We start from the raw sequence: 229,135 nt of genomic DNA, 5'->3' as shown, positions 1-229,135 counted from the left end.
CGCCCGGCTGACGAACCGGAGTACCGACCTGCTGGCGGGCCTGGTCCTGCTCAATCCCATCGCGCTGCGCGGCGAGCCGACCATGATGCCGACGTCCGAATTGATGGAGCTGCTCGGCATCGAACACGCCTCGACCGGCCGCAACGCGCCCGGCCCCGACGCGATGGCGGACGCACTCGACGACATGGTGCAGGCAAGCTGGCGCATGCCCTCGTGGCGCGGCTTCACGACCGGAACGTTCCTGGAGAACTACCAGGTATCGAACGAATCCGGCCTGCTGCATTTCCAGATCGACGACGGCTTCATCCATGCGCTCGCCAGGATAAGCCGCCACCTGGCGCGCAGCGCCGGTGCGGCCGGGGCGGAATGAGGGCGGCCATGTGCGAGGGCGATCGCGGGCAACCGCACCCGCGCTGGCGCCGGACGTGATATGTTACCGAGACTTCTACCAACTTTACAAATCACGTGCACATTCCGATCCAATCCAGACGAGTGTCGCGACCATGATCCGGATCCTCATCGCCGATAGCCATGCGCTGCTGCGAGAAGGGCTGCAACATATCCTGGGCGCGGTCCCGACCATCGCGGTGGCGGCAGAGGCGACCGACGGCTTCGAGGCGATCGCGCTGGCGCGTAACGGCGGTGTCGACGTGCTGGTGGTCGAGCTGTCACTACCTGGCCGCGGCGGTATCGAATTGATCCGCCATCTGAAGCACGAGGCACCCTCGATCCCGATCCTGGTGTTGACGCTATACGATGTCGGAACCCATGCCGCCGCGGCCTTCCGTGCGGGCGCCCGTGGTTTCCTCAACAAGTCGGCATCATCCGAGCAGTTGATCACAGCCATTCACTGCGTGGCCCTGGGCCGGCCATTCGTCGATCCGGCGGTGGCGGACGAATTGGTCATCGAATCGCAGTTCAGCGACGCGCCGCTGCCGTATGCCGCCCTGTCCGATCGTGAACGCGAGGTATTCGCTTGCTTGCTGGCCGGGAACAGCATCAAACAGATGGCGGCCAGGATGGATATTTCGGTCAAGACAGTAAGCACGTACAAGGCGAGACTGCTGGAGAAAATGGGCATGAGCACGGTATCCCAGCTGGTGCAGTATGGGATCGAGCATCACCTGCTGGACGCCTGACCGGGATACCCTGCCCGACAGCGCCGCTCAGCGGCCATGCGGCGCGAGCTGCGCAATGGCGTCGTTCAGGCATGCCAGCGAAAACGGTGTACCGAGGTGCCGCGCGAAACCGGCCGAACGCAAGGCCGCGAGCTCGCCGTCGCGCAACTGCCCTCCCATTGCGATGGCCGGCACCTGAGCATAACCCGGCTGCTGGCGCAACAGGCTCAATAATTCCAGGCCGCTCATGTCCGGCAAGATCACATCCGTCAACACCAGGTCGAACGGCGTCGCGGCTTCGCTGGCGACCTGCAGGGCCTCACTCGCGGTGCCCGCTCCGCTGACGACAGCCTGTTCGTGTGCCAGCAGATTCGACATGGATGTCAATGTGCGGCCGTCGCCCTGGATCAACAAGATACGCCTGCCCTGCAGCACGGAAGGCCGGTCCTGGCCGGCCGCGGGCGCCGGCGTGCCCGCCACCACGCGCGGCAGATAGACCCGAAAACGCGCCCCCGGCACGCCGTCGGCCGACTCGACCTCGAGCCAGCCGCCATGACCGGTCGCCAGCTCCTTCACCAGCGTCAGGCCGAGCACGGCGATGTCCGCGGCAGCGGTGTGCCGCAGCGCACCGCTCCTGGACGATTCGAACACGTCACGCAGACGGGCGGGCGCAAAGCCGATGCCCGAGTCCTGCACTTCCACGCAGACCAGCATGCCTTCGGTCGACAAGCGCAGCGCCACCGTGCTGCCAGGCACGGAGCGCGTGATCGCATTGCGCAACAGGTTCCAGGCCAGTTGCCGGATGCGAATGGCGTCGCCATGGATCAGGGCGTTGGCGGATAGCTCGGTTGTGATCGTGACCTCGTGCTGCGCCGCGCTCGGCCGCATGATGTCCACCGCTTGCTGCAGCGCATCGCGCATGTCGACGCTGCCGCGCTCGATGCTCAGCCTGCCCGTGCGCAGGCGTGTGAGGTCGGTCGCGTCATCGATCATGCGGACCTGGGTCTGGATCGCGTCCTTGATGGTCGCGGCTGCGCGCGCGAGGGTATCGGCGTCGCCCGTTCCGGACAGCTGTTGCAGGGTTTCGCTGGCCAGCTGGATCTGGTTCAGCGGCCCTTTCACCTCGTGGGACAGCACGAGCAGGAAATGATCGCGCGCACGCGCAGCATGTTCCGCGCGCGAGCGTTCGTGCTTTTCCCATTCCAGCTGGGCGGTCTGCTGCTCGAGCATGCGCTTGGAGCCGGTCAGGTCGCGCGCGATCTTGACGAAGCCGCGCACCCGGTCATCCTGCAAGAGCGTGGTGATGTCGCTGCAAAATACTTCGGCCCCGTCCTTGCGCAACAGCCAGCGCTCGCGCTCCACCCGTCCGTCGTCGAGCGCGCGCTGCAGCTCGGCCTCGGCCAGGCCTTGGCTGCGTTCCTCGGGCGGCAGCAGCGTATCAATGGACCGGCCCAGCATCTCGGACTCGGGGTAACCAAAGACGCGCTCGGCGCCGAAGTTCCAGCTGGTGACGATCCCCTGCTGGTCGAGAGTGGCGATCGCATAGTCCTGCGTGCTGGCGGCGATGAGGCGCATGCGCTGTTCGCTGGCCAGCAGTTGCTGCTCGGCCGCCTTGCGCTGGCTGATGTTCACGAAAGTCACGACCACGCCGTCGATCTTGTCCGCCGAAGTACGATACGGCAGCAAGCGCGCAAGATACCAGCCACCGTCGATGCTGCGCACTTCGCGTTCCGTCGACCGCAGGTGCTCGACCGCATCCTCGATATCGGCCAACAGGTCCGGATACGCCAGGCGGTGCGTGATGTCGGCCAGCGGGCGCCCGATATCGCTGCTGATCAGGTTGAACAGCTTGTCGGTCGGCTTGCTGTAGCGCTTGATGCGGAACTGGCGGTCGACGAAGATCGTCGAAATCTCGGTCGCAGCCAGGAAGTTCTGCAGGTCGTCGTTCGACTTCGTCGTCTCGTCGATCTTGCTCTTCAATTCGAGGTTCACTGTCAACAGCTCTTCGTTGACCGACTGCAGTTCTTCCTTGCTGGTCTCGAGTTCTTCCATTGCCGAACGCAATTCCTCGTTGACCGCCTGGAGTTCCTCGTTCGACGCCTTGAGGTCGCCCATGGTCGCCTCGTACTGGTCGATCAGGCCGCGCAGCTGCTCCTTCGTATTGCGTAACTCATCTTCCAGGTGGCGCGCGATCGAGAGTTCGGCGACATTCGCACGCGCCGTGAGCGCGTCGTCCTGGATTTCCCTTGCCTCGAACAGGAGCATGCTCATGCCGCTGCCGCCGTCCTGCCGCCGGTCCGGTCGCACCTTCAGATGCAGGCCGACCGTCTCGGTGTCGAGTCTCACGGGAATTTCACCGGCCTCGACGACCTGTCCGGTCTTGTTGGCCTGGAACAGCGCTGCACGCAGTTCGAGCTGCAGGTCGGGATGCACGAGATCCAGCACCTGCTGCGTCGGCTCGCCGGCCAGAGGCCGCATGAAACGGACGGCGGACCGGCTCGCGTACACGACGTCGTTGTGCTCGTCGACCATGATGCTGGGCGGCGCGATATCCTGGATGAGCTCCAGGTAGATCCGCTGGACGGGGCGCTCCTTGCGTTCGGCGACGGGCGCCGCCGCCGGCGCGGCCGCGACCGGAAAAATGGTGCCAGGTGTCGTCATTGGCGTGATGTACTTGTTGACGCGGCTCTTGACCGGCTGGTAGATGCGATTGCGCTTGTCGACCGCGGTGAACAGATGCGGGACCGAGTCGGCCGACTCGGCATTCCCGAGGAACAGGAAGCCATCCGGCTGCAGCGCATAATGCATCATCTCGAACACCTTGCGCTGGACATCGCGGTCAAGGTAGATCAGCAGGTTACGGCAGGTCAACAGGTGCACCCGCGAAAAGGGTGGGTCGCGCAGCACGTTGTGGATCGCGAACAGCACGGTATCCCGCAGTTCGCGTTTAATGCAGTAGTGCTCGCCACGCATTTCGAAATAGCGGCGCAGGCGGGCGGGCGGCAGGTCGGTGACAATCGACTTGGAATACATGCCTGCGCGCGCAACCGCGAGCGCGCGCGCATCGATGTCCGAAGCGAACACCTGCAGCGAACGCGCACCGCCGGCAGGCTGCAGCGCATTCTGGTCGGCCAGCAGCATCGCCACCGAATACGCCTCCTCGCCGGTCGCGCAACCGAGCGTCCAGCTGCGGATCTGCTCGTCGGCCGGCGTGGCCTGGAAAATCCGGGGAATGACATCGCGCTCGAGGGCCTCGAATGCCTCGCGGTCGCGGAAGAAATTCGTGACGCTGATGAGCAGGTCCTGCAGCAGCGCAAACACCTCGTTGGGATCGGTCTCGACCAGGTTACGGTAATGCCGTACGTCGGGCAGCATCGCGACCTGCAGGCGGCGCTCGATGCGGCGCAGGATCGTGGCGCGCTTGTACTGCCGGAAATCGTGCCCGGTACGCTGGAGAATGATGGTCAGGATATCGCGCAGTGCCTGCTCGTGCTCGTCGTCATCCACGCTCCTACCATGGCCGATGGCCAGGCTGAGTTCGCCCGCCTTGGGCAGCACGATCATGCGCGTGTTACGTGCGAGTTCGATGAGCTTCTGCGGCATCTCGACCACCGGCAGCACGAAGTCGACCGTTCCGGTCGCGATCGCGCTCTGCGGCATGCCCGCGTGTTCGGCGTCGTCCGGCGCCTGAGCCATGGTCACGCCACCCATCTCCTTGATGCGGGCGATGCCGACCGCGCCATCGGAACCAGCGCCCGACAGGATGACGCCGACAGCGCGCTCCCGGTGCACTTCTGCCAGGGCGCGGAAGAACTTGTCGATGGCGGTACGGACGCCCCTGGTGCGCGCCGCCGGGACGATATGCAGGGCGCTGTCGTTCATGACGAGGTCCTGCTTGGGCGGAATGACGTACACATGGTCGCGCTCGATGCCAACGGTGCCGGTCACCTGCATCACTGGCATCCTGGTGCGCAGTTGCAGGATCGCCGCCATGGCACTGTCCTGGTCCGGTGCCAGGTGCAGCACGATGACGAAGGCCATGCCCGTGCTGCTGGGCAGCTCCGTCAGGAAACGCTGCAACGCAACGATGCCGCCCGCTGAGGCGCCGATACCCACCACGGGAAAGTCAAGCGTGCTGGGCACAACCCCGGGATCGGATGGAAAATGGTCCAGCACATGCTGTTCGTTGTCGCTCATGAGTGTCAGGTCGTCTGTCTTGTGGCAGCCTGTTGCGCGGATTGCGCTTTCGAGGCAATTCGTTGACAGGATATATCGTTTTGCCGCTATCGAACAGGAAGGCCATGACGGTACCGGGGCTGGCCGCCTACGGTGGGCAGCCGTGACGCATCCAGATCGGCGGCATCCACCGGCCAGGCGCGCCACATGGCGTAAGAAAGCGGCGGCAAGACCGCGTGGCCTTGCCGCCGCACATGGCCTCGAGGGCCATGATAGGAAGGAAGATCAGCGTTGCTGGCCTGGGTTCCTGTCGGTGGGCTGCTGGGCTTGCGCGCCCTGCATGCTGCCCTTGCTAGCCCCGTCCCCCGCGCTTTGCAGGTTGCCGCGGGGCTGGCTGCCGGCCTTGGCGGCGCGCGCAGCGTCCTGCTGGAACGGATCGCGGAAATTCTTGATGGCGTCTTCTTGCTGGCGCATGCCCTTGTCGGTTTCTTCGGCAGCAACGCGTGTCACTTCGTCCGCCAGCGTGCGCGCAGTGCGGGACGTATCCTGCACATGTTGTTCGGTCACCCGGGTCAGGTCGACCTGGGTATCGGCGGCAAGCTGCGTCAGTTGCTGCTGGTAGGCGCGCAGTTTTGCGGTGGCCGGCTGCGCGCTCGATGCGGCCGCCGACATGGCCTCCGCCGGACGTTCCATGGTCAGCATGCGCTGGCCGACATGAGTGGCTTCCTCGAGCAGCGTCTGGCCCAGTTGCAGGTTGAGTTGGAAGACCTGCTGGACGGAACGCGCCATCGTCTGGGACAACTCGTTGAAGAACGCGGCTTGCGCATCGAGATGCGAGCGCACGGCCGGATTGACGGATTGCGGGTATGGATACATGAGGTACCTTTAAAAGGTGACAAGACTTTGAGCTGCGGACACGCCAGGCAAGTGCTACGTTGATATATGCCTGACGGTAATGGCAGAGCAGCAATTGCTGACTCTGAGCGGGACGATCACCGAAGATCGCTTATGACCGTCACACTATGCGCTCTTTTCCGAGTGTATGCGGCCGATTCGAAAAAGTATTTTCGTGGATTGGAAGCCAGCAATAATTTCAAAGGAAATTTATTTGAATGGCTGCGAGGTCTATCGGTAATCGAACACCTCAAGCACTTGCGGCAGGCCAGCGTCTAGAACGGTCAGAATGAAATAAGAACGCTCGAGGCAGGTACAAAAAGCTGACGCGCATCCGAACCAGAAAGGAATACCGTACTTGAACTCAAAAGCGAGTGCTGGAATGAAGATGGGATGGAGGCGAGGACGGGAGTCGAACCCGTCTAGACGGCTTTGCAGGCCGCTGCATAACCGCTTTGCTACCTCGCCCGAGGTGAACTGCCGACGATGCTGACATGGCGGGTTATCGAACCACATCAACACGAGAAGGGAAGCCTTCTCTGAAATCTGGAGCGGGAGAAGAGTCTCGAACTCTCGACCTCAACCTTGGCAAGGTTGCGCTCTACCAACTGAGCTACTCCCGCGTGGAGTTACTACCGATACGACCAGCTGCGAAGAACCATTTGGAGCGGGAGAAGAGTCTCGAACTCTCGACCTCAACCTTGGCAAGGTTGCGCTCTACCAACTGAGCTACTCCCGCTTAGGAGTCCAACACATTCGCTGCAAAACTTTGGAGCGGGAGAAGAGTCTCGAACTCTCGACCTCAACCTTGGCAAGGTTGCGCTCTACCAACTGAGCTACTCCCGCATGGAGTTTTACTGCCTTACTGCCACTACCGCTACGACGTGCTCCAGCTTGAACTGGAGCGGGAGAAGAGTCTCGAACTCTCGACCTCAACCTTGGCAAGGTTGCGCTCTACCAACTGAGCTACTCCCGCATCGTCTCGTTTACAACCGAGTTTGCAATTATCTCAGATATTTGACTAACTTCCAAGACAACGCGCTTCATACTGCTGTTACATCCGACCGGCAAACTCTGGAGCGGGAGAAGAGTCTCGAACTCTCGACCTCAACCTTGGCAAGGTTGCGCTCTACCAACTGAGCTACTCCCGCTTCGTTTCGTTTGCTGCGTCGATGTCGTCGCAACAGGCAGGCATTATAGAGATGCTGAGCTATGTGTCAAGGATGACTTGGTAGAAAGCTCATTTCACTTTCCTAGACGCCTGACTTTTCGCGGATCAGCGGCCAGGCACGGCGCAGGTAGTAGAACATCGACCACACCGTCAGCACGCCGGCAACCCACAGCAGGATCAGGCCCGCGATGTGCATGTCGATGCCGACCAGCTCGTCATGGAAGAGCAGCATCGGGATCGCGACCATCTGCGCCGCGGTCTTGATCTTGCCCAGCGAGCTGACCGCCACCGACTTGCGCGCACCGATCTCGGCCATCCACTCGCGCAGCGCCGAGATGGTGATCTCGCGGCCGATGATGACGAAGGCGATGATGGCGTCGACGCGGGCCAGCTGTACCAGCACCAGCAGCGCGCCGGTCACCATCAATTTATCCGCGACCGGATCCAGGAAGGCGCCGAAGGCCGAGGTCTGGTTCCAGCGCCGCGCCAGGTAGCCGTCGAACCAGTCGGTGATGGCGGCCACGATGAACACCAGGGTGGCGGCCAGGTTGCGGTCGGCGAGCGGCAGCCAGTGCTCGGGCAGGAAATAGACGCCGACGACCAGGGGAATGAGTGCAACGCGTAACCAGGTCAGGAGAATCGGGATGTTAAAAGGCATGTGAGAGTCGGGTCGTGTGCTGGAGCTGGTTGCGTCAATACGCGGGTGCTTTCCAATCTGCATTGGAAGGCGCCCGCTAGTCTACATGGCTCTTGCCTTTTAAACCAGTTGAGCTCAGTGCAGCTGGCGGTAGATCTCTTCCGCCAGCGTGCTCGAGATCCCTTCCACCGACATCAGGTCTTCGATACTGGCGTCGATCACGCCGCGCAGGCCGCCGAAGCGCGCCAGCAGCTTCTGGCGGCGCTTGGCGCCGATGCCCTCGATCTCTTCCAGGCGCGAGGCCTGGCGCGCCTTGGCGCGCTTGGCGCGCATGCCGGTGATGGCGAAGCGGTGCGCTTCGTCGCGGATCATCGCGACCAGCATCAGGGCGGCCGATTCCTTGCCCAGCTCCTGCGGGTCGCGGCCATCGGCGAAGATCAGGGTTTCCAGGCCGACGCGGCGGCCCTCGCCTTTGGCCACGCCGACGATGTTGCTGACGTCCAGCCCCAGTTCGGTGAAGACCTGGCGCGCCATCTCGACCTGGCCCTTGCCGCCGTCGATCAGCGCGATGTCCGGCATCACGCCCTCGCCGCCGGCCACCTTCTCGTAGCGCCGCATCAGCACCTGGCGCATCGCCGCGTAGTCGTCGCCCGGGGTGATGTCGTTGATGTTGTAGCGGCGGTATTCGCCGTTCTGCATCTGGTGGTGGTGGAACACCACGCACGAGGCCTGGGTCGCTTCGCCGGCGGTGTGGCTGATGTCGAAGCATTCGATGCGCAGGCTGTCCAGGTCCTCGCTGTCGAGGCCCAGCGCGTCGGCCAGCGCGCGCGTGCGCGCCTGCTGCGAGCCTTGCTCCGACAGCAGGCGCGCCAGCGAGATCTCGGCACCCTTGCAGGCCATCTCGAGCCACTGGCGGCGCTGGCCCTGCGGCTGGAACACCAGGCTGATGCGGTGGCCGCACTGCTCGGTCAGCGCGACGATCAGCTCCGGCATCTCGAAGTCGATATTCAGGATCAGGATGCCGGGAATGAACTTGTCGGCGTAGTGCTGGGCCAGGAAGGCGGCCAGCACCTCGACTTCGATCGAGGTGTCGCCGATGGCGTCGTCGACCTCGATCGAATCGCCGACGTGGGTCGGGAAGTAGGCGCGGTCGCCCAGGTGGCGGCCGCCGCGCACCATGGCCAGGTTGACGCAGGCGCGGCCGCCCTGCACCACCACGGCGATGATGTCGACGTCGGCGTCGCCCACCGTTTCCATGCTTTGCGCGTGCAGCACGCGCGACAGCGCCTGGATCTGGTTGCGCACGCTGGCGGCCTGCTCGAACTTCAGGTTCTCGGCATAGCCGATCATCTTGGCCTGCAGTTCGTCCAGCACCTCGGTCTGGCGTCCGCGCAGGAATTTCGCGGCGTTGTCGACGTCGCGCTTGTAGTCTTCCTGCGAGACCAGGTCGACGCACGGTCCGCTGCAGCGGCCGATCTGGTGCAGCAGGCAGGGACGCGTGCGGTTGCTGAAGACGCTGTCCTCGCAGGTGCGCAGCATGAACACCTTCTGCAGCAGCTGCATCGATTCCTTGACCGCCCAGGCGCTCGGGAAAGGCCCGAAGTACTGGTTCTTCTTGTCCAGCGCGCCGCGGTAATACGCCATGCGCGGATAGTCGCCGCCGGTCAGCTTCAGGTAGGGATAGCTCTTGTCGTCGCGGAACAGGATGTTGTAGCGCGGCTTGAGCGTCTTGATCAGGTTGTTTTCCAGGATCAGCGCTTCGGCTTCGCTGCTGGTGACCGTGGTCTCCAGGCGCGCGATCTGCGACACCATCATCGCGATGCGCGGGCTCGACAGGTTCTTCTGGAAATAGCTCGACACGCGGTTTTTCAGGTTGCGCGCCTTGCCGACGTACAGGACCTTGTCTTCGGCGTCGAAATAGCGGTACACGCCCGGCAGGCCGGGCAGCTTGGCGACGGTGGCCAGCACAAGGTCGCGTGCCTCCTCACTAGGTTTCACTAGTGAGGAGGCATCGCGGGTGATGGTCGCGTTCAGCTCTTCCTTCATCGCCTGCCAGGTGTCGGGGCGGGTGCGGCCGGGATTCGGCGCCGGCAATTCGCCCGGTTCCGGCTGGGCGGTTTTCGGCTGGCGTTTGGTGTGCTTGCGCTTGGAAGCCGCGGCCAGGGTCGCGACCTTGTCCTGCACGGCTTGCGCGTAGGCGTCGGCGGCGGATTGGGCAGCCGCAGCGCTGTCGCGCACCTCGGTCGTGGGCGCAGCCTCGGGCGGGGCGGCCGGCGTGGCCGCCGCTGGCATGTCGGGTTGCTGCGGGTCGGGCTGAACGGGAACTTGGTCGTCCTGGATCACTTGTGTTTCACTTGATAGGTTCGGGCGGCGCCTGCGTCACGATGACGAAGGCGACGCCGTAATCGGCTTCGTCGCTGATCGTCACCTGGGCCGTGAGCCGGTGGGTGCGCATGAATTCCTCGAGCGCGCCGCTGCAGACGATGACCGGCTTGCCGCTCGGGGCGTTGAGCATCTGGGCCGAGCGCCAGGTCATGGGCATGCGCATGCCCAGCCCGATCGCTTTCGAGAACGCTTCCTTGGCCGAAAAGCGGGTGGCCAGGAAGCGCAGCCCGCGTACCTCGTTCTTGGCGCGGCGGGCATGGTATTTGTCGAGTTCCTGGAGTCCGAGGATCTTTTCGGCGAAGCGCTGGCCGCTGCGCGCGAGTGCCGCCTCGACGCGCGAGATCTGGACGATGTCGGTACCGATGCCGTAGATCATCGCATCGTCCCCGCTCAGTTCTCTGGCTGGCGCTTGCCGATCGCCAGCCCCAGGCGCGCATCGACCATGATCGCCTTCATCTCGCGCACCGCATGCTCCCAGCCGGCGAACAGCGCATGGGCGACGATCGCGTGGCCGATGTTGAGCTCGTGGATTTCCGAAATCGCGGCGATCGGCTGCACGTTGGTGTAGTGCAGGCCGTGGCCGGCGTTCACGCGCAGGCCGTGCTTGACGCCGGCGCGCACGCCGCCCTTGATGCGCTCGAGTTCGAGCGCCAGCTCGTCCTGGTCCTCGGCTTCGGCATAGCGGCCGGTGTGCAGCTCGATCACCGGGGCCCCTACTGCAGCTGCAGCGGCGATCTGCTCGGCGTCGGCGTCGATGAACAGCGACACGCGGATGCCCTCGCCTTTCAGCTGGGCGATCGCGGATTCGATCTCCTTGTAGAAGCGGATCACGTCGAGGCCGCCTTCGGTGGTGACTTCCTCGCGCCGTTCCGGCACCAGGCACACATCCTGCGGACGCACGCGGCAGGCGAAGTCGATCATTTCCGGCGTCACCGCGGCTTCCAGGTTCATGCGCGTGGTCAGCTCGGGGCGGATCGCGATCACGTCGGCATCCTTGATGTGGCGGCGGTCTTCGCGCAGGTGCAGCGTGATCAGGTCGGCGCCGGCCTGCTCGGCCAGCAGCGCGGCGCGCAGCGGGTCCGGATACGGCGTGCCGCGCGCATTGCGCACGGTGGCGATGTGGTCGATGTTGACGCCCAGGTCGATGACCGAGCCGGTTGGGTGCAGGAAGCTCATGGTTGGTTTTCTTGTTTAAAGCTGCATTAGATCGATCAATATCTGGCGCGTATTCAGCGGCGCGCCCCCCAGGTGGTAGGCCAGCAGGAAGCGCATCAGCTGCTTGCTCTGCGCCTGCGTCTGCGGGTCCCCGTAATCTTCGCGCTCCATGTCGATCAGGGTCTTGCCGGACACCGCCGGCCAGGTGTCCGAGGCCAGCGCCGTGCGCGCGCCGCGCTCCGGATCGACCACATACTGGCCGTCCGCCTCCACCCGCGTGCGCGTGCTGGAGCAGCGCGTGAGGTCGGCAGCGACGCCAGTCTCCTTAAGTAAGGCCCGTTCGAATTTTCGCAAGGCGATTTGTGCCGGTTCGCCGTGCGCCAGCTCGTTGAGCGTGGCCACGTAATGGTCGAACAGCTTCGGATGCGGGTCGTCGCGCGCCAGCAATTTCACCAGCAATTCGTTCAGATAGAAGCCGCACAGCAGAGCGGTCTTTTCCAGCGGCAGCATGCCGCCGACCCATTCGGCGTCGATCAGCGTGCGCAGCTCGGACTTGCCGGAAAACGAAATGGAAAGCGGCTGGAAGGTCTGCAGCACCCCGCGCAGCTTGGACAGCGGCCGCTTGGCGCCCTTCGCCACCACGCCGATGCGCCCGAAGTCGCGCGTGAACATGTCGACGATCAGGCTGGTTTCTTTATAGGGATAGCTGTGCAGCACGAAACCGGGCTGGCCGAGCACCTTGCCGTCGCGGCCGGCCACGCGGCGCGCCGGCTTGGGGGCCGGAACCGGTTTCGGCATCGTTGGAGAGGCAGGCGCGAGCGCATCCGCCGGCAGGGGCGTCACCTCGTACGGGGTGCGCGTTTCCTGTACGCTGAGTGCGCTGCTGGGGAGATCATCGTCCTGGGCGGGCATGCGCGACAGGATACCCTTTATTCGTAGCCGTAGGCGCGCAGGCCGGCTTCGTTATCGGCCCAGCCGGATTTGACCTTGACCCAGATCTCGAGGTAGACCGGTCCGCCGAACAGCTTTTCCATGTCCAGGCGCGATTGCGTCGAAATCTCTTTCAGGCGCGCTCCCTTGTTACCGATGAGCATCGCCTTGTGGGTATCGCGCTCGACCAGGATGGCGGCGAACACGCGGCGCAGGTTGCCTTCCTGGATGAATTGCTCGATCAGCACGGTGCTGGTGTAAGGCAGCTCGTCGCCCACCAGGCGGAACACTTTTTCGCGCACGATCTCGGCCGCCAAAAATTTCTCGCTGCGGTCGGTGATGTCGTCCGGCCCGAAGATCGGCGGGTTTTCCGGCAGGTGGCGCTTGATCTCGCCTTCCAGCGCATCGACCTGGAAGCGCAGCTTGGCCGACACCGGCACGATGGCCGTGAAATCGCGCAGCGCCGCGACCTTTTGGGCGAATGGCATCAGCGCGGCCTTGTCCTTCATGCGGTCGGATTTGTTGATGACCAGGATCACCGGCACGTTCTTCGGCAGCAGGTCCAGCACCTGCTGGTCGGCCGGGCCGAAGGTGCCGGCTTCGACCAGGAACAGGATCGCGTCGCTGGCGGTCAGCGTGTTCGAGACGGTCTTGTTCAGCGTCTTGTTCAGCGCGTTGGCGTGGCGGGTCTGGAAGCCCGGGGTATCGACGTAGATGAACTGGGCGTCGTCCTTGGTCTGGATGCCGGTGATGCGGTGGCGCGTGGTTTGCGCCTTGCGCGAGGTGATCGATACCTTGGCACCGATCAGCACGTTCATCAGCGTCGACTTGCCGACGTTGGGGCGGCCGACGATGGCGATGTAGCCGCACTTGAAATGCTCGGGCACGGCTTGATCCGGGGCGTTGGTATCGACGGGGGTGGTATCCATATATAGTAGGCTTGCGTCCTGTTGCTGCGTTGTTCTTGCGATGCGCCCGGGTTCGGGCGGCCCGGTGCGCTTATTGGCGCGACTGGCTGTCGTCTGACTGCATCGACATCTCGGTCTGGTCGGCGCTTTGTTCGGTGCCGATCCCGGCCAGCTTCAGCTGCGCCGAGCGCTGGCGGGCCTTGCGCATGCCGCCTGGCCCTTTCTGCACGGCCTGCTCGGCCACTTCCAGCGCCAGCCGCGCCGCGGCCTGCTCGCCGGCGCGGCGGCTGCCGCCACGGCCGAACACCTGGATGCCGAGCTTGGGCACCAGGCACTCGATCTCGAATTCCTGGCTGTGGGCGGCGCCGTGGGTGGCCACCACGTTATACGTCGGCAGCGAAATCTTCTTGCTCTGCAAAAACTCCTGCAGCAGGGTCTTGGCATCCTTGCCCAGGGTGCGCGGGTCGACCGAGTCCAGCAGCGGAATATAAAAGGCGCGGATCACGTCGCGCGCGGCGTCGAAGCCGCTGTCGAGGAAGATCGCGCCCAGCAGCGCTTCCAGCGTATCGGCCAGGATCGAGGGGCGGCGGAACCCGCCGGACTTGAGTTCGCCCTCGCCGAGGCGCAGGAAATTCGAGAGTTCCAGCTTCTGGGCGATCTCGAACAGCGACTGCTGCTTGACCAGGTTGGCGCGCAGGCGCGACAGGTCGCCCTCGGGCAAGCCGTTGAAGCGCTCGTACAGGATCGAGGCGACCACGCAGTTGAGGACGGAGTCGCCGAGGAATTCGAGACGCTCGTTATGCAGAATGCTGTGGCTACGGTGGGTCAGCGCCTGCTGTAGCAGGCCCGGATCCCGGAACGTGTAGGCCAGGCGCGTTTGCAATAACTGAAGATTCATTGTCATATCGTTTTGGTTGGGCCGTACGGCGCCCATCCACCGCACCTGCCTGTGCCTATATTACTTGGCAGCCGTTGCCGTCTCGGCGACCACGCCGCTCGGGTCGGTCGTGCCGGAAAAATCGAACAGCAGGCTGACGTTGCCCGCCAGCGGTACCCGCTTTTCGTAGCGGAAGCTGACTTCCGGCGTCCCGCCCTCGCGGCTGATCACCAGGTCGCGGCCCTGGATGGCGTCGATGCTGTTGACGTCCGCATTCTTGTCGAACGCTTGCTGGATCTCGCGGTTGCTGCCGCCGCTGGCCTTGGCCCTGGCGACCGACTGCTTCACGGCGCGGTACTCGATCACGGCCGGCGCCGTCTTGATCGCCACCAGCGCCACGGCGCCGAGCACGACCAGGACGACGATCAGGCCGGACAGCGACACGCCGCGCTCGGCGTTGATCCGGTAATGTTTAGCTTGCCCACGCATCCGCGTTCCCCGAGGTTAGTGGATACCGCCGATGCGCTTCAGGTTACCGAAGTTCATCCAGATAAACACAGCCTTGCCGACGATATTCTTGTCGGGGACGAAGCCCCAGTAGCGGCTGTCCGAGCTGTTGTCGCGGTTATCGCCCATCATGAAATAATTGCCCTCAGGTACGATACAGGTAAATTTATCGTAGGTATAGGTGCAATTCTCGCGATGGGGGAACTCCTCCACGGCGCCGGCGTTGAACGTGCGCGCCGCTTCCGTGTTCAGGATGCGGTGCGTCGTGTTCGGCAGCTTTTCCCGGAACTGCTTCTGGTAGACCACGGTCTCGTCTTCGAGGTAGTCGTCCATCGGCTCGTACTGGACCGGCACGCCGTTGACGGTCAGGCGCTTGTTCTCGTAAGTGATTTTATCACCGGGCACGCCGATGACGCGCTTGATGTAATCCTGGCTCATGTCCTTCGGATACTTGAAGACCATGACGTCGCCGCGCTGCGGGTTGCCGACGTCGACGACCTTCTTGTTCAGCACCGGCAGCCGGATGCCGTAGTCGAACTTGTTCACCAGGATTAGGTCGCCGACCAGCAGGGTCGGCACCATCGACGACGACGGGATCTTGAACGGCTCGAACAGGAAAGAGCGCAGAAAGAACACCAAGGCGATCACGGGGAAGAAGCTGCCCGAGTACTCGACCCAGGTCGGCTGGCGCAGGATCGTGGCTTCCAGCGCCGCGCGGTTGCCGTTGTCGACCTTGATGCCGTCCGCGGTCAGCTTGGCATTGCGCGCATCGTATTCGGCCAGCGCAGCGTCGGCACGGGCCCGGCGCTGCTTCGACAGCACGAAAACGTCGAGGCACCAGATGACGCCCGTGACGACCATCAGGACGAACAGGATCAGCGCAAAATTCCCGAGAATCAATTGCATGTTCATGTGTATTATTTTTCTTCCACTTGGAGGATGGCCAGGAAGGCTTCTTGCGGGATCTCCACCGAGCCCACCTGCTTCATGCGTTTCTTACCGGCCTTCTGCTTTTCCAGCAGTTTCTTCTTGCGCGAGACGTCGCCGCCGTAGCACTTGGCCAGCACGTTCTTGCGCAGCGCCTTGACGTTTTCGCGCGAGATGATGGTGGCGCCGATTGCCGCCTGGATCGCCACGTCGAACATCTGGCGCGGGATCAGTTCGCGCATCTTGGCCGCCACCTGGCGTCCGCGGTAAGGCGCGTTGGCACGGTGCACGATGATCGCCAGCGCATCGACCTTCTCGCTGTTGATCAGCATGTCGACCTTCACCACGTCGGCGGCACGGTTTTCCTTGAACTCGTAGTCCATCGAGGCATAGCCGCGCGAGGTCGACTTCAGGCGGTCGAAGAAGTCGAGCACGATTTCCGCCATCGGGATCTCGTAGTGCAGCTTGACCTGGCGCCCGTGGTAGGCCATGTCCATCTGCACGCCGCGCTTGCCGTTACACAGCGTCATCACCGCGCCCACATATTCCTGCGGCATGTACAAATTGACGTCGACGATCGGCTCGCGCACTTCGTTGATCTTCGAGGGTTCCGGCATCTTCGACGGGTTGTCGACGCGCACGATGGAGCCGTCGCGCATCTCGACTTCGTAGACCACGGTCGGTGCCGTGGTGATCAGGTCCATGTCGAATTCGCGCTCGAGGCGTTCCTGCACGATTTCCATGTGCAGCAGGCCGAGGAAGCCGCAGCGGAAGCCGAAGCCCAGCGCCTGCGACACTTCCGGTTCGTACATCAGGGCAGCGTCGTTCAGCTTCAGCTTTTCGAGCGAGTCGCGCAGCGCGTCGTACTGGTTGGCTTCCACCGGGAACAGGCCGGCGAACACCTGCGGCTGGACTTCCTTGAAGCCCGGCAGCGGCGCCGGGGCCGGCTTGTTGGCCAGGGTGACGGTGTCGCCTACCTTGGCGGCCGTCAGTTCCTTGATGCCGGCAATGATGAACCCCACCTGCCCGGCCTTCAATTCCGGCAGCGAGACCGAACGCGGCGTGAAGACACCGATGTTTTCCACCAGGTTCACCGACTCGGTCGCCATCAGCAGGATCTTGTCCTTCGGACGCAGGGTGCCGTTGACCACGCGCACCAGCATCACGACGCCCACGTAGGGGTCGTACCAGGAGTCGACGATCAGCGCCTGCAGCGGCGCGTCCGGATCGCCTTCCGGCGGCGGCACTTTCGCGATCAGGGTTTCCAGCACGTCTTCGACGCCCAGGCCGGTCTTGGCCGAGCACACGGTGGCGTCGCTGGCGTCGATGCCGATGACGTCCTCGATTTCCTTCTTGGCATTGTCCGGGTCGGCGTGCGGCAGGTCGATCTTGTTCAGGATCGGCACCACTTCCACGCCCAGGTCGAGCGCGGTATAGCAATTGGCGACCGTCTGCGCCTCCACGCCCTGCGACGCGTCGACCACCAGCAGCGCGCCTTCGCAGGCGGACAGCGAGCGCGACACTTCATACGAGAAGTCGACGTGGCCCGGGGTGTCGATCAGGTTCAGGTTGTAGACCTGGCCGTCGCGCGCCTTGTATTGCAGCGCCGCGGTCTGGGCCTTGATGGTGATGCCGCGCTCGCGCTCCAGGTCCATCGAGTCGAGCACCTGCGCGTCCATCTCACGTTCCGACAGGCCGCCGCAGAGCTGGATGATGCGGTCCGCCAGGGTCGATTTACCGTGGTCGATGTGGGCGATGATGGAAAAATTACGTATGTTTTTCATTAACAGAACTCAAAACCAATAAGAGCGGCAAACTGCCGGCGTCCCCGGCGCGCGTGCGGAAAAAGCGAAAAAAGCGCCGCACCGGAGGCCTTGCGGCCATCCCGGACGAGCGCTTTAGCGTGGCGCTTGATCCCGAATATCTGCGAACGGCACTGCAGATACCACACTGACATCACGGGGACATATTACGAAGCTGCCCATTTTACCGGATTTCGGGTCAGAAAGCCCGGTTTCCCGGCGGATGATCTTTGGCGGCATGCGTGCGTGCGCCGTCGACGTTCATGAAATTACTTGCCAGCCGTCAAGTATTTATCGGTCGCGTCGTTAAAGGAGCATCGCCACCCCTCCCGTACGCACCATGATCTTCACCGCCCAACCGCAGCAATGGACCGCTCGCCAGGCCCAGCCCTTCCACGAGCGCATCCTGCCGTTGCCGGCCGAGGTGCGCGACTTCGTGCACCAGGTGAACCTTGCCACCGGCGTGGCAGCCGTGCCGGCGGCGGTGCTGCCTGACGAGCGCATGCGCGCCGACCTGCGCGAGGCGCTGCTGGGCATGCCCGACGCGGTGCGCGCGCTGGTCGACCCGCTGCTTCTCGGCGTCTGCCTGGGCCGTGGGCTGGGCTCGTCCGGCATCACCGACGTCGTCGCCGATGCCAAGGGCCGCCCCCTCGGCTGCGTGGTGCTGCTCGACCTCGACCTGCTGGAAGCGCACAGCGCCAATAGCTGGGCGACGTGGAAGGAAAACCTGCCCTTCGCGACCGGCGCCGGCTATTCGCTGGCCGCGACCATTGCCGCGCCCGGCCAGGATACGCGCGCGAACGCGCTGCAGTTCCTGCTGCTGCACGAATTCGGCCACGTCTTGAGCGCAGAAGGCGATTTCCTGCCGCGCTGGTGGGAGCCGGTGCCTGCAGACAGGCGCTATGCTTACCTGGACCTGAGCTGGGTCATCTCGCCGTCCGGCCGCTTCGTGCCGCGCGCCGACTTCGAATTGCGTGGCGTGGTCGATTTTTATGGCAACAATCAATTGTTTGCCGACGCCATCGTCACCGCCTACAGCGGCCTGGAGTGCAGCGATTTCCCCAGCCTGTACGGCGCGACCAATCCCTACGATGATTTTGCGGAATGTTTCGCCAGCTATGTGCACAGCGAGATGCTGGGGCGGCCCTACGTGCTGCGGGTGGATCTGGATGGCACGCCGCAGGCCTGGCTGGACAGTTTCTGGGCAAGCGGACGCAGTGCCGGGAAGCGGGCATTCATGGAAGCCATGCTGCGTGACGCCGGCAGCGGGTACAGGCTGGCGGCGTAAGCCGGTCGTGGCTCGGCGTCAGCCGTGATGCTGCGCCAGGTAGCGCTGCAGCGCGGCTTCATCGAGGAAGTAATGGCAGATTTCCTGCCCGGCTGGTCCTACCTCCGCCGCCTCCCCTGCCGCACCCGCCGACTGTTCTGCGCCGTCGAGCCTGGCAACGCCCGCATACAGCACCGGCACGAGTTCGTCGAATATGTCGGTTAGTTGCGGATCAGTGTCAACATCGACCACGTCGACGTGCAACGGCAGGCCGCTGCGCGCCATGAAGGCGCGCAGGGCCGCAAGCATGTCCTCGCACAGGTGGCAATAACTGCGCGAGTACAAGGTGAAATGCGAGCTGGGATGCGGCCCCTGTTGCGTCACCGTGGATCGATCCTCTGTTACTGCGCGCGCGGCTTGATCACCAGGTACTGCGAGGCATTGTCGCGCCGCACCAGGATCGCCACCGGCTTCTTCGGATCGAGCTTGCCGACCAGGCCGTTGAACTGGGCGGCGCTGGTGACTTCGGCGTTATTGATCTGCAGGATCAGGTCGCCCTGCTGGATCCCGGCCGAGGCCGCGCGTCCTTCGGCAGACTCGACCAGCACGCCGGCGTCGATCTTGAGCTCGCGCTTTTGCGCAGCCGACAGGTCGGACACGTGCAGGCCGAGCGCGTTCGGTGCTTGCTCCGGCGTCGGCTTCTTCGGCGTCGAGCGTGCACCTGGGGCCTTTTCTTCCTGCAGTTCGACGATGCTCACCGGCAGCTCGAGCTGGCTGCCGCGGCGCCACACGGTGACGGTGGCACGGCTGCCGACGGCGGTGCCGCCGACCTGGCGCGGCAGATCGGAACTCTTCTCGATATCCTTGCCATTGAATTTCAGGATGATGTCGCCGACCTTCACGCCGGCCTTTTCTGCCGGGCCGCCCGGCTCGACCATCGCCACCTCGGCGCCGCGCGCGCGGCCCAGGCCCAGCGATTCGGCGACGTCGCGCGTGACTTCGCTGATCTGCACGCCCAGGCGCCCGCGCGTGACCTTGCCGCTCTTCTTGATCTGGTCGGTGACACGCAGCACTTCGTCGATCGGCACCGCGAACGAGATGCCGTTGTAGGCGCCGGACAGGGTCGCGATCTGCGAATTGATGCCGATCACTTCGCCACGCATGTTGATCAGCGGGCCGCCCGAGTTGCCCGGATTGACTGCCACGTCGCTCTGGATCAACGGCAGGTACTCGCCGGTATCGCGCTGCTTGGCCGAGATGATGCCGGCCGTGACCGTGTTTTCCAGGTTGAACGGCGAGCCGATGGCGATCACCCATTCGCCGACGCGGATCTTGTTGGAATCGCCCATGCGCAGGCTCGGCAGGTTGCGCGCGTCGACCTTCAGCACGGCGACGTCGCTGCGGCGGTCGGCGCCCAGCACCTTGGCCTTGAATTCGCGGCGGTCGGTCAGCGTGACCGTGACTTCGTCGGCGCCTTCGACCACGTGGGCATTGGTCAGCACATAGCCGTCGTCGGAGATGATGAAGCCTGAGCCGACGCCACGCTGCACCTGCTCTTCTTCCTGCTGCGGCATGCCGCGCCGGTTATTGCCACCGCCACGCGGCACCATCTGGCCGCCGAAGAAGCGGCGCAGGAATTCCTGCATTTCCTCGTCGCCGCCGGCGCCCTGGCCCTGGCGCACGCGTTCGGTGGTGCGGATGTTGACCACGGCCGGACCGACCTTGTCGACCAGGTCGGCGAAATCGGGCAGGCCGGTGACGGCGGCAGTGACGGGCGCGGCGGCCAGGGCCGGGTGCGACGTGAATCCCGCGCCCGCGATCAGGAGGGCCGACAGGAGCGTGCTGGCAGTTTTGCTTGTCATATTGTCATTCGACGTGGGTAGATGGGAATGATCGTAATGGTATGACAAAAAGGCACAGTTGTCGCGCAGGCACGAACCGGGGCGGCCCGGGCCTTGTGGGCACGCCGCCCCCTGCTTGCGTGTGCGTCAGCCGCGCCGCCGCGTATCGCCGCGTGGGCAGCGCAAGCCCGGGAGGTGATTCAGATGCTGGCGGTCGAGCCGTCCACCCTGCCGGTCATGGCATCGGCCGGCTCGGGAGGGGTGGCTGGGCGCTTGCCCGGTGCGGGCTCGGCGGCCAGGCGTGCCGCCAGGCGCTCGCTGAAGCCGGGCGACAGGTCGGCGGTGGCCTCGGCGCGCAGGATGTCGCCGATGCGGTGGTAGAGGTCCCAGGCCTGGCGACCGTCGGGCGTGTCCAGGGCGACCAGCGCCAGTTCCTGGTCGGCATCGCGGATCTCGCCGTCGCTCAGGGCTGAGATATGCTCGCGGTTTTTTTTGTTGGTGTCCATCGTGGTTCCATCAGGTCCGGGTCATCACTGTCGATCATCGCTACCGGGAACTTCCAAAAACCTGTTGCCTTCGCTGCCTGCCGTACCCCTCGAAGCCAGTGTACAGCTGCGCTCGCTAAATGTGTGATTTAACGGCGCTTGTCGGCGGGCATGTCGAGCAGAGGCCTCAACTTCTCGGCGATGACTTCGCGCGCACGGAAAATCCGGCTGCGCACCGTACCGATTGGACACGCCATCACTTCGGAGATTTCTTCGTAGCTCAAACCTTCGATTTCGCGAAGGACGATCGCAGTCCTCAATTCGAGCGGCAGCGCTTCCATCGCGGAGTTCACCGTGTACGCGATCTGCTTGCTTGCCAACACCGACTCCGGAGTGTTGATATCGCGCAAGCTGTCCGCGTCGTCAAATCCTTCGGCACGCTCGGCATCGGTCTCGGTCGAGGTCGGTGCCCGCCTGCCTTGCGTAACCAGAAAATTCTTTGCCGTATTGATGCCGATCCGGTACAACCATGTGTAAAAAGCGGAGTCGCCGCGGAAATGGCGCAGCGCGCGAAACGCCTTGATGAAGGTTTCCTGCACCACGTCTTCCGCCTCGGCCGGGTCGTGCACGAGGCGCGACACCAGCCGCATCAGGCGGCGCTGGTATTTCGACACGAGCAGGTCGAACGCACGGCGATCGCCAGCCTGGACGCGCTCAACCAGCAGTTGATCACACTCGCGTTCGGTCGTCACTGAGCAGGCCTCGTTTTGCATGCTTGGTTTGCCGCAGCGCCGCCCTCACCTCTTCTGAGTTGGCCCGCTGCAATAAGTTCATCGAATTTTGTCGAATCCTTCGCCACCGCAACGCCGCCCGATCACGGCGAGCGCCACTGCCAGGGTGCGCCATGCCGCCGGGTCGACGCTGTCGCGCCAGACCGGCAGCACGCCGGTCGCCGCGCCGGGCACGTCCGCAGCCCGGTAACGCAACAGCGCCAGCATCGGCCAGCGCACGGAGCCCGCTAGCAAAACCATCGGCACACTGGTCACAGGCCCGGTGACACCCACATCCTGTTGTACCGTCACGCGTAGTTCGCCGGTTCCAGAAATATCAATCCGGTGCGTCTTTGGACGGCGCGCCGCACCCAGCATCAGCGTGAGCGCGCTGCCTGCCAGCACGGCTGCCAGCCAGTACGCGCCGGGGAAACGTGCGGGCGTACCGATGCCGACGGCAAGCGCCGCCGCACACTGCGCCAGGCCGCACCCCAACGGCAACAGCCTGTGTACGCGCGACGGCCTGACGATGACGGAAAGCGCGATCGACATGGGTAGATGGAAAGGGTGGCCAAAAAAGACAAACGCCCGCTCCTTTGACAGGAACGGGCGTTCATAGTTCGGACTTTCAGTCTTTACTTAGATCTTGGCAAAGACCAGGGTACCGTTGGTACCACCAAAGCCGAACGAATTTTTCACGGCATAATCGATCTTCAGGTCCCGCGCCGTGTTGGCGCAGAAGTCCAGGTCGCATTCCGGATCCTGGTTGAAGATATTGATCGTCGGCGGCGACACCTGGTTGTGGATCGCGAGCACCGTGAACACCGACTCCAGACCGCCGGCGCCGCCCAGCAGGTGGCCGGTCATCGACTTGGTGGAGTTGACGATCAGCTTGTTCGCATAATCGCCGAAGGTGCGCTTGATGCCCTTGACTTCCGCGACGTCGCCGACCGGGGTCGAGGTGCCGTGCGCATTCACGTACTGCACCTGGTCCGGGTTGATGCCGGCATACTGCATTGCCGACACCATGCAGCGCGACGCGCCACTGCCGTCTTCGAGCGGCGCGGTGATGTGATTCGCATCCGCGCTCATGCCGAAGCCGACGACTTCCGCATAGATCTTGGCGCCGCGCGCCTTGGCATGTTCGTACTCTTCGAGCACCATTACACCGGCGCCCTCGCCCAGCACGAAGCCGTCGCGGTCGCGGTCCCACGGACGAGACGCGGTGGACGGATCGTCGTTGCGCGACGACAGCGCACGTGCCGAGGCGAAGCCGCCCAGGCCCAGCGGCGACACGGTCGATTCCGCACCGCCGGCGATCATCACGTCGGCATCGCCATACTCGATCAGGCGCGCGGCCTGGCCGATGCAGTGCAGGCCGGTGGTGCAGGCGGTCACGATCGCCAGGTTCGGGCCACGCAGGCCGAACTTGATCGACAGGTCGCCCGAGATCATGTTGATGATCGAGGCCGGCACGAAGAACGGCGAAATGCGGCGCGGGCCGCGGCTGTCGTATTCCGCCTTGGTCTCTTCGATCATCGGCAAGCCGCCGATGCCCGAGCCCACGACCACGCCGATACGGTCAGCATTTTCCTCGGTGACCTCGATCCCCGAATCCTGCAGCGCCTGGATGCCTGCGGCCATGCCGAAATGGATGAAGGTATCCATGTGGCGGCCTTCCTTGCCCGGCAGGTAATCCTCGACGTTGAAGTTCTTCACTTCGCCCGCGAAACGGGTCGAAAAGGGCGTAGCGTCGAACCTGGTGATATTGGCAATGCCCGACTTGCCCGCCAGTGCTGCCTCCCACGCCTCGGCAATGGTATTGCCGATCGGGGAGATGCAACCCAGGCCGGTAACAACGACACGACGGTTGCGTGAACTCAAGCGTTTCTCCTGAAATCCTTAATACTCAGGCCAATCAGGCCTTGACGTGCGCCTGGGCGTATTCGATAGCCTGGCGAACGGTGGTGATCTTTTCAGCCTGTTCGTCCGGGATTTCCATTTCGAATTCGTCTTCCAGTGCCATCACCAGTTCAACGGTATCCAGGGAATCTGCGCCCAGGTCGTCAACGAACGAGGAATCGATTTTGATGTCGGCTTCTGCAACACCCAGTTGCTCAGCGACGATTTTTTTAACGCGTTGTTCGATATCCGACATGTTATGGCTCCATTAGGTATGTGTTGCGGAAAGTGCGCGCATTTTATCAGGGTTTGCGCGTTGAAAAACTATTTTCAGCGTCTGACGCTAATTCGGCTGAAACTACTGCTAACTGCTGAGATTTTCAATTCATGTACATGCCGCCGTTGACGTGCAGCGTGGTACCCGTAATGTAAGCGGCCTGCGGGCCGGCCAGGAAGGCCACCGCGTGGGCGATGTCTTCCGGCTGGCCGAGGCGGCCCAGCGGGATCTGGGTCAGCAGCGCTTCGTGCTGGCCTTCGCCCAGGTTCTTGGTCATGTCGGTGTCGATGAAGCCCGGCGCCACGCAGTTGACGGTGATGTTGCGGCTGCCGATCTCGCGCGCCAGCGCGCGGCTCATGCCGGCCACGCCGGCCTTGGCGGCGGCGTAGTTCATCTGGCCCGGGTTGCCGGACGAGCCGACCACCGAGGTGATGTTGATGATGCGGCCCTGCTTGGCCTTCATCATGCCGCGCAACACGGCGCGCGACAGGCGGCCGACGGCGGTCAGGTTGGTGGCGATCACGCTGTCCCACTCTTCGTCTTTCATGCGCATCGCCAGTTGATCCTGGGTGATGCCGGCATTGTTGACCAGGATGCCGATGCTGCCGACGCTCTTGGTGACGTCGTCGATGACGGCGCTGCACTGGGCGGCGTCGGTGACGTTCAGCATCACGCCCTTGCCGCCGAACTCGGCCAGGTAGGCAGTGATGGCTTCGGCGCCGGATTCGGTGGTGGCGGTGCCGACCACTTTCGCGCCCTGGCGTGCCAGCTCGAGGGCGATGGCCTTGCCGATGCCGCGCGAGGCGCCGGTGACGAGGGCGACTTGGTTTTGCAGGTTCATTCCGTTCCTTTTTTTATTTGTCTTTATATTAGCGCTTGACCGCGGCGAAGGTCGTTTCCAATAAGCGTTCGAGCGAGGCCTGGTCGACCAGCGCCTCGCCGGCCAGCACCGGATCGATGCGCTTGGCCATGCCGATCAGCGTCTTGCTCGGTGCGCATTCGATGACCTGGGTCACACCCTCGGCAGCCATCTTCTGCATGGTCTCGACCCAGCGCACCGGACCGGCGGCCTGGCGCACCAGCGCATCCTTGATCGCGGCCGGATCGCTCAGGATAGCCACGTCGACGTTGTTGATCAAGTCGATCTGTGGCGCAGCGAAATCCAGCTTGTCCATGTACTCGCGCAAACGGTCCGACGCCGGCTTCAAGAGCGACGAGTGGAACGGCGCCGACACCGACAGTTTCATGGCGCGCTTGGCGCCCTTGGCCTTGGCGATCTCGCAGGCGCGGTCGATCGCGGCGCTGTGTCCGGCGATCACGGTCTGGGTCGGTTCGTTGAAGTTGACGGCTTCGACCACTTCGCCCTGGGCCGCTTCGGCACAGACGGCTTTCACGTCATCGGCCTGCAGGCCGAGGATGACGGCCATGCCGCCCTGCCCCACAGGCACCGCATCCTGCATCGACTGGGCGCGGAAGCGCACCAGCGGCACGGCATCCTTGAACTGGATCACGCCGGCGGCGACCAGTGCCGAGTATTCGCCCAGGCTGTGGCCGGCGACCAGGTTCGGCACCGGACCGCCGGCGGCGATCCAGGCGCGATACACGGCCACGGCCGCGGTCAGCATCACCGGCTGGGTGTTGGTGGTCAGGTCCAGTTCTTCTTTCGGGCCTTCGGCGATCAGTTTGCCGAGGTCCAGGCCCAGCGCGTCGGACGCTTCGGCGACGGTCTGCTCGACGGCCGGGTTGCCGGCGAAGCCGTTCAGCATGCCGACGGCCTGGGCACCCTGGCCCGTGAACAGGAATGCGAATTTGCTCATTCTAGAATCCTTCCTTTTTATTATTGTGGCTTACATGCGCGCCAGCACGGCGCCCCAGGTAAAGCCGCCGCCCACGCCTTCCATCATGATGGTGTGGCCCGGCTGGATGCGGCCGTCGCGCACCGCCTGGTCGAGTGCCAGCGGGATCGAGGCGGCCGAGGTATTGCCGTGTTCGTTGACGGTGACGACCATCTTCTCGAGCGGCAGGCCCAGCTTCTTGGCGGTGCCGCTCATGATGCGCAGGTTGGCCTGGTGCGGGATCAGCCAGTCGATCGCGCTCGACGGCAGCTGGGCCTGGTCGAGCGCCTCGTTGGCGACCTTTTCCAGCACCGTCACGGCCAGCTTGAACACCGCCGGGCCGTCCATGTACAGGAATTTCTCGCCTTCGATGGCGGCATTGCTCGGGTTGGTCGGGCCGCACAGGATATGGCCGTGGCTGCCGTCGGCGTGCAGCTTGACCGCCAGCACGCCCGGCTCTTCGGATGCCGCCATCACCACCGCGCCGGCGCCGTCGCCGAACAGCACGCAGGTGGTGCGGTCGTTGAAATCGAGGATGCGCGAAAACACTTCGGTGCCGATCACCAGCACTTTTTTCGCGTTGCCGGCCTTGATGAAGGCGTCGGCGGTCGACATCGCGTAGACAAAGCCGCTGCAGACGGCGGCGACGTCGAAGGCAGCGCCGTTGTTGCGAATGCCGAGCTTGTTCTGCACGATGCAGGCGGTGCTCGGGAAATTGCCGTAGAAGTCAGGCGTCGAGGTCGCGACGATGATCAGGTCGATGTCGTCGGGTACCAGGCCGGCCGCGTCGAGCGCTTGCCGGCCGGCCTTCACCGCCAGGTCGGAGGCGTTCTCGTCGGCCGCGGCGAAGTGGCGCGCCGAGATGCCGCTGCGGCTGAGGATCCACTCGTCCGAGGTCTCCACGCCCTTGGCGGCGAGCCGGGCCGCCAGTTCGTCGTTGGTCACACGCTGGGCAGGCAGATAGCTGCCGGTGCCGATGATTTTGCTGTACACAGTCATTGCTTGGCCTGCTGAAGGGTTGAGCCTGGCGCTTCCGGGTCAGGGCTTTGCGGCATCAACTCGTGGATCATGGTCGAGAGTTGATCTTGCACATTATATTTTGCCGCGTCAAAAGCGCGGCGGATAGCCCATTCGTAGGCGTAAGCATTGGCACCGCCATGGCTCTTGAAGACCAGGCCTTTCAGGCCCAGCAGGCCGGCGCCGTTGTAGCTTTCGGGATTCAGCTTCTTCAGCGATTTACGGGCGATCAGTGCGCCCAGCTTGGAGAGCGTGGTTTCCATCAGGGTCGCCTTGACGAAGCGCGACAGGCCCTCGATGGCTTTCAGGGTCACGTTGCCGACGAAACCGTCGCAGACGACGACGTCGACCGTGCCCTTGAAGATGTCGTTGCCTTCGACGTTACCGTGGAAATTCAGCTTGCCGCGCTCGTGGTCGGCGCGCAGCAGGGTCGCGGTGGCCTTGACCACTTCATTACCCTTGATTTCCTCGGTGCCGACGTTGAGCAGGCCGATGCTGGGGCGGCGGTGTTCCATCGCCTCGAACAGCACTGCGCCCATGATGGCGAACTGGTGCAGGTGATGCGGTTCGCAGTCGACGTTGGCGCCCAGGTCGAGCATGTAGGTCGGGCGGCCCTTGACGTTCGGCAGGATCGAGCAGATGGCGGGACGGTCGACGTCGGCCATGGTCTTGAGCACGTAGCGCGAGATCGCCATCAGGGCGCCGGTATTGCCGGCGGACACGCAGACGGCGGCATTGCCGGCCTTGACCTGCTCGATGGCGACCCGCATCGACGAGTCTTTCTTGCGGCGCAGCGCAACTTCGACCGGATCGTCCATCGCCACGACTTCGGAGGCGTGCTGGATCGACAGGCGCGGATTCTCGGCCGCGTGGTGTTTCTTGAGTTCGGCGCGCACCTGGTCTTCGAGACCGACGAGGATCAGTTCGGCTTCGGGTTCTTGCTTGAGGAATGCGAGCGCTGCCGGAATGGTAACCGAGGGGCCGTGGTCGCCGCCCATGCAGTCAATGGAGATTTTAATTGTCATTTGTCGGGATGAACCGCGGCGTCAGGGCTTGCCGGCGGCGGCCTGGCCTCGGCACGCTGCAGCTTGCACATCCGGGTCAGCGAGATTGAAAATGACGGTGTGCAAGAGTGTTTTGCAGCCGGTGTCACATGGAATACGAAAGAAAAAGCGGTGCCACGCACTTAACATACGTAACACCGCTTTCTCGAACAAAACAGCAAGACGTCGATTACTCGTCGTTCTTGGTCTTGAGCACTTTACGGCCACGGTAGAAACCGTTCGGGCTGATGTGGTGGCGCAGGTGGGTCTCGCCGGTGGTCGGCTCGACGGCCAGGTTCGGTGCAACCAGGAAATCGTGCGAACGGTGCATGCCGCGCTTGGACGGGGACTTCTTATTCTGCTGAACTGCCATGATGACTCCTAAACATAAGTTCTAAAATTCTAACACATTCGACTCGCAAAACGATGCGTATCGAGTATCCCAGCGGCAATCATTCAGGATGAACGACGGCCGACATGTTTAACGCTGCTGTACAACTCACTACACTGCCATACTCGATTGCTGCACGCGTTTGACACGTTCTTGCAGCATCCACGGAACCCGCTTGCGGTGTCCGTGGATGCGTAATCTTTATATTTTGTAATACTATTTATTCTGGCTTGAGGCTCTTCAGTGCCGCGAACGGCGATACCTTATCCGACTTCAGCGAGTCGATCAACTTGGTATCGGGGCACACCTCGTGTTTCGGTGCCTGCGGCAGGGCCAGCAGGGCTTCATCTTCCAGCAACTGACGGATATCGGCTTCGTGGCTGCCGACGATCACGTCGATGCTCTCGTCGTCGAGGATTTCCTCGATCTCGTCCGCATCGGCGTCGTCCTTGCCGAGCACCAGCATGGTCGACGAATCGATGTGGTATGCAAACGGCCCGAGGCAACGCTGGCACACCAGATTGACCGTGCCCTCTACCGACAGGGTCATCGACGGGTAACCCTGCTTGGTCTGTCCACCCTGGATCGACCAGGTAATCTCGCCGGACGGGTCGGCGCAATCGGCCGCCAGCCGGGTCATTTCCGCCACCGGCGTGACGCCTTCACGATAGCCGTTGTTCCGGCAAAATTCGAAGGCGTCGATGACAAAAGCGCTCATTTGGAAAAACTTCCCCGGAAAACCTGCGATAATAGCAGGCTTATCCCCGCGTAGTCAAAGACTTGCTGCATTTTTCAGGGCATTGCGCTGCGAACGTCGCGAGGACGCATCCCTTTGTTTTGCTTACGAATATTGGACAGGACGACATGATACCAAGTTCCGCCCTTCCAGGCATCATCCTGGCGTCGAGTTCCGCCTACCGCCGCGAATTATTGTCGCGCCTGCAGCTCCCCTTCGAGGCGATCGCGCCCGACATCGACGAAACGCCGCTCCCCGGCGAAGCCCCTGAACAGACCGCCCTGCGCCTGGCGCGCGAGAAAGCCGCCGCGGTGGCGCGCCTGCGTCCGGGAGCGCTGGTGATCGGCTCGGACCAGGTCGCCACGCTGGACGGCCTCCAGATCGGCAAGCCGGGCGACCATGCGCGCGCCCTGGCGCAGCTGCAACTGATGCGCGGCCGGCGCGTGACCTTCCACACCGCCCTGTGCCTGTGGGACAGCCGCCTGGACCCGGCGGCGCCGGATGCGGTCCAGCTCGACAACGTGCAGACTTTCGTCACATTCCGCGACCTGCCCGACCCTGAACTCGACGCCTACCTGCGCATCGAGCAGCCCTACGATTGCGCCGGCAGCGCCAAGAACGAAGGCCTCGGCATCGCCCTGCTCGAACGCATCGACAGCAGCGACCCGACCGCCCTCACCGGCCTGCCCCTGATCGCCCTCACCGGCATGCTGCGCCGTGCCGGTGTGCCCTTCTTCGGCGCTTGACCCCGCTTTTATCTGATTATGCCCGGCACTCTCTACCTGATCCCGAACACCCTCGGCGCCACCGAAGCCACGGCGCACGCCCTGTCCCACGTCCTGCCCGAGCAAGTACAGGACGTCACCTCGAAACTCGATTACTTCGTGGCCGAGAACGCCAAGACGGCGCGCGCCTTCCTGAAACTGGTCGCGATCGACCACCCGCTGGCCAAGCCGCTGCAGGAAATCCAGATCGCCGAACTCAACGTCAACACCCCGGCCGAGGCGCTCAGCGCCCTGCTGGCGCCGCTGCTGGCGGGCCGCGACGCCGGCTTGGTGTCGGAAGCCGGCGTACCGGCCGTGGCCGACCCGGGCGCCGACCTGGTCCGGCTGGCGCACCAGCACGGCATCACGGTGCGGCCGCTGGTCGGGCCGTCCTCGCTGCTGCTGGCTGTCATGGCAAGCGGCCTGAACGGTCAGAGCTTCGCCTTCAACGGCTACCTGCCGACCGATGCCGGCCAGCGCGCCAAGCGCATCCAGCAACTGGAACAGCGCTCGCGCAGCGAGAAGCAGACGCAATTGCTGATCGAAACGCCGTACCGCAACGGCGCGATGCTGGAAGCACTGGTGGCGAACTGCCAGCCGGGCACCCTGATCTGCGTGGCGACGGATTTGTCGCTGCCGAGCGAGTCGGTCCGGACGATGACGGCGGCGAAGTGGAAGGGTTTATTGGCGGCGAATAAAGCGCCGGATTTTCACAAGAAGCCGACGGTGTTTCTGTTTTTGGGGCAGTAAGAAGATCGAAAGCCGATGCTGGCGCGGGAGGATTGCGTTAGCCTGAAAACGTCGCCCCTGCAGCGGATTATCTGTTGCGCATCTCGGCACGCCTCAGCGCACCTCGGCCTCACTCAACTCCCGCACCCAATCGAAAGCCGCCAGCTCGATCTCCCGCAACTGCTTGGTCGACAACCCCAGCCGTCCCAGCGCCTGCGCCAGCGCCCGCGTGCATTCGGTCTTCTCGAGTTCCTCGGCCACCACCAGCATCGCCCCGTAATCGCCGGCACGCTCCAGCAGCGCCGCACGCACTTCCTGCGACACCTCGACCCGCTCCAGGATCTCGTGCATCGGCACCGCGAACAGCGCATCCATCAGCGACATGATGCCGATGGTGAAGGCGTTGTTGGCGCCTTCGATGTCACCCGGGTGCAGCGTCAGCGTCATCAGTTCGAGCAGGCGGCCGCGCGTGGTGGCCATCTGCAGCAGCGGCGAATCCAGTTCGACGTGGCCGTCCGGTCCGCTGTACAGCAGTATCTGCAGCCAGCGCTGCAGCTGGCTGCGCCCCAGGCGCGCCAGCGCTTCCGACACCGATTCGATATGGCCGCCGCCATGGGTGCCGGTCAGGTGGCTGTTCACCAGGCGCAGCAGGTTCAGGCTGAGCAGGGTGTCGCGCTTGACCGCTTCCTCGATTGCCTCGTTGCCGGCATTCGAGGCGATCAGGTCGAGCAGGCGCAGCACCACCATTTCGGACGGCGAGATGCGCTTGCCCGACAGGATCGCCGGCCGCGCAAAGTAATAGCCCTGGAAATATTCGAAGCCGAGCTCCAGGCACAGCTGGAACTCCTCGACCGTCTCGACCTTTTCCGCCAACAATTTTTGATGCGGGCCGCGCAGCGACCGCGACAACTCGACCAGCTCCTCGCGGCTGACGCCCTGCAGGTCGACCTTGATCACATCGACCAATGGCATGAGCTTGCTTACCTGCTCCGAATGGTCTATAACATCGTCGAGGGCGAACTTGAAGCCGAGTTCCTTCAACTCGCGCACGCGCGCCAGCACTTGCGGCGTTGCCTGCACGGTTTCCAGGATTTCAAGGATGACCTTGTCCGGTGGCAGGAAGCGGACGAAGTCGCTCAGCAACACGACTTCGTCGACGTTGACAAAGGCCACTTGCTCGCCAACCACCTGATGCATCCCGAGCTGCGAAGCGTGGGAAATCACGGCAGCGGTGGCTGCGGCATAATCGGTCAGCTGCGCGTCCTCGTGCTCCGGGGCGGCGCGAAACAGCAGCTCGAACGCCACCAGCTTCTGGTCGCGTCCGAGTATGGGCTGGCGCGCCAGAAAGAATTCATCGGACGGCGCGGACGTCGCTGCCGTTGCAACCGCATGCATGTAAAACTCCTGTGACTCAATTTACAGCACGCAAAATGCGTGCCGGTTCCGGGCTAGCCGGAACTCGGGACCGACTATACTACAGACTGATAGTCTTTACATTTCGACATCGTATCAAATCGTTACGAAGACGCGAGCGCGCTGACGCGCCCTCGCCGCCTCCTTACGCAAACGATTGACCGAGGCTTGCCGATGACCGGCGGATGCCGCTCAGGGGCGGCCGCGCTTGGGGCCGCGCGGCCCCGTCGGGCGCGCCGCGTCGGAGCGGACGCCACCCTTGTCGGCGCCGCCGGCACGCTTGGCCGGCGCACCGGCACGCTCGGCCGGACGCCCTTCCGGCGTCTTGGCGGCGCTGCGGCTGCCCGGCTGGCCCTGCGGCGGACGGTATTCGCCGGCGCGCGGGCGGGCCGGACGGCTGCCTTCCTTGTTTTCCCCCTTGGCCTCGCCTTTGTCGCCCTTGCTCAGGCGGGCGCCCGACGCGTCGACGAAAGGCTGGCCCGGCAAGCGCAGGCTGCCGCCGCCGGACAGCGGGCTGGCACGGCGCGCATTGCCGACCGGCACGCGCGGACCGTTGCCCGCGGCGCGCCCGGCCCCGGCACTGCCGACCGCACCGGCGCCGGCGCCGGTCACCTGGGTGCCGCGCTCGATGCGGAAGGTGGCGCCGCTGTCCTTGCCCAGCACCTGCACCAGGTAAGGCATGGTGTCGCGCAGCATCGGCTCCAGCGTGTACGGCGGATTCAGGATGAACATGCCGCTGCTGTGCATGCCGGTACCGTCGGGGCCCGGGGTGGCCACGGTCAGCGTGACGTGCAGCCACTCCTTGGCCGGCAGGCGCTTCAGGCGGTCGGCGAACTGGCGCGACTCCATGCGCTGCAGCACCGGATACCAGATCGCGTAGACGCCGGTCGGGAAACGCTCCAGCGCATCTTCGAGCGCATCGCGCACGTGCTTGTAGTCCAGCTTGACTTCGTAGGGCGGGTCGATCAGCACCAGCGCGCGGCGCGACGGCGGCGGCAACAGCGACTTCATGGCTTGGAAGCCGTCGGCGTATTCGATCAGCACGCGCCGGCCGCGGGCACGTTCGCCCTGCTCGGCCTTGTGCGCGTCGAGCTTGCGGAAATTATCGACCAGCAGCTTGGTATCGGCCGGGTGCAGCTCGAACAGGCGCAGCCGGTCTTCCGGACGTGCCACCTGTTCCGCCACGTAGGGCGAACCCGGGTAGTAGCGCAGGCGGCCGCTCGGATTCATCGCCTTGACCAGGTTCACGTAATCGGCCAGCGCGGCCGGCAAGTCGTCGCGCTCCCACAGGCGCGCGATGCCGTCCACGTATTCGCCGCTCTTGAGCGCCTGCGCGCTGTCGAGCGCGTACACGCCGGCACCGGAATGGGTGTCGATATAGGTATACGCGACGTCCTTCTGGTTCATATATTGGTGCAACTGAACCTGGATAAAGTGCTTCAGGACATCAGCATGGTTCCCCGCGTGGTAGGCGTGGCGGTAGCTAAACATAGTGGAATTCCAAAAAAAGGGTGCGGCGGCGGCGCGCTGTTGCGTCCGATCGTGCCTGATTGCGCGCATTATCCACTAGTTGGGCGGCCTGCCTCAACTTTGGGCAAGAAAAAGCCGCAGCGGCCTGGGGCGCGCTGCGGCTTCGGATGCACCTTGCAATTACTTAGGCAACCTTTTTCTCGTCGAAGAACTGTTCGTCTTCGGTGGAGCCGTGCAGCGCCGTGGTCGAGCTCTGGCCCTGCTGGATCGCCTGCGTCACCGCATCGAAATAACCGGTACCGACTTCGCGCTGGTGCTTGACCGCGGTGAAGCCCTTGTCGGCGGCAGCGAACTCGGCTTCCTGCATCTCGACGAAAGCCGACATGCCGGTCCGCGCATAGCCGTGCGCCAGGTTGAACATGCTGTAGTTCAGCGCATGGAAGCCGGCCAGCGTGATGAACTGGAACTTGTAGCCCATGGCGCCCAGTTCTTTCTGGAACTTGGCGATGGTGGCATCGTCCAGGTTCTTCTTCCAGTTGAACGAGGGCGAGCAGTTATAGGCCAGCATCTTGCCCGGGAACTTGGCGTGGACGGCTTCGGCGAAGCGCCTGGCGAAGGCCAGGTCCGGCTTGCCGGTCTCGCACCACACCAGGTCGGCGACCGGGGCGTAGGCCAATGCGCGCGAGATCGCCTGCTCGATGCCTGGGCGCACCCGGAAGAAACCCTCGACGGTGCGCTCGCCGGTGCAGAATTCCTTGTCGTTGGCGTCGACATCCGAGGTCAGCAGGTCGGCCGCTTCGGCATCGGTGCGCGCGATCACCAGGGTCGGCGTGCCCATCACGTCGGCCGCCAGGCGCGCCGCCGTCAGTTTCTCGACCGCCTCGCGGGTCGGCACCAGCACCTTGCCGCCCATGTGGCCGCATTTCTTGACCGAGGCCAGCTGGTCTTCGAAGTGCACGCCGGCAGCGCCCGCTTCGATCATCGACTTCATCAGTTCGTAGGCATTCAGCACGCCGCCGAAACCGGCTTCGGCATCGGCCACGATGGGCGCGAAGTAATCGATGTCGCCCTTGCCTTCCGACCACTGGATCTGGTCGGCGCGCTGGAAGGTGTTGTTGATGCGGCGCACCACGAGTGGCACCGAGTTGGCCGGGTACAGCGACTGGTCCGGATACATCTCGCCGGCGACGTTGGCATCGCCCGCCACCTGCCAGCCGGACAGGTAGATCGCCTTCAGCCCGGCCTTGACCTGCTGCATGGCCTGGTTGCCGGTCAGTGCGCCCAGGGCGTTGACGTAGTCTTCGGTATTGATCAGGTTCCACAACTTCTCGGCACCGCGGCGCGCCAGCGTGTGCTCGATCTGCAGCGAGCCGCGCAGGCGCACCACGTCGTCTGCCGTGTAATTGCGGACCACGCCTTGCCAGCGCGGGTTGCTGTCCCATTCCTGCTGCAGGGCGGCGATTTGCTGTTCACGAGTTGCCATGGTGTTCTCCTGATGAAGATGAATAAAAAGCTGGGTTGGAAGGAAGCGCTGTTGGATCAATGATAGGCCGGTTCGTGCAGTGCACCACAGTCTTATATAAGACACAGGAGCATTTTTAATCCATTAAAATTCAATGACTTAAGCTAAGCATTCCATGATACGAAAACCTGTTTCTTAAAATGGGAATGGCAGGGCTGGCGTTGGCGCACGCCGTTTCATGTTGGCGAACCGATTTTCATAATGCGGGAACCGGGGTGCGCCATGCCCGGCGTCGGGTCGATGATGGCGTCTTTCCCGCGCGCGGCGCTTGATTCATCCGCTTTTTAGTTCCACAAGGAAATCAAGTGGACGAAAAAAAACCCTGCCGGCCATGCCGACAGGGTTTCTTGTGCAGAAAAGGGGGACTTACTTGGCCAACTCGACCGCCGGCTCCTCGCCGAAAGTCAATTGCCCATTGCGAGCATCGACGCGGATCGTGTCCTTCGGCCCGAAGCGGCCCGACAGGATCGCCTTCGACAGCGGATTCTCGATCTGCTGCTGGATCGCGCGCTTGAGCGGACGCGCGCCATACACCGGATCGAAACCGGCCTCGGCAATAAGCTGCAGGGCCGCCTCGCTGAGGTCGAGCGCCATCTCCATCTTGGCCAGGCGCTGCTCCAGTCCATGCAACTGGATACGGGCGATGGCACCGATGTTCTTCTCGTCGAGTGCGTGGAACACCACGATCTCGTCGATACGGTTGATGAACTCGGGACGGAAGTGCCCGCGCACCTCGGCCATCACCGCCATCTTCACCACCGCCGGGTCGGTGTTGTCCATCGACTGGATCTTGTGCGAACCCAGGTTCGAGGTCATCACGATCACCGTGTTCTTGAAGTCCACCGTGCGGCCCTGGCCATCGGTCATGCGGCCGTCGTCGAGCGCCTGCAGCAGGACGTTGAATACGTCCGGGTGCGCCTTCTCGATCTCGTCCAGCAGGATCACGCTGTAGGGCTTGCGCCGCACCGCCTCGGTCAGGTAGCCGCCCTCTTCATAGCCGACGTAACCCGGCGGCGCGCCGATCAGGCGGGCCACCGAATGCTTCTCCATGAATTCGCTCATGTCGATGCGGATCAGGGCTTCCTCGGTATCGAACAGGAAGCCGGCCAGCGCCTTGCACAGCTCGGTCTTGCCGACGCCGGTCGGCCCCAGGAACATGAAGGAACCGTAGGGACGGTTCGGGTCGGCCAGGCCGGCACGCGAGCGGCGGATCGCATCCGACACCGCCTCGATCGCCTCGTCCTGCCCCACCACGCGTTCGTGCAGCTTCTCTTCGATGTGCAGCAGCTTGTCGCGCTCGCCCTGCATCATGCGCGCCACCGGAATGCCGGTTGCGCGCGACACCACTTCGGCGATCTCTTCGGCGCCGACCTGGGTGCGCAGCAGACGTGGCTTGCCGCTGTCGCCCTCGCCCTCGGCCTGCTCGCCGGCGGCTTCCGCATCCTTGAGCTGCTTTTCGAGTTCCGGCAGGCGGCCATACTGCAGCTCGGACACCTTCTGCCAGTTGCTCTGGCGCTTGGCTTCATCCATCTGCAGGCGGATGCGCTCGATCTCTTCCTTGATGTGGGTAGTGCCCTGCACCGCCGCCTTTTCGGCCTTCAGGATCTCTTCGAAGTCGTTGTATTCGCGCTCCAGGCGGGCGATCTCGTCATTGATCAGCTCGAGCCGGCGCTGCGACGCTTCGTCGGTTTCCTTCTTGACCGCCTCGCGCTCGATCTTCAGCTGGATGATGCGGCGGTCCAGCTTGTCCATCACTTCCGGCTTGGAGTCGATCTCGATCTTGATCTTCGAGGCAGCCTCGTCGATCAGGTCGATCGCCTTGTCCGGCAGGAAGCGGTCGGTGATGTAGCGATGCGACAGCTCGGCCGCGGCAATGATCGCCGGATCGGTGATTTCGACCTTGTGGTGCAGCTCGTACTTTTCCTGCAAGCCACGCAGGATGGCGATGGTCGCCTCCACGCTCGGCTCGTCGACCAGGATCTTCTGGAAGCGGCGCTCGAGCGCGGCATCCTTCTCGACGTACTTGCGGTACTCATCGAGCGTGGTCGCGCCGACGCAATGCAGCTCGCCGCGCGCCAGCGCCGGCTTCAGCATGTTGCCGGCGTCCATCGCGCCTTCGGCCTTGCCGGCGCCGACCATGGTATGGATCTCGTCGATGAAGACGATGGTCTGGCCTTCATCCTGCGCCAGTTCCTTCAGCACCGTCTTCAGGCGCTCTTCGAATTCGCCGCGGAACTTGGCGCCCGCCAGCAGCGCCGCCATGTCGAGCGACAGCACGCGCTTGCCCTTGAGCGAATCCGGCACTTCGCCGTTGACGATGCGCTGGGCCAGTCCTTCCACGATCGCGGTCTTGCCCACGCCCGGTTCGCCGATCAGCACCGGATTGTTCTTGGAACGGCGCTGCAAGACCTGGATCGCGCGGCGGATTTCGTCGTCGCGGCCGATCACCGGGTCCAGCTTGCCCATGCGGGCGCGCTCGGTCAGGTCGAGGGTGTATTTCTTCAGTGCTTCGCGGTTGCCTTCGGCATCCTGCGAATTCACGGATTCGCCGCCGCGCACGGCCTGGATCGCCGATTCCAGCGACTTCTTGGTCAGGCCGTGTTCGCGCGCCAGGCGGCCGGCGTCGGACTTGTCGTCCGTCAGCGCCAGCAGCACCATTTCGCTGGACAGGAACTGGTCGCCGCGGCGCTGCGATTCGCGGTCCGCCAGGTTCAGCAGGCCGACCAGGTCGCGCCCGACCTGCACGTCGCCGCCGGTGCCCGAGACTTTCGGCAGGCGCTCCATCGCATTGCGCAGCGCGTTGGCGAGACCGCCCACGTTGACGCCGGCGCGTTGCAGCAGCGAGCGCGCGCCGCCATCGTCCTGGTTCAGCAGCGCACTCAGCAGGTGCACCGGTTCTATATATTGGTTATCGTTGCCGACCGCCAGGCTCTGGGCGTCCGCCAGTGCTTCCTGGAGCTTGGTCGTCAATTTATCTTGCCGCATATTATGTGCCCCTAGTGAATAAGGTTAGTTTTCAGGATGGAACTAAATTAGGGGCAGGCGACGCGTTTTCAAGATGTGAAACATGGGCTTTGCTTAACCCTGGCTTAGAACAGGTGTTACCCGATCGCCTTGCACATCAGCGTCAGCGGCACTGCTACCTGGCCTCCCCCGAGCGACAGGCTCAGGTCGCGCACGGGCACGAAGCCGTGGGCGAGGTACAGCGGTACGCCGGGCATGGTCGCGGTCAGCTCGAGCGCAGTGAAACCTGCCGCCGATGCCTGCGCGCTGCAGTGCTGCATGAGCATCGAGCCGAGACCCTGGCGTTCCATGCCCGGATCGACAAAGAAGGCGCGGATCTTCGCCGCCTCGCCGGCCGGATCGAGAAGACGGTCCGGGGCGGACTTGTGCTGGTCGCCGCCATAGGGCGTGGAGCGCTTGCTCCAGCCGCCGCAGGCGACGATGCGTGCGCCGTCTTCGATGGCGAAGTAGGTGCCGTCCTGGATCAGCTGGGTGTCGACGCCGAACACCTCGCGCGTGACCGCGTGCGCCTGTTCAGGGGTGTAAAAGCCGGCCGACAAGCCGATACCGGAACGTGCGATCAGTTTTTGCAGCACGGGAATGTCGGCCACCGTGGCGGCGCGTAGTGTGAAATGGGGTCGCATCGGATCATTCTACTGTCGGCCGCTGCGGGGCTGCGCTAGAATAATGCTGTGGAAATGGCATTCTTCCACCGACAAACCGCCCTCGGGGCCGACGATGCCTGCACTGCTCCTGGCCATGGGGCGTGCAGGCCTTCGCCCGTCCAGCCTGCTGCATGTCCGGGATGCCCGACCGAGGACATGCATGAGCTTATCAAAACCATCTTTGAAACCGCGCTTCTCGTCCAGCCTGCTGCTGCGCTACCTCGCCAAATGGCTGCCGCTGGCACTGCTGGTGGGGCTGCTGGCCGGTTCCGCCTCCGCCTTTTTCCTGGTCGCGCTCGACTGGGCGACCAGCACCCGCCTCGCCCACCGCTGGCTGCTCTGGCTGCTGCCGCTGGCCGGGTTCGCGGTCGGCTGGCTCTACCTCCGATTCGGCCGCGCCGTCGAGGCCGGCAACAACCTGTTGATCGACCAGATCCACGATCCGGATAAAGTCATCCCGCTGCGCATGGCGCCGCTGGTGCTGGGCGGGACCGTGCTGTCGCACCTGTGCGGCGCCTCGGTCGGGCGCGAAGGCACCGCGGTGCAGATGGGCGGCACGCTGGCCGACCAGCTGACCCATGTGTTCAGGCTGCGGCACGAGGACCGGCGCACCCTGCTGATGGCCGGCATCAGCGCCGGCTTTGCCTCGGTGTTCGGCACGCCGCTCGCGGGCGCCGTGTTCGCCCTGGAAGTGCTGGCGATCGGACGCCTGCGTTCGAACGCCCTGTTCGCCTGCCTGGTGGCCGCCATCGCCGGCGACCGCACCTGCCTGCTGTGGGGCGTGCATCACACGCATTATGCGATCGGAGCGATCCCGCCGCCGGCGCCGTGGCCGCTGCTGGCGGCCGGCCTGGCCGGCATCGCCTTCGGCCTGGCGGGACGGCTGTTCGCCGACTGCACCCACGCGCTGGGCGGCTGGATCAAGCGCAAGGTGGCTTACGCGCCGCTGCGGCCGCTGCTGGGAGGCATCGTGATCGCGCTCGCCGCCGCCGCACTGCCGATCGACCCTTACCTGGGCCTGGGCATCCCGACCATCCAGGCCGCCTTCCTGCAGCCGCTGGCGCCGTGGGACTTCGCCGGCAAGCTGGTGCTTACCGTGGCCTCGCTCGGCAACGGCTTCAAGGGCGGCGAAGTGACGCCGCTGTTCTACATCGGCGCCACGCTCGGCAATGCGCTGGCGCCGCTGCTGCACCTGCCGCTCGGCCTGCTGGCCGGACTCGGCTTCGTCGCCGTGTTCGCCGGCGCCGCCAACACGCCGCTGGCCTCGACCCTGATGGCGATCGAACTGTTCGGCGGCGAGATCGGCGTGTATGCGGCCATCGCCTGTGTGCTCAGCTATCTGTTTTCCGGGCACACCGGCATCTATCGCGCACAGCGCCTCGGGCGCGGCAAATTCGGCCGCGGCAAGCGGGCGCCGGAACACCTGCGCCTCGGGGAACTCGACGCCTGGCGGCGCCAGGCCCGCAGCCAGGACGCGGATCGCGGCTGAGTCCGCAACACTGTCCTGCCGCGCTACCCCAGCTGTTCATAAACTGAACACTACCCGCGGCGCATGGTGTTCAGTTTCCGTACCTTTCATGGGGCATCGCCCTGTCTTACCCGTTCTGCATGCCCCGGCACGCTTATTGCGCTCGTTGGATGCATCGGCCCGCTGTGCCGATGCCAAGCCACCATAACGAGGAGATAGCGATGAAGAAAGTGCTTGCGATGAGCTTGCTTGCCGCTGCCGCCGCCCAGCCTGCATGGGCGGTCGACATCAAGGCCGGCGACTGGACCGTCAACGTCGGCGGCAACGTCAACGCCTACTACACGCTGGTGCGCTGCAAGGGCAGCTTCGACGGCGGCCTGGCGCTGGCCGGCCCCACCATCGGCTGCGGCGGCGAAGACCGCCGCACCACGGTCGGCAACGGCCTGCTGCCGAGCGGCCTGGTCACCACCGCCACCACCAGCCAGGGCGGCTACGACGTCAAGGCGCAGATCGGCATCATGGTGGCCGCCGCCACCGACAGCGCCATCACCCAGAACAGCACGGTCGACGTGCGCCAGGCCTTCTTCAGCTTCGGCAATGCCCAGATCGGCACGGTCAAGCTCGGCCGCGACTACGGCATCTTCGGCGACAACATCATCCTCGCCGACATGACCCTGCTCGGCACCGGCGCGCCGTCCCAGGCAACCCAGCGCGGCCGCGTCGCCCTCGGCCACATCGGCGCCGGCTACGCCTATGCCGGCCAGTACGGCCAGGTCGTGTACACCACGCCCAAGGTGCTGCCCTACGGCCTGGTGCTCGACTTCGGCCTGATGAGCCCTGTGGACGACACGCCGATCGTCGCGCCGGCGCGCTACACGTCGCGGTCGACGCCGCAGGTGCAGGCCCAGCTCAGCGGCACCTATGGCCCGCTGAAGGGCTGGCTGGGCGCCAAGACCCAGCATTTCGAAGCGGTCGGCAACACCGCCGGCAACCTGCGCATGAATGCCTTCGAACTGGGCGCGCAGCTCGACTACGGTCCCGCCAACTTCCTCGCCAACGTCCAGCGCGGCAGAGGGCTGGGCATCCTGTCGGACGCCGACCAGGGCAACGTCCGCACCACCCATTACCTGCTGCAGGCCACCTATAAAACCGACGACAAGCTGAAGCTCGGCATCAACTACGGCCAGAGCCGCAACAACGACGACGCCGTCACCACCGGCGGCCTGAAATCGAATTCGAACGTGACCCTCGGCGCCTATTATTCGCTGAACACCGCGATCACGCTGGTGGGTGAACTGGGGCGCACGCGCTCGAAGGGATTTTCCGGGGCGTCGAGCCACATGAACGGGATTTCGCTGGGGGGCATCATCCTGTTCTGAGCTACACTCGCGGGTTTCACGATGCATTCGAGCACACCATGACGAGTCGATCCACCGGCGGCCTTGTATATTCCACTGAAAGCGGACGCATGTGTCCCGATTGCCGCCAGCCGGTCGCGGCATGCGGGTGCAAGGCCCAGGCCAGGGCAGCGCCGCCGGGCGACGGCATCGTGCGCGTGTCGCGCCAGACGAAGGGACGCGGCGGCAAGGCAGTCACGCTGGTCAAGGGCCTGGCGCTGGATGCCGCCGCGCTGGCGGCGCTGGGCAAGCAGCTGCGCACGGCCTGCGGCGCCGGCGGCACCGTGAAGGATGGCGTGATCGAAATCCAGGGCGATCACTGTGACGTGGTGCTGGCCGCGCTCAAGAAGCATGGGCATGACGCGAAGCGGGCCGGCGGTTAATCAGCCCGCTGCCCACTTGGCCTTGGCCGTGTCGTCGCTGCTGCGCGCATCGACCCAGCGCGCCCCGCTCGGCGTCTGTTCCTTCTTCCAGAACGGCGCGTCGGTCTTCAGGTAATCCATGATGAACTCGCAGGCGGCGAAAGCCTCGCCGCGGTGCGCCGCGCTTGCCGCCACCAGCACGATCTGCTCCTGCGGCTTCATCGGACCGATGCGGTGCACCACCAGGGCGCCGTACAGCGGCCAGCGCGCGCGCGCCTGCTCGACGATGTCTTCGAGCGAGCGTTCGGTCATGCCGGGGTAGTGTTCGAGCTCGAGCTCGGCGACCTGGTCGCCGTCGTTCATGTCGCGCACCGTACCGACGAAGCTGACCACCGCGCCGATGCGCGGGTCGCCCGCGCGCAGGCGCGCGACTTCAGCCCCGAGGTCGAAATCTCCGGCCTGTACGCGTACCTCGGTGAACACCCCCTTCATTTGCCCTCCTTCGCCAGGCGCATCGACAACTGCTCGATACGGGTAGCGGTGCGGGCATCGGCCAGCGCCGGCAGCGCCAGCAGTGCGCGCAGCTGGGCTGCGGGCGTGGCACTGGTGCCGTTCTTCTGTCCCGACTTGAGCGAGGATTGCAGCACCTCGACCTGCAGTTTGAGGCGCTCGCGCGCGAATTCCGGGCCGCTGTCGATGCCGGCGCCGATTTCCATGCGCAGCAGGTCGTGCAGCAGGATGTCGCGGTTGCGTTCCAGCAGCCGGGCGTAGGCGGCGCGGTCGCCGCCGAAGGCCTGCACGGCGGCGTCGAAGCGGGCGCGCAGCGTGCGCTCGAGTTCAGCATCGAGGACCGGCAAGGCGCTCCAGCGCGCTTCCCAGTCGGCGCCGTCGCCCTTGCCCGCGCCGGCAACTGCCTGCTCGAGTTCCTGCACCAGGCGCAGCTTGTCGCGCAGCTGGTTGGCCTGGGCCACGCCGGCGGCGCGGCGCACCTGGTCGGCGTGCTGCTGCACCAGCGCCACGGCGGCGTGGTAGCGCTTTTCGACCCGGGCTTCGTGGGCGCGCGGTACCGGGCCGATGGCCTGCCATTCGGCTTGCGCCTCGCGCAGCAGCTTGCCCATCGTGGCCGGCGTCGCATCCGGCGCGGCCGCTTCCAGGCGCGCGCTGATGGCTTCCTTGGCGGCTTCGTGGGCACGGCGCTCGATGTCGGCCTCGTGCATGCTTTCCTTGCGGCGCTGGAACACTTCGTCGCAGACGGCACGGAAGCGCTGCCACAGTGCCTGCTCGCTCTTGCGTTCGAGCGGCAGTGCGCGCGCGTGTTCCTGCCAGCGCTGCTGCAGCGCGCGCATGGTGTCGATCGCGTGGCGGTCGTGCGGGTCGATGGCGGCGGCTTCCTCGATGATCGCTTCGCGCTCGGCCATCTCGCCCTTGCGCTGCTCTTCGAGCGGCGCCTGCATCACGTTCAGGGCGTCGGTGAACAAACCGTCGAGGCGCTTCTTTTCCTTGCGGTCGATCGCGCCCAGGTGACTCCAGCCGAGACGCAGGCGCTGCACCGTGCCGGCCACATGTTTCCAGTCGGCTTCGCCGGACTGCAGGCGCGCGATCTCGGCGCGTGCTTCCTCGACCAGCTTTTCGGCGCGCGCCGCGTTGGCGTGGCGCTCGTCGGCCAGCTGGCGGAAGTGGGCCGCGGCCGGCGCGTAGGCGGCGCTGCAGGCGGCGTCGAAACGCTCCCACAGGCTTTTCGGGGCGGCGCCGGACAGGCTGTCGAGGGCTTTCCAGCGCTCGCGCATGCTGCCGACCTTCTTGGCCAGCTCGCTCATCGCCAGGTTCTGGGTGGCCAGCGTTTCCACGTTCTTGATGAGTTCTTCGCGCGAGACGTTGCCGCCCCAGCGCGCCCAGTCGGACAGGCGCTTGAGTTCGGCGCGCACGTGGGCCAGGCGGTCGGACTGGGCCGGCGTCAGGCGCATGCCTTTTTCGCGCGCGTCCTTCAGCGTCTTGTCGAGTTCGGCCGCGGTGCCGAGCGAACCCTGCTGCAGTGCGGCTTCCATCGCATCCATGGTGTCGAGGAAATGCTGGTCCGCGCCTTTCGGCTTGCGCGGCTCGCTGCGGGCTTCGCCTCGCGCTTCGGCGGGTGCGCTGGCCTCGGGCGCCGGCCTGGTTTCCTTCGGCTTGCGCGGCTCGGGCTGCGGCAGGCTGGCCAGCACGGCCTCGAAACGGCGCTGCAGCTCGGCCGCCTGCGCGCGGGTGTCCTCGCGCTCCTGCGGCAGGGCTGGCAAGGCTTTCCACTCCTTGCGCAGGGTGTCGGCGTCCAGTTCGGCCACCGGTTTGCCTCCCTGCAGTTCGAGGAAGGCGCTGCGCGCCGCCAGCGCGCTCTGCCCGGCTTCGATCGCGTGCAGGCTGGCCAGCAGTTTCTGGTGCTCGACGCCGAATTCGGCGCCCAGCCCGCGCGGCAGCGAGGCGTGTTCCGGCGCCTGCAGGGCTGCCGCCTGTTCCTGGGCCAGCACCTCGAGGCGGGCGGCCAGTTCGGCCGCCGGCAAGCTGCCCGCGGCGACACCGGCCGACAGCTGGCGCAGCGCCGCCAGGCGGTCGATCATGGCGCGCTGCAGCTGCACCTGGGCTTCGAGACGCTGGCCGAGGGCGGCGCGCACGTTCTGGAACTCTTCCTGCAGCTCGGGGGCAGCGATGACTGCCCACTTGCGGTCGAGATCGGCAACGTGGTTAGGCGTCAGCAACGCATCCTTCAGCAGCGAACGGGCGCTCTCGAGGGCGGCCTCGGCGCGCCGGTGCTCGGCTTCGTGGTGACGGTGGGCATCGAGGCGCGATTGCATCAGCTTGGCGACGCGGCGGTCGGTATTGCGCATCGCCGTGTGCACGCGCTCGAGGGCTGCCGGGCTGTGGACGAACTCGGCGGCGGTGAGCCGCAGCTCGGAGAATTCGCATTGCAGTATGAATTCCACCGCGGCAGCCTCGTCGCCCTGGACCTGGCTCAGTTTCTCGGCCTGCTGCGCGCGCGCGGCGGTGGCGGAAGACGAAGCGCCGGCACCCGACTGGGCGGCAGCGCCCGGCGCAGCGGCGCCCGAAGCGGACGGCTGCGGCCCCTGTCCGGCCGGCTTGTCGCCGGACTTGTTATCGCCCGGCCGCTTGAATAGGAACTCGAACATGATGAAATCGCACTTCCAAAATCGCCATCATAGCAAGAAACCTGATGGCTTCGCGCCACTCGGCTGGCGTGTGCGAACAACACGTCGGCGACTTACGTACGGATTAGTGGACAACCGACAAGGGCGTGACGTGGCGCGCCTGACCATGGCTGTCGTGGCCGAGCAGCCCCGGCGTGGCGTATTGCCGCTCCGGCACATTGCGCCGCTCGCGCGCGTAGGCGTCGTGGGCCAGCATCTGGTTGGCGATCGCGAACCATGCGGTGTCGCCGACCACGCTGCGCGCCAGCGGAAACAGTTCGTGCTCTTCGCGCTCGAGGCGGTGGCGCAGCGCGGCCACGCAGCGCTCGACGGCATCGCAGAAGCGTTCGCGCAGGACCGGGCGGTCGGGCTGGGCGACGCAGGCCTCGGCCACATAGATCGCTTCCGCGGCGTTGCGGCTGAGCTGGTCGAGCTCGTGCAGCAGGCCGTCGGCGGCACCGGTATGGCGGCGCAGCGCCGGCACCAGGAATTTGTCCAGCTTGCGCCAGTGGCAGCTGTCGTAGATCTGGCGCAGGCTCGCGCACAGCTGTGCAGCCCGGCCCAGGGCCAGGGTGTTGGTATCGCCCGGCAGCGCATGCAAGTCCTCGACCAGCGATTGCAAGGCAGCGCGCACTTTGGTCTGTTCGACCGACAAGGCAACGAGGGTATAAGTCGACGTCAGCATTCTGTCTCCGCTCAGTCGTCTCTCCAAACGCAGCGCCGCCGCACGGTGGGCCGGCACGGGGAACTGAATGGGAAGCGTTGATTTTGGCCAGGCCGGACTTTGTCGTTGATTTCTTGTCATCGGCCTGAAGAAGTACCAAGTTTAAGGAGGGGGGCCGGGGCGGCGTTTGATCTGTATCAAACCTATGCCCCTGCCCGGCCGCACGTCAGCGTCGCGTCAGGCTGCTGCCGACGTCGCCTGCACACTCGTCCGTACAGGCTGTTGCCCAGCCGGCGCGGCCCGGTCTAGCGCGGCCCGTAACAACGGCGCAAAAGCGACAGGTTCGGCGTGTACGAGCGTCACTTGCGCACAAGCATGCCAGCGGGCGCAGCGGGCGACTGCCGCCGCGATATCGTCGGCCAGGCGGGCGCTGATGCGTATGCCCGGCTCCAGCGCCAGCGCCTTCAGTTCGAACACGCCGGCCTTGCGGTGCGCCTTGGCATCGACGCGGCCGACCAGCGCGCCGCGGCGCAGGATCGGCAGCGTGAAATAGCCGTAGCGGCGCTTGTCCGCCGGCGTGTAGCATTCCAGGCGGTAATCGAAATCGAACAGTTCGAGAGCGCGCCTGCGGTCCCAGACGATCGGATCGAATGGCGACAGCAAACTGGTCGCGCTCGCCGCCAGCGTGCCGGCCGCGGCCTGCTCCAGCAGCGGCGCATGGTCCGGGTGCACATATACCGGTTCGCGCCAACCATCCACCCTTGCGCGCAGCAGTTCGCCGCCCGCATGCAGTGCCGCCAGGTCGACGTGCGGCGGCCTGGTGCGGTGATAGTCGGCGATCCAGCCGGCCTTGGCCAGCCCGAGCGCCTTGACCGTGCGCAGGGCGAACTCGCGGCGCACGGTCTCCATCGGCGGCATGCGGCTGTCATCCCAGCCCGGCAGCACGCGCTCGGCCAGGTCGTAGATGCGATGGAAGTTCTGGCGCCGCGCGATCATCAGCACGCCGGCCGTGAACAGGACTTCGAGCGAGCGCTTTTCCGGCTTCCAGGCCCACCAGCCGCCGGCCTGGCCGTCGCTTTTGCCAACATCAGGTTCGAAATCGGCCGAGCGCATAGGACCGTGCGCACGGATGTGCGCCAGCACCCGCTCGACCACGTCCGGATGATCGCGCAGGAACCCCGCCGCATACTTCCAGCCGAGCGAGCCGGGATCGATCATGCGGTGCCGGTACAGGCCGTAATCCTCGATCGGAATGAAGCAGGCTTCGTGCGCCCAGTACTCGAACAGTTTCCCTTCTTCAAGCAGGGCGTCGAGCCAGCACGGATCGTAGTCGCCCAGGCGGCTCCACAGCACCAGGTAGGGGCTGCGCGCGACCACGCTGATGGTGTCGATCTGCAGCACCCCCATGCGCCGGATCGCGGCCAGCACGTCGTCCTTGTTGGCGCGGGCGCGGCGGGTCTGCGACATCCCCTGGGCGGCCAGGTGCAGGGCGCGCGCGGCGCCGATCGTCAGGACGGTTTCAGTCATTGATAAATATCCAATGCACGATTGTAATGAGCATTTTGACACTGTCGCGCATTCGCCGGACAACTTTTTACAGCCGCTTCCGGTCTGCGCTATAGTAAGCGGCTCATCCACGCTCCAGACTCGTTCCTTCCACCCCATGCGGCTGCTGCACACCTCCGACTGGCACCTCGGCCAGACCCTGCACAATTTCGACCGGACCTGGGAACACCAGCGCTTCCTCGACTGGCTGCTCGACACCCTCGTGGCCGAGGACATCGATGCGCTGCTGATCGCGGGCGACATCTTCGACAACGCGAATCCGTCGGCGGCCTCGCAGCGCCAGCTGTACCATTTCCTGCAGCAGGCGCGCGCCCGCCTGCCGCAACTCGACATCGTCGTGATCGCCGGCAACCACGATTCGCCGGGCCGCCTTGAAGCGCCGGGACCGCTGCTGAGCGCCCACGGCACGCGCGTGGTCGGCCACATGGCGAAGAACGCCGACGGCGAGCTCGACCTGGAGCGCCTGCTGGTGCCGCTGACCGGGCGCGACGGAGAAATTCAAGCCTGGTGCGTGGCGATTCCCTTCCTGCGGCCCGGCGACGTGCCGCGCGTCGCCGCGCCGGAGGGCGAAGCGGCCGACCCCTACGCCGCCTACATGCAGGGCATCGCCCTGCTCTACAGGCAAGCCTATGCGCTGGCCGCGTCGCGCCGCACGCCCGGCCAGGCGATCCTGGCGATGGGCCACTGCCACATGGTCGGCGGCGATGCCTCGCCGGATTCCGAGCGCCGCATCGTCATCGGCGGCACCGAGGCGCTGCCGGCCTCGATGTTCGATCCCGGCCTGGCCTATGCCGCGCTGGGCCACCTGCACCTGGCCCAGCGCGTCGGCAAGCAGGAACACCTGCGCTACAGCGGCAGTCCGCTGCCGCTGTCGTTCTCGGAAGTGAATTACCAGCACCAGGTGCTGCGCATCGATCTCGACGGCGCGGCGGCGCGCGCCATCACGCCCTTGCCCGTGCCGCGCGCGGTCGAGCTGCTGCGGATCCCGGCCGCGCCGGCGCCGCTGAAGGAAGCGATCGCCGCGCTGGTCGAACTCGACCTGCCCGAGCGTCCCGCGCACGAGCAGCCCTACCTGGAAGTGCGGGTGCTGCTGGACGGCCCGGAACCGGGCCTGCGCGCCCAGGTCGAAGCCGCCCTGCAGGGCAAGCCGGTGCGCCTGGCCAAGATCGAGCCGACCCGGCGCGTGGTAACCGCGCCCGGCATCGAAGCGGCCCTGACCCTGGACCAGCTGGCGGCGCTGCAGCCGGACGAGATCTTCCGCCGCCTGTGGCAGCAGCGCTTCGGCGACAATGCGCCGGATGACCAGCTGGCCGCGTTCGCCGAGCTGATGATGCCGGAAGAAGCGGGCGAGGTGCGGAAATGAAGATCCTGCGCATCGGCGGCAAGAACCTGGCCTCGCTGGCCGGCGAATTCGCGGTCGACTTCGAGAGCGAACCGCTGGCCTCGAGCGGCCTGTTCGCGATCAGCGGCCCCACCGGCGCGGGCAAGAGCACCCTGCTCGACGCGCTGTGCCTGGCCCTGTACGACGCCACCCCGCGCCTGTTGAAGGCGCGTGCCGGCAACCAGGTGCCCGACGTCGGCGCCGACACCGTGCAGGCGCACGACCGCCGCACCCTGCTGCGGCGCGGCGCGGCCGAGGGCTATGCCGAAGTCGACTTCATCGGCAACGACGGCATCGCCTACCGCGCGCGCTGGAGCGTGCGCCGCTCCTACAACAAGGCGACCGGCGCGCTGCAGGGCGTGAACATGAGCCTGCACAAGCTGCCGGAACTGGCCCCGCTCGGCAATACCAAGACCGAGACCCTGGCCGAGATCGAAAAGCGCATCGGCCTGTCGTTCGAACAATTTACGCGCTCGGTCCTGCTGGCCCAGAACGAGTTCTCGGCGTTTCTCCGCACCGACGACAACGAGCGCGGCGAACTGCTCGAAACCCTGACCGGCAGCGCGGTCTACAGCGAGATCTCGCGCCGCGCCTTCGAGCGCTGGAGAACCGAGCAGGAAGCGATGCGGCGCCTGGCCGGGCGCCTGCAGGACCAGGCGCCGCTGGCACCGGAGCAACGCAGCACGCTCGACGAAGAACACACGGTGGCGCAAGCCGCGCTGACTGCCGTCGACGCCCGCCGCAGCGCGCTCGAACAGCAGCTGCGCTGGTACCAGGCGCTGGACAAGCTGGCCCAGGGCGAAGCCCAGGCGGACACTGCGCTGGCCGCGGCCACCACGGCGCTCGACGCCGCCGCCCAGCGCCGCCGCCATCTGGCGACGCTGGATGCGGTGCAGCCGGCGCGCGCACTGGTGGCCGAGCTGCAGCGCCTGGCCGGCGAACAGCGCCAGGCCCAGCTCGCGCTCGAGAATGGCGAGAAGGACCTGGCACGCGCGCTCGATGCGCAAAAGGCCGCGGCGCAGGCCCAGATCGACGCCGAGCGCAAGCTGGAAGCGGCCGAACAGGTCCAGCGCCAACAGGCGCCCCTGCTCGACCGCGCCAAGGCGCTCGACGCCACGCTCGCCACGCTGGCCCCGGCTCATGCCAAGGCGCGCAGCACGCTCGACGCGGCTGCCGCCGAAGCCCGGCAGGCCGGCCAGGTGCTGGCGGCCAAGACGGCCGAGCTGGACGAGGCCCGGCGCACGCTGGCCGACACCCGCACCTGGCTCGAGGTGCGGCGCGACCTCGACGGCCTGGCGGCCCAGTGGGAACGCTGGGAACAGCGCCTGCTGCAGGCCGAGCAGGCTGCCGCCCAGGACACCGCCAGCGCCGCCGCGCTGGCGCGTGCCCGCACCGGCCTCGATCAGGCCGAAGCCGCGGCCCAGCGCACGGCCGCGGCCCTCGGCGCGGCGACCACGCTGCTGCAGGAACGCGAAGCCACGCGCGCACAGGCAATCGAAGCGCTGGACGGCATCGACGCCGACGCCCTGCGCGGCGAACGGCGCGCGCTGGAAACGCGGCGCGAGCGCCTGGCCGCCTTCGGCGCCATCCATAATGCCCTGGACACGGCGCACAAGCAGTCTGCCAAGCTCGAAGTCCAGGCCGAACGCCAGCAGGCCGCGCAAACGGCCGCCGCCGCTGCGCTGGAAGCGGCACGCACCGCGGGCGGCGCCATCGACGCCGCCCTGGCCCAGGCCGAGCGCATGTTCGAAGCCGCCCAGCTGGCCTGCGCCGACGGCGTCGAAAGCTTGCGCGACCGCCTCGGCCACGGCACGCCGTGCCCCGTGTGCGGCAGTGAAGAGCACCCCTACCGCCACCAGGATGTGCGCCTGCACACCCTGCTCGACAAGATGGCGGAGGAAGTGGCGGCACGCCGCCGCGAACAGCGCGACAACCTGAACGAACAGGCGCAGCAGCAGGCGGCGCTGGACACGGCCGCCGAGCGCCTGCGCGCATTGCTTGATGAACGGACCGGCATGCTGGATGCCATCGCCCAGCTCGAGGAAGAGCTGGCGGCCAGCCCGCTGGCCGGCGAAGCCCCGGAGGCCGAGGACCGCGGCGCCTGGCTCACGACCCAGCAAGGCCTGCTGCGCGACGGCGCCGCCGGCATCGACGCCCGCGAGCAGGCCTTGCGCCGCGCCGAGCTGGCGCGCGACGCTGCCCAGCAGGCCTGGGACAGCACCCACCGCGAACAGGCACGCCTGCTCGACGCGGCCCAGGCGGCGCAAGCCCAGTTGAACAGCCTCGAAACCGACATCGCCACGCTGGCGGCCAAGCGCGACGCCGCGGCGGAAACCCTGGCCGGCCTGCTGGCCGAACTCGATCCGGTGCTGGTGGAAGCCTGCGGCGCCGGCTGGCAGACGGACTGGCGGCAAGACCCGGCCGGCTGGCGCCAGCAGCGCGCCGGCGCCGCCCGCGAATGGGCCGAGCGCGCCGCCCGCGTGACGCGCCTGGAATCCGCCATCAGTACCTTCGAGGCCGAACATGCGGCCATGCGCGCGCGCGTCCAGCAGGATCAGGGGCGGCTGGCCGAGGCGCAGGCGGAATTCGAGCGCATCGAACTGGAATCGTCGACGCTGCGCCGCGAGCGCGCGCAACTGTTCGACGGCCGTGCCGCGCGCGAGGTCGAACAGGCGCTGGCCGCCGGTGTGGCGGCGGCGCGGGAAGGCGTCAACGCCGGTCAGGCCGCGAGCCTGCAGGCGGCGCAATCCGAAGCCCGGGTGCGCGAAGCTCAGGCCAAGACACAGGAACGCATTGCCGTACTGCAGGATGCCTCGGGCGACACCAATGCCCGCCTGAACGCCTGGTTCGAAGACTTCGACGGCAACGATCCGGACCTGGAGCCGGTCGACAGCGAACAGGCGCTGGCGGCGCTGCTGGCGGTCGGTAATGCCTGGATCGCGCAGGAGCGCACCGCCTTGGGCGAACTGGATTCCCAGGCACGCCAGGCGGCGGCCGTGCTGGCCGAAAGGCGCATGCAGCGCCAGCAGCACCAGGAATTGGCGCCGCCCGACGCGGCCAGCCGCGATGCCGCCGGCGTGGCCCAGGACCTGGCCGCGGCCGAGCAGGAAAGGCGCACGGTCCACGAGACCGCCGCGGCGCTGGCGCTGCGCATCCGCGAAGACGACGCCCGCCGCGAGCGCGCCCGTTCGATGATGGCCGAGATCGAGCGCCAGCGCGCCATCGAGGAACGCTGGGCCAGGCTGGCCGACCTGATCGGGTCCGCCGACGGCAAGAAATTCCGCAACTACGCCCAGCAATTCACGCTCGACGTGCTGCTCGGCTACGCCAACCAGCACCTGGCCCAGCTGGCGCGGCGCTACCGCCTGGAACGCGTCGCCAACGGCAGCGGCCCTTCGCTGGCGCTGATGGTGCGCGACCAGGACATGGGCGGCGAGGTGCGCTCGGTCAACTCGCTGTCCGGCGGCGAATCCTTCCTGGTGTCGCTGGCGCTGGCGCTGGGCCTGGCCTCGCTGTCCTCGAACCGGGTCAAGGTCGAATCGCTGTTCATCGACGAAGGTTTCGGCAGCCTGGACAGCGACACGCTGGGCGTGGCCATGGATGCGCTGGACGCGCTGCAATCGATGGGCCGCAAGGTGGGCGTGATTTCGCACGTGCAGGAAATGACGGAGCGGATCGCGACCAAGGTCATGGTGCGGCCCGGTGGTGGCGGCAGCAGCTCGATTACAGTTCAATGAGTTACAGTACAGCAAATATGAAACACACCCTCTTCCTGTTCGACCTCGACGACACCCTGCTCGACTTCAAGGCGTCCGAGCAGCGCTCGTTCGCCCTCACGCTGGGGGAACTCGGCATGCGCGGCGACATCGACGCCCTGTTCGCCGACTACCAGGCGATCAACCTGGCCCTCTGGAAAAGCTTCGAGAGCGGCGCGGTGTCGAAGGATTTCCTGAAAGTGGAGCGCTTCCGCAAGGCCTTTGCCCAGCACGGCCTCGACCTCGATCCGGAAGCGGCCAGCCGGCTGTACCTGGAATCGCTGTCGAATACCGTGGTGCTGATCGACGGCGCCGTGCGCCTGTGCGCGACGCTGGCCGCCATCGGCGAGGTCGGCATCATCACCAACGGGGTCGAGCATATCCAGAAGCGGCGCATCGCCAGTTCCGGCCTGGGCGAGCACATCTCCTTTGTCGCGACCTCGGAAGCCTGCGGCCATGCCAAGCCGGACAGCCGCTTCTTCGCGTACACGACGGCGATGGCGCGCGCCTTTGCGTCGCACGAAACCATCATCGTCGGCGACCGCCTGGATGCCGACATCCTCGGCGCCAACCGCTTCGGCATCGAGAGCTGCTGGTTCAATCCGGACCGGCTGGCCAACGCGTCGGCAGCGGTGCCGACCTGCGAAGTGCATACGCTGCACGACGTGGTCCCGGCGCTGCGCAGCCTGGCGGCAGCCTGACGGAAGTCCGACTGCGGCTGCGCCGGCACCCCGCGTGCCGGTGCTAAAATGCGCGCCTTTCCAGCATCTTCTTTTTTCGGATCCATCATGTCCAAACCCGCCCGCTTCCTGACCTTCAAGTGCGCCAAGTGCGCCAAGCCGGTCAAGGTCCAGCTGCAGAAAGTCTCGGCCTGCTCGCACATCCAGCCCTACCAGGGCATCTGCGATTGCGGCGAAATCAAGCGCCACGCCACCGGCAATCCGGAGGCGGTCAAATCCTTCATCGAGTCGAACGACCTGCACTGGCACCATCACCATTGAGCGCCGAATTGAGTGCGCAGATGATCCAGTGGATTGAAAACGGCGAAGAGTGCGCGGCAGTCTGGCGCTCGGAAAGCGGCTGGCCGGCGCCGAAGAAAATCGTGCTGGCCGACGACACCATGAACGCCGATACCGCCTACCGGCTGGCGCTGGACGGCACCGGCCTGCTGTGGCGCGGCGACTTCCAGAATGCGCGCCAGCTGCTGCAGGCGCTGGTGCGCCGGCTCGACCAGAAGAGCGACCGCAACAAGCGCAAAGCGCCGAAACCGGCCGCCACACTGACCGAACAGTTCCACCGCCATCGCCTGGCCCAGCTGCAGCGCGCGCGCCTGCTGGCCATGCTGCTGATCCCGTTCGACGCCGATTACACGATCCCGCTGCGGCGCGCGCCCGACGTCAAGCAGGCCTGCAACGAAGCCTATGGCGCAGGCAGCGAACCCTTCGTGGCGTCGCTGCGCGAGCTGCTGGGCCTGATCGGCGCCCACGAGTGGCGGCGCAAGGGCGTGTTCATCCCGGCGCTGGACGAGCGCATCCACCCCTGGTACGGCGTGTTCTCGCCGGTACGCGGCGAATACGTGGAGCTGGTCGCGCAGGCGCCCCTGCCCGCGCAGGCGACGCTCGCCTTCGACATCGGCGCCGGCACCGGCGTACTGTCGGCGGTGCTGGCCCACCGCGGCCTGCAGGGCGTGATCGCCACCGACATGGACGAGCGCGCGCTCGGCTGCGCCCGCGCCAACATCGAACGCCTTAGCCTGAGCGACCAGGTCGAGGTGGTACAGGCCGATCTGTATCCGGAAGGCCGCGCCGGCCTGGTGGTCTGCAACCCGCCCTGGCTGCCCGGCAAGCCGAGTTCGGCGATCGAATATGCGATCTACGATCCGGACAGCAGCATGCTGAAGGGTTTCCTGGCCGGCTTGAAAGACCATCTGCTAGCGCACGGCGAAGGCTGGCTGATCCTGTCCGACCTGGCCGAGCACCTGGGTCTGCGTTCGCGCGAGCAGTTGCTGGCGTGGATCACCGACGCGGGCCTGGAAGTGGCGGGCCGCCACGACGTGCGCCCGACCCATCCGAAGGCCAGCGATGCCGACGACCCGCTGGCGGCGGCGCGCATGCGTGAGGTGACGTCCTTGTGGCGCCTGCGTGTGGCGTGACGATGATCAGTGCGGAAACTCGATTTGCACCGTCAGGTCGATTGTTATACAATAGCGTTCTCAGACGCGGGGTGGAGCAGTCTGGCAGCTCGTCGGGCTCATAACCCGAAGGTCACAGGTTCAAATCCTGTCCCCGCAACCAGAATTCTTTAAAACGAGCCCGACTCTTGTAGTTGGGCTTTGTTTTTTGAGCGAGCCGTTAGCAGTACAGAGCGCATGAGAGACAAGAAAGACAACGCGACCTTCGATTTGCCGGGTTTCGAACCGGCGGGCCAGGACGATGCCGTTGTCCTTCCTCCCGAGCCGAAGCGCGGTGGTCCGCGCCCGCGCCGGATCGCGCTCAAGCAGGAGCAGATTTCGCTGCTCGAAGAAACCGACGCCAGCGGCCTGCCCGTGTGGCAGCGCGACCCGAATCTTGACCTCACCGGCCTGCCGATCTGGCAACCGGATACCTAATCCAGCCGCACCCGCGGTTCATGCCATGACCGATACCGCATTCTCCTCCCTCCAGCTCGATCCGCGCTTCCTGGCCAACCTGACCCAGCTCGGCTATACCCAGATGACGCCGGTGCAGGCATCCACCCTGCCCCTGGCGCTGGCCGGACGCGACCTGATCGCCCAGGCCAAGACCGGCAGCGGCAAGACCGCCGCCTTCGGCATCGGCATGCTGCTGGGCCTGAACCCGACGCTGTTCGCGGTGCAGGGCATGGTGATGTGCCCGACGCGCGAGCTGGCCGACCAGGTCGCGAACGAACTGCGCCGGCTGGCGCGCGGCATCGGTAACGTCAAGATCGTGACGCTCACCGGCGGCATCCCGATGCGCCCGCAGATCGCCACGCTCGAATTCGGCGCCCACATCGTGGTCGGCACGCCGGGCCGCATCCGCGACCACCTGCAGCGCAAGACCCTCGACCTGGCGCGCCTGCGCACACTGGTGCTGGACGAGGCCGACCGCATGACCGACATGGGCTTCTACGACGAGATCGCGGCCATCGTGCGCGAATGCCCGGCGCGCCGCCAGACCCTGCTGTTCTCGGCCACCTACCCCGACGACATCCGCGAAGCCACCGCGCTGTTCCTGAACAATCCGGAAGAAGTCGCGGTCGAAACGCGCCACGTACCGGCCCAGATCGAGCAGCGCTTCTACGAAATCGGCTTCGAGGGCCGCGAAGAAGCGGCGGCGCGCGTGCTGCGCCATATCCGCCCGGGCTCGGCGATCGCCTTCTGCAACACCAAGGCGCGCTGCCGCGAAGTGGTCGACTACCTGCGCGGCAAAGGCTTTGCGGCGCTGGCGCTGTACGGCGAACTGGAACAGCGCGAGCGCGACGAGACCCTGGTGCTGTTCGCCAACCGCAGCTGCTCGGTCCTGGTGGCCACCGACGTCGCCGCGCGCGGCATCGACGTCGCCGGGCTGGAACTGGTGCTGAACGTCGACGTCTCCAAGGACCCGGAAGTGCACGTGCACCGCGTCGGCCGCACCGGCCGTGCCGGCGAGACCGGCCTGGCGGTGACCCTGTCCGCGCCCAACGAAAAACGCTTCGTGCGCCTGATCGAAGACCTGCAGGGCCAGTCCGCCGAGTGGCATCCGCTGGCCGAACTCGACGACGTCGACGTCCCCGCCGACGAACTGGCCGCGCTGGCGCCGATGGTCACGCTGTGCTTCGCCGGCGGCAAGAAGGACAAGCTGCGTCCGGGCGACCTGATGGGCGCGCTGGCCAAGGATGCCGGCCTGACCAAGGAACAGGTCGGCAAGATCAACATCCTCGAATTCATGAGCTACGTTGCCATCGAACGCAGTGTGGCGCACCAGGCCTACCAGCGCCTGAACGCCAACAACCCGCTCGGCCCCGACTACGGCAGCGTCAAAGGCCGCAATTTCAAGATGCGTTTCATCGAGGTCTGAGCAGGATCATGACCCGGAATTTGTAACAACTGTAAAAGCCGCGCACGGTTGAAATGATTTCCGGGCGGCAGCTCAGCAGTTCTGGCATCATTTTGCTAAAGGAGCATTAGTAAAATGATCAGCTCAACAACAACCGGGCAAGAGAGGACGGAAGGCCGCAGCGTCAGGGACATCGTCGAGCATGCGCACGGCGAAGTGACCGAAGCCTGGTGCCGCAAACTCTTCCGCCAGCTGCTGCAGGCCCTCGAACGCCAGTACGCGATGGAGATGCCGCATCGCGTCATCACTGCCGACACCGTCGTGTTCCACCAGAATGGCCAGCCGCTGCTGCTGCCGTCGATCGCCAGCGATCCCGCGCCCAGCGAAGCCGACGACCTCGCTGCACTCGCCAGGCTGATCCATTACGCGATCACGCAGGAACTGCTGCCGAGCGGCCCGCTGCGCGGCCGCGGCCTCGACGGCTACAGCGAGACCCTGCTCGCGGCAGTCGACCGCTGCATGGATCCCGATCCGGCGCAGCGCCCGCAAACCGTCGCGGAACTGCGCGACATCCTCGGCATCGTGCCGCCGGGGTCGGCGCCGCTGCCGCCGCCGCCGCCCTTGTCGGAGCTGGCGGACCCGCCGGCTGAGCCGGCCGCGGTTGCTGAGCCAGCCGCGGTTGCTGAACCGGTCCCGGTGATAGAACCGGCGCCCGTGGTGGAACCATCCCCGCCGGCAGCTGAGCCGGCCGCGGTGACTGAGCCGCCCCCGTTGCCTGAACCGCTCCCGGTGGCCGAACCAGTCCCGATGGCTGAACCGGCCCCGGTGGCTGAGCCTGTTCCGGTGACCGAACCCGCGCCGGTGACGAAGCCGGCCCCGATGCCGCAGCCGCATATCCAGCCGAAACCAACGGAAGCCGCCATCCCCGCCCACGCGCTGCGCGCCAGCGCGGACGGCAAAGGCAGCGAAAGGCCTGCAACGAACACCAGCAGCACGGCTGCGGCGACTGCAGCGACTGCGGCAGCACCTGCGGCAGCGGCGCCCGCCGCGCCGCCCGCCCAGCCCCACCCCGGCACCCAGGCCGCGGCTCCGGTCCGCCGGCCGCGCTGGCCCATCGTCGCGCTCCTGGCGGCCATGGTCCTCGCCGGCTATGCTCTGCTGCCCAACAAGGCCCCACATGAGCAGCCTGCGCCGGCTGCACCGCAGGACCAGGCCGTCCCCCAGGCCCCTGCAGAGGCCAACGTTCCCGCCGCCGCGGCGGACGCCACGACTGCGCCTGCGCCACCGGCAACCAACCCGGCCGTCCAGCCCGCCCCATCCACTTCAGCGCAGGACCCGAACGCCCTGCCTGCACAGCCGCCGGCAGCTGCAGGTGTCGCACCGGCCGCAACGCCGGGCATCCTCCCTGCGCGGCCGCTACCGGCAATGCCGGCCGGCACCGGCGCCACGGCCCCGGCCGCGGCCGGCACAGCCAACCCCAACCCCAACGCCAGCGCCACCTACCAGCTGCAAATCCAGCCCTGGGGCACCGTCTACGTGGACGGCGTCGACCGCGGCGTCAGCCCGCCGATCAAGCGCCTGCAGTTGCCGCCGGGACGCCACACGGTCCGCGTGACCAATCCGAATTTCCAGGAACGCGTGCTCGAGGTCGACACGTCCGCCGGCGACGGCCGCATCGTCGTCGACTTCAGCGCCGCAGAATGAAAGCGCGCATGATGCCCATGACTACACTCACACGCACACTGCCGGCCGCCGCCCTGCTCGCCGTTTTGGCGAGCGGCTGCGCCGAGTACCCGATCTTCGACAGCAAGCCGGCCCGCAATGGCAGCCACCCGAAAGCCGTCACCGTGATCGACCGCTCGCCCAACCAGCCGGCACGTCCCAAGGAACGCAGCCGCGAGCGCGAGCGCGACGACGGGCCGAAGGAAAGCGACGGCCTGCGCGAAGGCATCCGCATGTACGACGAAGGCGATTACAACGGCGCCATCAGGCGCCTGGGCGCGCGCGACCTGAACAACGGTCCGCTGGCGACGCGCCTGAGCGCGCTCAAGTACACCGCCTTCAGCTATTGCGTGACGGCGCGCCCGGCCCAGTGCCGCCAGGCCTTCGACAAGGCCTTGCGCCTCGATCCCTCGTTCGACCTGGCACCCGGCGAACACGGCCACCCGCTGTGGGGCCCGGTGTTCACCAAGGCCAAGCAGGCTGCCGATTAAGCCTTGACGTTGACGGACGCCGGGAAAGCCGGCGCCCGGCGGTGCAGCGTCGCCTGCTCGTAGGCATACGCCATCCCGATCAGCGTCGCCTCGCTCCAGGCGCCGCCGACGAAGGACAGGCCGACCGGCAAGCCGTGCACGTAGCCGGCCGGCACCGTCACGTGCGGATAGCCCGCCACCGCCGCCGGCGACGAGAAGCTGCCGCCGTAGTGGTCGCCGTTGATGTAGTCGGTCAGCCAGGCCACGCCGCCGGTGGGCGCCACCAATGCATCCAGCTTTTCCTCGCGCATGATCTTGTCGATCCCCTCTTCACGCGCATAGCGGCGGTTGTTGGCCAGCGCTTCGCGGTAAGCCTTGTCCTGCAGGCCCGGCTTGGCCTGGGCCGCGACCAGGTGTTCCTGGCCGAAGTGCTGCAGCTCGCGCGCCGCGTTCTTTTCATTGAAGGCAATGACGTCGGCCATGGTCTTGACCGGCGCATGGGCGGCATAAGCTGCCAAGTAGGCTTCGAGGTCGGGGCGGAATTCGCCCAGCAGCACCTCGAGTTCGCTGTCGTTGTACTTGTCGGTGTTCGGCACCTGCACGTCGACCAGGATCGCGCCCTGCGCCTTCAGCACCGCCAGCTCCTTCTCGATCAGGGCGTCGATCGCCGTGGCGCTGCCGAAGAAATTGCGCGCCACGCCGATGCGCTTGCCCTGCAGGCCATCCTTGCGCAGGGCCCGGGCATAGTCGGCGGACTTGCCGCGGCTGGCGCCGGTGGCCTCGTCGGCCGTGTCGACGCCGCACAGGGCGCTCAAGAGCAGCGCGGCGTCTGCCACGCTGCGCGTCATCGGGCCGGCCGTGTCCTGCGAATGCGCGATCGGGATGATGCCGCTGCGGCTGACCAGGCCCAGGGTCGGCTTGATGCCGACGATGCCGCAGGTCGAAGCCGGCGACACGATCGAGCCGTCGGTTTCGGTGCCGATCGCCAGCGTCGCCAGGCTGGCCGCCATCGCCGCGCCCGAGCCGGAGCTGGAACCGCTGGTGTTGCGGTCGAGCGCATACGGATTGCGGGTCTGGCCGCCGCGTCCGCTCCAGCCGCTGACCGAATGGGTCGAGCGCATGTTGGCCCATTCGGACAGGTTGGTCTTGCCGAGGATGACAGCGCCGGCCTCGCGCAGCTTTTGCGCGACGTAGGCATCCTTGCTGGCGCGTACGCCGTCCAGCGCCAGCGACCCGGCGCTAGTGCTCATCTTGTCCGCGGTCGCGATATTGTCCTTGATCAGCACCGGGATGCCGTGCAGCGGTCCGCGCACTTTGCCGGCCTTGCGCTCGCGGTCCAGCGATTCGGCAATCGCCAGCGCATCAGGATTCAGCTCGATCACGGCGCGGAGCGTCGGACCAGCCTTGTCGATGGCCGCGATGCGGGCCAGATATTGCTGCACCAGGGCTTTCGAGCTCAGCTTGCCGGCCGCCATCTGCGCCTGTTGTTCCTGCACGCCCGCCTCGAGGATGGCACTGCCGGCCGTACTGCCGTTGGCAGCAGCCGAAGCCAGTTGGGCCACACCGGCAGCTGCACCGGCAGCCACACCGAGTCGAACGAAATCCCTGCGATCCATGCCATTCTCCGCGTCAAATAAAATCAAGAATAGCAGTAAAGTTGCCTATGCAACACGAATTAATGCGTGTCCGTTTTGTTGCGAATGAATATTTTGTCATGCAGAATGTGGAAACGTTCCCACACTTCCCTGCCCATGACCACCCAGACTGCGTCCACCAGTTTTGCAGACAGCAAACGCCACTATCCGATCCTCGACGGCCTGCGCGGCGTCGCCGCCCTGATGGTAGTGGCCTTCCACTTGTTCGAAGCGCATGCCGCCAGCCGCTTCGTCCAGATCATCAACCACGGCTACTTGGCGGTCGATTTCTTTTTCCTGCTGTCCGGTTTCGTCATCGGCTACGCCTACGACGACCGCTGGCGCAGCATGACGGTCGGCGAATTCTGCAAGCGGCGCCTGATCCGCCTGCACCCGATGATCGTGGTCGCGATGCTGGTCGGCGCCGCGCTGTTCTACTTCCAGCAGGGTGTGCCGTTTCCGAAAATCCAGGACACGCCGCTATGGCTGATGCTGGCGCTGATGTTCATCGGCATGACGCTACTGCCGGTCGGCGCGGCACTGGACGTGCGCGGCTGGGGCGAAATGCATCCGCTGAACGGCCCGGCGTGGTCGCTGTTCTATGAATATGTGGGCAACCTGCTGTACGCCCTGTTGGTGCGCAGGTTTTCCAGGGTGGCGCTGGGCCTGTGCGTGTTCCTGGCCGGCTGTGCGCTGGTGCATCACTGCGTGGCCGGCCCGCAGGGCGACGTGATCGGCGGCTGGTCGCTCGATCCGGCCCAGGTCCGGCTCGGCCTGACCCGCCTGCTGTATCCGTTCTTTGCCGGCCTGCTGCTGTCGCGCATCGTCAGGGTCGGCCGGGTCCGTCACGCTTTCCTGCTGAGCAGCGCGATCGTCGTGGCGGCGCTGGCCATGCCGCGCTTCGGCGGCGAACAGGCGGTATGGATGAATGGCCTGTACGAATCGGTCTGCATCATCGCCGTGTTCCCCCTGGTCGTGTACCTGGGCGCGAGCGGCAGCGTGCACGCGGGTCCGGTCGCCCGCATGTGCAACTTCCTGGGCGGGATTTCCTACCCGCTATATATAACCCATTACCCTTTCGTGTACGCCTACACGGCCTGGGTCGTCACCCATAAGGTGACGCTGCGCGACGGCGCCCCGGTCGCGCTGGCGACCCTGCTGCTGTGCGTGCTGCTGGCCCATGCCTGCCTGAAGTATTACGACATCCCGGTGCGCCAGTGGCTGACGCGGCGCTACATGGGCAAGGCGGCGGCGCCGGCCCTGCCGTCGAAGCCCCTGGCATGAGTGGCGTGCCCGGGCGGGCGCGAACGCAAAAAAAAACGCTGCCCCTGGGGCAGCGTTTTTTCGTAAGCAGCGATTCGACTCAGTTGCGAACCACGCGCTTGTACTCGGCGGTACGGGTGTCGATCTCGATGGTGTCGTCCTGGTTGACGAACAGCGGCACCGAAATGGTGAACTGCTTGCCTTCGATCGCGTTTTCGATCTTGGCTTCCTTCAGCACGTTGCCCGAAGTGTTGCCCTTGACGGCCGGCTCGGTGTAGACGATCTGGCGAGCGATGGTGATCGGCAGTTCGACCGAGATTGCCTTGCCGTCGTAGAACACGGCTTCGCATTCCATACCGTCTTTCAGGTAGTTGATGGCTTCGCCCATGTTTTCTTCTTCGATCTCGTACTGGTTGTACTCTTCATCCATGAAGACATACAGCGGATCGGCGAAGTACGAGTAGGTCACCGGCTTCTTGTCCAGCACGACGACGTCGAACTTGTCGTCGCCGCGGAACACGTTTTCCAGCGGGGCGTTGGTCAGAAGATTCTTCATCTTCCACTTGTAGGTGAAGCCCGTGCGGCTCGAGCCGTTGACGTCGGAGCGCAGCACGATAAACGGCTTTTCATCGACCATGATGATGTTGCCAACACGGATTTCTTTTGCGGGTTTCATAGAAATTTTTGGATAAAAAATGAGTTGCAGTAATCGAGCATCATACCATGATCCTTACCCGCCGCCTACCGGAGCGACCGGGTGAAATTCAGCAGATTGCTCACCAAGTCGCCGTTCGCCAACATCAGGCCCTGCCAGATGCTGGCGCGGGCCGACAGCGTCGGCAGTTCGGCTTGCAGGGACCTCCACAGCGCCGGCCAATCGGCCGCGCGCCCCTCCTGCCCGCCCTCGACGGCACCGTTCCAGTGCAGCGAAAAGTCGGTCAGGCTGTCGAGATGTCCAGCGTCTCCGGTGTATTTTTCCAGGAAAGCACGGAGTTTAACATGATGCAAGTTTTCATCTTGCGGATAAATGTGCCAAACGAAGGGTCTGCCGGCCCATTGCGCGCGCACCCAGGAGTCTTCGCCACGCACCAGATTCAGGTCGCATGCCCATAACAGGCGGTCGTAGTCGTGCTGCGGCATGAAGGGCACCACGCGCACCGTCAGCCGGCCGCGCGTGGCAACGCTGCCCGGATGCGGCTCGGTGCCCAGGAAGGCGCCGACCTGGTCGCGCGCAACGCCGTCCGGCACCAGGCACAGCACCTCGCGCTCGCCCTGGCGCCAGGCCTCGAACAACTGTGCCACCGGTGCGTGCGGATAGCAGAACAGGCTGGCCCTGAACGCAGCCATCTCGCCGTCGGTGACGCCCAGGCCGGCAAGGAAGGCCGCCTGCGCCGCCGGGTCGGCCTGGAAGCGGTCGCGCACGTCGAGCAGCCCCTCCTCGCGCAGCAGGCCGCCGGTGCTGGAGGTGAATCCCGGGAAAAAGAAATGCTTGGTCAGCTTCAGGCGCGGGTGCATCGAGGGCAGCCTGTGGCAACCCTCGACCCAGGCTTCCGCGCTCAGGCCTTCGTAGTTGATCCAGACCGGGCGCGGTTCGCGCCGCGCCATCGCAGCCACATAGCCGGGCGGAATCTCGACACCGAAGAATTCGATCACGATGTCGGGCACGTCGGCCGCCGTGAAGCTGCCTTCCTGGCCCTGCCAGTGGCGTACCTGCACGCCCTCGACCACCTGCTCGGCGGCTTCCGGGGCCACCGCCGGGCAGATGCGCCGGAAACTGCGCAGGTCGTCGACCCAGAGCGTCACCGCGATGCCATGTTCGGCCTGGAACTGGCGCGCCAGGCGCCAGCAGATGCCGATGTCGCCATAGTTGTCGACCACTTTGCAGAAAATGGCCAGCGAAATCGGTGGGTCGGGGTGTCGGGACATGCTCGGAACGGGGCAGCTAATATAGAGAGTGAGGGCGCCATTGTAGCGGCTTTCATGGGTTCAAAAGACTGCTCGCCATTCCCCGATCCTGGCAGGCGCACCAACCTGGTGAATCGACGCCAGCAAACGGTGCAATCCCGGCGCACTATGCGCCATCGCAAAGCACGAAATAACCGGGATGAATTGCGTACCCGGCCACAAACTTCATCGGGGTCACCCTATCCAACAGCCACCTGTAGAAAAGCGGACCGCTCAGGTGGTCTCCGCCGGTGTCGCCGCGTCGGGAACCCTCCACCGCGGCGGTCTTTTTCATCGTACGCGTCCGCCGGCATCGGAGCCGATGTGCGGCGGCCGCATCCAGACAAGGAGTTGGTCATGAATGAATTTCAGCAGCTCGGCGTTGGACAGCAGGCAGGACAACAATTTCAACCGGAACTCGCGCCGCAGGGGTTCTTCGGCAGCGTGCTGGGCGCGCCGCTCGGTGGACTGATCGGCCGTGGCATTGGCGGCCTGTTCGGCAATGCCCAGCTGGGCAGCCAGATCGGCCAGGCAGCCGGCGGCATCGGCGGCGGCTTCCTGCCGCTGTCGGCCGACCCCTACCAGCAACTGCAACAGCAGCAACAGCTGCAGCAACTGCAGCAACTGCAGCAGGGGCAAGGCCAGCTCAGCCCGCAAGGCTGGTTCGGCAATGCCATCAGCCAGTTCGGCCGGCCCTTGGGCGGCTTGATCGGCGGCATCGCCGGCAACCAGCAGCTGGGCAGCACCATCGGCGGCATCGCTTCGCAACTGGGCGGCATGCTGCCGTTCTCGGCCGGCCCGCAGCAACAGTTCCAGCAGCATCCGCAGGTGCAGGCGCTGGTCCAGCAACTGCAGCAGCTGCACCAGATCCAGCAGCAGATCCAGCAACAGCTGCAGCAGCTCGCCCAGCAACAGCAGCCGCAGCAGGCACAACAGCAGCCGCAAACCATGCAGCAGGCAGGCCAGGGCCAGATGGCGCCGCAGGGCTGGTTCGGCAATGCACTGTCGCAGTTCGGCCAGCCGGTGGGCAGCTTCATCGGCGGCCTGGCCGGCAACCAGCAACTGGGCAACACCATCGGCGGCATCGCTTCGCAACTGGGCGGCATGCTGCCGTTCTCGGTCGATCCCTACCAGATGCAGCAGCTGGCCCAACAGCAGGCCCAACAGCAGGCCCAGCAGCAGGCACTGCAGGGGCAGCAGGGCCAGCCGGGCCAGCTGGCACCGCAGGGCTGGTTCGGCAATGCCATCAGCCAGCTCGGCCGGCCCCTGGGCGGCTTGATCGGCGGCATCGCCGGCAACCAGCAACTGGGCAGCACCATCGGCGGCATCGCTTCGCAACTGGGCGGCATGCTGCCCTTCTCGGTCGACCCCTACCAGCTGCAGCGACTCGCCCAGCAGCAGGGCCAGCAGCTGCAGCCGGGGCAGTATCCGGTCTACACCACCCCGTCGGCACAGGGCAATACCGTGCATTGACGGCATCTCGACGCCGCCGCGTTGATTTTGCGGCATCGACGTCGCACTGAAGGCGCATCGGCAAACCCGATGCGCAACGACCCGATCGAGGAGGAGATCCGCATGCCAACCGCAGCTGAAACCAGCCGCTACATCATCCGCGCCGTCGACGATGGTCCGGCGCTCGCCGCCTTCATCGCCAGCCTGCGAGCCGACGCCGCCGTACGGCTGCTCGACACCATCGGGCCAAAGGCGCAACCGCACACCGCGGTGGTGGAAACCGATGCCGCGACGGCGGAGCGGCTCGAACAAGCGTTCCGCACTTCCAACCAATTGATGATCGAACCGGACCGTCCGCTGTCGCTGTTCGACTAGCGCGGCGCCGCATCGATCCGAAAGGAACAGACATGGCCAAAATACCAAACGGCGGGCAGCCGGACGGGCCCAATGGCACGGAAGGGGCGCCGATCCCGGTCGCCGGCGATCCGCCGGGACGGCGCGTGGGCGAGCGCAAGAAACGCTTCCTGGTCACGCCGCAGCCGGCGCCGGAAGGCCTGAGTCCGTTTGGCCTCAGCCCCTTCGCGCTGGGCTCGCCCGGCGTCCAGCCCCTCACGCTGCAGTCAGTCGAACAGGCCCTGCGCGCCGCGCCGGACATCGAGGTGGTGGGCACGGTGGGCACGGCCAGCACCCGCAGCATCGGCCTGATGGAATCCGGCATGAGCAACGGCAACCCGGGCGGAACCCTGGTCGCGCGCATGACCGACGACAAGGCGCGCGCCCTGCTGCAGCAAGCCCAGGGCCGGCTGGTGGTCGAACGCGACCAGCACCTGCACCTGCTCGACCCGGTGCCGCGCCACCCTACCCTGGTGAATTCCTTCGCCGCCTACGACGGCCCGCACTTCGACATCGACCTGGTGGTGCTGGGCAAGGACGGCGTGCCGCTGGGGGGCGCCGAAGTTTCGCTGTTCGGTGGCCTGCTGCCGGCCGCCGGCCTGACCGACGACCAGGGCCGGCTCACGCTCACGGTGCACGGCGACTCGCCGCACACGGTCACCGGCCTGTACGTGAAGCCGCGCGCCGACTACTGGAGCTTTTACCAGCGCGATCCCGACCTGGCACCCGGCGAGCCGAACGTGGTCGGGCTGCAGGCGCTCTCCGACTGGCCGCAGATGCCGGGCTTCCCGGGCCGCAGCACGGTCTGCTGGGGCGCGCGCGATGCGCCTGGACCAGGTGCCGCCCTCGTTCCGCGGCCAGGGGATCCGGGTCGCCATGATCGACTCCGGCGCCGCCACCACGCATGCCGACCTCAGCCGCATCCGCGCCGGCTTCGACGTCATCAAGGACAATTACGAGACCTGGAACCAGGACCAGCTCGGCCACGGTTCGCACTGCGCCGGCGTGATCGCCGGCTACGATCCGGCGTTCGGCATCCGCGGCTTCGTGCCCGACGCCGAGATCCACGTCTGCAAGCTGTTCCCCGGCGGCCAGATCAGCCAGCTGATCCAGGCGCTCGAATACTGCATCGAACACCAGATCGACGTGGTCAACCTCAGCCTCGGCGGCACCGGGCCCTCGCCCGCGCTGGAGCAGCAGATCCTGCGCGCGCGGCGGGCCGGCGTCGCCTGCATCGCCGCGGCCGGCAATTCCGGCGGGCCGGTGCAGTATCCGGCAGCCTCGCCCTACGTGCTGGCGGTGGCGGCCGTCGGCAAGATCGACGAGTTCCCGCGCGACAGCTACCACGTCGAGACCATCCACCCGGACGTCGACGCCCAGGGCTTTTTCACGGCCAGGTTCAGCTGCTTCGGCCCGGATGCGCTCGGCCGAGCGGGTGGAACAGCTGTTCCGCCTGATCCGCATGAGCGCGCGCCGTGTCAGCCAGGCGGCACCGGCGCGGATCGGCTACGGGATGCCGGATGCACTGGTCGCACTGGGCCTGGCGCCGGGCGTGAACCAGCAAGCCTTCCAGTCGATGCTGGGTTCGCTGATGGGAACGATGCCGATGGCGCCGGCCGCCATGCCGGAGATGGCGATGGGTGCGCAGCAGAGGACAGGGCCGGTCATGCCCTTCGGTTTTGGCTGGTAGAAAATGAAAAACCGGAGCACCTCGACGCGCATGCGCGTTGGTCTGCTCCGGTTTTGACTGGCGTCCCCACGGGGATTCGAACCCCGGTACTCACCGTGAAAGGGTGATGTCCTAGGCCTCTAGACGATGGGGACCTAAAACTGTATTACTGCAAATTCCTGGCGTCCCCACGGGGATTCGAACCCCGGTACTCACCGTGAAAGGGTGATGTCCTAGGCCTCTAGACGATGGGGACCCTGAACTACCGATTTACTGCCAACTTGGTGGAGGTAAGCGGGATCGAACCGCTGACCTCTTGCATGCCATGCAAGCGCTCTCCCAGCTGAGCTATACCCCCCAAAACTTCTCATGACCCGACAACTGCATCAATAAAAAAGCCGCTTCAAGGCGGCTCCTTGCGTTGCGTGTCTGGCGTCCCCACGGGGATTCGAACCCCGGTACTCACCGTGAAAGGGTGATGTCCTAGGCCTCTAGACGATGGGGACCTAAAACTGTGTACTGCATCGATACCGCTCGCTGGGTGGCGGCATCTGACTACTACCAAAATCTTGGCGTCCCCACGGGGATTCGAACCCCGGTACTCACCGTGAAAGGGTGATGTCCTAGGCCTCTAGACGATGGGGACCCTGGACTGCTACGACTACCTTCTGAAACTTGGTGGAGGTAAGCGGGATCGAACCGCTGACCTCTTGCATGCCATGCAAGCGCTCTCCCAGCTGAGCTATACCCCCGTTTCAGAGAGACAGTATCATAACATACTGTTTTTACTTCATGCAGCGCCGTTTTCACAACACTGGCGTCCCCACGGGGATTCGAACCCCGGTACTCACCGTGAAAGGGTGATGTCCTAGGCCTCTAGACGATGGGGACCCTGGACTACCGATACTACCTGTTACCTGCCATTTACTGCACACTTCAGAACGTGGTGGAGGTAAGCGGGATCGAACCGCTGACCTCTTGCATGCCATGCAAGCGCTCTCCCAGCTGAGCTATACCCCCGCAGCGCTGAAGTGCGAGCATTATAGGGGATAGACTTGCATTACGCAAATAGCTTGAAAAGAGTCACAGCCCTTTTTGTACGCGTGCCACTACGACCTCGCGGCCGAACAGCTCCAGCACGGCGTCGATTGCCGGCGTCTGCAACTGGCCGGTGACGAGCAGGCGCAGCGGCATGGCCAGCTGCGGCATCTTCAGGCCGTTCGCGGCCAGCACTTCCTTCATCATGGCCGACAGGGCCGGCTTGGTCCATTCCACGCTCGCGAGCTTTTCCGCGAACTGGGCCAGGGCCGGACGCACGGCATCGGTCAGGTGCTGCGCCAGCAGCGCCTGATATTCCGCGTTCGCGGGATCCGGCGTGCGGTAGAACAGCATCGCCGCATCGGCCAGTTCATTGATGGTGTTGGTGCGCTCCTTCATCAGCGCCAGCACGCTGGCCAGCGGCGGCGCGCCTTCGAAGACCGCGCCTGCCATCTTCGGACGCGCCAGTTCGGCCAGGCGTTCGTTGTCGGCCTGCTTGATATAGTGATTGTTCAGCCACGCCAGCTTTTCCGGGTTGAACTGGGCCGCCGACGCGGTCAGGTGCTCGAGGTTGAACCACTCGGTGAATTGCTCCATCGAGAAGATCTCGTCGTCGCCGTGGCTCCAGCCCAGGCGTGCGAGATAGTTGAGCATCGCTTCCGGCAGGAAGCCCTGCTCCGGATACTGCATCACGCTGACCGCGCCGTGGCGCTTGGACAGTTTCTGGCCATCCGGCCCCAGGATCATCGGCAGGTGGCCGTACTGCGGCAGTTCGGCGCCGAGCGCGCGCAGGATGTTGATCTGGCGCGGCGTATTGTTCACGTGGTCGTCGCCGCGCAGCACGTGGGTGATCTTCATGTCCCAGTCGTCGACCGACACGCAGAAGTTGTAGGTCGGGGTACCGTCCGGACGCGCGATGATCAGATCGTCGAGTTCCTTGTTGGCGATCGTGATCGGACCCTTGACCACGTCGTTCCAGGTGACTTCGCCATCGAGCGGGTTCTTGAAACGCACGACCGGCTTCACGCCCGCCGGGACTTCCGGGAGCACCTTGCCCGGTTCCGGACGCCAGGTGCCGTCATAGCGCGGCTTTTCGCCGGCAGCGCGCATGCGTTCGCGCATCGCCTCGACTTCTTCCGGCGAGCAGTAGCACAGATAGGCGGTGCCGGCTTCCAGCATGCCCTCCACCACCTCGCGGTAGCGGTCCATGCGCTGCATCTGGTAGAACGGACCTTCGTCGTGGCTCAGACCCAGCCACTGCATGCCGTCCAGGATGGCCTGCACCGCTTCCGGGGTCGAACGCTCCAGGTCGGTGTCTTCGATACGCAGGATGAAGGTGCCGCCGAAGTGGCGCGCATAGGCCCACGAATACAGCGCGGTGCGGGCGCCGCCGAGGTGGAGATAGCCGGTCGGGCTGGGAGCGAAACGGGTACGGACGGTCATGATAAAAGTAAAATGACGACGCCCTCGCGCGAAACACGGCGGAGCGACGTCGGATGAATGAGAAAGCAGCTATTTTACAGCCTTGCCATCTGGCTGGCGTAGCGCTGTCGGCATAGTTCGAATGGCAAATCGTTAATTTCAATAATTACTTTACAGAAACTTAAAGTTTAGATAAAGTTCTGCCTCTTTTTCCGCAATTCGCCCTCCTTTCACCATGCCGAACGATCCGAGCACCGCCTCCATCGCGCCCCTGCGTGGGGAATTCGTCAATGCGTCAGAAGAGGTCGGGTTTCTGCATCACCAGGCGCCCACGATCCTGCGCGACCTGCGCCGCGCGGTGCTGCTGTGCGCCCTGTGCTACTGGCTGTTCGGCGTCACCGACGTGATGGCGCTCGGCTTGCACGGCGCCATCGTGCCGCTGCTGGCGCGCTTGACGCCGCCCCTGATCGCCCTGGCCGGGATGGCCATGGTGCGGCATACCGCGGCACCGGTCAAAACCGCCTACCGGCTCTCCACACTCACCACCACGCTGGGGATGGCCAGCTACCTGGTCGTGGTCTGCTACCGCCCGTACGACACGCTGCTGCACGGGACGGCGATCGGCCTGATGGTCCTGGCTGTCCTGATCTTCATCCCGAACCGTCTGCCCACGGCCTTCCCGATCGCGCTCGGCGGCAGCATGGTCTTCGTGCTGCTGGCCTGGTACATGCACACCGAAGACACGCGCCACCTGATCTCGATGACGCTGATGATCCTGTTCGCCAACGTGTTCGGCGTGGTCGCGGCGAACCGCCACGCGCGCCTGTGGCGCGAGCAGTACTGGGCACAGCAGGTGCTGACCAACCTGTCGATCCGCGATCCGCTGACCGGCTGCTACAACCGGCGCTACCTGAACGCCGCCCTGCTCGACGGCGAGATCGCGCGCGCACGGCGCTACCGCCTGAACCTGTCGCTGATCATGTGCGACCTCGACGGCTTCAAGACCATCAACGACACCCACGGCCACCATGCCGGCGACGAATTGCTGCGCAGCTTCGCCACCCTGGTGCTGGCGATGACGCGCGACACCGTCGACACCGTGGTGCGCTACGGCGGCGAGGAATTCCTGATCATCCTGCCGGAGACGCCGCTGGACGGCGCGGTCGAACTGGCCGAGCGGATACGCGCCACCTTCGCCGGCCAGCAGCTGCAGCTCGGTGCGGCGACCCTGTCGACCACCGCCAGCTTCGGCGTGGTCAGTGCCGACTTCGCCGCCGCCAGGGCGGTCACGCCGCAAGCGCTGATCGCGGCCGCCGACGAACTGATGTACGACGCCAAGCGCGGTGGACGCAACCAGGTGCGCTCGCACCAGCTGACGCCGCACCTCGGTTTCGCCTGAGCCTCTGCTTATTTGCGCGGGGTTCCTGCCGGAGACGTTTCCGCCGGCATGGCCGCGGGCTGCTGCCGCCGGTGCAGGCGCACCGGCTGGTCCTGCGCCGCCCGCGCGCGCAGCTGGCCGCAGCCGCCATCGACATCCTGCCCGGCCGAATCGCGCAGCTTGGTCAGGATGCCGCGCTCGAACAGATGGGCCGCGATGGCCCGGGCCTTGTCCCAGCCCGGCCTTGCGTACGGCAGGCCGGGGTTGGTGTTGTACGGGATCATGTTCAGCACCGCGTACTTTCCGCGCAGCAGGCCGACGATCGCATCCAGCTCGTCCTGGCCGTCGTTGACGCCGTCCAGCAGCGTCCACTGGTACTGGATCGGATACCCGGTCAGGCGCGCATAGCGCTCGCCCTCGGCCACCAGCTCGGCCGGGTCGAAGCGCGGCGCGCGCGGCAGCAGGTGTTCGCGCAATGCCGGCTTGGTCGTGTGCAGGGACAGCGCCAGCGCCGGCTTCACCCGCCCGTGCGGCAGGCGCTCGAAAACGCGCGGGTCGCCGACGGTCGAGAACACCAGGTTCTTGTGCGCGATGTTGCCCTCGATGCCGAGCAGCGCGATCGCTTCCAGCACGTTGTCCAGGTTATGCGCCGGTTCGCCCATCCCCATGAACACGACCTTTTTCACGGGCCGCCGGCGCCGCGCCAGCACCACCTGGGCGACGATCTCGCCGCTGGTCACCTGGCGCACCAGGCCGCCCTGCCCGGTCATGCAGAAGCGGCAGCCGACCGCGCAGCCGACCTGGCTCGACACGCACACGCCGTCGCGCGGCAGCAGCACCGACTCCACCGTCTGCCCATCGTGCAGGCCGACCAGCAGGCGCGCCGAACCGTCTTCTGCGGGATGGGTGCTCAGGATGCGCGCCAGGCCGTCCAGTTCCGCGTCGATCTGCGGCAGCGCTTCGCGTACGGGCTTCGGAAGGAAATCGTCGGGGCGGCGGCGGCCGTGGTGGTGACCGCTGTCGCGGATCCAGTCGCGCAGGATGCGGTCTTCGTGCAGCGGGAGTGCGCCGAGGGCGCGCAGGCGGGTGCGGATGGATTCGATGCGCACGATGAGTAGGGCTAAGCGTGAGAACGGATAGGTACTTGTAAACGTCGTCCCCGCGGAGGCGGGGACCCAAGTTCTGCGAGCATCTCGACAACGCGTGCAACTTGGATCCCCGCCTGCGCGGGGACGACGTGCGGAAGCCAACTCACAAAACCGGGGTCGGAGCCCAAAGGAAAAACCGGGCTCTGACCCCTTCGATCAGTCGTTTTTCACGACGATCGTCGGGAACTTGGCGCTCATGTCCTTCGCCTGCTCCGCCACCTTGATCGCCACCTTGCGCGCGATTTCCTTGTAGATCCCGGCCACCGCGCCATCCGGCTCGGCCACCACGGTCGGCGCACCGGAATCGGTCTGCTCGCGGATCGACAGCTGCAGCGGCAGCTTGCCCAGGAACTCGATGTTGAAATCGGTGCTCATCTTCTCGCCGCCACCGCTGCCGAAGATCGCTTCGACGTGGCCGCAGTTCGAGCAGATGTGGGTGCTCATGTTTTCCACCACGCCCAGGATCGGGATACCGACCTTCTCGAACATCTTGACGCCCTTGCGCGCGTCGAGCAGCGCGATGTCCTGCGGGGTGGTGACGATCACGGCGCCGGTGACCGGCACTTTCTGGGCCAGGGTCAGCTGGATGTCGCCGGTGCCCGGGGGCATGTCGACGATCAGGTAATCCAGGTTGCGCCAGTTGGTCTGTTCCAGCAGCTGCTGCAGGGCCTGGGTAACCATCGGGCCGCGCCACACCATCGGCTCGTCCGGGTCGATCAGGAAACCAATGGAGGAAACCTGCACGCCGTGGTTTTCCAGCGGCTCCATGCTCTTGCCGTCCAGCGTTTGCGGACGGCCGCTCACGCCCAGCATCATCGGCTGCGACGGGCCATAGATGTCGGCGTCCAGCAGGCCGACGCTGGCGCCTTCGGCGGCCAGGGCCAGCGCCAGATTGACCGCGGTGGTCGACTTGCCGACACCGCCCTTGCCGGAGGCGACGGCAATGATGTTCTTCACGTTCGGCATCACTTTCAGGCCACGCTGCACGGTGTGCGAGATGATCTTCTGGGTGACGTTGACGCTGACGTTCTCGATGCCGGGCAGCTGGCGCAGCGCGGCGATGACGGCGCTGCGGATGCCGGCGATCTGGCTCTTGGCCGGGTAGCCGAGTTCGACGTCGAGGGCGACATTGCCGCCATCGACCTGGATGTTCTTGACCGACTTGGACGAAACGAAATCTTTATTGGTATTAGGATCGACGACGGCGGACAAGGCCGCTTTGACGCCTTCTGCAGTGATGCTCATGTAAATCTCCGGATGTGATACGCAAGTTTAGCGCAAAACCGTGTATTGACTGAGGTCAGGGGCAAGAATAGCGCCAATACCCCCTGCGCGTTCAGGGACATCCGCTGGTAAAATGCCTTTTTTCATATTTTCACCACCCCTTCCGACCATGACACGCAAGCTGTTCGTCACCACTGCCCTGCCCTATGCCAACGCCGCCTTCCACATCGGCCACATGATGGAGTACATCCAGGCCGACATCTGGGTCCGCTTCCAGCGCATGCAGCATGATATGGACGAGAACGGCAGTGGTCAGCCGCGCGTGGTGCACTTCGTCGGCGCCGACGACACCCATGGCACGCCGATCATGATCGCCGCCGAGAAAGAAGGCGTGACGCCGCAGGAATTCGTGGCCAAGATCGCCGCCGGCCGCGCCCAGTACCTGGACGGTTTCCACATCGCCTTCGACAACTGGTATTCGACCGACTCGCCGGAAAACGTCGACCTGTCGCAGGGCATCTACCGCCGTCTGCGCGATGCCGGCCTGATCTACACCAAGACTGTCGACCGTTTCTATGACACGGCGAAAGGCATGTTCCTGGCCGACCGTAACATCAAGGGCGAGTGCCCGGTGTGCCACGCCAAGGACCAGTACGGCGACAACTGCGAAGTCTGCGGCGCCGCCTACCAGCCGACCGAACTGATCAATCCGTACTCGGTCTTCACCGGCTCGACCCCGATCCTGAAACCGTCCGAACAGTATTTCTTCAAGCTGTCCGACCCGCGCTGCTTCCAGTTCCTGAAGGAATGGCTGAACACGCCGGGCCGCCTGCAGCCGGAAATGGTCAATAAAGTGTCCGAATGGCTGGGCGAGAACGGCGAAAAGCTGGCCGACTGGGATATTTCGCGCGACGCGCCTTACTTCGGCATCCCGATTCCGGATGCGCCGGGCAAGTTCTTCTACGTCTGGCTGGACGCGCCGGTCGGCTACCTGGCCTCGCTGAAGAATTACTTCGAAAAGAAGGGCCTCGACTACGATGCCTTCCTCAAAGACCCGGGCGCCGAGCAAGTGCACTTCATCGGCAAGGACATCGTTTCCTTCCACCTGCTGTTCTGGCCGGCGATGCTGAATTTCTCGGGCCACCCGATCATCGACAAGCTGAAGGTCAATGTCCACGGCCACCTGACCGTGAATAACGAAAAGATGTCGAAGTCGCGCGGCACCGGCATTTCGCCGCTGCGCTACCTGGACCTGAAAATGAATCCGGAGTGGCTGCGCTACTACCTGGCGTTCAAGCTGAACAGCAAGGTCGAAGACCTGGACTTCACCGGCGAGGACTTCGTCGCCCGCGTCAACAGCGACCTGATCGGCAAGTACGTCAACATCGCCTCGCGCTGCGCCGGCTTCATCGCCAAGAAGTTCGACGGCAAGCTGGCCTCGACCCTGTCCGACAATGCGAAGGAATGGATCGCACGTGCCCTGAACGGCGAAGTTAATGGTGCCCACGGCGAGCGCCAGGCATCGATCGCGGCCAACTTCGAGGCGCGCGAGTTCGGCAAGGCGCTGCGCGAGATCATGGAGATCGCCGATGTCGCCAACCGCTACGTCGACGAGAACAAGCCGTGGATCCTGGCCAAGGACGACACCAGGATCGCCGAGCTGCACGACGTCTGCACCGCCGCGCTGATCCTGTTCCGCCAGCTGACCATCCTGCTGTCGCCGGTGCTGCCGCACGTGGCGGCGCGCGTGCAGGAATTCCTGGGCGATGCCGGCTTCACCTGGGCCGACACGACCGGCGCCGCCGTGTACGAAACGATGCTGGGCCGCACCATCGGCGCCTACAGCCACCTGATGCAGCGCGTGGATGCCAAGATGGTCGAGGATCTGTTTGATAAGCCGGCGCCGGTTGCCGCACCTATCGTGGCCGCGCCCGCTGCCGCGACCGCAGCACCAGCCGAAGCCGGCGAAGCGCCGGAAGCTGGCGATATCGAGGAACTGGCCCCGGAAATCTCGATCGACGACTTCACCAAGATCGACCTGCGCGTGGCGAAAATCGTCAATTGTGAGCACGTCGAAGGTTCGAGCAAGCTGCTGCGCCTCACGCTGGACGTGGGCGAAGGCCGTTATCGTAATGTGTTCTCGGGGATCAAGTCGGCCTACCAGCCTGAACAATTGATCGGCAAGCTGACCGTGATGGTCGCCAACCTGGCGCCGCGCAAGATGAAGTTCGGCGTGTCGGAAGGCATGGTGCTGTGTGCATCGGCCAAGGATGAAAAGTCCAACCCGGGCCTGTATGTGCTGGAGCCGGTGTCGGGTGCGCAGCCGGGGATGCGGATTCGCTGAGCCGGGCCTCGTGACTTGAAACGTCGCCCCGCCTGCGCGGGGATGACGTTCATGGGCGAGTGACTCCGGCAAGCTATTTCTTGCCTCAGCAGCATCGTTTTTTTACGAAGCAGTGGCGTTATAATGCCCTGCTTTATCAGCAACACCAATAAACCAATAGGCGGCCGGCCCAGCCCGAGCCCCAGTCCTTCTTATATAGGTAGCGAACAATATGACCGAATACAAAGCCCTGAGACACATTCCGCACGCGAACCTGTTCCGCCAAGGTGACGTGTTCGTCCTGTTCGGCGAACTGTTCGGCCGTGGCTACGCAAACGGCCTGGTCGACGAGGCGCGCGCCGCCGGCATGACCATCCTCGGCATTACCGTCGGCCGCCGCAACGACGACGGCAGCCTGCGCGCCCTGACCGCCGAAGAACACGCCGAAGCCGAAGCCAAGCTCGGCGGCCGCATCGTCAATGTGCCGCTGATGGCAGGCTTCGACATGGATGCGCCGGCCGGCGAGCAGAACCCGACCGAGATGCTGTCCGGTATCACCCTGAAGGGCTGGCAGGAAGACAAGCTGGACTGGGACAAGATCGAAGCCTGCCGCCAGGCCGGCGTGCGCCGCTTCAGCGAGTCGGCCAGCCAGGCCATGGCCGAGATCGACAAGCTGATCCCGGACGGCGCCAACGTGTTCTTCGCCCACACCATGGCCGGCGGTATTCCCCGCATCAAGGCTTTCCTGGCCATCGCCAACCGTATCTACAAAGGCCGCGGCGACCGCTTCATGTCCTCGCGCGCCCTGTTGGACAGCGACCTGGGCAAGCTGATCCTGATGAACTTCGACGAAGTCTCGGCCAACACGCTGAAGTACCTGATCGACGCCTCGGGCGCGATCCGCGAGCGCATCACGGCCAAGGGCGGCCAGGTGCGCTACACCGCCTACGGCTACCACGGTACCGAAGTGCTGATCGGCGACGAGTACAAGTGGCAGACCTACACCAACTACACCCAGGGCTACGCCAAGATGCGCCTGGAGTCGATCGCCGAGGCGGCCTGGCAGCAAGGCATCTTCGCCACCGTGTTCAACTGCCCGGAAATCCGCACCAACTCGTCCGATATCTTCGTCGGCGTCGAGCTGTCGCTGTTCCCGCTGCTGACCGCCCTCAAAAAAGAGGGTGGCGGCGCCTGGGCACAGGCACAGTGGGACACCTGCCAGTCCCTGCTGGGCGAAGGCGTGTCGCTGCAGTCGATCCTGGACAAGCTGGAAAGCTACCTGCAGACCGAGACCAGCGCCGGCTTCCGCAACTACGAAGCCTGGCCGATGGACAACACGCCGGAACTGGCCGACCTGATGATCGGTACCTCGGACGAGATCACGTCGCTGCACACGGACAAGAAAGCGCTGATCACCGATCACCTGTCGGCGCTGGTGGTGGAAGCCACCGGTCCGCTGATGTTCCACGGCGCCGCCGAAAAGATCGCGCCGGTGCTGTGGCTCAACCACGACATCATCGCCCGCCAGCTCAACGAGCTGCACAAATAAGGCGGCGCAGCAGTATCATTGCATGTTCGCCCGGGCGGCCCAGTCGCCGCCCCGGTATTCCTTGTAAGTCAAGCCAAGAGAACCATGAGCCTGTTCAAGAAACACGTCAACTACGAATCCGATCACACCAAGTTCATCAAGGAACTGAAGGAAAAGACCCCGGGCATGGACGAGCGCCAGCTCGCCGGCCGCTCCCTGCTGTGGGACAAGACACCGCTGTCGCTGGACGAGCAGCGCCGCATCGCCGAATCGCGCCTGCGCCAGAACGCTTATCCGTACCAGACCAAGGTCTGAGGATCCGGGCCGAAGGCTGACGCCGATGATGCCGGAAGAAATAGCCGGCGACGGCACCTCCACTGACGGGGCCGCCGGGCCGCCGCAGCCGGACAAGGAACATGCGCTCAACGCCGCGGCCGATGCTGCCGAGGCGGCCATTGCACGCCTGTACGGCGAGCCGCTGCTGCGCCTGCCCACCGACCTGTACATCCCGCCCGACGCGCTCGAGGTGTTCCTGGACGCCTTCGAGGGTCCGCTCGACCTGCTGCTGTACCTGATCCGCAAGCAGAACTTCAACATCCTCGACATCCCGATGGCGCAGGTAACCCTGCAATACCTGGAATACGTCGAGCAGATCCGCAAGAGCAACCTGGAACTGGCCGCCGAATATCTGCTGATGGCGGCGATGCTGATCGAGATCAAGTCGCGCATGCTGCTGCCGAAGCGCCAGGACGACCTGATCGAGGAAGCCGGCGACCCGCGCGCGGAACTGGTGCGGCGCCTGCTGGACTACGAACAGATCAAGCTGGCGGCCCAGGCGCTGGGCGCCCTGCCCCAGGTCGACCGCGACTTCCTGCGGCCCGAGCTGACCATCGAACAGGGCCTGGCCCCGGTCTGGCCGCACGTCGACGCGCACGACCTGCAACGCGCCTGGATGGATGTGCTGCGCCGCGCCAAGCTGACCCAGCACCACCGGATCGGGCGCGAGGAGCTCTCCGTGCGCGAGCACATGTCCGCCATCCTGCGTACACTGCAATCGCGCCGCTTCATCGAGTTCGCGGAGTTGTTCGACAGCCATGCCGGCGTACCGGTCGTCGTCGTCCATTTCGTGGCCATGCTCGAGCTGGCCAAGGAAACCCTGATCGAAATTACCCAGGCCGAAGCGTTCGCGCCGATCTATGTGCGGCTGGCCTATTCGCCGGCCTGAACACGCTTCACGTACCACGCTTTACACACCGAGTCCCCCATGAAAATCATTTCCTCCATCGACGACTTGCGCGACCAGCTGAGTGGCCAACTGCGCACCGCCTTCGTGCCCACCATGGGCAACCTGCACGAGGGCCATCTGTCGCTGATGCGCCTGGCGCGCAAGCACGGCGACCCGGTGGTCGCATCGATCTTCGTCAACCGCCTGCAGTTCGGCCCGAACGAAGACTTCGACAAATACCCGCGCACCTTCCAGGCCGACGTCGAAAAGCTGGAAAAGGAAGGCGTGTACGTGCTGTTCGCGCCGACCGAGAAAGACTTGTATCCGGAACCGCAGGAATACCGCGTGCAGCCGCCGGACGGCCTGGGCAACATCCTGGAAGGCGAATTCCGCCCCGGCTTCTTCAACGGCGTGTGCACGGTCGTCACCAAGCTGTTTTCCTGCGTGCAGCCGCGCGTAGCCGTGTTCGGCAAGAAGGATTACCAGCAGCTGATGATCATCCGTAACATGGCGCGCCAGTTCGCCATGCCCACCGAGATCATCGGTGCCGAGACCTTCCGTGCCGACGACGGCCTGGCACTGTCCTCGCGCAACGGCTACCTGTCGACCGAAGAACGCCTCGAGGCGCCCTTCCTGTACCAGACCCTGAACTGGGTGGCCGAGCAGACCCGCGGCGGCCACCCCGACCTGCTGGCGCTGGAGCGTGCCGCCATGGCCCGGCTGGCCGAGCGTGGCTGGAAGCCCGACTATGTCTCGATCCGCAAGCGCATGAACCTGCAGGCACCGACGGCCGACGAACATGCGGCCGGCGCACCGCTCGTCGTCCTGGCCGCGGCCAAGCTGGGCAATACGCGCCTGATCGATAATCTCGAGATCTGAATAATTTCCAATAAGAAAATTACCTGTAGAAATTATTAACGGAACTTGGTAGACTCGGGGTTTGGCTTTTTACCCCATCCCCGTAAAAAGGAACCTTCGTGACTGATCTCAGCTTCATGCCCATGCGCAAAGGACCGCCCATGCTGTCGGACGCGGTCGACCGGATCACCCTGAACACCGTGGCGCACGAGATGCGCGATCCGTTCGACATCGGCGACACGCTGTCGATGCTGGCCCAGACCGGTGAAGCGGTCACGGTCTACCCGCCCGGGCGCGACCTGGTGATGGCACGCATCGCCTCGATCGACCCGGAGCGCCGCACCTTGATCCTCGACCTGGCCGAGGACAGCCTGCTCGACGAGGGCCGCACCTGCTTCGTGGCTTCGCTGGGCGGCAACGCCAAGATCCAGTTCGAACTCGATGCCAACTGGACCATCGTGCCCGGCGAGGGTAACCTGGTCGAGCTGCCGTTGCCGGTGGCCTGCCTGGTGCTGAACCGCCGCGCCGAACAGCGCCTGGACACCCCGATCGGCGTCAACTACAGCGCCAGCTTCACGCTGCTGGGCAAGGTCCTGGAAATGCCACTGTATGATTTCTCGCGCGGCGGCGTCGGCCTGCGTGCGACGCCGGACCAGGCATACGAGCTGTACGTGGGCAAGAAACTGGAAGGCGTCGACCTCGAGCTCGGCAATTCGCTGGCGATCAAGGCCGACCTCGAAGTGCGGCTGCTGCGGCCGTTCCGGACCTTCCTGCTGGGGCAGCAGGTGCAGGTGGGGTGCCGGATCTCGAATATCACCATGCAGATGCGGCAGGGGCTGGACCGGGCGGTGAATACCGCGCAAAAGCGCAAATAATGACGCGAATGCGTTCGCTCAAATGACAAACGGCCCAGATGGGCCGTTTTGTTCTTAGTACCACTACCTCGTCGTTCCCGCCTGCGCGGTAACGACGGTTTGAGGGCGCCGGCCTCAATTTTTCTGATGCCCCTCAAGCCGCCACATTCTGCGCCCAGGCCAGCGCCGACAAATGCGCCTTGTTGACCTCGGCCGGCGAGATCTCCAGCGACCCCGCCAGCGACGCCACCAGGTTCGAATTCAGCTCGCACGCCTCCGCCAGCGCCAGGTAGGGCCCGTAGGCGCCGTCGCGCGTCACCAGCGCCCGCACCACCGCGTCCGGCAGCTGGATCGTGTCCAGCACTTCCTGCATCGTCAGCCCCAGCAGGCGGTCCAGCAGCGAGAACATGCCGGCCACGAACAGGTGCTCGGCGTCGGCCTTGCCCAGGTGCTTCTGGCCCAGCAGCTCGCACAGGCGCGCGCGCACCACCGCGGTTTCCATCAGCACCGGCGAATAGCCGCTGCTGCTCGCCGTCGCCAGCAGCAGCACCAGCCAGCGGTACAGCGGCGCGTAGCCGAGCATGGCGATAGCCTGGCGCAGCGACTGGATGTCGCGGCCGGCGCCGAAGCCTGCGGAATTGATGAAGCGCAGCAGCTTGTAGGTCAGCGCCGGGTCGCGCTTGAGCACGGCTTCGATCCTGGGCACGTCATCGTTGTTCTGCACCATCTGCATCAGCTGCAGGATGATGGTCTGGGCCGGGTTCATGCCCTTCACCGGATTGCCCGGACGCGGGGTCAGGTGCAGCTTGCCGACGATGGAATCGATGCCGAGCGCGGCGCAGGCGTCGAAATCCTGCCAGGTCGAGACCGGACGTCCGACCAGGCGCAGCGTAGACTGCTTGGCGGCGGCGTAGGTGCGGGCCTGGGTGGCGACGTCGGTGCCGGCGAACTTTACTTCGGCATACGATGCCAGCGGCGCCAGGTTGCGCCCCAGCAGGTCGAGGTTGGCGCCGCGGATCGAGATGCCGACCCCGCCGGCACGCAAGCCCTGCACGGCGGCGCGGGTGTCGGCATTCGCCAGGTCGCGTGCACGCACCGACAGTACGGTGCGCTCGGGCGGCAGCGCATGCAGGGCATCGATCGACAGCATGGCGGGCACGGCGTCGAGGAACAGCACCTTGTCGCGCAGCAGCCAGCCCTGCTCGTCGTCGACGAGGTGGGCGGCGACGAAGCCGACCAGATCTTCGAGGTCGGCGTCGGCGAACGCATGTCCGTTCTGCTGCCAGCAGAGTTCGTAGCCAATCACACGCTGTTTCGGGTCGAGCAAGGGCTCCCGGACGATGTAGTTGGTCTGGTGCATTTTCTAGGCGACGCTATCGTTGGAAACTGTAAAACTTGCGTGCCGCCAGGGCGGCGGCACGGCCAAGGCTGGGGCGCGGCTCAGAAACCGAGGCTGTCCAGCAGATCGTCGACCTGCCCCTGGTCGGCCACGACTTCGCTGTTGCCTTCCGGGTTGATCTGGGGACCGTTCATCAGGCCGTTGTCGAGCTCGCGGCGTACTTCGGCCGGCGCGAAATCGACCAGCACCTGCACCAGCTGCTGCTCCAGGTTCTGGGCGATGCCGGTGATGCGCTTGATCACCTGCCCGGTCAGGTCCTGGAAGTCCTGGGCCATCATGATGTCCATCAGGTGGCCCTTGGTGGCGCCGGCAGCGGCACGCGAGGCGTCGAGGCCGGCGACGGTGCGTTCGGCCAGCGCGCGCAGCTCGGGCGTCATGTTGGCCGCCTCGCTTGAGGCCAGCAGCGCCTGCCAGGCGCCGGACAGGTCGTCGGCACTGCTGTCGATGCCGTCCTGCAGCGGATTGGCCGCATCGGTGGCATCCAGCACGCGCTTGGCGGCGTCTTCCGACAGGCGCGCCACGTAATCGAGGCGACCGCGCGCGTCGGGAATGTCGCTGGCGGCCTTTTCGATCAGCTTGTCCAGGCCCAGGCCGCGCAGGCTTTCGTGCAGCGCGCGCGTCATGTGTCCGATCCGGCTCAGCACCTCGTCATGCGAGGCCACATCCGCGGTGTATTCGGCCATTTAGGCTGCCTTTTCCATCTTTTCGAAAATCTTGTTCAGCTTTTCGTCCAGGGTGGCCGCGGTGAACGGCTTGACGACGTAGCCATTGGCGCCGGCCTGGGCCGCCGCGATGATGTTTTCCTTCTTGGCTTCGGCGGTCACCATCAGCACCGGCAGCTTGGCCAGCGCCGGGTCGGAACGGATGTTCTGCAGCATGGTCAGGCCGTCCATGTTCGGCATGTTCCAGTCCGAGACCACGAAGTCGAACTGCTCGCTGCGCAGCTTGGCCAGGGCCATCACGCCGTCTTCGGCTTCGTCGACATTGGAGTAACCCAGTTCCTTCAACAAGTTCCGGACGATGCGGCGCATCGTCGAGAAATCGTCAACCACTAAAAAACGCATCTTTGGATCAGCCATGAAATACTCCGTTGTCTTTCTGTATCTGTGTTGGTTGGATTCGGCACTGCAGGAACACACGTCCTAAACAGCGTCTAGCATAGCATTTTTGTTGCTCTACGGCGATAAAACGGGGGCCAAAGCAACGGGTTCGGATCAAACGCGCAACGCTCGGCCGCCATGTGTTGCCAAATGGCCAAGGACCAGGCCCGGCAAGGCGTTCAAGGCAGCCACTTCGTGCGTCGCGCCGACGGCGATCGCTTCGCGCGGCATGCCGAACACGACGCACGAGGCCTCGTCCTGGGCGAAGTTGTACGCTCCTGCGGCCTTCATGTCCAGCATGCCTTGTGCGCCGTCCTTGCCCATGCCGGTCAGGATCACGCCGACCGCATTCTTGCCGGCCGCCTGGGCCGCCGAGCGGAACAGCACGTCGACCGAGGGGCGGTGGCGGTTGACCGGATCGGTCTGTTCGATCCTGGTCATGTAGTTGGCGCCCGAACGCGCCAGCAGCAGGTGCGAATGGCCGGGCGCGATGTAGGCGTGGCCCGGCAGCACCCGCTCGTTGCCTTGCGACTCGACCACGCTGATCCGGCATAGCGAATCGAGGCGCCGGGCGAACGAGGTCGTGAAGCCTTCCGGCATGTGCTGGGCGATCAGGATGCCCGGGCAGTCGGACGGCATCTGCATCAGGAATTCGCGGATCGCCTCGGTGCCGCCGGTGGAGGCGCCGATGATGATCAGCTTTTCCGACGAAGTCAGCGGGCTGCGCAGCTGCGGCAGCGGTGCCGCGCCGGCGCTGGGTGCGTGCAGTGTGCGCGGCTTGATGCGGGCACGCGCGGCGGCGCGGATCTTGTCGGTGATCAGTTCGGTGTACTCGCGCATGCCGGCCTGGATCGAGATCTTCGGCTTCGTCACGAAGTCGACCGCGCCGAGTTCCAGCGCGCGCATCGTGATCTCGGAGCCGCGCTCGGTCAGCGAGGACACCATCACCACCGGCATTGGCCGCAGGCGCATCAGCTTTTCCAGGAAATCGAGGCCGTCCATCTTCGGCATCTCGACGTCCAGCGTCAGCACGTCCGGATTGACGCGCTTGATCAGGTCGCGCGCGACCAGCGGATCGGGCGCGGTGCCGGCGACTTCCATGTCGGGCTGCGAGTTGACGATCTCGCTCATCACGCTGCGGATCAGGGCCGAGTCGTCGACGATGACGACTTTGATCTTCTTTTCGCTCATCTTCGGAGCTCTCCTCTCAGAACAGGTCGATGGGACCACCGACCGGCGCCTTTTTCAGGCGGCTGGCGTAGTCGAGTTCACGCTTGGCCAGCGTCTCGTTTTGGGTCTGCATCAGCTTCTTCACCAGCACCTTGCCGGTGCGCGGGAAGAAGTACACCTTGCGCGGGTAAATGTCGTTCAGGTCTTCCGCCAGCACCGGGATGCGCTCGGTCTTCAGGAAACGCGTGACGAAGGCGGCGTTGCGCTCGCCCACGTTCATCGACGAGAAGCCGCGCAGGACCGCGCCGCCGCCGAACACCTTGGCTTCCAGGTTTTCGCGCCTGGCGCCGGCTTTCAGCAGGTCGTTGATCAGCACTTCCATCGCATAGGTCCCGTAGCGCATCGACGCCGACACCGGGCTGGCGCCATCGCCGCCGCCGTCAGGCAGCATGAAATGGTTCATGCCGCCCAGTCCTTTCACGCGGTCGCGGATGCAGGCCGAGACGCAGGAACCGAGCACGGTCACGATCAGCATGTCCTTGCCGGTGTAGTAGTACTCGCCGGGCAGGATCTTGGCTGCATCGCAGTCGAAGGTCCGGTCGTAATAGACGTTGGTGGCGAAATGGCTGTTGGACTCCATGATATATATGCTCAGCCCTGGCTCAGTTCATAGACCGTCTTGCCGCGCAGGCGCAGCGCGTCGGACACGTACAGGAAGTTCTCGGAGTGGCCGGCGAACAGCAGCGCGTCCGGCTTCATCAGCGGGACGAAGCGCGACAGGATGCGGCGCTGGGTCGCCTTGTCGAAATAGATCATCACGTTGCGGCAGAAGATCGCGTCGAACTGGCCCTGCACCGGCCAGCCGTCGGCCAGCAGGTTCAGCTGCTTGAAGGTGACCAGGTTGCGCAATTCCTGGCGCACCCGCACCAGGCCTTCCTGGCTGCCCTTCCCTTTCATGAAGAAGCGGCGCAGGCGCTCGCTCTCCAGCTTGTCGACGCGCTCCATCGGGTACACGCCGGCGCTGGCGGTGGCCAGCACGTTGGTGTCGATGTCGGTGGCGACGATCGAGACCGGCGGCGTCAGCGTGTTGAAGGCTTCGCACAGCGTCATCGCGATCGAGTACGGTTCCTCGCCGGTGGAACTGGCCGAGCACCAGATCGTCAGGTTGCCGCCGTGCTGGCGGCGCGCCTTGAGCGCGTGTTCCGCCAGCAGCGGGAAGTGGTGCGCTTCGCGGAAGAACGAGGTCAGGTTGGTCGTCAGCGCATTGGTGAAGGATTCCCACTCACCGTCCATGCGCCCCGCTTCGAGGGCATCGAGGTAGGTGACGAAGGAGGCGATCCCGGTCGCGCGCAGGCGCCGCGCCAGGCGGCTGTACACCATTTCCTGCTTGCTGTCGGCCAGCGAAATGCCGGCCTGCTTGTAGATCAGGCCGCGCACACGCTCGAAATCGTGGCGCGTGAATTCGAATTCCTTGCCGGTTTCCTGCTTGGTCGTGAGCGGCACTTTATATAACCTTTGATTGGTGTTTCTGCGAGGCCGGAGACACGGCCCCCGTGCATCCTTGCGCCGCTGCGGTTGATCAGGCAGCCATCCGGTCGACCAGGCCCATCTCGCTGGACGACATCAGGCGGTCGATGTCGATCAGGATCAGCATGCGTTCGTCGACGGTGCCCAGGCCCATCAGGTATTCGCCGTTGAAGGCGCTGCCCATTTCCGGGGCCGGCTTGATCTGCTCGGGGGTGAGCGTGGTGACGTCCGACACGCTGTCCACCACCATGCCCATGATGCGGCCGCCGATGTTCAGGATGATGACGACGGTGAACTGGTCGTAGGTCGGGGTGCCCAGGTTGAACTTGATGCGCATGTCGACCACCGGGATGATGATGCCGCGAAGGTTGATTACGCCCTTGATGAATTCCGGGGCGTTGGCGATGCGGGTGACGGCTTCGTAGCCGCGGATTTCCTGCACCTTCAGGATGTCGATGCCGTATTCCTCGGAACCGAGGGTGAAGGCCAGGTATTCGCTGCCACCGTCGCCGGTGTCGTGGGTCTTGTTGGTCGCTTGAGTGGACATGGGGTTCCTAGTCGGATGGGTTCTATCGTTGGTGTTATTGGACGACCGGATCGTCGGTCAGTTGACGCGACGAGCGCAGCAGCGCAGCCACGTCGAGGATCAGCGCCACGCCGCCATCGCCGAGAATGGTGGCGCCGGAGATCCCGGCCACCTTGCGGTAGTTCGATTCGAGGTTCTTGACCACGACCTGCTGCTGGCCGACCAGTTCGTCGATGAACAGCGCCGCCTTGCGCCCTTCGGTCTCGAGGATCACCAGGATCCCTTCGGCCGGATCGGTAATGCGCGGTTCGATGTTGAACATCTGGTACAGCGGGATCAGCGGCAGGTATTCGCCGCGCACCTTGACCACGCGGCCGCGTCCGGCAATCTCCTTGATGTCCTCGCATGCGGGTTGCAGCGACTCGACCACGAAGCCGAGCGGCAGGATGTAGATTTCGTCGCCGCAGCGGATCGACATGCCGTCCAGGATCGCCAGCGTCAGCGGCAGCGAGATCAGGATCGTGGTGCCGAAGCCCTTGGCCGAGCGGATGTCGATGGTGCCGCCCATCGCCGTGATGTTGCGCTTGACGACATCCATGCCGACGCCGCGCCCGGAGACGTCGGTGACGATCTCGGCGGTCGAGAAGCCTGGCGCGAAGATCAGCTGCCAGACCTCGGCATCCGTCATGTTGCTTGACACCGGCAGGCCGTTCGAGGCTGCCTTGGCCAGGATCCTGTCGCGGTTCAGGCCGCCGCCGTCGTCGGCCACCTCGATCACGATGTTGCCGCCCTGGTGGGCCGCCGACAGGAACAGGCGTCCCGATTCCGACTTGCCCGCAGCCACGCGCGCAGCCGGCATCTCGATGCCGTGGTCGATCGAGTTGCGCACCAGGTGGGTCAGCGGATCGACGATGCGTTCGATCAGGCCCTTGTCCAGTTCGGTGGCGGCGCCGTTGGTGATGAAGTCGACCTTCTTGCCGAGCTTGCCGGCCAGGTCGCGCACCATGCGCGGGAAGCGCGAGAACACGAAGTCCATCGGCATCATGCGGATCGACATCACCGCTTCCTGCAGGTCGCGCGTGTTGCGGGTCAGCTGCGACACCGACTGCATCAGCTTCTGGTGCAGCATCGGATCCAGGCCCGAGCTGCGCTGCTCGATCATGGCCTGGGTGATCACCAGCTCGCCGACCAGGTTGATCAGCTGGTCGACCTTTTCGATCGAGACGCGGATCGAACCGGCTTCGGCATGGGCGTGGGCGGCGGCTTCGGCCTTTTTGGCGGCCTGCTTTTCGGCTTTCTTCTCGGCCTCGGCGTCCGGCGCCTGCACCGCTGCCGGCGCCGCCTCGGCCGCGATCTCGGCCGTGATACCCGCTTCGCGCCGGATCTCTTCGATCGGCTGGAAGAAGCCGTAGCCGAGGTCGTCCTCGGACGGCGCGGCCGCGGCGCCGGCGGCATCGGCCGGGTCGAAGAAGCCGTAGCCCTGCGCATCCTCGATGCGCGCGCGTTCGGCGGCTTCGATGGCGCGCTGCTCGGGCGTCAGCGGCGGCGCCTCGAAGATCTTCAGGTCGTCCGGTTCCAGCACGAACGAGCAGATGGCGACGATGTCGTCCAGGCTTTCGTGGGTGGTGATGATCAGGGCGGTGCGGCCGCCGTCCAGCGGCGTCACCGACACCCGGCCCAGCAGGCCGAGTTCGTCGACCAGTGCGTCGACGTCGCGCTTGCCGAGTTCCGGCAGCTCGATCTTGTAGCGGTGCGCGCCTTCGCGCACTTCCTGCTTCTGCTCGGCGTGCAGGAAGGAAGGCACGGTCGGCTGGTGCGTCGGCACGATCACGCCTTCGGACAACTCGTGCAGCATCATGCGCACGTTGGCGACTTCCTCCCCGTCGACGTCGGCGCCGTTGCGGTGGCCGTCGAGCTGCATCTTGAGGATGTCCTTGGCCGCCAGAAAGGCGTCCACGTGCTGCGCGGTGAGCGCCATCTCGCCCTTGCGGATGCGGTCCAGCAGCGACTCGAGCACGTGCGTCACTTCGCTCATGTCGTTCAGGCCGAAGGTGGAGGCGCCGCCCTTGATCGAGTGGGCGGTGCGGAAGATGGCGTTCAGGTCTTCCGGGTCCGGCGATGCGATATCGACGGCCAGCAGCAGACGCTCCTTCTCGGCGAGAAGCTCTTCGGCCTCGTCGAAAAAGACCTTGTAGAACTGGCTGATGTCGATGGTCATGGTGGTGTACTTGCTCGCTGCAGGATCAGCCGATCACCTTCTTGACCACCTCGATCAGGCGCTGCGGATCGAAGGGTTTCACCAGCCAGCCGTTGGCGCCGGCGGCGCGGCCCTTGGCCTTCATCTCGTCGGACGATTCGGTGGTCAGCATCAGGATCGGCACCTTGGCATAGGTCGGCAGGCCGCGCAGCGACTTGATCAGGGTGAGGCCGTCCATCTTCGGCATGTTCTGGTCGGTCAGGACCAGGTCGACGGTCTGCTGCCGCGCCTTGTCCAGGCCATCCTGGCCATCGACCGCCTCCACCACCTGGTAGCCGGCAGCCTTCAGGCTGAACGCCACCATCTGGCGCAGGGAACTCGAATCGTCGACTGCAAGAATTGTTTTAGCCATTTCGTACTCCTGATCTTTTTAAAATAACTCGACGTCGCCGCTCTCGAGGTGGCGCTGTTCCACCGACTTGCGCAGCATGCTGCGCAGCTCGAGCGACTGGATCGCCAGCGCCATGCTCACCTTGCCCAGCCCCTCGACGATTTCTTCGCCCCCGCTCTCGGGCACGATGTCGTCGCCGTGCGCGCTCAGCGTCGCCAGGAACTCGCGCAGGCCGTTCACGCGGCGCAGCGTGCGGTCGAGAAGCTGGCTGGTCATGTCCTGGAACTGCAGGCTGGTCACCGCCGCGTTGACGTGGCCGGCGATCTCGCCGGACATGGCGGCCAGGCGCGCGCTGTCTTCGGGCGACGGCGCTTCGCCGGCCAGCAGGCGGTCGATCGCCTCCTGGCGCGCGTCGACGGTGCGGTGGATCGCCATGAAACTGCCGGTCAGCTTGTCGATCGCTTCCTCGAGCAGCAGATTGGTCTGCACCAGGTCGGTCTCGACCTCGTTCAGGTGGCGCCGGCCGTGGTCCGACACGCCCGACAGCAGGCGCTTGACGTGTGAGCCGAGTATCTTTTTTCTTGTCATTCGATCCTCCGTTCCTGCTGCCTTACTTTTTCGCCGCGACGCCGTCCGCCGGCGCTGCAATACCGCCACCGGTCGCGCCCGCCACCGCCTTCACCGCGGCATCGGCATCGTCGCCCGGCAAGTCAAGTGCCGCGGCGCCGTCGCGCAGCAGGGCTTCCTCGGTGCGCTGGTTCATCACCAGGATGCTGATGCGGCGGTTGACCGGACTGAATGGATCCTTGCGGTCGAGGTGGTTGACGCCGGCCAGGCCCACCACGCGCAGCACCTTGTTCTCGGCCAGGCCGCCGCGCACCATTTCGCGGCGCGAGGCGTTGGCGCGGTCGGCCGAGAGTTCCCAGTTGCTGTAGCCGGTTTCCGTCATGTAGGGCGTCGAATCGGTGTGGCCGGACAGGCTCAGTTTGTTCGGCACGTCGTTCAGCACCAGCGCCAGCACGTCCAGAATGTCGCGCGTGTACGGCTGCAGCTCGGCCTTCGCCGATTCGAACATCGGCCGGTTCTTCTCGTCGACGATCTGGATGCGCAAGCCTTCCTGGGTGATGTCCAGCAGCAGCTGGTTCTTGTATTTCCTGAGCTGCGGATTGGCGTCGATGGTCGACTCGATCTTCTGCTTGAGCTTGTTCAGGCGCTCGGCTTCCGCCGCTTCCACCGCGGCCTTGGCCGCCTTCAGGTCGTAGGTCTTCTTGTCGGCCGGGGTGTCGCCCTTCTTGACCTGGCCGTTACGGCGCGTCAGGTCCTGGCCGCCGCCCTGCAGGATCGACGAACTGTCGCCGCTGCCGGAGCCGCCCGCCATGGCGACCTTCAGCGGCGTCTTGAAGAATTCGGCGATGCCTTCCATGTCGCCCTTGGCGGTCGAGCCGAGCAGCCACATGAGCAGGAAGAACGCCATCATCGCCGTCACGAAGTCGGCATACGCGATCTTCCAGGCGCCGCCATGGTGACCATGGCCGCCCTTCTTGATACGCTTGACGATGATGGGCTTCTGGCCTTCGTCAGCCATGCGAGCCTCCGGCGTAGCGCAGCGTTATCACTTGCTCTTCGCTTTCTTGATGTGGTCTTCGAGTTCGGAGAAGGTCGGGCGCTCGGTCGAGTACAGCACCTTGCGGCCGAATTCGACGGCCAGCGCCGGGGCGTAGCCGTTCAGGCTGGCCAGCAGCGTGACTTTCACGGTCTGGAACATCTTGCTCGATTCCTCCAGTTTCTGTTCCAGCAGGCTGCCCAGCGGCGCCACGAAGCCGTAGGCCAGCAGGATGCCGAGGAAGGTGCCGACCAGCGCGTGGGCAATCAGCATGCCCAGTTCGGCCGGCGGCGCACCCACCGATTCCATCGTGTGCACCACGCCCATCACCGCCGCCACGATACCGAAGGCCGGCAGGCCGTCGGCCAGCTTGTTGATGCACGCGGCCGGGACATGGCCTTCATGATGGTGGGTCTCGATCTCGTTGTCCATGAGGTTTTCGATCTGGAAGGCGTCCATGTTGCCGGAAACCATCAGGCGCAGGTAGTCGGTGATGAATTCGACGATGTGATGGTCCTTCAGCACCGCCGGGTATTTCGAGAACACCGGGCTCTGCTCCGGGCTTTCGATGTCGCCTTCGATCGACATCAGGCCTTCCTTGCGTACCTTGGACAACACGTCGAACATCAGCGACATCAGTTCCATGTACATGTCGCGCGTGTACGCCGAACCCTTGAGCACGCTCGGCAGCGCTTTCACGGTGGCCTTCACGGCCTTGGGGGTGTTACCGACAAAGAAGGCGCCGATCGCGGCGCCGCCGATCATCAGGACTTCGAGCGGCTGCATGAGCGCCGCAAGGTGGCCACCGGCCAGGGCGAAGCCGCCGAGTACGGACGCGACGATGACGATGTAACCAATAATGACAAACACGGGACTCCCGATTGCGTGAATCCGGACAGCAGCGCGCCCGGCCCCTGGATCGGTCGAATAAATCCAGAGAGAAATATTTACGTAGGGGAATAGATTAGCCGTAGAATGGCCTACGGGCAAGTAAATCTGGCCGAATGTGGTTCAAAAGTGCCAGACATAAAGCATTTTTGTGCTATCAGTAGTCACAAAACCAAGATTCGGTTCTCGATCGACAATACCGAATTCGTAACTGACAAGTACACTGCCCGGCCGCATTTCGGCCTCGGCCTTGCGCCACAGGGCGCTCATCGCGGCCGGCGACAGGTAGGCGAACACCAGGTCGTACTGGCCGAAGTCGAGGCGGTTGTAGTCGCCGCGCAAGAAGCGGGCACGGCTGCCCGCCAGGCGCGCGCGCAGGCGGCTGGCCAGCCACGGCAGCGGCGCCAGTTCGATGCCGTCGATCTCGCAGTCGGGGCGGCGCCGCGCCAGTTCCAGCACCAGGCCGCCGAGGCCGCTGCCGATGTCGATCGCCCGCGCCGGGCGGCCGGGCGGCAGCAGGCCGGCGACGGTGTCCCACACCGCGCGCCCGGACGGGTAGTAAGGCACCTGGGTGCGGAAGGTCGACCAGTACACCAGCAGGAAGACCAGGAAGGCGGCCAGGAACAGGCCCGGCGGCAGTTGCAGCGATTGCGCCAGCAGCAGCGCCGGCGCAAAACCGAAGCCGATCAGGCGCCACCAGCTGGCCAGGCCGGCACGCCACGACAGCAGTGCCGCCCAGGCGCCCTGCAGCAGCGCCACTGTCCAATACGACATCGGCATGCCGGCGCGCGCCAGCAGCCAGACGGTGCCCAGGGTCAGCGGAAAGCCCAGTAACTGGATCAGCAGCGCCCGGACCGCGGGCAGCTGCAGCAAACGCCGAGGGGCAGGCGTGTTCATGGCCTGCCCCTCGGCGGGAGAGATGGGAGTCGGGTGCGGCTCAAGATGCGGAGGCGGCGGCATCCTTGGCCTTGCGCGTCTTGCCGGCGCGCGAAGGCATGTTGCACAGGCCGCAGTGGTAGCTGTCGTTCAGGTCGAGCGGATTGACGACGAACTTGCCCTGGCACTTGGCGCAGGGTGCCAGCACCAGCATGTTGCCCTGGAAGAAACGCACCAGGGTCCAGGCCCGGGTCAGCGACAGCAGCGGCTCTTCGCCCGGCTCCGGCGGCATCTGTTCCAGGTAGAGCTGGTAAGCCTTCATCACGGCCTGCACGCCGCTGGCGCCGGCATTGTCGACCAGGAACTTGTAGATATTAATATAGAGGGAGGAATGGATGTTCGGCTGCCAGGTCAGGAACCAGTCGGTCGAGAACGGCAACATGCCCTTCGGCGGCGACACGCCCTTGAGTTCCTTGTACAGCTTGATCAGGCGCTCGCGCGACAGCGAGACTTCGCTCTCCAGCAGCTGGAGACGGGCACCGAGCTGGATCAGTTCGATGGCCAGCTGGATTTCCTGGGCTTCCGAGACGACGCTTTTCTTACTCATGATGCACTCCAACCAATCACACGACAGCCAAACCGGGGTCAGCGCCCGATTTTTGGCAAAAGCCTCAGGGCTATGTCTCTAGCATACACTGGTTGGGCGAGAATCGGTAAAACCAGTAACAGCGTCGGTTTTCAGGCGATTTCTTCGGCAGGCTGGCCGGCCATCAGGATGGCGGCGTGCGACTGGGCCAGGGCGCGGTCCTTGCTGTGGCTGGTGAGCATGCCGAGGATGGCGGCGTCGTCGAAGCGGAAGCGGGCCAGCATCATGTTGCCGCCGGCAAGCTTCAGGATCTGGGCATTGCTCATGCCTTCGATCAGGTCGGCGATGTCGGCCGAGATACCGAGTCGGAAAATCGCGGTGACCTTGTCGGCGCGGATCATCTGCTGAGCCAGCATCAGGTAGCTCAGGTTGGCATCACGAATTTCAGCCATCATGTCGTTCGCAGTCATTTTCTCTCTCCGGTTATCTGTTTCGGCGCCGTTGTGTGTTGCCGATGAGATAGATTCTGACCGTGAGGAAACTTTTTGAGTATCAGAGGGAGTCTGTATTTTTCGTCCGCCAACGGCGAAGACATCCGTAGGAGTTTGTCTGACAAACGCCTTCAGATGGTGGTCGCGCCCCTATGAAAAGGGGCGGATGATGAAGTTTGAAACCGCGTGGTTTTCACACCCCAAGACGCCGTAGAGAAATGCATCTTATGTTGGTTATCGTCAACCTTTTGGGGAACTTTAGGGCTGTTTGAAAATATTTTTTTGTATCCGCCGCTTCCCGGATGCCCGTCCGGCACGCATTCCCGGGCATCTGGGTTGGTTATCGGATCGGTTTTGGCGAACTTTAGGGTTCTTTCAAAATATTTTTAAAAATTTTTTCGATGCCAAAAAAGCAGCACCCGGCATTGCTTGCTACACTGCGCCCCATGCATACTCCTCAACTCTGGGACATCAGCCCGACGATCTCGGCTGCCATCCCGGTCTGGCCCGGCGATACGCCGTTCGCGGCCGGCCCCACCTGGGAAATCAAGGATGGCTGCCCGGTCCACGTCAGCCGCATGACCATGACCACCCATCTCGGCGCCCACACCGATGCGCCTTCCCACTTCGACCCGGGCGGTCCGGCCATCGACGCCGTCGCCCTCGCCCCCTATCTCGGCCCCTGCCGCGTGATCCACTGCATCGGCGCCAACCCGGTACTACCGGAGCATGTGGCGCCCTGGCTGCACGGCACGCCGCCGCGCGTGCTGCTGCGGACCTACGCCAGCGCCCCGCAGCAGGCCTGGGACCCGGCCTTCCCCGCCATCGCGCCCGCCACCATCGCCCTGCTGGCGGCCCATGGCGTGATCCTGGTCGGCACCGACGCCGCTTCGCTCGACCCGCAGGATTCCAGGACGCTGGACGCCCACCATGCCGTGCACCGCCACCGCATGGCGATCCTCGAAGGCGTGGTGCTCGATGCGGTCGAACCCGGCGACTACGAACTGATCGCCCTGCCCCTGAAACTCGCCGGCATGGATGCCAGTCCAGTACGTGCCATCCTACGCTCGCTCACGTCCGCTCAAAACCCGAAGGAAAGCGCATGACCCACCTCAATTCCCGCGATGACTGCCTGGCAATGGATGCGCGCGACCCGCTGGCGCCGCTGCGCGCCCAGTTCGACCTACCCGACGGCGTGATCTACCTCGACGGCAATTCGCTCGGCGCCCGCCCGCGCGCCGCGCTGGCCCGCAGCCAGCAGGTGGTGGCGCAGGAATGGGGCCAGGACCTGATCCGCAGCTGGAACAGCGCCGGCTGGTTCGACATGCCGAAGCGCCTGGGCGACCGCCTGGCCCCGCTCATCGGCGCCCGTGCCGGCGAAGTCGTGGTCACCGACACCACCTCGCTCAACCTGTTCAAGGCGCTGGCGGCGGCGCTGGCGATCCAGGAAGGGAAAGACCCGGCGCGCAGGACGATCGTCACCGAGCGCGCCAACTTCCCGACCGATATCTATATGGCGGACGGCCTGACACGCTGGCTGGACCGGGGCTACCGCATCCGGCTGGTCGATGCGCATGACGAACTGGCGGCCGCGGTCGACGAGGACTGCGCCGTGCTGATGCTGACCCACGTCAACTACCGCAGCGGGCGCCAGCACGACATGGCGGCCCTGTCCGCCCTCGCCCACGCACGCGGCGCGCTGGTGGTCTGGGACCTGGCCCACTCGGCCGGCGCGGTGCCGCTCGACCTGCACGGCGATGGCGTCACCACCAGTGCCGACTTTGCCGTGGGCTGCACCTATAAATACCTGAACGGCGGCCCAGGCGCCCCGGCCTTCATCTGGGTACCGCAGCGGCACCAGGCCGCGTTCAGCCATCCGCTCACCGGCTGGTGGAGCCACGCCAAACCGTTCGCGATGGACCATGGGTTCGCCGCCGCCGACGGCATCGGGCGCGCCCTGTGCGGCACCCAGCCGGTGCTGTCGCTGGCGCTGGTGGAATGCGGGCTGGAAGTCTTCGAGCAGACCGACATGGCCGCGATCCGCGCCAAATCGCTGGCGCTGACCGATCTCTTCATCGCGCTGGTGGAAACGCGCTGCGCCCGCCATCCGCTCGGCCTGGTGACGCCGCGCGCCCACGCCGAACGCGGCAGCCACGTCAGCTTCACCCATCCGCACGGCTACGCGGTGATGGCGGCGCTGATCGAGCGCGGCGTGATCGGCGACTACCGCGAGCCGGAAATCATGCGCTTCGGCTTCACGCCGCTGTACACGCGCTTCAGCGACGTCTGGGATGCGGTCGAAGTGCTGCGCGACATCCTCGACAACGAACATTATGATATCCACGCGACCCGTGGCGCAGTGACCTGAGAGGCATGCATGAGCGACGACGTCGGACAGGGTGCCGAGTGGCACGGCGCCCAGATGGATTTCAGCCGCAGCATGAGCTACGGCGACTACCTCGGCCTGGACCGCATCCTGTCGGCCCAGCATCCGCTCTCGCCCGACCACAACGAGATGCTGTTCATCGTCCAGCACCAGACCAGCGAGCTGTGGATCAAGCTGATGCTGCACGAGCTGCAGGCGGTGCGGCGCCAGATCCGGGCGGGCGAGCTGGCGCCGGCCTTCAAGATGCTGGCGCGGGTGGCGCGCATCATGGACCAGCTGGTGCACGCCTGGGACGTGCTGGCCACCATGACGCCGCCCGAATACAGCGCGATCCGCCCCTATCTCGGCGCCTCGTCCGGCTTCCAGTCCTACCAGTACCGCGAGCTGGAGTTCATCCTCGGGAACAAGAACGCCAGCCTGCTGGCCGTGCACCAGCCGCATCCCGAACACCATGCGGCGCTCGAACGGGAACTGCACGCGCCGTCGATCTACGACGAGGCGGTGATGCTGCTGGCGCGGTCCGGCCTGGCGGTTGCGCCCGAGCGCCTGGCCGCCGATCCCACCCAGCCCACGGCGCACGACGACTCGGTGATGGCGGCCTGGCTCGCCGTCTACCGCGACCCGCAGCACCACTGGGCGCTGTACGAACTGGCCGAAAAGCTGGTCGACCTCGAGACCGCCTTCCGCTTCTGGCGCTTCCGCCACGTATCGACGGTGGAACGCATCATCGGCTTCAAGACCGGCACCGGCGGCACCGCGGGGGTCAGCTACCTGCGCAAGATGCTGGACGTGGTGCTGTTTCCCGAGCTGTTCGCGCTGCGGACGAAGCTGTAGCGCACGGCTGCCCGAAAAAGCGGCAGCCGTTCATATTGCATGTACAATCATGACTATCGATCAACGCGAGGACCTCCCATGAAGTGCGACATCCTGATCCTGTCCGGCCTGTGGAATTCTGGCCCGGACCACTGGCAAACGCACTGGGAAAGCAAGTACTCCAAATGGGAGCGGGTGGCGCACCGCGACTGGAACAATCCCGAGCGCGACGAGTGGGTGGCCGAACTGGATGCCGCCATTGCCGCCTGCCAGGGCATGCCGATCCTGGTGGCGCACAGTTTGGGCTGCATGCTGGTGGCGCAGTGGGCACAATCCGGCTCGGCGCTGAAGGTGGCCGGCGCCTTCCTGGTGGCGCCGAGCGACACCGAAGCGCCGTCCTACCCGATCGACGCCAACGGCTTCAAGCCGATCCCGATGGCGTCGCTGCCCTTCCCGTCGCTGGTCGTCGCCAGCAGCGACGATCCCTACGTCACCCTGGACCGCGCACACGCCTTTGCCGCGGCCTGGGGCAGCCGCGTGGTGGAAATCGGCGCGGCCGGCCACATCAACGCCGACACCGGCTACGGCGAATGGCCCCAGGGCGAAGCGCTGCTCGATGAATTCTGCCGCCACCTGACGCCCTGACCCGTCCCGGCCCGCCATGCGCCACGCGCCCGCCCTCGACCAGCGGTTCTCGCTGTACCTCGACCTGGTGCGCATCGCCGCGGCGCTGGCGGTGGTGGTCGCCCACTTCGGCTACTTCCACATCTTCGACGCGCGCCAGGTCGCGCTGCTGCCGGATTTCGGGCGCGAGGCGGTGATCGCGTTCTTCGTGCTGTCGGGTTTCGTGATCGCCTACAGCGCCGAGAGCAAGAACCCGACGCTGGCCAGCTACGCGGCGGCGCGCTGCGCCCGCCTGTACTCGGTGGTGCTGCCGGTGCTGCTGCTGGCCTTTTTGCTGGCGCCGCTCGCCGCGGGCATCACCCGCACGCCGCTTGAGGAGGCCTACCAGTTTCACAAGCCGTGGGCCTACCTGCCCTTCCACCTGCTGTTCCTGGGCGACGCCTGGAGTTTTACCGAGCGCCCGCCCTGGCTGCTGCCCTACTGGTCGCTCGATTACGAAGCCTGGTATTACGTGCTGTTCGGCGCCGCCTGCTACCTGCGCGGGCGCCGCCGCACCCTGGCGCTGGCCGCCGTGCTGGCGCTGGTCGGGCCGCGCCTGTGGCTGCTGTTGCCGATCTGGCTGAGTGGCGTCCTGCTGTACCGTTGGCAAAAGACCGCCACGCTGCCGGCCGGCCTGGCCCGCGCCGGCTGGCTGCTGTCGGTGCTGGCGGTTGCGCTGTGGGGCTGGTTCGATCCCGAGCCTTATCTGCGCACGCTGGCCAACGCCGCCTGGCCCTTCCCCGGCATCCACATGGGCAGCGCCGACCGCGTGCTGGCCGACTATGCGGTCTGCATCATGGTGCTGCTGAACTTCGCCTGCGCGCGCCATGCCGGCTTCGGCGCACTGCTGCACGCCGGACCCGTGATCCGGCGCCTGTCGGCCCACACCTTCACGCTGTACCTGTCGCATGCGCTGGTGATCGGCGTCTGGATGGCGGCGCTGCCGGTCGAACGCGGCCGCCCGCTGGATATCGCCGCCATCGGCGTCGCCATCGCCGTCACCACGCTATGCTTGCAGCCCCTCACCGAGGCGCTGCAGCGCGTGCTGCACGCGCGCCTGACCGCGCTGTTCGCCGCGCGGGCGCGCGCGCTGCATCCGATCCCCTGAGCCGGGACCGGCTGTCAGCAGCCCGGGGTGCGGCCTGATTCAGCTCCCATCACGCCGGCGATCAGCCGGTTGATCTCGTCCAGGCCGGCCGGCTTGGTGAGGTGGGCATCGAAGCCGGCTGTGCTCGAGCGCTCGCGGTCGAGTTCCCCACCCCAGCCGGTCAGCGCCACCAGCACCACATCCTGCAGCCCCGGCGTGCCGCGCACCGCGCCCGCCACTTCGTAGCCGTTCATGCCGGGCATGCCGATATCCAGGATCGCCATGTCGGGCCGGATGGCGCGGATGCGGTCGACGGCGCGCAGGCCGTCGTGCACGGTATCGATCTCGTGGCCGGAAGCCTGCAGCAGGCTGGCCAGCATCTCGGCGGCGTCGACGTTGTCGTCGGCGAGCAGGATGCGCAAACCTGCCGTGGCCGCCGCGCCGCCGGCGCCCGCGGCCGTCCAGCTTTCGGCATCGGCCTGGGCAGCCGCCGCGGGCAAGGTCACCGTGAAGGTGCTGCCCTGCCCGGCGCCCCTGCTGCTGACGGCGATCGTGCCTCCATGCATGTCGACCAGGCTGCGCACCAGCGACAGGCCGATGCCGAGTCCACCCTGTGCATGGCCCATGTTGCGCGATACCTGGCTGAACATGTCGAATACCCGTCCCTGTTCCTCGAGCGGAATCCCGATGCCGTTGTCCGACACCGCGACCACCACCGATCCCGCCTCGCGCCGCGCCGCCAGCACGATCTCGCCGCCCTTGGGCGTGTACTTCACGGCATTCGTCAGCAGGTTGCTCAGGATCTGCGCCAGCCGGGTCGCATCGGCGTCGACCGCCAGCGCCTCGGCACCGGCGTCCACCTGCAGCCGGTGCTGTGCCGCCTCCACCGCCGGCAAGGCCGTTTCGACCGCGTTGGCGATCGCCGCCCTCAGGTCGACGCGCGCCTTCTGCAGCACGATCTTGCCGCTGTTGATGCGCGAGACGTCCATCAGGTCGTCGATCAGGTGCACCATCTGCCTGAGCTGGCGGTCCATCATGTCCAGCACGCGGCCGCCGCCCGGCGCCGGAGTGGCGCCCATGCGCATCAGGTCCAGCCCGGTGCGCATCGGCGCCAGCGGATTGCGCAGCTCGTGCGCCAGCGTCGCCAGGAATTCGGTCTTGCGGCGGTTGCTCTCGGACAGGTCGGCCGCCAGCAGGCGCAGGTTTTCCTCGGCCTGCTTGCGCGCCGTGATGTCGGTGAACAGGATGCCGATGCGGCGTTCCTCCGGCGCCCCCATTGGCATCGCGTACACGTCCCACCAATAGCCCATCGCGCCCGAGTGCTCGATAAAGCGGGCCGGCTCGCGGGTCAGGGCGACGCGGCCATACAGCTCGATCCAGCGCGCTTCGATGTCGGGCACCATCTCGCGGATGGTCTTGCCGGCCGCCTCGGCCAGTCCCGACTGCTGCTCGAAGGCTCGGTTGACTTCCTCGAAACGGTAGTCGCGCGGCCGGCCCTCGTCGTCGAGCAGCACCTGCACGATGGCGAAGGCTTCGTCGATCGAGGTGATCAGGGTGCGGTAGCGTTCCTCGGCCACGCGCAGCGCATCCTGCGCTGCCTTCTGGCGGGTGATGTCGAGCATCACCCCGGCCAGGAATTCGGGCCGCCCCGCGCCATCGCGCTCGATCCGGCCACGCGCGCTGACCCAGCGCTCGCCGCCGTCCAGCAGGATGCGGTAGGTGGCGCGGTACGGTTCGTCGCCGTCGAGCGCCCGGGCAATCTGGCGCTCGACCTCCGGCCTGTCGTCGGGATGGATCGTCTCGGCATACGTGAGCCACGGCGCCCCGCTCACGGCCGCCGCGGGCAAGCCGAACAGCTGGGTCAGGTTGTGGTCGCCGATGATGCGGTCGTTGTGGAGATCCCAGATCCAGGTGGCGACCTCGCCCGCCGCCAGCGTCGCCGCCAGGCGCAGCCGCGCTTCCTCGAGGGATTCCTCGGTGCGCTTGCGCTGGGTGACGTCGGCGGCGGTGCCGATGATGACGGTGGACGCGCCGGTGGGCGTCTGCAGCATGCCGGTCAGTTCGATCCAGCGCAGTTCGCGTTTGGGCAGGCGGTAGAAACGGCCGATGAAATGAAAGCGCGCGCCGTTGGCGATCGTGCCGCGCACCGCGTCGCGGAACGCCTGCACGTCGTCCGGGTGCAGGTAGTCGGCCATCATCCTGGCGCCGTTGACGATCTCTGCGCCCGGCGCGAGGTTGAAGATGCGGTACATCTCCTCGTTTTCCCAGGTGCCCCGGTCGGCGTCAATGTCCCAGGTCCAGATGCCGAGGCGGGCGGCTTCGGTGGCCAGCCGCAGCTGGGCTTGCGCGCTGCGCAGGCGCTGCTGCGCGGCTTCGACCGCGACCCGCTTGCCCTGTTCGCGTGCGGTTTCGTCGCGCGCCGCCTGGACCTGGTACAGCGCGGTCACATCGTTCATCGAGATCACCGCACCCAGGATCTGGCCGGCGCCGTCGGTCAGCGGACGCCCCGACACCTCGACATGCCGGCGCCGTCCATCCACCGATTGCACCAGGACCTTGGCGTCCTGCACCAGCTCGCCCTGAAGCGCGCGGTACAGCGGCGTCTCGCCGGGCGCCAGCAGCGCACTGCCATCGGCGCGATACAGCCGGTAATGCTCGGCCCACTGGTCGAAGCGCAGCGGCCGCTCCTCGAGGCCGTGGATTTCCCGGGCCGCGTCGTTGAAGAAGGTCAGCTTGCCCTGGCGGTCGCAGGCGACGATGCCGTTGTCCACGCTTTCCAGCACAGCGGCCAGGAACGAGCGCTGTTCGGAGCGCGCACGTGCACGCTCGTCCGATGACGCCTTGCGCAAGGCATAGGCCTCGCGGACGACCTTGCCGAAGCCGAGCACGGTGCTGCCATCCTCGTCCATGATCCTGTTGACGACGCCGTCGCAAAACACCACGCTGCCATCGTTGCGCAGATGCCAGCGCGCATCCATCGAGCGGCCCATCGTCAGCGCGATATGCAATTCCTCGGCCGGGGCGTTGGCGCTGCGGTCTTCCTCGGTGAAGATCATGGCGGCCGGCTGGCCGATTGCTTCGGCGGCAGCCCACCCGAGCAGCCGTTCGGCGCCGGCGGACCATTCCAGGATCGTGCCGTGGCGATCCATCACGATCATGGCATGTTCGACGGCATGCCTGGCCAGCAGTTGATAACGTTGCTCAGATGTAAAACTGTGCATGAAAAATGGCGTTATTCGAAGGACGGACCGGGCGACCGGGTTAGTTGATGTCTAGAAGCATTATTATAACGATCCATTGACCCGCCGCATCGTCATCAGGTCGCGGATGCGCATTGCCAGCGTCTCCACCGCGAACGGCTTGGTGAGTATCTGCATGCCCGGCTGCAGGCGCCCATTGCCGATCAGGCTGTTCTCGGCGTAGCCGGTGATGAACAGCACCTGCAGCTCTGGGCGGCGCACCAGCGCGGCATCGGCCATCTGGCGTCCGTTCATCCCGCCGGGCAGGCCGACGTCGGTGATCAGGAGGTCGATGCGCGCCTCCGACTGCAGTATCTTGAGGCCGGCCGCGCTGTCGGTGGCCTCGATCGCGGCATAGCCGAGGTCCGCCAGCACCTCGGTCACCAGCATGCGCACCGAGGGTTCGTCGTCGACGATCAGCACGGTCTCGCCCTGTCCCGCGCGCGCCACCTCGGCCGCGCGCTGCGCCAGGTCCTCGCTTTCGACGTCGCCGTAGTAGCGCGGCAGGTACAGGCAGACCGTGGTGCCGTCGCCGACTTCCGAATAGATGCGCACGTGGCCGCCGGACTGGCGCGCGAAGCCGTGGATCATCGACAGCCCGAGCCCGGTGCCCTCGCCCAGCGGCTTGGTGGTGAAGAAGGGTTCGAAGGCGCGCGCCACCACCTCGGGCGTCATGCCGGTGCCGGTGTCGGTCACGCACACCGACAGGTACTGGCCTTCCGGGATGTCGTGGGTAGCCGACGCCGAGTAATCGAGCCATTTGTTGGCGGTCTCGATGGTGATGCGGCCGCCGTCCGGCATGGCGTCGCGCGCATTGATGCACAAATTCAGCAGCGCGTTCTCGAGCTGGCCGGGGTCGATCAGGGACGGCCACAGCCCGACCGCGCCCACCACTTCCAGCGCGATGTGCGGCCCGATGGTGCGCCGGATCAGCTCTTCCATCCCCGAGATGAGGGCGTTGACGTCGGTCGGCTTGGGGTCGAGCGTCTGGCGCCGCGAAAACGCCAGCAGGCGGTGCGTCAGCGCCGCCGCCCGTCGCGACGCGCCCTGGGCCACCGTCATGTAGCGTTCCAGGTCGTCGATGCGGCCCTGGCGCATGCGGATCTGCATCAGGCCGAGCGCGCCGGTGATCCCGGCCAGCAGGTTGTTGAAGTCGTGGGCCAGGCCGCCGGTGAGCTGGCCCACGGCTTCCATCTTCTGGGCCTGGCGCAGCTGTTCTTCCATGTTGCGCTGGCCGGTGGTCTCGACGCCGACGCCGGTGCGGCGCACGGGCTTGCCCTCGGCGTCGAGATGGGTGCGCCAGCGCGACAGCACCCAGCGCACCGTGCCGTCCGGATGGCGCAGGCGGTATTCCAGCGCCATGTCCCTGCCCGACACCAGGCTGCGCGCGATCTCGGCCTGCAGCGCCGGCCGGTCGTCCGGATGGACGTTGCCCAGGAACTCCGCGGTGGGCACGCCGGCGGCCGCGCGCACCGGGTCGATGCCGTACAGCCTGGCGATCGCGACGTCGGCCACGTAGCGGCCCTGGACCAGGTCGGCGGTCCAGGCGCCGATGCCGCCCACCGAATTCAGGGCCAGCCGCGAGAATTCCTCGGGATCGCTGACGACTTTTTCGCGCAGGCGCTCGGGCGACAGGTCGCGCCCGGCGGCATACACGCGGCCTTCGCTGCAGTTGCCGGTCCAGGCGATCCAGCGGTAGGACCCGTCCTTGTGGCGGAAGCGGTATTCGAAAGGCACATCCAGCGGCTGTTCGAAGATGCCGGCGAAGGCGTCGACGGTGGCATCCAGGTCGTCCGGATGGGTGTAGGCGAGGAAGGTGGTGCCGACGATCTCGTGCGCTTCATAGCCGAGCAGCTCGGTCCACATCGGGTTGACGGTCTCGATCGTCCCGTCCGGGAGCGCGACCACCAGCAGTTCGCGCGCCAGCAGCCAGAACCGGTCCTGGGCGCGGGTCCAGGCGGCCGTGGGCTGCGCGCTGCGTTTATCGTTGTCCATGTGAGTCTGAAGCAAGAATTTCGTCAATGCCTCATCTAAACGCAGCTGGACCGTGTGGTCTGTTCGCTAACACTCACCGGGGGCTGGACAGTCACCCGACATGCATGAAGTTTGATGCAGATAAAAAAAACGGCCGGGCATTGCTGCACCGGCCGTCGCATTTACCCATCGCTGAGAGTTACTTCGCCCCACCCAGCAGCATCTCGTTCAAACGCTTCACGAACGCTGCCGGGTCGGTCAGGCTGCCGCCCTCGGCCAGCATCGCCTGATCGAACAGGATGTGCGCCCAGTCGCCAAAGCGCGGGCTCGCCGCGTCTTCGTACTTCAGGCGCGTCACCAGCGGGTGGTTCGGGTTGATCTCGAGGATCGGCTTGCTGTCCGGCGCGTTCTGGCCGGCCGCCTTCAGCATGCGCACCAGGTTGGCCGACAGTTCGTGCTCGTCCGCCACCAGGCAGGCCGGCGAATCCGTCAAGCGGAACGTCACGCGCACGTCCTTGGCCTTGTCCGCCAGCGCGCCCTTCATCTTCTCGACCAGGTCCTTGTACTGGCCTTCGGTCTCTTCGTGCTCCTTCTTCTCGGCTTCGTCCTCCAGCTTGCCGAGATCGAGGCCGCCCTTGGCCACCGACACCAGTTCCTTGCCCTCGAATTCAGTCAGGAAGGACAGCATCCACTCGTCGACGCGGTCGGTCAGCAGCAGCACTTCGACGCCCTTCTTGCGGAAGATCTCGAGGTGCGGGCTGTTCTTGGCGGCGATGTAGCTGTCGGCGGTGACGTAATAGATCTTGTCCTGGCCTTCCTTCATGCGCGACACGTAATCGGCGAAGGAAACGGTCTGCTCATCCGAATCGACGTGGGTCGAGGCGAAGCGCAGCAGCTTGGCGATGCGGTCCTTGTTGGTCGCGTCCTCGCCGATGCCTTCCTTCAGCACCTGGCCGAATTCCTTCCAGAAGGTGACGTACTTGTCCTTGCCTTCCTGCTCGTCGCTGTTGGCCATCTCTTCCAGCATGCCCAGCACGCGCTTGGTCGAGCCTTCGCGGATCACGCGCACGTCGCGCGACTCCTGCAGGATCTCGCGCGAAACGTTCAGCGGCAGGTCGGCGGAGTCGATCACGCCCTTCACGAAGCGCAGGTAGATCGGCATCAGCTGCTCGGCGTCGTCCATGATGAACACGCGCTTGACGTACAGCTTGATGCCGCCGCGCTTGTTGCGGTCCCACAGGTCGAACGGCGCGGCGCTCGGTACGTACAGCAGCTGGGTGTACTCGCTGCGGCCTTCCACGCGGTTATGGGTGTAGGCCAGCGGCGGCTGGAAGTCGTGCGAGACGTGTTTATAGAACTCTTCGTACTGTTCCTTGGTGATGTCCGACTTCGAGCGCGCCCACAGCGCCGACGCCTGGTTGACGGTCTCGAATTCGTCCTTGACGACGGTTTCCTTCTTTTCCTCGTCCCACTCTTCCTTCTGCATCACGATCGGCAGCGAGATGTGGTCGGAGTACTTGCGGATGATCGACTTCAGCTTCCACGACGACAGCAGCTCGTCCTCGCCTTCGCGCAGGTGCAGGATGATGTCGGTGCCGCGGCTGGCCTTCTCGATCGGTTCGAGCGTGTAGTCGCCCTCGCCGGCCGATTCCCAGCGCACCGCTTCCGACGCCGGCGCGCCTGCGCGGCGGGTCTCGACGGTGACGCGGTCGGCCACGATGAAGGCCGAGTAGAAGCCGACGCCGAACTGGCCGATCAGGGCCGCGTCGGCCTGCTGGTCGCCCGACAGCTTGCTGAAGAATTCCTTGGTACCCGACTTGGCGATCGTACCCAGGTGCGAGATGACTTCGTCGCGGCTCATGCCGATGCCGTTGTCCGAGATGGTGACGGTCCTGGCAGCCTTGTCGAACGCCACCTTGATCTTCAGTTCGTGGTCGTTACCGTACAGCGCATCGTTGTTGATGGCCTCGAAGCGCATCTTGTCGGCCGCGTCGGACGCGTTCGAAATCAGTTCGCGCAGGAAGATTTCCTTGTTCGAGTACAGGGAATGGATCATCAACTGCAGCAGCTGCTTGACTTCTGCTTGGAATCCAAGGGTTTCTTTTTCGGCAACAGCCATCTTGTGTCCTCGTTTAGTGCGTTGGTTGAACAGACCGGGCCAATATTGGGATAACGAAAATTATTTCAAGGGTCTTTTTGATAAGCAATATTGTGCATGGGACGTATGCAACATACATAATCTTTTGATATTTTTCTCGACTTCATGATCTAGTCGACATACCGTATCGGCGCAGTGGAATTTTTTTCGTGCCCGGTGTCGAAACCTGCAAGCGCCATCCGTCGTAGTGATAGCAGCACCCACAACAAGCAAACCAGGGAGATCTATCATGAGTGAAGCAGTCCGCCCCATCCCCGAAGGCTTCCGCACCGTCACGCCCCACCTCGTGTGCGGCGACGCCGCGGCGGCCATCGCGTTCTACCAGCAGGCCTTCGGCGCCACCGAAGTCGGCCGCATGAATATGCCCAACGGCAAAATCGGGCATGCCGAAATCCGCATCGGCGATTCGCGCCTCATGCTGGCCGACGCCTTTCCCGAGTACGGCAGCAACGACCCGCTGGTACTGAAGGGGTCGCCGGTGGTGATCCACCTGTACGTCGACCATGCCGATGCCGTCTGGGACCAGGCGATCGCCGCCGGCGCCACGCCGGTCATGCCGCTGTCCGACGCCTTCTGGGGCGACCGCTACGGCCAGGTCCAGGACCCGTTCGGCCATCGCTGGTCGATCGCCACCCACCAGCGTGAGGTCTCCATGGAAGACATGCAGGCGGCCCTGAAAGAGATGGCGGCATCGGAATGCGGAGGGAATGCACAATGAAATTCATGGTCATCGTCAAGGCCAGTGCGGCCTCCGAAGCCGGCGTCATGCCGAGCACCCAGCTGCTCACCGACATGGGCAAGTTCAACGACGAGCTGGTCAAGGCCGGCGTGCTGCTGTCCGCCGAAGGCCTGCACCCCAGCAGCCGGGGGGCGCGCATCCGCTTCAAGGACCAGCAGCGCACCGTCATCGACGGCCCTTTCGCCGAGACCAAGGAACTGATCGCCGGCTACTGGCTGATCGAAGTCAGCTCGAAGGAAGAAGCGATCGAGTGGATGAAGCGCGCCCCCAACCCGCACGACGGCGTCGACAGCGAGATCGAGATCCGCCAGGTCTTCAGCGAAGCCGACTTCGGCGAGGCGTTCACGCCCGAGCTGCGCGCGCAGGAGCAAGAGCAAATGCGCGCCATGCGCGAACAACGCGCGCGCTAAGGAGGCCGGCCATGCAGTTCATGATCATCCGCAAGGCCGATGCCGCCACCGAAGCCCTTCTCCCGCCAGCGCCGGGGCTGATCGAGGACATGGCGCATTTCCACCAGCAGTTCGCCGACGAGGGCAAGCTCGGCCTGGCCCTGGGCCTGCGTCCGAGCGGACACGCCGTGCGCCTGAAAATGGGACCGGGCGGCGAGCGCATCACCGACGGCCCGTTTGCCGAAACCAAGGAACTGGTGGCCGGCTTCACCATCATCGAGGCGGATTCGAAGGAAGCTGCCATCGAGCGCCTGCGCCAGTGGCCGCCGGCCGACGCCGACGCCACCGGCCAGGTCACACTGGAACTGCGCGAGACCGGCTGCCCGGGCGGCTGCGCCGAAGTGGCATCCAGCCTGGCCGGCAACGACGACAGCGCCGGCCGTTACGTGATCCTGCTGCGCTCCAACGCCGACTCCGAACGCGACACCGTGCCAGAGCAGGAAAAGCTCGATGCGCTGGACGCCTTCAACATGGCCGAGGCGGCGGCCGGCGTGCTGCTGGCCGGCGACGGCCTGATGTCGAGCGCGCGCGGGGCGCGGGTCACGCTGTCCGGTAGCGGCGGCCGGGTCGACGTCAGCGTGATCGACGGCCCGTTTGCCGAAGCGAAAGAACTGATCGCCGGGTTCTGGATGATACGCGCCGGTTCCCTCGACGACGCGATCGCGTGGGCGCGCAAGCTGCCCTACCCGACCCGCCTCGATGCCGGGACGGAAGTCGAGGTCGAGATCCGCGAAGTGCTGACCATGGATGAACTGGTCGGGGCATGAGCGAAGCCGCTGCAGGCCATGGCGTCGGCCGCACTGTCGAAGCGGTCTGGCGCATGGAGTCGGCGCACATCGTCGGGGCGCTGACCCGCATGCTGCGCGACGTCGGCCTGGCCGAGGAACTGGCCCAGGACGCCATGCTGCAGGCGCTGGAATCCTGGCCAGCGGACGGCTTGCCGGACCGCCCCGGCGCCTGGCTGATGCAGGTGGCCAAGCACCGCGCACTCGATCATCTGCGCCACCAGTCCATGCGCGCCGGCAAGGAAGGCGAGCTATCCTGGGAATTCGACGAACAACTGCGCGCCGGCCAGCGCCAGCCCGACGAGCTGGCGGAACTGGCGCAGGAAGCGCGCGGCGGTATCGCCGACGACGTCCTGCGCCTGATCTTCGTCGCCTGCCACCCGGTGCTCTCCGCCGAGGCGCGCGCCGCGCTCACGCTGAAACTGGTCGGCGGGCTGTCCACGCTCGAGATCGGACGCGCCTTCCTGGTGCCCGAAGCCACGGTCGCCCAGCGCATCGTGCGTGCCAAGCGCACGCTGGGGGCGGCACAGGTGCCGTTCGAGGTGCCGTCCGGCCTTGAGCGCAAGCCGCGCCTGGCGTCGGTGCTGCAGGTGATCTATTTGATCTACAACGAAGGCTATGCCGCCAGCGCCGGCGCCGACTGGCTGCGCCCCGCCCTGTGCCGCGAGGCGCTGCGTCTGGGCCGGGTGCTGGCCGAACTGATGCCCGCGGAAGGCGAAGTCCACGGCCTGGTGGCGCTGATGGAAATCCAGTCCTCGCGCGAACGGGCGCGCACCGGGCCGGACGGCGCGCCGATCCTGCTGCTGGAACAGGACCGCACGCGCTGGGACCGCCTCCTGATCCGGCGCGGCCTCGACGCCCTCGAGCGCGCGGCCGGCTGCGGCAGCCTGGGGCCGTACGCGCTGCAAGCCGCCATCGCCGCCTGCCATGCGCGCGCCCTGAGTCCGGAAGCGACCGACTGGGTGCGCATCACGGCGCTGTACGATGCGCTGGCCCAGCTGCTGCCCTCGCCGGTGGTGGAACTCAACCGCGCGGTAGCGGTCGGGATGGCGTACGGGCCAGCCGAAGGGCTGGCGCTGGCGGATGCGCTGCTGGCCGAGCCGATGCTGCGCCACTATCACCTGCTGCCCAGCGTGCGCGGGGATTTGCTGGCCAAGCTGGGACGGCATGAGGAGGCGCGGGCCGAGTTCCGGCGCGCGGCGGGGATGACGCGTAACGAACGCGAACGGGCGCTATTGCTGGCAAGGGCCAGTTAATCCCGCGCCAGAGGCACCCTTGAACCCATACCAACATCCTCCCCAGACTTCGCTGTTTGTCGTGCGCCATGGACGCACCGCCCTGAATGTCGACGAGCGCTACCTTGGCGCACTCGATCCGCCGCTGGATGAACTCGGGTTGCAACAGGCGGCAGACCTGGCACGCCTGCTCCAGGGCCGTGCCGACACCATCATCTGCTCGCCCCGGCTACGCGCCGTGCAAACCGCCGAGGTGCTCGCCTCAACATGGCATGTGCCTTTCACGATCCTGGATGCATTCGCGTAACGCAATGTCGGCGTGTATGAAGGCTTGACCAGGGACGAGGCGCGCCTTGCTTATCCGGATCTGTGGCAACAGGATATTACTCGGCAGTGGGACATCGGACCTCCGGGTGGCGAAAGCATCCAGACCGTGTTCGAACGCGTCGCCGCAGGCTTGGCAACGCTGGAGAACGATTTTGCCGGCCGCAATGTCGTGCTGGTCGCGCATGGTTTCGTGGCCAAGGTGATCCGCGCCCTGCTCACCGGCCTGTCCTGGGATGCGTTCTTCCGGTATGCCTTGAAAAACGGGCAGGCGGAGCACTACACATTTATGCAAGGTCTCATGCGCGACTTCGGCCGGCCGTCCGCAAGCTGCGATAGAAGAGCATGCCGACCCCGATCATGATCGCCACGTCGGCAATATTGAAGATGCCCGTGCGCAGCCCGCCGATGCCCAGGTTCAGGAAATCCGTCACGCCGCCACGGAAAATAATCCGGTCGATCAGGTTGCCTGCCCCGCCGCCGACAACCAGTGAGACGGCGACGATGTCGAACGCGGTCACGCCGGGTTTGCGGACCAGATAAATCACCATGGCGGCCAGCGCGACCGCCGCTGCGACCACGAACATGGCGAAACGCGTGGATTCGGAGAACGTGGCGCCCAGGCTCAGGAAGGCACCGTGGTTTTGCGTATGCTGCAGCCGGATGATGTCGCCCCACAAGGAATAGCTGACCGATTCCGGTACATGGATGCGGACGAGCTGCTTCGTTGCCTGGTCACAGCCGACACAGGAAAGCAGCACCATCAGCATCAGGCACGTTCTCTTGAGCATGTTCACCGGGTGCTCCTGACAGGTCGCGGAACACCCAATGTAACACCGGACCGGTCACGAAAACACGCGCATTGTCACCCGGGTTGCACGAGCACGGCGCCGGCTAGTCCCGGCGCGCCTTTTCCAGGAAGGTCCACAGCGCGGCATCCTCCATCGACGCAATGTTCACCCGCATCATGGTGGTCGGCAGCTGGCGCGGCGAGAACAGGCTGCCCGGCGCCAGCAGCAGGCCCTGCTCCATCGCCTGGGCCGCCAGCACGTTGGTGTCGCGGCCGGCATCGAGCCAGGCGAACATGCCGGCCGCCGGCGCCGGCGCCATCCGCAGCCCCAGCCCTTCGAGGCGGCGCAGCACGCCGGGCCGCACCGCGTCCAGGCGCGCGCGGATGCGCTCCAGGTGCTTGCGGTACAAGCCCTCCGACAGGATCTTGTAGACCACGCGCTCGCCGATGTCGCTGGTGGTCAGCGTGGACAGCATCTTGCGGTCGGCCAGGCGCTCCGCATAGTCCGGCGAGGTGGCGATGAAGCCGACGCGCAGGTTGGGCGACAGCGATTTGGAAAAGCCGCCAATGTAGATCACGCGGCGCAGCTGGTCGAGCGCGGCCAGGCGCGTCACCGGCTGCACCGCGGGGCCGGGATGCAGGTCGCAGTAGATATCGTCCTCGACCACGATCATGTCGTGCTGCTCGGCGATGCGCAGCAGCTGGAAGGCCTTGGCCGCCGACAGCGTGGTCGAGGTCGGGTTGTGCAGCACCGAATTGATGACGTACAGGCGCGGCTTGTGCGCGGCTGCGAGCAGCGCCAGGCGTTCCAGGTCGGGACCGTCGGCCAGGCGCGGGATGCCCACCACCTGCAGGCCCATCGCCGCGAACGATCCGAACATCAGGAACCAGGCCGGGTCGTCGACGAACACGGTGTCGCCGGGGCGGCAGAATTCGCGCGCCACCAGGTCCAGCGCCTGGGTCGCGCCGAGCGTGGTGACGATTTGTTCCGGCGGCGCTTCGATGTCGAGCGCGGCCAGCTTGCGCTGCAGCTGCTGGCGCAGCGGCGCGTAGCCCTGCGGCGTGCCGTAGGTGAGCAGCAGGCTGCTGTGCTGGCGGCTGACCGCGCGCAGCGCGCCCGCGATGCCGGGACCGTCCAGCCAGTCGGCCGGCATGACGCCCGACCCGCTCGACGGCTGGCCGGGCGACTGGCGGAACATGTTACGGATCAGCCAGACCACGTCCAGCGTACGCGTCTCGGGCACCGCCGTGGCGTCCTGCGCTGCCTTCAGACCGATATGCAGGCTGGCATTCAGCACCGAACGCTCGCGCACGAAGAAGCCGGCGCCGCGGCGCGACTCCAGGTAGCCCTGGGCCACCAGCTTGTCGTAGCCGGCCACCACCGTGAACGGCGACACGCCATGGGTCTGGGCAAAGTTGCGGATCGAGGGCATGCGCGCGCCGGCGCGCAGCTGGCGCGCATCGATGCGGGCGGCGATCGAGCGCACGATCTGGTCGGGCAACGCTTCGCCAGATTCGCGCGACAACAAATGCAGGCCGGGTGTGTTGGTCATTTCGCCATTACAGTGCAATATTTATCAGGTGGAGTGTATCGGGACTGTATCGGCAGTCGGGTCTAGCATACCCCTGGTCACCTGTTGCTGCAATCACCCCATGATCCACCTCGGAGCCGCCATGCGCCACCCTGCCCCGTCCACCCTTGCGCCCGCCCTGCGGATGAGCGACGACAGCCGCGGCCTGCTGCTCGGGCTGGCCGGGGTCGCCATCTTCAGCCTGACCTTGCCGTTCACGCGGATGGCGGTGGCCGCCTTCGATCCGCTGCTGCTGACGCTCGGCCGCGCGCTCGGCGCGGCGCTGCTGGCCGCCTGCTGGCTGCGCCGGGCCCGGGCGCCGCTGCCTGCCCGTGCCGACCTGCGGGGCCTGGCCATCGTGGCGGGCGGCTGCGTGATCGGCTTTCCGCTGCTGACCTCGATCGCGCTGCGTTCGCTGCCGGCGTCGCACGGTGCGGTGCTGGTCGGCGTCCTGCCGCTGTGCACGGCGCTGTATGCGGCGCTGCGCGGGCACGAACGGCCGTCGCGCGGGTTCTGGCTGCTGGCCGCGCTGGGCGCCGCGCTGGTCGTCGGCTTCGCGCTGGCCCAGGGCGGCGGCAGCCTGCACCTGGCCGACCTGCTGATGTTCGGCGCCGTCGCGTCGGCGGCGGCCGGCTATGCCGAAGGCGGGCGCCTGGCGCGCCGCATCGGCGGTCCGGAAACCATCGGCTGGGCCCTGCTGCTGGCCGCGCCGCCGATCGCACTGGCTCTGGCGCTGACGCTCGATGCCGGCCAGGCGGCGCGCCTGGCGGCGGCCGGCCCGGGTGCCTGGCTTGCCTTCGGCTACGTCACGGTATTTTCGATGTTCGTCGGCTTCATCTTCTGGTACCGCGGCCTGGCGCTGGGCGGTGTCGCCCGTGTCGGCCAGGTGCAGCTGCTGCAGCCTTTCCTGTCGCTGGCCGGCGCCGCCCTCCTGCTGGGCGAGCCGCTCACCCTGGCCAACTGCGCGTTTGCGCTGGCCGTGATCGCCGTGGTGGCGCTGGGGCGCCGCATGCAGGTACGGCGCTGATTATTGATTCACCGGATTCGCCGGCTCACTGGAGACCCATCGCATGCAACTACCTACCCTCGCCGACATCGACGCCGCCGCCCGCCTGGTGTATGCGGCCATGCCGCCCACGCCCCAGTACAGCTGGCCGCTGCTGAACGAAGCACTCGGCATCGAAGCCTGGATCAAGCACGAGAACCATGCGCCCACCGGCGCCTTCAAGGTGCGCGGCGGCCTGGTCTACCTGGATGCCCTGCTGCTGCGCCAGCCGGATGTGAAGGGCGTGATTGCCGCCACCCGCGGCAACCACGGCCAATCGGTGGCGCTGGCCGCGCGCCGCCATGGCGTTGCGGCGACGATCGTGGTCCCGCACGGGAACAGCAGCGAAAAGAATGCGGCGATGCGCGCCTTCGGCGCCCGCCTGGTCGAACACGGCGCCGATTACCAGGCCAGCCGCGAATACGCCCATGCGCTGGCCAGGGAAGAAGGCTTGCACATGGTCCCCTCCTACCACCCCGACCTGGTGGCGGGCGTGGCCACCGGCTGGCTCGAGCTGCTGCGCGCCCGGCCCGAACTGGACACGCTGCTGGTGCCGATCGGCCAGGGTTCCGGTTTCTGCGCGGCGGTGGCGGCGCGCAATGCGCTCGGCCGCGACCTGCGCCTGATCGGGGTGGTGTCGGCGCATGCGCCGGGCTACCGGCTGTCGTTCCAGGCCGGGCAGGCGGTGGCGGCGCCCGCGTCCACCGTGCTGGCCGACGGCCTGGCGTGCAGCACGCCGGATCCGCTGTCGCTGCCGGTCGTGCTGGCCCATGCCGACGACGTGATCGCCGTCAGCGACGACGAGGTAGCGGCGGCGATGCGCCTGTATTACCGCTGCACGCACAACCTGGCCGAAGGCGCCGGGGCGGCGGCGCTGGCCGGGGCGCTGCAGCTGCGTGCGGCCGGCCGGCTGGACGGCGCCCGCCTCGGCCTGCCGCTCAGCGGCGGCAACATCGACGCCGCGCTGTTCGCGCCGGTGCTGGCGGCGGCGACGGATCGTTAAAAATCGCATGCCCGGGGGCGCCTTTCAAGTCGTACAATACCGGCTCTTTTTCAAGCAACACAACCAGGGGATTCCATGTCCGTCTACGACAAACTGAAAGAATTGAACATCACGCTGGCCGCGCCGGCCACCCCGGCTGCCGCCTATGTCATGTACGTGCAGACCGGCAACCTGGTCTTCATCTCCGGCCACATCGCCAAGAACGCCGACGGTTCGCCGAACACCGGCCTGCTGGGCAAGGACAAGACCACCGCCGAAGGCCAGGAAGCGGCACGCTCGGTCGCGATCGACCTGGTCGGCACGCTGCAGGAAGCCTGCGGCGGCGACCTGTCGCGCGTGAAGCGCATCGTCAAGGTGATGAGCCTGGTGGCATCGACCCCTGAATACAACGAACAGCACCTGGTCACCAACGGCGCCTCGGAACTGATCGGCGAGCTGTTCGGCGACGCCGGCAAGCATGCGCGCTCGGCCTTCGGCGTTGCCTCGCTGCCGCGCGGCACCTGCGTCGAGATCGAAATGATCGTCGAAGTCGCTTAAAAGATCAGGCAGCACCAGAACTGGGGCTGCCTACCAGGCGGCCTCATTAATCGAGCCGCTTATCCAGCGTGCTTTATAATGGCCGACGCACCCAATGCGGTCCTTCCTCTGTGAGATCAGTATGAAAATCGAAAATCCAAACCCCATCCAGTGGCAGTTTTCGGAACGCGCATCGCAGCTGCAAAGCTCGGCGATCCGCGAAATCCTGAAGATTACCCAGCGCCCGGAAATCATTTCCTTCGCCGGCGGCCTGCCGTCGCCCCTGACCTTCCCCGTCGAGCGCATGAAGGCAGCCTACGACAAGGTGCTGAGCGAAACCGGCAAGCAGGCGCTGCAATACGGCCCGACCGATGGCTACGCGCCGCTGCGTGAATGGATCGCCGGTTACCTGTCCACGCCGGACTGCAAGATCGTGCCCGAGCAGATCCTGATGGTGTCCGGTTCGCAGCAGGCGCTCGACCTGCTGGGCAAGGTGCTGATCGACGAAGGCAGCAAGGTGCTGGTCGAGACCCCGAGCTACCTGGGCGCGCTGCAGGCGTTCTCGGTGTACCGTCCCGAATTCCACTCGGTCGAGACCGACGACCACGGCCTGGTGCCGTCCTCGATCGAAGGCCTGGCCGAAGGCGCCCGCCTGCTGTACTCGCTGCCGAACTTCCAGAACCCGACCGGCCGTTCGCTGTCGATCGAGCGCCGCCGCGAGCTGGTGGAAACCTGCGCCCGCCTCGGCCTGCCGCTGATCGAAGACGATCCGTACGGCGCGCTGTCGTACAAGGGCGAGCCGATGCCGCGCATGCTGAACATGAACCCGGACGGCGTCATCTACATGGGTTCGTTCTCGAAAGTGCTGACCCCGGGCATCCGCCTCGGCTACGTGTGCGCCCCGCTGCCGCTGGTGCGCCGCCTCGAGCTGGCCAAGCAGGCCGCCGACCTGCACACCGCGACACTCACCCAGATGGTGGTGCACGAAGTCGTCAAGGACGGTTTCCTGAACGAGCACATCCCGACCATCCGCACCCTGTACGCCAACCAGTGCCAGGCAATGCTGGATGCAATGGAAGAGCAGTTCCCGGCCGGCGTGACCTGGACCCGTCCGGAAGGCGGCATGTTCATCTGGGTCGAGCTGCCGAAGCAGATCGACGCCACCAAGCTGCTCGACCAGGCAATCGCCGCGCGCGTCGCCTTCGTGCCGGGCGCGCCGTTCTACGCCAACGACCCGGACACCCACACCCTGCGCCTGTCCTTCGTGACCGTGCCGCCGGAACGCATCCGCGAAGGCATCGCCATCCTCGGCAAGCTGATCAAAGAGCAGATGTGATCGGTGCAGGCCACCCGGCCTGCATACGGACACTGCCGAAAAGGCCGCGCCTCCTGCGCGGCCTTTTTTTACGCCGCCATTTGCCGTCATCTCTCGGACAATTGTCCAAAAACGTAAACAAATGTCGGTTGCAACGAGGGCACAATTTTTTTCCTAATAATCAACAATTGTTACACAGCAAATCACAACAGGTGTATCATTTTGTTCGATTTCCCTCGTGCAGCTGCAGGCCTAGTATGACCAACACCGTCAGCGTGTCCTTGTCCGACACGCACAAGCCAGCCATCCTGATCGTCGACGACGCGCCCGACAGCCTCGGTGCGCTGCGCACGATCATGCTGCGCCAGGGCTATCAAACCTTCGTCGCCACTTCCGGCGAGCGCGCGCTCGACATCGCCCTGCGCGTGAAACCGGACCTGGTGCTGCTCGACATCGTCATGCCCGGCATGGATGGCCTGGAAGCCTGCCGCAGGCTGAAGGCGCATCCGGCCACCACGCGCATCCCGGTGATCTTCATCAGCGCGCGCGACGAGACCGCCGACATCGTCGCCGGCTTCGACATCGGCGCCGCCGACTACATCCCGAAGCCGCTGCGCATGGAAGAAGTCTGCGCGCGCGTACGCGCCCAGCTGCGCATGCGCACCACCAGCGAGACCCAGACAGCGCAGGCCGACCGCCTGCGCATGATCGTCAACAGCATGGACCAGGGCCTGCTGATCGTCGAGGCGTCCGGGCGCATCCAGTACGCCAACCCCGCCTGCGACCGCTACCTGGGCTGCAAGCCGGAAGAGCTGGTCGGCCGCCGCCTGGCCGACCTGCTGGAGCAGCCCGAGGCGCCCGCCGACCATGCCGTCGCCCAGGGCACGCGCGAAGTCAACATTCGCCACCACGACGGCAGCCTGCGCGCGATGGACCTGACCCTGACCCCGATGCACGCCGACGCCGGCCTGTTCGTCGCCCTGCTGCACGACATCAGCCACCACAAGCAGTCCGAGGATGCGCTGCAGCGCGCCGCCATGCTCGATCCGCTGACCAAGATCGCCAACCGCCGCCAGTTCGACGCTTTCCTGGAAAAGGAATGGCAGCGCGCGATCCGCAACGCCCAGCCGCTGTCGCTGGTGGTGCTCGACGTCGACCACTTCAAGCTGTACAACGACACCCTCGGCCACGCCGCCGGCGACACCTGCCTGCAACAGGTGGCGCAGGCGCTGCAGGGCCATGCGGCGCGTCCGACCGACCTGGCGGCGCGCTACGGCGGCGAGGAATTCGTGCTGCTGTTCGGCGAAACCCCGCTCGACGCCGCGACCCGCCTGGCCGAAATGATCCGCACCGCGGTGGAAGCCCTGCAGCTGGCACATCCGCGCTCGCCGAGTTCGCCGTGGCTGACCGTGTCGGTGGGCGTGGCGACCATCGTGCCGACGCAGCTGGACGAGATCGAGAACCTGTTCGTGTGCGCCGACCGGGCCATGTATGCGGCCAAGGCGGGTGGGCGCAACCGGGTGGAGGCGACGCTGGTGGGGGCGGCCTGGGACGTGGTCAAGGACGCGGCTGTCATTGATTTGAGCTGAGTATACGCACCAATTCGGCCCGCGCCGGATGAACGTCGCCCCTGCGAAGGCAGGGGCCTAATTTCCAAGAGCTGCCATTACGCGTGCAACTTGGGCCCCTGCCTTCGCAGGGGCGACGGGCGGAAGCTGACACACACAATTACCATAAGCGCCTGGTCAACCGTCCTAAATCCTCCAGCGCCGGCCCGATCGCCAGCACCATCAGCAAGACAGCCAGCGGCACCGTCGCCATCGACCCCACCTGCCTGAATCCCAGCGCCCCCACCACCCCGCCGGCAAAGAAACTGCCCAGCAGCCCGCACAGCAGCGCCAGCCGCGCATGGTTGGCGCCGACCCTGGGCAGGCGTTCGCCGTCCGCATTCCAGTACAGCAGCTTGCCCAGCTCGATGCCGATATCGGTGACGATCCCGGTCATGTGCGTGGTGCGGATCTCGGCATGCGAGAGCTTGGTCATCAGCGCATTCTGCAAGCCCATCATGAAGCACAGCAGCATCACCGTGGCCGGCACGAACAGCCCGCCGACGCCGGCCAGGCGCGCGCCCAGCAGGCCGAACACCAGCAGCAGCAGCGCCTCCAGCAGCAGCGGCAAGGCGTACAGGCTGGCCAGCGCGTGGCGGCGCGCATGGTTGACCATCAGCGCGGTACAGGCAGCTCCCATCAGAAAGGACAGCATGGCGCCGAGCGCGTCCAGCGCCAGCCCGGCTGCGCCCAGCGCCAGGTCGTCGGCCGCGCCGGAGACGATGCCGGTCATGTGCGAGGTGTAGCGGTGCACGGCCAGGAACCCGCCGGCATTGATGGCGCCGGCCACGAAGGCCAGGGCCAGGCCGAGGTGGCGGTCGGCGCGGCGGGTGCGCGCGTGGGCGGTCAGGGTATGGACGTAGTGCATGCCGTCAATACTAATCCAATCGGACCCGACATTGAACGGCAACAGCGGCTTCTCGTTCACGTGGCTATAATTGACAACCTTATTTGATCCTGCTCGCCCACATCGACCAGTCTGGACCACCGTGAATCCACATCTCGACCGCCTCCACCCCTACCCGTTCGAAAAACTGCGCCAACTGTTTGCCGGCGTCACGCCCAGCCCCGAGCATGCGCACATCAGCCTCGGCATCGGCGAGCCCAAGCACCCGACGCCGGCCTTCATCCAGAAAGCGCTGACGCACAGCCTGGCCGGGCTGGCCGTGTACCCGACCACGCACGGCGGCGAAGCGCTGCGCGGCGCGATCGCGGGCTGGCTGGAGCGCCGCTACGGCATTCCGCCGCTGGATCCGGCCACGATGGTGCTGCCGGTCAACGGCTCGCGCGAAGCGCTGTTCGCGATCGCCCACTGCACGATCGACGCCAGCAAGGCCGGCGCGCTGGTGGTCTGCCCGAACCCGTTCTATCAGATCTACGAAGGCGCGGCCTACCTGTCGGGTGCCGAGCCCTATTTCGTGAATTCCGAGCCGGCGCGCAACTTCGGCTGCGACTACGGCAGCGTGCCCGACGAGGTATGGCAGCGCGTGCAACTGCTCTTCGTCTGCTCGCCGGGCAACCCGACCGGCGCCGTGCTGACCCTGGACGACTGGCGCGAACTGTTCGCGCTGTCCGACCGCCACGGCTTCGTGATCGCCGCCGACGAGTGCTATTCCGAGATCTATTTCGGCGCCACGCCGCCGCTGGGCGCGCTCGAAGCCGCGCACCAGCTCGGCCGCAGCACGGGCGACCAGCCGTACAAGAACCTGATCGTGTTCTCGAGCCTGTCCAAGCGCTCCAACGTGCCGGGCATGCGCTCGGGCTTCGTGGCCGGCGACCCGGCCCTGCTGAAGACCTACCTGCTGTACCGCACCTACAGCGGCGGCGCGATGTCGCCGATCGTGCAGGCGGCCTCGATCGCGGCCTGGGGCGACGAAGCCCACGTGCAGGAGAACCGCAACCTGTACAAGGAAAAGTTCAGCCTGATCACGCCTCTCCTGAGGCAAGTGATGGACGTCGAACTGCCGGACGCCGGTTTCTACCTGTGGGCCGACGTGCGCCGCACCGGGTTGTCGGACACCGAGTTCGCCAAGGGCCTGTACGCCGCATATAATGTCACGGTCCTGCCGGGGAGCTACCTCGCGCGCGACGCGCACGGGACCAATCCGGGACGCAACCGCATCCGCATGGCGCTGGTCGCCGGCGTCGACGAGGGACTGGAAGCGGCCAACCGCATCGTCCAGTTCTGCAAGGACCTCAAGTCCGCCTGAATACCGTTTTATCCATCACTGAACCTGAAACCGACATCATGACTCAACAACTCCAGACCCTCATCGACAACGCGTGGGAACAGCGCGCCGAGATCAGCCCATCGAACGCACCGGCCGACGTGCGCGAAGCCGTCGCCACCGTCCTCGCCGGCCTTGACGACGGTTCGCTGCGCGTGGCGCAGAAGGACAGCGGCAGCTGGGTCGTGAACCAGTGGATCAAGAAGGCCGTGCTGCTGTCGTTCCGCCTGGAAAACAACGTGCCGGTCGAAGGCGGCGGCATGCAGTTCTACGACAAGGTCCCGACCAAGTTCGCGGATTACACCGCCGAAGACTTCGCCAAGGGCGGCTTCCGCGTGGTGCCGCCGGCCGTCGCCCGCCGCGGTTCATTCATCGGCAAGAACGTGGTCCTGATGCCGTCCTACGTCAACATCGGCGCCTACGTCGACGAAGGCACCATGGTCGACACCTGGGCCACCGTCGGCTCCTGCGCCCAGATCGGCAAGAACGTCCACCTGTCCGGCGGCGTCGGCATCGGCGGCGTGCTGGAACCGATGCAGGCCAACCCGACCATCATCGAAGACAACTGCTTCATCGGCGCCCGCTCGGAAATCGTCGAAGGCGTGATCGTCGAAGAGAACTCGGTGATCTCGATGGGCGTGTACATCGGCCAGTCGACCAAGATCTACAACCGCGAAACCGGCGAAGTCACCTACGGCCGCGTGCCGTCGGGTTCGGTCGTGGTCTCGGGTTCGCTGCCGTCCGCCGACGGCAAGTACAGCCTGTACTGCGCCGTGATCGTCAAGCGCGTGGATGCGCAGACGCGTTCGAAGACCGGTATCAACGAGCTGCTGCGCGGTATCTGATCTGTCGAGCCGTAATTAATTAGTCAGCTCCAAAACGTCGTTCCTGCCTTCGCAGGAACGACGTTGTTTTGGGAACGTCGTTTTCGCTAACAATAGCCATTCCTGCCACGCACTCCCCTTCACAGGTTAGAATCCTCCCAGCAGCAAAAAATTACCGCACAGCAAGGGAGCGACCACCATGGCCATGGAACGCCTGTTCCAATTGATGAAGGAAAAGAACGCGTCCGACATGTTCTTCGCGGTCAATTCCCCAGTTCACATCAAAATCAACGGCAACCTGATCCCGATCAACCAGCACAAGCTGGAGCCGGAAAACATCGATTCCCTGCTGTCCGAAATCGCCACGCCCGAGCAGATGGCCGACCTTGCGCGCGACAACGAACTCAACATGGGCATCTCGGTGCCCAACCTGGGCCGCTTCCGCTTGTCGGCCTTCCGCCAGCGCGGCACCGTCTCGGCCGTGTTCCGCTTCGTGCCGGCCAGCATCCCGCCCCTCGGCGAACTCGGCCTGCCGCCGGTGCTGTCCGAGCTGATCATGGAAAAGCGCGGCCTGCTGCTGATCGTAGGCGCCACCGGCTCCGGCAAGTCGACCACCATCGCCTCGATGCTCGACCACCGCAACGAACAGCGCTCCGGCCACATCCTGACGCTGGAAGACCCGATCGAATACCTGTTCAAGAACAAGAAATCGATCGTCAACCAGCGGGAAATCGGCAGCGACGCCGCCAGCTTCGACATCGCGCTGCGCAACTCGATGCGCCAGGCGCCGGACTGCATCCTGATCGGCGAGATCCGCGACAAGGACACCATGGCCGCCGCCCTCGCCTACGCCCAGTCCGGCCACCTGGTGCTGGCGACGCTGCACGCCAACAACAGCTACAACGCGCTGAACCGCATCATCAGCTTCTACCCGATCGAAAACCGCCCGGCCCTGCTGCAGGACCTGTCGTCCGCCGTGAAGGCGATCGTCTCGCAGCGCCTGGTGCGTGCCAAGGCTGGCGGGCGGCGCCAGGCCGCGGTCGAGATCATGGTCAACACGCGCTACGTTGCCGACCTGATCGAAAAGGGCGACATCGGCCAGATCAAGGAAGCGATGGACAAGAGCCTGTCGCCGGGTTCGCAGTCCTTCGAGAAGGCGCTGCTGGAGCTGGTGCAGGCCGACCTGATCACCCAGGACGAGGCGCTGGCGAATGCCGATTCGGCGACCAACCTGCTGTGGCTGATCAATAACGGGCCGGACAGCCAGACGGCCAAGGCCGAGGAACCCGCCAAACCGGCCGAGCCGCCGGCCGGGCCGTCATTCACCGAGTTCACGCTGGACAATTGAGGCAGGGGCCGTGCATCAAGCCTGAATCAGGTTCAGCTCGCATGTCCTGAGGCGGCGGCCGCCGACCGACAGGCTTCCCTTGCCCTGGTAGGACGTGGTTCCCAACGGGAAGTCGCCGCCGATTTCCAGCCGCCACGGCCGCGCCGGCGCACCGATACGGTGTCCCGTTCCCTGCAGTTCGAGGTGGCCATTCATGGCCAGGCCCGACAGGTTTTCCACCACTGCTGCCGTGCGGCGGTGCAGGCTGACCACGCTGTCCTTGATGTCCACTGCGAAGCGCGCTTCGTAGGCATCGGCGTGTGCGCTGCGGTCGGCACGTGCGCTGCAGGTCATGACGCCTTGCCATGCGCCTTCGCTGCCGGCCCGGGCCTGGGCCTGGACCTGGACGGGCATCGGCACCCGTACCGGCACTGGTGCCGGCGCCTGCACCGGTGCCGGTGCCGACACCGCCACGGGTGCCGCTAGCGGCGCCGGCCTCGCTGCAGCCGGCGCCGCTACCGGCATGCCGACCGGTCCCTGCAAGGCCAGCATGTCGCGTCCGAAGCTGTCGGCGCAGGTCCGGGCATATGTGGCATTGATCGATTTCAGGCGTGCGGCGTTCAGGGCCAGCATCTCGTCGAAGGTCGGGGCCTGGGCGTTCGATTCCGGAAGCTGCTTGCAGAATGCCTCCGCAACGACGGTCCCGGCAGCGACGTCGATCAGGCGGGCCTTCGCGGTGTACATGACCTGGTAATGGGTCCAGTCGGTCGGGAAATACATCATCTGCCACATCAGGGTGCGCACATCCAGCACATAGCGTGCCTTGCCCCTGGCGAGCCCGGCGATGCGCGCCGGATCTTCGCTATCGATGCGTACGGGCGACGCGACGGCCTGCATGCCGTGCGACGACTGCATGGCACCCAGCAGCGCGTCCGCGATCGCGACGGCAGGGTCGGCGATATGGTTGGTGGCCACCGTCTTGTTTCCTTCGGAGATCGTCGCCACTGCACCGAGCAGGCCAAACGGGGCTTTCGCCGGCGTCAACTCGCCGAAATCCGGCATGTCGCACGCGGTGCGCAGCACGCTCTGGTTGCGCACCGCACTCAGGGCTTGGGCATCGATCGTCTTCGTTGTCGTTGATACGCATCCCGACACCAGTGTGGCCGTTGCGATGAGTAGAATCCATGTCTTCATTACCGTCTCCAAGTGCGGCATGCGGATGCCTGGGATCAACGAATAGATTACGCAATACACAACATATTGTCCACGGGAAATCCATTTTTTGTCTTTTTCCAGGCGACCGCCCGGCCTCGGAAACCATTGCTAAACTATCCGCTGGAGATAGCGGCCTGTGCTATCCTTCGCGCCTTATTTATCAGCAACACCTGCGGTCACCGCGGCCGACACAGCGATTCAGTTCATGAAAACAACCCTCTACGGTATTCCCAACTGCGACACCGTCAAAAAAGCGCGCACCTGGCTGGCCGACAACGGCCACGCCTTCGACTTCCACGACTTCAAGAAGCAGGGCCTGGACCGCGCCACGGTCGCCGGCTGGCTCGAACAGCTCGACTGGGAAACCCTGGTCAACCGCAAGGGCACGACCTGGCGCAAGCTGTCCGACGAGCGCCGTGCAGCCATCGTCGATCAAGCCAGCGCGCTCGAGCTGATGCTGGAAAACCCGTCCGTGATCAAGCGCCCGGTGCTGGTTGGCAGCGGTCCGCTGTCGGTCGGGTTCTCGGCCGACCAGTACGCAGCCAAGTTCGGAGGCCAGTCATGAAAGCATCGCGCACCCAGGAACTGACCGAAGAGCTGATCGCGCTCGATTCCGTCACCCCGCAGGACAAGGGCTGCCAGCAGCGCCTGATCGAACTGCTCGAACCGCTCGGCTTCCAATGCGAGACCATCGCCTCGAACGGCGTGACCAACCTGTGGGCACGGCGCGGCACCGAGGCGCCGCTGTTCGTGTTCGCCGGCCACACCGACGTGGTGCCGTCCGGCCCGGTCGAGCAGTGGCACTCCGCCCCGTTCACCCCGACCCGGCGCGACGGCAAGCTGTATGGCCGCGGCGCCTCCGACATGAAGACCTCGATCGCCGCCTTCGTGGTCGCGGTCGAGGAATTCGTGGCCGAGCATGCCGGCCATGCCGGCTCGATCGCCCTGCTCATCACCAGCGACGAGGAAGGCCCGGCCGTGGACGGTACCGTGGTCGTGTGCGAGATGCTGGAAGAGCGCGGCGAAAAGCTCGACTATTGCCTGGTCGGCGAGCCGACCTCCAGCCACGTGCTGGGCGACATGATCAAGAACGGCCGCCGCGGCTCGCTGTCGGGCTGCCTGGTCGTCAAAGGCGTGCAGGGCCACATCGCCTACCCGCACCTGGCGCGCAATCCGATCCACCAGGCGGCGCCGGCGCTGGCCGAGCTGGCTGCCGAAAAATGGGACGACGGTAACGAGTACTTCCCGCCGACCAGCTGGCAGGTATCGAACATCGCGGCCGGCACCGGCGCCACCAACGTCATCCCGGGCCAGCTGAAGATCGACTTCAACTTCCGCTTCTCGACCGCCAGCACCGCCGACGGGCTGGAAGCGCGCGTCCATGCGATCCTCGACAAGCACGGCCTCGACTACGACCTCAAATGGACGCTGTCGGGACAGCCCTTCCTGACCCCGAAGGGCACGCTGTCGGATGCGATCTGCGGCAGCATCCGCGACGAACTGGGCGTGGTGACCGAGCTGTCGACCACCGGCGGGACCTCGGACGGGCGCTTCATCGCCCGCATCTGCCCCCAGGTGATAGAATTCGGGCCACCCAACGCCAGCATCCACAAGATCGACGAGCACATCGAACTGCGCTACATCGACCCGCTCAAGAACATCTACCGCCGCACGCTGGAACGCCTGCTGGCGGCCACGCCGGCAGCCAGTGCAGCCGCAGTCAGCGCTTAATTAGGGATACGACATGACCACGACGAATTTTTCCACGCCGCGCGACCTGCTGCGCTACGCCGTCACCCGCTTCAACGCCGCCAAGCTGTTCTTCGGCCACGGCAGTGCCGAAGCCTTCGACGAAGCCGCCTACCTGATCCTGCATACGCTGAAGCTGCCGCTCGACAAGCTGGACCCTTTCCTGGATGCGCGCCTGCTGCAGGACGAGGTGCTGCAGGTGCTGGCCGTGATCGAACGCCGCGTCAACGAGCGCGTGCCGGCCGCCTACATCACCAATGAAGCCTGGCTGGGCAGCTACAACTTCTACGTCGACGAGCGCGTGCTGGTGCCGCGTTCCTTCATCGCCGAGCTGATCCCGAACCAGTTCAGCCCGTGGATCGCCGATCCGGACGGCGTCGAGAACGTGCTCGAGCTGTGCACCGGCTCCGGCTGCCTGGCGATCATGCTGGCCGACGCCTTCCCGAACGCGGTGGTCGACGCCATCGACATTTCGAAGGATGCCCTGGCCGTGGCCGAGCGCAACATCCGCGACTACAAGCTGGAAGGCCGCGTGAACCCGGTCGAGTCCGACCTGTACGAAAACGTGCCGTTCAAGAAGTACGACCTGATCGTCACCAACCCGCCGTACGTGAACTCGGATTCGATGGGCAAGCTGCCGCCGGAATACCTGCGCGAGCCGCAGATCGCCCTGGCCGGCGGCACCGATGGCATGGACCTGGTGCGCAAGATCGTCGACGGCGCCGCCGAGCGCCTGACGCCGGAAGGCGTGCTCGTGGTCGAGATCGGCAACGAGCGCGAATTCGCGGAAGCGGCGTTCGGGGCGCTGGGGCTGACCTGGCTGACCACGAGTGCCGGGGACGATACGGTATTCCTGCTGACCGCCGACCAACTGGCAAAATAAGTTTGCTCAAAAACCGTCGCCCCTGCGGAGGCTGGGGCGACGGCTCATACGATAACCTGGTTTTCACATGATCCGATTCTCCAACGTCAGCCTCATGCGCGGCACCAAGCCGCTGCTCCAGGATGCCGACCTCACCCTCAACCCTGGCGACAAGATCGGCCTGATCGGTGCCAACGGCGCCGGCAAATCCAGCCTGTTTGGCATGTTGAGGGGCGAACTCCATCCGGACCAGGGGTCGATCGACTTCCCGCAGCGCTGGCGCATGGCTTACGTGGCCCAGGAAACGCCTGCACTGGATCGTCCGGCGCTCGAGTACGCGATCGACGGCGACGTCAACCTGCGCAAGCTGCAGGCCGAACTGGAACGGGTCGAAGCGCTGGAATACACGGAAGAAAACGGCATCGCACTCGGCGAGATCCACGGCCAGCTGGCCGACGCCGACGCCTACACCGTGCAGTCGCGCGGCGAGCAGCTGTTGCTGGGCCTGGGCTTCACGCTGGCCCAGATGCAGCAGCCGGTGGCCAGCTTCTCGGGCGGCTGGCGCATGCGCCTGAACCTGGCCCAGGCCCTGATGTGCCCTTCCGACCTGCTGCTGCTGGACGAGCCGACCAACCACCTGGACCTGGACGCGATCATCTGGCTGGAAGACTGGCTGAAGCGTTATCCAGGGACCCTGATCATCATCTCCCACGACCGCGACTTCCTCGATGAAGTCGTGAACGTGGTGGTGCACATCGAGGACCGCAAGCTGAAACGCTACTCGGGCAACTACAGCGGCTTCGAGCGCCAGCGCGCCGCCGCCCTGGTGCTGGCCGCCGCCGCCTTCGAGAAGCAGCAGCGCACCCGTGCCCACCTGCAGTCGTTCGTGGACCGCTTCAAGGCCCAGGCGACCAAGGCACGCCAGGCCCAGAGCCGGATGAAGGCACTGGCCCGGATGGAAGAGCTGGCACCGCTGCGCGCCGCCGCCGAGTTCTCGTTCGAGTTCCGCGACCCGGTGTCGGCACCGAATCCGCTGCTGGTACTGGACGGCGTCGATGCCGGCTACCCGATCGTGGACGAGCACGGCGACAAGGTCGATACCAAGACCATCGTCCACGGCATCAATTTTTCGCTGCAGATCGGCCAGCGCATCGGCCTGCTGGGCGTGAACGGCGCCGGCAAATCCACGCTGATCAAGACCGTGGCCGGCGAACTGGCGCCGCTCGCCGGCGAATCCACCCTCGGCAAGGGCCTGGTGGTCGGCTACTTCGCCCAGCACCAGGTCGAGATGCTGCGTCACGACGAATCGCCGCTGTGGCACATGCAGAAGATCGCGCCGACCGTGCGCGACCAGGAACTGCGCAACTTCCTGGGCGGCTTCAACTTCCCCGGCGACATGGTGACCAGCCCGATCCGGCCCTTCTCCGGCGGCGAAAAGGCGCGCCTGGCGCTGGCACTGATCGTGTGGCAGCGCCCCAACCTGCTGCTGCTGGATGAACCGACCAACCACCTGGATCTGGAAACGCGCGAAGCGCTGACGCTGGCCCTGGCCCAGTTCGAGGGCACGCTGGTGGTGGTGTCCCACGACCGCCACCTGCTGCGCGCCACCACCGACGAGTTCATCATCGTGGCCGATGGCCGCCTGCAACCCTTCGACGGCGACCTGGACGACTACAAGGACTGGCTGTTCAAGACCAAGCTGAAGACCGTCGAAGCCGGCAAGACCGCAGCCGCGCTGCCGGTCAAGGAACCCAAGGCAGCCGCCCCGGCGCCGGTGCCCTCGGCGCCGGTGCCCTCGGCGCCGGCCGCCCCATCGGCGCCGGTCGCGCCGGCCGACCGCAAGGAACAGAAGCGCCAGGATGCCGAGGAGCGCCAGCGCGTGGCGGGCTTGAAGAAACCGATCGAGAACCGCATCAAGCGCATCGAGGAGCAGATGGCCAAGCTGAACGCGAAAAAGGCGGATGTGGATGCACGGCTGCTGGAGCCGGGCATCTACGAGGCCGACAAGAAGGAGGCGCTGAAGAACCTGGTGGCGGACCAGGCCTTCCTGACGCGCGACCTGGGGAACCTGGAGAACGAGTGGCTGGAGTTGCAGGAGCAGCTCGAGGGCTTGATGGCTTAAACGCTGTATTCGCTACCGTTCAAACGTCGCCCCCGCGAAGGCGGAGGCGACGTGCTTGAGACGCGGGCCGCTTCACGCCACCTGCCGCGCCCCGTCCTTCCGCACCGACATCAAGCGATCGATATCGACCAGGATCAGGCGCCGTTCCCCCTTCTGTGCGATCCCGATCAGGTAATCGGCATCGATGCAGTCGGTGCCCGGCACCGGCGCGATCTGGTCCGGGTGCAGGGTCACGACGCCGGTCACGCCATCCACCACCATCCCCATCACGCAGCTGGTCAGGCGCAGGATGATCACGTCGGTCATCGGATCGGGCGCGTGCGGCGTGCTGCCGAAGGCGGCGCGCATGTCGACCAGGGGCATGATCACGCCGCGCGACACCGCCACGCCGCCAATGATCTCGCCGCTGGAAGCGAAGCGCTCGAGCGCCTTGAGCACACGCAGTTCCTGCACCTTGGCGAAGTCGAGTCCGTACTCCAGGCCGCCGAGCGTGAAGCTCAGGTACTGCGTCGCGCGCGTGCCGCCTTCGATTGCATTGCTGGTCATGTCGTGCATGGCGATTCTCTCCTAAGGGTCCCCCATGCTAAGATAAATGCCCTAAGGAAATCTTGAGTACAGTCAATTTTTCTAAATACATTCCTACCCGCGCGAATAGATTCCTACCCTTGCATTCAGGCGGCGTCGGCTTACAATAAAGACATCTAATAATTTCTAACATTAAAGGGACGCCGACAATGTTTCGGTGGCTGAAAAGGCTTTTTTCCCACTCTGCCGGACCACATGTGCCGCCGGCGCGCTCTCCCATTCCCACGCCTCCCGGTGTCCGCCGCAGCATTCCCGAAGACGACCCACCGGATGCCCCGCTGTCAGGCGCTGCCGCGCGCGAGGTCCAGCCGCCGGTCTCGTTCGAGCAGCTCGACCATATCAACGGGGCCTGGAACAGCTGGCTGTTCGACCGCCACGACCAGCGCGGCCTGGACATCAACGATACCGAGGCGCGCGTACTGGAATCGCTCGACACCATCCTGTCCTCGCAGCAGTCGGGGGCAGCACTGGTGCGGCGCATGCCCGGTCTGGTCCCGCAGCTTCTGCAAAGCCTGCGCAGCGACAGCTTCTCGGGCGCCGCGCTGTCGCGCACCATCTCGTCGGACGTGGTGCTGGTGGCGGCCGTGATCCGGCTCGCCAACAGCAGCCACCAGGGCGCCGCCAATGCGATCACGAGCGTCGAACACGCGGTGATCCTGATCGGCCAGGAGGGCCTGCGCCAGCTGATCACGACGGTGGCCTTCCGCCCCATCATCGACGTGAATTCCGGTTTCTATACGCGCCGGCTGGCGCCGCGCCTGTGGGAGCATGCGGAGCGCTGCGCGATCAGCGCGCGCCCGCTGGCGGCCGAGATGGGCATCGAACCCTTCGACGCCTTTTTGGCCGGGCTGCTGCACAACGTCGGCCTGATCGTCTCGCTGCGCCTGATGGACCAGATGGCGCGCGGCGAACGCCGGCTGGGCTCCGACATCTTCCTGGCCCAGCTGGGACGCGACACCCGCCGCCTGGCCTGCAGCATCGCGCGTGAATGGCATTTTCCCGAGACCGTGGTGCAGGCGCTGTCGGAACAGGGCGAGATGCGCAGAGGTGCCCGGATGTCGCCGCTCGGCCGCCTGCTCAAGCTCACCGACTACCTCGGCAAGGTGCGGCTGCTGGTGGAAAACGAGTTGCTGGACGAATCGAATCCGGAACTGTTCGCCGGATTGCCGCCGAATGCGGCGCAGTGCTATTCGGCACTGGCGGCGAGCCACGAACAGGCCGCCCCGGCCTGAGAGCCGCTCGCCGCCAATTCTCTTTTCGTGGCGAGCCGCGAACAGGCCGCCCCGGCCTGAGAGCCGCTCGCCGCCAATTCTCTTTTCGTGGCGAGCCGCGAACAGGCCGCACCGGCCTGAGAGCCAAGCACGGCAATTGCAGCGTTACCCTCAAGACCGTCGCCCCTGCGCAGGCAGGGGCCCAAGTTGTACGCGTAACGTTAGCGCCGGCAAACTTGGGCCCTGCCTCCGCAGGGGCGACGTCGTTCGATGGACGGTGCGAGCGCACCGAACCTCTTTATTTGAGGGCGCTGTCCGTCACCGCCAACTGCCGGTTCTGCGCATCCAGCCAAGCCTTCAGCGGCGCAAAGTAATCCAGCATCGCCGTTGCATCCATGCGCTCTTCCCCGGTCACCGCCTTCAAGGCTTCCGGCCACGGCTTGCTGGTGCCCATTGCCAGCATCTGCTGGAACCTGGCGCCGGCCTGCTTGTTGCCGTAGATCGAGCAGCGGTACAGCGGGCCGGTGTCGCCGGCTTCGCGGCACAGCGCGCGATGGAACTGGAACTGCAGCACGTGGGCCAGGAAATAGCGCGCGTACGGCGTGTCGCTGGCGACGTGGAACTTGGCGCCGGCGTCGAAGCCGCGCTCGCCGTCGATCGGCGCCGGACGCGCCACGCCCTGGTACTGCTCGGTCAGCGCCCACCAGGCCTTGTCATAGTCGGCCGGCTGGACCTGGCCGCCGTAGACCTGCCAGCGCCATTTGTCGACCTTGTAGGCAAACGGCATGAAGGCAACCTTCTGCAGCGCCGTGTACAGCAGCGGACCGATGTCCTGCGAAGGATCCGGCTCGTTCTTCATCAGGCCCACGCGCTTCAGGTAGGCCGGCGTGATCGAGAGCGCGACGGTATCGCCGATCGCTTCGTGGAAGCCATCGTTGGCGCCGTTCCTGAACAGCGGCGGCTGCACGTTGTAGGCGAGGTCGTAGTACAGGTGGCCGAGCTCGTGGTGGATGACGCGGAAGTCCTCGGCGGTCGGCGTGATGCACATCTTGACGCGCACGTCGTCCTTGCCGTCCAGGTCCCAGGCCGAAGCGTGGCAGACGACGTCGCGGTCGCGCGGCTTGGTCAGCAGCGAACGCTCCCAGAAGGTGGCGGGCAGTGCGCGCATGCCGAGCGAGGTATAGAAACCTTCGGCATAGCGCGTCATGTCGACCGCGCTGGTCTTGCGCTCTTCCAGGAGCGCGGTCAGGTCTTCGCTCTTTTCCAGGCCGGCGGGTTTCAGCAGCGGATACAGGTTATCCCAGCTCTGCGCCCACATATTGCCCAGCAGGTGGGCCGGGATCGGACCATCCGCCGGCACCGCGGCGGCGCCGTAGGCCTGGCGCAGCTTGTAGCGGGTGTAGGTGTGCAGCGAATCGTACAGCGGCTTGACCTGCTGCCACAGGCGCTCCATCTCGGCGGAGAAGGCTTCCGGCGGCATGTCGTAGAAAGAACGCCACAGCGCGCCGGTGTCGAGCGCGCCCATTGCGCGGGCGCCCTTGTTCGACACGGCGACGTACTTCGCATAATCCTGCTTGTAGGAAGGCGACTGGGCATGCCAGCCGAGCCAGACTTCCTTCAGGCGCGCCGGATCGCGGCTGGTGGCCAGCACTTTTTCCAGTTCGCCGAGCGGCATGCATGCCGGCCTGGCGGCGCCGGCGGCCGCCGGTGCCGGGGGACAGTACTTGGCCTTGCCGTAGGCGCCGGTCATGCCGGCCGCCAGCCGCGCGTAGCTGCTCCGGTCGGCGGCTTCCGGCAGCATCAGCGTGCGCTGCATCAGCAGCAGCTTGCGCGCGCTGGCTTGCGGCAGCTTCAGGTCCTTGAAGCGGCGTGCCTGCAGCGCCACTTCGCCGCTGAGGGTCAGGAACTGCTCGTTGGACTGGGCGGTCATCGTCTCGGTGTCGAGCGTGATGAAGTTCTCGGCCACCCATTCGGCGCGCTGGGCATCCAGGCCCAGACGCTCCAGGCGCTGCTCGGCGTCGAGGATGAAGCGCTCGGCCTCGGCAACGGTGGGTTTTGCAGCGGCCCTGGTGGCGGCAACGGCCGGCAAGGCAAATGCAGCACCGGCAAACAGGCCGGCAATCAAGGCAGGAATCAGGGCAACACCGGGGCGAATCTGAAGCATGGTCCTCACATCTCTCTTCTGTAGTAATGATTTATACGGTTTCCGCGGCGGCCGATTCGCTGTTCCAGGCAAAGCTGCCCGCCTGTCCGGCAAACAGCTGCGCACCACGCTGCGGCCCGCGCAGCCGCGCGCGGATCTCGCGCGGCGCCATCAGGTAGGGGCTGCCGCCGGTGGGGCTGAAGCCGAGCACGCTCACCTGGGTCTCGCCCCGCACGTGCTTCACCTCGACCTGGGCCACGCAGGCCGCATCCAGGCGCTGCGCCTCGAGGCCGGCCAGCATCTGCGCGCCCTTCTGCTGCTCGGCCTCGGCCGCCTTGACCCTGGCGGACGCATCGGCCACTTCCTTCAGCGCCGGCGCCACCTCCTGCGCCATGCGCTGGAACTGGTGCGCCTGCTCGGACGACAGGGTGATTTCCTTCTTGCGCACCCTGGACGCCACCATCAGGTAGCGGCGCACGTCGGGACGCCCGGCCAGGCGTGCCATCTCTTCCTTGTGGCGCGCCGCCAGTGCGCCGAACTGGGCGATGCGCTGCGACACCGCCGCGATCAGCTCGGCCACCGGCGGGCCTTCGGGCTGCAGCACGCATACCAGCATCTCGCCCTGCTTGCGCGGCGCGGCGCCGTCCACCGCCACGCGGCGGCCGGCGATGGCGCTGCCCTCGGCCTGCCCGACCGCGACTTCGTCGCCGATGATCTCGCAATTGACCGCGTGTGCGATGCGGACACGGGTGCCGGCTACGATGCAGTTCTCGGCGCGCTCCAGCACCACGACGCCGTCGAGCGCCTGGATCACGGCGCCGGAGGCCACGCCGCACACGCGGATGTCGCCACGCTTGCTGTGGGCGCTGCCGCCGACCAGGTTGGCGCGCAGCAGGATGCGGCCGCCGCGCGAAGCCAGGCGGCCATAGACGTCGCCGTGGACGGTGATGCCCTCGCCTTCGATCGTGCGGTTTTCCTGCACCTCGCCGAATTCTTCGTAGTCGCCGGTCAGCTGCAGGTTGCCGGTGGTGCGGGCGCTGACGCCGTCGCGGCTGACGATCTTGTCGCCGATCGACATCTGGCTGGTCTTGGCGTCCACCGACAGGAAGCCGGCGCGCTGCGCCACCAGGAATTCGCCGTCGCGGACACGTTCGACCCTGGTGCCGGCGCCGGCGTACGAAGCCAGGTCGGTATCGGCGCCGGGCGTGGCCGGCAGCCGGGTGCCGGACAGGTCGATGCCCTCGGTGCCGGCGCCGGCCGGGATCTTCTGCAGCAGGCGCACGCCGGCCTGGATCTGCGGGAAGCGGTTCTGGAAGCTGTTCAGGTCGAGACGGCCGTTGGCCAGCTGGCGCGGCGCATTGCTGCGGTGGATGTCGTCGGAGACTTCGACGATGCGGGCGTCGACGCCGGGCACCGGCTCGCGCCGCTGCGCGGCGACGAGGCGCTCGGCTTTCGGGGAAGCGATGGCGGCGCGCACGGCGGCGGCCTCGATGCCGAAGCGGACGCCCTTGAGCCAGAGGTCGGCGACGAATTCGTCGAAGTCGAGGCAGGTCGGCTCGCCCGGCGCATCAGGGTCGCCAGGATTGGGCAGCCAGACCGGCTCGACATAGTATTCGGCGCGCCCGCCGCCGAGCTTGAGCGGGCGGTACAGCGCACGGCGCGCCGGCGCGAACGGCCGGATGTCGGCGGCGATGCGGACCATGGCGGCAGCGCCGCCGACATCCGGTACGCCGTCGCTGAACAGGACCCGCTGGAAGGCGGGGTAATCGAGGCCGGCAAGCAGGCTGCCGCTGCGATAGAGTCCGTCGACGGCGTCGGCCAGCAACCTGGCCGCCACGGCGGGATCGGCATACACGCCATCGGCACGCTTGACGATGCAATGTTCAGGGGACACGGTAAGCTCCAGTCACGCAGGCAGGGTTTGGGCCAGGACAGAAGCTTGGTAGCGTATCACGTTGCTGACGATAAATAAATATCGATCAACAACGTTGTTTTAAAGGAACGGTAGAGCTGAAGCAGCCGTAAAAAACGGCCCTGAAAGGCCGTCTGGAGGGGGTGTCAGCGGCGGCGCTGGTACAGGTCCATGCCGGCTTCGTTGATCTGGCGGCGCAGGTCGCGCCGCTCGTCCGGCGTCAGGCGGCCGCTGCCACGGCGGCCGTCGTCGCGCGGACCCTGGCCGTATTGCTGCGCCTGCTGTTGCTGTTGCTGATATTGCTGCTGGGCGCGGCGCTGCTCTTCGTAGGCGCGCATCTCGGCGTCACGCTGGCCGCGGTCTTGCGGCGGCAGCGAAAAGCGCTCGCGCCCGCCCGGCTGGTGCTGCTGCTGCATGTCGTCGCGGCGGTCGCCGCCATATTGCTGTGCGAACGCGGTGCCGGCGCCGAGGACCAGAGCGCATGCCAGCGCACCGCGAAGGGCGACGCGCGCGATGCGCACTGCCTTCGTTGCTGCCTGGTTGTCGATGAACGCGCTATTCATTGGTGTTCCTCTTCCGCGATGCCAATTTAAAAGTTAAGCTGTACTGCGTAAAACGATGATGATAAGTCGTGATTCGATGAGGTCAGTTTATGTGTATTCCGCTGTGGGTATAAGCCCAAATGGGTAAAGTTTGTAACACAATGTAATGCCTCAACAGTAAGCCCTGTCCAGCTGGCCATATGAAGTTACCATAGCGACATTAATCTGACAAATCTTGACAGAATCATGAATGCAACAAGCCCGACTCCCGGCACCGCCAACAACGGCGGCCACGCCTCCAAGATCATGGTCGTCGACGACGACGTCCGCCTGCGCGACCTGCTGCGCCGCTACCTGACCGAACAGGGTTTCCAGGTCGTCACCGCCGAAAGCGCCCCGGCCATGAACAAGCTGTGGCTGCGCGAGCGCTACGACCTGCTGGTGCTCGACCTGATGCTGCCCGGCGAAGACGGCCTGTCGATCTGCCGCCGCCTGCGCGGCGCCGGCGACCAGACCCCGATCATCATGCTGACCGCCAAGGGCGAAGACGTCGACCGCATCGTCGGCCTCGAGATGGGCGCCGACGATTACCTGCCCAAGCCCTTCAACCCGCGCGAACTGGTGGCACGCATCAACGCCGTCCTGCGCCGCAAGGGTCCCGACGAAATCCCGGGCGCGCCGAGCGAGACGCCGCAGACCTTCGAGTTCGGCGACTTCGTGCTCGACCTGGGCACGCGCACCCTCAAGAAGAACGGCGAGACCGTGCCCCTGACCACCGGCGAATTCTCGGTGCTGAAGGTGTTCGCGCGCCATGCGCGCCAGCCGCTGTCGCGCGAAAAGCTGATGGAACTGGCGCGCGGCCGCGAATACGAAGTCTTCGACCGTTCGCTCGACGTCCAGATCTCGCGCCTGCGCAAGCTGATCGAGCCTGATCCATCCAGCCCGCTGTACATCCAGACCGTCTGGGGCCTGGGCTACGTGTTCATTCCTGAAGGCCAGCCGCGCTAGTGTCGACGACGTTTGCCAACGGGCGCCCCGAACGGCGCGCCGCACCGCGCCGCCTCGGCTGGATACGCAGCGGGCTGTTCTGGCGCACCTTCTTCCTGCTGTCCGTGCTGACCGCGCTGTCGATGGCGTCCTGGATCGGCATGCTCAGCGTGTTCCAGCGCGGCTCGCAGGCCGAGCAGACCGCCGAGCTGCTGGTGTCCGTGGTCACCATCACCAAGGCGGCGCTGACCCACTCGGCGCCCGACCTGCGGCTGGAACTGCTGATGGAGCTGGTGTCGAACGAAGGCATCCGCGTGCTGACCCTGGAACCGACCGACCACGTGGAACCGCCGCCGGCCTGGCTATTGCCCGAGATCGCGGCGAGGGTGCGTGACCGGCTGGGCCAGGACACGCGCTTCTCGCGCCGCGTGAACGACATGCCGGGCTTCTGGGTCAGCTTCGACATCGACGGCGACAAGTACTGGCTGATGCTGGAACGCGAGCGCATCGCCAGCCTGACCGGCGTCCAGTGGCTCGGCTGGGCCACCCTGGTCGGCGTGCTGTCGCTGGTGGGCGCGGCGCTGATCTCGAGCCTGGTCAACCTGCCGCTGGCGCGCCTGACAGCGGCCGCGCGCGCGATCGCCCAGGGCAAGCGCCCTGCCCCGCTGCCGGAAAAAGGGTCGAAGGAGATCGTCGAGGCCAACCGCAGCTTCAACCAGATGATCGACGACCTGCAGCAGCTGGAAAAGGACCGCGCCGTGATCCTGGCCGGCATCTCGCACGACCTGCGCACGCCGCTGGCGCGCATGCAGCTCGAACTCGAGATGGCCAAGCTGTCGACCGAGGCGCGCGAGGGCATGCAGTCGGACATCGCGCAGATGGACGCCATCATCGGCCAGTTCCTCGACTTTGCGCGCCCGACCGAAGCCGCGACCTTCGTGCCGATCAACCTGTCCGAGCTGCTCGAGGACTGCGCCCGCGAAGCGGCGCGCCTGCAGGACGTGCGCGTCAGCGCCGACATCGACGGCGACATCCACGTACCGGCCAACTCGACCGACCTGCGGCGCGTGATCAACAACATCATCGAGAACGCCCGCCGCTACGGCAAGACGCCGGGCCAGGATGTCACCGAGATCGATATCGCCTGCCACGTCAAGCTCGGCGGCCACGGCCGGCGCGCGGTAGTCGAGATCAACGACCACGGCGTGGGCGTACCGGAAGACCAGATCCAGCTGCTGTTGCGCCCCTTCACGCGGCTGGACAGCGCGCGCGGCCAGGCCAACGGCGCCGGCCTGGGCCTGGCCATCGTCGAGCGGGTGGTCACGCGCCACAATGCCGAGCTGTCGGTCCGCAACCGCGACGGCGGCGGGCTGGTGATCGCCTTCTCATTGCCGCTGGCCGCCTAGGAGGAGCTCCCGCTATACTGGCGCCTTTCGTTTTTACAAAATGAAGGCGACAGACATGCTCGAAAACGCAACCCCACTCCAGTACGGCGACGTCGAACAGGCGGCCGCGCGCATCGACGGCGCGGCCCACCGCACGCCGGTCCTGACTTCGCGCACCGCCGACGCCAAGGCCGCTGCCACGCTGTTCTTCAAATGCGAGAACTTCCAGCGCATGGGGGCTTTCAAGTTCCGCGGCGCCTACAACGCCATCGCCAGATTCACCGAGGAACAGCGCCGCGCCGGTGTCCTGACCTACTCGTCGGGCAACCACGCGCAGGCGATCGCGCTGTCGGCCAGGCTGGCCGGCATCCGCGCCGCCATCATCATGCCGAACGACGCACCGGCACTGAAAGTGGCCGCGACCAGGGAATACGGCGGCGAAGTGATCTTCTACGACCGCTACACCGAAAACCGCGAAGAAATCGGCCGCCGCCTCGCCCAGGAACGCGGCATGACCCTGATCCCGCCCTACGACCACCCGGACGTGATCGCCGGCCAGGGCACGGCGGCGAAGGAACTGTTCGAGGAAGCCGGCGAACTCGACGTGCTGCTGGTACCGCTCGGCGGCGGCGGCCTGCTGGCCGGCTCGGCACTGTCCGCATCCGCGCTGTCGCCCAACTGCAAAGTGATCGGGGTCGAGCCGGAGGCCGGCAACGACGGCCAGCAATCGCTGCGCACCGGCCAGATCGTCGACATCGGCGTGCCCCAGACCATCGCCGACGGCGCCCAGACCAGCCACCTGGGCCAGCACAACTTCGCCGTGATCCGGCGCCTGGTGGACGATATCGTCACCGTCAGCGATGACCAGCTGGTCGAGACCATGAAATTCTTTGCCGAGCGCATGAAGATGGTCGTGGAGCCGACCGGCTGCCTGGCCGCCGCGGCGGCGCTGCAGGGTGTCTATCCGGTAGCAGGCAAAAGAGTCGGCATCCTGATCAGCGGCGGCAACGTCGACCTGGCGCGCTTCGCCAAACTGGTCGCCTGAGCGGCGTTAGGCGCCGCACAGTCGCGCCTGCCTCCTTGATCTAGAGTGGTCCTGTCGTCAATAATCGATCAAGGAGGCCAACATGAAACACCTGCTTCTTGCCGCCCTCGTGGCCGGCGCCTTCGGCAGCATCACCGTGCCGGCCGGCGCCCAGGCCGTCTACGTGGACACCCCGCCCCCGCCGCCACGCGCCGAACGCATGCCGGCGCCGCGCCACGGCTACGTCTGGTCGCCCGGCCACTGGGAATGGCGCCGCGGCCACCATGTCTGGATGCCCGGCCAGTGGTATCGCGAACGTCCGGGTTACGTCTACCAGGCCCCGGCCTGGGTCCAGCGCGACGGCCGCTGGGTGATGGAAGGCGGCCGCTGGGACCGCGGCGGCCGGCGCGACCGTGACGGCGACGGCGTGCCGAACCGCTACGATGCGCGGCCGAACAATCCGAACCGCAGCTGATTCCTTGTCCTGAGCGCGCCCTGCGCGGGCCACATGCACGAACGCAGTCCTGTCAATCCGGCGGACTGCGTTTTTCATTTCCACGCCACGAAAAAAAACCGCCTGCGCATTGCTGCGACAGGCGGGACAATCCAAGTTTTCACTTGGAGGAGACAGAGAGACGGGCAACACCCCTGCGCTGCCCTACCCGCCCCACATTGGGCCGGGGTCTTTTCCCACAAGTCCTCATCGAGGTTATGCATGGCGCGTCAACTTGTCAGCGTAGTCGCACAATCTGTTTCGGCCGCGCTGCATACCCGATCACGGCCGCCGCGTTTCGCCAGGTAGAGCTGGGCATCGGCCAGGGCAACCAGTCGGGAAAACTCGAAGCTGCCGTCGATCGGCATCGCCGCCACCCCGATGCTGACCGTTGCGCCGGAAAGCAGGCCGGGATGCGCGCAGCTGGCCCGATGGAATTCCTGCCGGGCGCGCTCGGCAAGTTCGATGAGCGACGCGCCCGAATGGCCATCGACGACGAAACAGAACTCTTCACCTCCCCAGCGGCATGGCATGACGTGCGGACTGCCGAGCGTGCGCATGACGTCGCCCATCATGACCAGGACGCTGTCGCCGGCGTCGTGCCCATACCGATCGTTGAGTGCCTTGAAATGGTCGATATCGAGCAACAGGACGCCCAGCGACCCGATCGGTCGCCCCGGCGCCAGCAGCGAATGGATGTGAGCGCGTAGGCCGCGGCGGTTCAATAGTCCCGTCAGCGGATCATGGGCCGCAACGGCCTTCAGCTCGCCGACCAGGCGCAGCAGGACCAGCAGGAAAAGTATCCAGTTGCCGATCAGCGCATTCGCCATCACGCCCAGCCAGGTGACGATATTCGCAAACGGAAGCTCGGGCGCAGCGTAGGTAATCGGGGCGGCCGCGGTGATGACCAGGAACCCCTGTGCCAGCGAGGCTGCGGCTTCGGCCAGCAGGACCAGGGCAGCGACCCGGTAGGCGCGGGAGGACTGCCGTTCCCGGTACCGCCACAGATACCATGCCGTCAGCCCGTTCACGCCCGCCTGGTACAACGATTGGGTAAAGATGCGGGCGACGCTGTCCGGCACGAACAGCGTGAATGCGATGGTCAGCAGCACGGCAATGGCGATGAGCAGCGACAGGCCGTGTCGCCGAAGCGGACGCCCTACGAACTGCGCTGTCCCGGCCAGGAACAAAGCGTGGCCGGCATCGAACGGGATGTTGAACAGCAGCGAAGCCCACTGCCAGTCGCCGATCAGGCGCGGCGCATCGAGCAGCACGGCACACCCCACCGACAGGCAGGCCAATGCCCATGAGCGCACGCCGGCAATGTGGCGCGCGGCGGCATGCAAGGTAAAGAACATGGCGCTGGCGGTGACCGAGGTCACGCCGAGCACGACCATTAAAGTGGGTTCATCGATATTCATTGCACTGTCAGGCTGGAACGGGCTTGCGACGGATAACCAGGCACAAGCTCCCATGCAATGAACGACCCGATGCGACTGTTCAGTTTTACGCGGCTTGTTGTGCAAGCTGCATAGTCCGCCACAAAGCCCTGGCGGGCAAGATAATTACCCCTGCATGTTGCAACGCACCAACCAACTGTTCGTCGATGCCGTCATTTGCCTGAAATTCAAAAAAAACGCCAGCCCGAAGGCTGGCGATAATCCAGGCGGGAGAGGCCCGGAGGAGACAGAGATAAAGCCAGCACATCACTGCATGGCTACGAGACAGAGGTTGGGACAGTCGGGGCATCCACAAGGGCCACGACGGGTTATCGATGGCGCGCCGCTCGGTAGGCCCAGTCGTACGGCCTGTTTTTTCCTCTGGCGAAGCAGTCCGGCTCCCGAAAAAGGGTGAGGCACCTAACAGACCACCCTGCCCTGGCGGCGCACGATGCAATTTCGATAAGGAGATTGCCATGAAGCGTACCGCCAGGATGATAAGCATGATCGCCGCCGCCGTGCTGGCGGCACCGGCCGCGATGGCCGGCGCCGACATCGTCAAATGCGTGGATTCGAGCGGCCACGTGACGTTGACCGACCAGCCCTGCGACGCCGGTACGGTGACGGTGCGGCTGGGACCGGAAGCGGCCCAGAATGCACAGCAGGCGACGCCGCGGCGCTATGTGCTGCCGGCCGTCGACCTGCGTCACGAGGCCTGGAAGCGGCCTGCCGTGGAGCGCCCGGCACCGCTGTCGCGCGATGTCGCGACCCTGAAGGCGGCGCGCCAGACCCTGCTGATGCTGGATGCGAAGCCGGCGCTGGCTGGCCTCAACTGAGTGTCAGTGGCGATCCCAGCGTGGTGAGTATTCGGGCAATGCCGGCTCGTTGGCCGGGGCGCCCAGCGTGCGCACCAGCTGCAGCACGTCTTCCGCCTTGATGAAGCTGGCCGACGAGCTGGCCGCCAGCAGCTTTTCCGGCGGCTGCGAGCGCGCGATGGCGAAGCCCTGCACGTAGTCGACGCCGATCTCGGCCAGCGTGCGGATCGTGGCGGCGTCCTCGGCCCACTCGGCAATCGTCTTCATGCCCAGGTTGGCGGCCAGGTTGACGATCGCCTCGACAATGGCGACATTGGCCGGATGGGCATTGATGTTGACGATGAAGTTGCCGTCGATTTTCAGCACGTCGGCCGGCAGTTCCTTCAGGTAGGAGAACGAGGTGTAGCCGGCACCGAAGTCGTCCAGTGCGACCTTGACGCCGAAGTTGCGCACCTGGTCGATGAAGCGGCGCGTGTTGTCGAGGTCGTGCAGCGCCACGCTCTCGGTGATCTCCATGCACAGGCGCGACGCCACGTGCGTGTAGCGCGACAGGATCTCCAGCGTGTCCTGCACGAAGCGCTCGTCGTTGAGCGAGGCGCCGGACAGGTTCATGCAGACGAAGCGCGTGTTCTTCAGGTTCTCGACGTTGTCCTCGATCCAGCCGAGGGTCGTATTCAGGACCCAGCGGTCGATCACGCCGGCGCGGCCGCTCTTCTCGGCGGCGGCGATCAGCGGGCCGGCCGGCGAGACCCGGCCGTCACGCTCGCGCATGCGCAGCAGCACCTCGAAGTTCAGCGATTCCATCGGCGCGTTCAGCGACATGATCGGCTGCATTTCCAGGAACATGCCTTCGGTGGCGTTGGGGCCGGCCAGGCGCTCGACCAGGCTCAGCTCGGCCTCGCGCTCCTGGAAGGCGGTCGAGCCGCGCTCGTAGACCACCAGGCCGTCGCTGTGGCCATCCTTGGCTTCGCGGCAGGCACGGTCGGCGGTCGACACCGCATCCTTCATCGGCATCCCCGGCGCGACTTCGATCAGCCCGACCGAGCTGCGCACGTGGAACGCCTTGTCGCCGACCCGGTACGGCGTGCCGCCGATGCGGTCGACGATACCGCGGCAGATCAGGGTCGCCAGCGGCACCGCGGTATCAGGCATGACGATCACGAATTCGTCGCCGCCGACGCGGCCGATCTTCTGGCCGCCGCCCAGCATCATTTCGATCCGCTCGCATACCTGCTTCAGCACTTCGTCGCCGGCGGCATGGCCGAACAGGTCGTTGATCAGCTTGAACCGGTCGAGGTCGATGTAGGCCAGGCTCAGCGGCTTGCCGCCGGCGAGCCGCTGCACCGCATCCTCGAACACCTTCTCGATACCGCGCCGGTTGTAGACCTTGGTCAGGGCGTCGTTGTCGGCCATGAAGCGCAGCTGTTCGGTGGCTTTCACCTTTTCCGTCACGTCCTGCATCACCGCTTCGATGCGGCCGTGCGCCAGCGTGGCGCTGACCATGAAGCAACGGTTGCCGTCGCGGCTGACGACCTGCATCTCGGCATCGCTCTGCATGTGCACCTGCTCGTGCAGCGTGATCCAGAAACTCTCGGCGAAGAACTGCTTCCAGGCAGTGCGGCCGGGGATGATGTCGACCACGTCGAGCATCTTCAGCATGGCCGGGTTGGCGCTCAGGAAGTGGCCGTACATGTCGAGCGTGAACAGGCCGACCGGCATCGCCTCGTAGGCGTGCTGCAGCTTGTCCTGCGCTTCCAGGCGCTTTTCGGTCTCGACCCGCATCTGTTCGGCCACGGCGAGCGCCGCCAGCATGCTCGAGGTCAGGGCCGCGGTCACGCTGTTGGCCACGCCGAGCAGCTCGCGCACGCCCAGCGCTGCCGCGAACACCTCGGTCAGGCTGGACAGGAAAGTGACGGTGAAGGAAGCCGCGAACCACATCGCCACGTGCGACTGCGAGCGCAGCATGACGCTGACCAGGCCCAGGATCATCAGCGACAGGCTGCCGGCCACGATGATCCACATGACCGGCAGGAAGCCGCCGTAGGGAAGCCAGATCGCGCACGGCAGCAGCGCCAGCACCAGCCACTGGACCACGCGCAGCAGCGGCGCGAAGCGGGTGCGCAGCAGGTCGGCGCCAAACAGCGTCATGTAGAGAGTGAGCGTGGCGATCGCGTACAGCGCCATGGTCAGCGCACGGCTCGGCAGCAGCCATTCGACCGGCACCTGCTGGCCCAGCCACTGGATGTCCCAGCCGGCCGACAGCGCCGCCACGCGCAGGTTCAGGATCAGCCAGCCCGCGAACTGCAGGTACAGCACCTGGCGGTTGATGACGGCGGTGACCAGGATGAACAGGCTCAGGACGATCATGCCGCCGTCCAGCAGGCCGGACTGGCGGTGGAACTGCTGGGTCGACAGCGCCAGCCGGTCGGCCGGCCATTGCAGCAGCGTCAGGTGGGCCGGGCCGGAAAAGACGGCGCGGCACAGCACGTCCCCGCGCGTCTTGGGCAGGCTCAGCGAGAAGCCGGCCTTGGCGTCGGCCAGGGCACCGTCGGCGCCGCCGCGGGTGGCGCTGCCCAGCATCTTCAGCGTCGCGACATCCCAGCAGCGCAGCGCGACCATATGGCGCGACGGGAATTCGACCGCATCCGGGATGCCGCCGAGGTCACGCGCATGGAAGGCGAACCAGACCGGCACCTCGGACAGGTGGGTATCGTAGGCATCGACCGGATGCGCATGCGCCAGTTCGCGCAGCGCGGCCGAAGGAATGAAGGTGGCGTCGTGGTCGGCGACGGCGCGGAAGGCCAGCGGCTGGCCGCCGCCGCCGGTGAAATGGCTGTTCCACAGCATGAGCACCAGCACCGACGCCAGCGCCACCCCGGCCGGCACGCAATACACCGACAACAGGCGCATCGTGGTTTCGATGCCCCGGTGAATCGCCATCAGGAACATCGGCTTGTGCGTGGGTGGGGACGGCTGGAAAGGTTGGAACATGGGTATCGATCAGGCTGTCAGGCCCCGGCGAACCGCCGGCAGCATCGGCCTAAAGGATACAGGCTCGCAATAATTCCGTCATGCAATATATTGCCGTCAAGCCATAGCGAAGCTTGGAACCCGTTCCATAACTGCATTCGGACGCGCCGCCGGCACGATCTTGTGGCGTGGCCGCAACTCGCCGATCTGGATGTCCGGGTGGTTGGTGTGGAACACGTACTTCATCAGCGGGTGGCGCGCCTCGCTCCAGCGCGCTTCGGCGGTAGCGACTTCGAAAGCCATCACACGGTGCGGTATGTTGCCGACATGGCGCAGCGGGATCCGCTCGCCCGGCCCGAACACGTCGCTGAACAGCAGCTGTTCGTACTGGCGGTCGATCGGCGCGCGGCCGGTGGCGATCGCATACTCGGTGCCGCTCAGCTGCCAGTACTGGAAGAAGGCCTTCATCAGCGCGACCTTGACCACGTGGCCGATGCGGCCTTCGGACACGCCCAGGCGCGTGACTTCGGCCAGGCGGCGGTCCCGCAGCCAGTCCGGCAGTTCGATCGATTGCTCCAGGTGCAGCGGACGGTAGGCATTGGTCTGGATGCGCGCGGTGCCGAGCGCCGTGCCGTCCAGCTTCGATTCGGCCAGCAGCACAATGCTGTCGTCTTCGTAGTCGCAGGCCTCGGGCGCTGCGAGAGTGCGCGCGAATTCCGGCACATGGCGTGCGTAGGCGGCATGGCGGACGCCGATCGCCTTCCACAGGCTGTCTTCGGTATCGACCCGGCGAACCGTGAACGGCAGGCGCTCCGTGGGCAGGGAAGACAGAATGTGTGCGGTGCTCATTTCCATGGCGGGGCAGTCCTTGAATAAGATGACAACAGAGAGAGGTGTTGATAATTATCAACCTTTTAAAAAAATCCTAAAGGTCGAAAAGACATCCCTTTTGCCTTCTATTCAACGAACTGCAGCCTACTGCACCGCTTCGGTGCGCATCACGCCATGAAACGCGCGGTGCCGGACACCCGGATCGAACTGCCGGGCAGCGCGCCGATGTCGGCATGCAGGCGCGAGCGCATGCCCATGTCTTCGCCTTGCACCACGTCGATGGCGCCGCCGTGCGGCCAGCCGATATCGCGCAGGTAGCCGGCCAGCGCGGCGGTGCCGGCGCCAGTGGCCGGGTCCTCGTACACGCCGCCGATCGCGAACGGATTACGGGTATGGAACAGGCGCCCGGTTTCGGCCCAGGCCAGCACGATCGTGGTCAGCCCGTACGCCGCCATCAGCGCGCGGCCGGCCTCGAGGTCGTAGCGCATCGCGGCCAGCTTGGCGCGGCTGGCCAGCGCCAGCACCAGGTGGTCGGCGCCGGCATGCGCAAAGCCGGGCGCGATGCGCGGGTCGAGATCGGCTTCGCCATAGCCGAACAGCGCCAGCGCGGCCTGCACCAGTGCCGGGTCGGCGGCGCGGCTGAAGGTGGGCGGCGATTGCAGCGCCGCGCTCACCAGGCCGCCCGCGTCGCGCCGCCCCTCGACCGTGATCGCGGCCGCGTTCAGGGTCAAGGCATACACGCCGTCGCCGTGGGCGCCGGCCAGCGCCGCACCCAGCGCGATGGTGGCGTGGCCGCAGAACGGCACCTCGGACGCGGGCGAAAAGTAGCGCACGCGCCAGCCGCCGTCGACCGGCGCGGCAAAGGCGGTTTCGGAAAAGCCGACTTGGTGCGCCAGGCGCTGCATGACGTCCGCCGGCGGCAGGACGGCGCCGGTCCAGACGCCGGCCGGGTTGCCCCCTACCGCGCCATCGGAAAAGGCGGCGATGCGCAGGATCGGATCTTGATGTTCAGTCACGCTGGACTCCTCGACAATATAGATAGAAAAACATGTTCAGAAACCCGGCGGGCGCTCGCCCGCCACGCCGGCTTCCTTTTCCAGCGCCAGGCCGACACGGGCGATGGTGCCTTCGTCGAACAGGCGGCCGATCAGGGTCACGCCGTGCGGCACGCGGCGCGGCGGCGCGAAGGTCGGCAGCGGCTGGGCCGGGTTCGGCGCCCAGTCGCTGCGCGCCTGCCCCACTTCCACGGTGCCGGTGCGCAGCGTCAGCGACGGATGGCCGGTATTGTTCGAGATGGTCAGCATTTCGTCGCGCAGCGACGGCACCAGCAGCAGGTCGACCTGCTGGAAGATGCGCGCCATCTCGAGCGCCACCTTGCGCCGCAGGCGGTCGGCCTGCACGAAGTCCACCGCCGACAGGAAGCGCGCCTCGCGGAACAGGTTGGGCCAGGCATCCGGCACCTGCGCCTTGAGCTGGTCGACGCGGCCGTCCAGCGTGATTTCTTCGAAGGCGGCGGCGGCTTCGGCGAACAGCACGGTGTTCAGCGATTGATAGGGCCAGTCCGGCAGTGTCACCGGCACCGGGCTCAATCCGAGACACTTGATGGTCTCCAGCGCGGCGCGGTCGACGTCGGTGGCCGGGGCTTCCTTCATCCAGTCGGCGAAGTAGCCGACCTTCAGGCCCTTGACGCCGGCGCCGGCGTCGAAATCGAGTCTGGCCGGCACGCCGGCGACGTCGCCCGCGTCCGTGCCCGAAATCGCCTGCAGCACCAGCATCGCATCTTCGACGCTGCGCGTCATCGGCCCCAGCTTGTCGAGCGACCAGCACAGCGTCATGGCGCCCGTGCGCGGCACCCGGCCGTAGGTCGGGCGCAGGCCGGTCACGCCGCAGCGCATCGACGGGCTGATGATGCTGCCGCCGGTCTCGCTGCCGATCGAGAACGCCACCAGCGCGGCGGCGGTGGCGGCACCCGGCCCCGCGCTGGAGCCGGACGCGCCCTCGTCAAGCAGCCACGGATTCATGGTCTGGCCACCGAACCAGACGTCGTTCAGCGCCAGCGCGCCGAGGCTCAGCTTGGCCACCAGCACGGCACCGGCCGCGCTCAGCTTCGCCACCACGGCCGCATCCTGCTGCGGCACGCGGTCGCGGTAGAACTCGGCGCCCCAGGTGGTGCGGATGCCGGCGGTGTCCAGCAGATCCTTGACGCCGTAGGGAATCCCGTGCAGCGGGCCGCGGTACTTGCCGGCGGCGATCTCGCGGTCGGCCTGGCGCGCCTGCGCCAGCGCATGTTCCTCGGTCAGGGTGATCACGCTGCGCAGCCTGGGGTCGAGGCGCTTGATGCGCTCGATATAGATGCGGGTCAGGCGCTCCGAGGTGATGGCACGGGTCTCGACCCAGCGCGCCAGCCTGGTCACCGGAGCATGGGCGATGTCTTCGTCGCGCGCCGGCAGCGCGCCGGGGTTGACGCGGCTGCGCACGAAGCGTCCGGTCTTGTTGATGCCTGCGCCGCTGCCGCCGGCGGCATCGAGCGGCTTCCACACCGTGGCCGGGGCCAGGTCCGGCGCCAGCGCCACCTTGCGCGGCCCGGTGCGCCGTTCCACCGTCGACGCCAGCGACACGCGCCAGCTGCCCGCCATCATTGCGCGCTGCGCCGGCGTATTCGTCACCTGCATCAGCTTCTCCGCTTCGGCGAAGGTGGCCGGCGTGACGGCCGGGCCGAAGCCGGGGGTGGCGCCGAAGGTCGGCGGGGCGCCCGGGGTACTTGCAGGCGCAGCAGGGGCAGGCGTGGCGCCGTCTTGCGGCAGCGGTTCGGCACGGACGGCTTCGGCCACGGCCAGCAGGCCGAGCGGGGCGTTGATCAGGAATTGGCGGCGTTGTTTCATGGACCCTCGGTGGTGATCGGTAGATAGGTAAGACACGAGTGCAACCCGATGATCCTACCGTAGCGCCGCGATCGAAACAACGTCGGGACCGGCGCGCCGCCGCCAGACGCGCCATCCTCCTCGTTCGCGCTCAGCCGCCGCCGTGCCCTGCCCCCGGATGCGCGACCTGGTCGAGCTCATCGTAGTGGCGGAAGATGCCCTCCTCGTTGAATGGCAGGCGCCGTTTCGACGCCAGGTAGGCCGCGATGCGCGGCCGCTGCGCCACCCGGTCGTGCAGTGCGCTCAGCAGCGGATAGCCGGCGTCGATCCGCGCCAGCGCCTGCGGGAAGGCGTAGCGCAGGCCCGCCACCAGCTGGAACAGCGACAGGTCGGCATAAGTCACGCGCTCGCCCAGCAGGTAGTCCTTCGGTTCAGGGCGGCCCAGGATGCCTTCGAACCAGTCGAAGAATTTCGGAATGCGGGTCTCGATGAAATCGGCCGCGCGGCGCTTGGCTTCCGGGCGCTGGTCTTCGTAATACAGCGAGGTCGCGATCGGGTGGTGGGTGTCGTGAGCCTCGGCCACCAGGTCGGCGATGGTCAGCTGGATCTGGTTGACCCACAGCCGGCCCTGCTCGTCATCCGGCGCCAGCCCGTGGCGCTGTCCCAGGAACAGCAGGATATTGGCGGTCTGGCCGACCAGCAGCTCGCCCGCCTTCAGGAAGGGCGGCGCAAAGGAGGGATGGTCGGGGCCATCCATGGCCGCCATCATGCGCCCCATGCCGCCCGGTTCGCGCGCCACGTCGACATAGGGGACACCGGCCTCTTCCAGGGCCAGGCGAACGAATTCCCCGCGGCCCTGGATCGTAGGCCAGTAAAAAAGTTCATACGCCATCGCTGCCTCCTCGTGTTGTTCGGTCTGACTCAATTATTGAGCATGATTCCGAATGTTCGGCGCGGCAATCGTGCTAGTCTTCGGTTTGGCAACGACGCCTGACAAAAAATTAATAACAAGAGACATGTCCACAACAAATATCACGCACGGAATCCACCTTCGATGGTGTCGATCTTGACCTGCTGAACGCATTGTTTCCGTTGAGCAATCTCACCGTGGCTATGCTAACGGTGCGACAAGATAAACACATCCGATAACGAAAGCGATTCCGGAGCGCCCATGATTTTCGCTCATCTCACCAAGCACTGGATGGCCCGCCGCCGCGAGGCCGGCCTTGCCTCCTGGCTGCTGTGCATCGCGCGCAGCGCACGCGTCCTGGCCTACTACCGCGACCACCGCGACCTGTACCGCCTCGGCGTCTACCGCCGCCACGTGGCCGGGCCGTCCAACGACGACCCCTTCCACCATCTCAGCCACCGCGACTACCTGATCAAGGGCCTGTCGCCGCGCCGCCGCGTGCAGGCCGTGCTGAGCCATTACCGCTTCGAGGAAACCACCTTCGACGACGCCTACCTGCAGGCCGTGTACGGTGCGCGCGGCCTGCCGCTGTGGCAGCACGAGGCCGAGGTGGACGGCCAGCTCAGCAGCTTCATGATCCAGCTCGAGATGGCCTCGCGCAGCAATGCCGAGGGCGACCTGAGCGTGGCCCTGGTGGCCGACGGCCGGTGCCTGCACCGCCTGTCCTTCAGCTGGCTCGACGGCCGCATGGTCGGGCTGGACATGCCGGTGGTGCCCTTCATCGCCCGCAACCAGGGCCGCTGGGCCGATTCCGGTGCCGCCTTCGACGCCTTCGAGCACGTCTTCCCCAACAACTCGCCCAGCTTCTTCTGCTTTGCCGCGATGCAGGGCATCGCCCAGGCGCTCGACATGGACAAGGTGATGGCAATCCGCAGCGATGCCCACATCGCCTACGACCCGGACCCGGACAAGCACTTCGCCAACGCCTACGACGGTTTCTGGAAGATCCTCGGCGGCACCGAGACCGGCAGCGGCTACGTCATCGGCCTGCCCTTCTACGTCAAGCCGCTGGCCGACATGCCGTCCAAGCACCGCAAGCGCGCGGCCCAGCGCCGCGAGCACTGGCGCGTGATCGGCGATGCGGCGCGCGCCACGCTGCAGCGCCACCTGCTGCATGCGCGCGTGCACGTCGAGCATCCGGCGCCGGTGCTGGAAACGGCGTAGGAAGCAATCTGCCGCTCCGGCGTCTATTGACATAAGTATTACATAGGCGCACACTCGCGCCTTCGCTAGGGGTCCTGGAAGTTCGCTTCCGGGTGAGAGATACCCTTCGTACCTGATCTGGATAATGCCAGCGAAGGAAAGCGCAACGCAGTTCCCATCTTGTTTGCCCTTCCCCCCGTTGGCTCCGGCTTTTGATAAAGCAGCGCAGCCGGACGGCGCGCGAAACGAGCAAACACATGAACCATCCACTGAAGCATTCGATCCTGGCTTGCGCGCTGATGCAGGCCTTTGCGGTATCAGCACAAACTGCGGCACAAACCACGGCCCCGGCCGACGCCGGCCAGCCGGTCAACGAAGTCGTCGTCACCGGTAACCGTTTCATCGCCCTCGACCGCGCCAGTGTCGGCGGCTTCGGCGAAGCCTCGCTGTTCGAGACCCCAGCCTCGATCATCGCGATCGGCCGCACCCAGATGCAGGACCTGTCGATCCGCTCGACCACCGAAGCCGTCCGCTTCGACGCCTCGGTCAGCGACGCCTACAACGCGGTCGGCTACGCCGAACAGTTCTCGATCCGCGGCTTTACGCTCGACAACAACTACAGCTACCGCAAGGATGGCTTCGCCATCCCGGGCGACACCCAGATCCCGCTCGAGAACAAGGAACGCATCGAGATCCTGAAGGGCCTGGCCGGCCTGACCGCCGGCATCGCGGCGCCGGGCGGCATCGTCAACTACGTCACCAAGCGTCCCACCGACAAGCCGCTGCGCTCGGCCACGGTCGAGGTCAGCGAGCGCGGCACGCTGTACGGCAGCGCCGACATCGGCGGCCGCTTCGAGGACCGCCGCTTCGGCTACCGCATCAACGCCGCCGCCGCCGACCTCCATCCCTACGTGCGCGGCGCCAACGGCGACCGCCAGTTCGTCTCGGGTGCCTTCGACTGGCAGATCACCCCGGATGCGCTGCTGCAGCTCGACATGGATTACCAGCGCAAGTCCCAGATCACGGCACCCGGCTACCAGCTGATCCGCGGCGAAGTGCTGCCCACCAACGTGTCGCCCAAGCTGCTGCTGAACGACCAGCCCTGGACCAAGCCGGTCGAGACGCGCGACACCAACCTCGGCCTGCGCTTCGAAGTCAAGCTGGCGCCGGGCTGGACCGCCACCGCCTCGGCCAACAAGCACTGGTTCAAGCGCGACGACTACACCGCCTTCCCCTACGGCTGCAGCAACGAGGGCGACGGCTACTACCCGGGCTACTGCTCGAACGGCGACTACGACGTGTACGACTACCAGAGCGTGGGCGAGCGCAAGAGCCCGTGGGGCGTGCAGGCCATGGTCCAGGGCAAGTTCGCCACCGGCACGCTGCGCCATGCGCTGACCGTGGGCGCTTCGTACAACGAGCGCCACGACAGCTTCGGCGACTACGTCTACGACTACGTCGGCTACAGCAACATCCGGCAGCCGCAGACCACGCCGCAGGTAGCGGCCGACCGCGTGACCGGCCCCGTATTCGAGCGCCGCAGTGACCAGGAAAGCGCGCTGTTCGCCCAGGATATCGTGACCCTCGGCCAGGGCTTCACCGTGCACGGCGGCCTGCGCTACGTGAAGATCAAACGCAGCGAGTTCGACGAGGACATCGGCGACAACGGCGGCTACGTCCATGCCGACAACAGCTTCACGCTGCCGAGCGTGGCCCTGGTCTACCGCATCGGCCGCGACTGGAATGCCTATGGTTCGTTCAGCCATGGCCTGCAGCACGGCGGCATCGCGCCCATGATGACCAGTAATCAATACCAGGTGCTGCCGCCGGCCCGTTCGCGCCAGGCCGAATTCGGCCTCAAGGGCGCCCTGTCGAATGGCCTGAATTTGTCGGCCGCGCTGTTCCAGATCCGCCAGGGCCTCGAGTACGAAGATCCGTTCCAGACCATCAATGGCCTGCATCCCTTCGTGCGCGGCGGGCGCGAGACCCATCGCGGCCTCGAGGTCTCGGCCGACGGCAGGACCGGCGCCTTCGACTACGGCGTCTCTCTGATGGGGCTGAACACGCGCCAGGACGGCACCGGCCAGGCCGGCATCGACGGCAAGCGCGTCACCGACGTTCCCGCCTTCAAGTCGACCGCGTGGCTGCAATACGCGGTGCCGGCGGTGCCGGGCCTGAAGGTGGACGGCATCTGGCAGTACGCCGGCAAGAAGGCCTTCGACGTCCAGAACACCGTGTTCGTGCCGGACTACCACGTGTTCGGCGCCGGCGCCTCGTACGGGCTGAAGCTGGGCGCGACGCAGGTGACCGTACGCGCGCGCGTGGACAACCTGTTCAACAAGTTCTACTGGCGCGACGTGACGCCTTCGCTGGGCGGCTACCTGCTGGCCGGGGCGCCGCGGACGTTCAGGTTGTCGGCGCAGTTTGATCTGTAAATTGCGGGCAGTACGTGCCCCTGCCTTTTTCCGTTAGCGCGTAAACGTCGCCCCTGCGAAGGCAGGGGTCCAAGTTCTGCAAGCGTGATCGAGACACGAACAAACTTGGATCCCCGCCTGCGCGGGGATGACGGTCTTGAGTTCACGTGGAAACGATGCGCTATCGGTTTTCAAAACGTATCGAGTAATACCTCAACCCGCGCCACCCGCTCTTCCAGCTCCCCCTCCACCAGCACATACGGTATCCCCCGCTCCGCCAGCACCGCCACCAGCTGCGCATGCACGCGCTGCCGCACTTCGTCCGAATCGCGCATCAGTCCATCCGGCACCCACGGCAGGTCCGGCGCCGCCACCAGCGTCAGCGCGTAGTCGTGCGCCGCCTCCAGCGCCAGCAGCGCAGGGGGCACGCGGCCCCAGTAGATGCGGCTGTAGACCGCCGTCATCAGCGGCGTGGTGTCGCAGAACAGGAAAGCGCGCGCGTCCGGCCGCGCCGCCATCGCATCCTCGCGCGCCAGCTGGGTCCGCGCGATGCCGGGCTGGTCGTCCTCGTGGGGCACGCGGCCGTGCACGTCGACGAACTCGCGCAGGTACTCGGGCACCCACAGCGTGCCGTAGCGGCGCGCCAGCGCATCGGCCAGGGTCGACTTGCCGGTCGACTCGGCGCCGAGAATGGCGATGCGCCGCGGCGCGGCCCGCGCCGTCATTGCACGCCCTCGCGTGCCGCCCTGTTCCAGGTGCGCAGGCCGATCGCGGCCATCACGACGAACAGCGCGTACAGCACGGCCGTCAGGTACAGGTGCTTGTGCACGTACAGGCCGACGTAGATGACGTCGACCACGATCCAGACGTGCCAGTTCTCGACCTTCTTGCGCGCCGTGAGCAGCGTACCGAGCAGGCTGCCGGCGGTCAGGAAGGCGTCGGTGCCCGGCACGTCGGTGTCGGTCGCGTGGCCGAGGAAGGCCCACAGCAGCAGGTAGCCGAGCGCCCAGCCGGCCAGGGCCAGGGTCCAGCCGGCGCGGTCCAGGCGCGTGACCACCAGCGGCGCGCCGGCGTCGACGCTGCTGCGTCCCCCTTTCAGCCACTGGGTCCAGCCCCACAGCGAGGCCGCGATGAACACGCCCTGCAGGCCGGCATCGCCGTACAGGCGCGCATCGAAGAACACGATGCCGTACATGGCCGACGAGACGATCGCGAACAGCCAGGCCCAGTGCAGGCGGCGGATGTTCAGCAGCACCGTCGCGATCGACAGGACGAAGGAAATCAGTTCCAGCGGCGTGGTCGTGAATCCAAGGATGAGGAGGCTGTCGTTCATGCGGGCGCCGTATCGGATGGGTCAGCGATTATCCGAGCTGCGGCGGCTTTATGCAAGGCGCCGCTGTCCGCACCGGTATCCGCGCCGCTGTCCGCTTCCGGACACCCTTGCCCGGCAGCGGGCAGCCCAGCGCCGGCAAACTGGCCGTTTCACCGGGGACACGGCCTGGCACGCTGCTTGCAATACAGGAAGCATAGCCACTTCGACGCACTGCACTATGGACCAAGCCATCCCGATCGACACCCTGCGCCGCCGCCGTCTGCACCACCTCGCCGGCGCCGCCTGCCTGTTCGCGGCGATGTGCGCAGGCGCCTGGGGCCTGAACCGCGTGCTGCGCCCGAGCGTGGATGCGGGCGCGATCGTGGTGTCCGAAGCCAGGTACGGCGACGTCGACAACACGATCAACGCCGCCGGCGTGGTCATCCCGGTGCACGAGGAAGTGGTGGCCAGCCCGGGCGCGAGCCGGGTCGCGCGGGTGCACGCCAAGCCGGGCCAGCAGGTGCGCCAGGGCGACCTGCTGCTCGAACTCGACGACCGCGCGATCCGGCTGGCGCTGGAAGCGCTGAAGGAACAGCTGGCGCAACAGGACAACCGCGTCGCCACCCTCGGCGTCGAGATGGACCAGAAGCTGAAGCAGACCAGAAGCAGCATCGAGCTGCTGGAAATCGACCTGCAGGCGGCGCGCGTGCGCCACGAGCGCAACCAGAAGCTGCGCGCCAGCGGCCTCGTCTCCGGCGAAGACCTGCTCACCGCGGAGCTGAACGTCAGGCGCACCGAGATCCAGCTGCGCCAGCAGCGCGAACTGGTCGAGGACACGCGCCGCGCCACCGCCGGCGGCGTCGCCGCGGCCAAGCTGCAGCAGGCCATCCTGCACAAGCAGATCGCGCAGCAGGAGCAGCTGCTGGCCCAGACCCGCGTGTGCGCGCCCTTTGCCGGCATGCTGACCTGGGTGCTCGAGGAAGAAGGCGCCAGCGTCGCCGCCGGCCAGCTGGTGGCGCGGGTCTCGGAACTGAACAACTACCGGGTCGAAGCCAGTTTGTCGGACTTCCACGCGCGCCTGCTCGCCGCCGGCCAGCCGGTGCGCGTCGAGCAGAACGGCGAGATCCTGGCCGGGACCGTGCACACCATCCTCCCCGAAATCCAGAACGGCAGCATCAAGCTGCTGGTCGACCTGGCCAGCCCGCGCAACCCGAACCTGCGCAACAAGATGCGGGTGGACGTCAACGTCGTGACCGCGCACCGCGCGCAGGTGCTGGTGCTCGACAACGGCGCCGCCTTCAACGGCCGCGGACGCCAGCCCGCCTTCGCGGTACGGGACGGCGTGGCGCGCAAGACCATGCTGGAACTCGGCGCCAGCGACGGCAAGGTCATCGAAGTGGCGGCCGGTGCCCGGCCGGGGGACCGCTTCATCGTATCCGACACGGGTGCCTTCAAGGACCTGGACAGCATCCGCATAGCCAACTAGGAGATTCACATGATCAGATTGAACAAGGTCAGCAAGACCTACCGCACCGACAAGGTCGAGACGCTGGCGCTGAAGGACATCGACCTGCAGGTCGCGCGCGGCGAATTCGTGGCCATGATGGGGCCGAGCGGCTGCGGCAAGAGCACGCTGCTGAATCTCATCGGCCTGCTCGACCGGCCGGGCCAGGGCAGCATCGAGATCGACGGCGTCGCCATCACCCGCTACCGCGACCGCCAGCTGGCGAAACTGCGCAACCAGACCTTCGGCTTCATCTTCCAGAGCTTCCACCTGATCCCGGACCTGCGCGTGATCGACAACGTCGAGCTGCCCCTGCTCTACCGCAGCGGCAGCGATGGAAAAAGCAGCGAGCGCCGCCGGCTGGCGCGCGAGGCGCTGGAACGGGTGGGTCTCTCCGCGCGCATCGACCACTACCCGAACCAGCTGTCGGGCGGCCAGCAGCAGCGCGTGGCGATCGCGCGCGCCATCGTCGGCCAGCCGCAGGTGCTGCTGGCCGACGAACCCACCGGTAACCTGGACAGCAAGATGGGCGCCGAGGTGATGGACATCCTGCTCAAGCTGAATGCCGAGGGCACCACCGTGGTGATGGTCACCCACGACGAACAGGAAGCGCGCCGCGTGAATCGCATCGTGCGCGTGTTCGACGGCCAACTGGTGACGCCGGAGCGCCTTCATGCTGCGTAATTATCTTCTTACCGCCTACAAGGTCTTCATGCGCCGCAAGCTGTTCACGGCGATCAACCTGGCCTGCATCGTGCTCACGCTGGTGGTGCTGATGGTGATCACGGCGCTGCTGGAAACCGCGTTCTTCCCCTCCGGCGTCGAAGGCAGGAGCGCGCGCATGCTGCAGGTGTACGGCATCCGCAGCGAGGGCGCCAAGAGCGAGACCTGGCGCACCACCCTGATGGGCTACAAGGCGATCGAGCAAGCCTTGAAGCCGCTGGGTCTCGATCCGCATTCGGGCGTGGAACGCATGTCCGCCTTCACGACGCCAACCTCGGTATCGGTCTACCAGGGCGACCGCGTCAGCGAAGTGGATCTGCGGCGCGTCGACGCCGATTACTGGAAGATCCTCGACTTCAAGCTGCTGGGCGGACGCCTGCCGGACGCCGGTGACGAACAGGCCGGGCGCATGGTGGCGGTGATCAACGCCAGCACCGCGCGCAGGCTGTTCGGCACGGCTGGCGCGCCTGGCCACGCAGTTGGCCAAACGGTTGCGGCCAGTGGCCAGCAGTTCCAGGTCATCGGCGTGGTCGAGGATGCGCTCCAGATCAATGCCTATGCCGACATGTGGGCGCCGCTCACCACCTTCCCCTCGAGCGACTACCGCAACGAGATCACCGGCAACTTCGCCGCGATGCTGCTGGCGCGCGACCCGGCCGACCTGCCACGCATCCGCCAGGCGGTCGAGCGTGCCGCAAAGGCCTTCGTGACGGAAGACCCGCACGTCTATTCCATCACCCAGTTCTGGGCCGACAGCAAGCTCGATGTGTTCGCGCGCGCCCTGCTGAGCAACCAGGCCGTGGCCGACTCCGGCGCCGGCCAACTGCTGACGATGATCGGCGGCGGGATGCTGGTGTTCATGCTGCTGCCGGCACTCAACCTGGTCAACCTGAACACCGGCCGCATCCTCGAGCGCAGCGCCGAGATCGGCGTGCGCAAGGCCTTCGGCGCCACCAGCCTGCAGCTGGTCGGCCAGCTGGTGGTCGAGAACGTGCTGCTGTGCCTCGTGGGCGGCCTGCTCGGCCTGGCCTGCACCCGCGTCGTGCTGTGGTGGCTGGAAGCCTCGCAACTGATCCCTTACCTCGAAGTCCACCTGAATGCCACCGTGTTTGGCTGCGGCATGCTGCTGGCCTTTATCTTCGGCCTGCTCTCCGGCGTGATCCCCGCCTGGAAGATGTCGCGCCTCGACCCCGTCCACGCCCTGAAAGGAGCCGCGTGATGCTGCGCCACCTGTTGAAACTGACCTGGAAGCGCAAGTCCAGGCACCTGATGCTGAGCCTCGAGATCCTGCTCGCCTTCGCCGTCGTGTTCGGCATCGCCGCCTTTGCGCTGCGCTACATGCAGCTGTACCGCGAGCCGGCCGGCTTCGACGGCACCGACGTCTGGTCGGTGGCCATCGTCACCGGCGACAGCAAGGCGTCCGCGATCCCGGCCGACGTCTACGACACGCTGCGCCGCAACCTCAAGGCGCTGCCGGAGGTGCGCGAGGTCGGCTTTGTCTCGTACTCGCCCTACACCAACTCGACCTGGATGAACGCCTACCGATCGCCGCAGACCGGCGCCGAGGTCGCCACCAACATCCTGGAAGCCAGCGACGACGTGGCCGCCGCGCTGGCGATCCCGGTCGTGCGCGGGCGCTGGTTTTCCGCCACCGACGAAGGTGCCCCGGTCGTCCCGGCGGTCATGAACCGGCGCCTGGCAGCGGCCATGTTCCCGGGCCAGGAAGCGCTCGGCCGCGAGTTCACCGACAAGGACAGCAAGCGCACGATCAAGGTGGTCGGCATCGTCGACGAATTCCGCCACCGCAGCCCGCTGATGGTCCCGGTGAATTTCATCATGACGCGCTTCGCGCCGCTCGCCGGCGAGTCGCGCGTGCGCACCATCGTGCTGAAGGTCGCGCCGGGCACGCCGCGCGGCTTCGAGGCCAGCCTGAACCGGCAGCTGAAGCTGGTGCGCAACGACTGGTCGTACACGATCGCGCCGCTGGCGACCATGCGCGCTTCGCAGATGAAGGAGCTCCTGATCCCGCTGGCGGTGCTCGGGGTGATTGCCGCCTTCATGCTGGCCATGGTGGCATTCGGGCTGTTCGGGGTGCTGTGGCAGAACACCGCGCGCCGCATTCCCGAGATCGGCCTGCGCCGCGCGATCGGCGCGCGCGCCGCCGACATCTACCGCCAGATCGTCGCCGAGCAGCTGCTGCTCAGCTCCGTCGCCATCGTGCTCGGCCTGGTCCTGCTGGTGCAGCTGCCGCTCACCGGCGCGCTGGGCCAGATGATGAACTGGCCAGTGTTCCTGGGGGCCGCGGGGCTGTCGATGGTGGTGATCTATCTGCTATCCTTGCTGTGTTCCCTGTACCCGGGCTGGCGCGCCAGCCGTCTCAGCCCGGCCGAAGCACTGCACCACGAATAAGACGCCATCCGAGATTGAATACCGTTTATATGGAATCCAGGCGCAGGCAGCGCGTGCTGGTGGTCGACGACGACAGCGCCGTCCAGGTGTCGCTCGCCCTGCTGCTCAAGCAGGCCGGCTTCGACGCGCGCTGCGCCGACGACCCGCGCCAGGCGCTGCAGCTGCTCGACGACGGCCCCTTCGACCTGGTCCTGCAGGACATGAATTTTTCGCTGCAGACCAGCGGCGAGGAAGGCCTGGCGCTGCTGGCGCGCATCAAGGAACGCCATCCGGCGCTGCCGGTGCTGCTGATGACTGCCTGGGGCTCGATCGCGCTGGCGGTACGCGGGGTCAAGGCCGGCGCCGCCAACTTCTTCACCAAGCCCTGGGACAACGGCCAGCTGGTGGCGCTGGTGGAAGCCACGCTGCAAATTGCCCCGGCCCCTGCACCGCAATCGACGCGCCAGGCGCTCGACGCCCGCTTCGAGTTCGGCGCCATCGTCGGCGAGCACCCGAAGCTGCTCAAGGTGCTGGAGACCATCGGCCAGGTCGCGCGCACGCGCGCGCCGGTCCTGATCCTGGGCGAGAGCGGCACCGGCAAGGAACTGGTAGCCGACGCCATCCACCGCAACAGCCCGCGCGCGGCCCAGCCCATCGTCAAGATCAACATGGGGGCGATCACACCGACGCTGTTCGAGAGCGAGATGTTCGGCCACGTGCGCGGCGCCTTCACCGACGCGCGCAGCGACCGCAAGGGCCACGTCGCCACGGCCTCCGGCGGCACCCTGTTCCTCGACGAGATCGGCGAACTGCAGCGCGGCGACCAGGTGAAGCTGCTGCGCGTGCTGCAGGACCAGCACTACCAGCCGGTCGGCGCCAGCGCCAGCCAGCAAGCCGACCTGCGCGTGGTCTCGGCCACCAACCGCGAACTGGCCGAACTGGTGGCGAACGGCGACTTCCGCGAAGACCTGTTCTACCGCCTCAACCTGATCACGATCCGCCTCCCTGCCCTGCGCGAACGGCGCAGCGACATCCCGCTGCTGGCGCGCCACATCGTGGCCGGCGTGGCCGAGAGCTACGGCCTGGGCGGCATCGCGCTGGCGCCGGCGGCGCTGGACTGGCTGGCGGCCCAGCCCTGGCCGGGCAACATCCGCCAGCTCAAGCAGACGCTGGAGCGCACCGTGCTGCTGTCCGGGAAAGACCAGCTGGGCCAGGCCGACTTCCTGGCCACCAGCGCGGTCGACGACGGCATGCCCGGCGCCCGCCTCGGGGTCGACGGCATGACGCTGGAACAGGTCGAGCGCCACATGATCGAGCAGGCCTTGCAGCAGCACGGCCGCAACATCTCGCGCGTGGCCAAGGCGCTCGGGCTGTCGCGCACGGCGCTGTACCGGCGCCTCGAGCGCCACGGCCTGGGCGGCGTGGACGAGGACGAATGAAATTTGACGCCGCCTTTGGGGTTGGGCTGGAGATCGGACTAGGTAAGCGGCTGGGACTCTACCTGGTGGCGCTGCACCTGCCGCTGTTCGGCTGCGCCATCCTGCTGCTGCCGGCGCAGCCGCTGTGGTTCGTGCTGGCCGAAGCCGGGCTGCTGGCCAGCCTGGCGCTGGGCTGGCGGCTGGTGCGGCGCGCGCTGGAACCGCTCGGCTACACGCGCCGCTTCCACGACCTGCTGCAGGACCAGCAGTACGCCAACCGGCTGGCGGCGCCCGGCACCCACGAACTCGACGACCTGGTCGGCGTCTTCAATACCATGCTCGCGGCGCTGCACCGCGAGCGCCTGGCGATCGGCGAACAGCAGGGTTTCCTCGACCGCCTGCTGGAAGCGACGCCGGGCGCGGTGCTCGTATTCGACTTCGACGGCGCCATCAGCCTGCTGAACGCGAGCGCCACTGCGCTGCTCGGCCTGGAGCGACCGCTCGGCCAGCCGCTGCGTCACTGGCTGGAGGGCGGCGGCGCCTGGACCGCCACGCTCGACGCCCGCGCACGCGAGCGCAGCCGCCAGCTGGTCGCCCAGCTCGATGCGCTGCCGCTGGGCGACAGCCGCCTGCTGACCGACCTCGAAGGGCGCCGCTACCGTGCCCAGCGCGGCCAGTTCTTCGACCGCGGCTTCGCGCGCCACTTCCTGATGGTCGAGGAACTGACCGCCGAACTGGAAGACTCCGAGCGCGCCACCTACGCGCGCCTGATCCGGGTACTGGCGCATGAAGTCAACAACACGGTGGCCGCCACGCGCTCGGTGCTGGACTCACTGCTGAACTACCGCAACCAGCTGGCGGCATCCGACGCCGACGATTTCGCCACCGCGATCCTGGCCGTCAAGCGCCGCAACGTGAGCCTGGGCGAATTCATCGACCGCTTCACCACCGTGGTCAAGATGCCGCCGCCGGTGCTGCGCCCGGCGGCGCTGCGCGAGGTCATGGACGACATCCTGTGGCTGAACCGCGACGCCTGCGCCAGCCGCGGCATCCAGCTCGGCTGGGCGCAGTGCGACGCCGTACCGCCGCTCGCGCTGGACGTGCAGCTGATCGAGCAGGCACTGCTCAACATCGTCAAGAATGCGGTGGAAGCAATCGATGCCGCGCATGCGGCGCATGGCACGTCAGGCGGCGCGATCCGGCTCGAGCTGGCCGACGAAGGCCGGCGCGTCAGGTTGTCAGTCGTGGATTCGGGTGGCTTGCTGGAGGCGACGCCGGTGCGGCAGCTGTTCACGCCCTTCTTCAGTACCAAGAAAGGCGGCCAGGGGATCGGGCTGATGTTCGTGCGCGAGGTGCTGAGCCGGCATGGGTGTACGTGGTCGCTGGCGGCGGGCGGGGCTGGGGAGACGCGGTTCGATATCTGGTTTCCGGTGAGCTGACGCTGACTGTGCCAGAGGCCTGCTGCACAAGCACGTCGTCCCCGCCTGCGCGGGGACGACGTTGGTTTATGGCGCGGCCATTTCCACGCCAAGACGCCGATCACTGCTTCGGATACTTGACCGTCATTTCCTTCAGCAGGTTGTCGGCATGATCGACCTCCTTCATCACCCACAGCATGTAGCGGATATCGACGTGGATCGCGCGCGTGATGGCCGGGTCGAAGTACCAGTCCTTGGTGATCGATTCATAGGTCGAATCGAAGTTCAGGCCCACCAGTTCGCCGCGCTTGTTCATCACCGCCGAACCGGAATTGCCGCCGGTGGTGTCGGCGCTCGACAGGAAGTCGACCGGCACCGTGCCCAGCACCGGATCCTTGAACACGCCCCAGCGCTTGTCGCGGATCGCCTGCAGCAGCTTGGCCGGCGCGTTGAACGGTTCCTTGCCGGTGTTCTTCTCGAGGATGCCCTGCACGGTCGAGAACGGCCCCTTGACCACGCCGTCGCGCGCCTGGTAGGCACCGACCGTGCCGTAGGTCACGCGCAGGGTCGAGTTGGCGTCCGGGTAGACCGGCTTGCCCTGCGACTTCTTCCAGGCGATCACCGCTTCCATGTATTGCGGGATCACGCGCTCCAGGTTGCCGTCGACTTCCTTGCGGCGGTCTTCCAGCGCCATCGCGACGTCCTGCAGGCGCACGGCGAGCTGGATGAACGGGTCCTGCGAGCTGCGGAAGGCGGCCGGGTCCTTGCCGATCCAGGCCAGGCGCTTGGCGGTGTCGGCCAGCTCGGTCGACTTGTACAGCGCCGGAACCGCAGCCGGCGCCGGCAGCAGCCCGTCGAGGCCCTGCGGGCGCGCTTTCGGATCGATCTTGGCGTAGCGGTTCAGCGCCGCGGTGTAGCGGGCCTGGTCGACGCTGGCGACGAAGGATTGCTCGAGGCGGTTCAGGCGCGCCTTGATGAAAGAGAGGTCGCGCTCCTGGTAGCCGGCTTCACGCTGGGCGTCCGGCTTCTGGCGTTCCAGCGACAGGCGGTACAGGGTGCGCGCACTTTTCAGGAGGTCGCTGTGGGTGGCTTCCGCCCAGGCGGCTTCCTGGCGGCTGGCCGCCATGTCGGCGCCGATGGCGGCGTCGAGGTCGGCCAGCAGCGTGCCGCCCTTGCCATGTTGCTTGTACCAGCCGCGGAACTGGCCGTCCTGCACGTCCTTGATGGCGGCGATGTCGGTACGCGCGAAGCCGTCGAGCAGGCCCTGGGTCTTCTTCAGCACGTTGTTCAGGCTCTTGGCCACGCTGGCGTAGCGCACGTCGTAGTTCGGGTTGCCCATGGTGCTTGCTGCGATCACGGACAGGTCGGCGGTGATCGAGGCGACCTTGGCCGGATAGTCGACGTCGCGCGCAAAGCGCACTTCGGACGGGAGCTTGTAGCGGCTGGTGCGGCCCGGGTAGCCGGCCAGCAGGATCGGGTCGCCGTTCTTCAGGCCTTCGGCGGAGACCACCAGGAAGTCCTTCGAGTGATACGGCACGTTGTCCGGCGACGGATCGGCCGGGCGGCCATCCTTGCCGACGTAGGCACGCAGGAAGGAAAAGTCGCCGGCCTGGCGCGGGAACTCGTAGTTGTCGATGTCGCCGCCGAAGTTGCCGACGCTGTCGGCCGGCGCGTACACCAGGCGCACGTCGCGGATCATCAGCTGGCGGATGCGGTAGTACTCGCCGCCGCGGTGGAAGGCCGGCACCGAGCAACGATATGCCTTGTCGCTCTCGCATTCGGCGATCAGGGCCTTGATGCGGCTTTCCACCTGCTCGTGGCGCTCCTTGCCCGACAGGTTGGGCGCCAGGCCTTTCAACACGCGATCGGTCACGTTCTCGACCTTCTCGGTCACGTACACCAGCGTGTTGGGACCGCCGGCCAGTTCGGCGTCGCGGGTCTTGGCCAGGTAGCCATTGACGATGTAATTGTGTTCCGGGGTCGAGTTGCGCTGCACGGCACCGTAGGCGCAGTGGTGGTTGGTGACGATCAGGCCGTCCGGCGACACGAACGAAGCCGAGCAGCCGCCCAGCGACACCATCGCGCTCATCGGGTGCTTGGAGAGGTCGGCCAGTTTCTCGGCCGGGATGGTGATGCCGATGCGCTTCAGTTCGGACTTCAGCTGCGGCAGCTGGTGCGGCTGCCACTGGCCCTCGTCGGCGTGGGCGGCGGAAAACGCGCCCATCAGAGCGACGGGCAGGACGATCGATTTGAACAAGGTTGTACCCCGGTTGAGTAAAAAGCAAGGTCGAGTATATCGGCTCTCGCCTGGCCGGGAAATACATTTGTCACACAAAACCACGGCGCCACGCCGCCATGGGACGCCCTGCCCGACCGTGCCAATCAAGCCTTGCGGCGGCGCGGTGCGGCCAGGCCCAGCAGGCCGAGGCCGACCAGCGCCAGGCTGGCCGGCTCCGGCACGGCGGCGCTGATGCCCCAGGCGTCGATCGTGCCGGCATCGCCCGCTTCGCTGTCGGTCACCGTCAGCGTCCAGTCGCCGAAGACGTCCTGGCCGATGAAGGCGGCGAGCGCCTCCTCGGGCCGGAACGACCCGGTATAGGGCGCATACGCATAGCCGGCGTCGATGCCGATGTCGGCCTGGTCGTCGAACACGGTGCCGGTGTAGTTGGCGCCGCCGGAACCGCCCTGGCGGTTGGCGAGCAGCACGGTGGTGGCACCATGGCTCAGGCGCAGCACCAGGTCCGCGTCGTAGCTGTGGGTGATGTCGACCAGCGCGTCGACGTCCAGGATGCGGCCGTGGCTGTCGACGGTCAGCGTCGAGGTGACGGTGCAGGTATCGCAGATGTCGACGGGGACCTGGGCACTGGTGAAGGTGGTGACGACGGCAGCCTGGGCGGCGGTGGCGCTACCCAGGGCAAAGACGGTGGCGGCGGCCAGGTAAAGGGATTTGAGATGCACGATGGGCTCTGCTGAAAGGATTGGTAATGAAAGAAGGCGCTCAGTTAATCTTGATCAGGTCGAGGGCGTCGAACGCGTAGGCCGGCGTCAGCCAGCCGGACGTGCTGGTCGAACCGCTGACGACCCAGACTTTCAGCGTGTTCTGGCCGGCCACCAGCGCGCTCGCCGGAATCGTGTAGTCATAGGTGATGTTGCGCGCACGATAGCTGCCGACCGTCATGGTGCGGGTGGACGGCTGGGCCGGCGGGAACACGTCGCCGGACTGCGAGCCGACAAAAGGCGAGGTCCAGTTGTTGACGGCGATCTGCGGCCGGCCGCCGGCCTGGGCGGTCGTCACGCCGATGCGGAAGCGATAGGTGGACGTTGCCGAGATCTGGCTCGGCTTCAGCGTGAAATTGACCGTGACCGGGCCGTTCGGCGCGCTCGTCAATCCCTTCCACTGGTAAGCCGGCATCTGCGCGCGCGGGGTCGCGACGCCGACCTGGTAGGGGTTGGCCACGCTGGCCGTATCGAACCACGGACTCATGCGCACGTCGGACGGGTGCATGACCGTGATCTTGTCGCCGTTCAGGAATTCCCGCGGCGTGCCGTCCCATTCGCCGATGCGGAACAGGGCCTGGGTCAGGCTCGGATCGCCTTTCGCGAGGTGCCATTTGCCGCGTGGATCGTCGCCGTTGGCCAGCGCATCGGCGCCGATGGTCACGGCCGGCACGATGTTGGTGGTGCCCGCCGTGACGCTGACCTGGGAGCTGGAAACCGCCAGCTCGTTCTTGTACACCGTCATCGTGTAAGTGCCGGGAATCATGCCATCGGCATTCACATGGCCATCGTTGCTGGCGGCGTCGGCCCAGTACTGGGCACCGGCATTGGCGAACCCGACGGTATAAGGAAAGGCCGTGTTGCGGCCATAGATCGCCGGCACGAACACATTGCCGCGCGCCGTCGGCGGCACGTAGCCGAGCAGGTTCATCTTCGAAAACCAGGCGGTGTCGACCGGACCGGGCGCCGTACCGTTGGTGAAGCTCATGGTGTAGGCGTTCAGGCGGTTCAGGCGGAAGCCTTCGGTCTGGCCCTCGCCGTAGTTGACGATGTAGGTGATTTCGTTATTGGTGCTGGTGATCTGGTTGAGCAGGCTGCGATAGAAGGGGCCGCCGGAGCCGCCCTCGTTGTTGTCGCGCGCGATCCATATGCCGACATTCGGGCCGGTGCCGCCGATGTACGCCCAGTCCTTCAGGCGCATGTTGGAATAATGCTTGGAGCGGGTTTCGCCGGCATTCGGGCCGCTGGGGATGCCATAGACGTCGCCCGATTCGATGGCGCCGCTGGTGCTGCGCAAATCGTCGGGCCAGGACGGCGGGCGGTTCGGATCGGCATTCACCACCAGGCCGCCGGGCGTGCCGCTCGGCGTGCCGTTGGGCAGCGCGGCGATGCGCATGCGGGCGATGAAGCGCACCAGGGCCGAACCGGTCGGCTCGGCGGTGAAATAGGTGCCCATGTAGATCCTGGCCTCGCCCTTCTTCACCAGGTAGTAGTGGGTCAGGACGCCGGTCGCCCCGCCCACGGTGGTGACCGTGACCTTGATGTAATCGCTGGCCGCCGTGACCGCGCTCTGGCCCGCGGCCGGCAGGGCGACCGGCAGCGCATTGCCGTTCGCATCCACCACCTCGGCTTTCACGCTGACGCCGGTCTGGTCCGTATAAATATAGTCGTAGCCGGTATTGACCTGGGTGCCCCTGCCCGCGTCCTGGTATTCGACGCCGTTGTACACCAGGCTCGACAGGTCGCCCGGCGAGGTGGTGCTGGTGTCGGTCGGGAAGCCGCGCACCTTGAACACCAGGCCGGCATTGGTATCGATGGTGTAGCTGACGACTTTGTCGCCGGCGTCCTTCGTCGCAGTGACGCTGAAGGCTGCCTGGGCTTGCAGGGTGGCGCCGGCGAGCATGGTGAACAGTGCGCACGCCCGCAGCATGGGTTTCAATTGAGGTTTCCGCATTTTCATCTCCTGGTTCTTGTTGTATTTGCATTCCAGTATTGGATGCAAATACACAGGGGTCAATTGCCTGGAAACGACAAACGAAAAGACTCACGGACGTGATCGAATCGCGGACGCGGCTCTGGGCGCCCGCCTTCCTGCGACCGCGGCCGAATGCAGATAAAATGACGGGTTCGATACGCCAGCAGCCCCGCCGCAACGCCATGCCCCGTTTCCTAGAACAGACCACCACCACCCTGCGCCGCCTGGCGCCCGACACTTTTACCCTGTGGCTGCTCGGCACCATCGCCCTGGCCAGCCTCCTGCCCTGCAGCGGCCCGACTGCCGTCGCCCTCGGCAAGATCACCAGCGTCGCCATCGGCCTGCTGTTCTTCCTGCACGGTGCCAAGCTGTCGCGCGAGGCGATGGTGGAAGGCTTGACGCACTGGCGCCTGCACCTGCTGGTGCTGGCCTCGACCTTCGTCATGTTCCCGCTGCTCGGCCTCGTCATGAAGCCGCTGTCCGGCACCGTGCTCCAGCCGGAGCTCTACGTCGGCATCCTGTTCCTGTGCACCCTGCCCTCGACCGTGCAATCGTCGATCGCCTTCACCTCGGTGGCGCGCGGGAACGTGGCGGCCGCGGTGTGCAGCGCCTCGGCCTCGAACTTCGTCGGCATCTTCGTCACGCCGCTGCTGGTCGGCACCCTGATCGCGCGCGGCGCCGCCGGCGGCTCGCAGCTGGATGCGATCCTCACCATCGTCGAACAGCTGCTGCTGCCCTTCCTTGCCGGCCAGTTCGTGCGGCCATGGATCGGCGCCTGGGTCGACCGCCACAAACCGATGCTGAAGATCGTCGACCAGGGCTCGATCCTGCTGGTGGTGTACACGGCCTTCAGCGAGTCCGTGAACGAGGGCTTGTGGCACAAGCTGTCGCTGTCGGCGCTGGTCACGCTCGGCCTGGTGTGCGGCGCGATGCTGGCGGTGGCCCTGCTGCTGGCGGCCTGGACCAGCCGCCGCCTGGGCTTCAGCAAGGAAGACGAAATCACCATCGTCTTCTGCGGCTCGAAAAAGAGCCTGGCCAGCGGCGTGCCGATGGCGAAAGTCCTGTTCGCCCCGAGCGCGCTCGGCATGGTGATCCTGCCGGTGATGCTGTTCCACCAGATCCAGCTGATGGTGTGCGCGATCCTGGCGGCGCGCTGGGCCCGCCGACCAGGCTGAAAAACCCCAAACCGGGGTCCGAGCCCGGTGTGTGTTGGATCAGGGTTGCGCGTGCCAGCCGCCCCCGAGCGACTGGATCAGCGCGACGGCCGTGGTCTGGCGGTCGGCCTGGGACTGGATCAGGTTGCGGCGCGCGTTGAGTGCCGTGATCTGGGCCGTCACCACGTCGGTGTAGCTCACCTGGCCGGCGCGGTAGCGGTTCAGCACCTGTTGCTCGACCTTGTCGGCGGCTTCGGATGCCTGGCGGCGCAGGTCCTGCTGCTGGGCCAGCACGCGGGTGGCGGCCAGCTGGTTTTCGACGTCGGCGAAGGCGGTCAGCACGGTCTGGCGGTAGTTCGCTGCCGCCTGCTCATGCGCGGCGCGCGCGCTGGCGACACGTGCACGTGTCGCCCCTGCATCAAACAATGTCTGGGCCGCCGACAGGCCGAACGACCAGGTCGCCGCCGATGCGTTCAGCAGGTCGCCGATGCGGCTCGCCGCGGTCGCGTAGTTGGCGCTCAGGCCGACGTCCGGGAAGTAGGCCGAGCGCGCGATGCCGATCTGCTCGTTGGCGGCGGCCACGCGGCGTTCGGCGCTGGCGATATCCGGACGGCGCTGCAGCAGCGTGGCCGGCACTCCGACCGGGACGTCCGGGACGGTCACGTTCCACGGTGCCGCCGGCAGCGAGAACTCGGCCGGCGCCTTGCCGACCAGCACCGCGATCGCGTGCTCGAGCTGGGCGCGCTGGCTGCTCAACGACAGCTCGTCGCTGCGCGCGGTGGCCAGCTGGGTCTCGGCCTGGTACACGTCGGAATGCGGGATGATGCCGACGTTGTAGCGGTTCTGGGTGATGCGCAGTTCGCGCTCGTAGCCCTCGATGGTGGTCTTCAGCAGTTCGCGCTGGGCGTCGACCGAGCGCAGCGACACGTAGTCGAGTGCCAGCTCGCCCTGGGCCGACAGGCGCGCGGCCGCCAGGTCGGCGGCGCTGGCCTGGGCCTGGGCGCTGGCCGCGGTGACGCCGGCGCGCAGGCGGCCCCACACGTCCGGCTCCCAGCTGCCACCGATCGACAGGCGGAAGTTGTTGCGGACGTCGCCGCCGCTGCTGCCGCCGATGATGTTGCCGTTGGCGTCGACCGTGGCCGCACCGCCGCCCCCGCGCGATCCCGAGCGGGTGCCGGAGCCGTTCAGCGTCACGCTCGGGAACAGCGACGCGCGCTGCTCGGCCACCAATGCGCGCGCCTGCGCATACGCCGCCACGGCCGCCGCCACGTTCTGGTTCGAGACCTCGACCTGGGCCGCCAGGTCGTTCAGTACCGGATCGCCGAACAGGGTCCACCACGGCCCGCGTTCGAGCGCATCGGCAGGTGCCGCCGGCACCCAGCCCTGCATTTCCTTGAATTGCACCGGCGCCGGCGTGGCGGGCACCTGGTAGGTCGGGCTCACCGAGCAGCCGGCGGCAAACACGGAAGCCGCCAGCGCCAGCAAGGCCGGACGGAAGGGTAAGACAAATCGGGTTACACGCATGCTTGGTCTGTTCTTGTTCATGAATTCGTGGTGATCGAAGGCTGGGGCTCGATGGAGTGGCGCACCAGCTCGTGTTCGTCCGGCTTCCTGCTGCGCAGCTTGTCCATGTAGACGTAGACCACCGGCGTGGTGAGCAGCGTCAAGAGCTGGCTCGCCAGCAGGCCGCCGATGATGGCGATGCCGAGCGGCTGGCGCAGTTCCGAGCCTTCGCCGAAGCCGATCGCCAGCGGCAAGGCGCCCAGGGCCGCCGCCAGCGTCGTCATCAGGATCGGACGGAAGCGCAGCAGGCAGGCTTCGCGCACCGCCTCGGTGGCGCTCAAGCCGCGCGCCCGCTCCGCTTCCAGCGCGAAGTCGATGATCAGGATCGCGTTCTTTTTCACGATACCGATCAGGAGGAACACGCCGATCAGCGCGATGATCGAGAACTCCATATGGAACATCAAGAGCGCCAGCACCGCGCCGACGCCCGCCGACGGCAGCGTCGACAGCACCGTGATCGGGTGGATCAGGCTCTCGTACAGGATGCCCAGCACGATGTAGATGACGACGACCGCCGCCAGGATCAGCAGCGGCTGCTGCTTGTTCGATTCCTGCGCTTGCTTGGCCTGGCCCTGGAAGCTGCCGCGTACATTCACCGGCATGCCGATGTCGGCTTCGGCCTGGCGCACCGCGGCCTGGCCGTCCGACAGCGAGGAACCTTGCGCCAGGTTGAACGAGATCGTGGTCGCCAGTTCGCCGTCCTGGTGGTTCACCGAGCTCGGGGTCGAGCGCTCGGCAAAGCGGGCGATGGCCGACAGCGGCACCATGTTGCGCACGCTGGTGGCCAGCGCCGCACCGCTGGACGGGTCGCGCGCCGCGGTCAGGTTGCTCGGGCTGGTCGGCGTGCCGCCGCTGCTACCGGTGCTCGATGCGACGCTCGTCGAGGCGGTAGCGCCGCCCGTGGTGGTGCCGGTGCCGCTGGCCGCGGTGGCCCCGGCGGTGGTGTTGGTGGTGGTGTTGGCAGTTGCGGAGGACGCGGTCGACCCGGCCGGCACGTACACGTCGTCCAGCGCCTCCGGCGACTGCGCATACTTCTGCGCCACGCCCATGATCACGTGGTACTGGTTCAGTTCGTCGTAGATATTGGCGACCTGGCGCTGGCCGAAGGCGTTGTACAGCGCATTGTCGACGTCCTTGGCACTGATGCCCAGGCGCGCCGCGCTGTCCTTGTCGATCTCGACATAGGTCTCGACGCCGTTCTCGGCCTGGTCGGTGTCGACGTCGGTCAGCGCCTTCTGCGCCTTCATGGCGTCGGCCAGCTTGGTGGCCCAGGCCTTCAGGTCGTTGCGGTTGTCGCTCTTGAGCGTGTACTGGTAGGTGGAATTGCTCTGGCGCCCGCCCATGCGCAAGTCCTGCACCGGGTTCAGGAACAGCTGCACGCCGGTCACGCGTGCCAGCTGCGGACGCAGGCGCGCGATCACGGCCTGGCCGCTTTCGCCCTTCTTGCGCTGGGCGGCCGGCTTCAGGTTGACGAACATGAAGCCGCCGCCGGCGCGCGAACCGCCGGTGAAGCCGACCACGGTATCCACCGCCGGATCGCGCTTGATGATGTTGACCAGCTGGTGCAGCTTGCCCTGCATCGCCTGGAACGAGATGCTCTGGTCGGCGCGCATGCCGCCGTTGATCTGGCCGGTGTCCTGCTGCGGGAAGAAGCCCTTGGGCGCGGCCGAGAACAGGAAGACGTTCAGGCCGACCACGAAGGCCAGGATCAGCATCACCAGCAGCTTGGCGTCCAGCGCCCAGTCGAGCGCGTGCTCGTACCCTTTTAATATCTTGTCGAAGCCGCGCTCCGACCACCTTGCCAGCACGCCGGGCTTGCGTTCGGGCTTCTGGCCCGGCTTGAGCAGCAGCGCGCACAGCATCGGCGTGGTGGTCAGCGAGATCACCAGCGAGATCATCACCGCCACCGACAGGGTGACGGCGAATTCGCGAAACAGGCGTCCGACCTGGCCGCCCATGAACAGCAGCGGGATGAACACCGCCACCAGCGACAGGCTGATCGACAGCACCGTGAAGCCCACTTCCTGGGCGCCGAGCAGGGCTGCCTTCATGCGGTCCATGCCCTCTTCCACGTGGCGGCTGGTATTTTCCAGCACCACGATGGCGTCGTCGACCACGAAGCCCGTCGCGACAGTCAGCGCCATCAGCGACAAATTATTCAGCGAAAATCCGAGCAGGTACATCACGCCGAAGGTGCCCAGCAGCGACACCACGGTGGCCACCGCCGGCACCACGGTGGCGCGCACGCTGCGCAGGAACACACTCACCACCAGCACCACCAGCAGGATCGAGATCATCAGCGTCAGCTCGATCTCGTGCAGCGACGAGCGGATCGAGTTGGTCGAGTCCGACGCCACCTGCAGGCTCACGTCCTGCGGCAACTGCGCCTGCAGCGAGGGCATCAGCGCGCGCACGCCGTCGACGGTCTCGATGATGTTGGCGCCCGGCTGGCGCGTGACCAGCACGATCACCGCCGGCTGGCCGTTGAACAGGCCGAGGGTGTTGATGTTCTCGACGCTGTCGGTGACCTCGGCGATGTCCTGCAAGCGGATCGCGGCGCCGTTGCGCCAGGCGACCACCAGGCCGCGGTAGTCGGCCGCAGTACGGCCGTTGGTCGGGGTGTTCGCCTGCGAATAGATCTGCAGGCGCATGCCGCTGCCTTCCAGCGCGCCTTTCGGGCGGTTCGGATTGCTGGCCTGGATCGCGGCGCGCACGTCTTCGCTCGATACGCCATGGTGGTTCAGCTGGTACGGGTTCAGGTCGATGCGCACCGCCGGCAGCGAGCCGCCGCCGATCTCGACGTCGCCGACGCCCTTCACCTGGGCCAGCTTCTGCTGCACCAGGTTCGAGACTTCGTCGTAGATCTGGCCCGGGCTGCGCGTCTTGGAGGTCAGCGCCAGGATGATCACCGGCGCATCCGACGGATTGGCCTTGCGGTAGGTCGGGTTGCTGCGCAGCGTGGACGGCAAATCGGCGCGCGAGGCGCTGATCGCGGCCTGCACTTCGCGCGCGGCCGAATCGATCTGGCGGTTCAGGTCGAACTGCAGGCTGACGCGGGTCGAGCCGTTGCCGCTGTTCGAGGTGATCTCGTTGACGCCGGCGATCACGCCCAGCCTGCGTTCCAGCGGCGTCGCCACCGAACTGGCCATGGTGTCCGGGCTGGCGCCCGGCAGGTTGGCGCTGACCGAGATCGACGGGAAGTCGACCTGGGGCAGCGGCGAGACCGGCAGCACGAAGAAGGCGCCGATGCCGGCCAGCGCCAGCCCCAGGGTCAGGAGCACGGTCGCGATCGGCCGCTGGACGAAGGGCTTCGACAAATTCATGCGTCGGCCTCGCGCGCATTGACCGGCGGCTTGAGCAGCGCGGCTTCGTTGCCTTGTCCCGCCGGCGCCTTGGGCTGTGGCGTGGTCGCCGATCCCGGACCCGACGGCTTGGCCGGCTCCTGGCCGCCCCAGCGGCGTGCCAGGCGGTCGAAGGCCAGGTAGATCACCGGCGTGGTGAACAGGGTCAGCATCTGGCTGACGATCAGGCCGCCGAAGATGGCCAGGCCCAGCGGACGCCGCAGCTCGGCGCCCTCGCCCCAGCCGAACATCAGCGGGATGGCGGCGAACAGCGCCGCCAGCGTGGTCATGATGATCGGGCGGAAGCGCAGCATCGCCGCCTGGTGGATCGCGGTGCGCGGGTCCTTGCCTTCGTCCCTTTCCGCTTCGATGGCGAAGTCGATCATCATGATCGCGTTCTTCTTGACGATGCCGATCAGCAGGATGATGCCGATGATGCCGATCACGCCCAGGCCCTGCCCGGTCACCATCAGCGCCAGCAGCGCGCCGACGCCGGCCGACGGCAGCGTCGACAGGATGGTCAGCGGGTGGATATAGCTTTCGTACAGCACGCCCAGCACGATGTACACGCACACCACTGCCGCCAGGATCAGCCACAGCTGGTTCGACAGCGAGTTCTGGTACGCGCCGGAAGCGCCGAGGAAGGTCAGCGTCACCGAGGCCGGCAGCTTGATCTGCTCGGCCACCTCGCGGATCGCGCTGACCGCGGTGCCCAGCTTGACGCCGGATGCGGTGTCGAAGCCGACGGTGGTGGCCGGGTACTGCGCCACGTGGGTGATCTGCAGCGGCGCCGCCTGCTCGGTGATCGCGGCGATGCTGGACAGCGGCGTCGGCGACCCGGAACCGGTGCGCAGCTGCAGGTTGGACAGCGAGTCGAGCGACATCTGCTCGTCCTGCTGGGCTTCCAGGATCACGCGGTACTGGTTGGTCTCGGTGAAGATGGTCGACACGATGCGCTGGCCGAAGGCGCTGTACAGGGCGTCGTCGACGTTGGAGGCCGTCACCGACAGGCGCGAGGCGCTGTCGCGGTCGATGTTGACGTAGGCCGCGGCACCGGTGGCGCCGGCGTCGGTGACCACGTTGCGCAGTTCCTTCCTCTGCGCCATCGCCTGCGACAGCCTGGTAGCCCACTCGGTCACGGTCTTGGTGTCGGCGCCTTCGATCGACAGCCGGTACTGGGTCGGGCCGCTCTCGGCATCGATGGTCAGGTCCTGGGTCGGCTGCAGGTACAGCGTGGCGCCGGCCACGTTGCGCGCCACGCGCGAACGCAGGCGCTCCATCAGGTCTTCCTGGTTGCTGCGGTCTTCCTTCAGGTTGATCAGCATGGTGCCGGTGTGCAGCATGGTGTTGTTGGCCGCATCCACGCCTACCGTCGAGCTGAGCGACAGCACGTCGGGGTCGGCCAGCACTTCACGCGCCACGGCCTGCTGCATCTCGGCCATCGCCTGGTAGGAAATCGCCTGGCGCGCTTCGACGCGCGCCTGCAGCTGGCCGGTGTCCTGGGTCGGGAACAGGCTTTTCGGGATGAAGGTCCACAGCAGCGCGGTCAGCACCAGCGTGCCGAGCGCCACCAGCAGGGTCAGGCCCTGGCGTGCCAGCACCCAGTTCAGGCTGGTGTCGTAGTGCTTGATGACCCAGTCGAAGCCGCCTTGGAATTTACGGGCGAACTTGCTCTCGTGCGACTTGTCCTCGGCCTTGAGCCAGCGTCCCGACATCATCGGCACCAGCGTCAGCGACACCACCGCCGAGATCAGGATGGTGATCGCCAGCGTCACCGCGAACTCGCGGAACAGGCGTCCCACCACGTCGCCCATGAACAGCAGCGGGATCAAGACCGCGATCAGGGACACCGTCAGCGAGATGATGGTGAAGCCGATCTGGGTCGCGCCCTTGAGCGCCGCCGCCATCGGCTTTTCGCCTTCTTCTATATAGCGCGCGATGTTCTCGATCATGACGATGGCGTCGTCGACCACGAAGCCGGTGGCGATCGTCAGCGCCATCAGCGACAGGTTGTTCAGCGAGTAGCCGAGCAGGTACATCACGCCGAAGGTGCCGATCAGCGAGATCGGCACCGACAGGCTGGCGATGATGGTGGCGCGCAGGCTGTGCAGGAAGGCGAAGATCACCAGCACCACCAGCACCACGGCCAGCACCAGTTCGATCTGCACGTGCTCGACCGAGGCGCGGATGCCGGTGGTGCGGTCGGACAGCACGCTCAGGCTGATGTTGGCCGGCAGGCTCGCCTGCAGTTCCGGCAAGCGCTCCTTGATGGCGTCCACGGTGGCGATCACGTTGGCGCCCGGCTGGCGCTGCACGTTCAGGATGATCGCCGGCTTCATGTTGGCCCAGGCGCCCAGCTTGACGTTTTCGGCGCTGTCGACCACGCGCGCCACGTCCGACAGGCGCACCGGGGCGCCGTTGCGGTAGGCGACGATCAGGCCCTTGTAGTCGGGCACCGTGACCAGCTGGTCGTTGGCGTTGATGGTATAGGCGCGCGCCGGGCCGTCGAAACTGCCCTTGGCGCTGTTGGCGTTGGCGTTGGTGATCGCGGTGCGCAGCGTATCCAGGCCCAGGCCGTACGAGGCCAGCGCATCGGTATTCGCCTGGATCCGCACCGCCGGCCGCTGGCCGCCCTGCAGCGTGACCAGGCCGACGCCGCTGACCTGGCTGATCTTGAGTGCCAGGCGTGTATTGACCAGGTTCTGCACCTCGGTCAGAGGCATCGTGTCCGAGGTGATCGCCAGCGTCAGCACCGGCGCGTCGGCCGGATTCACCTTGGCGTACACCGGCGGCGCCGGCAGGTCGGTCGGCAGCAGCGAGCCGCCGGCATTGATCGCGGCCTGCACTTCCTGCTCGGCGACGTCGAGCGTCTCGCCGAGGCTGAACTGCAGGGTGATCACGGACACGCCGGCCGCGCTGGTGGAACTCATGCGCGACAGGCCGGACATCTGGCCGAACTGGCGCTCCAGCGGCGCGGTCACGGTGCGCGCCATCACTTCCGGACTGGCGCCCGGGTACAGCGTCTGCACCTGGATGGTCGGGAAATCGACTTGCGGCAGCGCCGACAGCGGCAGGAATTTATACCCGACCAGGCCGGCCAGGATAATCGCCAGCATCAGCAGCGAGGTGGCGACCGGACGACGGATGAATGGGGCGGATGGACTCATGCGCGCACCTCCGTACGGATTACACTCATTGCGCTGCACCCTCCTGCTGCTGGCGGCGCTGACGGCGCTCGCCACCCTGCTGGCCCTGCGGCTGCGCGCCTTCTGCGGCGGCCGGGGTGGCGCCGGGCGCTGCCGGTGCCGTGCCGCCCTGCGCGCTCGCACCCGCAGCGCCGCCATGCTGGCCACGGCGGCCGCCGGCGCCCATGCCCTGCGGACGGTCGCCCGGCAGCGTCACCTTGGCGCCGTCCTTGAGGCGGTCGGCGCCTTCGGTGATCACGGTCTCGCCGCCCTGCAGGCCGCTGGTGATCTCGACGCGCTCGGCGGTCGCCTGGCCGCGCTTGACGGTGCGCAGCGCCACCGTGCGCTCCTGCGGATTCAGCACGTAGACGAAGTCGCCGTTGGAACCGTGGCGCAGCGCCGTCACCGGCACCGTGACCGCATTCTTGATCAGGTTGACCTGCAGGCGGATGTTCACGAACTGGCTCGGGAACAGTTTCAGCGCATCGTTCGTGAAGCGCGCCTTGGCACGCACGGTGCCGGTCTGGGTGTCGACCTGGTTGTCCAGCGCCATGAAGCGGCCGCTGGCCAGGGTGTCGGTGCGGGTGCGGTCCAGCGCCGTGGCCGGCAGCGTCGCGTTGTCGTTGATACGCTGCTGCAGCATCGGCAGATTGTCTTGGGGGACCGCGAATTCGACGTCGATCGGCGACTGCTGGGTGATCACGGCGATGCCGTTGGTGTCGCCCGAATTCACCAGGTTGCCGATGTCGACCGTGCGCAGGCCGACGCGGCCGCTGATCGGCGCGCGCACCTGGGTGTAGCCGAGGTTGATGCGGGCGATGCCTTCGGCTGCCTTGTCGGTGGTGACGGTGCCTTCCAGCTGTTTTACCAGCGCGGCCTGGGTGTCGACGTCCTGGCGCGCGATCGAGTCCTGCTCGAGCAGGGTCTGGTAGCGCTTGAGCAGCACGCGCGCGCTTTCCAGCTGCGCTTCGTCGCGCTGGCGCTGGCCGGTCGCCTGCAGCAGCGCCATCTGCGACGGCCGCGGGTCGATGGTGGCCAGCACCTGGCCTTCCTTGACCAGCTGCCCTTCGGTGAAGTTGATCTTCTGCAGCACGCCGCCGACCTGCGGGCGCACGGTCGCCACCGCCGCCGGGGTCACGGTGCCGAGGGCGTCGAGCAGGATCGGGATGTCGGCGCGTTCGGCCTTGCCGGTGCCGACCGTGGTGGCCGGCATGCCGCGTCCGCCGGGACCGCCCCGGCCACCGCCGCCACCGGCACCACCGCGGCCCTGTCCGCCCGCGCCGGGGGCGCCGCCGGGACCGGCCTGCGGGTCCTGGTGCGTCAGGTGCCAGGCCAGCCACCCGAGTCCGGCCATCGCCAGCAGGGCGATGATGGTGCCGATGATGCGCGAGCGGCGCGAACGCCTCGGGGTGGTGGTGGTCTTGTCCTTGTCCGGGGTAACGGTCGAATTCATTCTTGTCCTTGGCGGCCGAGTGTTCAAAAGCACAATAAAAGTTCCCTCGACTTTACCATGCGTCGCACCGTGTTTATGTTTCAGTTCGTACAGAAGGCGGCGACATCGGCGCCCTGCGAAACATCCGGATACAAAGCCGGCACGCGTCTTTACACCGTTGAACACCGATCGCGCCACATACGCGGACATTCAAAACAAAAACGGGCGCGGAAGATCCCGCGCCCGTCGCGCCGGCATCTGCATGCCGGCCTACAAGACGTTACAAAACTCAGGGCGCTTCGCACAGGCAGTGCGTCACCGCCGCGAACGGCTGGCGGCGCTCGGCCACCTGCGACAGCCAGCCGAGGTCGCGCGTGATGCCTGCGGCAGCACCGGTGGACAGGGCCGCAGCGGTCACCGGATCCGGCAGCAGGCCCAGTTTCACCTGCACGTTCAGCGCCTGCACGTCGGACAGGCCGAGGCTTGCCAGGAAGCGCTCCGCCAGCGACGCCGGCTGCTCGGCATAGGCGATGCGGTAATCGTCGCCCAGCTTGGCGCGCCGGGCGGCCGAGCGCAGCGCATCGCCGTAGCTGCCGAGGCGGTCGACCAGGCCGCGTTCCTTGGCCTGGGCGCCGGTCCAGACCCGGCCCTGCCCCACCGCGTCGATCTTTTCCGGCGAGGTGCGGCGCGCGATCGCGGCCTTGGTCGTGAATTCGTCATAAATATGATTGATGCTGGACTGGATCAGCTGGCCGAAGCGCGGATCGAGCGGGCGCAGCGGATTGTAGGCGTCGGCCAGCCACGTGGTGGTCACGCCGGCGGTGTGGATGCCCAGCTTGTCGACCACCTTGTCGGCGGTCGGCAGGATCGCGAACACGCCGATCGAACCGGTCACGGTGGACGGGTCGGCGATCACTTCGTCGGCCGCCATCGAGATCCAGTAGCCGCCGGAAGCCGCCACGTCGCCCATCGACACCACCACCGGCTTGCCGGCGGCGCGCGTCAGTTCCAGCTCGCGCCGGATCAGTTCCGAGCCGAAGGCGCTGCCGCCCGGGGAATTCACGCGCAGCACCAGCGCCTTGACGTCCTTGTCCTCGCGCGCGGCGCGGATCAGGTTCGAGGTCGACAGGCCGCCGACCATGCCCGGGCCGCCCATGCCTTCGGTGATGTCGCCGGCGGCGACCACCACCGCCACCGCATCGCCCAGCTTCTTGTCCGGGTAGTGCGCCACGTAGTCGTCGAAGCCGATCTGGCGGAAGGTTTTGTTGGTGTCGTCGTAGACGCCGCGCTTGATCAGCATGGCGCGCACTTCGTCGCGCGTTTTCAGGCCGTCGACCAGCTTCCAGTCGAGCGCCACCTTGGCGGCGTTGCCGTTGGCCGCTGCCATGCGCTGCGGCAGTTCGTCGATGCCCTTGGCCAGGCTGCCCGCCGGCAGCTTGCGCGCCTTCTCGACCTCGCCCGTGTAGTTGGCCCACAGCGCGTTGTACAGGAAGCTGTCGGCCTCCTGTGCCGCCTGCGACGGGCCGTTGCCGATATACGGCTCGGCAAAGCTTTTATAAGTGCCGACCTTCATCAGGTTGACCGTGACGCCGACCTTGTCGAGCGCGTCGCGGTAGTAGTTGCGGTGGCGGCCGAAACCTTCGATCATCACCATGCCCATCGGGTGCAGGTAGACCTCGCTGGCGTGGGAAGCCACCAGGTAGCGTTTCTGGTCGTAGCTGCCGCCCCAGGCGACCACGGTCTTGCCCCTGGCCTTGACGCGGTCGACGGCGGCGCCGATCTCGCGCAGCGAGGCCAGGCCGCCGCCATCGAGCTGGTCGAGCAGCAGGACGACGGTATTGATCTTGTCATCCTTGCCGGCGTGGTCCAGCGCGGTGAGCACGTCGCGCAGCTGGACCACGCGGCGCGCGTTGCCGCTCAGGCCGGCCACGACGGAATCGCGCACGCTGCCGGCGCGCTCCTCGACCAGCTCGCCCTTGAGGTCGAGCACCAGCGCGGTCTTGGGCGACAGCGGCTTGAGACCGCTGCCGAAGATCGCCATCAACAGCACGATCAGGACCAGCAGGAAGATCAGGTTCAGCACGAAGCGGCGCGTGGCGTCGAGGCCGCGCCAGAGCGAGCCGATACCGCGGCGCAGGGTGGACAAGGGCTTGAAGGACATCTGGACTCCGGTCAGGTTTTCAGAATGGGGTGTTGGCGGCGACGGCGCCGCCCGCGGGCCGTGCCGTGGCGCGGCGCGAAATCGCGAACAGCCCGGCAAATACGAGCGCACCGTTCAGGATAAGCAATTCCAGGCCAAGGCGATAGCTGCCCAACACAAGTTGTTGGTAATGTTCAAGCAATGCGCACAGGATCGGCGCACCGATGGTCACGACCGGCACCAGGCGGTCGTTCAGGGTCCGCGTCGTCATCATGCCGAAGGCGAACAGCCCGAGCAGCGGGCCATACGTGTAGCCCGCCACCTTCAGCACCACGCCGATCATGCTCGGATCGTTCAGCCATTTGAAGACCATCACCATCGCCAGGAACAGCAGCGCGAACGCCAGGTGCACGTGGCGGCGCAGGCGCATGCGGGCGGCTTCGCTCATGCCGGGGCGGCGCTGGATGCCGAGGATGTCGATGCAGAAGGTCGAGGTCAGCGCCGTGATGGCGCCGTCCGCGCTCGGGAACAGCGCCGAGATCAGCGCGATCAAAAAGATGATCTGTACTGCTCCCGGCAGGTGGCCCATGACGGTCGCCGGGAAGATTTTATCGCCGGTCGCGCTCACGCCCGCCAGCGGCGCATACAGGTACAGCAGGCCGCCCAGGAACAGGAAGGCGCACAGCACCACCGCCAGCACCGCGGTCAGGCTGAGCAGGTTCTTCTGCGAATCCTTCAGGGTCTTCACCGAAATCGTCTTCTGCATCATTTCCTGGTCCATGCCGGTCATGGTGATGGTGATGAAGGCGCCGGCCACGATCTGCTTGAGCCAGAAGCCGGGCGCGTTCGGATCGAGCGTGAACACGCGCGCCAGGCCGCGCTCCTGCATCTGCGCCAGCGCCTGCGGCACCGACAGATCGAGCTGGCCGAGCAGGAAGGCGGCGCAGGCGAACAGGCCGAACAGCATGCAGCTGGTCTGCAGGGTGTCGGTCCAGACGATGGTCTTGACGCCGCCCTGATAGGTGTACAGCAGGATCATGCCGAGGATGACGAAGGTGGTCAGCCAGAACGGGATGCCGAGGCTGTCGAGGATGATCGACTGCAGCACCGCTACCACCAGGTACAGGCGCGCGGTGGCGCCGAACAGGCGCGACAGAATGAAGAAGCCGGCGCCGCTCTGGTAGGCACGCCGGCCCAGGCGCACCTCGAGATAGTGATAAATCGAGGTCAGCTTCATCCGGTAGTACAGCGGCAGCAGCAGGTAGACCACCGCGATGTAGCCTGCCACGTACCCGATCAGCACCTGCAGGTAGCCGAAACCGTCGGCGCCGACCGCGCCGGGGACGCTGACGAAGGTCACGCCGGACAGGGTCGTGCCGACCATGCCGAAGGCGACCAGCATCCAGTTGCTGCTCTTGTTACCGATGAAAAAACTGTCGTTGTCGGCGTTGCGCGCGGTGGCCCAGGCGACGCCGAGCAGCAGCGCGAAGTAGCCGATGAGGATGCAGAAAAGTAAAGCCGGGGACATCAGGTTTCCAGGGGTGGTCGAATCGCCCAGCAATATACTAGAAGATGCCGGGCACCGGGTGGCCGGCGCCGGCCGGGCCGGTGTCAGATACCCTGGGCCGGCGCCCGCTCGAACGGTCCGATGCAGGTTGCCATGGTCTCGTCTTCGCACATCACGAAGCGCGCGCCGGACGGATGGAAGCGCACGTAATTGGTGACGCGCGAGCCAACCTCGGTGATCTCGCCCGAACAGTCCTGCTTGCCGTTGTCCTTGACGATCTTGTCTTCGAGTTTGTAGAAACCCTTGGTGCTCGGCTTTTCGGTGATCGTGAATTCGCTTTCCGACACCTCTTCCTTGCTCTTGACCAGCATCGTGCCGTCGCCGCGGAAGTGGTAGGTCTCGGAACAGGACAGCTGGGGAATGCTCAGGGTCCAGATGCCGAGCAGCGGATGGGAAGCGGACGGCGCCGCCTGGACCCGGGCCGGCTGGGCATGGGCGATGGCGGCCGCGAACAGCATGGCGACACTGGGGAGCAGTCCGGTGAACGTACGCATGATGGGTCCTTGGAAGTTGCACACCGAGGGCGCCGGGAGCGGGCGTGTTTCGTCGTTGTCATTATGGCATACGTGTGCGCGGGGCTGGCGCGCGGGTGCAGGACGCTACGGAACCTTCACCCCGTCGTCCCTGCGAAGGCAGGGAGTCGTTTCCGGCAATGCCGGGAACGACGTTCATATGCCTCAGCCCTCGGCCGGCGTCTTCGGCTTGGCCGGACGCCGTGCCCGTGGCGGCGCCTTGCGCGACGGTGCCTTGTGCGGCGCACGGGTCGGCTTGTTGCGGGCCGGCTTGTCGCCCTGGGCGTCCTCGCCCTCGGCTGCGATGTCCTCTGCCGTCGCCGTACCCGCCGCCTCGACCGCCGCAGCGGCATCCAGCGCCACCGCGGCATCGTCCGGCGCCGCCACGGCGGCGGCTGGTGCTTCGGCCGGGGTTTCTGCCGCGCTTTCCATCGATGGCGCAGCGTCTTCTACCGGCGCAGCGGCGGCCTTGCGCGCAGCCGGCTTGCGCGGCGTGCGGCGGCGTTCCTTCACCGGCGGCGCCGGCTCGGCCGGCGTGGCGGCTTCGGCGGCAGCGTCGGCAACGACGTCGGCTGCAGTGGCAGCGGCCGGCGCAGCGTCAGCGTCAGCGTCAGCGTCAACTGCCGTCGTCACGGCGGCGGCGCTGGCGGCCGAGGCGGCATCAGCCAGCGCGGCGATCGGCGACAGTTCGACCGGCGGCGCTTCCGCCAGGTCCGGCGTCGGCGCCGGCCAGCTGGCGAAAGCGCTGTCGTCGCCCGCCGCCGGCACGGCCGCGGCGTCCTCGCCCGCCTGCTGGACCGGCTGCTGCTCGCGGCCACCCTTGCGGCCACGGCCACCGCGGCGGCGCGGCTCGCGGCCGCCGGATGCGGCGCCATTCGACGCCGCCGGCGCCTCGGCCACCGCCTGCTCCAGCGGCAGCTCGCCGCCGCTGCCGCTACCGATGCCATTGAGCGCGCCATCGGCCGCTTCCGGCACGGTCAGCTCGGCCTGCTCGGCGTCGGCCCCGGCCAGCGTCTCGGCCGGCTGGCTGGCGGCGCTGCGGTATACATAAGTGCCGGATTTTTCGTCGCGGCCGAATTCGAACAGGCCGCGCGTCTGCGCTTCCTCGAGCAGGTTGCCGAAGGTGCGGAAGCCGAAATAGGTTTCCGAGAAGTCCGGACGGCGGCGCTTCAGGGTGTCCTTCAGCAGCGAGGCCCAGATCTTGCCGGTGTCGCCGCGTTCCGAGACCAGCGCGTCGAAGGTCTCGACCACCATTTCCAGCGCCTGCAGCTTGCGCGCCTCCATCTCTTCCTTCTTGCGGTTGCTTTCGTCGGAAGGACGGCGGCCCTGCTGCGGCGCCTGCGCCTGCGGCTGGGCCTTGCGCTCGTCGCGCTTGGCGGCGGCGCGGCGCACTTCGCGCACCAGGTCGTCATAAAAGATGAATTCGTCGCAGTTGGCGACCAGCAGGTCCGAGGTCGACTGCTTGACGCCGACGCCGATCACGCGCTTGGCGTTTTCGCGCAGCTTGGAGACCAGCGGCGAAAAGTCGGAATCGCCGCTGACGATGACGAAGGTGTCGACGTGGGCCTTGGTGTAGCACAGGTCGAGCGCGTCCACCACCATGCGGATGTCGGCCGAGTTCTTGCCGGACTGGCGCACGTGCGGGATCTCGATCAGTTCGAAGTTCGCTTCGTGCATGGTGCCCTTGAAGCTCTTGTAGCGGTCCCAGTCGCAATAGGCTTTCTTGACCACGATGCTGCCCTTGAGAAGCAGGCGTTCGAGGACGAGCTTGATGTCGAATTTCTCGTAGTTCGCATCGCGCACGCCGAGCGCGACGTTCTCGAAGTCGCAGAACACCGCCATGCTGATGTTTTCGGAAGATGAAGCCATGATGTTGTTGTGTAATGATTGATGGACAAGCTATGCGCGGATTATACGCAACATGGCGGCCGGGCTCGGCGCAGCAAACGAGGAATCATGCGCGGATGGGACAGCCTGGCGTGGCCGGCAGGCAAATTGCGCCGAAATTTTTCGTCAAATTCCTCAGTTCGGCTACAATATATGTTGCTCCCTGTTTCGTTTTTTCGATCCTTCGGTTCATGTCGGAACTTCCCCCTCCCTATACTGTCTGGCCCGTCGGCGGCGGCGCGCTCGGCGCGCTCATTCGCGCCCATGACTGGGCCGCCACCCCGCTCGGACCACTGGAAAGCTGGCCGGCGGCGCTGCGCACGCTGGTCGACCTGGTCGTCCATTCGCCGTTGCCGATGGCGGTGCTGTGGGGACCGGATCTGATCCAGGTGTACAACGACGGCTACGCCGCGATCTGCGGCGCGCGCCATCCGCACGCGCTGGGACAGCCGCACCGGCCGACCTGGCCCGAGCTGCAGGATTTCATCGGCTCGGTGTATCCGGACGTGCTGCGCGGCGAGACCCGGATTTTCAGCCACAAGCGCCTGGTCGTCGAGCGCAGCGGCGTGCCCGAAGAGATCTGGGTCGACCTCAGCTACAGTCCGGCATGGGCCGATGGCGAGGTGCGCGGCATCGTCAAGACCGCCGTCGACGTCAGCGCCGACGTGAAAGCCACCAACGCGCTGCTGCTCAACAACGAACGCTTCCACACCTATGCCGGCTCCAGCGTGGTCTATCGCATGAACGCCGACTGGAGCGAAATGCGCCGGCTGCCGGGACACGGCGCGCCGGGCGATACCGCGGCCAATACGGCGGCCGCGTCCGGCACCTGGCTCGGCGACCTCATCGATCCGGACGACCAGCCGGCGGTGACGCAGGCGATCCGCACCCGTGGCGTGTTCGAGCACGAGCACCGGGTGCGCCTGCCCGACGGCACGTCCGGCTGGATGCTGTCGCGCGCCGTCCCGCTGCTGGCCCTGGACGGCACCATCCGCGAATGGTTCGGCACCGCCGTCGACATCACCGCGCGCAAGCAGCGCGAACTGCGCCAGGCCGCCCTGCTGGGGCTGGGCGACCGCCTGCGCATGGTCAACAATGCCGACGAAGCCGCCGCCATCGCCAGCGAGGTGGTCGGCGCGACGCTCGGGGTGACCCAGGCCGGCTTCGGGCGCATCAATGCCGTGGCCGCCACGACCCGGGTGGTGCGCGACTGGCGCGCCGGGCCCGCGGTGCCGTCGATGGTCGGCGTACATCCGTTCCGCCACTACGGCAGCTATTACGCCGACCTCCGGCGCGGCGAAGTCGTCGCGATCGCCGACGTCGGCACCGACCCGCGCACCGCCGCCCACTGGGACGTGTTCCAGACGCTGGCGGTACGCGCGCTGCTGAATGTGCCGGTGCTGGATGCCAGCGGCGCGGTCGGCGTGTTCCTGGCGCAGCAGGACCGCCCGCGCGCCTGGTCCGCCGACGAGATCGCGTTCGTGCGCGGCGTGGCCGACCGCACCTGGGCCGAGATGGCGCGCATCGATGCCGCCAAGGCGCTGCACGCCCTCAACCTGCAACTCGAGCAGCTGGCCGAGGACAGCGCCGCCGAGCGCGACCGCATGTGGCGGCTGTCCGGCGACATCATGCTGGTGGCGCGCGCCGAAGGTCCGATCGCGGCGGTCAATCCGGCCTGGCGCACGATCCTGGGCTGGGAAGAACAGGAGCTGGTCGGCGCCAACCTGTTCGACCTGATCCACCCTGACGACGTGACGCCGACGCTGGAGGGACTGGCCGTCCTGGACGACGACGGCCGGCTGGCGCCGAACTTCCAGAACCGCTACCGCCACCGCGACGGCAGCTATCGCTGGATCGCCTGGAATGCCAGCCGCAGCGACGACCTGGTGGTGGCGGTCGGACGCGACGTCACGCTCGAGCGCGAACATGCGGCCGCCCTCCTCGACACCGAGGAAAAACTGCGCCAGAGCCTCAAGATGGAAGCCGTGGGCCAGCTCACCGGTGGCCTGGCCCATGATTTCAACAACCTGCTGGCCAGCATCGGCGGCAGCCTGGAGCTGCTGGCGCTGCGCGTGCGCAGCAACAAGCTGGACGACCTCGACCGCTTCGTCGGCATTGCACAGGGCGCGGTGCGGCGTGCCGCCGCCCTGACCCACCGCCTGCTGGCGTTTTCGCGGCGCCAGCCGCTCGACGCCCGCCCGCTCGACCCGGCCGGCCTGGTCGACGGCATGCTCGACCTGGTGCGGCGTACCATCGGTCCCGCCATCGCGCTCGAGGTGGAAAGCGAACCCGGGCTGTGGCCGACCCTGGTCGACCCCAACCAGCTCGAGAACGCTCTGCTGAACCTGTGCATCAATGCGCGCGACGCCATGCCCGACGGCGGCCGCCTGCGCATCGCGCTGGCCAATAGCGTGCTCGATGCCGCGCAAGCCGCGCGCAGCGAGCTGCCGGCGGGCGACTATGTGCTGGTGAGCGTGTCCGATACCGGCACCGGCATGGCGCCCGAGGTACTGGCCAAGGCCTTCGATCCCTTCTATACCACCAAGCCGATCGGCCAGGGCACCGGCCTCGGGCTGTCGATGATCTACGGTTTCGTGCGCCAGTCGGGCGGGCATGTGAGCGCCGAGTCGGCGCCTGGCTGCGGTACCACCATGCACGTGCTGCTGCCGCGCCACCTGGGGGTGGCGCAGGCGGCGCAGGCCGCGCCGGCGGCGCCCGCAGGCGTCGCCGAAGAACGCCTGGCCGTGGCCGCGGTCCGCATCCTGCTGGTGGACGACGAGGCGCCGCTGCGCGGCCTGATGGCCGAAGCCCTGGCGCAGCAGGGCCATCGCGTGGTGCAGGCGGGCGATGCCGCCACCGCCCTGCGCCTGCTCGGCACCGGCGCGCCGGTCGACCTGATGGTCACCGACATTGGCCTGGCCGGCGGCATGAACGGTCGCCAGCTGGCCGAGGCGGCGCGCCTGGCCCGTCCCGGCCTGAAGGTGCTGTTCATCACCGGCTACGCCGAGGCGCGCCTGGTCGAACGCGGCAGTTTCGACCCAGGCACCGGCCTGATGGTCAAGCCCTTCCAGCTCGACGCGCTGGCGCGGCGGGTGGCGCAGATGACCGCCCAGGCAAGTGCCCAGGCGGCCACTCAGGTCGCCGCGCAGTCCGCCGATACTTGATCAGATCCGCTCGAGCGTAGCCGGGTCGCCGGCGCCGTCGAAGAAGCGGTCGAGGCAGGTCTGGAACACGGCTTCGTCCGGCGCCACGTCGGCGAACAGCGTCATCGACGAGTGGAATTTCAGGTTGTCGGGATAGTCGAAGATGGCATCGGCCGGGCGGTCGTCGTGCGCGGCGACGGCCGCGGCGCAGGTGCGCAGGCGCGGCCCCAGCACCGGATGGGCGAGATAGGCAGCGGCTTCGTCGCTCGAGGCGATCGCGTACCTGCGCGCCATGTCGCTCTGCCCCAGCCCGGCGATCTGGGGAAAGATGAACCACATCCAGTGGCTGCGCTTGCGGCCCGCGCGCAGTTCCGCCAGGGCCTGGTCGTAGACGCCGGCCTGGGCGTCGACGAAACGTTCGAGATTGAAATCGGTATCCATGACAGCGTGCCTCCCGCGCCCATGCTACCGCGCCTGGGCGATTTGCTAAAGTCACGCCTTCCAACCGAATCTGCCATCCATCTGCCATGAAGCCCGAACACCTGACCCTGCTGCTGACCCGCGAGATGCCCTTCGGTAAATATGAAGGCCGCAAGATCGCCGACCTGCCCGGCCACTACCTGGGCTGGTTCGCGCGCGAGGGTTTTCCGAAGGGCGAACTGGGAGAACTGCTCGAACTCATGTACGAACTCGACCATAACGCCTTGCGCGGGCTGCTCGATCCACTGCGTCGCTGACACGCGTCCTGGCATTCGATTTTTTCGATGATAGGACGCAAAACAACTCGTTTTTCAAGCCCGCCCGGCGCGCCTATACTGGCATCCATGCATTCGAAAACATCCACAACCGGATAAACAGACAAAGGAGCAGATCATGCTGGAAGTTCGCAAAAGTGAAGAACGCGGTGCCGCCCATCACGGCTGGCTGCAATCGAAACACAGCTTTTCCTTCGCCGACTACTACGATCCGCGCCACAGCGGCTTCGGTCCGCTGCTGGTGATCAACGAAGACCGCGTCGCGCCCGGCGCCGGCTTCGGCACCCACGGCCACCGCGACATGGAAATCATTTCCTACGTGCTGGATGGCGCGCTCGAGCACAAGGACAGCATGGGCACCGGCTCGGTGCTGCACTACGGCGACGTCCAGCGCATGAGCGCCGGCAACGGCGTGCGCCACAGCGAGTTCAACGGTTCCAAGACCGAACAGGTGCATTTCCTGCAGATCTGGATCCAGCCGAACGTGAAAGGCATCGCGCCGAGCTACGAGGAAAAGAACATTCCGCTGGGCGAGAAGCAGGGCAAGCTGCGCGTGATCGCTTCCGGCGACGGCCGCGAAGGCTCGGTGCTGATCCACCAGGATGCGTCGCTGTACGCCACCGTCCTGAACGGCGACGACCGCGTCGAGCACACGCTGGCTGGCGGCCGCCTCGGCTATGTGCACGTGGTGCGCGGCCAGGTCAGCGTCAACGGCGTGGCCCTGAAGGGTGGCGACGCGCTGAAGCTGAGCGACGAGGCACGTGTCGAACTGGCCCAGGCCGATAACGCCGAAGTGCTGCTGTTCGACCTGCCGCGTTGATGGCCAGCTAAATGTAAGCGGCTGTAACTGAACGATAAGCGTGCGTGCGATGGACCGAGAATGTGTCGGCAACCGTCACATGCACGCCACAAATTCGCATGGTTGCGGGCGAAACGTTAAATTGCGTGTGATAATCAATCCTCAAAGCAATTTTTCGTTCCCAAAATCATGAACGCCAAACCCACCGTCCTCGTGGTCGAGGACGACGTCCACATCGCCCAGGTCCTTACCTTCATGCTCGAGCGCCAGGGTTACCGCGTGATCTACGCCGGCGACGGCCGCGCCGCGGTCCAGCATATCGTCTCCGGCCCGGTACCCGACCTGATCCTGCTCGACGTAATGCTGCCCTTCGTCGACGGTTTCGAAGTGCTGGGCCTGATCCGCGCGCGCGAGGGCTGGGAAACCGTGCCGGTGCTGATGCTGACCGCCAAGAACGGCGAGCAGGACACCGTGCGCGCCCTCGACGCCGGCGCCAACGACTTCATCATCAAGCCTTTCCAGCCGCTGGAACTGCTGGCGCGCCTGCGCCGCTACCTCGACCAGCCCGCCTGAACCTTCGCCCGCGGCCACGCTACGGCGGTCTCATCCGTTAAGCATATCCGCGCACGGCTTGCTTGCGCCCGCTTCGACAGGTAACTGCTAGTATGTTCAAAAAGCGGACCCTGCGTATGCGACTACAATTCCAGCGAGAAAGCAAGGCGCCTCCTCTGCCGGACGACCTCAGGCGGCGCCTCGATGACGTGCTCGAGCACTTCCCGTCCGGCGTCACGGTGCACGACATCGACGGTTGCATCGTCATGGCCAACCACCTGGCCGGCAAGCTGCTGGGACGCAGCGAGGACGAGCTGATCGGCATGTGCGCCGACAGCGCCGGCTGGCATCTGACCGACGAAAACTGCATGCCGATGGCACCCGAGGAATATCCGGTCCACCAGGTACTGCGCACCGGGAACAAGGTCACCGGCAGGGTGGTCGGCCTGCCGCCCCGGACTGGCCCTGGTTCCGGTCCCGGCCAGCGTACGCCCTGCTGGATGATCTGCAACGCCTATCCCGAGACCGACGACGACGGCAAGCTGCGCGGCGCCGTGGTCTGCTTCACCGATTGCACCGAGCTGAAGGAAGCCCAGCAGCGCCTGCTGAAATCCGAGGAAAGGCTGCGCCTGATGCTCGAAGGCTCCAGCGACGCGCCCTGGGACTGGGACCTGGTCAGCGGCGAAACCTATTATTCAGAGCGCTGGTGGGAAATGCTCGGCTACCGCGCCGGCGAATTGCGGCTCGACCGCGCCACCTGGCGCCGCCTGCTGCACCCGCAGGACCTGCCCCACGTCACCGCCTTCATGGCCGACCTGCTGGTCGGCGGGCGCAGTGCCTACAGCATCGAACTGCGCCTGCGCCACAGCGACGGCCATTACGTGCACGTGCTGACGCGCGGGGTGGTGCTGCGCGACGCCGCCGGTAAGGCGCTGCGCATGTCCGGCACCAACACCGACCTCACCGAGCGCAAGCAGTCCGAGCGCCGCATCTACGAACTCGCGTATTTCGATCCGCTCACCGGCCTGCCGAACCGCCGCTTCCTGATCGAGGAACTCGACAAGACGCTGGCGCGCCACAGCCGCTCCGGCCAGTACGGCGCCCTGCTCTTCATCGATCTCGACAACTTCAAGCTGCTCAACGACACCATGGGCCACGACGTCGGCGACATGCTGCTGCGCCAGGTGGCCGAACGCCTGCGCCAGGCACTGCGCGACAGCGACCAGCTGGCGCGCCTGGGCGGCGACGAGTTCGTGGTGGTGCTGGAAAACCTCGGCGCCGGCACCGCGGAGGCAACGCCGCACGCCGACCACGTCGCGCGCAAGATCCTGGCGCTGCTGGGCCAGCCCTACGACCTGCCCGGCAGTCCGAGTCCGCGCACGCCCAGCATCGGCATTACCCTGTTCGACGGCAGCGCGGGCGGCATCGATCAGCTGCTGCGCCAGGCCGACCTCGCCATGTACCGCGCCAAGGCCGACGGCCGCAACACCGCGCGCTTCTTCGACCCCAGCATGCAGGCCGCCGCCGAGCGCCAGGCGGCCCTCGACAAGGCGCTGCGCGACGGCCTGGCGCAGCGCGAGTTCGTGCTGTACTGCCAGCCGCAATTCGATACCGAAGGCCGCCTGATCGGCGCCGAGGCGCTGGCGCGCTGGCAGCACGGCGAGCACGGCCTGGTGTCGCCGCACGAATTCATCGGCCAGGCCGAAGCCAGCGGCCTGATCATTCCACTGGGACAGCAGATGCTCGAGGAAAGCTGCCGCGCGCTGGCGCGCTGGTCGGGCGACCCGCTGCTCGGCCGGGTCAAGCTGTCGGTCAACATCAGCGTGCGCCAGCTGCGCGACCCCGGTTTCGCGGCCAGCGTGGAAGCATTGCTGGCCGCCAGCGGCGCCAGCGCCGACCGGCTGTGCCTGGAGCTGACCGAGAGCGTGTTCGCGGAAAACATGCAGGAACTGATCGAGCGCATGCAGGCGCTGCGCGCGCAGGGCATCTGCTTTTCTCTGGACGACTTCGGCAACGGCACCTCGTCGCTGGCCTACCTGATGCGCTTCCCGCTGGCCTCGCTGAAGATCGACCGCAGCTTCGTGCGCGACGCCGGCGCCAACAGCGCCACCATCGTCGAGGCGATCGTGGCGCTGGCGCGCAAGCTCAAGCTGGAGGTGGTGGCCGAAGGCGTGGAACACGAAGACCAGCGCGACTTCATGGTCGATTGCGGCTGCGATGCGCTGCAGGGCTATTTGCTGGGGCGGCCCGTACCGTTGCCGGAATTCGAACAGTTATATGGCTCGGGCGCGCGGGCCTGAGACGGTTTTGGACAGCATTGTTTTATGTCTTGTCGATGAATTTTACATCCCTCGGTCATGCAAAATTGAACTTTATTAATTTTCTAAAAGAAATCAATGACCTAAGTAAATATTGCAATTCAGGCACGACAATTGCATACCCGTGGTGCTCATCCATCCACAAGGGGTTTTACAATGTCGCTGAATTTGATGAAAAGCTTCAAAAAAGCAGTTCTCGTTGCTGCGCTGTTTTCGGCAGGCGTCGCGAATGCGGCCTTGTACCAGTTCAATCTGACCGGCGACTACACCGCCAGCTGGCAGCTGAATTCCACGGTGACGCCGGATGACGGCGCAGTCGGCGCCGGGTTCATTCTTTATGACGTCGAAGGCAACTTCCCGGGATCGGCTATCGATTACGCTGACCTGACGTTCTATAACGCCGACCTCGGCGGCGGCCTGGAAATCTATGACTACTATGGCGACCTCGAGCTGATGTTGAGCGATGGGCCGCAGCTGTACAGCGGCTCCGAAGACGCGCCGACCTTCAGCCTCGGCAGCTTCGCCCTGACGGAATACGGCGGCACGGGCCGCTACACCCTGACCGTGACCAACCTCGACGCCGGTCCCGGTCCTGGCCCGGGTACCGATCCGGCGCCTGGCGAAGTGCCCGAGCCGGCCAGCATTGCCATGCTGCTCGGCGGCCTGGGCCTGATGGCGTCGATGAAGAAGCGTCGCGCCGCCAAATGAATCATTGAGTAAATAGCGGACCGGTCGAAGCAATATATCGACCGCACAGCAAGGGTGCCGGCACAGTCAAATGCGCCGGCACCTTTTTTCTTAAGGTAAATATTTGACGTTGTAATGTTGGCCAATCGTGCAATGCCGTACACGGTTTGATGTTATCTTATTGATAACCATCATTTCCTGTGAAAGCCTGCCGATGCCAAGCGCCCGCCGGCCGCAACGCGGCCCCTCCGGTTTTACCCTGATCGAACTCATTTCAGTCCTCGGTGTCGTCGGCGTCGTCGGCGCCACCGCCGTGCCGCGGCTGACGGCGCTCGCCGGTGAAGCGCGCTATGCGTCGCTCCAGGTCGCGCAGGGTTCGCTGTCGAGCGTATCCGCAATCGTGCACGGCCAGTTCGCGATCCGCGCCGGCAGCATGCAAACCTATGGCGACGTGCCGCTGCCGATGGTGAACGGCTACCCCGGCGCCGACGCCAAACTGGCAGAAGCGGCCGGCCTGGCACCAGGCTACACCGTGCACGCCGGAGATGCCGGTACGCTGGTCATCGTACCCAAGGACCTGGCCGGCAGCGCGGCGGCGGACCAGTGCTACCTCGTGTATACCCAGAGCCGGACACCGCAGTCGGCGCCCGTGATCGCACTCGGCGCCGCGGCCAGCGCCGCCACCTGCAGCTGAAGACGGCGCCCGGACGGGTTCAGGCCGCCGGCAGCTCGACCACGAAGGTCGTGCCCTGCCCCGCAACACTGTCGAAGCGGATGGTCCCGCCATGCTGCTCGACGATCGCCTTGCAGATCGATAGTCCCAGTCCGGTGCCGCCGCTGCGCCGCGAATTGGTGCCGTCGGCCTGGGCGAAGCGCTGGAACACGCGGTCGCGGAAGGCTTCCGGAATGCCGCTGCCCTGGTCCGTCACCGACAGGCGTACGCAGCCGCCGCCGTCTTCGACCCGCGTCGTCACCGTCGTCCCCGCTTCCGAAAACTTGACGGCGTTGGACAGCAGGTTCGCCAGCACCTGGGTGATGCGGTCGCGGTCGATGCCGGCGCGCAGTGCCGCGGCACCGGGGCCGGCTTCGCAGGCCAGCGTCACCCCGGCCTGCGCCGCCAGGCCGGCCATGGCCGCCACTGCGCCTTCGGCGACCGGCAGGACCGGCTGGACTTCGCGGCTGGATTCCATGCGGCCGGCGTCCATCTTCTGGATGTCGAGCACGTCGCCGATCAGGCGCACCAGGCGTTCGGAGCTGGCGTTGGCGATGCCGACCAGGCCCTGCGCATCGGCCGGCAGTTCGCCCGCCATGCCGTCGGCCAGCAGCGCCAGCGACGCGCTGATCGACGTCAGCGGGGTGCGCAGCTCGTGCGAGACGGTGGAAACGAACTCGTTCTTCATGCGCTCGACCTGCTTACGCCCGGAAATGTCGTGCGCAAAGATGCTGAAGAACGGCCCCTCCGGGGTACCGGCAATGGCCGCCGTCATTTCGACCTCGACTTCGCTGCCGTCGCGCCGGCACAGCACGCGTTCGACGCGGCGGCCCTGGATCTCGAGCTCGCCGGTATCGCGGAAGCGCTGCAGCGCGTCCAGCGCGTTGGCACGCAGGTGCGCCGGCACCATCAGCTCGACGGCCAGGCGGCCCAGCACCTCGTCGCGGCGCCAGCCGAGCATGGCTTCGGCGGCCGCGTTCCAATCGACCACGCGGCCCTGCAGGTCGATCGCGACGAAGGCGTCCTGCACGGTCCCGAGGATGGTGTCGATGCGCTGCTTGCCGGCACTGACCGTCACCAGCGCCTGTTCCAGCTCGCGCGTGCGCTGCTCGACGCGCTGCTCCAGCGTGGCGTTGAGTTCCTTCAATTCCTTGCGCTGCTGCATCAGGTCGGCCACCAGCGCGTCGAGCGTGCCGGACAGCGCCTGCACCTCGACGTAGCGCCCGTGTTCGGCCCCGAGCTTGACCGGTTCGCCGGCGCGGATGCGGCGCGCCGACTCGGCCAGCTCGCCCAGCGGCTGGGTGATGCGGCGCGCCACCAGCACGCCGGCCAGCGAAAACAGCGCCGCCAGCAGGACGCCGGCGATCAGGCCGTATTCGCGCAGGCGCCGTACCGGGCCATAGGCGTCGAGCACCTCCTGGCGCACCAGCACGGTCCAGCCCAGGCCCGGGTAGTCGGCATAGCCGTGGCCGCGCGCATAGCCGACCAGGTAGGACTTGCCGTCCGGCCAGCGCTCGACGACATAGCCGTTCCCGAGCTGGCTGCGCGCCAGCTCCAGGCTCGGGAGCGACAGCTTGCGGCCGGCGCTGTCCGGCGGCCCCAGCAGGACGCTGCCGGCGGCATCGACGATCAGCGCCTCGACGTTGCTGCGCGCGCCGACGCCGGCCATGACCGAGCGCTCGACGTCGCGCGCCCATTGCCAGGACAGGTGGGCACCGAGCACGCCGACGGTGTTGCCGCGTTCGTCCAGATAGGGGAAGGCGACGTCGACGAAGCGCCAGGGTTCGGCCTGGTGCGGCAGCAGCTTCGCCAGCAGCACGGCATCGTGCACGTCGCCGACGTGGTCGCCCTTGAGCGCGTCGTCGAACCACGGCCGCCTGGACACGTCGGCGCCTTCCAGCATGCCGCGTGCCGCCACCTGCACCCGGCCGTCGATCCCGGCCAGGCCGATCCAGCTGTAATAGCCGTAGCTGGCCTGTACCCGTTCCAGCGTCTCGCGGCGGCGTGCCAGCGGGACGTCGGCGCCGAGGTCGTGGCGGCGCGCGATCAGGCCGACCTCGCGGTAGCGCTCGAACATGCCGCGCTCGAGCTTGTCCGAAGTCTGGGCCGCGCGGTCGGCCAGGCCGTAGCCGATGCCGCTCTTGACCTGTTCGGTGGCCTTGCGCTCGATGACGGCGCTCAGCACCAGCGTAAATACGATGGACAGCAGGGCAAAGGCAAGCGCCATCCAGGCACCCAGGGCGCGCGGCAGCAGGCGGTGGAAGAAGGTCGGGACGGTCGGCATAGAATGAAACTGGCAGGACGGAATGCAGGGCGCCAGCGTAGCACAGCACTGATGCATATAGTTAATATCTTTACAGTAATAACGTTGCTCCGCACGGCCATGTCCGATTTCCGGTAAACTCTCCGGTTACTCCATATCGCACTACTTCGTTTCGGGAACACCGCCATGCAAGACAATGCCGCCCTGCCAGACAATGCCGCCCTGCTCGACTACGTCACTTCGTGCACGCTGCCGACGCCATGGGCGCAGTTCACCCTGCACGCCTTCGTCGAGCATGCAACCGGCAAGGAACACCTGGCCATGACTCTCGGCGACATCAAGGACGGCGAGCCGCCGCTGGCGCGCATCCACTCGGAATGCCTGACCGGCGACGTGATGTTCTCGCAGCGCTGCGACTGCGGCGCCCAGCTGGAAGGCGCGCTCAAGAAGATCGCTGCCGAAGGCCGCGGCATCCTGCTCTACCTGCGCCAGGAAGGCCGCGGCATCGGCCTGGTCAACAAGATCCGCGCCTACCGCCTGCAGGAAGCCGGCGCCGACACCGTGGAAGCCAACCTGCAGCTCGGTTTCCACGCCGACGCCCGCAACTACGAGCTGGTGCTGCCGATGCTGCAACAGTTCGGCATCGAAGCCGTGCGCCTGATGACCAACAACCCGCGCAAGATCGCGGCCCTGGAAAAGCTCGGCATCAAGGTCGCCGACCGCGTGCCACTGCTGGTCAACCGCAACGCCTTCAATACCGGCTATCTCGACACCAAGCAGGCCAAGCTGGGCCACATGATGACCCCGGCGGCCGAGCCGGCACTGGACGGCGAACTCTAAGTCCGGACCGGATAGCCCGGCGCGGGGTTTGGCGCAAACGTGGCAAGATGATCCTTAATCATCTTGCCAGCAAAAGGATGGTATGCGCCCTGCCCCGCTCTCCGCTGTCCTTGCGCTGTGTGCCGCCGCCTGCGCGGCCATGGCCTTCGGCATCGTGCCGGCCGCGCCTGCTGCACCCGCCGTGCCTGCCGCCCAGCGCCTGCCGGGTGCCCGGCCCGCCGTCCAGCCGGCCGCACCGCCACTCGCCACACCGCCGGCCACGCCGCCCGCCACCACGCCGCCTGCGCCCGGTCCCGGCGAGACCGACGACAGCGCCACCCTGCCGACCCCTTCCAGCGCCGCCCAGCAGCTGTACGCCGCCGCCCGCGCCGACCTGCTGCAGATCCGCATGCTGCTGCGCAACGGCCGCAGCCAGTCCACCGTCGGCTCCGGCTTCCTGATCGGCACCGGCAACCTGGTGCTGACCAATTACCACGTGGTGTCGCAGATGGCGCTCGATCCCGACGTCTACATCGGCGAATACGTCGACACCGACGGCAAGGGCGGGCCGATCGAGCTGATGGCGGTCGACGTCCTGCACGACCTGGCGGTGGTGCGGGTCGACCGTGCCGGCAGCGGGTTCTTCAAGGTGCCCGAGCATCCGGTGCAGCTGACCCAGGGCCAGTACCTGTACTCGCTCGGCAATCCGCTCGACCTCGGCTTCGCCATCTCGGAAGGCGCGTACAACGGCGCCATCACGCGCAGCTTCTATGAACAGCTGATCTTCACCGGCCCGATCAATTCCGGCATGAGCGGCGGTCCCAGCGTGACCGCCAGCGGCATGGTGGCGGGCATCAACGTGTCCAAGCGCCGCGACGGCGAATCGGTCAGCTTTCTGGTGCCGGTGAAGTATGCCCAGGATCTGTTGGCCCAGGTTGCGCGGCAGGCGCATCCGCCCAGGAATTTCAACCCGCTGATCGCCCAGCAACTGCTGGCGCACCAGCGCGAGATGATCGACCGCCTGCTGGCCGAGCCGCTGTCGCTCAAGGCGATGGGGCCGTACCGGGTGCCGGTGCGCGAATCGCAGCAGTTGCGCTGCTGGGGGCGCTCCAACTTCCGCGCCGAGGCCGAATTCACCGTGGACGCGGTCAGCTGCGCGATGGAAGCCGCGATCTACGTCTCCGACACCCAGCAGACCGGCCACGTGTCGATGAGCCACCAGTACCTGCGCTCGGCCAGCCTGCAGCCGCTGCAGTTCTCGGTGCTGGCCAGCAGCCGTTTCCGGGTCGACCGCATCGGCTCCTCCAGGGACACGCGCCTGACCCGGCCCGCCTGCAGCGAGCAGTTCGTGCACACCGCCACCCTGCCGCTGCGCGCCGTGATGTGCGTGCGCGCCTACCGCAAGTTCGCCGGCCTGTACAACTTCACCCTGCTGACCGCCAGCACCGACGACGGCCAGGCCAGCCTGCAGAGCCGCCTCGACCTGGCCGGCGTTTCCTACGACAACGGCACCCGGGCCACGCGCGCCTTCCTGGCCGCGCTCGGGCGGAGCACGCGCCGATGAACGGGCCGCCGATCGCTTCGGTCCCGGCAGGCAGTCCTGCGGCAGGCGATGCTGCGGCAGCCGATGCTGCTGCGAGTGCGCCGCCGGGGGCGGGTCCCTGGTTCGTCGAGATCCTGACCCGTGCCGGCGAAGTGCTGCAGCGCCATCGCGTCGACGCGCTGCCGATCCGGCTCGGACGCGGCTACGGCAACGACGTGATCCTCGACGACGACTACGCCGCCGCCGCGCACGCGCTGGCCGAGCTGGACGCCGGCGGGCGCCTGGTGCTGCGCGACCTCGGCTCGCGCAACGGCATCCACCACCGCGGCCGGCGCCACGCCGAACTGGCGCTGGACGGCGACACCGTGGTGCGCATCGGCCACACCGCGCTGCGCATCCGCGCGGCCGGCTTCCAAGTCGCGCCGGAACTGCCGGACCGCACCCTGCACCGCTGGGAAGGGGCGCTGCCGGGCGCCGCCGGCACGCTGCTGGTGGGCGCCACCACCCTGTTCGCGCGCTGGCTGAGCGACATCCAGTACTTCGAGCTGGTGCGCTACTTCGAAGCCCTGGCCTGGGGCATCGGCGCGGCGCTGCTGTGGAGCGGGGCCTGGGCCTTCGCCAACCGCCTGTTCGGGCGCCACGCGCGCCTCGGACGCCACCTGTTCGTGTTCGGCTGCGGCCTGCTGGCGCTGACCCTGTGCACGCTGCTGGCCAGCCTGCTGGGCTACGCCTTGTCGCTCGAAGGCTTCACCCATTACGCCTCGCACGCAGCGACACTGCTGCTGGCCGGCGTCATCTACTTCCACCTGTGCACCATCCGCCCCGGCCACCGCCTGCGCTACCGCTGGATCTGCGCCGCGATGGCGGTGCTCGGCTCGTGCCTGATCCTGGTCGCCAATGTGCAACGCAGCGGGCGCTTTTCCGACGAACTCTATATGTGGGTGCTGCTGCCGCCCGAGGTGCGGGTCAGCCCCGACCACGGCATCGACCAGTTCATGCGCGAGGTGGATGGCATGCAGGAAGGGCTGGACCGCGGACGTGGACGCAAGCCGGGCGAGGACGAGATCGAGAATTGACCCATCGTTGCCGCCTGCGCGGGGACGACGTCAATTCTGCAGCAGCGGTAGCGTGACGATGAAGGTACTGCCCTGCCCGGCCCCGGCGCTGTGCGCCTCGACCCGGCCCTCGTGCAGCTCGACGAGGTGCCGCACCAGCGCCAGCCCGAGGCCGAGTCCGCCGTCGGCGCGTCCGGCCGTGCGCGTGGCCTGCATGAAGGAATCGAACACGCGCGGCAGCAGCGCCGCGTCGATGCCGATGCCATTGTCGGCCACGCTGACTTCGACGCTGTCCGGTGCCATCCGCATCTCGACGCGGATGGCGCCGCCCTCGGGCGTGTACTTGGCGGCGTTGCCGATCAGGTTGGCCACCACCTGCACCAGGCGCTTGTGGTCGCCCAGCACGGACGGATGGACCTTGCCCAGCTCGACCTGCAGCGCGTGGCGCCGCTGCGCGACCAGCGGCTTGACCTGCTCGACGGCATCGCACACGGCCCGGTGCAGGTCGACCGGCACCCGGGTCAGCGTGATCAGGCCGCGCCGCACGCGCGAGGCGTCCAGCAGGTCGTCGACCAGGTGCGCGATGTGGTCGGTCTGGCGGGCGATGATGTCTGCGGTGCGGCGCAGCTGGGCCGGATCGGCGCCGTTCTGGATGCGCAGCAGCTCGGCCGCGGCGCGGATCGGCGCCAGCGGATTCCTCAGCTCGTGCGCCAGCAGGGCAACGAAGTCATCCTTGTTGGCGTCGGCCTCGCGCAGCGATTCGAGCGCGGCCTGGCGTTCCAGCTCGGCCAGGCGGCGCGCCACCTCGATCCGGTACAGCATCAGCGCGAAGCGCCACACCGCGACGGTGAACAGCACCACCATGCCCCAGACCAGGAAGGCGATCGCAGTGGGGACGTCGATCGCCTTCACCCGCAGCATGACGGCGACGGCCATGCCCAGCAGCACCGGCATGGTCAGCGCCGACAGCAGCAGGCGGCGCGCGATCCAGGCGCCCGGGTCGGGGCCGGCCAGCGCCACCATGATCCCTTCGTTGGGACGCAGCGCCAGCACCGCGGTTGACAGCAGGATCAGCGTCGTGGTGGTCAGGATCGAGGTGCCCTTGCCGGGCAGCAGCTGGTACAGGAAGGTGTCGCGGAACACGTAGCCGGCCAGGGTCAGCAGCGCCAGCAGCAGCACGCCCAGCGCCAGCACCTGGCCGTGGCGCACGTGGCGCGGGCGCCCCATCGCCAGCAGGCCGGCGCCGAGTGCGCCGAACATGAGGGCGGTCACCGGCGAGGCCAGGCTGCGCGCGCCCGCCGCGCTGCCGCGCACGACGAAAGGCAAGGGTATGCCGGTCGCATGCGCCAGCAGGATCACCAGCGACGCTGCCGTCAGCAGCGCCGCCGCGACGTTCGCGCGCCCGCCTCCCGTCTCGCGCAGGCGCCACAGCGATGCGCAGGCCAGCAAGGTCAGCAGCGCCGTCATCGGCACCATCGTGGGCAGGCCGGGAACGACCGAAGTCAGGTAACCGATGCCGAGCGCCCAGCCTGCCAGCGCGCAGATGGCGATGAGGGCGCTGACAAGGCCGGCGACCGCGGGCAAGCCGGCCTTGAGCATTGTAATCAATGGAGTTGCCATTCAGATCGTGGATGAGGCCGATTCTAACGGCATGGGTTCGGCGCTGTCGCGCGAAATGCGACAGGTATTATAGCGAACAGGAAAGCTTTTTTGACAAGCCTTCGCGCATGGCCCATGATTTTCGCATGCCGACCCTGCACCGCAAGCTCGTGTTTGCCCTCGCCTGGATCCTGTTCTGGACCATGATGACCTGGGTCGCCGTACAGGACTTCATCCGTGGCGGCCACGCCGGGCAATTGTGGAAGCCGGTGCTGTGGGAAGGCTCGTCGGCGCTGGTATGCACGCTGCTGGCGCTGGTGCAGCTGCGCCTGTCGCGCGGCGATGCGCGCCTGCTCGGCACCCCGCTGCGCTGGTTCGCGCGCCAGGCGCTGTTCCTGCCGATGTACTGGATCGCCTTCGTGCCGCTGGCCTTCGGCCTGCGCCACGGCGTATATGGGCTGGCCGGCGAGACCTACACCCACGACGCGCTGCCCCAGCTGTTCCTGTACGAGTCGATCAAGATCTCGATCTTCGTCGGCCTGTTCACGGCGGTGCGCTTCGGCGTCGAATCCTACCGTGCGCTGCTGGAACAGAAGCTGCATGCCGAACGGGCCAACGCCCTGCTGCGCCAGGCCCAGCTGCAGCGCCTGGCGCAGCAGATGCAGCCGCATTTCCTGTTCAACGCCCTGAATACGATCTCGTCGCTGATGCACAGCGACGTCGACAAGGCCGACGCCACCCTGCTGCGCCTGGCCGAGGTGCTGCGCGCCACCCTCGACCTGGGCCAGCACGACCAGGCCCCGTTCGGCGACGAGCTGCGCCTGGCGCGCGGCTACGCCGGCGTGATGGCCGAGCGCTTCGCCGGCCGCGTCGAGATCGACTGGGACGTCGATGCCGCGGTCGACGCCCTGCCGGTGCCGGTGATGAGCCTGCAGCCGCTGCTGGAAAACGTGTTCAAGCATACGGTCGAACGGCGGCGCGGCCTGACCCGCATCGTGGTGTCGGCGCGGCGCGAAGCCGACCGGCTGGTGCTGCGCGTGGACGACGATGGCGGCCGCCTGGATGGCACGGCGGGCAGCGCCGCGCCGGATGCGGTGCCCGCCCCGGCGCAGGGCGCCCGTCCGGGTTCGGGCACGGCCACGGGCGGCATCGGCCTGGCCAACCTGCGGGCCCGGCTGGCCGCGATGTACGGCGGACAGGCCGCCTTCGACCTATCGTCCCGCCCCGGTGGCGGCGTGCGTGTCGAGCTGAGGCTGCCATGCGGCTCCTGATCGTCGACGACGAACGCCCGGCGCGCGAGCGCCTGCGCCGCCTGCTGGTGCAGCAAGCCGCACAGGCCGGCATCAGCGCCGTGGATGAGGCCGGCGACGGCTTCGAAGCGCTGGCCCAGGTCGAGGCTTGCTGGCCGGATGCCATCTTCCTCGACATCGCCATGCCGGAACTGTCCGGCATCGAGCTGGCCGCATCGCTGCCCGAACCGGCGCCGCTGGTGGTGTTCCTCACCGCGCACGACCGCTACGCGCTGCAAGCCTTCGAGGTCGACGCCATCGACTACCTGCTCAAGCCCTGCGACGAACTGCGCCTGCAGCGGGCGCTGCAGCGCCTGCGTACGCGGCTCGAGGCGGGCCGCGATACCCGTGCGGCGGACGAATCCGACGAGTCCGCTGACAGGCCGGCCCAGGCCCTGCCCCGGCTGCCGGACCGTCCGCTGCGCCAGCTGCTGGTAACGGATCGCGGCGCCACGCGGGTGGTGCGGGTGGCCGACATCGGCTGGATCGAAACCGCCGACAACTACGTGGCCCTGCACACCGTCGACGGCAGCCCGCTGCTGCGCCAGACCCTGGCCGGCCTGCTGCCGCGCCTCGGGCCGGGCTTCGTGCGCTGTCATCGGCGTGCCGCCATACAACTGGATTGGATCGATCGGATACTGCCGCGCGACAAGGGCGACTGCGAACTCATTCTGCGCAACGGCGCCAGCGTGCCGTGCAGCCGCCAATACCGCGAAACGGTTCTGCAGCAGGTGCTGCAGCGGCGCTAGGCGGCGGATCAGGCACCGGCATGGAGCGGCGGCCGTGCACCACCGCCCTGCCGTGGACCGCGATTACGCCGGATCAGTGCGAGGTTGCGCCGCGCTGGCCCTGGATACCACCCTGCGTCTGGCCCGGCTGGATCGATTGACGCGAGCTGCCGTCGCCACCGGTATAGCCGTTCTCGCTACCGCTGTCGGTCCGTGCCTGGCGGCCGGCGCCGTCGCCGTCACGCGAGAACGGGTCTGCGTACTGGCGCACGGTTTCCTGCTGGGCGCGCAGGCCGCGTTCGGTCTGCTCGCTGGCGTCGCGCGCCACTTCGTCGGCCAGCGCACGTGCGGTACGGCTGGTGTTCTGGATGTGCTGCTCGGTCACGCGCGCCATTTCCACCTGAGCATCGGCAGCCAGGCGGGTGATGTGCTGCTGGTAGGCGCGCAGCTTGTCGCTGGCGGGCTGGGCACGCGAGGTAGCGGCGCTCAGCAGTTCCGACTGGCGGTCGGCGCTCAGCACCTGCTTGCTGGCCAGGGTGGTTTCTTCCAGCATGGTCTGGGTCAGCTGGATGTTCAGGTCGATCATTTGCTGGAAGGTGCGGAACATCGATTTCGACAGGTCGTTCATGAACGCGGTCTGGGCATCGACGTGGGTACGGACTGCAGGATTCACGGCTTGCGGATACGGAAACATGGGTGTGCCTCGCTAAGTGATTGGTTGTGATTGGGCGGCGCTGCCTGATCGCCGCAGTTTCGCTGCAGTGCCGCATGCGGCTGCGGCGAAGCTCACAGACTAAGGACAACAGACTATTCACCTTTGATATGCGCTAAGGGTGCCCGGCTTGCATTGGAAGGAATCGCCATGGCTGGCCCGATAATTGCTAGGGTTCAATTACCTGCATTGCAAAGGAGCGTGCCGTGTTTCTGCCCAATGATGTGATCGAATACCTTGCACCGCAGCGCACCGTGCGCGTGCTGTGGATCGACCGTGCGCGCGCACTGGTATATACCTTCGAACTCGGCCAGCCCTATGCCCAGCCATGCGCCGAAACGCTGCAGGCCGTGGCCGGCGAGGTGCTGGCGCGGCGTGCCCGCCTGCTGCTGCACGATCCGTATGCCGCCCCGCCGCCGGCACCCCTGCTGCCGCAGAAGCACCGCGACCTGCAGGCGCGGGCCTGGGCCATCGTGCACAGCCTGCAGGCCGAGGTGCCGGCGCTGTACGACGCGCGCGAGCGCGCCGCGCTGGTGGCACGCTGCGCCGAGACGCACGGCGTGTCGCGCCCCAGCGTGCTGCGCTACCTGCGCCGTTTCTGGGAACGCGGCCAGACCCCCGACGCCCTGCTGCCCGACTACGGCAACTCGGGTGCGCGCGGCAAGACCCGCGGCGCCAACGAAGGGATCAAGCGCGGGCGCCCACGCAAGGCCGGCCAGCCGCCTGGCCTGAACATCGACGCCGCGACGCGTGTCACCTTCCGCACCGCCGCCACGCGCTACCGCGTCACCCATCCCGCCTTTTCGCGGCGCGGCGCCTACCGCCAGATGCTGGACGAGTTCTACCGCGACCGCGACCCCGGCGCCGTGCCCAGTTTCGGCCAGTTCAGCTACTGGCTGGACAAGGACGGCAGCGGCGCAGCCGAACTGCAACGCTGATCAATAGAGTGCAAGGCAGGGCGGGTGCGGTGCAATGCACCACACCCGCCCTGCCTTCCTACCTTTTACTCCGGCTTTCACCTCGGCTCAGGGCAGCACGCTGCCCCATGCCGGTGCTAGTGCGCGGACGCGCCGCGTCCCGCCTGCCCCGCCGGCTGCTTGTCGGTCGCCGGTACCGACTGCCCCGCCATGCTGCTTTCACTATTACCCATCGACATGCCCGATTGCCCGTTCGGCATGCCCGCGCGCGCCTGCGCAGCGCCGTCGCGCGTGAACGGATCGGTGAACTGGCGCGCGGTTTCCTGCTGGGCGCGCAGGCCGCGTTCGGTCTGCTCGGTGGCGTCGCGCGCCACCTCGTCGGCCAGCACGCGGGCGGTGCGGGCCGTGGTCTGCCCGTGCTGTTCGGTCACGCGGGCCAGTTCGACCTGGGTATCGGCTGCCAGGCGCGTGATGTGCTGCTGGTAGGCGCGCAGCTTGTCGCTGGCCGGCTGGGCGCGCGAGGCGGCCGCCCCCAGTACCTCCGACTGGCGGTCGGCGCTGACCATCTGCTTGCCGATCATGGCCGTCTCTTCCCGCATGGTCTGGGCCAGCTGGATGTTGAGATCCATCATCTGCTGGAAGGACCTGAAGATCGACTTCGACACGTCATTCATATAGGCGGTCTGGGCGTCGATGTGGGAACGCATGGCTGGGTTCACGGAATGCGGAAATGGATACATGATTCACCTCGCTGTCATGGATGGATGAACAATCGAATAAACGGTTTATTGACATACCACAGCGACCTGCCGCAGTAATCATTGCGCTGCATCACTACGCCGCATGGTAAGGCGCGCATGCGGTGCACAACACGAAGCAGACTACGGTGGATGAGCTCGCCACCCTTGATATGGATCAAATGCGCAGGGCTTGTTTCTTGAAAAGGCTGTGATGCCAGTTGCGCCACATTGCACGGCGCCGCTTGCCAATCGGGTGCATACCGGGCCGCATTGGTGCAGCGCACCAAAACGAGCGCTGCGCGACCGGGAAGGGGCAATCCGGGTGCGGCGTATGCGTACGCCATAAGCGCGCGGCGGGACCATCGAACATAGTTTGTTCGAGCAAAACAAAGTTTTTTTGTCATCTTTTGTACGCCGCATGGATCTGTCCATACAGAGCTGCCACTGCAGTGTTTCTCAAACTTTATTCGTCGAAGCTATGGTCTGCCGAATTCTGTTTACATGAATCAGCATAAAACTTTATTTTCAACTAAATAAAAACACGTCTACTCCATCTCGTTGGCACAGGTATTGCTGAAACACAAAGGCAGCAATTCCCCGTAACAACCCATGAGGTGCGGATGATCAGTACGACCCCGTCGCTTACGCGACGCGAATTTCTGTTCCGGGCTGCCGCCGTCGGCGGCTCGGCCCTCTTACTCAACACCATGAATGCCTGGGGCATGGGGATCGCGTCGACGACCCATGCACCGCCCGAACTGTCCGGCAGCGGCAAGGGCAAGAAGGTCGTGATCCTGGGCGCCGGCCTGGCCGGCATGACCGCCGCCTTCGAGCTCGGCAAGCTCGGCTACCAGGTCGAGGTGCTGGAAGCGCGGCCCTTCGCCGGCGGCCGCTGCCAGACGGCGCGCAAGGGTTTCGCCCTGCAGGAATTGGGCGGCGAGACGCAGACCTGCCGCTTCGACGACGGCCTCTACATCAACCACGGCCCCTGGCGCATCCCGCTCGACCACCAGTCGACGCTGTACTACACGCGCCTGTTCGACGTGCCGCTCGAAGTCATGGTCAACGACAACGACCATGCCTGGCTGTATATGGAAGACGCCGGCCCGTTCTCGGGCAAGCGCATGCGCCAGGAACAGGTCAAGGCCGACATGCGCGGCCACGTGGCCGAGCTGCTGGCCAAGTCGGTGCAGGCCAGGCAGCTGGACGCCGAGCTGACCGCCGATGACCGCATGCTGCTGCTCGACTACCTCGCCCACGAAGGCGCCCTCACCAAGAAGGACCTGGTCTACCGCGGCCGCAACGGCGCCGGCTACGCGGTCAATCCCGGTGCCGGCCTGCGCCCGGGCCAGCCCAACGACCCGCTCGGCTTCCGCGAGCTGTTGTCGTCGCGGGTCGGCAAGGTGTACAGCGCAGTGCAGGAATTCCCGATGCACGCGACCATGTTCCAGCCGGTCGGCGGCATGGACCGCATCGCCCAGGCCTTTTCCAAGCGGCTCGGCAGGAAGATCCGCTACGGCCAGGAAGTGCAGAGCCTGCGCCAGACACCGGGCAAGGTGACGGTCGCGGTCAAGGACACGGCCTCCGGCAAGGTCTCCACCGTCGAAGCCGACTATTGCCTGTGCGCGATGCCGCTGTCGATCCTGCGCACCCTCGACACCGATTTCTCGGACCGCTTCAAGACCGCCCTGAAAGCGGTGTCCTACGCCCCGGTCGGCAAGATCGGGCTGCAGATGAAGCGCCGCTTCTGGGAAGAGGACGACCAGATCTACGGCGGCCATGTGCTGACCGACATCAAGGGCATCAATACGATCTCGCTGCCCTCTTCCGGCTGGCAGCAAAAGAAGGGCGTGCTGCTCGGCTACTACCACTACGCGCTGGATGCGATCGAAGTCAGCGCCCTGAGCCCGGCCGAGCGCACCGAATTCGCGCTGGACGCCGGCGCCAAGATCTTCCCGCCCTACCGCAGTTCCTTCGAGAACGCGTTCTCGGTGGCCTGGCACCGCGTCCAGTACAACCTGGGCGGCTGGGCCGAATGGGACGAGGCCGGGCGCAAGAACGCCTACCCGGTCCTGCTCGAAGGCGAAGGCCGCGTCCTGCTGGCCGGCGAACACATGAGCTACCTGACCGGCTGGCAGGCCGGCGCCATCGAATCGGCCTGGCAGCAGATCGAACAGCTGCACAAGCGCGCCACCATGGGAGGCAACGCATGAAGCGCCACATCCTGACCCTGGCCGCGCTGCTGGCCGCCGCCCACGGTGCGCAGGCGCAGGCCCCGGCCGCAGCTCCGGTCCCGGTCCCTGCAGCGGACGGCAAGGCCCTGTTCGCCAAGAACTGCGCCGCCTGCCACCAGGCCAGCGGCAAGGGCATCCCGGGCGCGTTTCCGGCGCTGGCCGGCAACGGCTTCGTCCAGGGCGCCCCCGACGACGTCGCCACCGTGCTGCTCAAGGGCCGCGGCGGCATGCCCGATTTCTCCGGCAGCCTGGACGACGCCGAGATCGCCCAGGTGCTGAGCTACGTGCGCAGCAGCTGGGGCAACAGCGCGGCCCCGCTGGGCGAACAGGAAGTCGGCGCGCGCCGCCTCGCCCTCGGCGTCGGACCCGCCACCCGCAGCCGTTTCGGCAACAAGCATTGAACTCCCACTAGCGAAAGCCACCATGACACTCTCCCGCACCGCACTCGCTGCCGTACTCGTTTCTGCATTCGGCCTGCTGCCCGCCGTCGCCGGCGCCCAGGGCATCGTCCGCCACAAGATCCCGAATTCGGATTTCCCGATCGCCCAGGCGGTCACGCTGCCGGCCGGCACCACGATCCACTTCATCAGCGGCCAGGTGCCCCCGGCCGTCGACAAGGCGGCCGACCCGAATTCGCTGGCCGCCTTCGGCGATACCCGCACCCAGACGGTCGGCGTGCTCACCAAGATCCAGGACGTCCTCAAAGGCATGGGCCTGACGATGGGCGACGTGGTCAAGATGCAGGTGTTCCTGGTCGGCGACCCCGCCAAGAACGGCAAGGCCGACGTCGCCGGCTTCATGGAAGGCTACACCCGCTTCTTCGGCGGCCCCCAGCCCAACCTGCCGGCACGCGCCGTGGTGCAGGTGGCGGCGCTGTCGAATCCCGGCTGGCTGGTCGAGATCGAGGTGGTCGCCGCCAAAAAATAAACGCACCGCCCGACACCCATTCCAACGACAACGTTTTTCCAAGATCAGGGGTACAACATGCACAAGGCCATTCTCCATTCCGGCGTCGCCGCCGGTGTCCTGTCCTGCAGCCTGGGACTCGCCCACGCGGCCGACGATGAAAAGCCAGTTGCGCCGGATGCCGCTGCCGCAGCGCCGGCGACGGGTCCCACCAACAGCGGCGTCGTGATCGTCACCGGCACCCGCGCCGCCGGCCTGAAAGTCGAAAACAGCGCTTCTCCGGTGCAGGTGCTGGACGCCACCTCGCTGGCGCGCACCGGTCAGCCGGACCTGATCCAGGCGCTGTCGCAGAACCTGCCCTCGCTGACCGCCCAGGCCTTCGGCGGCGACATGGCCAACATGACGCTGTCGGCGCGCCTGCGTGGGCTGTCGCCGAACAACACGCTGGTGCTGGTCAACGGCAAGCGGCGCCACGGCACCGCCAACCTGGCCGTGCTGGGCGGGCCCTACCAGGGCGGCGCCGCGGCCGACCTGAACTACATCCCGGTGGCGGCGATCGACCACGTCGAGGTGCTGCAGGACGGCGCCGCCGCGCAGTACGGCACCGACGCCATCGCCGGCGTGGTCAACATCATCCTGAAATCGAACTACCAGGGCGGCACCGGCAACGTCAACGGCGGCGGCTATGGGGACGGCGGCGGCCGCACCGGCGACGGCAGCGTCAACCTCGGCCTCACGCCCTTCACCGACGCCTTCCTCAGCCTGACCCTGGAGACCAAGTACCACGGCTTCTCGGACCGCGGCGGGATCGACCCGCGCGTGATCGACGCCGCCAACCTGCAGCGCTACCCGCAGCTGCGCGACCACCCGGGCTACCCCTACGTCAACCACATTTCCGGCGACGCCCAGTACCGCCAGCACATCGCCGCCGCCAACTTCGGCGCCGAGCTGTCGCCCAACCTCAACCTGTACGGCTTCGCCACCTACGGCAAGAAAGAGGCGGCCGCGTTCGAGAACTACCGTACGCCGGACCGGCTGCCGTCGATCTATCCGACCGGCTTCTCGCCGCAGGAAACCTTCGACGAGGAAGACTTTGCCTTCACCGCCGGTATCAAGGGCCAGCTGCCGGGCGCCTGGCGCTGGGACCTGTCCAGCACCTACGGCAAGGACAAGGCCGACCTCGGGGTCGCGCACTCGGCCAACATCTCGCTGTTCAACGACACCGGCGCCACCCCGCTCGACTTCCATGCAGGCCAGTTCGTGGCCAGCCAGTGGACCAACAACCTCGACCTGAGCCACGAATTCGACACCGGCTGGGCCACGCCGCTGACCTTCGCCGTCGGCCTCGAGCACCGGCGCGACACCTACGCCATCGGCGCCGGCGACGCCGCCTCGCGCTACAAGGAAGGCTCGCAATCCTTCCCCGGCTTCTCGCTCACCGATGCGGGCGAGCACAGCCGCAACAACAAGGCGGTCTACGTCAACCTGGCCGGGCAACCGGTCAAGGGCTGGACCGTCGACCTGGCCGGCCGCTACGAACGCTTCAGCGACTTCGGCAGCGCCCGCGTCGGCAAGCTGACCAGCCGCTACGACTTTTCGCCGGCGGCCGCGGTGCGCGCCACCTGGTCGAACGGCTTCCGCGCCCCGACCCTCGCCGAGTCCTATTATTCGGCCACCAACGTCGGCCCGCGTACCGCCTTCGTGCAGCTGGCGCCGAACTCGGCCGGTGCGCGCCTGGTCGGCATCGACGGCCTGAAGCCGGAAGCCTCGACCAACATCAGCGCCGGCATCGTGCTCAATCCGCAGGCCAACCTGGCGATCACGCTGGACGCCTACCAGATCACGATCCGCGACCGCATCGTCGGCTCCGGTTCGCTGTACGGCTCGGGCGGCGCGGTCAATTCGCCGGCCGTCACCGCCGCCATCCTGGCCAACGGCAACGTGCTCGACCCGAGCGTGGTTCAGACCGGCATCAACATCTTCTCGAACGCGGTCAACACGCGCTCGCGCGGGCTGGAATTCGTCGCCACGCTGAACAGCAACTACGGCAGCGCCGGCAGGGTCGACTGGTCGCTGGCGGCCAACTACAACAAGGTGCAGGTGATCCGCATCAACCAGGCGCCGGCCCAGCTGCAGCCGCAGACCCTGCTCGACCGCACCGCGATCTCGGACCTCGAAACCGCCTCGCCGCGCATGCGCGTGAACCTGGGGGCACTGTGGAAGAGCGGCCCGTGGACCGTGAACCTGCGCGAAGCCTTCTACGGCAAGGCCTCGGAACTGCAGTCGTCGGACGGCGCCACCTACTACGAGACCGAGGTCAAGCCGACCGCGATCACCGACCTCGAGGTCAGCTACCAGATCGGCAAGGCCTGGACCGTGTCGGCCGGCGCCAACAACCTGTTCAACCAGTATCCGGACAAGGTAAACGGCGCCCTGCTGGCCGAGCAGCGCGCCAACCTGGACAACGCCGCGGTGACGGTGTACCCGAGCTTCTCGCCGTTCGGCATCAACGGCGGTTATTACTACCTGCGCGCCGGGTTCAGGTTTTAAGGGGCGCCCCGCAATCCTTGCAGAAGCGGGCACTCGGCTCGTGCCCGCCGCTGCCGCAGTCCTCGCAAGTGCGCGGTTGCGGCGGCGCCACCGCCCTGGCCAGCGCCCGTGCCGGCCCGTGGCGGCGGTCGCCGCGCCGGGCCGACATCTCGGCCGTCACGATCCCGGTCGGCACCGCCAGGATGCCCCAGCCGAGCAGCATCATGAACGAGGCGATCGCCTTGCCCAGGTGGGTGTGCGGGGTGATGTCGCCGTAGCCGACCGTGGTCATGGTGACGGTGGCCCAGTACATCGCCACCGGGATGCTGGTAAAGCCGTTCTTCGGGCCTTCGACCACGTACATCAGGGTACCGAGGATCAGGATCGCCATCAGCACCACCGACAGGAAGATCGCGATCTTGCGCCGGCTTCCCGCCAGCGCCTCGCCCAGGCGCGTGTATTCCTCGAGGTAGAGGGTCAGCTTGAAGATGCGGAACACGCGCAGCAGGCGCAGGATGCGGATGTCGATCAGCAGTTCGGTGCCCGGCACCAGCAGCGAAAAATAGGTGGGCACGACCGACAGCAAATCGATCGCGCCGTAGAAGCCGGTGGCATAGCGCCACGGGCGCCGCACGCACACCAGGCGCGCGATGTATTCCGCCGTGAACAGCACCGTGAATCCCCATTCCAGCCGGTTCAGCACCCAGCCGTAGCCGAAGTGCAGCTGGGGCACGCTGTCCAGCACGACCACCAGGATGCTGAGCATGATCGCGCCCACCAGCGCGATGTCGAAGCGGCGTCCGGCCGGGGTGTCGGCCTCGAAGATGACGTCGTACATGCGCCGGCGCAGGCCGGGCGGCGGCCGCCCGTAGGTCGAGGGGGCCTGGGGCACATAATCGGGCTTTTCGCTCATGCGTCAGTCGGCGTGGCGCTCCACCCAGGTTGCGAAGCATTCCATGAACTGCTGCAGGAAGCTGCGCAGGCCGTCGTCGGTGAGCTGGTCGCCGTCGAACTTGCCGGCGATGCCGCCGATATAGGCCTCCGGCATCTGCATGCAGGGCATGTTGAGGAAGACCAGGGTCTGGCGCACCGCGTGGTTGGCGCCGAAGCCGCCCAGCGCGCCCGGCGACTGGCTGACCACGGCGCACGGCTTGCCGGTCCAGGCGGCCTTGCCGTAGGGACGTGAGCCGACGTCGATGGCGTTCTTCAGTGCGCCCGGCAGCGAACGGTTGTATTCCGGTGTGCAGAACAGGATGCCGTCGGCTTCGCGGATGCGGTCGCGGAACTCGGTCCAGCCAGGGGGCGGGCTGTCGGTCTCGTCGTCTTCGTTGTACATCGGCAGGCCGCCGATCTCGACGATGTCCAGTTCGAGCGTAGGCGGCGCGGCGAGCATCAGGGTCTTGGCCAGCTTCCGGGTAAACGAGGCCTTGCGCAGGCTGCCTACCAGTACTGCGATCTTGCGGGTTGCCATGTCGGTCCTTTCGCGTTCGATGGATGATAGTGCGGAGCTGGCAGTGTAGCGATTTTCGATCGCGGCAGGCACGCAGCAGGCGCGCTGCTGCACGCCGGTGCAGGCGCTGGCAATGCGGCCCGGATATTTACATGGTTTAACGCGTCAGCGTCAATAAGCTGCAATATTTCCGTTCTACAATTACCTGTTATTCCAGGCAGCACCCGTTCTTCGACTCTACCGGGAAGCCCATGCAAAAATACCTGTCCGTCCGCGGCGGCGCGCGCGCCCGTCTGAAGCTGCTCGGCTATTACGCGCAGCGCGTCTGCACCAGCCGGCGCCTGCGGCGCGTCACCACCCGGGCGCTGATCGCCGGGCTGGGCGCGCTGCACGGACGCGACGGCCGCCCGCGCGAGCCGGGCCCGCGGGTCGCGATCCTGCGCGCACAGGGTTTCCTGCGGATGGACCGCTTGCTGTCGCCGTGCCAATGTGCCGAGATGCTGGCCTGGCTGCGGCCGCGCCCGCTGATCGCGGCGCGCGGCAACGGCGCCGCATTCACGCTGGAGACGGCGCCGCGCGACGCCAACATCGGCGACTATCCGCTCGAGACCGTCGTCAACTGCCCGCACGTGCTGGATCTGGCGAACCGCCCGGACATGCTGGCGCTCGCAGCCGGCTACCTCGGCTACACGCCGGTCATCACGCTGATGGGCCTGCGCTGGTCGTTTCCGGTCGACGGCGACGGCGATGCCGACGTCCAGCACTTTCACCGCGACGTCGAGCCGGGCAGCATCAAGCTGCTGGTCTACCTGACCGACGTCGACGACAGGTCCGGGCCGCACCACTATGTCCCGCGCAGCCACCTCGACCGCATGCCGCTGCGCATGCAGCGCTATGCCGACCCGGACGTGCAGCGCCGCCACGGCGGCAGCATCGCCATCATCGGGCCGGCCGGCACCGCGGTCGCGATCGACAACAAGGGCATCCACAAGGGCGTGCCGCCGCAGGCGCGCCCGCGCCTGCTGCTGGTGATCCAGTATTCGCTGCTGCCCTGCCTGATGTACGAGTACGCCCCGGTGCCCTACCGCGGGCGCGCCCGCTTCAGCCCGTATACGAACCGGCTGATGATCGCACCGCAGCCGGCGCCGGCATCGGCGGCGGCCCACCCCACGCCTTGAAGCCGCGCTGGATCAGCAGGCTTTCGCGGCCGTCCAGCACCTCGTCGGCGTGGACGATGTCGAGCATGGCCTTCATCAGCGCCAATTGCAGCGCCGGGTCGCGGATCTCGCGCAGCAGGGTGTCGAGCATGCGGCTGTCGATCTCGACCTCGCTGGCACGGCGGCGGTCGGCACTGGCCAGCAGGTCTTCGCACACTTCCTGGACGACGTCGTCGAACAGGTCTTCGTCCACGCCGACCCGCTGCAGGATGCCCGAATGGCGCAGCGCCCGCAGTTCCGACGGCGCCAGGTGGCCGTCCACGATCATGGCCAGGGCCAGCAGGCGGCACACGGCCTTGGGACTGTCGGTGGGATAGGTGCGCATGGTATTACTCCAAAAATGTAATGAGGCTTCAGACTAAAGCCCCGGCATGCGAAAGTAAAATCGATTAATCTTTCGCGATCCTCAATATTTTTGGAGTGTTTGCTTGATCAACTACAAGCACCTGCAGTATTTCTATACCGTTGCCACGAGCGGGACCGTGGCCGCCGCCGCCGCGCGCCTGCACGTGTCGGCGCAGGCGATCAGCACCCAGCTGCAATTGCTCGAAGACCAGTTCGGCGAAGCGCTGTTCCGCAAGAAGGGGCGCGTGCTGGAGCTGACCGACGCCGGCAAGACCGTGCTGCTGTACGCCGAACGCATCTTCGACCTCGGCAACGAACTCGAGCAGAACGTGCGGCGCGGCCTGTTCCGGGCGCCCGAGACCCTGCGCGTCGGCGTGTGCGACATGATCCCGAAGACCATGGCCTTCCGCCTGCTGCAGCCGGCCCACGATGCCGGACTGGCGATGCGCCTGGTCTGCCGCGAGGGCGGTTTCGACGCGCTGATGCTGGAACTCGGCGCGCACCGGCTCGACCTGGTGATCGCCGACCGCGGGCTGCCACCCGGCAGCCCGCTACGCGGCCATACCCACCTGCTCGGCTCCAGTACGCTGACGGTGCTCGGTCACCCCGACCTGTGCGCGGCCCGGGACGGCCTCTTCCCGCAATGCCTGAAGGGTGCGCCCTTCCTGCTGCCGGGCGTCGAGGCGGCCGTGCACAGCCGGCTGCAAGCCTGGTTCGAACGGCATGGCCTGCGGCCGATCGTGGTCGGCGAATTCGACGACGGCGCCCTGCTGAACGCGTTCGCGCGCGCCGGCACCGGCTTCATCGCCGCCCCGACCGTGCTGGCCGCCGCCATCTGCGCCGAGTACGGCTTGCGCCCGCTCGGCACGGTCGATTCGATCGTCGAACAATTCCATGCGGTGACGGTGGAACGGCGCATCGACCATCCGGCCGTGCGCCGCATCCTGGAAGGCGCCGGCAGCGTGTTTGCAAGTGCGGTCAATTTGCCGTGAACGGCGGATAAAAACACGGTCGAGTACGCCAATCGAAATAATTGGCTACAATGTAGTTGCTAATTAACTAAGGTAATGCGCCGGGCGGATGCAGGACGCGCCTGTCCCGGCTCACGCATTACCCTCAAGGAAAGGTAACTATGTCTTCAGCACCTCCCATGGCGGCCGCCCCCGCGTCCGCCGACAACAAGGAAAACCGCTTCGTCTTCAAGGTTGCCATCGCCGCCACCATGGGCGCACTGGCCTTCGGCTACGACACCGGCGTGATCTCCGGCGCCCTGCCCTTCATGACCGTGCCGGCCGCCCAGGGCGGTCTCGGCCTGACGCCCCTGACCGAAGGCGTCGTGACTTCGGCGCTGGTGTTCGGCGCCGCCTTCGGCTCGCTGATGGCAGGGTCGCTGTCGGACCGCTACGGCCGCCGCACCACGCTGCTGGGCCTGTCGCTGGTATTCATGATCGGCGTGCTCGGCACCGCGCTGGCACCTTCGGTGGCGATCATGGCCGCGATGCGCTTCGTGCTCGGCCTGGCCGTCGGCGGCGCCTCGTCGACGGTGCCGGTGTTCATCGCCGAGATGGCCGGCCCGAGCCGGCGCGCGCGCCTGGTCAGCCAGAACGAACTGATGATCGTCGGCGGCCAGCTCATCGCGTACGTGCTGAATGCGCTGCTGGCCCACTTTTCGGACTCGCCGAACGTGTGGCGCCACATGCTCGGCATCGCCGCAGTGCCGGCCGTGCTGCTGGGTATCGGCATGCTGCTGGTGCCGGCCTCGCCGCGCTGGCTGGCCAGCAAGGGCCGCATGAAGGAAGCACGCGCGGTGCTGCAGCAGATCCGCTCCAGCGATGCCCAGGTCGAGGCCGAGCTGGCTGACATGGTCAAGCTCAACAAGATCGAACACGAACAGAGCGGCTGGTCCGCGGTGATGGGCACGCCCTGGATCCGCAAGCTGCTGTGGATCGGCATCGGCCTCGGCTTCGTGGCCCAGCTGACCGGCGTCAACGCCTTCATGTACTTCACGCCGATCATCCTGAAGTCGACCGGCCTCGGCACCAACGCGGCACTGTTCGCCACCATCGGCAACGGCGTGGTCGCCGTGATCGCCACCTTCATCGGCATCTGGCTGATCGGCCGCCACGGCCGCCGTCCGATGCTGTTGACCGGACTCGGCTTCACGATCGCGACCCAGGCGGCACTCGGCACCGTGCTGCTGTGGATGCCGGACGGCCCGCTGAAAAGCTATGTCGCGCTGGCCTGCATCCTGTGCTTCCTGCTGTTCATGCAGATGCTGATCTCGCCGGTGTACTGGCTGCTGATGTCGGAACTGTTCCCGATGCGCCTGCGCGGCGTGCTGACCGGCACCGCCGTGGCTTGCCAGTGGCTGTTCAACGGCCTGGTGGCCCTGCTGTTCCCGCTCGCCATGGCGCACTTCGGCAGCGCCACCTTCTACATATTCGCCGCCATCAACGTCGCCTCCTACATCTTCGTCGCGGCCTGCCTGCCCGAGACCAGGGGCAAGTCGCTGGAAGACCTGGAAAAGCACCTGCAGAAGAAGCTGGCCTGAGCAGCGGATGCGCTCAGATGCGGCGGCGCCGGTACTCGTCGAGGAAGGACGCCGCCTCGCGCTTCCCCAGCACCTTGACCGGGTCGCCATGCCAGGCATACAGGAAGGGCGCGCCGCCGCGGTCGGTCAGCTTGGCGCGGATCAGGAAGCGGGTGCCGGCGGGGTAGCGTTCCGGGTCGATCAGCGTGCGCGAGCACTGCACCCGCATCGCGGTGGAATAAGCCTGCCCCGCCACCGGCTTGATTTTCAATCGGCCGCTGCGCGGGTCGAGTACGGATTCGACGGCGACGTCGCGGTAAGCCCAGGGATCGCGCGCCATTTCAGGCCTTTGCCGTCATTGCCGCGGCAGCGTGCACCGGCGCTTCGCGGATCGGCAGGTTGACCAGCGCCGCGGCCAGCGCCAGCAGGATGTCGGCATACCACATCCACGAGAAATCGCCAAAGCGGACAAAGGCCAGCCCGCCCAGCCAGGCGCCGAAGAAACCGCCGACCTGGTGCGACAGCAACGTCAGGCCGAACAGGGTCGACAGGTAGCGCGTGCCGAACAGCTTGCCGACCAGGCCGGCCGTCGGCGGCACCGTCGCCAGCCAGGTGAAGCCGAGCGCCGCGGCGAACACATAAAACGTCAGCGCACTCTTGGGCGCCAGCAAGTACAGCCCGATGATGGCGGCGCGGCTGGCATACATCAGCGCCAGCAGCCACTTCATGCGGTAGCGCTGGCCGAGCGCACCGGCCGTGAGCGAACCGGCGATATTGAATAACCCGATCAGGCCGAGCGAGGTGGCGGCGACGCCGGCCGGCAGACCGCACAGCGCGACCTCGCCCGGCAGGTGGGTGGCCAGGAAGGCGATGTGGAAGCCACAGGTGAAGAAGCCGGCGTGCAGGCACAGGTAGCTGCGGTCGCGCAGCGCCGCGCGCACCTGGCGCCCGAGGCTCAGCTCGTCCTGCGGAGAAGTGGCCGTTGCCTGCGGCGGCTTGCCGCGCAACGGCCAGGCCAGCGGCAGGGTCAGCAGCGTGGTCGCGGCCAGCGCCACCATCGCCACCACCCAGTCGCTGGCGGCAATCGTGAATTGCACCAGCGGCGCGAAGACGAACTGGCCGAAGGAACCGCCGGCATTGATGAAGCCGGCGGCAAACGGACGGCGCGCCGGCGGCAGGCGCTGGGCCGTGGCGCCGATCAGGATCGAGAAGCTGCCGGCGCCGGCCCCGGCCGCCGACAGGATGCCCAGGGTCAGCATCAGCCCCCATTGCGACGACACGAAGGGCGTGGCGGCCAGGCCGGCGGCCAGCATCACGCCGCCCAGCACGATCACGCGCCCCGGACCGTACTTGTCGGCCACCGCGCCGAACACCGGCTGCGAAGCGCCCCACATGAACTGGCCGACCGCCAGCGCCAGGCTGATCGAGGCGACGCCCAGGCCGGTGGAAGTGTTGATCGGCGACAGGAACAGGCCGGTGGTGAGGCGCGCGGCCATGGTCAGCATCAGGATGGCGGCGGCGGACAGGATCAGGAGCCAGGCTGTGCGCGGGCTCATCTCTGGTGTGGTCGACATGTGGGTTCCCCGGTTTTGTTATGGTTGCCAGTGTGGCACGTTGCCGGGAAAGCTGCACGGCTGGGGTTGTTTTTCGGCCGCTGCATTAAAAACGTCGCCCCTGCGCAGGCAGGGGCGACGTTCATGGGCTACCTAATATAGTAGCGCCGTCCTCAGCTCAAGCCGACGCCTTCACCAGCAAAGCCGTCGCCTGCGCCGCCATGCCCTCTTCCCGGCCGAGGAAACCGAGCTTCTCGTTGGTCTTGGCCTTGATGTTGACCTGCTGCGGCGACACGCCCAGGTCTTCGGCGATGCGCGAGACCATCTGCGGGATGTGCGGCGCCATCTTCGGCTGCTGGGCGATCACGGTGGCGTCGATGTTGCCGATGGTGTAGCCGGTGGCGAGCACGCGCGAGGCGACTTCGCGCAGCAGCGTGCGCGAATCGGCGCCGGCGAACATCGGGTCGGTGTCCGGGAAATGCTTGCCGATGTCGCCCAGCGCGGCGGCGCCGAGCAGCGCGTCGATGATCGCATGCAGCAGCACGTCGGCATCGGAGTGGCCGAGCAGGCCGAGGCGGTGCGGGATGGTCACGCCGCCGACGATGAGCTTGCGCCCTTCGACCAGTGCATGGCAGTCATAGCCGGTCCCGATGCGGAACGGCGGAGTCGGGTTGTACGATGCGAGAGCCATAGTCTTTATACGAATTCAGGTTGGGACACTGCGAGGTACATTTCGGCGATGCGGATATCGTCGGGCAGCGTCACTTTCAGGTTGCGGGGGTGGCCTTCCACCAATTTTGGGGTCAATCCCAGTGCTTCAACCGCGCTGGCATCATCGGTAATCGTATTCGGATCGGAATCCGCCGACAGCGCTTCGCGCAACAATTGATAGCGGAACATTTGCGGGGTCTGGGCCAGCCACAAGTTGTTGCGCGGAACGGTCCCACAGGCTTCGCCTTCGATGCAGCGCTTGACCGTGTCGACCACCGGCAGCGCCAGCAGGCCGCCGGCTGGGTGGTCGCCGGTGCCGGCGATCAGCTTGGCGATCAGTTCGGCGGTGAGGCCGGGGCGTGCGGCGTCATGCACCAGCACCCAGTCGCTCGGAGCCAGCGTGTTGGCGAGCACGGCCAGGCCGTTGCGCACCGATTCCATGCGGCTGGCGCCGCCGCAGCGCAGCACGGTCACGCCGTGGCTCGGCGCGACGGCGTCGATATACGGATCGTCCGGGCTCACCACCACGAAGGTGTGGGCGATCAGGTCGCTCGACAGGAAGGCGTCGAGCGTGTGCCGCAGCATCGGCTTGCCGCCGAGCTTGAGGTACTGCTTGGGGCTGCCTGCACCCATGCGGGCGCCGACGCCGGCAGCGGGGATCAATGCGAAATAACGTGGTGCTTGGGTCATGTAATCGTCGAGTCAGGAGGAGGAACGTCTTGTCGATCCAATAAGAGACTGTACCTCACCTTGGCAAACTTTGCTGAGACGCGCATATTCGCGTGGACTGTCGATGTCTGCCTGCAGCTTTTCCACATGCGCCATCTCGGCCTTGATGTAGGGCATCCAGCTGCGGTCGATCTCGCCCTGCAGCAGGTCGCGTCCGCGTCCCGACGCCGCGTACAGCGGCTTGCCGGCAAAGCGGCGGCCGAGCCGTTCGCGCGCCCGCTCTTCCACTTTCGGCAGGTAGTCCATATAAGACTTGAGGTGACGCATTTCGTGCGCAAGTATCTCGCGGTATGCGCAGGTGTCCGGCTGGAACTCGCGTCCGACGTAGATCACGACCGGCTGGTAATACAGGGCCACTTCGATGCGCGGGGCCACGCATTCGAGGCCGGCGGCGGCATCGGCCAGCATCTTGCCGTCGACCTTGATCGACACGCGCGACTCGGTGCGGGTCAGGCCCAGGACGTAGCCGCTGGTGACGTTGGGCCGCTTCATCTGCGTCAGCGCCCGGTAGGAAATGCTGTTGTCGATGCGGTAGCCGTTATCGTGCGACGTGAAGGTGGCGCTGGCGGCGGCCGCCATTGCTTCGCAGCGCAGCTGGAACGGCGAGCGTGCCTGGGCCGCGCCGGCCGGGGCGGCGCTGGCCAGGGCCAGCGCCGCCACCGCTGCAAAGGCAGCCCGCCGCGCGTGTCCCACTCAGGCGGCCTTCGGCGTCCAGGCGGTCGGCGTCCAGCTCCCGGCCGCGATCTTTTCGAGCCAGAAGCTGCCGATGATGGTCTTGACGTCGGTGATCTCGCCGCGCCGGACCATCTCCAGCATCTCGGGGATGGTGCTGGTGAAGATGTCGAGGAACTCGCCTTCGTCCAGCTTCGCTTCCCCTGCGGTGAGCCCGCGCGCGATGAACAGGTCGAGGTGCTCGTCCGAGTAGGCGATGGCGTTGTGGATGGTGCAGACGAACTGCCAGTCGCTGGCCGTGTAGCCGGTTTCCTCTTCCAGCTCGCGCTTGGCGGCGACCAGCGAGTCTTCGCCGTCGTCGATCTTGCCGGCCGGGAGTTCGATGAACACGCGGTCGTTCGGATAGCGGTACTGGCGCTCGAGCAGCACGCGGCCGTCGTCGAACAGGCACAGGATCACGACCGCGCCCGGGTGGCGGATGTATTCGCGGCCGGTCTCCGCACCGTTCGGCAGGCGCACGCGGTCGTTCGAGACTTTCAGGAAGTGGCCATCGTAGGCGACGCTGCCGCCGATGCGGGTTTCTCTCAGGTGGGAATCGTCCATCTGTGCTCCGGTAGTACGTCGAGGATAGATGCAAAACAAGCATCGGTGTCTCTGACGCCGATGCTTGTTCACTCAATTAAATCCGGCGTTTCCGCAGATACCGATAGACGAAACCGGGAAACGCCAGGACGACGAACATGCAGCCGGTGATCGCGTAGAACTCCCAGGTCTGCGCGAACGCGTTACCGATGCGGGATTCCAGAGCGTAGGCCAGTGCGCCGACGATGAAGTATAAGACAAACAACTCGAGAAGGCGGATGACGAAGTGTTTCGTGTGCGCCCCTGGCGAGGCGCCTCCCCTCCCGGGCGGGAGGGGCACGAAACCGAATGCCTTCTCGTTAAGGAAAGGCAGGTTGGCGAGCGCGATCGCGACCGCGATCACCAACCAGGCAGCGAAGGATACGTCCACGCGGGATCAGGTACCCAGGGTTGCCTTCATGGCGCTCAGGCAGGCAGCCAGCAGGCCGCTCGGCATCACGCCCAGCGCCAGCACCAGCACGCCGTTCAGCGACAGCACCACGCGCATGTCGGCCGGGGTCACGATCGGGGACGCGTCGGCGACCTCGTCGAACCACATGGTCTTGACCACGCGCAGGTAGTAGAAGGCACCGATCAGCGAGAACAGCACGGCCACGATCGCCAGCCACAGCTGGCCGGTTTCGACCACTGCCTGCAGCACGGCCCACTTGGCCATGAAGCCCATCATCGGCGGCACGCCGGCCAGCGAGAACATCAGGACGGTCATGACGATCGCGAACCACGGGCTGCGCTTGGCCAGGCCGCGGAAGTCGGACAGCTCTTCCGCCTCGAAGCCGGCACGCGCCAGCATCATGATCAGGCCGAAGCTGCCCAGCGTGGTCAGCACGTAGGTGATGGTGTAGTACATGGCGGCGCTGTAGGCGACCGGCGCGTGGCTGGCGTCGCCGCCGACCACGCCCGACATCATGGCCAGCATCACGAAACCGAGCTGGGCGATGGTCGAATAGGCCAGCATGCGCTTCAGGTTGGTCTGGGCGATCGCGGTCAGGTTACCGACGGCGAGCGACAGCACGGCCAGCGCCAGCAGCATCTGCTGCCAGTCGAATGCCAGCGGCAGCAGGCCTTCGACCAGGATGCGCAACATCATCGCGAACGACGCCAGCTTCGGCGCGGCGCCCAGCAGTAGGGTCACGGCGGTCGGCGAACCCTGGTACACGTCCGGCACCCACATGTGGAACGGGACGGCGCCCAGCTTGAAGGCCATGCCGGCGACCAGGAACACCAGGCCGAACACCAGGATGGTGTGGTTGGCGGTGTTGGCGGCGGCGCGCTGGGCGATCGTGGTGATGTCCAGCGAACCGGTGGCGCCGTAGATCATCGAGATACCGTACAGCATGAAGCCCGAGGCCAGCGAACCCAGGATGAAGTACTTCATCGAGGCTTCGGTCGAGATCGCGTGGTCGCGGCGCATTGCCACCAGCGCGTACAGCGACAGCGACATCAGTTCCAGGCCCAGGTAGATCGGCAGCATGTTATTGCCGGAGATCATGATCATCTGGCCCAGCGTGGTGAACAGCGCGAGCACGTAGAACTCGCCGCCCATGTGGCCGGACATCATGCCGCGGTCGCCGGCGTACTGGCGCGAGTAGACCAGGGTCACGCCCACGGCCAGGTAGGTGAACAGCTTCAGCAGGTTGGCCATCGGATCCGACACGAACATGTTGTAGAACGTGTAGGTCGTGGTGCCGGCGCTGAAGTCGATCCACGTGAATACCGCGCAGCCCGCGAGGGTCAGCAGCGACAGGATGTAGGTCAGGTTGCGCTTTTCATCCTTCGAGAACATGTCGATCAGGAGAATTGCGCAAGCCGCGACCACCAGGAAGATTTCCGCGTGAAGCGGCGCCATGTTGTAGGACGCCGCTGCGACAGTGTTGTTAATCATCGGATTCATAATCGTTTATTGGCCCAGCTTGCTGACGGAGACGTGCTGCAGCAGGTCGGCCACCGACACTTGCAGCGAGTCGGTGAACGGCGCCGGGTACAGGCCCATGTAGATGGTCAGGATGGCGAGCACGCCCAGCATGAAGAACTCGCGGCCGTTCAGGTCGACCAGTTCGGCCACGTGCTTGTTGGCGATCTTGCCGAACACGACGCGCTTGACCATCCACAGCGAGTAGGCGGCGCCCAGGATCAGCGCGGTCGCAGCCAGCAGGCCGGTCCAGAAGTTGAACTGGACGGCGCCCAGGATCACCATGAATTCGCCGACGAAGCCCGAGGTGGCCGGCAGGCCGCAGTTGGCCATCGCGAACAGCACCGAGAAGGCGGCGAATTTCGGCATGCGGTTCACGACGCCGCCGTAGTCGGCGATTTCGCGCGAGTGCATGCGGTCGTACAGCACGCCGATGCACAGGAACATGGCGCCCGACACGAAGCCGTGCGAGATCATCTGGACGATACCGCCCTGCACGCCGATGGCGTTGAAGATGAAGAAGCCGAGCGTGACGAAGCCCATGTGGGCGATCGACGAGTAGGCGACCAGTTTCTTCATGTCCTTCTGGACCATCGCCACCAGGCCGACGTAGATCACGGCGACCAGCGACAGCACGATGATCAGCGGTGCCAGGTAGTGCGAGGCGTCAGGCGCGATCGGCAGCGAGAACCGCAGGAAGCCGTAGCCGCCCAGCTTCAGCATGATCGCGGCCAGCACCACGGAACCGCCGGTCGGCGCTTCCACGTGGGCGTCCGGCAGCCAGGTGTGCACCGGCCACATCGGGACCTTGACGGCGAAGGCCATCAGGAAGGCCAGGAAGATCAGGACCTGTTCCTTCATGGTCAGCGGCAGCTGGTGCCAGGCCAGGATGTCGAACGAGCCGTTCGACTTGTTGTACAGGTAGATGATCGCGACCAGGGTCAGCAGCGAACCCATGAACGTGTACAGGAAGAACTTGAATGCCGCATACACCCGGTTCGGACCGCCGAAGACGCCGATGATGATGAACATCGGGATCAAGGTGGCTTCGAAGAAGAAGTAGAACAGCAGGCCGTCCAGGGCGACGAACACGCCGATCATCAGGCCCGACAGCAGCAGGAACGAACCCATGTACTGGGCCACGCGTTCCTGGATCACTTCCCAGGCCGAGATGATCACGATGATCGTGATGAAGGCAGTCAGCGGCACGAACCACAGGCTCAGGCCGTCGATGCCGAGGTAGTACTGGATGTTGAAGCGTTCGATCCAGGCGGCCTTTTCGACGAACTGCGGGCCGTGCGCGGTGTTGCTGAACTGCGTGAATAGCGGAATGGTCGGCAGGAAGCTGACCACCGCGCCCACCAGCGACAGCACGCGGGTGAAACCCGCCTTGCTGTCGCGGCCGACGGCGAGGATCAGGATACCGAACAGGATCGGTAGCCAGACCGACAGGCTAAGGTAGGGAGGAAAGGTTGAAATCGTGGACTGCATCTTGTTTTTCTCTCTTTTAAGCCTGCCAGAACGGGAAGAAGTACAGCAGCGTACCCAGCACGCCCAGGATCATCACGAACGCATAGTGGTAGATGTAACCGGTCTGGCCCGTGCGGATGACCGACGAGAACCAGCCCACCAGCTTGGCGGAACCGTTGACGACCAGGCCGTCGATCAGGACGCGGTCGCCGACCTGCCACAGGCCCTTGCCCAGGCCGCGGGCGCCGCCGGCAAACACCACCTCGTTGAACTTGTCCATGTAGTACTTGTTGTCCAACAGCGTATGGATCGGGCGCAGCTTGGCGTAGAACCAGGCCGGCACGCGCGGATTGATCATGTAGCAGTAGAACGCAGCCACCACGCCCAGCAGGGCCAGCCAGAACGGTGCGGTGGTGAAGGCGTGGACGCCCATCGCCGCGGCGCTGTGGAACTCGTGCGCCAGTTCTTCCATCGCCGGGTGACGCTCGGCGTTGACATAGATGACGTTGTTGAAGAAGTCGCCGAACAGCATCGGGCGGATCGCCAGGAAACCGATGATGACCGACGGGATCGCCAGCAGGATCAGCGGCAGGGTCACGACCAGCGGCGACTCGTGCGGCTTCTGGCCAGGGGCCAGGCCGTGGTGGCCGTGATCGTCTTCCTCTTCCTCATGGTGCGCGTCCGAATCGTGCAGCGCGTGCGCATCGTGGTCATGTGCCGCTACCTTCTGCTGGTGCGCGTCGTGTGCGTGCGCGTGGTCGTCGTGACCGTGGTGCGCATGCGCCAGGCCGAAACGCTCCTTGCCGTGGAACACCAGGAAGTACATGCGGAACGAGTAGAACGCCGTGATGAACACGCCGGCCAGCACCGCGAAGTGGGCGAAGCCCGAACCCCACAGGTGCGACGCGGCAGTCGCTTCGATGATCGAATCCTTCGAGTAGAAGCCCGAGAAGAACGGGGTACCGATCAGGGCCAGCGAACCGAGCAGCGAGGTGATCCAAGTGATCGGCATGTACTTGCGCAGGCCGCCCATGTTGCGCATGTCCTGGTCGTGGTGCATGCCGATGATGACCGAACCCGCGCCGAGGAACAGCAGCGCCTTGAAGAAGGCGTGGGTCATCAGGTGGAACACGGCCACGTTGTAGGCCGAGACGCCCAGCGCCACGGTCATGTAGCCCAGCTGCGACAGCGTCGAGTACGCGACCACGCGCTTGATGTCGTTCTGGATGATGCCCAGGAAGCCCATGAACAGCGCGGTGATCGAACCGATGATGATGATGAAGGACAGCGCGGTGTCCGACAGCTCGAACAGCGGCGACATGCGGGTCACCATGAAGATGCCGGCGGTAACCATGGTCGCGGCGTGGATCAGTGCCGAGATCGGGGTCGGGCCTTCCATCGAGTCCGGCAGCCACACGTGCAGCGGGAACTGCGCCGACTTGCCCATCGCGCCGATGAACAGGCAGATGCAGGCGGCGGTCAGCAGCGGCCAGCTCGTGCCCGGCACGGTCATGCCGGCCAGCGCATTGGCCTGGGCGAAGGTTTCGCCGTAGTGCATGGTGCCGGTGGCGGCCAGCAGCAGGCCGATACCGAGGATGAAGCCGAAGTCGCCGACGCGGTTGACCAGGAACGCCTTCATGTTGGCGAAGATCGCGGTCGGACGGGTGTACCAGAAGCCGATCAGCAGGTAGGAGACCAGGCCCACCGCTTCCCAGCCGAAGAACAGCTGCAGGAAGTTGTTGGACATGACCAGCATCAGCATCGAGAACGTGAACAGCGAGATGTACGAGAAGAAGCGGTTGTAGCCGTCATCCTCGGCCATGTAGCCGATCGTGTAGATGTGGACCATCAGCGACACCGAGGTCACCACGCACATCATCATCGCCGACAGCGCGTCGATCTGGAAACCGACCGTCATTTTCATGCTGCCGATGGTCATCCAGGTGTAGACGTCGCCATTGAAGGTCGAGCCGTTCATGACGTCCATCAGCGTCATGATCGAGATGATCATGGCGATCAGGACGCCGCCGATGGTCGCGGTGTGCGACACGGTGCGGCCGACCACGTTGCCGAAGAACTTGGTGCCCAGCAAGCCCGCGATCGCCGAGCCCGCCAGTGGTGCCAGAGGCACCGCCAGCAGGAGGTTAGGGTTGAGTAATTGCCCCGCCATTTTTTATGAACCTTATGTCTGTATATCGAGGAGTTGACAAGCCAAACCGCTTAGCCCTTCAGGCTGTCGAGGTCTTCCACGTTGATCGTGTCCAGGTTACGGAACAGGACCACCAGGATCGCCAGGCCGATCGCCGATTCGGCGGCCGCGACAGTCAGGATGAAGAACACGAAGATCTGGCCTGCAGCATCACCCAGATAGTGCGAGAAGGCGACGAAGTTCAGGTTCACCGCCAGCAGCATCAGTTCGATGGCCATCAGCAGGATGATGATGTTCTTCCGGTTCAGGAAAATGCCGACCACGGAAATCGCGAACAGGATCGCGCCCAGGATCAGGTAGTGAGCGAGCGACAGAGTCACGGAGCCTCCTTGTTAGCAGCATTGGCAGCGGCAGCGGCAGCAACGGCTGCGTCGTCAATCGCCTTCTGGTTCACCGTCGGCACCTTGACGATGCGCAGGCGGTCGTTACGCTTGACACGGACGGCAGCGGCCGGGTCGATGGCTTTGCTGTCCTTGCGCTTGCGCAGGGTCAGCGCCACGGCGGCGATGATCGCGACCAGCAGCAGCAGGCCGGCGATCTCGAAACCGTAGATGTACTGGGTGTAGATCAGGCGGCCCAGCTCCTTGGTACCGCCGATGTGGCCCACGGCGGCGTCCGAAGGCGCGTCACCGGCGCCCAGGAAACCGCGCCACAGCACGGCGGCCATTTCCAGCACCACCAGCGCGCCGATGCCCGAGGCCAGCGGCAGGTAGCCCCAGAAGCCTTCGCGCATGCGGTCGACGTTGATGTCGAGCATCATCACGACGAACAGGAACAGCACCATGACGGCGCCGACGTAGACCAGCACCAGCACGATCGCGAGGAACTCGGCCTTCAGCAGCATCCAGATGCCGGCGGCGTTGAAGAACGCGAGCACCAGGAACAGCGCGGCGTGCACCGGGTTCTTGGAGGTAATGACGCGCAACCCGGACAGCACCATGACTGCCGAGAACACGTAGAACAGAACAGTTGAAAATTCCATGACTTTACGCTTGGGCCTTATTGTTATTAGCGGTACTTGGCATCGGCAGCGCGTGCGGCAGCGATGTCGTTCTCGTAGCGATCGCCCACAGCCAGCAGCATTTCCTTGGTGTAGTACAGGTCGCCGCGTTTTTCGCCGTGGTATTCCAGCACATGGGTCTCGACGATCGAGTCGACCGGGCAGGACTCTTCGCAGAAACCGCAGAAGATGCACTTGGTCAGGTCGATGTCGTAGCGCGTGGTGCGGCGGGTGCCGTCCTCGCGCTGCGCCGATTCGATCGTGATGGCCATGGCCGGGCACACCGCTTCGCACAGCTTGCAGGCGATGCAGCGCTCTTCCCCGTTGGGGTAGCGGCGCAGCGCGTGCAGGCCGCGGAAGCGCGGCGACATCGGGGTCTTTTCTTCCGGGTACTGGACGGTGATCTTGCGCTTGAACGCATACTTGCCGGTCAGCGCCAGTCCCTTGAGCAATTCGGACAGCATCAGGCTGCCGACGAAGTCTTTCAATCGTGTCATTTTGTTGTCGTCCTTACTTCCAGATGTTCCAAGGCGTCTGCATCACGCCGGCGACCAGGACCAGCCACACCAGGGTCAGCGGAATGAATACTTTCCAGCCGAGGCGCATGATCTGGTCATAGCGGTAACGCGGGAAGGTGCCGCGGACCCAGATGAACAGGGAGACGATCAGGAAGGCCTTCAGGAACAGCCAGAAGAAACCGCCCGCGGCGCCGCCGATGTTCAGGAAGGAGAACGGCGCTTCCCAGCCGCCCAGGAACATGATCGATGCCAGTACCGCGATCAGGATCATGTTGGCGTATTCGGCCAGCATGAACATCGCGTAGGCCATGCCCGAATATTCCACCATGTGGCCGGCCACGATTTCCGATTCGCCTTCCACCACGTCGAACGGGTGGCGGTTGCACTCGGCCAGGCCGGACACGATGTAGATCACGAACAGCGGCAGCAGCGGCAGCCAGTTCCACGACAGCACGTTGATGCCGTGCTCGACGAACCAGCCGCGCGCCTGGGCGCCGACGATGTCCGAGAAGTTCAGCGAACCCGAGACCATCAGCACCACCACCATCACGAAGCCCATCGGGATTTCGTAGGAGATCATCTGGGCCGAGGCGCGCATCGCGCCCATGAACGAGTACTTCGAGTTCGAGGCCCAGCCGGCGATGATGATGCCGTAGACCTCCATCGAGGTGATCGCCAGCAGCAGCAGCAGGCCGGCGTTGACGTTGGCCAGCGCGACTTCCGGGCCGAACGGGATCACCGACCAGGCGGCCAGCGCCGGCATGATGGTCATCAAAGGGCCGATGACGAACAGGCTCGGCGTGGCTTTGGCCGGGGTCACGATTTCCTTCAGCAGCAGCTTCAGGGCGTCGGAGATCGGTTGCAGCAGGCCCAGCGGACCGACGCGGTTCGGACCCACGCGGATGTGGATCCAGCCGATCAGCTTGCGCTCCCACAGCACCAGATAGGCCACCAGGCCCATCAGCGGCAGCAGGACCAGCACGATTTTCAGCAGCGTCCAGGCGAAGGTCCAGGTGGTCGGGCCCAGCAGGTTTTCGCCGCCTGCATAAAAACTGTTGAGTACGTCAGGCATGGACATTATGCCGCCTCCCCTGCCGCAGCAACGGCTGATTTGGTTACTTGGATGGCACCGAACATGTCGCCCAGCACCGAGGTCAGTTCATGGGCGGCAGCCACGCGCACGACGTTGGCCGGCAGGCGGCTGTCGACGTTGGCGACCAGCTGTACGCTGCCCTGCCCCTGGGAGACGGTCACCAGCTGGCCGGCCTGTACGCCGAGCTGTTCGGCCAGCTTGGCCGAGATCGTCGCCAGCGGCGCATTGGCGTCGGCCGTGCGCAGCAGCGGTTCCGAACGGCGCGCGATGGCGTCGGCGAAGTAGATCGGCACGTCGGCCAGGCGTTCCAGTTGGCCGGCGTCGCCGAACTTGGCAGCGGTCAGGCCCAGCTTCGACACGTTGCTCAGCTTGTCGGCGTGATCCATCACGCCCTTGCCCAGCGCCTCGTCGCGGATCGCTTCCGAGTTGTCGTATTCAAAACCTTGCAGGCCCAGCAGGTTGCCCAGCACGCGCAGCACTTTCCAGGCCGGACGGGTCTCGCCCAGCGGCTTGACGGTGCCGTTGAAGCTCTGTGCACGGCCTTCGCAGTTCACGAAGGTACCGGCGGTCTCGCTGAACGGCGAGATCGGCAGCAGCACGTCGGCGTAGTCCATGCCGTGCTTGAAGGCCGACATCGCGACGACCATCTCGGCGCCCTGCAGGGCCTTGACGGCTTGCTGCGGGTTGGCGGCATCGAGTTCCGGCTCGGCGTTCAGCAGCACGTAGGCTTTCTTGGGCTGCGCGAACAGGTTGGCGGCGTTCTTCGACACCGCGTTGACCAGGTAACCGCCGACGGTGTTGGCGGCTTCGACGAAGTAGCCGAAGGTCATGCCGGTCTGCTCGGCGATCCACTGCGCGGCAGCGTGCAGCTTCGACGCTTGCGGGTGGTTCGCTGCGGCGTTGCCCAGCAGGACGGCGCCCGGCAGGTCGGTCGCATTCTCGACGGCCAGGGTCGCGGCGATGGCTTTCGCCACGTCGCCGGCGTCGATGGTCTCGAAGCCGGAAGGCGCGGCGATGCCTTTGGCGGCCGCTACCGCTACCACGATTTCCGACAGCGCAGCCAGCCAGTCCGACGGCGCCGCGATCAGGCGGTTGGCGGTCGGGATCAGGTTGTCGTCGGCCGAGCCGTGCACGATCGACAGCTTGGCGCCCGACTTGACGGCGGTACGCAGGCGGGTCGCGGCCAGCGGGTGGTCCTTGCGCAGGAAGGAGCCGACCACCAGCACGCGCTGCAGGTTCGACAGTTCGGCGATCGGCATGCCCAGCGACGGGATGACCTGGCCGTCCAGCGCGAAGTCGGTCTGGCGCAGGCGGAAGTCGACGTTCTCGACGCCGAAACCGCGCATCGCCTTTTGCAGCAGGAACAGTTCTTCCACGGTCGAGTGGGCGGTGCCGATCGCGGCGATGCTGTCTGCGCCGTGCTCGTGGCGGATGTTACGCAGGCCGTGGGCGACGTACTCGAGGGCGGTCTGCCAGTCGGTGTCGATCCACTTGCCGTCCTGCTTCACCATCGGGTTGACCAGGCGCGAGGCATTGTCCAGCGCTTCGTACGAGAAGCGGTCCTTGTCCGACAGCCAGCACTCGTTGATGCTTTCGTTTTCCAGCGGCAGCACGCGCATGACCTTGCCGCCCTTGACCTGGACGATCAGGTTCGAGCCGAGCGAGTCGTGCGGCGACACCGAGCGGCGGCGCTGCAGTTCCCACGGACGGGCCGAGTAGCGGAACGGCTTGGACGTCAGCGCACCCACCGGGCACAGATCGATCATGTTGCCCGAGACTTCCGAGTCGACCGACTTGCCCACGAAGGTGGTGATTTCCGAGTGTTCGCCACGGCCGACCATGCCGAATTCCATCACGCCGGCCACTTCCTGGCCGAAACGCACGCAGCGGGTGCACTGGATGCAGCGGCTCATCTCTTCCATCGAGATCAGCGGGCCGGCTTCCTTCGGTGCCACCACGCGCTTTTCTTCGGCGTAGCGCGATTCGCCCTTGCCGTAGCCGACCGCCAAGTCCTGCAGCTGGCATTCGCCGCCCTGGTCGCAGATCGGGCAATCCAGCGGGTGGTTAATCAGCAGGAATTCCATCACCGACTTCTGTGCCTGCACCGCCTTGTCGCTGTGGGTGCGCACGATCATGCCCGGCGAGACCGGGGTGGCGCAGGCCGGCAGCGGCTTCGGTGCCTTCTCGACTTCCACGAGGCACATGCGGCAGTTCGCTGCGATCGACAGTTTCTTGTGATAGCAGAAGTGCGGAACGTAGGTTCCCAGTTTGTTTGCGGCGTCCATCACCATGGAACCTGGCGGGACTTCGACTTTCTTGCCGTCTAATTCGATTTCTACCATTTTTACGGTACCTGCTTAGAGGTAAGTCGGCACCAAGCAATGCTTGTGCTCGATGTGATATTCAAATTCTTCGCGGAAGTTCTTGATCATGGCTTCCACCGGCATCGCGGCGGCATCGCCCAGAGCGCAGATGGTACGGCCCTTGATGTTGAAGGCGATGTTGTTCAGCAGATCCATGTCTTCCGGGCGGCCCTGGCCATTCTCGATCCGGTGCACCATGCGGTACATCCAGCCGGTGCCTTCGCGGCACGGCGTGCACTGGCCGCACGATTCCTCGTAGTAGAAGTAGGACAGGCGCAGCAGCGACTTGACCATGCAGCGGGTCTCGTCCATGACGATCACGGCGCCCGAACCCAGCATCGAACCGGCTTTCGCGATCGAGTCGTAGTCGAGGTCGGTGTCCATCATGACTTCGCCGCGGATCACCGGTGCCGACGAACCGCCCGGGATCACCGCCTTGATCTTCTTGCCGCCGCGCATGCCGCCGGCCAGTTCCATCAGCTTGGCGAACGGGGTGCCCAGCGGCACCTCGTAGTTGCCCGGACGCTCGACGTCGCCCGAGATCGAGAAGATCTTGGTGCCGCCGTTGTTCGGCTTGCCCATGCCGAGGTAGTTTTCCGGACCGACGTTCAGGATGAACGGCACGGCCGCGAAGGTCTCGGTGTTGTTGATGGTGGTCGGCTTGCCGTACAGGCCGAACGAGGCCGGGAACGGCGGCTTGAAGCGCGGCTGGCCCTTCTTGCCTTCCAGCGATTCCAGCAGCGCGGTTTCTTCGCCGCAGATGTAGGCGCCGTAGCCGTGGTGCGCGTGCAGCTGGAAGCTGAACTGCGAACCCATGATGTTATCGCCCAGGAAGCCGGCGGCGCGCGCCTCTTCCAGCGCCTCTTCGAAGCGCAGGTATTCCTGGAAGATCTCGCCGTGGATATAGTTGTAGCCCACGGTGATGCCCATCGCGAACGCACCGATGGCCATGCCTTCGATCAGCGCATGCGGGTTGTAGCGGATGATGTCGCGGTCCTTGAACGTGCCCGGCTCGCCTTCGTCGGTGTTGCAGACGAGGTATTTCTGGCCCGGGAACTGGCGCGGCATGAAGCTCCACTTCAGGCCGGTCGGGAAACCGGCGCCGCCGCGGCCGCGCAGGCCCGAGGCCTTCAGGTCGGCGATGATCTGTTCCGGCGTGATGCCTTCTTCCAGAATCTTGCGCAGGGCCGAATAGCCGCCGCGCTTGACGTAGTCGGCCAGGTGCCAGTTGTCGCCGTCCAGGTCCTTCAGGATCAGCGGATTGATGTGACGATTGTGCAGGCTGGTCATTTGTTGAGTTCCTCCAGCAGGGCATCGATCTTCTCGTCGTTCATGAACGAGCACATGCGGTGGTTATTCACCAGCATGACGGGTGCGTCGCCGCAGGCGCCCATGCACTCGCCTTCGACCAGCGTGAACTGGCCGTCTTCGGTGGTGC

194 protein-coding genes, 15 tRNA genes, 2 pseudogenes and 2 riboswitches (2 of these 213 running past the window's edge) are annotated in these 229,135 nt (G+C 66.1%); of the genes and pseudogenes, 87 read left to right on the top strand and 124 right to left on the bottom strand.

Translation table 11 applies throughout. The features are described from left to right. Together FBX97_RS17715 and FBX97_RS17710 are read left to right on the top strand one after the other, a co-directional pair. A protein-coding gene (locus FBX97_RS17715; RefSeq protein WP_141834015.1) for a hypothetical protein crosses the window boundary here: on the top strand, positions 1-370 show its 3' portion. The gene continues 50 nt to the left of window position 1, outside the view; 370 of the gene's 420 nt are visible here — the last part of the coding sequence; the start codon falls outside the window, past its left edge; its stop codon occupies positions 368-370. A 133-nt stretch (positions 371-503) separates the two neighbouring features. Then, a complete protein-coding gene (locus tag FBX97_RS17710) occupies positions 504-1,139 on the top strand; it encodes a response regulator transcription factor (RefSeq protein ID WP_141834012.1) in 636 nt (211 codons plus the stop codon). 27 nt (positions 1,140-1,166) lie between these two features. Here the strand turns inward: FBX97_RS17710 and FBX97_RS17705 are convergent, their stop codons facing one another. From FBX97_RS17705 to lepA, 18 genes are all read right to left on the bottom strand, one after another. After that, a complete protein-coding gene (locus tag FBX97_RS17705) occupies positions 1,167-5,315 on the bottom strand; it encodes a chemotaxis protein CheB (RefSeq protein ID WP_141834009.1) in 4,149 nt (1,382 codons plus the stop codon). A 264-nt stretch (positions 5,316-5,579) separates the two neighbouring features. Further along, positions 5,580-6,170: a TIGR01841 family phasin gene (gene phaP, locus FBX97_RS17700; RefSeq protein WP_141834006.1), complete on the bottom strand. Its 591-nt coding sequence runs from the start codon at positions 6,168-6,170 to the stop codon at positions 5,580-5,582. 412 nt (positions 6,171-6,582) lie between these two features. Beyond that, positions 6,583-6,656, bottom strand: a tRNA-Cys gene (locus FBX97_RS17695). A 79-nt stretch (positions 6,657-6,735) separates the two neighbouring features. Further along, positions 6,736-6,811, bottom strand: a tRNA-Gly gene (locus FBX97_RS17690). 40 nt (positions 6,812-6,851) lie between these two features. After that, positions 6,852-6,927 (bottom strand) — tRNA-Gly (locus tag FBX97_RS17685). A gap of 31 nt (positions 6,928-6,958) precedes the next feature. Then, positions 6,959-7,034: transfer RNA gene (locus FBX97_RS17680), tRNA-Gly, on the bottom strand. A gap of 54 nt (positions 7,035-7,088) precedes the next feature. Next, positions 7,089-7,164, bottom strand: a tRNA-Gly gene (locus FBX97_RS17675). A gap of 99 nt (positions 7,165-7,263) precedes the next feature. Then, positions 7,264-7,339, bottom strand: a tRNA-Gly gene (locus tag FBX97_RS17670). 102 nt (positions 7,340-7,441) lie between these two features. After that, positions 7,442-8,017 carry a CDP-diacylglycerol--glycerol-3-phosphate 3-phosphatidyltransferase gene (pgsA, locus tag FBX97_RS17665; RefSeq protein ID WP_141834003.1) on the bottom strand — a complete coding sequence of 192 codons (576 nt, stop codon included), beginning with the start codon at positions 8,015-8,017 and terminating at the stop codon, positions 7,442-7,444. A gap of 114 nt (positions 8,018-8,131) precedes the next feature. Continuing rightward, complete coding sequence (gene uvrC / locus FBX97_RS17660) at positions 8,132-10,042, bottom strand: excinuclease ABC subunit UvrC (RefSeq protein ID WP_141834653.1); 1,911 nt, start codon at positions 10,040-10,042, stop codon at positions 8,132-8,134. A gap of 304 nt (positions 10,043-10,346) precedes the next feature. After that, a complete protein-coding gene (gene acpS, locus FBX97_RS17655) occupies positions 10,347-10,757 on the bottom strand; it encodes a holo-ACP synthase (RefSeq protein WP_141834000.1) in 411 nt (136 codons plus the stop codon). A 14-nt stretch (positions 10,758-10,771) separates the two neighbouring features. Further along, positions 10,772-11,557, bottom strand: a complete 786-nt coding sequence (pdxJ, locus tag FBX97_RS17650; RefSeq protein ID WP_141833998.1) for a pyridoxine 5'-phosphate synthase — start codon at positions 11,555-11,557, stop codon at positions 10,772-10,774. A gap of 15 nt (positions 11,558-11,572) precedes the next feature. Next, complete coding sequence (gene recO / locus FBX97_RS17645; protein WP_141834650.1) at positions 11,573-12,334, bottom strand: DNA repair protein RecO; 762 nt, start codon at positions 12,332-12,334, stop codon at positions 11,573-11,575. 131 nt (positions 12,335-12,465) lie between these two features. Then, the gene (gene era, locus FBX97_RS17640; protein ID WP_141833995.1) at positions 12,466-13,395 is read right to left on the bottom strand and encodes a GTPase Era; all 930 of its coding nucleotides are present in this window, start codon (positions 13,393-13,395) and stop codon (positions 12,466-12,468) included. Between the two features lie 70 nt (positions 13,396-13,465). Beyond that, complete coding sequence (gene rnc / locus FBX97_RS17635; RefSeq protein ID WP_141833992.1) at positions 13,466-14,272, bottom strand: ribonuclease III; 807 nt, start codon at positions 14,270-14,272, stop codon at positions 13,466-13,468. 60 nt (positions 14,273-14,332) lie between these two features. Next, positions 14,333-14,740, bottom strand: a complete 408-nt coding sequence (locus tag FBX97_RS17630; protein ID WP_141833989.1) for a DUF4845 domain-containing protein — start codon at positions 14,738-14,740, stop codon at positions 14,333-14,335. Positions 14,741-14,755: 15 nt separating this feature from the next. Continuing rightward, a complete protein-coding gene (lepB, locus tag FBX97_RS17625; RefSeq protein WP_141833985.1) occupies positions 14,756-15,670 on the bottom strand; it encodes a signal peptidase I in 915 nt (304 codons plus the stop codon). A 5-nt stretch (positions 15,671-15,675) separates the two neighbouring features. Then, a complete protein-coding gene (gene lepA / locus FBX97_RS17620; protein WP_141833982.1) occupies positions 15,676-17,469 on the bottom strand; it encodes a translation elongation factor 4 in 1,794 nt (597 codons plus the stop codon). A gap of 358 nt (positions 17,470-17,827) precedes the next feature. Between lepA and FBX97_RS17615 the strand changes: the two genes are divergently transcribed. After that, positions 17,828-18,775: a hypothetical protein gene (locus FBX97_RS17615; RefSeq protein ID WP_141833979.1), complete on the top strand. Its 948-nt coding sequence runs from the start codon at positions 17,828-17,830 to the stop codon at positions 18,773-18,775. A gap of 18 nt (positions 18,776-18,793) precedes the next feature. On the opposite strand, the gene FBX97_RS17610 is transcribed toward FBX97_RS17615, so the two are convergent. From FBX97_RS17610 to FBX97_RS17550, 13 genes are all read right to left on the bottom strand, one after another. Next, positions 18,794-19,138, bottom strand: coding sequence for a glutaredoxin family protein (locus tag FBX97_RS17610; RefSeq protein WP_255517509.1), 345 nt, complete (start codon positions 19,136-19,138; stop codon positions 18,794-18,796). Between the two features lie 17 nt (positions 19,139-19,155). Next, positions 19,156-20,616, bottom strand: coding sequence for a DegQ family serine endoprotease (locus tag FBX97_RS17605; RefSeq protein ID WP_141833976.1), 1,461 nt, complete (start codon positions 20,614-20,616; stop codon positions 19,156-19,158). A 179-nt stretch (positions 20,617-20,795) separates the two neighbouring features. Beyond that, positions 20,796-21,101, bottom strand: coding sequence for a sigma-E factor negative regulatory protein (locus FBX97_RS17600; RefSeq protein WP_141833973.1), 306 nt, complete (start codon positions 21,099-21,101; stop codon positions 20,796-20,798). A 128-nt stretch (positions 21,102-21,229) separates the two neighbouring features. Then, the gene (gene rpoE / locus FBX97_RS17595) at positions 21,230-21,832 is read right to left on the bottom strand and encodes an RNA polymerase sigma factor RpoE (protein ID WP_141834643.1); all 603 of its coding nucleotides are present in this window, start codon (positions 21,830-21,832) and stop codon (positions 21,230-21,232) included. 78 nt (positions 21,833-21,910) lie between these two features. Then, complete coding sequence (locus tag FBX97_RS17590) at positions 21,911-22,402, bottom strand: hypothetical protein (RefSeq protein WP_141833971.1); 492 nt, start codon at positions 22,400-22,402, stop codon at positions 21,911-21,913. Between the two features lie 87 nt (positions 22,403-22,489). Next, positions 22,490-23,734, bottom strand: a complete 1,245-nt coding sequence (gene fabF / locus FBX97_RS17585; protein ID WP_141833964.1) for a beta-ketoacyl-ACP synthase II — start codon at positions 23,732-23,734, stop codon at positions 22,490-22,492. 34 nt (positions 23,735-23,768) lie between these two features. Beyond that, positions 23,769-24,008, bottom strand: a complete 240-nt coding sequence (gene acpP, locus FBX97_RS17580) for an acyl carrier protein (protein WP_036168404.1) — start codon at positions 24,006-24,008, stop codon at positions 23,769-23,771. Positions 24,009-24,132: 124 nt separating this feature from the next. Continuing rightward, on the bottom strand, positions 24,133-24,870 hold the full coding sequence (gene fabG, locus FBX97_RS17575) for a 3-oxoacyl-ACP reductase FabG (RefSeq protein WP_141833961.1): 738 nt from the start codon (positions 24,868-24,870) through the stop codon (positions 24,133-24,135). Positions 24,871-24,898: 28 nt separating this feature from the next. Then, on the bottom strand, positions 24,899-25,846 hold the full coding sequence (gene fabD / locus FBX97_RS17570; RefSeq protein WP_141833958.1) for an ACP S-malonyltransferase: 948 nt from the start codon (positions 25,844-25,846) through the stop codon (positions 24,899-24,901). A 30-nt stretch (positions 25,847-25,876) separates the two neighbouring features. Further along, entirely contained in the window at positions 25,877-26,863 is a 987-nt protein-coding gene (locus tag FBX97_RS17565) for a beta-ketoacyl-ACP synthase III (protein WP_141833955.1), read from the bottom strand. Further along, positions 26,860-27,906, bottom strand: a complete 1,047-nt coding sequence (gene plsX / locus FBX97_RS17560; protein WP_141833952.1) for a phosphate acyltransferase PlsX — start codon at positions 27,904-27,906, stop codon at positions 26,860-26,862. The genes FBX97_RS17565 and plsX overlap by 4 nt, the downstream gene beginning before the upstream one ends. Before the next feature lie 208 nt (positions 27,907-28,114). Next, positions 28,115-28,297, bottom strand: coding sequence for a 50S ribosomal protein L32 (rpmF, locus tag FBX97_RS17555; RefSeq protein ID WP_028104096.1), 183 nt, complete (start codon positions 28,295-28,297; stop codon positions 28,115-28,117). 238 nt (positions 28,298-28,535) lie between these two features. After that, positions 28,536-29,033: a DUF177 domain-containing protein gene (locus tag FBX97_RS17550; RefSeq protein WP_141833949.1), complete on the bottom strand. Its 498-nt coding sequence runs from the start codon at positions 29,031-29,033 to the stop codon at positions 28,536-28,538. 146 nt (positions 29,034-29,179) lie between these two features. Here FBX97_RS17550 and FBX97_RS17545 point away from each other — a divergent pair, with 146 nt between their 5' ends. Further along, the gene (locus tag FBX97_RS17545) at positions 29,180-29,797 is read left to right on the top strand and encodes a Maf-like protein (protein WP_141833946.1); all 618 of its coding nucleotides are present in this window, start codon (positions 29,180-29,182) and stop codon (positions 29,795-29,797) included. A gap of 18 nt (positions 29,798-29,815) precedes the next feature. After that, a complete protein-coding gene (locus FBX97_RS17540; protein WP_141833943.1) occupies positions 29,816-30,565 on the top strand; it encodes an SAM-dependent methyltransferase in 750 nt (249 codons plus the stop codon). Positions 30,566-30,658: 93 nt separating this feature from the next. Here the strand turns inward: FBX97_RS17540 and FBX97_RS17535 are convergent, their stop codons facing one another. From FBX97_RS17535 to FBX97_RS17515, 5 genes are all read right to left on the bottom strand, one after another. Further along, complete coding sequence (locus FBX97_RS17535; RefSeq protein ID WP_141833940.1) at positions 30,659-31,939, bottom strand: EAL and HDOD domain-containing protein; 1,281 nt, start codon at positions 31,937-31,939, stop codon at positions 30,659-30,661. Positions 31,940-32,149: 210 nt separating this feature from the next. Continuing rightward, on the bottom strand, positions 32,150-33,364 hold the full coding sequence (locus tag FBX97_RS17530; protein WP_255517508.1) for a 23S rRNA (adenine(2030)-N(6))-methyltransferase RlmJ: 1,215 nt from the start codon (positions 33,362-33,364) through the stop codon (positions 32,150-32,152). Between the two features lie 247 nt (positions 33,365-33,611). Further along, positions 33,612-34,910, bottom strand: coding sequence for an isocitrate lyase (aceA, locus tag FBX97_RS17525; RefSeq protein ID WP_141833934.1), 1,299 nt, complete (start codon positions 34,908-34,910; stop codon positions 33,612-33,614). Positions 34,911-35,315: 405 nt separating this feature from the next. Further along, positions 35,316-37,934 (bottom strand): ATP-dependent chaperone ClpB, encoded by a 2,619-nt coding sequence (clpB, locus tag FBX97_RS17520; RefSeq protein WP_141833931.1) that lies wholly within the window; start codon positions 37,932-37,934, stop codon positions 35,316-35,318. Positions 37,935-38,050: 116 nt separating this feature from the next. Continuing rightward, positions 38,051-38,596 carry a GNAT family N-acetyltransferase gene (locus tag FBX97_RS17515; RefSeq protein WP_141833928.1) on the bottom strand — a complete coding sequence of 182 codons (546 nt, stop codon included), beginning with the start codon at positions 38,594-38,596 and terminating at the stop codon, positions 38,051-38,053. A gap of 41 nt (positions 38,597-38,637) precedes the next feature. Beyond that, a riboswitch (Fluoride riboswitch) is annotated at positions 38,638-38,704 on the top strand. Between the two features lie 73 nt (positions 38,705-38,777). Here FBX97_RS17515 and FBX97_RS17510 point away from each other — a divergent pair. The 3 genes from FBX97_RS17510 (at position 38,778) to FBX97_RS17500 (ending at position 41,865) form a co-directional block, all read left to right on the top strand. Continuing rightward, positions 38,778-40,106, top strand: coding sequence for a voltage-gated chloride channel family protein (locus FBX97_RS17510; protein WP_141833925.1), 1,329 nt, complete (start codon positions 38,778-38,780; stop codon positions 40,104-40,106). Positions 40,107-40,306: 200 nt separating this feature from the next. After that, positions 40,307-41,464 carry a porin gene (locus FBX97_RS17505; protein WP_141833922.1) on the top strand — a complete coding sequence of 386 codons (1,158 nt, stop codon included), beginning with the start codon at positions 40,307-40,309 and terminating at the stop codon, positions 41,462-41,464. Between the two features lie 38 nt (positions 41,465-41,502). After that, a complete protein-coding gene (locus FBX97_RS17500) occupies positions 41,503-41,865 on the top strand; it encodes a translation initiation factor Sui1 (protein WP_141833919.1) in 363 nt (120 codons plus the stop codon). Here FBX97_RS17500 and moaE read toward each other — a convergent pair whose 3' ends face one another. From moaE to FBX97_RS17480, 4 genes are all read right to left on the bottom strand, one after another. Beyond that, the gene (gene moaE, locus FBX97_RS17495; protein WP_141833916.1) at positions 41,866-42,336 is read right to left on the bottom strand and encodes a molybdopterin synthase catalytic subunit MoaE; all 471 of its coding nucleotides are present in this window, start codon (positions 42,334-42,336) and stop codon (positions 41,866-41,868) included. It lies immediately after the preceding gene. Beyond that, entirely contained in the window at positions 42,333-45,002 is a 2,670-nt protein-coding gene (locus FBX97_RS17490; RefSeq protein WP_141833913.1) for a DUF349 domain-containing protein, read from the bottom strand. Before FBX97_RS17490 ends, moaE begins: the two co-directional genes overlap by 4 nt. A gap of 103 nt (positions 45,003-45,105) precedes the next feature. Further along, the gene (locus FBX97_RS17485; protein ID WP_185748622.1) at positions 45,106-45,705 is read right to left on the bottom strand and encodes a hemerythrin domain-containing protein; all 600 of its coding nucleotides are present in this window, start codon (positions 45,703-45,705) and stop codon (positions 45,106-45,108) included. A 216-nt stretch (positions 45,706-45,921) separates the two neighbouring features. Continuing rightward, positions 45,922-47,211, bottom strand: coding sequence for a winged helix-turn-helix domain-containing protein (locus FBX97_RS17480; RefSeq protein ID WP_141833907.1), 1,290 nt, complete (start codon positions 47,209-47,211; stop codon positions 45,922-45,924). 136 nt (positions 47,212-47,347) lie between these two features. Here FBX97_RS17480 and FBX97_RS17475 point away from each other — a divergent pair, with 136 nt between their 5' ends. The 10 genes from FBX97_RS17475 to FBX97_RS17430 all read left to right on the top strand — a co-directional run bounded on the left by FBX97_RS17475 (position 47,348) and on the right by FBX97_RS17430 (position 58,633). Beyond that, positions 47,348-48,613 (top strand): exonuclease SbcCD subunit D C-terminal domain-containing protein, encoded by a 1,266-nt coding sequence (locus FBX97_RS17475; protein ID WP_141833902.1) that lies wholly within the window; start codon positions 47,348-47,350, stop codon positions 48,611-48,613. Beyond that, positions 48,610-52,368, top strand: coding sequence for an AAA family ATPase (locus FBX97_RS17470; RefSeq protein WP_141833898.1), 3,759 nt, complete (start codon positions 48,610-48,612; stop codon positions 52,366-52,368). The genes FBX97_RS17475 and FBX97_RS17470 overlap by 4 nt, the downstream gene beginning before the upstream one ends. Before the next feature lie 17 nt (positions 52,369-52,385). Next, the gene (locus FBX97_RS17465) at positions 52,386-53,087 is read left to right on the top strand and encodes a YjjG family noncanonical pyrimidine nucleotidase (RefSeq protein ID WP_141833895.1); all 702 of its coding nucleotides are present in this window, start codon (positions 52,386-52,388) and stop codon (positions 53,085-53,087) included. 87 nt (positions 53,088-53,174) lie between these two features. Then, positions 53,175-53,387: a hypothetical protein gene (locus FBX97_RS17460; protein ID WP_141833892.1), complete on the top strand. Its 213-nt coding sequence runs from the start codon at positions 53,175-53,177 to the stop codon at positions 53,385-53,387. Between the two features lie 20 nt (positions 53,388-53,407). Next, a complete protein-coding gene (locus FBX97_RS17455) occupies positions 53,408-54,538 on the top strand; it encodes a class I SAM-dependent methyltransferase (protein WP_141833889.1) in 1,131 nt (376 codons plus the stop codon). Between the two features lie 65 nt (positions 54,539-54,603). Then, positions 54,604-54,680, top strand: a tRNA-Met gene (locus FBX97_RS17450). A gap of 74 nt (positions 54,681-54,754) precedes the next feature. Further along, entirely contained in the window at positions 54,755-54,994 is a 240-nt protein-coding gene (locus FBX97_RS17445; protein ID WP_141833886.1) for a hypothetical protein, read from the top strand. 25 nt (positions 54,995-55,019) lie between these two features. Then, a complete protein-coding gene (gene dbpA / locus FBX97_RS17440; protein WP_141833883.1) occupies positions 55,020-56,441 on the top strand; it encodes an ATP-dependent RNA helicase DbpA in 1,422 nt (473 codons plus the stop codon). Positions 56,442-56,555: 114 nt separating this feature from the next. Beyond that, positions 56,556-58,124 (top strand): PEGA domain-containing protein, encoded by a 1,569-nt coding sequence (locus FBX97_RS17435; RefSeq protein WP_141833880.1) that lies wholly within the window; start codon positions 56,556-56,558, stop codon positions 58,122-58,124. Between the two features lie 17 nt (positions 58,125-58,141). Next, complete coding sequence (locus tag FBX97_RS17430; protein ID WP_255517507.1) at positions 58,142-58,633, top strand: TssQ family T6SS-associated lipoprotein; 492 nt, start codon at positions 58,142-58,144, stop codon at positions 58,631-58,633. Here the strand turns inward: FBX97_RS17430 and FBX97_RS17425 are convergent. Then, positions 58,630-60,228, bottom strand: a complete 1,599-nt coding sequence (locus FBX97_RS17425) for an amidase (RefSeq protein ID WP_141833877.1) — start codon at positions 60,226-60,228, stop codon at positions 58,630-58,632. The genes FBX97_RS17430 and FBX97_RS17425 overlap by 4 nt on opposite strands. A gap of 135 nt (positions 60,229-60,363) precedes the next feature. On the opposite strand from FBX97_RS17425, the gene FBX97_RS17420 reads away from it, so the two are divergent. Then, a complete protein-coding gene (locus tag FBX97_RS17420; RefSeq protein ID WP_141833874.1) occupies positions 60,364-61,530 on the top strand; it encodes an acyltransferase in 1,167 nt (388 codons plus the stop codon). A gap of 79 nt (positions 61,531-61,609) precedes the next feature. Here the strand turns inward: FBX97_RS17420 and FBX97_RS17415 are convergent, their stop codons facing one another. Next, positions 61,610-62,185: an elongation factor P gene (locus FBX97_RS17415; RefSeq protein ID WP_141833871.1), complete on the bottom strand. Its 576-nt coding sequence runs from the start codon at positions 62,183-62,185 to the stop codon at positions 61,610-61,612. Positions 62,186-62,250: 65 nt separating this feature from the next. Continuing rightward, positions 62,251-63,435: an elongation factor P maturation arginine rhamnosyltransferase EarP gene (gene earP / locus FBX97_RS17410; protein ID WP_141833868.1), complete on the bottom strand. Its 1,185-nt coding sequence runs from the start codon at positions 63,433-63,435 to the stop codon at positions 62,251-62,253. 375 nt (positions 63,436-63,810) lie between these two features. On the opposite strand from earP, the gene FBX97_RS17405 reads away from it, so the two are divergent. From FBX97_RS17405 to FBX97_RS30195, 4 genes and pseudogenes are all read left to right on the top strand, one after another. Next, positions 63,811-64,926: a hypothetical protein gene (locus FBX97_RS17405; RefSeq protein WP_185748621.1), complete on the top strand. Its 1,116-nt coding sequence runs from the start codon at positions 63,811-63,813 to the stop codon at positions 64,924-64,926. A gap of 69 nt (positions 64,927-64,995) precedes the next feature. Beyond that, positions 64,996-65,280 carry a hypothetical protein gene (locus FBX97_RS17400; protein WP_255517506.1) on the top strand — a complete coding sequence of 95 codons (285 nt, stop codon included), beginning with the start codon at positions 64,996-64,998 and terminating at the stop codon, positions 65,278-65,280. Between the two features lie 840 nt (positions 65,281-66,120). After that, positions 66,121-66,621 (top strand): annotated as a pseudogene (locus FBX97_RS30200) (S8 family serine peptidase); the annotation flags it as partial. A 112-nt stretch (positions 66,622-66,733) separates the two neighbouring features. Further along, positions 66,734-66,988 carry a hypothetical protein gene (locus tag FBX97_RS30195; protein ID WP_255517505.1) on the top strand — a complete coding sequence of 85 codons (255 nt, stop codon included), beginning with the start codon at positions 66,734-66,736 and terminating at the stop codon, positions 66,986-66,988. A 58-nt stretch (positions 66,989-67,046) separates the two neighbouring features. Here FBX97_RS30195 and FBX97_RS17390 read toward each other — a convergent pair. From FBX97_RS17390 to gltX, 9 genes are all read right to left on the bottom strand, one after another. Next, positions 67,047-67,122 (bottom strand) — tRNA-Glu (locus FBX97_RS17390). A gap of 25 nt (positions 67,123-67,147) precedes the next feature. Then, positions 67,148-67,223 (bottom strand) — tRNA-Glu (locus tag FBX97_RS17385). Between the two features lie 26 nt (positions 67,224-67,249). Further along, positions 67,250-67,325, bottom strand: a tRNA-Ala gene (locus FBX97_RS17380). 72 nt (positions 67,326-67,397) lie between these two features. After that, positions 67,398-67,473: transfer RNA gene (locus FBX97_RS17375), tRNA-Glu, on the bottom strand. A 64-nt stretch (positions 67,474-67,537) separates the two neighbouring features. Continuing rightward, a tRNA-Glu gene (locus FBX97_RS17370) sits at positions 67,538-67,613 on the bottom strand. Positions 67,614-67,643: 30 nt separating this feature from the next. Beyond that, positions 67,644-67,719, bottom strand: a tRNA-Ala gene (locus FBX97_RS17365). Positions 67,720-67,782: 63 nt separating this feature from the next. Further along, a tRNA-Glu gene (locus FBX97_RS17360) sits at positions 67,783-67,858 on the bottom strand. 53 nt (positions 67,859-67,911) lie between these two features. Continuing rightward, positions 67,912-67,987, bottom strand: a tRNA-Ala gene (locus FBX97_RS17355). Positions 67,988-68,050: 63 nt separating this feature from the next. Then, a complete protein-coding gene (gltX, locus tag FBX97_RS17350; protein ID WP_141833865.1) occupies positions 68,051-69,448 on the bottom strand; it encodes a glutamate--tRNA ligase in 1,398 nt (465 codons plus the stop codon). A gap of 214 nt (positions 69,449-69,662) precedes the next feature. On the opposite strand from gltX, the gene FBX97_RS17345 reads away from it, so the two are divergent. After that, positions 69,663-70,826 (top strand): GGDEF domain-containing protein, encoded by a 1,164-nt coding sequence (locus tag FBX97_RS17345; protein WP_141833862.1) that lies wholly within the window; start codon positions 69,663-69,665, stop codon positions 70,824-70,826. Between the two features lie 8 nt (positions 70,827-70,834). Here FBX97_RS17345 and FBX97_RS17340 read toward each other — a convergent pair whose 3' ends face one another. Together FBX97_RS17340 and apbC are read right to left on the bottom strand one after the other, a co-directional pair. Further along, entirely contained in the window at positions 70,835-71,914 is a 1,080-nt protein-coding gene (locus tag FBX97_RS17340) for an RNA methyltransferase (protein WP_141833859.1), read from the bottom strand. Between the two features lie 195 nt (positions 71,915-72,109). After that, a complete protein-coding gene (gene apbC, locus FBX97_RS17335; protein ID WP_141833856.1) occupies positions 72,110-73,198 on the bottom strand; it encodes an iron-sulfur cluster carrier protein ApbC in 1,089 nt (362 codons plus the stop codon). Positions 73,199-73,346: 148 nt separating this feature from the next. Between apbC and metG the strand changes: the two genes are divergently transcribed. From metG to FBX97_RS17305, 6 genes are all read left to right on the top strand, one after another. Continuing rightward, the gene (gene metG, locus FBX97_RS17330) at positions 73,347-75,521 is read left to right on the top strand and encodes a methionine--tRNA ligase (RefSeq protein WP_141833853.1); all 2,175 of its coding nucleotides are present in this window, start codon (positions 73,347-73,349) and stop codon (positions 75,519-75,521) included. 211 nt (positions 75,522-75,732) lie between these two features. Then, on the top strand, positions 75,733-77,049 hold the full coding sequence (locus FBX97_RS17325; RefSeq protein ID WP_141833850.1) for a hypothetical protein: 1,317 nt from the start codon (positions 75,733-75,735) through the stop codon (positions 77,047-77,049). Between the two features lie 84 nt (positions 77,050-77,133). Next, entirely contained in the window at positions 77,134-77,343 is a 210-nt protein-coding gene (locus FBX97_RS17320; protein ID WP_141833847.1) for a DUF3460 family protein, read from the top strand. Positions 77,344-77,368: 25 nt separating this feature from the next. Further along, a complete protein-coding gene (locus FBX97_RS17315) occupies positions 77,369-78,253 on the top strand; it encodes a ScpA family protein (RefSeq protein ID WP_185748620.1) in 885 nt (294 codons plus the stop codon). 39 nt (positions 78,254-78,292) lie between these two features. After that, on the top strand, positions 78,293-79,132 hold the full coding sequence (gene panC, locus FBX97_RS17310) for a pantoate--beta-alanine ligase (protein ID WP_141833844.1): 840 nt from the start codon (positions 78,293-78,295) through the stop codon (positions 79,130-79,132). A 98-nt stretch (positions 79,133-79,230) separates the two neighbouring features. Further along, positions 79,231-79,986, top strand: a complete 756-nt coding sequence (locus FBX97_RS17305) for a flagellar brake protein (protein ID WP_255517504.1) — start codon at positions 79,231-79,233, stop codon at positions 79,984-79,986. Between the two features lie 133 nt (positions 79,987-80,119). Here the strand turns inward: FBX97_RS17305 and FBX97_RS17300 are convergent, their stop codons facing one another. From FBX97_RS17300 to flhD, 15 genes are all read right to left on the bottom strand, one after another. Beyond that, positions 80,120-81,325, bottom strand: coding sequence for an EAL and HDOD domain-containing protein (locus tag FBX97_RS17300; protein ID WP_141833841.1), 1,206 nt, complete (start codon positions 81,323-81,325; stop codon positions 80,120-80,122). Between the two features lie 80 nt (positions 81,326-81,405). Further along, positions 81,406-82,047: a protein phosphatase CheZ gene (gene cheZ, locus FBX97_RS17295; protein WP_141833838.1), complete on the bottom strand. Its 642-nt coding sequence runs from the start codon at positions 82,045-82,047 to the stop codon at positions 81,406-81,408. Beyond that, on the bottom strand, positions 82,048-82,443 hold the full coding sequence (gene cheY, locus FBX97_RS17290; RefSeq protein ID WP_141833835.1) for a chemotaxis response regulator CheY: 396 nt from the start codon (positions 82,441-82,443) through the stop codon (positions 82,048-82,050). It lies immediately after the preceding gene. 135 nt (positions 82,444-82,578) lie between these two features. Beyond that, positions 82,579-83,655, bottom strand: coding sequence for a chemotaxis response regulator protein-glutamate methylesterase (locus FBX97_RS17285; protein WP_141833832.1), 1,077 nt, complete (start codon positions 83,653-83,655; stop codon positions 82,579-82,581). A gap of 16 nt (positions 83,656-83,671) precedes the next feature. Next, positions 83,672-84,274: a chemoreceptor glutamine deamidase CheD gene (cheD, locus tag FBX97_RS17280; protein WP_141833829.1), complete on the bottom strand. Its 603-nt coding sequence runs from the start codon at positions 84,272-84,274 to the stop codon at positions 83,672-83,674. An 11-nt stretch (positions 84,275-84,285) separates the two neighbouring features. Then, the gene (locus FBX97_RS17275) at positions 84,286-85,137 is read right to left on the bottom strand and encodes a CheR family methyltransferase (RefSeq protein ID WP_141833826.1); all 852 of its coding nucleotides are present in this window, start codon (positions 85,135-85,137) and stop codon (positions 84,286-84,288) included. Positions 85,138-85,213: 76 nt separating this feature from the next. After that, a complete protein-coding gene (locus FBX97_RS17270) occupies positions 85,214-85,708 on the bottom strand; it encodes a chemotaxis protein CheW (RefSeq protein WP_141833823.1) in 495 nt (164 codons plus the stop codon). A 34-nt stretch (positions 85,709-85,742) separates the two neighbouring features. Then, entirely contained in the window at positions 85,743-87,905 is a 2,163-nt protein-coding gene (cheA, locus tag FBX97_RS17265) for a chemotaxis protein CheA (protein WP_141833820.1), read from the bottom strand. 25 nt (positions 87,906-87,930) lie between these two features. Further along, positions 87,931-88,296, bottom strand: a complete 366-nt coding sequence (locus FBX97_RS17260; protein WP_141833817.1) for a response regulator — start codon at positions 88,294-88,296, stop codon at positions 87,931-87,933. Positions 88,297-88,314: 18 nt separating this feature from the next. Next, positions 88,315-88,863 (bottom strand): chemotaxis protein, encoded by a 549-nt coding sequence (locus tag FBX97_RS17255; protein ID WP_141833814.1) that lies wholly within the window; start codon positions 88,861-88,863, stop codon positions 88,315-88,317. Between the two features lie 22 nt (positions 88,864-88,885). Next, positions 88,886-89,860: a flagellar motor protein MotB gene (motB, locus tag FBX97_RS17250; RefSeq protein ID WP_141833811.1), complete on the bottom strand. Its 975-nt coding sequence runs from the start codon at positions 89,858-89,860 to the stop codon at positions 88,886-88,888. A gap of 27 nt (positions 89,861-89,887) precedes the next feature. Continuing rightward, positions 89,888-90,748, bottom strand: a complete 861-nt coding sequence (motA, locus tag FBX97_RS17245) for a flagellar motor stator protein MotA (protein ID WP_141833808.1) — start codon at positions 90,746-90,748, stop codon at positions 89,888-89,890. Positions 90,749-90,889: 141 nt separating this feature from the next. Beyond that, a complete protein-coding gene (locus FBX97_RS17240) occupies positions 90,890-91,663 on the bottom strand; it encodes a trans-aconitate 2-methyltransferase (RefSeq protein WP_141833805.1) in 774 nt (257 codons plus the stop codon). Between the two features lie 40 nt (positions 91,664-91,703). After that, a complete protein-coding gene (gene flhC, locus FBX97_RS17235; protein WP_141833803.1) occupies positions 91,704-92,249 on the bottom strand; it encodes a flagellar transcriptional regulator FlhC in 546 nt (181 codons plus the stop codon). Between the two features lie 131 nt (positions 92,250-92,380). Further along, entirely contained in the window at positions 92,381-92,698 is a 318-nt protein-coding gene (gene flhD, locus FBX97_RS17230; protein ID WP_036230363.1) for a flagellar transcriptional regulator FlhD, read from the bottom strand. A 467-nt stretch (positions 92,699-93,165) separates the two neighbouring features. On the opposite strand from flhD, the gene kynB reads away from it, so the two are divergent. The 5 genes from kynB to FBX97_RS17205 all read left to right on the top strand — a co-directional run bounded on the left by kynB (position 93,166) and on the right by FBX97_RS17205 (position 97,689). Continuing rightward, positions 93,166-93,825, top strand: a complete 660-nt coding sequence (kynB, locus tag FBX97_RS17225) for an arylformamidase (protein WP_141833800.1) — start codon at positions 93,166-93,168, stop codon at positions 93,823-93,825. Beyond that, a complete protein-coding gene (kynU, locus tag FBX97_RS17220; protein WP_141833774.1) occupies positions 93,822-95,087 on the top strand; it encodes a kynureninase in 1,266 nt (421 codons plus the stop codon). The genes kynB and kynU overlap by 4 nt, the downstream gene beginning before the upstream one ends. A 9-nt stretch (positions 95,088-95,096) precedes the next feature. Then, a complete protein-coding gene (gene kynA / locus FBX97_RS17215) occupies positions 95,097-95,939 on the top strand; it encodes a tryptophan 2,3-dioxygenase (RefSeq protein WP_141833769.1) in 843 nt (280 codons plus the stop codon). Positions 95,940-96,017: 78 nt separating this feature from the next. Beyond that, on the top strand, positions 96,018-96,563 hold the full coding sequence (locus FBX97_RS17210; RefSeq protein ID WP_141833766.1) for an alpha/beta hydrolase: 546 nt from the start codon (positions 96,018-96,020) through the stop codon (positions 96,561-96,563). 16 nt (positions 96,564-96,579) lie between these two features. Continuing rightward, entirely contained in the window at positions 96,580-97,689 is a 1,110-nt protein-coding gene (locus tag FBX97_RS17205) for an acyltransferase (RefSeq protein ID WP_141833763.1), read from the top strand. A 14-nt stretch (positions 97,690-97,703) separates the two neighbouring features. Here FBX97_RS17205 and FBX97_RS17200 read toward each other — a convergent pair whose 3' ends face one another. From FBX97_RS17200 to htpG, 3 genes are all read right to left on the bottom strand, one after another. Continuing rightward, complete coding sequence (locus FBX97_RS17200; protein ID WP_141833747.1) at positions 97,704-100,889, bottom strand: PAS domain S-box protein; 3,186 nt, start codon at positions 100,887-100,889, stop codon at positions 97,704-97,706. 63 nt (positions 100,890-100,952) lie between these two features. Further along, a complete protein-coding gene (locus FBX97_RS17195) occupies positions 100,953-102,902 on the bottom strand; it encodes a PAS domain-containing sensor histidine kinase (RefSeq protein ID WP_141833744.1) in 1,950 nt (649 codons plus the stop codon). A gap of 178 nt (positions 102,903-103,080) precedes the next feature. Further along, positions 103,081-105,000, bottom strand: a complete 1,920-nt coding sequence (gene htpG / locus FBX97_RS17190; protein ID WP_141833741.1) for a molecular chaperone HtpG — start codon at positions 104,998-105,000, stop codon at positions 103,081-103,083. A gap of 268 nt (positions 105,001-105,268) precedes the next feature. Between htpG and FBX97_RS17185 the strand changes: the two genes are divergently transcribed. From FBX97_RS17185 to FBX97_RS30190, 5 genes and pseudogenes are all read left to right on the top strand, one after another. Further along, positions 105,269-105,757 carry a VOC family protein gene (locus FBX97_RS17185; RefSeq protein WP_141833738.1) on the top strand — a complete coding sequence of 163 codons (489 nt, stop codon included), beginning with the start codon at positions 105,269-105,271 and terminating at the stop codon, positions 105,755-105,757. Further along, on the top strand, positions 105,754-106,188 hold the full coding sequence (locus FBX97_RS17180; RefSeq protein ID WP_141833735.1) for a YciI family protein: 435 nt from the start codon (positions 105,754-105,756) through the stop codon (positions 106,186-106,188). Before FBX97_RS17185 ends, FBX97_RS17180 begins: the two co-directional genes overlap by 4 nt. 11 nt (positions 106,189-106,199) lie before the next feature. Next, complete coding sequence (locus tag FBX97_RS17175; RefSeq protein ID WP_141833732.1) at positions 106,200-106,994, top strand: YciI family protein; 795 nt, start codon at positions 106,200-106,202, stop codon at positions 106,992-106,994. Further along, positions 106,991-108,268: an RNA polymerase sigma factor gene (locus FBX97_RS17170; protein WP_141833729.1), complete on the top strand. Its 1,278-nt coding sequence runs from the start codon at positions 106,991-106,993 to the stop codon at positions 108,266-108,268. The genes FBX97_RS17175 and FBX97_RS17170 overlap by 4 nt, the downstream gene beginning before the upstream one ends. A 61-nt stretch (positions 108,269-108,329) precedes the next feature. Beyond that, positions 108,330-108,935: pseudogene (locus FBX97_RS30190) on the top strand (histidine phosphatase family protein). On the opposite strand, the gene lspA reads toward FBX97_RS30190, so the two are convergent. Together lspA and FBX97_RS17150 are read right to left on the bottom strand one after the other, a co-directional pair. Continuing rightward, a complete protein-coding gene (lspA, locus tag FBX97_RS17155; RefSeq protein ID WP_255517534.1) occupies positions 108,871-109,362 on the bottom strand; it encodes a signal peptidase II in 492 nt (163 codons plus the stop codon). The pseudogene FBX97_RS30190 and the gene lspA sit on opposite strands and share 65 nt — an antisense overlap. 103 nt (positions 109,363-109,465) lie before the next feature. Next, a complete protein-coding gene (locus FBX97_RS17150) occupies positions 109,466-110,914 on the bottom strand; it encodes a PLP-dependent aminotransferase family protein (RefSeq protein ID WP_141833717.1) in 1,449 nt (482 codons plus the stop codon). A 100-nt stretch (positions 110,915-111,014) separates the two neighbouring features. Here FBX97_RS17150 and FBX97_RS17145 point away from each other — a divergent pair, with 100 nt between their 5' ends. From FBX97_RS17145 to FBX97_RS17125, 5 genes are all read left to right on the top strand, one after another. Continuing rightward, positions 111,015-111,959, top strand: a complete 945-nt coding sequence (locus tag FBX97_RS17145; protein ID WP_255517503.1) for a DMT family transporter — start codon at positions 111,015-111,017, stop codon at positions 111,957-111,959. A 43-nt stretch (positions 111,960-112,002) separates the two neighbouring features. Then, positions 112,003-112,980 (top strand): threonine dehydratase, encoded by a 978-nt coding sequence (locus FBX97_RS17140; protein ID WP_141833714.1) that lies wholly within the window; start codon positions 112,003-112,005, stop codon positions 112,978-112,980. A 75-nt stretch (positions 112,981-113,055) separates the two neighbouring features. After that, the gene (locus FBX97_RS17135; RefSeq protein WP_141833711.1) at positions 113,056-113,517 is read left to right on the top strand and encodes a RidA family protein; all 462 of its coding nucleotides are present in this window, start codon (positions 113,056-113,058) and stop codon (positions 113,515-113,517) included. A 121-nt stretch (positions 113,518-113,638) separates the two neighbouring features. Beyond that, positions 113,639-114,832, top strand: coding sequence for a PLP-dependent aminotransferase family protein (locus FBX97_RS17130; protein ID WP_141833708.1), 1,194 nt, complete (start codon positions 113,639-113,641; stop codon positions 114,830-114,832). A gap of 236 nt (positions 114,833-115,068) precedes the next feature. Continuing rightward, positions 115,069-116,400, top strand: a complete 1,332-nt coding sequence (locus FBX97_RS17125) for a diguanylate cyclase (protein WP_141833705.1) — start codon at positions 115,069-115,071, stop codon at positions 116,398-116,400. A gap of 139 nt (positions 116,401-116,539) precedes the next feature. Here FBX97_RS17125 and FBX97_RS17120 read toward each other — a convergent pair whose 3' ends face one another. After that, positions 116,540-117,286, bottom strand: a complete 747-nt coding sequence (locus FBX97_RS17120; RefSeq protein WP_141833702.1) for a YoaK family protein — start codon at positions 117,284-117,286, stop codon at positions 116,540-116,542. Positions 117,287-117,407: 121 nt separating this feature from the next. On the opposite strand from FBX97_RS17120, the gene dapC reads away from it, so the two are divergent. From dapC to FBX97_RS17105, 3 genes are all read left to right on the top strand, one after another. Further along, positions 117,408-118,628 carry a succinyldiaminopimelate transaminase gene (gene dapC, locus FBX97_RS17115; protein WP_141833699.1) on the top strand — a complete coding sequence of 407 codons (1,221 nt, stop codon included), beginning with the start codon at positions 117,408-117,410 and terminating at the stop codon, positions 118,626-118,628. Between the two features lie 38 nt (positions 118,629-118,666). Then, a complete protein-coding gene (dapD, locus tag FBX97_RS17110; RefSeq protein ID WP_141833696.1) occupies positions 118,667-119,491 on the top strand; it encodes a 2,3,4,5-tetrahydropyridine-2,6-dicarboxylate N-succinyltransferase in 825 nt (274 codons plus the stop codon). Between the two features lie 178 nt (positions 119,492-119,669). Next, positions 119,670-120,818, top strand: a complete 1,149-nt coding sequence (locus FBX97_RS17105) for a PilT/PilU family type 4a pilus ATPase (RefSeq protein ID WP_141833693.1) — start codon at positions 119,670-119,672, stop codon at positions 120,816-120,818. Between the two features lie 15 nt (positions 120,819-120,833). Here FBX97_RS17105 and FBX97_RS29620 read toward each other — a convergent pair whose 3' ends face one another. Next, the gene (locus tag FBX97_RS29620; RefSeq protein WP_185748619.1) at positions 120,834-121,991 is read right to left on the bottom strand and encodes a hypothetical protein; all 1,158 of its coding nucleotides are present in this window, start codon (positions 121,989-121,991) and stop codon (positions 120,834-120,836) included. Between the two features lie 226 nt (positions 121,992-122,217). Between FBX97_RS29620 and FBX97_RS17095 the strand changes: the two genes are divergently transcribed. From FBX97_RS17095 to FBX97_RS17080, 4 genes are all read left to right on the top strand, one after another. Continuing rightward, positions 122,218-122,577, top strand: coding sequence for an ArsC family reductase (locus FBX97_RS17095; protein ID WP_141833690.1), 360 nt, complete (start codon positions 122,218-122,220; stop codon positions 122,575-122,577). Beyond that, the gene (gene dapE / locus FBX97_RS17090; protein WP_141833687.1) at positions 122,574-123,743 is read left to right on the top strand and encodes a succinyl-diaminopimelate desuccinylase; all 1,170 of its coding nucleotides are present in this window, start codon (positions 122,574-122,576) and stop codon (positions 123,741-123,743) included. Before FBX97_RS17095 ends, dapE begins: the two co-directional genes overlap by 4 nt. Before the next feature lie 13 nt (positions 123,744-123,756). After that, on the top strand, positions 123,757-124,644 hold the full coding sequence (gene prmB / locus FBX97_RS17085; RefSeq protein ID WP_141833685.1) for a 50S ribosomal protein L3 N(5)-glutamine methyltransferase: 888 nt from the start codon (positions 123,757-123,759) through the stop codon (positions 124,642-124,644). A gap of 67 nt (positions 124,645-124,711) precedes the next feature. Continuing rightward, positions 124,712-126,745: an ATP-binding cassette domain-containing protein gene (locus FBX97_RS17080; protein ID WP_141833683.1), complete on the top strand. Its 2,034-nt coding sequence runs from the start codon at positions 124,712-124,714 to the stop codon at positions 126,743-126,745. Positions 126,746-126,817: 72 nt separating this feature from the next. Here FBX97_RS17080 and FBX97_RS17075 read toward each other — a convergent pair whose 3' ends face one another. Continuing rightward, complete coding sequence (locus tag FBX97_RS17075; RefSeq protein WP_255517502.1) at positions 126,818-127,300, bottom strand: chemotaxis protein CheW; 483 nt, start codon at positions 127,298-127,300, stop codon at positions 126,818-126,820. A gap of 227 nt (positions 127,301-127,527) precedes the next feature. Here FBX97_RS17075 and FBX97_RS17070 point away from each other — a divergent pair, with 227 nt between their 5' ends. Further along, positions 127,528-128,562 (top strand): HDOD domain-containing protein, encoded by a 1,035-nt coding sequence (locus tag FBX97_RS17070; protein WP_255517501.1) that lies wholly within the window; start codon positions 127,528-127,530, stop codon positions 128,560-128,562. Between the two features lie 277 nt (positions 128,563-128,839). Here the strand turns inward: FBX97_RS17070 and FBX97_RS17065 are convergent, their stop codons facing one another. From FBX97_RS17065 to FBX97_RS17055, 3 genes are all read right to left on the bottom strand, one after another. Beyond that, the gene (locus FBX97_RS17065; RefSeq protein ID WP_141833678.1) at positions 128,840-130,705 is read right to left on the bottom strand and encodes a M2 family metallopeptidase; all 1,866 of its coding nucleotides are present in this window, start codon (positions 130,703-130,705) and stop codon (positions 128,840-128,842) included. A 31-nt stretch (positions 130,706-130,736) separates the two neighbouring features. Next, positions 130,737-132,578 carry a flagellar assembly protein A gene (locus FBX97_RS17060; RefSeq protein ID WP_255517500.1) on the bottom strand — a complete coding sequence of 614 codons (1,842 nt, stop codon included), beginning with the start codon at positions 132,576-132,578 and terminating at the stop codon, positions 130,737-130,739. 164 nt (positions 132,579-132,742) lie between these two features. Next, positions 132,743-133,159 carry a hypothetical protein gene (locus FBX97_RS17055; protein ID WP_141833672.1) on the bottom strand — a complete coding sequence of 139 codons (417 nt, stop codon included), beginning with the start codon at positions 133,157-133,159 and terminating at the stop codon, positions 132,743-132,745. 225 nt (positions 133,160-133,384) lie between these two features. On the opposite strand from FBX97_RS17055, the gene ompR reads away from it, so the two are divergent. The 4 genes from ompR to FBX97_RS17035 all read left to right on the top strand — a co-directional run bounded on the left by ompR (position 133,385) and on the right by FBX97_RS17035 (position 137,009). Beyond that, positions 133,385-134,146 carry a two-component system response regulator OmpR gene (gene ompR, locus FBX97_RS17050; protein WP_141833669.1) on the top strand — a complete coding sequence of 254 codons (762 nt, stop codon included), beginning with the start codon at positions 133,385-133,387 and terminating at the stop codon, positions 134,144-134,146. Next, positions 134,146-135,531 (top strand): ATP-binding protein, encoded by a 1,386-nt coding sequence (locus tag FBX97_RS17045; RefSeq protein WP_370457260.1) that lies wholly within the window; start codon positions 134,146-134,148, stop codon positions 135,529-135,531. The genes ompR and FBX97_RS17045 overlap by 1 nt, the downstream gene beginning before the upstream one ends. A gap of 55 nt (positions 135,532-135,586) precedes the next feature. Further along, on the top strand, positions 135,587-136,555 hold the full coding sequence (locus FBX97_RS17040) for a threo-3-hydroxy-L-aspartate ammonia-lyase (RefSeq protein WP_185748618.1): 969 nt from the start codon (positions 135,587-135,589) through the stop codon (positions 136,553-136,555). 82 nt (positions 136,556-136,637) lie between these two features. Continuing rightward, positions 136,638-137,009, top strand: a complete 372-nt coding sequence (locus tag FBX97_RS17035; protein ID WP_141833662.1) for a YXWGXW repeat-containing protein — start codon at positions 136,638-136,640, stop codon at positions 137,007-137,009. A 248-nt stretch (positions 137,010-137,257) separates the two neighbouring features. On the opposite strand, the gene FBX97_RS17030 is transcribed toward FBX97_RS17035, so the two are convergent. Next, positions 137,258-138,448 carry a diguanylate cyclase gene (locus tag FBX97_RS17030; protein ID WP_185748617.1) on the bottom strand — a complete coding sequence of 397 codons (1,191 nt, stop codon included), beginning with the start codon at positions 138,446-138,448 and terminating at the stop codon, positions 137,258-137,260. A 494-nt stretch (positions 138,449-138,942) separates the two neighbouring features. On the opposite strand from FBX97_RS17030, the gene FBX97_RS17025 reads away from it, so the two are divergent. Continuing rightward, positions 138,943-139,302, top strand: coding sequence for a DUF4124 domain-containing protein (locus tag FBX97_RS17025; protein ID WP_141833656.1), 360 nt, complete (start codon positions 138,943-138,945; stop codon positions 139,300-139,302). A 3-nt stretch (positions 139,303-139,305) separates the two neighbouring features. Here the strand turns inward: FBX97_RS17025 and FBX97_RS17020 are convergent, their stop codons facing one another. The 5 genes from FBX97_RS17020 to FBX97_RS17000 form a co-directional block, all read right to left on the bottom strand. Beyond that, positions 139,306-142,272: a bifunctional diguanylate cyclase/phosphodiesterase gene (locus FBX97_RS17020; RefSeq protein WP_255517499.1), complete on the bottom strand. Its 2,967-nt coding sequence runs from the start codon at positions 142,270-142,272 to the stop codon at positions 139,306-139,308. A 96-nt stretch (positions 142,273-142,368) separates the two neighbouring features. After that, positions 142,369-143,100: a hypothetical protein gene (locus tag FBX97_RS17015; RefSeq protein ID WP_141833653.1), complete on the bottom strand. Its 732-nt coding sequence runs from the start codon at positions 143,098-143,100 to the stop codon at positions 142,369-142,371. Between the two features lie 149 nt (positions 143,101-143,249). After that, positions 143,250-144,098 (bottom strand): PhzF family phenazine biosynthesis protein, encoded by an 849-nt coding sequence (locus FBX97_RS17010; RefSeq protein WP_141833651.1) that lies wholly within the window; start codon positions 144,096-144,098, stop codon positions 143,250-143,252. Positions 144,099-144,134: 36 nt separating this feature from the next. Continuing rightward, a complete protein-coding gene (locus FBX97_RS17005) occupies positions 144,135-145,964 on the bottom strand; it encodes an amidase (protein ID WP_141833648.1) in 1,830 nt (609 codons plus the stop codon). A 130-nt stretch (positions 145,965-146,094) separates the two neighbouring features. After that, positions 146,095-146,835 (bottom strand): glutathione S-transferase, encoded by a 741-nt coding sequence (locus tag FBX97_RS17000; protein WP_141833645.1) that lies wholly within the window; start codon positions 146,833-146,835, stop codon positions 146,095-146,097. Between the two features lie 279 nt (positions 146,836-147,114). On the opposite strand from FBX97_RS17000, the gene FBX97_RS16995 reads away from it, so the two are divergent. Both FBX97_RS16995 and FBX97_RS16990 read left to right on the top strand, forming a co-directional pair. Further along, a complete protein-coding gene (locus tag FBX97_RS16995; protein WP_141833642.1) occupies positions 147,115-148,077 on the top strand; it encodes a DUF535 family protein in 963 nt (320 codons plus the stop codon). A gap of 57 nt (positions 148,078-148,134) precedes the next feature. Beyond that, positions 148,135-148,233, top strand: a riboswitch (TPP riboswitch). An 80-nt stretch (positions 148,234-148,313) separates the two neighbouring features. Further along, on the top strand, positions 148,314-150,491 hold the full coding sequence (locus FBX97_RS16990) for a TonB-dependent siderophore receptor (RefSeq protein WP_141833639.1): 2,178 nt from the start codon (positions 148,314-148,316) through the stop codon (positions 150,489-150,491). Between the two features lie 170 nt (positions 150,492-150,661). Here the strand turns inward: FBX97_RS16990 and FBX97_RS16985 are convergent, their stop codons facing one another. Further along, positions 150,662-151,195: an AAA family ATPase gene (locus FBX97_RS16985; protein WP_141833636.1), complete on the bottom strand. Its 534-nt coding sequence runs from the start codon at positions 151,193-151,195 to the stop codon at positions 150,662-150,664. Beyond that, a complete protein-coding gene (gene pnuC / locus FBX97_RS16980; protein ID WP_141833633.1) occupies positions 151,192-151,803 on the bottom strand; it encodes a nicotinamide riboside transporter PnuC in 612 nt (203 codons plus the stop codon). The genes FBX97_RS16985 and pnuC overlap by 4 nt, the downstream gene beginning before the upstream one ends. A 217-nt stretch (positions 151,804-152,020) precedes the next feature. On the opposite strand from pnuC, the gene FBX97_RS16975 reads away from it, so the two are divergent. From FBX97_RS16975 to FBX97_RS16950, 6 genes are read left to right on the top strand one after another with little or no spacing between them, the layout of a single operon-like run. After that, positions 152,021-153,268 (top strand): efflux RND transporter periplasmic adaptor subunit, encoded by a 1,248-nt coding sequence (locus FBX97_RS16975; protein WP_141833630.1) that lies wholly within the window; start codon positions 152,021-152,023, stop codon positions 153,266-153,268. 9 nt (positions 153,269-153,277) lie between these two features. Next, on the top strand, positions 153,278-153,970 hold the full coding sequence (locus tag FBX97_RS16970) for an ABC transporter ATP-binding protein (RefSeq protein ID WP_141833627.1): 693 nt from the start codon (positions 153,278-153,280) through the stop codon (positions 153,968-153,970). Beyond that, positions 153,960-155,228, top strand: coding sequence for an ABC transporter permease (locus tag FBX97_RS16965; protein WP_141833624.1), 1,269 nt, complete (start codon positions 153,960-153,962; stop codon positions 155,226-155,228). The genes FBX97_RS16970 and FBX97_RS16965 overlap by 11 nt, the downstream gene beginning before the upstream one ends. Next, positions 155,228-156,418 (top strand): FtsX-like permease family protein, encoded by a 1,191-nt coding sequence (locus FBX97_RS16960; protein WP_141833621.1) that lies wholly within the window; start codon positions 155,228-155,230, stop codon positions 156,416-156,418. Before FBX97_RS16965 ends, FBX97_RS16960 begins: the two co-directional genes overlap by 1 nt. Before the next feature lie 29 nt (positions 156,419-156,447). After that, positions 156,448-157,836: a sigma-54 dependent transcriptional regulator gene (locus tag FBX97_RS16955; protein WP_141833618.1), complete on the top strand. Its 1,389-nt coding sequence runs from the start codon at positions 156,448-156,450 to the stop codon at positions 157,834-157,836. Beyond that, positions 157,833-159,254, top strand: coding sequence for a PAS domain-containing sensor histidine kinase (locus tag FBX97_RS16950; protein ID WP_141833615.1), 1,422 nt, complete (start codon positions 157,833-157,835; stop codon positions 159,252-159,254). Before FBX97_RS16955 ends, FBX97_RS16950 begins: the two co-directional genes overlap by 4 nt. Positions 159,255-159,354: 100 nt before the next feature. On the opposite strand, the gene FBX97_RS16945 is transcribed toward FBX97_RS16950, so the two are convergent. The 3 genes from FBX97_RS16945 to FBX97_RS16935 all read right to left on the bottom strand — a co-directional run bounded on the left by FBX97_RS16945 (position 159,355) and on the right by FBX97_RS16935 (position 164,184). Then, positions 159,355-161,490: a S46 family peptidase gene (locus FBX97_RS16945; RefSeq protein WP_370457258.1), complete on the bottom strand. Its 2,136-nt coding sequence runs from the start codon at positions 161,488-161,490 to the stop codon at positions 159,355-159,357. A 125-nt stretch (positions 161,491-161,615) separates the two neighbouring features. Next, positions 161,616-162,191, bottom strand: coding sequence for a proprotein convertase P-domain-containing protein (locus tag FBX97_RS16940; protein WP_185748616.1), 576 nt, complete (start codon positions 162,189-162,191; stop codon positions 161,616-161,618). 40 nt (positions 162,192-162,231) lie between these two features. Beyond that, positions 162,232-164,184 carry a rhamnogalacturonan lyase B N-terminal domain-containing protein gene (locus FBX97_RS16935; RefSeq protein ID WP_221631817.1) on the bottom strand — a complete coding sequence of 651 codons (1,953 nt, stop codon included), beginning with the start codon at positions 164,182-164,184 and terminating at the stop codon, positions 162,232-162,234. 203 nt (positions 164,185-164,387) lie between these two features. Between FBX97_RS16935 and FBX97_RS16930 the strand changes: the two genes are divergently transcribed. After that, entirely contained in the window at positions 164,388-165,380 is a 993-nt protein-coding gene (locus FBX97_RS16930; RefSeq protein ID WP_141834610.1) for a bile acid:sodium symporter family protein, read from the top strand. 39 nt (positions 165,381-165,419) lie between these two features. Here the strand turns inward: FBX97_RS16930 and FBX97_RS16925 are convergent, their stop codons facing one another. From FBX97_RS16925 to FBX97_RS16890, 8 genes are all read right to left on the bottom strand, one after another. After that, positions 165,420-166,883 (bottom strand): efflux transporter outer membrane subunit, encoded by a 1,464-nt coding sequence (locus tag FBX97_RS16925; RefSeq protein ID WP_255517498.1) that lies wholly within the window; start codon positions 166,881-166,883, stop codon positions 165,420-165,422. 17 nt (positions 166,884-166,900) lie between these two features. Continuing rightward, positions 166,901-170,245: an efflux RND transporter permease subunit gene (locus tag FBX97_RS16920; protein ID WP_141833607.1), complete on the bottom strand. Its 3,345-nt coding sequence runs from the start codon at positions 170,243-170,245 to the stop codon at positions 166,901-166,903. Continuing rightward, entirely contained in the window at positions 170,242-173,430 is a 3,189-nt protein-coding gene (locus FBX97_RS16915; protein WP_141833604.1) for an efflux RND transporter permease subunit, read from the bottom strand. Before FBX97_RS16915 ends, FBX97_RS16920 begins: the two co-directional genes overlap by 4 nt. A gap of 25 nt (positions 173,431-173,455) precedes the next feature. Beyond that, on the bottom strand, positions 173,456-174,901 hold the full coding sequence (locus tag FBX97_RS16910) for an efflux RND transporter periplasmic adaptor subunit (RefSeq protein WP_141833601.1): 1,446 nt from the start codon (positions 174,899-174,901) through the stop codon (positions 173,456-173,458). Positions 174,902-175,169: 268 nt separating this feature from the next. Further along, positions 175,170-177,041, bottom strand: coding sequence for a signal peptide peptidase SppA (gene sppA, locus FBX97_RS16905; RefSeq protein WP_141833598.1), 1,872 nt, complete (start codon positions 177,039-177,041; stop codon positions 175,170-175,172). Positions 177,042-177,060: 19 nt separating this feature from the next. Then, entirely contained in the window at positions 177,061-178,548 is a 1,488-nt protein-coding gene (locus tag FBX97_RS16900) for a sodium:solute symporter (RefSeq protein WP_141833595.1), read from the bottom strand. Positions 178,549-178,631: 83 nt separating this feature from the next. Next, the gene (locus FBX97_RS16895; protein ID WP_255517497.1) at positions 178,632-179,081 is read right to left on the bottom strand and encodes a hypothetical protein; all 450 of its coding nucleotides are present in this window, start codon (positions 179,079-179,081) and stop codon (positions 178,632-178,634) included. A 183-nt stretch (positions 179,082-179,264) separates the two neighbouring features. Further along, positions 179,265-180,968, bottom strand: a complete 1,704-nt coding sequence (locus FBX97_RS16890) for an NYN domain-containing protein (RefSeq protein WP_141833592.1) — start codon at positions 180,966-180,968, stop codon at positions 179,265-179,267. A 209-nt stretch (positions 180,969-181,177) separates the two neighbouring features. On the opposite strand from FBX97_RS16890, the gene FBX97_RS16885 reads away from it, so the two are divergent. After that, entirely contained in the window at positions 181,178-184,150 is a 2,973-nt protein-coding gene (locus FBX97_RS16885) for a PAS domain S-box protein (protein WP_185748615.1), read from the top strand. On the opposite strand, the gene FBX97_RS16880 is transcribed toward FBX97_RS16885, so the two are convergent. Next, a complete protein-coding gene (locus FBX97_RS16880) occupies positions 184,151-184,570 on the bottom strand; it encodes a DUF1810 domain-containing protein (RefSeq protein WP_141833586.1) in 420 nt (139 codons plus the stop codon). Between the two features lie 86 nt (positions 184,571-184,656). Between FBX97_RS16880 and FBX97_RS16875 the strand changes: the two genes are divergently transcribed. The 6 genes from FBX97_RS16875 to FBX97_RS16850 all read left to right on the top strand — a co-directional run bounded on the left by FBX97_RS16875 (position 184,657) and on the right by FBX97_RS16850 (position 189,934). Continuing rightward, a complete protein-coding gene (locus FBX97_RS16875) occupies positions 184,657-184,866 on the top strand; it encodes a DUF3820 family protein (protein WP_141833583.1) in 210 nt (69 codons plus the stop codon). Positions 184,867-185,002: 136 nt separating this feature from the next. Further along, a complete protein-coding gene (locus tag FBX97_RS16870) occupies positions 185,003-185,704 on the top strand; it encodes a pirin family protein (protein WP_141833580.1) in 702 nt (233 codons plus the stop codon). Positions 185,705-185,872: 168 nt separating this feature from the next. Next, on the top strand, positions 185,873-186,256 hold the full coding sequence (locus FBX97_RS16865) for a response regulator transcription factor (protein ID WP_141833577.1): 384 nt from the start codon (positions 185,873-185,875) through the stop codon (positions 186,254-186,256). 116 nt (positions 186,257-186,372) lie between these two features. Further along, entirely contained in the window at positions 186,373-188,535 is a 2,163-nt protein-coding gene (locus tag FBX97_RS16860) for a GGDEF and EAL domain-containing protein (protein ID WP_141833574.1), read from the top strand. A 189-nt stretch (positions 188,536-188,724) separates the two neighbouring features. Then, positions 188,725-189,261 carry a PEP-CTERM sorting domain-containing protein gene (locus FBX97_RS16855; RefSeq protein WP_185748614.1) on the top strand — a complete coding sequence of 179 codons (537 nt, stop codon included), beginning with the start codon at positions 188,725-188,727 and terminating at the stop codon, positions 189,259-189,261. A 193-nt stretch (positions 189,262-189,454) separates the two neighbouring features. Further along, a complete protein-coding gene (locus FBX97_RS16850; protein ID WP_141833568.1) occupies positions 189,455-189,934 on the top strand; it encodes a prepilin-type N-terminal cleavage/methylation domain-containing protein in 480 nt (159 codons plus the stop codon). Between the two features lie 19 nt (positions 189,935-189,953). Here the strand turns inward: FBX97_RS16850 and FBX97_RS16845 are convergent, their stop codons facing one another. Continuing rightward, positions 189,954-192,236 (bottom strand): ATP-binding protein, encoded by a 2,283-nt coding sequence (locus FBX97_RS16845; RefSeq protein WP_141833565.1) that lies wholly within the window; start codon positions 192,234-192,236, stop codon positions 189,954-189,956. 165 nt (positions 192,237-192,401) lie between these two features. Between FBX97_RS16845 and ribA the strand changes: the two genes are divergently transcribed. The 3 genes from ribA to FBX97_RS16830 all read left to right on the top strand — a co-directional run bounded on the left by ribA (position 192,402) and on the right by FBX97_RS16830 (position 195,653). Then, a complete protein-coding gene (gene ribA, locus FBX97_RS16840; protein ID WP_141833562.1) occupies positions 192,402-193,055 on the top strand; it encodes a GTP cyclohydrolase II in 654 nt (217 codons plus the stop codon). 82 nt (positions 193,056-193,137) lie between these two features. Further along, positions 193,138-194,598 carry a serine protease gene (locus tag FBX97_RS16835; protein ID WP_141833559.1) on the top strand — a complete coding sequence of 487 codons (1,461 nt, stop codon included), beginning with the start codon at positions 193,138-193,140 and terminating at the stop codon, positions 194,596-194,598. Next, positions 194,595-195,653 carry an FHA domain-containing protein gene (locus tag FBX97_RS16830; RefSeq protein ID WP_141833555.1) on the top strand — a complete coding sequence of 353 codons (1,059 nt, stop codon included), beginning with the start codon at positions 194,595-194,597 and terminating at the stop codon, positions 195,651-195,653. Before FBX97_RS16835 ends, FBX97_RS16830 begins: the two co-directional genes overlap by 4 nt. A 30-nt stretch (positions 195,654-195,683) precedes the next feature. On the opposite strand, the gene FBX97_RS16825 is transcribed toward FBX97_RS16830, so the two are convergent. After that, positions 195,684-197,252 carry a sensor histidine kinase KdpD gene (locus FBX97_RS16825; RefSeq protein WP_141833552.1) on the bottom strand — a complete coding sequence of 523 codons (1,569 nt, stop codon included), beginning with the start codon at positions 197,250-197,252 and terminating at the stop codon, positions 195,684-195,686. Between the two features lie 107 nt (positions 197,253-197,359). On the opposite strand from FBX97_RS16825, the gene FBX97_RS16820 reads away from it, so the two are divergent. After that, on the top strand, positions 197,360-198,502 hold the full coding sequence (locus tag FBX97_RS16820) for a sensor histidine kinase (RefSeq protein ID WP_255517496.1): 1,143 nt from the start codon (positions 197,360-197,362) through the stop codon (positions 198,500-198,502). Further along, entirely contained in the window at positions 198,490-199,269 is a 780-nt protein-coding gene (locus tag FBX97_RS16815) for a LytTR family DNA-binding domain-containing protein (RefSeq protein WP_141833549.1), read from the top strand. Before FBX97_RS16820 ends, FBX97_RS16815 begins: the two co-directional genes overlap by 13 nt. Before the next feature lie 73 nt (positions 199,270-199,342). Here the strand turns inward: FBX97_RS16815 and FBX97_RS16810 are convergent, their stop codons facing one another. After that, positions 199,343-199,942: a phasin family protein gene (locus FBX97_RS16810; RefSeq protein ID WP_141833546.1), complete on the bottom strand. Its 600-nt coding sequence runs from the start codon at positions 199,940-199,942 to the stop codon at positions 199,343-199,345. 224 nt (positions 199,943-200,166) lie between these two features. On the opposite strand from FBX97_RS16810, the gene FBX97_RS16805 reads away from it, so the two are divergent. Next, positions 200,167-200,898 carry a hypothetical protein gene (locus FBX97_RS16805; RefSeq protein ID WP_141833544.1) on the top strand — a complete coding sequence of 244 codons (732 nt, stop codon included), beginning with the start codon at positions 200,167-200,169 and terminating at the stop codon, positions 200,896-200,898. 116 nt (positions 200,899-201,014) lie between these two features. Here FBX97_RS16805 and FBX97_RS16800 read toward each other — a convergent pair whose 3' ends face one another. After that, positions 201,015-201,584 carry a phasin family protein gene (locus tag FBX97_RS16800; protein WP_255517495.1) on the bottom strand — a complete coding sequence of 190 codons (570 nt, stop codon included), beginning with the start codon at positions 201,582-201,584 and terminating at the stop codon, positions 201,015-201,017. Positions 201,585-202,237: 653 nt separating this feature from the next. Between FBX97_RS16800 and FBX97_RS16795 the strand changes: the two genes are divergently transcribed. From FBX97_RS16795 to FBX97_RS16780, 4 genes are read left to right on the top strand one after another with little or no spacing between them, the layout of a single operon-like run. Further along, positions 202,238-203,830 (top strand): flavin monoamine oxidase family protein, encoded by a 1,593-nt coding sequence (locus FBX97_RS16795; RefSeq protein WP_255517494.1) that lies wholly within the window; start codon positions 202,238-202,240, stop codon positions 203,828-203,830. Beyond that, entirely contained in the window at positions 203,827-204,252 is a 426-nt protein-coding gene (locus FBX97_RS16790) for a cytochrome c (RefSeq protein WP_141833538.1), read from the top strand. Before FBX97_RS16795 ends, FBX97_RS16790 begins: the two co-directional genes overlap by 4 nt. Positions 204,253-204,274: 22 nt before the next feature. Then, the gene (locus FBX97_RS16785; protein WP_141833535.1) at positions 204,275-204,778 is read left to right on the top strand and encodes a RidA family protein; all 504 of its coding nucleotides are present in this window, start codon (positions 204,275-204,277) and stop codon (positions 204,776-204,778) included. A gap of 57 nt (positions 204,779-204,835) precedes the next feature. Beyond that, on the top strand, positions 204,836-207,307 hold the full coding sequence (locus tag FBX97_RS16780; RefSeq protein WP_141833532.1) for a TonB-dependent siderophore receptor: 2,472 nt from the start codon (positions 204,836-204,838) through the stop codon (positions 207,305-207,307). Here the strand turns inward: FBX97_RS16780 and FBX97_RS16775 are convergent. Further along, positions 207,297-208,199: an ion transporter gene (locus tag FBX97_RS16775; RefSeq protein ID WP_141833529.1), complete on the bottom strand. Its 903-nt coding sequence runs from the start codon at positions 208,197-208,199 to the stop codon at positions 207,297-207,299. The genes FBX97_RS16780 and FBX97_RS16775 overlap by 11 nt on opposite strands. A gap of 3 nt (positions 208,200-208,202) precedes the next feature. Further along, positions 208,203-208,757: an NADPH-dependent FMN reductase gene (locus FBX97_RS16770; RefSeq protein ID WP_141833526.1), complete on the bottom strand. Its 555-nt coding sequence runs from the start codon at positions 208,755-208,757 to the stop codon at positions 208,203-208,205. A gap of 230 nt (positions 208,758-208,987) precedes the next feature. On the opposite strand from FBX97_RS16770, the gene FBX97_RS16765 reads away from it, so the two are divergent. Beyond that, a complete protein-coding gene (locus FBX97_RS16765) occupies positions 208,988-209,914 on the top strand; it encodes a phytanoyl-CoA dioxygenase family protein (RefSeq protein ID WP_141833523.1) in 927 nt (308 codons plus the stop codon). Here FBX97_RS16765 and FBX97_RS16760 read toward each other — a convergent pair. After that, entirely contained in the window at positions 209,838-210,278 is a 441-nt protein-coding gene (locus FBX97_RS16760; RefSeq protein WP_141833520.1) for a TerB family tellurite resistance protein, read from the bottom strand. The genes FBX97_RS16765 and FBX97_RS16760 overlap by 77 nt on opposite strands. Positions 210,279-210,381: 103 nt before the next feature. On the opposite strand from FBX97_RS16760, the gene FBX97_RS16755 reads away from it, so the two are divergent. Together FBX97_RS16755 and FBX97_RS16750 are read left to right on the top strand one after the other, a co-directional pair. Then, the gene (locus tag FBX97_RS16755; protein ID WP_141833517.1) at positions 210,382-211,290 is read left to right on the top strand and encodes a LysR family transcriptional regulator; all 909 of its coding nucleotides are present in this window, start codon (positions 210,382-210,384) and stop codon (positions 211,288-211,290) included. A 140-nt stretch (positions 211,291-211,430) separates the two neighbouring features. Next, the gene (locus FBX97_RS16750) at positions 211,431-212,849 is read left to right on the top strand and encodes a sugar porter family MFS transporter (protein ID WP_141833514.1); all 1,419 of its coding nucleotides are present in this window, start codon (positions 211,431-211,433) and stop codon (positions 212,847-212,849) included. A 13-nt stretch (positions 212,850-212,862) separates the two neighbouring features. Here FBX97_RS16750 and FBX97_RS16745 read toward each other — a convergent pair whose 3' ends face one another. The 17 genes from FBX97_RS16745 to nuoE all read right to left on the bottom strand — a co-directional run. Next, complete coding sequence (locus FBX97_RS16745; RefSeq protein ID WP_141833512.1) at positions 212,863-213,168, bottom strand: hypothetical protein; 306 nt, start codon at positions 213,166-213,168, stop codon at positions 212,863-212,865. Position 213,169: 1 nt separating this feature from the next. After that, positions 213,170-214,402: an MFS transporter gene (locus FBX97_RS16740; protein WP_141833509.1), complete on the bottom strand. Its 1,233-nt coding sequence runs from the start codon at positions 214,400-214,402 to the stop codon at positions 213,170-213,172. A gap of 157 nt (positions 214,403-214,559) precedes the next feature. Further along, a complete protein-coding gene (gene ispF, locus FBX97_RS16735) occupies positions 214,560-215,072 on the bottom strand; it encodes a 2-C-methyl-D-erythritol 2,4-cyclodiphosphate synthase (protein WP_141833506.1) in 513 nt (170 codons plus the stop codon). 5 nt (positions 215,073-215,077) lie between these two features. Continuing rightward, complete coding sequence (gene ispD, locus FBX97_RS16730) at positions 215,078-215,782, bottom strand: 2-C-methyl-D-erythritol 4-phosphate cytidylyltransferase (protein WP_141833503.1); 705 nt, start codon at positions 215,780-215,782, stop codon at positions 215,078-215,080. A 12-nt stretch (positions 215,783-215,794) separates the two neighbouring features. Continuing rightward, positions 215,795-216,514 carry a hypothetical protein gene (locus FBX97_RS16725; RefSeq protein WP_255517493.1) on the bottom strand — a complete coding sequence of 240 codons (720 nt, stop codon included), beginning with the start codon at positions 216,512-216,514 and terminating at the stop codon, positions 215,795-215,797. Further along, positions 216,515-217,096, bottom strand: a complete 582-nt coding sequence (locus FBX97_RS16720) for an NUDIX domain-containing protein (protein ID WP_141833500.1) — start codon at positions 217,094-217,096, stop codon at positions 216,515-216,517. A gap of 76 nt (positions 217,097-217,172) precedes the next feature. After that, complete coding sequence (locus FBX97_RS16715; RefSeq protein WP_141833498.1) at positions 217,173-217,505, bottom strand: DUF2818 family protein; 333 nt, start codon at positions 217,503-217,505, stop codon at positions 217,173-217,175. 6 nt (positions 217,506-217,511) lie between these two features. Next, positions 217,512-219,026 (bottom strand): NADH-quinone oxidoreductase subunit NuoN, encoded by a 1,515-nt coding sequence (gene nuoN, locus FBX97_RS16710; RefSeq protein ID WP_141833495.1) that lies wholly within the window; start codon positions 219,024-219,026, stop codon positions 217,512-217,514. A gap of 6 nt (positions 219,027-219,032) precedes the next feature. Further along, positions 219,033-220,535, bottom strand: a complete 1,503-nt coding sequence (locus FBX97_RS16705) for an NADH-quinone oxidoreductase subunit M (RefSeq protein WP_141833492.1) — start codon at positions 220,533-220,535, stop codon at positions 219,033-219,035. A 16-nt stretch (positions 220,536-220,551) separates the two neighbouring features. After that, positions 220,552-222,684 (bottom strand): NADH-quinone oxidoreductase subunit L, encoded by a 2,133-nt coding sequence (nuoL, locus tag FBX97_RS16700; RefSeq protein ID WP_141833489.1) that lies wholly within the window; start codon positions 222,682-222,684, stop codon positions 220,552-220,554. Between the two features lie 50 nt (positions 222,685-222,734). Then, complete coding sequence (gene nuoK, locus FBX97_RS16695) at positions 222,735-223,043, bottom strand: NADH-quinone oxidoreductase subunit NuoK (RefSeq protein ID WP_036168632.1); 309 nt, start codon at positions 223,041-223,043, stop codon at positions 222,735-222,737. After that, positions 223,040-223,705 carry an NADH-quinone oxidoreductase subunit J gene (locus tag FBX97_RS16690; protein ID WP_141833486.1) on the bottom strand — a complete coding sequence of 222 codons (666 nt, stop codon included), beginning with the start codon at positions 223,703-223,705 and terminating at the stop codon, positions 223,040-223,042. The genes nuoK and FBX97_RS16690 overlap by 4 nt, the downstream gene beginning before the upstream one ends. A 26-nt stretch (positions 223,706-223,731) precedes the next feature. Beyond that, a complete protein-coding gene (gene nuoI / locus FBX97_RS16685) occupies positions 223,732-224,220 on the bottom strand; it encodes an NADH-quinone oxidoreductase subunit NuoI (protein WP_141833485.1) in 489 nt (162 codons plus the stop codon). Between the two features lie 13 nt (positions 224,221-224,233). Next, positions 224,234-225,313, bottom strand: coding sequence for an NADH-quinone oxidoreductase subunit NuoH (nuoH, locus tag FBX97_RS16680; protein ID WP_370457254.1), 1,080 nt, complete (start codon positions 225,311-225,313; stop codon positions 224,234-224,236). Positions 225,314-225,318: 5 nt separating this feature from the next. Then, complete coding sequence (gene nuoG, locus FBX97_RS16675; protein WP_141833481.1) at positions 225,319-227,676, bottom strand: NADH-quinone oxidoreductase subunit NuoG; 2,358 nt, start codon at positions 227,674-227,676, stop codon at positions 225,319-225,321. A 15-nt stretch (positions 227,677-227,691) separates the two neighbouring features. After that, a complete protein-coding gene (gene nuoF / locus FBX97_RS16670) occupies positions 227,692-228,987 on the bottom strand; it encodes an NADH-quinone oxidoreductase subunit NuoF (protein WP_141833479.1) in 1,296 nt (431 codons plus the stop codon). Further along, positions 228,984-229,135, bottom strand: the final stretch of a protein-coding gene (gene nuoE / locus FBX97_RS16665) for an NADH-quinone oxidoreductase subunit NuoE (RefSeq protein ID WP_141833477.1). It continues 325 nt past the right edge of the window; 152 of the gene's 477 nt are visible here — the last part of the coding sequence; its start codon lies beyond the right edge, outside the window — the gene reads right to left on this strand; the stop codon is at positions 228,984-228,986. The genes nuoF and nuoE overlap by 4 nt, the downstream gene beginning before the upstream one ends.

Source organism: Herbaspirillum sp. SJZ107 (assembly GCF_006715485.1).
Taxonomy (GTDB): Bacteria; Pseudomonadota; Gammaproteobacteria; order Burkholderiales; family Burkholderiaceae_D; genus Telluria.
The sequence above is the reverse complement of the archived record's forward strand: the minus strand, read 5'-3'. Positions and strand labels throughout refer to the sequence as shown.

What these genes read in the sequence shown, in the direction of transcription:
- FBX97_RS17710 (WP_141834012.1), top strand. Translation starts at nt 504, where the DNA reads ATGATCCGGATCCTCATCGCCGATAGCCATGCGCTGCTGCGAGAAGGG.
- FBX97_RS17705 (WP_141834009.1), bottom strand. Translation starts at nt 5,315, where the DNA reads ATGAGCGACAACGAACAGCATGTGCTGGACCATTTTCCATCCGATCCC.
- phaP (WP_141834006.1), bottom strand. Translation starts at nt 6,170, where the DNA reads ATGTATCCATACCCGCAATCCGTCAATCCGGCCGTGCGCTCGCATCTC.
- pgsA (WP_141834003.1), bottom strand. Translation starts at nt 8,017, where the DNA reads ATGCCTTTTAACATCCCGATTCTCCTGACCTGGTTACGCGTTGCACTC.
- uvrC (WP_141834653.1), bottom strand. Translation starts at nt 10,042, where the DNA reads ATGAAGGAAGAGCTGAACGCGACCATCACCCGCGATGCCTCCTCACTA.
- acpS (WP_141834000.1), bottom strand. Translation starts at nt 10,757, where the DNA reads ATGATCTACGGCATCGGTACCGACATCGTCCAGATCTCGCGCGTCGAG.
- pdxJ (WP_141833998.1), bottom strand. Translation starts at nt 11,557, where the DNA reads ATGAGCTTCCTGCACCCAACCGGCTCGGTCATCGACCTGGGCGTCAAC.
- recO (WP_141834650.1), bottom strand. Translation starts at nt 12,334, where the DNA reads ATGCCGAAACCGGTTCCGGCCCCCAAGCCGGCGCGCCGCGTGGCCGGC.
- era (WP_141833995.1), bottom strand. Translation starts at nt 13,395, where the DNA reads ATGGATACCACCCCCGTCGATACCAACGCCCCGGATCAAGCCGTGCCC.
- rnc (WP_141833992.1), bottom strand. Translation starts at nt 14,272, where the DNA reads ATGAATCTTCAGTTATTGCAAACGCGCCTGGCCTACACGTTCCGGGAT.
- FBX97_RS17630 (WP_141833989.1), bottom strand. Translation starts at nt 14,740, where the DNA reads ATGCGTGGGCAAGCTAAACATTACCGGATCAACGCCGAGCGCGGCGTG.
- lepB (WP_141833985.1), bottom strand. Translation starts at nt 15,670, where the DNA reads ATGAACATGCAATTGATTCTCGGGAATTTTGCGCTGATCCTGTTCGTC.
- lepA (WP_141833982.1), bottom strand. Translation starts at nt 17,469, where the DNA reads ATGAAAAACATACGTAATTTTTCCATCATCGCCCACATCGACCACGGT.
- FBX97_RS17615 (WP_141833979.1), top strand. Translation starts at nt 17,828, where the DNA reads ATGATCTTCACCGCCCAACCGCAGCAATGGACCGCTCGCCAGGCCCAG.
- FBX97_RS17605 (WP_141833976.1), bottom strand. Translation starts at nt 20,616, where the DNA reads ATGACAAGCAAAACTGCCAGCACGCTCCTGTCGGCCCTCCTGATCGCG.
- FBX97_RS17600 (WP_141833973.1), bottom strand. Translation starts at nt 21,101, where the DNA reads ATGGACACCAACAAAAAAAACCGCGAGCATATCTCAGCCCTGAGCGAC.
- FBX97_RS17590 (WP_141833971.1), bottom strand. Translation starts at nt 22,402, where the DNA reads ATGTCGATCGCGCTTTCCGTCATCGTCAGGCCGTCGCGCGTACACAGG.
- acpP (WP_036168404.1), bottom strand. Translation starts at nt 24,008, where the DNA reads ATGTCGGATATCGAACAACGCGTTAAAAAAATCGTCGCTGAGCAACTG.
- fabG (WP_141833961.1), bottom strand. Translation starts at nt 24,870, where the DNA reads ATGAACCTGCAAAACCAAGTCGCCCTCGTCACCGGCGCCTCGCGCGGC.
- fabD (WP_141833958.1), bottom strand. Translation starts at nt 25,846, where the DNA reads ATGAGCAAATTCGCATTCCTGTTCACGGGCCAGGGTGCCCAGGCCGTC.
- FBX97_RS17565 (WP_141833955.1), bottom strand. Translation starts at nt 26,863, where the DNA reads ATGACTGTGTACAGCAAAATCATCGGCACCGGCAGCTATCTGCCTGCC.
- plsX (WP_141833952.1), bottom strand. Translation starts at nt 27,906, where the DNA reads ATGACAATTAAAATCTCCATTGACTGCATGGGCGGCGACCACGGCCCC.
- rpmF (WP_028104096.1), bottom strand. Translation starts at nt 28,297, where the DNA reads ATGGCAGTTCAGCAGAATAAGAAGTCCCCGTCCAAGCGCGGCATGCAC.
- FBX97_RS17550 (WP_141833949.1), bottom strand. Translation starts at nt 29,033, where the DNA reads ATGAGCGCTTTTGTCATCGACGCCTTCGAATTTTGCCGGAACAACGGC.
- FBX97_RS17545 (WP_141833946.1), top strand. Translation starts at nt 29,180, where the DNA reads ATGATACCAAGTTCCGCCCTTCCAGGCATCATCCTGGCGTCGAGTTCC.
- FBX97_RS17540 (WP_141833943.1), top strand. Translation starts at nt 29,816, where the DNA reads ATGCCCGGCACTCTCTACCTGATCCCGAACACCCTCGGCGCCACCGAA.
- FBX97_RS17535 (WP_141833940.1), bottom strand. Translation starts at nt 31,939, where the DNA reads ATGCATGCGGTTGCAACGGCAGCGACGTCCGCGCCGTCCGATGAATTC.
- FBX97_RS17530 (WP_255517508.1), bottom strand. Translation starts at nt 33,364, where the DNA reads ATGAACCAGAAGGACGTCGCGTATACCTATATCGACACCCATTCCGGT.
- aceA (WP_141833934.1), bottom strand. Translation starts at nt 34,910, where the DNA reads ATGGCAACTCGTGAACAGCAAATCGCCGCCCTGCAGCAGGAATGGGAC.
- clpB (WP_141833931.1), bottom strand. Translation starts at nt 37,934, where the DNA reads ATGCGGCAAGATAAATTGACGACCAAGCTCCAGGAAGCACTGGCGGAC.
- FBX97_RS17515 (WP_141833928.1), bottom strand. Translation starts at nt 38,596, where the DNA reads ATGCGACCCCATTTCACACTACGCGCCGCCACGGTGGCCGACATTCCC.
- FBX97_RS17510 (WP_141833925.1), top strand. Translation starts at nt 38,778, where the DNA reads ATGAGCTTATCAAAACCATCTTTGAAACCGCGCTTCTCGTCCAGCCTG.
- FBX97_RS17505 (WP_141833922.1), top strand. Translation starts at nt 40,307, where the DNA reads ATGAAGAAAGTGCTTGCGATGAGCTTGCTTGCCGCTGCCGCCGCCCAG.
- FBX97_RS17500 (WP_141833919.1), top strand. Translation starts at nt 41,503, where the DNA reads ATGACGAGTCGATCCACCGGCGGCCTTGTATATTCCACTGAAAGCGGA.
- moaE (WP_141833916.1), bottom strand. Translation starts at nt 42,336, where the DNA reads ATGAAGGGGGTGTTCACCGAGGTACGCGTACAGGCCGGAGATTTCGAC.
- FBX97_RS17490 (WP_141833913.1), bottom strand. Translation starts at nt 45,002, where the DNA reads ATGTTCGAGTTCCTATTCAAGCGGCCGGGCGATAACAAGTCCGGCGAC.
- FBX97_RS17485 (WP_185748622.1), bottom strand. Translation starts at nt 45,705, where the DNA reads ATGCTGACGTCGACTTATACCCTCGTTGCCTTGTCGGTCGAACAGACC.
- FBX97_RS17480 (WP_141833907.1), bottom strand. Translation starts at nt 47,211, where the DNA reads ATGACTGAAACCGTCCTGACGATCGGCGCCGCGCGCGCCCTGCACCTG.
- FBX97_RS17475 (WP_141833902.1), top strand. Translation starts at nt 47,348, where the DNA reads ATGCGGCTGCTGCACACCTCCGACTGGCACCTCGGCCAGACCCTGCAC.
- FBX97_RS17470 (WP_141833898.1), top strand. Translation starts at nt 48,610, where the DNA reads ATGAAGATCCTGCGCATCGGCGGCAAGAACCTGGCCTCGCTGGCCGGC.
- FBX97_RS17465 (WP_141833895.1), top strand. Translation starts at nt 52,386, where the DNA reads ATGAAACACACCCTCTTCCTGTTCGACCTCGACGACACCCTGCTCGAC.
- FBX97_RS17460 (WP_141833892.1), top strand. Translation starts at nt 53,175, where the DNA reads ATGTCCAAACCCGCCCGCTTCCTGACCTTCAAGTGCGCCAAGTGCGCC.
- FBX97_RS17455 (WP_141833889.1), top strand. Translation starts at nt 53,408, where the DNA reads ATGATCCAGTGGATTGAAAACGGCGAAGAGTGCGCGGCAGTCTGGCGC.
- FBX97_RS17445 (WP_141833886.1), top strand. Translation starts at nt 54,755, where the DNA reads ATGAGAGACAAGAAAGACAACGCGACCTTCGATTTGCCGGGTTTCGAA.
- dbpA (WP_141833883.1), top strand. Translation starts at nt 55,020, where the DNA reads ATGACCGATACCGCATTCTCCTCCCTCCAGCTCGATCCGCGCTTCCTG.
- FBX97_RS17435 (WP_141833880.1), top strand. Translation starts at nt 56,556, where the DNA reads ATGATCAGCTCAACAACAACCGGGCAAGAGAGGACGGAAGGCCGCAGC.
- FBX97_RS17430 (WP_255517507.1), top strand. Translation starts at nt 58,142, where the DNA reads ATGACTACACTCACACGCACACTGCCGGCCGCCGCCCTGCTCGCCGTT.
- FBX97_RS17425 (WP_141833877.1), bottom strand. Translation starts at nt 60,228, where the DNA reads ATGGATCGCAGGGATTTCGTTCGACTCGGTGTGGCTGCCGGTGCAGCT.
- FBX97_RS17420 (WP_141833874.1), top strand. Translation starts at nt 60,364, where the DNA reads ATGACCACCCAGACTGCGTCCACCAGTTTTGCAGACAGCAAACGCCAC.
- FBX97_RS17415 (WP_141833871.1), bottom strand. Translation starts at nt 62,185, where the DNA reads ATGAAACCCGCAAAAGAAATCCGTGTTGGCAACATCATCATGGTCGAT.
- earP (WP_141833868.1), bottom strand. Translation starts at nt 63,435, where the DNA reads ATGTCCCGACACCCCGACCCACCGATTTCGCTGGCCATTTTCTGCAAA.
- FBX97_RS17405 (WP_185748621.1), top strand. Translation starts at nt 63,811, where the DNA reads ATGAATGAATTTCAGCAGCTCGGCGTTGGACAGCAGGCAGGACAACAA.
- FBX97_RS17400 (WP_255517506.1), top strand. Translation starts at nt 64,996, where the DNA reads ATGCGCAACGACCCGATCGAGGAGGAGATCCGCATGCCAACCGCAGCT.
- gltX (WP_141833865.1), bottom strand. Translation starts at nt 69,448, where the DNA reads ATGACCGTCCGTACCCGTTTCGCTCCCAGCCCGACCGGCTATCTCCAC.
- FBX97_RS17345 (WP_141833862.1), top strand. Translation starts at nt 69,663, where the DNA reads ATGCCGAACGATCCGAGCACCGCCTCCATCGCGCCCCTGCGTGGGGAA.
- apbC (WP_141833856.1), bottom strand. Translation starts at nt 73,198, where the DNA reads ATGAGCATCACTGCAGAAGGCGTCAAAGCGGCCTTGTCCGCCGTCGTC.
- metG (WP_141833853.1), top strand. Translation starts at nt 73,347, where the DNA reads ATGACACGCAAGCTGTTCGTCACCACTGCCCTGCCCTATGCCAACGCC.
- FBX97_RS17325 (WP_141833850.1), top strand. Translation starts at nt 75,733, where the DNA reads ATGACCGAATACAAAGCCCTGAGACACATTCCGCACGCGAACCTGTTC.
- FBX97_RS17320 (WP_141833847.1), top strand. Translation starts at nt 77,134, where the DNA reads ATGAGCCTGTTCAAGAAACACGTCAACTACGAATCCGATCACACCAAG.
- FBX97_RS17315 (WP_185748620.1), top strand. Translation starts at nt 77,369, where the DNA reads ATGATGCCGGAAGAAATAGCCGGCGACGGCACCTCCACTGACGGGGCC.
- panC (WP_141833844.1), top strand. Translation starts at nt 78,293, where the DNA reads ATGAAAATCATTTCCTCCATCGACGACTTGCGCGACCAGCTGAGTGGC.
- FBX97_RS17300 (WP_141833841.1), bottom strand. Translation starts at nt 81,325, where the DNA reads ATGCACCAGACCAACTACATCGTCCGGGAGCCCTTGCTCGACCCGAAA.
- cheZ (WP_141833838.1), bottom strand. Translation starts at nt 82,047, where the DNA reads ATGGCCGAATACACCGCGGATGTGGCCTCGCATGACGAGGTGCTGAGC.
- cheY (WP_141833835.1), bottom strand. Translation starts at nt 82,443, where the DNA reads ATGGCTGATCCAAAGATGCGTTTTTTAGTGGTTGACGATTTCTCGACG.
- FBX97_RS17285 (WP_141833832.1), bottom strand. Translation starts at nt 83,655, where the DNA reads ATGAGCGAAAAGAAGATCAAAGTCGTCATCGTCGACGACTCGGCCCTG.
- cheD (WP_141833829.1), bottom strand. Translation starts at nt 84,274, where the DNA reads ATGGAGTCCAACAGCCATTTCGCCACCAACGTCTATTACGACCGGACC.
- FBX97_RS17270 (WP_141833823.1), bottom strand. Translation starts at nt 85,708, where the DNA reads ATGTCCACTCAAGCGACCAACAAGACCCACGACACCGGCGACGGTGGC.
- cheA (WP_141833820.1), bottom strand. Translation starts at nt 87,905, where the DNA reads ATGACCATCGACATCAGCCAGTTCTACAAGGTCTTTTTCGACGAGGCC.
- FBX97_RS17260 (WP_141833817.1), bottom strand. Translation starts at nt 88,296, where the DNA reads ATGGCTAAAACAATTCTTGCAGTCGACGATTCGAGTTCCCTGCGCCAG.
- FBX97_RS17255 (WP_141833814.1), bottom strand. Translation starts at nt 88,863, where the DNA reads ATGACAAGAAAAAAGATACTCGGCTCACACGTCAAGCGCCTGCTGTCG.
- motB (WP_141833811.1), bottom strand. Translation starts at nt 89,860, where the DNA reads ATGGCTGACGAAGGCCAGAAGCCCATCATCGTCAAGCGTATCAAGAAG.
- FBX97_RS17240 (WP_141833805.1), bottom strand. Translation starts at nt 91,663, where the DNA reads ATGAACACGCCTGCCCCTCGGCGTTTGCTGCAGCTGCCCGCGGTCCGG.
- flhC (WP_141833803.1), bottom strand. Translation starts at nt 92,249, where the DNA reads ATGAGTAAGAAAAGCGTCGTCTCGGAAGCCCAGGAAATCCAGCTGGCC.
- flhD (WP_036230363.1), bottom strand. Translation starts at nt 92,698, where the DNA reads ATGACTGCGAACGACATGATGGCTGAAATTCGTGATGCCAACCTGAGC.
- kynB (WP_141833800.1), top strand. Translation starts at nt 93,166, where the DNA reads ATGCATACTCCTCAACTCTGGGACATCAGCCCGACGATCTCGGCTGCC.
- kynU (WP_141833774.1), top strand. Translation starts at nt 93,822, where the DNA reads ATGACCCACCTCAATTCCCGCGATGACTGCCTGGCAATGGATGCGCGC.
- kynA (WP_141833769.1), top strand. Translation starts at nt 95,097, where the DNA reads ATGAGCGACGACGTCGGACAGGGTGCCGAGTGGCACGGCGCCCAGATG.
- FBX97_RS17210 (WP_141833766.1), top strand. Translation starts at nt 96,018, where the DNA reads ATGAAGTGCGACATCCTGATCCTGTCCGGCCTGTGGAATTCTGGCCCG.
- FBX97_RS17205 (WP_141833763.1), top strand. Translation starts at nt 96,580, where the DNA reads ATGCGCCACGCGCCCGCCCTCGACCAGCGGTTCTCGCTGTACCTCGAC.
- FBX97_RS17200 (WP_141833747.1), bottom strand. Translation starts at nt 100,889, where the DNA reads ATGCACAGTTTTACATCTGAGCAACGTTATCAACTGCTGGCCAGGCAT.
- FBX97_RS17195 (WP_141833744.1), bottom strand. Translation starts at nt 102,902, where the DNA reads ATGGACAACGATAAACGCAGCGCGCAGCCCACGGCCGCCTGGACCCGC.
- htpG (WP_141833741.1), bottom strand. Translation starts at nt 105,000, where the DNA reads ATGGCTGTTGCCGAAAAAGAAACCCTTGGATTCCAAGCAGAAGTCAAG.
- FBX97_RS17185 (WP_141833738.1), top strand. Translation starts at nt 105,269, where the DNA reads ATGAGTGAAGCAGTCCGCCCCATCCCCGAAGGCTTCCGCACCGTCACG.
- FBX97_RS17180 (WP_141833735.1), top strand. Translation starts at nt 105,754, where the DNA reads ATGAAATTCATGGTCATCGTCAAGGCCAGTGCGGCCTCCGAAGCCGGC.
- FBX97_RS17175 (WP_141833732.1), top strand. Translation starts at nt 106,200, where the DNA reads ATGCAGTTCATGATCATCCGCAAGGCCGATGCCGCCACCGAAGCCCTT.
- FBX97_RS17170 (WP_141833729.1), top strand. Translation starts at nt 106,991, where the DNA reads ATGAGCGAAGCCGCTGCAGGCCATGGCGTCGGCCGCACTGTCGAAGCG.
- lspA (WP_255517534.1), bottom strand. Translation starts at nt 109,362, where the DNA reads ATGCTCAAGAGAACGTGCCTGATGCTGATGGTGCTGCTTTCCTGTGTC.
- FBX97_RS17150 (WP_141833717.1), bottom strand. Translation starts at nt 110,914, where the DNA reads ATGACCAACACACCCGGCCTGCATTTGTTGTCGCGCGAATCTGGCGAA.
- FBX97_RS17145 (WP_255517503.1), top strand. Translation starts at nt 111,015, where the DNA reads ATGATCCACCTCGGAGCCGCCATGCGCCACCCTGCCCCGTCCACCCTT.
- FBX97_RS17140 (WP_141833714.1), top strand. Translation starts at nt 112,003, where the DNA reads ATGCAACTACCTACCCTCGCCGACATCGACGCCGCCGCCCGCCTGGTG.
- FBX97_RS17135 (WP_141833711.1), top strand. Translation starts at nt 113,056, where the DNA reads ATGTCCGTCTACGACAAACTGAAAGAATTGAACATCACGCTGGCCGCG.
- FBX97_RS17130 (WP_141833708.1), top strand. Translation starts at nt 113,639, where the DNA reads ATGAAAATCGAAAATCCAAACCCCATCCAGTGGCAGTTTTCGGAACGC.
- FBX97_RS17125 (WP_141833705.1), top strand. Translation starts at nt 115,069, where the DNA reads ATGACCAACACCGTCAGCGTGTCCTTGTCCGACACGCACAAGCCAGCC.
- FBX97_RS17120 (WP_141833702.1), bottom strand. Translation starts at nt 117,286, where the DNA reads ATGCACTACGTCCATACCCTGACCGCCCACGCGCGCACCCGCCGCGCC.
- dapD (WP_141833696.1), top strand. Translation starts at nt 118,667, where the DNA reads ATGACTCAACAACTCCAGACCCTCATCGACAACGCGTGGGAACAGCGC.
- FBX97_RS17105 (WP_141833693.1), top strand. Translation starts at nt 119,670, where the DNA reads ATGGCCATGGAACGCCTGTTCCAATTGATGAAGGAAAAGAACGCGTCC.
- FBX97_RS29620 (WP_185748619.1), bottom strand. Translation starts at nt 121,991, where the DNA reads ATGAAGACATGGATTCTACTCATCGCAACGGCCACACTGGTGTCGGGA.
- FBX97_RS17095 (WP_141833690.1), top strand. Translation starts at nt 122,218, where the DNA reads ATGAAAACAACCCTCTACGGTATTCCCAACTGCGACACCGTCAAAAAA.
- dapE (WP_141833687.1), top strand. Translation starts at nt 122,574, where the DNA reads ATGAAAGCATCGCGCACCCAGGAACTGACCGAAGAGCTGATCGCGCTC.
- prmB (WP_141833685.1), top strand. Translation starts at nt 123,757, where the DNA reads ATGACCACGACGAATTTTTCCACGCCGCGCGACCTGCTGCGCTACGCC.
- FBX97_RS17080 (WP_141833683.1), top strand. Translation starts at nt 124,712, where the DNA reads ATGATCCGATTCTCCAACGTCAGCCTCATGCGCGGCACCAAGCCGCTG.
- FBX97_RS17075 (WP_255517502.1), bottom strand. Translation starts at nt 127,300, where the DNA reads ATGCACGACATGACCAGCAATGCAATCGAAGGCGGCACGCGCGCGACG.
- FBX97_RS17065 (WP_141833678.1), bottom strand. Translation starts at nt 130,705, where the DNA reads ATGCTTCAGATTCGCCCCGGTGTTGCCCTGATTCCTGCCTTGATTGCC.
- FBX97_RS17055 (WP_141833672.1), bottom strand. Translation starts at nt 133,159, where the DNA reads ATGAATAGCGCGTTCATCGACAACCAGGCAGCAACGAAGGCAGTGCGC.
- ompR (WP_141833669.1), top strand. Translation starts at nt 133,385, where the DNA reads ATGAATGCAACAAGCCCGACTCCCGGCACCGCCAACAACGGCGGCCAC.
- FBX97_RS17040 (WP_185748618.1), top strand. Translation starts at nt 135,587, where the DNA reads ATGCTCGAAAACGCAACCCCACTCCAGTACGGCGACGTCGAACAGGCG.
- FBX97_RS17035 (WP_141833662.1), top strand. Translation starts at nt 136,638, where the DNA reads ATGAAACACCTGCTTCTTGCCGCCCTCGTGGCCGGCGCCTTCGGCAGC.
- FBX97_RS17030 (WP_185748617.1), bottom strand. Translation starts at nt 138,448, where the DNA reads ATGAATATCGATGAACCCACTTTAATGGTCGTGCTCGGCGTGACCTCG.
- FBX97_RS17025 (WP_141833656.1), top strand. Translation starts at nt 138,943, where the DNA reads ATGAAGCGTACCGCCAGGATGATAAGCATGATCGCCGCCGCCGTGCTG.
- FBX97_RS17020 (WP_255517499.1), bottom strand. Translation starts at nt 142,272, where the DNA reads ATGTTCCAACCTTTCCAGCCGTCCCCACCCACGCACAAGCCGATGTTC.
- FBX97_RS17015 (WP_141833653.1), bottom strand. Translation starts at nt 143,100, where the DNA reads ATGAGCACCGCACACATTCTGTCTTCCCTGCCCACGGAGCGCCTGCCG.
- FBX97_RS17005 (WP_141833648.1), bottom strand. Translation starts at nt 145,964, where the DNA reads ATGAAACAACGCCGCCAATTCCTGATCAACGCCCCGCTCGGCCTGCTG.
- FBX97_RS17000 (WP_141833645.1), bottom strand. Translation starts at nt 146,835, where the DNA reads ATGGCGTATGAACTTTTTTACTGGCCTACGATCCAGGGCCGCGGGGAA.
- FBX97_RS16995 (WP_141833642.1), top strand. Translation starts at nt 147,115, where the DNA reads ATGATTTTCGCTCATCTCACCAAGCACTGGATGGCCCGCCGCCGCGAG.
- FBX97_RS16990 (WP_141833639.1), top strand. Translation starts at nt 148,314, where the DNA reads ATGAACCATCCACTGAAGCATTCGATCCTGGCTTGCGCGCTGATGCAG.
- FBX97_RS16985 (WP_141833636.1), bottom strand. Translation starts at nt 151,195, where the DNA reads ATGACGGCGCGGGCCGCGCCGCGGCGCATCGCCATTCTCGGCGCCGAG.
- pnuC (WP_141833633.1), bottom strand. Translation starts at nt 151,803, where the DNA reads ATGAACGACAGCCTCCTCATCCTTGGATTCACGACCACGCCGCTGGAA.
- FBX97_RS16975 (WP_141833630.1), top strand. Translation starts at nt 152,021, where the DNA reads ATGGACCAAGCCATCCCGATCGACACCCTGCGCCGCCGCCGTCTGCAC.
- FBX97_RS16970 (WP_141833627.1), top strand. Translation starts at nt 153,278, where the DNA reads ATGATCAGATTGAACAAGGTCAGCAAGACCTACCGCACCGACAAGGTC.
- FBX97_RS16965 (WP_141833624.1), top strand. Translation starts at nt 153,960, where the DNA reads ATGCTGCGTAATTATCTTCTTACCGCCTACAAGGTCTTCATGCGCCGC.
- FBX97_RS16960 (WP_141833621.1), top strand. Translation starts at nt 155,228, where the DNA reads ATGCTGCGCCACCTGTTGAAACTGACCTGGAAGCGCAAGTCCAGGCAC.
- FBX97_RS16955 (WP_141833618.1), top strand. Translation starts at nt 156,448, where the DNA reads ATGGAATCCAGGCGCAGGCAGCGCGTGCTGGTGGTCGACGACGACAGC.
- FBX97_RS16950 (WP_141833615.1), top strand. Translation starts at nt 157,833, where the DNA reads ATGAAATTTGACGCCGCCTTTGGGGTTGGGCTGGAGATCGGACTAGGT.
- FBX97_RS16935 (WP_221631817.1), bottom strand. Translation starts at nt 164,184, where the DNA reads ATGCGGAAACCTCAATTGAAACCCATGCTGCGGGCGTGCGCACTGTTC.
- FBX97_RS16930 (WP_141834610.1), top strand. Translation starts at nt 164,388, where the DNA reads ATGCCCCGTTTCCTAGAACAGACCACCACCACCCTGCGCCGCCTGGCG.
- FBX97_RS16925 (WP_255517498.1), bottom strand. Translation starts at nt 166,883, where the DNA reads ATGCGTGTAACCCGATTTGTCTTACCCTTCCGTCCGGCCTTGCTGGCG.
- FBX97_RS16920 (WP_141833607.1), bottom strand. Translation starts at nt 170,245, where the DNA reads ATGAATTTGTCGAAGCCCTTCGTCCAGCGGCCGATCGCGACCGTGCTC.
- FBX97_RS16915 (WP_141833604.1), bottom strand. Translation starts at nt 173,430, where the DNA reads ATGAGTCCATCCGCCCCATTCATCCGTCGTCCGGTCGCCACCTCGCTG.
- FBX97_RS16910 (WP_141833601.1), bottom strand. Translation starts at nt 174,901, where the DNA reads ATGAATTCGACCGTTACCCCGGACAAGGACAAGACCACCACCACCCCG.
- sppA (WP_141833598.1), bottom strand. Translation starts at nt 177,041, where the DNA reads ATGTCCTTCAAGCCCTTGTCCACCCTGCGCCGCGGTATCGGCTCGCTC.
- FBX97_RS16900 (WP_141833595.1), bottom strand. Translation starts at nt 178,548, where the DNA reads ATGTCCCCGGCTTTACTTTTCTGCATCCTCATCGGCTACTTCGCGCTG.
- FBX97_RS16895 (WP_255517497.1), bottom strand. Translation starts at nt 179,081, where the DNA reads ATGCGTACGTTCACCGGACTGCTCCCCAGTGTCGCCATGCTGTTCGCG.
- FBX97_RS16890 (WP_141833592.1), bottom strand. Translation starts at nt 180,968, where the DNA reads ATGGCTTCATCTTCCGAAAACATCAGCATGGCGGTGTTCTGCGACTTC.
- FBX97_RS16885 (WP_185748615.1), top strand. Translation starts at nt 181,178, where the DNA reads ATGTCGGAACTTCCCCCTCCCTATACTGTCTGGCCCGTCGGCGGCGGC.
- FBX97_RS16880 (WP_141833586.1), bottom strand. Translation starts at nt 184,570, where the DNA reads ATGGATACCGATTTCAATCTCGAACGTTTCGTCGACGCCCAGGCCGGC.
- FBX97_RS16875 (WP_141833583.1), top strand. Translation starts at nt 184,657, where the DNA reads ATGAAGCCCGAACACCTGACCCTGCTGCTGACCCGCGAGATGCCCTTC.
- FBX97_RS16870 (WP_141833580.1), top strand. Translation starts at nt 185,003, where the DNA reads ATGCTGGAAGTTCGCAAAAGTGAAGAACGCGGTGCCGCCCATCACGGC.
- FBX97_RS16865 (WP_141833577.1), top strand. Translation starts at nt 185,873, where the DNA reads ATGAACGCCAAACCCACCGTCCTCGTGGTCGAGGACGACGTCCACATC.
- FBX97_RS16860 (WP_141833574.1), top strand. Translation starts at nt 186,373, where the DNA reads ATGCGACTACAATTCCAGCGAGAAAGCAAGGCGCCTCCTCTGCCGGAC.
- FBX97_RS16855 (WP_185748614.1), top strand. Translation starts at nt 188,725, where the DNA reads ATGAAAAGCTTCAAAAAAGCAGTTCTCGTTGCTGCGCTGTTTTCGGCA.
- FBX97_RS16850 (WP_141833568.1), top strand. Translation starts at nt 189,455, where the DNA reads ATGCCAAGCGCCCGCCGGCCGCAACGCGGCCCCTCCGGTTTTACCCTG.
- FBX97_RS16845 (WP_141833565.1), bottom strand. Translation starts at nt 192,236, where the DNA reads ATGCCGACCGTCCCGACCTTCTTCCACCGCCTGCTGCCGCGCGCCCTG.
- ribA (WP_141833562.1), top strand. Translation starts at nt 192,402, where the DNA reads ATGCAAGACAATGCCGCCCTGCCAGACAATGCCGCCCTGCTCGACTAC.
- FBX97_RS16835 (WP_141833559.1), top strand. Translation starts at nt 193,138, where the DNA reads ATGCGCCCTGCCCCGCTCTCCGCTGTCCTTGCGCTGTGTGCCGCCGCC.
- FBX97_RS16830 (WP_141833555.1), top strand. Translation starts at nt 194,595, where the DNA reads ATGAACGGGCCGCCGATCGCTTCGGTCCCGGCAGGCAGTCCTGCGGCA.
- FBX97_RS16825 (WP_141833552.1), bottom strand. Translation starts at nt 197,252, where the DNA reads ATGGCAACTCCATTGATTACAATGCTCAAGGCCGGCTTGCCCGCGGTC.
- FBX97_RS16820 (WP_255517496.1), top strand. Translation starts at nt 197,360, where the DNA reads ATGGCCCATGATTTTCGCATGCCGACCCTGCACCGCAAGCTCGTGTTT.
- FBX97_RS16815 (WP_141833549.1), top strand. Translation starts at nt 198,490, where the DNA reads ATGCGGCTCCTGATCGTCGACGACGAACGCCCGGCGCGCGAGCGCCTG.
- FBX97_RS16810 (WP_141833546.1), bottom strand. Translation starts at nt 199,942, where the DNA reads ATGTTTCCGTATCCGCAAGCCGTGAATCCTGCAGTCCGTACCCACGTC.
- FBX97_RS16800 (WP_255517495.1), bottom strand. Translation starts at nt 201,584, where the DNA reads ATGCGTTCCCACATCGACGCCCAGACCGCCTATATGAATGACGTGTCG.
- FBX97_RS16795 (WP_255517494.1), top strand. Translation starts at nt 202,238, where the DNA reads ATGATCAGTACGACCCCGTCGCTTACGCGACGCGAATTTCTGTTCCGG.
- FBX97_RS16790 (WP_141833538.1), top strand. Translation starts at nt 203,827, where the DNA reads ATGAAGCGCCACATCCTGACCCTGGCCGCGCTGCTGGCCGCCGCCCAC.
- FBX97_RS16785 (WP_141833535.1), top strand. Translation starts at nt 204,275, where the DNA reads ATGACACTCTCCCGCACCGCACTCGCTGCCGTACTCGTTTCTGCATTC.
- FBX97_RS16780 (WP_141833532.1), top strand. Translation starts at nt 204,836, where the DNA reads ATGCACAAGGCCATTCTCCATTCCGGCGTCGCCGCCGGTGTCCTGTCC.
- FBX97_RS16775 (WP_141833529.1), bottom strand. Translation starts at nt 208,199, where the DNA reads ATGAGCGAAAAGCCCGATTATGTGCCCCAGGCCCCCTCGACCTACGGG.
- FBX97_RS16770 (WP_141833526.1), bottom strand. Translation starts at nt 208,757, where the DNA reads ATGGCAACCCGCAAGATCGCAGTACTGGTAGGCAGCCTGCGCAAGGCC.
- FBX97_RS16765 (WP_141833523.1), top strand. Translation starts at nt 208,988, where the DNA reads ATGCAAAAATACCTGTCCGTCCGCGGCGGCGCGCGCGCCCGTCTGAAG.
- FBX97_RS16760 (WP_141833520.1), bottom strand. Translation starts at nt 210,278, where the DNA reads ATGCGCACCTATCCCACCGACAGTCCCAAGGCCGTGTGCCGCCTGCTG.
- FBX97_RS16750 (WP_141833514.1), top strand. Translation starts at nt 211,431, where the DNA reads ATGTCTTCAGCACCTCCCATGGCGGCCGCCCCCGCGTCCGCCGACAAC.
- FBX97_RS16745 (WP_141833512.1), bottom strand. Translation starts at nt 213,168, where the DNA reads ATGGCGCGCGATCCCTGGGCTTACCGCGACGTCGCCGTCGAATCCGTA.
- FBX97_RS16740 (WP_141833509.1), bottom strand. Translation starts at nt 214,402, where the DNA reads ATGTCGACCACACCAGAGATGAGCCCGCGCACAGCCTGGCTCCTGATC.
- ispF (WP_141833506.1), bottom strand. Translation starts at nt 215,072, where the DNA reads ATGGCTCTCGCATCGTACAACCCGACTCCGCCGTTCCGCATCGGGACC.
- ispD (WP_141833503.1), bottom strand. Translation starts at nt 215,782, where the DNA reads ATGACCCAAGCACCACGTTATTTCGCATTGATCCCCGCTGCCGGCGTC.
- FBX97_RS16720 (WP_141833500.1), bottom strand. Translation starts at nt 217,096, where the DNA reads ATGGACGATTCCCACCTGAGAGAAACCCGCATCGGCGGCAGCGTCGCC.
- nuoN (WP_141833495.1), bottom strand. Translation starts at nt 219,026, where the DNA reads ATGAATCCGATGATTAACAACACTGTCGCAGCGGCGTCCTACAACATG.
- FBX97_RS16705 (WP_141833492.1), bottom strand. Translation starts at nt 220,535, where the DNA reads ATGCAGTCCACGATTTCAACCTTTCCTCCCTACCTTAGCCTGTCGGTC.
- nuoL (WP_141833489.1), bottom strand. Translation starts at nt 222,684, where the DNA reads ATGGCGGGGCAATTACTCAACCCTAACCTCCTGCTGGCGGTGCCTCTG.
- FBX97_RS16690 (WP_141833486.1), bottom strand. Translation starts at nt 223,705, where the DNA reads ATGGAATTTTCAACTGTTCTGTTCTACGTGTTCTCGGCAGTCATGGTG.
- nuoI (WP_141833485.1), bottom strand. Translation starts at nt 224,220, where the DNA reads ATGACACGATTGAAAGACTTCGTCGGCAGCCTGATGCTGTCCGAATTG.
- nuoH (WP_370457254.1), bottom strand. Translation starts at nt 225,313, where the DNA reads ATGCCTGACGTACTCAACAGTTTTTATGCAGGCGGCGAAAACCTGCTG.
- nuoG (WP_141833481.1), bottom strand. Translation starts at nt 227,676, where the DNA reads ATGGTAGAAATCGAATTAGACGGCAAGAAAGTCGAAGTCCCGCCAGGT.
- nuoF (WP_141833479.1), bottom strand. Translation starts at nt 228,987, where the DNA reads ATGACCAGCCTGCACAATCGTCACATCAATCCGCTGATCCTGAAGGAC.